At 59.3% G+C, this 206,072-nt stretch carries 192 protein-coding genes, 7 tRNA genes, 1 other RNA gene and 4 pseudogenes; 86 read left to right on the forward strand and 118 right to left on the reverse strand.

Annotated elements, in window-relative coordinates; genetic code table 11:
* Positions 1-334: 334 nt before the first annotated feature.
* The 9 genes from H7847_RS10730 to H7847_RS10770 form a co-directional block, all read right to left on the reverse strand.
* A complete protein-coding gene (locus tag H7847_RS10730; protein ID WP_227269485.1) occupies positions 335-850 on the reverse strand; it encodes a chemotaxis protein CheD in 516 nt (171 codons plus the stop codon).
* Entirely contained in the window at positions 847-1,878 is a 1,032-nt protein-coding gene (gene cheB / locus H7847_RS10735) for a chemotaxis-specific protein-glutamate methyltransferase CheB (protein WP_406675987.1), read from the reverse strand. The genes H7847_RS10730 and cheB overlap by 4 nt, the downstream gene beginning before the upstream one ends.
* A gap of 296 nt (positions 1,879-2,174) precedes the next feature.
* Positions 2,175-3,323 carry an acyl-CoA dehydrogenase family protein gene (locus H7847_RS10740; RefSeq protein ID WP_227269487.1) on the reverse strand — a complete coding sequence of 383 codons (1,149 nt, stop codon included), beginning with the start codon at positions 3,321-3,323 and terminating at the stop codon, positions 2,175-2,177.
* A gap of 65 nt (positions 3,324-3,388) precedes the next feature.
* Positions 3,389-4,438, reverse strand: coding sequence for a lipocalin-like domain-containing protein (locus H7847_RS10745; RefSeq protein WP_227269488.1), 1,050 nt, complete (start codon positions 4,436-4,438; stop codon positions 3,389-3,391).
* Positions 4,428-6,803 (reverse strand): ABC transporter permease, encoded by a 2,376-nt coding sequence (locus H7847_RS10750; RefSeq protein ID WP_227269489.1) that lies wholly within the window; start codon positions 6,801-6,803, stop codon positions 4,428-4,430. The genes H7847_RS10745 and H7847_RS10750 overlap by 11 nt, the downstream gene beginning before the upstream one ends.
* A complete protein-coding gene (locus H7847_RS10755; RefSeq protein WP_227269490.1) occupies positions 6,800-7,495 on the reverse strand; it encodes an ABC transporter ATP-binding protein in 696 nt (231 codons plus the stop codon). Before H7847_RS10755 ends, H7847_RS10750 begins: the two co-directional genes overlap by 4 nt.
* Before the next feature lie 196 nt (positions 7,496-7,691).
* A complete protein-coding gene (locus H7847_RS10760) occupies positions 7,692-8,675 on the reverse strand; it encodes an NAD(P)/FAD-dependent oxidoreductase (protein WP_227269491.1) in 984 nt (327 codons plus the stop codon).
* Between the two features lie 426 nt (positions 8,676-9,101).
* Positions 9,102-9,533 (reverse strand): hypothetical protein, encoded by a 432-nt coding sequence (locus H7847_RS10765; protein WP_227269492.1) that lies wholly within the window; start codon positions 9,531-9,533, stop codon positions 9,102-9,104.
* 327 nt (positions 9,534-9,860) lie between these two features.
* Positions 9,861-10,535 (reverse strand): Crp/Fnr family transcriptional regulator, encoded by a 675-nt coding sequence (locus H7847_RS10770; RefSeq protein ID WP_227269493.1) that lies wholly within the window; start codon positions 10,533-10,535, stop codon positions 9,861-9,863.
* A gap of 120 nt (positions 10,536-10,655) precedes the next feature.
* Between H7847_RS10770 and H7847_RS10775 the strand changes: the two genes are divergently transcribed.
* The gene (locus H7847_RS10775; protein WP_227269494.1) at positions 10,656-11,162 is read left to right on the forward strand and encodes a flavodoxin family protein; all 507 of its coding nucleotides are present in this window, start codon (positions 10,656-10,658) and stop codon (positions 11,160-11,162) included.
* Positions 11,163-11,361: 199 nt separating this feature from the next.
* Positions 11,362-13,011, forward strand: a complete 1,650-nt coding sequence (locus H7847_RS10780) for a PHA/PHB synthase family protein (protein ID WP_227269495.1) — start codon at positions 11,362-11,364, stop codon at positions 13,009-13,011.
* 2 nt (positions 13,012-13,013) lie between these two features.
* On the opposite strand, the gene H7847_RS10785 is transcribed toward H7847_RS10780, so the two are convergent.
* The gene (locus tag H7847_RS10785; RefSeq protein ID WP_227269496.1) at positions 13,014-13,361 is read right to left on the reverse strand and encodes a phasin family protein; all 348 of its coding nucleotides are present in this window, start codon (positions 13,359-13,361) and stop codon (positions 13,014-13,016) included.
* A 132-nt stretch (positions 13,362-13,493) separates the two neighbouring features.
* On the opposite strand from H7847_RS10785, the gene H7847_RS10790 reads away from it, so the two are divergent.
* On the forward strand, positions 13,494-16,073 hold the full coding sequence (locus H7847_RS10790) for a cation-translocating P-type ATPase (RefSeq protein WP_227269497.1): 2,580 nt from the start codon (positions 13,494-13,496) through the stop codon (positions 16,071-16,073).
* Here the strand turns inward: H7847_RS10790 and H7847_RS10795 are convergent.
* Positions 16,058-17,128 carry a sodium:calcium antiporter gene (locus H7847_RS10795; RefSeq protein WP_227269498.1) on the reverse strand — a complete coding sequence of 357 codons (1,071 nt, stop codon included), beginning with the start codon at positions 17,126-17,128 and terminating at the stop codon, positions 16,058-16,060. The two genes, H7847_RS10790 and H7847_RS10795, sit on opposite strands and share 16 nt — an antisense overlap.
* A gap of 48 nt (positions 17,129-17,176) precedes the next feature.
* Between H7847_RS10795 and H7847_RS10800 the strand changes: the two genes are divergently transcribed.
* Both H7847_RS10800 and H7847_RS10805 read left to right on the forward strand, forming a co-directional pair.
* On the forward strand, positions 17,177-17,899 hold the full coding sequence (locus H7847_RS10800) for a VIT1/CCC1 transporter family protein (RefSeq protein ID WP_227269499.1): 723 nt from the start codon (positions 17,177-17,179) through the stop codon (positions 17,897-17,899).
* Positions 17,900-17,959: 60 nt separating this feature from the next.
* Positions 17,960-19,090, forward strand: a complete 1,131-nt coding sequence (locus H7847_RS10805; protein ID WP_227269500.1) for a site-2 protease family protein — start codon at positions 17,960-17,962, stop codon at positions 19,088-19,090.
* 119 nt (positions 19,091-19,209) lie between these two features.
* Here H7847_RS10805 and H7847_RS10810 read toward each other — a convergent pair whose 3' ends face one another.
* Positions 19,210-19,656, reverse strand: coding sequence for a universal stress protein (locus tag H7847_RS10810; protein ID WP_227269501.1), 447 nt, complete (start codon positions 19,654-19,656; stop codon positions 19,210-19,212).
* Positions 19,657-19,687: 31 nt separating this feature from the next.
* Complete coding sequence (locus H7847_RS10815) at positions 19,688-20,125, reverse strand: host attachment protein (RefSeq protein ID WP_227269502.1); 438 nt, start codon at positions 20,123-20,125, stop codon at positions 19,688-19,690.
* 128 nt (positions 20,126-20,253) lie between these two features.
* Between H7847_RS10815 and H7847_RS10820 the strand changes: the two genes are divergently transcribed.
* Positions 20,254-21,804: a PAS domain S-box protein gene (locus tag H7847_RS10820; RefSeq protein WP_227269503.1), complete on the forward strand. Its 1,551-nt coding sequence runs from the start codon at positions 20,254-20,256 to the stop codon at positions 21,802-21,804.
* On the opposite strand, the gene H7847_RS10825 is transcribed toward H7847_RS10820, so the two are convergent.
* Complete coding sequence (locus tag H7847_RS10825) at positions 21,771-22,550, reverse strand: response regulator (RefSeq protein ID WP_227269504.1); 780 nt, start codon at positions 22,548-22,550, stop codon at positions 21,771-21,773. The genes H7847_RS10820 and H7847_RS10825 overlap by 34 nt on opposite strands.
* Positions 22,551-22,717: 167 nt before the next feature.
* On the opposite strand from H7847_RS10825, the gene H7847_RS10830 reads away from it, so the two are divergent.
* Positions 22,718-23,392, forward strand: coding sequence for a helix-turn-helix domain-containing protein (locus H7847_RS10830; protein WP_227269505.1), 675 nt, complete (start codon positions 22,718-22,720; stop codon positions 23,390-23,392).
* A gap of 48 nt (positions 23,393-23,440) precedes the next feature.
* On the opposite strand, the gene H7847_RS10835 is transcribed toward H7847_RS10830, so the two are convergent.
* Positions 23,441-23,872 (reverse strand): DUF2267 domain-containing protein, encoded by a 432-nt coding sequence (locus tag H7847_RS10835; RefSeq protein ID WP_227269506.1) that lies wholly within the window; start codon positions 23,870-23,872, stop codon positions 23,441-23,443.
* A gap of 24 nt (positions 23,873-23,896) precedes the next feature.
* Complete coding sequence (locus tag H7847_RS10840; protein WP_227269507.1) at positions 23,897-25,078, reverse strand: hypothetical protein; 1,182 nt, start codon at positions 25,076-25,078, stop codon at positions 23,897-23,899.
* Between the two features lie 148 nt (positions 25,079-25,226).
* On the opposite strand from H7847_RS10840, the gene H7847_RS10845 reads away from it, so the two are divergent.
* Both H7847_RS10845 and H7847_RS10850 read left to right on the forward strand, forming a co-directional pair.
* A complete protein-coding gene (locus H7847_RS10845) occupies positions 25,227-25,718 on the forward strand; it encodes an Hsp20/alpha crystallin family protein (protein ID WP_227269508.1) in 492 nt (163 codons plus the stop codon).
* Between the two features lie 58 nt (positions 25,719-25,776).
* Positions 25,777-26,616 (forward strand): universal stress protein, encoded by an 840-nt coding sequence (locus H7847_RS10850; protein WP_227269509.1) that lies wholly within the window; start codon positions 25,777-25,779, stop codon positions 26,614-26,616.
* Here the strand turns inward: H7847_RS10850 and H7847_RS10855 are convergent.
* On the reverse strand, positions 26,606-27,316 hold the full coding sequence (locus H7847_RS10855; protein WP_227269510.1) for an endonuclease/exonuclease/phosphatase family protein: 711 nt from the start codon (positions 27,314-27,316) through the stop codon (positions 26,606-26,608). The two genes, H7847_RS10850 and H7847_RS10855, sit on opposite strands and share 11 nt — an antisense overlap.
* Before the next feature lie 55 nt (positions 27,317-27,371).
* Between H7847_RS10855 and H7847_RS10860 the strand changes: the two genes are divergently transcribed.
* The 5 genes from H7847_RS10860 to arcC all read left to right on the forward strand — a co-directional run bounded on the left by H7847_RS10860 (position 27,372) and on the right by arcC (position 32,707).
* On the forward strand, positions 27,372-28,025 hold the full coding sequence (locus tag H7847_RS10860; RefSeq protein WP_227269511.1) for a hypothetical protein: 654 nt from the start codon (positions 27,372-27,374) through the stop codon (positions 28,023-28,025).
* 96 nt (positions 28,026-28,121) lie between these two features.
* Positions 28,122-29,567 carry a YfcC family protein gene (locus tag H7847_RS10865; protein WP_227269512.1) on the forward strand — a complete coding sequence of 482 codons (1,446 nt, stop codon included), beginning with the start codon at positions 28,122-28,124 and terminating at the stop codon, positions 29,565-29,567.
* On the forward strand, positions 29,564-30,787 hold the full coding sequence (locus tag H7847_RS10870) for an arginine deiminase (RefSeq protein ID WP_227269513.1): 1,224 nt from the start codon (positions 29,564-29,566) through the stop codon (positions 30,785-30,787). The genes H7847_RS10865 and H7847_RS10870 overlap by 4 nt, the downstream gene beginning before the upstream one ends.
* Positions 30,788-30,790: 3 nt before the next feature.
* Positions 30,791-31,792, forward strand: coding sequence for an ornithine carbamoyltransferase (gene argF / locus H7847_RS10875; protein ID WP_227269514.1), 1,002 nt, complete (start codon positions 30,791-30,793; stop codon positions 31,790-31,792).
* Complete coding sequence (gene arcC, locus H7847_RS10880; RefSeq protein ID WP_227269515.1) at positions 31,793-32,707, forward strand: carbamate kinase; 915 nt, start codon at positions 31,793-31,795, stop codon at positions 32,705-32,707.
* Here arcC and H7847_RS10885 read toward each other — a convergent pair.
* The 6 genes from H7847_RS10885 to H7847_RS10910 all read right to left on the reverse strand — a co-directional run bounded on the left by H7847_RS10885 (position 32,678) and on the right by H7847_RS10910 (position 39,511).
* Positions 32,678-33,400: a DUF5765 domain-containing protein gene (locus H7847_RS10885; protein WP_227269516.1), complete on the reverse strand. Its 723-nt coding sequence runs from the start codon at positions 33,398-33,400 to the stop codon at positions 32,678-32,680. The two genes, arcC and H7847_RS10885, sit on opposite strands and share 30 nt — an antisense overlap.
* Before the next feature lie 3 nt (positions 33,401-33,403).
* Complete coding sequence (locus H7847_RS10890; RefSeq protein WP_227269517.1) at positions 33,404-33,703, reverse strand: chaperone modulator CbpM; 300 nt, start codon at positions 33,701-33,703, stop codon at positions 33,404-33,406.
* Positions 33,704-33,707: 4 nt separating this feature from the next.
* The gene (locus H7847_RS10895) at positions 33,708-34,640 is read right to left on the reverse strand and encodes a DnaJ C-terminal domain-containing protein (protein WP_227269518.1); all 933 of its coding nucleotides are present in this window, start codon (positions 34,638-34,640) and stop codon (positions 33,708-33,710) included.
* Positions 34,641-34,879: 239 nt separating this feature from the next.
* The gene (locus H7847_RS10900) at positions 34,880-35,884 is read right to left on the reverse strand and encodes a 1-phosphofructokinase family hexose kinase (RefSeq protein WP_319799764.1); all 1,005 of its coding nucleotides are present in this window, start codon (positions 35,882-35,884) and stop codon (positions 34,880-34,882) included.
* Between the two features lie 391 nt (positions 35,885-36,275).
* Positions 36,276-37,043: a replication initiator protein A gene (locus H7847_RS10905; protein WP_227269519.1), complete on the reverse strand. Its 768-nt coding sequence runs from the start codon at positions 37,041-37,043 to the stop codon at positions 36,276-36,278.
* A complete protein-coding gene (locus tag H7847_RS10910) occupies positions 37,040-39,511 on the reverse strand; it encodes a Lon protease family protein (RefSeq protein WP_227269520.1) in 2,472 nt (823 codons plus the stop codon). The genes H7847_RS10905 and H7847_RS10910 overlap by 4 nt, the downstream gene beginning before the upstream one ends.
* Positions 39,512-40,087: 576 nt before the next feature.
* Here H7847_RS10910 and acsA point away from each other — a divergent pair.
* Genes acsA through H7847_RS10930 form a run of 4 tightly spaced genes read left to right on the forward strand, consistent with a single transcriptional unit; the run spans position 40,088 to position 45,301 of the window.
* Positions 40,088-41,833, forward strand: coding sequence for an acetate--CoA ligase (acsA, locus tag H7847_RS10915; protein ID WP_227269521.1), 1,746 nt, complete (start codon positions 40,088-40,090; stop codon positions 41,831-41,833).
* Positions 41,830-43,833, forward strand: a complete 2,004-nt coding sequence (pdhA, locus tag H7847_RS10920; protein ID WP_227269522.1) for a pyruvate dehydrogenase (acetyl-transferring) E1 component subunit alpha — start codon at positions 41,830-41,832, stop codon at positions 43,831-43,833. The genes acsA and pdhA overlap by 4 nt, the downstream gene beginning before the upstream one ends.
* On the forward strand, positions 43,830-45,059 hold the full coding sequence (locus H7847_RS10925; RefSeq protein WP_227269523.1) for a dihydrolipoamide acetyltransferase family protein: 1,230 nt from the start codon (positions 43,830-43,832) through the stop codon (positions 45,057-45,059). Before pdhA ends, H7847_RS10925 begins: the two co-directional genes overlap by 4 nt.
* Positions 45,056-45,301 (forward strand): acyl carrier protein, encoded by a 246-nt coding sequence (locus tag H7847_RS10930; RefSeq protein ID WP_227269524.1) that lies wholly within the window; start codon positions 45,056-45,058, stop codon positions 45,299-45,301. Before H7847_RS10925 ends, H7847_RS10930 begins: the two co-directional genes overlap by 4 nt.
* A 3-nt stretch (positions 45,302-45,304) precedes the next feature.
* Here H7847_RS10930 and H7847_RS10935 read toward each other — a convergent pair whose 3' ends face one another.
* Positions 45,305-46,129, reverse strand: a complete 825-nt coding sequence (locus H7847_RS10935; protein ID WP_227269525.1) for a class II glutamine amidotransferase — start codon at positions 46,127-46,129, stop codon at positions 45,305-45,307.
* A 99-nt stretch (positions 46,130-46,228) separates the two neighbouring features.
* Here H7847_RS10935 and H7847_RS10940 point away from each other — a divergent pair, with 99 nt between their 5' ends.
* Both H7847_RS10940 and H7847_RS10945 read left to right on the forward strand, forming a co-directional pair.
* Positions 46,229-47,656, forward strand: a complete 1,428-nt coding sequence (locus H7847_RS10940; RefSeq protein WP_227269526.1) for a preATP grasp domain-containing protein — start codon at positions 46,229-46,231, stop codon at positions 47,654-47,656.
* 95 nt (positions 47,657-47,751) lie between these two features.
* Positions 47,752-48,996 carry a ferredoxin reductase family protein gene (locus H7847_RS10945; protein WP_227269527.1) on the forward strand — a complete coding sequence of 415 codons (1,245 nt, stop codon included), beginning with the start codon at positions 47,752-47,754 and terminating at the stop codon, positions 48,994-48,996.
* Positions 48,997-49,178: 182 nt separating this feature from the next.
* Here H7847_RS10945 and ptsP read toward each other — a convergent pair whose 3' ends face one another.
* The 4 genes from ptsP to H7847_RS10965 are packed head-to-tail and all read right to left on the reverse strand — an operon-like array spanning position 49,179 to position 54,160.
* Entirely contained in the window at positions 49,179-51,614 is a 2,436-nt protein-coding gene (gene ptsP, locus H7847_RS10950) for a phosphoenolpyruvate--protein phosphotransferase (RefSeq protein ID WP_227269528.1), read from the reverse strand.
* On the reverse strand, positions 51,611-52,249 hold the full coding sequence (dhaL, locus tag H7847_RS10955; protein WP_227269529.1) for a dihydroxyacetone kinase subunit DhaL: 639 nt from the start codon (positions 52,247-52,249) through the stop codon (positions 51,611-51,613). Before dhaL ends, ptsP begins: the two co-directional genes overlap by 4 nt.
* Before the next feature lies 1 nt (position 52,250).
* Positions 52,251-53,318, reverse strand: a complete 1,068-nt coding sequence (gene dhaK, locus H7847_RS10960; protein WP_227269530.1) for a dihydroxyacetone kinase subunit DhaK — start codon at positions 53,316-53,318, stop codon at positions 52,251-52,253.
* Positions 53,315-54,160, reverse strand: coding sequence for an MIP/aquaporin family protein (locus H7847_RS10965; RefSeq protein WP_227269531.1), 846 nt, complete (start codon positions 54,158-54,160; stop codon positions 53,315-53,317). The genes dhaK and H7847_RS10965 overlap by 4 nt, the downstream gene beginning before the upstream one ends.
* 253 nt (positions 54,161-54,413) lie before the next feature.
* On the opposite strand from H7847_RS10965, the gene H7847_RS10970 reads away from it, so the two are divergent.
* Entirely contained in the window at positions 54,414-55,259 is an 846-nt protein-coding gene (locus H7847_RS10970; protein ID WP_227269532.1) for a universal stress protein, read from the forward strand.
* Between the two features lie 128 nt (positions 55,260-55,387).
* Here the strand turns inward: H7847_RS10970 and H7847_RS10975 are convergent, their stop codons facing one another.
* Complete coding sequence (locus tag H7847_RS10975) at positions 55,388-56,269, reverse strand: MBL fold metallo-hydrolase (protein WP_227269533.1); 882 nt, start codon at positions 56,267-56,269, stop codon at positions 55,388-55,390.
* Positions 56,270-56,461: 192 nt separating this feature from the next.
* On the reverse strand, positions 56,462-57,703 hold the full coding sequence (locus H7847_RS10980) for a cation:proton antiporter (protein ID WP_227269534.1): 1,242 nt from the start codon (positions 57,701-57,703) through the stop codon (positions 56,462-56,464).
* Between the two features lie 355 nt (positions 57,704-58,058).
* On the opposite strand from H7847_RS10980, the gene H7847_RS10985 reads away from it, so the two are divergent.
* From H7847_RS10985 to H7847_RS27355, 5 genes are all read left to right on the forward strand, one after another.
* The gene (locus H7847_RS10985; protein WP_227269535.1) at positions 58,059-59,075 is read left to right on the forward strand and encodes an HlyD family secretion protein; all 1,017 of its coding nucleotides are present in this window, start codon (positions 58,059-58,061) and stop codon (positions 59,073-59,075) included.
* A complete protein-coding gene (gene rbbA, locus H7847_RS10990; RefSeq protein WP_227269536.1) occupies positions 59,065-61,836 on the forward strand; it encodes a ribosome-associated ATPase/putative transporter RbbA in 2,772 nt (923 codons plus the stop codon). Before H7847_RS10985 ends, rbbA begins: the two co-directional genes overlap by 11 nt.
* A 3-nt stretch (positions 61,837-61,839) precedes the next feature.
* Entirely contained in the window at positions 61,840-62,964 is a 1,125-nt protein-coding gene (locus tag H7847_RS10995; protein ID WP_227269537.1) for an ABC transporter permease, read from the forward strand.
* 245 nt (positions 62,965-63,209) lie between these two features.
* The gene (locus tag H7847_RS11000; RefSeq protein WP_227269538.1) at positions 63,210-63,533 is read left to right on the forward strand and encodes a hypothetical protein; all 324 of its coding nucleotides are present in this window, start codon (positions 63,210-63,212) and stop codon (positions 63,531-63,533) included.
* Positions 63,524-63,673 (forward strand): sunset domain-containing protein, encoded by a 150-nt coding sequence (locus tag H7847_RS27355; protein WP_455115530.1) that lies wholly within the window; start codon positions 63,524-63,526, stop codon positions 63,671-63,673. Before H7847_RS11000 ends, H7847_RS27355 begins: the two co-directional genes overlap by 10 nt.
* Before the next feature lie 88 nt (positions 63,674-63,761).
* Here the strand turns inward: H7847_RS27355 and H7847_RS11005 are convergent, their stop codons facing one another.
* Positions 63,762-64,247 (reverse strand): glycosyltransferase, encoded by a 486-nt coding sequence (locus H7847_RS11005; protein WP_227269539.1) that lies wholly within the window; start codon positions 64,245-64,247, stop codon positions 63,762-63,764.
* Positions 64,248-64,426: 179 nt separating this feature from the next.
* Between H7847_RS11005 and H7847_RS27135 the strand changes: the two genes are divergently transcribed.
* From H7847_RS27135 to H7847_RS11035, 6 genes and pseudogenes are all read left to right on the forward strand, one after another.
* Complete coding sequence (locus H7847_RS27135; protein ID WP_227269540.1) at positions 64,427-64,807, forward strand: helix-turn-helix domain-containing protein; 381 nt, start codon at positions 64,427-64,429, stop codon at positions 64,805-64,807.
* A gap of 175 nt (positions 64,808-64,982) precedes the next feature.
* The gene (locus H7847_RS11015) at positions 64,983-65,936 is read left to right on the forward strand and encodes a helix-turn-helix domain-containing protein (RefSeq protein WP_227269541.1); all 954 of its coding nucleotides are present in this window, start codon (positions 64,983-64,985) and stop codon (positions 65,934-65,936) included.
* Between the two features lie 156 nt (positions 65,937-66,092).
* Positions 66,093-66,410: a nuclear transport factor 2 family protein gene (locus H7847_RS11020; RefSeq protein ID WP_227269542.1), complete on the forward strand. Its 318-nt coding sequence runs from the start codon at positions 66,093-66,095 to the stop codon at positions 66,408-66,410.
* Complete coding sequence (locus H7847_RS11025) at positions 66,407-67,069, forward strand: hypothetical protein (protein ID WP_227269543.1); 663 nt, start codon at positions 66,407-66,409, stop codon at positions 67,067-67,069. Before H7847_RS11020 ends, H7847_RS11025 begins: the two co-directional genes overlap by 4 nt.
* 865 nt (positions 67,070-67,934) lie before the next feature.
* Positions 67,935-68,597, forward strand: a complete 663-nt coding sequence (locus tag H7847_RS11030; RefSeq protein ID WP_227269544.1) for a hypothetical protein — start codon at positions 67,935-67,937, stop codon at positions 68,595-68,597.
* A gap of 66 nt (positions 68,598-68,663) precedes the next feature.
* Positions 68,664-68,954: pseudogene (locus tag H7847_RS11035) on the forward strand (DUF3363 domain-containing protein); the annotation flags it as partial.
* Between the two features lie 110 nt (positions 68,955-69,064).
* Here H7847_RS11035 and H7847_RS11040 read toward each other — a convergent pair.
* Positions 69,065-70,204 carry an MFS transporter gene (locus tag H7847_RS11040; RefSeq protein ID WP_227269545.1) on the reverse strand — a complete coding sequence of 380 codons (1,140 nt, stop codon included), beginning with the start codon at positions 70,202-70,204 and terminating at the stop codon, positions 69,065-69,067.
* Positions 70,201-70,725, reverse strand: coding sequence for a TetR/AcrR family transcriptional regulator (locus H7847_RS11045; protein ID WP_227269546.1), 525 nt, complete (start codon positions 70,723-70,725; stop codon positions 70,201-70,203). The genes H7847_RS11040 and H7847_RS11045 overlap by 4 nt, the downstream gene beginning before the upstream one ends.
* Before the next feature lie 673 nt (positions 70,726-71,398).
* Between H7847_RS11045 and H7847_RS27360 the strand changes: the two are divergent.
* A pseudogene (locus H7847_RS27360) lies at positions 71,399-71,482 on the forward strand (DUF3883 domain-containing protein); the annotation flags it as partial.
* Between the two features lie 56 nt (positions 71,483-71,538).
* On the opposite strand, the gene H7847_RS11055 reads toward H7847_RS27360, so the two are convergent.
* From H7847_RS11055 to H7847_RS11070, 4 genes and pseudogenes are all read right to left on the reverse strand, one after another.
* Positions 71,539-72,165 carry a plasmid pRiA4b ORF-3 family protein gene (locus H7847_RS11055; protein ID WP_227269547.1) on the reverse strand — a complete coding sequence of 209 codons (627 nt, stop codon included), beginning with the start codon at positions 72,163-72,165 and terminating at the stop codon, positions 71,539-71,541.
* Positions 72,134-72,382, reverse strand: a pseudogene (locus H7847_RS27140) (recombinase family protein); the annotation flags it as partial. The gene H7847_RS11055 and the pseudogene H7847_RS27140, both read right to left, overlap by 32 nt.
* 255 nt (positions 72,383-72,637) lie before the next feature.
* Entirely contained in the window at positions 72,638-73,975 is a 1,338-nt protein-coding gene (locus H7847_RS11065) for an ATP-binding protein (protein WP_227269548.1), read from the reverse strand.
* A complete protein-coding gene (locus tag H7847_RS11070; protein ID WP_227269549.1) occupies positions 73,972-74,685 on the reverse strand; it encodes a response regulator in 714 nt (237 codons plus the stop codon). The genes H7847_RS11065 and H7847_RS11070 overlap by 4 nt, the downstream gene beginning before the upstream one ends.
* A 223-nt stretch (positions 74,686-74,908) precedes the next feature.
* Between H7847_RS11070 and H7847_RS11075 the strand changes: the two genes are divergently transcribed.
* From H7847_RS11075 to yghX, 7 genes are all read left to right on the forward strand, one after another.
* Entirely contained in the window at positions 74,909-75,439 is a 531-nt protein-coding gene (locus tag H7847_RS11075) for an EF-hand domain-containing protein (protein WP_227269550.1), read from the forward strand.
* A gap of 100 nt (positions 75,440-75,539) precedes the next feature.
* Positions 75,540-76,535 carry a YHYH protein gene (locus H7847_RS11080; protein ID WP_227269551.1) on the forward strand — a complete coding sequence of 332 codons (996 nt, stop codon included), beginning with the start codon at positions 75,540-75,542 and terminating at the stop codon, positions 76,533-76,535.
* A gap of 116 nt (positions 76,536-76,651) precedes the next feature.
* Positions 76,652-77,299, forward strand: coding sequence for a PEBP family protein (locus H7847_RS11085; protein ID WP_227269552.1), 648 nt, complete (start codon positions 76,652-76,654; stop codon positions 77,297-77,299).
* A 195-nt stretch (positions 77,300-77,494) separates the two neighbouring features.
* Positions 77,495-78,712 (forward strand): efflux RND transporter periplasmic adaptor subunit, encoded by a 1,218-nt coding sequence (locus tag H7847_RS11090; protein ID WP_227269553.1) that lies wholly within the window; start codon positions 77,495-77,497, stop codon positions 78,710-78,712.
* Positions 78,713-78,716: 4 nt separating this feature from the next.
* Positions 78,717-81,830, forward strand: a complete 3,114-nt coding sequence (locus H7847_RS11095) for an efflux RND transporter permease subunit (RefSeq protein ID WP_227269554.1) — start codon at positions 78,717-78,719, stop codon at positions 81,828-81,830.
* A 47-nt stretch (positions 81,831-81,877) separates the two neighbouring features.
* A complete protein-coding gene (locus H7847_RS11100; protein ID WP_227269555.1) occupies positions 81,878-82,447 on the forward strand; it encodes a cytochrome b in 570 nt (189 codons plus the stop codon).
* A 91-nt stretch (positions 82,448-82,538) separates the two neighbouring features.
* Entirely contained in the window at positions 82,539-83,426 is an 888-nt protein-coding gene (gene yghX / locus H7847_RS11105) for a YghX family hydrolase (RefSeq protein ID WP_227269556.1), read from the forward strand.
* A 629-nt stretch (positions 83,427-84,055) separates the two neighbouring features.
* Here the strand turns inward: yghX and H7847_RS27145 are convergent.
* The 18 genes and pseudogenes from H7847_RS27145 to H7847_RS11195 all read right to left on the reverse strand — a co-directional run bounded on the left by H7847_RS27145 (position 84,056) and on the right by H7847_RS11195 (position 101,840).
* Positions 84,056-84,223 (reverse strand): hypothetical protein, encoded by a 168-nt coding sequence (locus tag H7847_RS27145; protein WP_406675989.1) that lies wholly within the window; start codon positions 84,221-84,223, stop codon positions 84,056-84,058.
* The gene (locus H7847_RS27150; RefSeq protein WP_406675990.1) at positions 84,163-84,498 is read right to left on the reverse strand and encodes an NAD(P)-binding domain-containing protein; all 336 of its coding nucleotides are present in this window, start codon (positions 84,496-84,498) and stop codon (positions 84,163-84,165) included. The genes H7847_RS27145 and H7847_RS27150 overlap by 61 nt, the downstream gene beginning before the upstream one ends.
* A gap of 107 nt (positions 84,499-84,605) precedes the next feature.
* Complete coding sequence (locus H7847_RS11120; RefSeq protein WP_227269557.1) at positions 84,606-84,863, reverse strand: nuclear transport factor 2 family protein; 258 nt, start codon at positions 84,861-84,863, stop codon at positions 84,606-84,608.
* Between the two features lie 63 nt (positions 84,864-84,926).
* On the reverse strand, positions 84,927-85,208 hold the full coding sequence (locus tag H7847_RS27155; RefSeq protein WP_227269558.1) for an NAD(P)H-binding protein: 282 nt from the start codon (positions 85,206-85,208) through the stop codon (positions 84,927-84,929).
* A 27-nt stretch (positions 85,209-85,235) separates the two neighbouring features.
* A complete protein-coding gene (locus H7847_RS11130) occupies positions 85,236-85,439 on the reverse strand; it encodes a hypothetical protein (RefSeq protein ID WP_227269559.1) in 204 nt (67 codons plus the stop codon).
* A gap of 281 nt (positions 85,440-85,720) precedes the next feature.
* Positions 85,721-86,761: an antibiotic biosynthesis monooxygenase gene (locus tag H7847_RS11135; protein ID WP_227269560.1), complete on the reverse strand. Its 1,041-nt coding sequence runs from the start codon at positions 86,759-86,761 to the stop codon at positions 85,721-85,723.
* A 35-nt stretch (positions 86,762-86,796) separates the two neighbouring features.
* A complete protein-coding gene (locus H7847_RS11140) occupies positions 86,797-87,573 on the reverse strand; it encodes an SDR family NAD(P)-dependent oxidoreductase (protein WP_227269561.1) in 777 nt (258 codons plus the stop codon).
* 869 nt (positions 87,574-88,442) lie between these two features.
* Positions 88,443-88,532, reverse strand: a tRNA-Ser gene (locus H7847_RS11145).
* A 165-nt stretch (positions 88,533-88,697) separates the two neighbouring features.
* Positions 88,698-91,031 carry a DUF3772 domain-containing protein gene (locus H7847_RS11150; RefSeq protein ID WP_227269562.1) on the reverse strand — a complete coding sequence of 778 codons (2,334 nt, stop codon included), beginning with the start codon at positions 91,029-91,031 and terminating at the stop codon, positions 88,698-88,700.
* The gene (locus tag H7847_RS11155; protein WP_227269563.1) at positions 91,028-92,065 is read right to left on the reverse strand and encodes a cysteine synthase A; all 1,038 of its coding nucleotides are present in this window, start codon (positions 92,063-92,065) and stop codon (positions 91,028-91,030) included. Before H7847_RS11155 ends, H7847_RS11150 begins: the two co-directional genes overlap by 4 nt.
* A 100-nt stretch (positions 92,066-92,165) precedes the next feature.
* The gene (locus tag H7847_RS11160; RefSeq protein ID WP_227269564.1) at positions 92,166-93,284 is read right to left on the reverse strand and encodes an NUDIX domain-containing protein; all 1,119 of its coding nucleotides are present in this window, start codon (positions 93,282-93,284) and stop codon (positions 92,166-92,168) included.
* A gap of 16 nt (positions 93,285-93,300) precedes the next feature.
* Positions 93,301-93,741 (reverse strand): TrgA family protein, encoded by a 441-nt coding sequence (locus H7847_RS11165; RefSeq protein ID WP_227269565.1) that lies wholly within the window; start codon positions 93,739-93,741, stop codon positions 93,301-93,303.
* A gap of 123 nt (positions 93,742-93,864) precedes the next feature.
* Positions 93,865-95,073, reverse strand: coding sequence for an SAM-dependent methyltransferase (locus H7847_RS11170; protein WP_227269566.1), 1,209 nt, complete (start codon positions 95,071-95,073; stop codon positions 93,865-93,867).
* Positions 95,074-95,144: 71 nt separating this feature from the next.
* Complete coding sequence (locus tag H7847_RS11175) at positions 95,145-96,563, reverse strand: cryptochrome/photolyase family protein (protein WP_227269567.1); 1,419 nt, start codon at positions 96,561-96,563, stop codon at positions 95,145-95,147.
* A gap of 68 nt (positions 96,564-96,631) precedes the next feature.
* Complete coding sequence (locus H7847_RS11180) at positions 96,632-97,855, reverse strand: aminotransferase class V-fold PLP-dependent enzyme (protein ID WP_227269568.1); 1,224 nt, start codon at positions 97,853-97,855, stop codon at positions 96,632-96,634.
* A gap of 114 nt (positions 97,856-97,969) precedes the next feature.
* Positions 97,970-99,643 carry a BCCT family transporter gene (locus tag H7847_RS11185; RefSeq protein WP_227269569.1) on the reverse strand — a complete coding sequence of 558 codons (1,674 nt, stop codon included), beginning with the start codon at positions 99,641-99,643 and terminating at the stop codon, positions 97,970-97,972.
* A gap of 447 nt (positions 99,644-100,090) precedes the next feature.
* Positions 100,091-101,261: pseudogene (locus H7847_RS11190) on the reverse strand (transposase); the annotation flags it as partial.
* Between the two features lie 198 nt (positions 101,262-101,459).
* The gene (locus H7847_RS11195; protein WP_227269570.1) at positions 101,460-101,840 is read right to left on the reverse strand and encodes a VOC family protein; all 381 of its coding nucleotides are present in this window, start codon (positions 101,838-101,840) and stop codon (positions 101,460-101,462) included.
* 340 nt (positions 101,841-102,180) lie between these two features.
* Between H7847_RS11195 and H7847_RS11200 the strand changes: the two genes are divergently transcribed.
* The 3 genes from H7847_RS11200 to H7847_RS11210 all read left to right on the forward strand — a co-directional run bounded on the left by H7847_RS11200 (position 102,181) and on the right by H7847_RS11210 (position 104,065).
* The gene (locus H7847_RS11200) at positions 102,181-102,348 is read left to right on the forward strand and encodes a hypothetical protein (protein ID WP_227269571.1); all 168 of its coding nucleotides are present in this window, start codon (positions 102,181-102,183) and stop codon (positions 102,346-102,348) included.
* A 306-nt stretch (positions 102,349-102,654) separates the two neighbouring features.
* Entirely contained in the window at positions 102,655-102,876 is a 222-nt protein-coding gene (locus H7847_RS11205) for a hypothetical protein (RefSeq protein WP_227269572.1), read from the forward strand.
* Positions 102,877-103,108: 232 nt separating this feature from the next.
* Entirely contained in the window at positions 103,109-104,065 is a 957-nt protein-coding gene (locus H7847_RS11210) for a DMT family transporter (protein ID WP_227269671.1), read from the forward strand.
* A gap of 143 nt (positions 104,066-104,208) precedes the next feature.
* Here H7847_RS11210 and acuI read toward each other — a convergent pair whose 3' ends face one another.
* From acuI to H7847_RS11235, 5 genes are all read right to left on the reverse strand, one after another.
* A complete protein-coding gene (gene acuI, locus H7847_RS11215) occupies positions 104,209-105,201 on the reverse strand; it encodes an acryloyl-CoA reductase (protein ID WP_227269573.1) in 993 nt (330 codons plus the stop codon).
* Positions 105,202-105,288: 87 nt separating this feature from the next.
* The gene (locus H7847_RS11220) at positions 105,289-106,392 is read right to left on the reverse strand and encodes a dimethylsulfoniopropionate demethylase (RefSeq protein ID WP_227269574.1); all 1,104 of its coding nucleotides are present in this window, start codon (positions 106,390-106,392) and stop codon (positions 105,289-105,291) included.
* A gap of 1 nt (position 106,393) precedes the next feature.
* Entirely contained in the window at positions 106,394-106,903 is a 510-nt protein-coding gene (locus H7847_RS11225) for a DinB family protein (protein ID WP_227269575.1), read from the reverse strand.
* Positions 106,900-107,607 (reverse strand): DUF1326 domain-containing protein, encoded by a 708-nt coding sequence (locus tag H7847_RS11230; protein ID WP_227269576.1) that lies wholly within the window; start codon positions 107,605-107,607, stop codon positions 106,900-106,902. Before H7847_RS11230 ends, H7847_RS11225 begins: the two co-directional genes overlap by 4 nt.
* Before the next feature lie 4 nt (positions 107,608-107,611).
* Entirely contained in the window at positions 107,612-108,400 is a 789-nt protein-coding gene (locus H7847_RS11235) for a DUF2182 domain-containing protein (RefSeq protein WP_227269577.1), read from the reverse strand.
* A gap of 72 nt (positions 108,401-108,472) precedes the next feature.
* On the opposite strand from H7847_RS11235, the gene H7847_RS11240 reads away from it, so the two are divergent.
* From H7847_RS11240 to H7847_RS11280, 9 genes are all read left to right on the forward strand, one after another.
* The gene (locus H7847_RS11240; RefSeq protein WP_227269578.1) at positions 108,473-109,246 is read left to right on the forward strand and encodes a FadR/GntR family transcriptional regulator; all 774 of its coding nucleotides are present in this window, start codon (positions 108,473-108,475) and stop codon (positions 109,244-109,246) included.
* Between the two features lie 239 nt (positions 109,247-109,485).
* Positions 109,486-110,136, forward strand: coding sequence for a histidine phosphatase family protein (locus H7847_RS11245; RefSeq protein WP_227269579.1), 651 nt, complete (start codon positions 109,486-109,488; stop codon positions 110,134-110,136).
* Positions 110,137-110,180: 44 nt separating this feature from the next.
* Positions 110,181-110,480, forward strand: coding sequence for a putative quinol monooxygenase (locus H7847_RS11250; RefSeq protein WP_227269580.1), 300 nt, complete (start codon positions 110,181-110,183; stop codon positions 110,478-110,480).
* Positions 110,481-110,753: 273 nt separating this feature from the next.
* Entirely contained in the window at positions 110,754-111,497 is a 744-nt protein-coding gene (locus H7847_RS11255; protein ID WP_227269581.1) for a leishmanolysin-related zinc metalloendopeptidase, read from the forward strand.
* A 54-nt stretch (positions 111,498-111,551) separates the two neighbouring features.
* Positions 111,552-111,905 (forward strand): DUF4345 family protein, encoded by a 354-nt coding sequence (locus H7847_RS11260; protein WP_227269582.1) that lies wholly within the window; start codon positions 111,552-111,554, stop codon positions 111,903-111,905.
* A gap of 14 nt (positions 111,906-111,919) precedes the next feature.
* Positions 111,920-112,268, forward strand: a transfer-messenger RNA (tmRNA) gene (gene ssrA / locus H7847_RS11265).
* 90 nt (positions 112,269-112,358) lie between these two features.
* Positions 112,359-112,784: an ester cyclase gene (locus tag H7847_RS11270; RefSeq protein ID WP_227269583.1), complete on the forward strand. Its 426-nt coding sequence runs from the start codon at positions 112,359-112,361 to the stop codon at positions 112,782-112,784.
* A 187-nt stretch (positions 112,785-112,971) separates the two neighbouring features.
* Positions 112,972-114,219, forward strand: a complete 1,248-nt coding sequence (gene chrA, locus H7847_RS11275; RefSeq protein WP_227269584.1) for a chromate efflux transporter — start codon at positions 112,972-112,974, stop codon at positions 114,217-114,219.
* A 93-nt stretch (positions 114,220-114,312) separates the two neighbouring features.
* Positions 114,313-114,807, forward strand: coding sequence for an SspB family protein (locus tag H7847_RS11280; protein ID WP_227269585.1), 495 nt, complete (start codon positions 114,313-114,315; stop codon positions 114,805-114,807).
* A gap of 10 nt (positions 114,808-114,817) precedes the next feature.
* Here the strand turns inward: H7847_RS11280 and H7847_RS11285 are convergent, their stop codons facing one another.
* Complete coding sequence (locus H7847_RS11285) at positions 114,818-115,372, reverse strand: hypothetical protein (RefSeq protein ID WP_227269586.1); 555 nt, start codon at positions 115,370-115,372, stop codon at positions 114,818-114,820.
* 183 nt (positions 115,373-115,555) lie between these two features.
* Between H7847_RS11285 and fumC the strand changes: the two genes are divergently transcribed.
* The 3 genes from fumC to H7847_RS11300 are packed head-to-tail and all read left to right on the forward strand — an operon-like array spanning position 115,556 to position 117,360.
* Positions 115,556-116,947 (forward strand): class II fumarate hydratase, encoded by a 1,392-nt coding sequence (fumC, locus tag H7847_RS11290; protein ID WP_227269587.1) that lies wholly within the window; start codon positions 115,556-115,558, stop codon positions 116,945-116,947.
* Between the two features lie 9 nt (positions 116,948-116,956).
* The gene (locus H7847_RS11295; protein ID WP_227269588.1) at positions 116,957-117,133 is read left to right on the forward strand and encodes a DUF4169 family protein; all 177 of its coding nucleotides are present in this window, start codon (positions 116,957-116,959) and stop codon (positions 117,131-117,133) included.
* Positions 117,130-117,360, forward strand: a complete 231-nt coding sequence (locus H7847_RS11300) for a ribbon-helix-helix domain-containing protein (RefSeq protein WP_227269589.1) — start codon at positions 117,130-117,132, stop codon at positions 117,358-117,360. Before H7847_RS11295 ends, H7847_RS11300 begins: the two co-directional genes overlap by 4 nt.
* Here the strand turns inward: H7847_RS11300 and H7847_RS11305 are convergent.
* The 4 genes from H7847_RS11305 to H7847_RS11320 form a co-directional block, all read right to left on the reverse strand.
* Positions 117,357-118,247 (reverse strand): fructose bisphosphate aldolase, encoded by an 891-nt coding sequence (locus H7847_RS11305; RefSeq protein ID WP_227269590.1) that lies wholly within the window; start codon positions 118,245-118,247, stop codon positions 117,357-117,359. The genes H7847_RS11300 and H7847_RS11305 overlap by 4 nt on opposite strands.
* Positions 118,248-118,316: 69 nt before the next feature.
* On the reverse strand, positions 118,317-119,669 hold the full coding sequence (locus H7847_RS11310) for a cytochrome P450 (RefSeq protein WP_227269591.1): 1,353 nt from the start codon (positions 119,667-119,669) through the stop codon (positions 118,317-118,319).
* On the reverse strand, positions 119,666-120,910 hold the full coding sequence (locus tag H7847_RS11315; RefSeq protein WP_227269592.1) for a hypothetical protein: 1,245 nt from the start codon (positions 120,908-120,910) through the stop codon (positions 119,666-119,668). Before H7847_RS11315 ends, H7847_RS11310 begins: the two co-directional genes overlap by 4 nt.
* Positions 120,911-120,968: 58 nt before the next feature.
* Positions 120,969-121,721 carry a cytochrome c biogenesis CcdA family protein gene (locus H7847_RS11320; protein WP_227269593.1) on the reverse strand — a complete coding sequence of 251 codons (753 nt, stop codon included), beginning with the start codon at positions 121,719-121,721 and terminating at the stop codon, positions 120,969-120,971.
* A 93-nt stretch (positions 121,722-121,814) separates the two neighbouring features.
* Here H7847_RS11320 and H7847_RS11325 point away from each other — a divergent pair, with 93 nt between their 5' ends.
* A complete protein-coding gene (locus tag H7847_RS11325) occupies positions 121,815-122,048 on the forward strand; it encodes a sulfurtransferase TusA family protein (protein ID WP_227269594.1) in 234 nt (77 codons plus the stop codon).
* Between the two features lie 49 nt (positions 122,049-122,097).
* Here H7847_RS11325 and H7847_RS11330 read toward each other — a convergent pair whose 3' ends face one another.
* From H7847_RS11330 to purC, 6 genes are all read right to left on the reverse strand, one after another.
* Positions 122,098-124,764 carry an Rne/Rng family ribonuclease gene (locus H7847_RS11330; protein ID WP_227269595.1) on the reverse strand — a complete coding sequence of 889 codons (2,667 nt, stop codon included), beginning with the start codon at positions 124,762-124,764 and terminating at the stop codon, positions 122,098-122,100.
* A 469-nt stretch (positions 124,765-125,233) separates the two neighbouring features.
* The gene (locus H7847_RS11335; protein WP_227269596.1) at positions 125,234-126,568 is read right to left on the reverse strand and encodes a sigma-54-dependent transcriptional regulator; all 1,335 of its coding nucleotides are present in this window, start codon (positions 126,566-126,568) and stop codon (positions 125,234-125,236) included.
* A 3-nt stretch (positions 126,569-126,571) separates the two neighbouring features.
* Positions 126,572-128,332, reverse strand: coding sequence for a sensor histidine kinase (locus tag H7847_RS11340; protein WP_227269597.1), 1,761 nt, complete (start codon positions 128,330-128,332; stop codon positions 126,572-126,574).
* 33 nt (positions 128,333-128,365) lie between these two features.
* Positions 128,366-129,040 carry a phosphoribosylformylglycinamidine synthase subunit PurQ gene (gene purQ / locus H7847_RS11345; protein ID WP_227269598.1) on the reverse strand — a complete coding sequence of 225 codons (675 nt, stop codon included), beginning with the start codon at positions 129,038-129,040 and terminating at the stop codon, positions 128,366-128,368.
* Positions 129,040-129,270, reverse strand: coding sequence for a phosphoribosylformylglycinamidine synthase subunit PurS (gene purS / locus H7847_RS11350; protein WP_227269599.1), 231 nt, complete (start codon positions 129,268-129,270; stop codon positions 129,040-129,042). The genes purQ and purS overlap by 1 nt, the downstream gene beginning before the upstream one ends.
* Before the next feature lie 36 nt (positions 129,271-129,306).
* Entirely contained in the window at positions 129,307-130,068 is a 762-nt protein-coding gene (purC, locus tag H7847_RS11355) for a phosphoribosylaminoimidazolesuccinocarboxamide synthase (protein ID WP_227269600.1), read from the reverse strand.
* A gap of 156 nt (positions 130,069-130,224) precedes the next feature.
* On the opposite strand from purC, the gene H7847_RS11360 reads away from it, so the two are divergent.
* The 4 genes from H7847_RS11360 to H7847_RS11375 all read left to right on the forward strand — a co-directional run bounded on the left by H7847_RS11360 (position 130,225) and on the right by H7847_RS11375 (position 133,393).
* Positions 130,225-130,539: a DUF1476 domain-containing protein gene (locus H7847_RS11360; RefSeq protein ID WP_227269601.1), complete on the forward strand. Its 315-nt coding sequence runs from the start codon at positions 130,225-130,227 to the stop codon at positions 130,537-130,539.
* A gap of 189 nt (positions 130,540-130,728) precedes the next feature.
* Positions 130,729-131,754, forward strand: a complete 1,026-nt coding sequence (gene bmt / locus H7847_RS11365) for a betaine--homocysteine S-methyltransferase (RefSeq protein ID WP_227269602.1) — start codon at positions 130,729-130,731, stop codon at positions 131,752-131,754.
* A 229-nt stretch (positions 131,755-131,983) separates the two neighbouring features.
* On the forward strand, positions 131,984-132,682 hold the full coding sequence (locus tag H7847_RS11370; RefSeq protein WP_227269603.1) for a corrinoid protein: 699 nt from the start codon (positions 131,984-131,986) through the stop codon (positions 132,680-132,682).
* Between the two features lie 72 nt (positions 132,683-132,754).
* Entirely contained in the window at positions 132,755-133,393 is a 639-nt protein-coding gene (locus H7847_RS11375; protein WP_227269604.1) for a DUF1638 domain-containing protein, read from the forward strand.
* Here the strand turns inward: H7847_RS11375 and H7847_RS11380 are convergent, their stop codons facing one another.
* Positions 133,394-133,804 (reverse strand): SufE family protein, encoded by a 411-nt coding sequence (locus H7847_RS11380; protein ID WP_227269605.1) that lies wholly within the window; start codon positions 133,802-133,804, stop codon positions 133,394-133,396.
* Positions 133,805-133,933: 129 nt separating this feature from the next.
* Here H7847_RS11380 and H7847_RS11385 point away from each other — a divergent pair, with 129 nt between their 5' ends.
* Entirely contained in the window at positions 133,934-134,440 is a 507-nt protein-coding gene (locus H7847_RS11385) for a flagellar basal body L-ring protein FlgH (RefSeq protein WP_227269606.1), read from the forward strand.
* Positions 134,441-134,453: 13 nt separating this feature from the next.
* On the opposite strand, the gene rnd is transcribed toward H7847_RS11385, so the two are convergent.
* The 3 genes from rnd to purM all read right to left on the reverse strand — a co-directional run bounded on the left by rnd (position 134,454) and on the right by purM (position 137,340).
* Positions 134,454-135,614, reverse strand: a complete 1,161-nt coding sequence (gene rnd / locus H7847_RS11390) for a ribonuclease D (protein WP_227269607.1) — start codon at positions 135,612-135,614, stop codon at positions 134,454-134,456.
* Positions 135,615-135,700: 86 nt separating this feature from the next.
* On the reverse strand, positions 135,701-136,297 hold the full coding sequence (gene purN / locus H7847_RS11395; protein ID WP_227269608.1) for a phosphoribosylglycinamide formyltransferase: 597 nt from the start codon (positions 136,295-136,297) through the stop codon (positions 135,701-135,703).
* Positions 136,294-137,340: a phosphoribosylformylglycinamidine cyclo-ligase gene (purM, locus tag H7847_RS11400; protein ID WP_227269609.1), complete on the reverse strand. Its 1,047-nt coding sequence runs from the start codon at positions 137,338-137,340 to the stop codon at positions 136,294-136,296. Before purM ends, purN begins: the two co-directional genes overlap by 4 nt.
* A gap of 128 nt (positions 137,341-137,468) precedes the next feature.
* On the opposite strand from purM, the gene H7847_RS11405 reads away from it, so the two are divergent.
* Positions 137,469-137,545: transfer RNA gene (locus H7847_RS11405), tRNA-Ile, on the forward strand.
* Positions 137,546-137,582: 37 nt separating this feature from the next.
* Here H7847_RS11405 and H7847_RS11410 read toward each other — a convergent pair.
* Positions 137,583-138,908 (reverse strand): ATP-binding protein, encoded by a 1,326-nt coding sequence (locus tag H7847_RS11410; protein ID WP_227269610.1) that lies wholly within the window; start codon positions 138,906-138,908, stop codon positions 137,583-137,585.
* A 48-nt stretch (positions 138,909-138,956) separates the two neighbouring features.
* Between H7847_RS11410 and H7847_RS11415 the strand changes: the two genes are divergently transcribed.
* Positions 138,957-139,877 (forward strand): MBL fold metallo-hydrolase, encoded by a 921-nt coding sequence (locus H7847_RS11415; RefSeq protein WP_227269611.1) that lies wholly within the window; start codon positions 138,957-138,959, stop codon positions 139,875-139,877.
* A 70-nt stretch (positions 139,878-139,947) separates the two neighbouring features.
* Positions 139,948-140,022: transfer RNA gene (locus H7847_RS11420), tRNA-Asn, on the forward strand.
* Between the two features lie 270 nt (positions 140,023-140,292).
* Here H7847_RS11420 and H7847_RS11425 read toward each other — a convergent pair.
* Positions 140,293-140,586: a hypothetical protein gene (locus H7847_RS11425; protein ID WP_227269612.1), complete on the reverse strand. Its 294-nt coding sequence runs from the start codon at positions 140,584-140,586 to the stop codon at positions 140,293-140,295.
* 70 nt (positions 140,587-140,656) lie between these two features.
* On the opposite strand from H7847_RS11425, the gene H7847_RS11430 reads away from it, so the two are divergent.
* Complete coding sequence (locus H7847_RS11430) at positions 140,657-141,298, forward strand: sigma-70 family RNA polymerase sigma factor (RefSeq protein WP_227269613.1); 642 nt, start codon at positions 140,657-140,659, stop codon at positions 141,296-141,298.
* A gap of 188 nt (positions 141,299-141,486) precedes the next feature.
* The gene (locus tag H7847_RS11435; protein WP_227269614.1) at positions 141,487-142,341 is read left to right on the forward strand and encodes a hypothetical protein; all 855 of its coding nucleotides are present in this window, start codon (positions 141,487-141,489) and stop codon (positions 142,339-142,341) included.
* Positions 142,342-142,522: 181 nt separating this feature from the next.
* On the opposite strand, the gene H7847_RS11440 is transcribed toward H7847_RS11435, so the two are convergent.
* From H7847_RS11440 to H7847_RS11475, 8 genes are all read right to left on the reverse strand, one after another.
* A complete protein-coding gene (locus tag H7847_RS11440; RefSeq protein WP_227269615.1) occupies positions 142,523-143,236 on the reverse strand; it encodes a hypothetical protein in 714 nt (237 codons plus the stop codon).
* Positions 143,220-144,014, reverse strand: coding sequence for a terminase large subunit domain-containing protein (locus H7847_RS11445; protein ID WP_227269616.1), 795 nt, complete (start codon positions 144,012-144,014; stop codon positions 143,220-143,222). Before H7847_RS11445 ends, H7847_RS11440 begins: the two co-directional genes overlap by 17 nt.
* On the reverse strand, positions 144,004-144,615 hold the full coding sequence (locus H7847_RS11450) for a hypothetical protein (protein WP_227269617.1): 612 nt from the start codon (positions 144,613-144,615) through the stop codon (positions 144,004-144,006). The genes H7847_RS11445 and H7847_RS11450 overlap by 11 nt, the downstream gene beginning before the upstream one ends.
* A complete protein-coding gene (locus H7847_RS11455; protein ID WP_227269618.1) occupies positions 144,612-144,875 on the reverse strand; it encodes a hypothetical protein in 264 nt (87 codons plus the stop codon). The genes H7847_RS11450 and H7847_RS11455 overlap by 4 nt, the downstream gene beginning before the upstream one ends.
* Positions 144,868-145,248, reverse strand: coding sequence for a hypothetical protein (locus H7847_RS11460; RefSeq protein WP_227269619.1), 381 nt, complete (start codon positions 145,246-145,248; stop codon positions 144,868-144,870). The genes H7847_RS11455 and H7847_RS11460 overlap by 8 nt, the downstream gene beginning before the upstream one ends.
* A 167-nt stretch (positions 145,249-145,415) precedes the next feature.
* Complete coding sequence (locus tag H7847_RS11465; RefSeq protein WP_227269620.1) at positions 145,416-146,036, reverse strand: hypothetical protein; 621 nt, start codon at positions 146,034-146,036, stop codon at positions 145,416-145,418.
* The gene (locus tag H7847_RS11470; RefSeq protein ID WP_227269621.1) at positions 146,036-147,382 is read right to left on the reverse strand and encodes a DUF4055 domain-containing protein; all 1,347 of its coding nucleotides are present in this window, start codon (positions 147,380-147,382) and stop codon (positions 146,036-146,038) included. The genes H7847_RS11465 and H7847_RS11470 overlap by 1 nt, the downstream gene beginning before the upstream one ends.
* Positions 147,379-147,651, reverse strand: a complete 273-nt coding sequence (locus H7847_RS11475) for a hypothetical protein (RefSeq protein ID WP_227269622.1) — start codon at positions 147,649-147,651, stop codon at positions 147,379-147,381. The genes H7847_RS11470 and H7847_RS11475 overlap by 4 nt, the downstream gene beginning before the upstream one ends.
* Before the next feature lie 278 nt (positions 147,652-147,929).
* Between H7847_RS11475 and H7847_RS11480 the strand changes: the two genes are divergently transcribed.
* Positions 147,930-149,231 (forward strand): SIR2 family NAD-dependent protein deacylase, encoded by a 1,302-nt coding sequence (locus H7847_RS11480; RefSeq protein ID WP_227269623.1) that lies wholly within the window; start codon positions 147,930-147,932, stop codon positions 149,229-149,231.
* 371 nt (positions 149,232-149,602) lie between these two features.
* Here H7847_RS11480 and H7847_RS11485 read toward each other — a convergent pair whose 3' ends face one another.
* From H7847_RS11485 to H7847_RS11520, 8 genes are all read right to left on the reverse strand, one after another.
* Positions 149,603-152,689, reverse strand: coding sequence for a hypothetical protein (locus H7847_RS11485; protein ID WP_227269624.1), 3,087 nt, complete (start codon positions 152,687-152,689; stop codon positions 149,603-149,605).
* A gap of 145 nt (positions 152,690-152,834) precedes the next feature.
* Entirely contained in the window at positions 152,835-153,095 is a 261-nt protein-coding gene (locus H7847_RS11490; protein ID WP_227269625.1) for a helix-turn-helix transcriptional regulator, read from the reverse strand.
* Positions 153,096-153,241: 146 nt separating this feature from the next.
* The gene (locus H7847_RS11495; protein ID WP_227269626.1) at positions 153,242-154,450 is read right to left on the reverse strand and encodes a tyrosine-type recombinase/integrase; all 1,209 of its coding nucleotides are present in this window, start codon (positions 154,448-154,450) and stop codon (positions 153,242-153,244) included.
* A gap of 430 nt (positions 154,451-154,880) precedes the next feature.
* The gene (locus H7847_RS11500; RefSeq protein ID WP_227269627.1) at positions 154,881-156,971 is read right to left on the reverse strand and encodes a hypothetical protein; all 2,091 of its coding nucleotides are present in this window, start codon (positions 156,969-156,971) and stop codon (positions 154,881-154,883) included.
* A gap of 240 nt (positions 156,972-157,211) precedes the next feature.
* Positions 157,212-158,531: a hypothetical protein gene (locus H7847_RS11505; RefSeq protein ID WP_227269628.1), complete on the reverse strand. Its 1,320-nt coding sequence runs from the start codon at positions 158,529-158,531 to the stop codon at positions 157,212-157,214.
* A 72-nt stretch (positions 158,532-158,603) separates the two neighbouring features.
* Complete coding sequence (locus tag H7847_RS11510; RefSeq protein WP_227269629.1) at positions 158,604-159,098, reverse strand: hypothetical protein; 495 nt, start codon at positions 159,096-159,098, stop codon at positions 158,604-158,606.
* On the reverse strand, positions 159,076-159,393 hold the full coding sequence (locus H7847_RS11515) for a hypothetical protein (protein ID WP_227269630.1): 318 nt from the start codon (positions 159,391-159,393) through the stop codon (positions 159,076-159,078). Before H7847_RS11515 ends, H7847_RS11510 begins: the two co-directional genes overlap by 23 nt.
* A gap of 367 nt (positions 159,394-159,760) precedes the next feature.
* Positions 159,761-160,384: a hypothetical protein gene (locus H7847_RS11520; protein ID WP_227269631.1), complete on the reverse strand. Its 624-nt coding sequence runs from the start codon at positions 160,382-160,384 to the stop codon at positions 159,761-159,763.
* 975 nt (positions 160,385-161,359) lie between these two features.
* Here H7847_RS11520 and H7847_RS11525 point away from each other — a divergent pair.
* The 4 genes from H7847_RS11525 to H7847_RS11540 all read left to right on the forward strand — a co-directional run bounded on the left by H7847_RS11525 (position 161,360) and on the right by H7847_RS11540 (position 165,126).
* The gene (locus H7847_RS11525) at positions 161,360-161,776 is read left to right on the forward strand and encodes a hypothetical protein (protein WP_227269632.1); all 417 of its coding nucleotides are present in this window, start codon (positions 161,360-161,362) and stop codon (positions 161,774-161,776) included.
* A 9-nt stretch (positions 161,777-161,785) separates the two neighbouring features.
* Positions 161,786-163,807 (forward strand): putative bifunctional diguanylate cyclase/phosphodiesterase, encoded by a 2,022-nt coding sequence (locus H7847_RS11530; RefSeq protein WP_227269633.1) that lies wholly within the window; start codon positions 161,786-161,788, stop codon positions 163,805-163,807.
* Positions 163,808-164,182: 375 nt separating this feature from the next.
* Entirely contained in the window at positions 164,183-164,338 is a 156-nt protein-coding gene (locus tag H7847_RS11535; RefSeq protein WP_227269634.1) for a hypothetical protein, read from the forward strand.
* 164 nt (positions 164,339-164,502) lie between these two features.
* Positions 164,503-165,126, forward strand: coding sequence for a biliverdin-producing heme oxygenase (locus tag H7847_RS11540; protein WP_227269635.1), 624 nt, complete (start codon positions 164,503-164,505; stop codon positions 165,124-165,126).
* Here the strand turns inward: H7847_RS11540 and H7847_RS11545 are convergent.
* Complete coding sequence (locus H7847_RS11545; protein ID WP_227269636.1) at positions 165,123-165,554, reverse strand: response regulator; 432 nt, start codon at positions 165,552-165,554, stop codon at positions 165,123-165,125. The genes H7847_RS11540 and H7847_RS11545 overlap by 4 nt on opposite strands.
* 167 nt (positions 165,555-165,721) lie before the next feature.
* Here H7847_RS11545 and H7847_RS11550 point away from each other — a divergent pair, with 167 nt between their 5' ends.
* Positions 165,722-168,256 (forward strand): HWE histidine kinase domain-containing protein, encoded by a 2,535-nt coding sequence (locus H7847_RS11550; RefSeq protein ID WP_227269637.1) that lies wholly within the window; start codon positions 165,722-165,724, stop codon positions 168,254-168,256.
* Between the two features lie 554 nt (positions 168,257-168,810).
* Positions 168,811-169,944 (forward strand): carboxylate-amine ligase, encoded by a 1,134-nt coding sequence (locus H7847_RS11555; RefSeq protein ID WP_227269638.1) that lies wholly within the window; start codon positions 168,811-168,813, stop codon positions 169,942-169,944.
* Here H7847_RS11555 and H7847_RS11560 read toward each other — a convergent pair.
* From H7847_RS11560 to H7847_RS11585, 6 genes are all read right to left on the reverse strand, one after another.
* Entirely contained in the window at positions 169,941-170,108 is a 168-nt protein-coding gene (locus tag H7847_RS11560) for a hypothetical protein (RefSeq protein ID WP_227269639.1), read from the reverse strand. The two genes, H7847_RS11555 and H7847_RS11560, sit on opposite strands and share 4 nt — an antisense overlap.
* 64 nt (positions 170,109-170,172) lie before the next feature.
* Positions 170,173-170,976 (reverse strand): tyrosine-type recombinase/integrase, encoded by an 804-nt coding sequence (locus H7847_RS11565; protein ID WP_227269640.1) that lies wholly within the window; start codon positions 170,974-170,976, stop codon positions 170,173-170,175.
* A gap of 91 nt (positions 170,977-171,067) precedes the next feature.
* Positions 171,068-171,157, reverse strand: a tRNA-Ser gene (locus H7847_RS11570).
* 106 nt (positions 171,158-171,263) lie between these two features.
* Positions 171,264-172,181: a DNA adenine methylase gene (locus H7847_RS11575; RefSeq protein WP_227269641.1), complete on the reverse strand. Its 918-nt coding sequence runs from the start codon at positions 172,179-172,181 to the stop codon at positions 171,264-171,266.
* Between the two features lie 333 nt (positions 172,182-172,514).
* The gene (locus tag H7847_RS11580) at positions 172,515-172,871 is read right to left on the reverse strand and encodes a replication factor A protein 3-like protein (protein WP_227269642.1); all 357 of its coding nucleotides are present in this window, start codon (positions 172,869-172,871) and stop codon (positions 172,515-172,517) included.
* Complete coding sequence (locus H7847_RS11585; protein ID WP_227269643.1) at positions 172,868-174,175, reverse strand: hypothetical protein; 1,308 nt, start codon at positions 174,173-174,175, stop codon at positions 172,868-172,870. The genes H7847_RS11580 and H7847_RS11585 overlap by 4 nt, the downstream gene beginning before the upstream one ends.
* 554 nt (positions 174,176-174,729) lie before the next feature.
* On the opposite strand from H7847_RS11585, the gene H7847_RS11590 reads away from it, so the two are divergent.
* From H7847_RS11590 to ilvN, 3 genes are all read left to right on the forward strand, one after another.
* Positions 174,730-176,481 (forward strand): acetolactate synthase 3 large subunit, encoded by a 1,752-nt coding sequence (locus H7847_RS11590; protein WP_227269644.1) that lies wholly within the window; start codon positions 174,730-174,732, stop codon positions 176,479-176,481.
* Between the two features lie 92 nt (positions 176,482-176,573).
* Positions 176,574-176,876 (forward strand): hypothetical protein, encoded by a 303-nt coding sequence (locus H7847_RS11595; RefSeq protein WP_227269645.1) that lies wholly within the window; start codon positions 176,574-176,576, stop codon positions 176,874-176,876.
* The gene (gene ilvN, locus H7847_RS11600; RefSeq protein ID WP_227269646.1) at positions 176,876-177,436 is read left to right on the forward strand and encodes an acetolactate synthase small subunit; all 561 of its coding nucleotides are present in this window, start codon (positions 176,876-176,878) and stop codon (positions 177,434-177,436) included. Before H7847_RS11595 ends, ilvN begins: the two co-directional genes overlap by 1 nt.
* 2 nt (positions 177,437-177,438) lie before the next feature.
* On the opposite strand, the gene H7847_RS11605 is transcribed toward ilvN, so the two are convergent.
* Positions 177,439-177,819: a hypothetical protein gene (locus H7847_RS11605; RefSeq protein ID WP_227269647.1), complete on the reverse strand. Its 381-nt coding sequence runs from the start codon at positions 177,817-177,819 to the stop codon at positions 177,439-177,441.
* Positions 177,820-178,053: 234 nt separating this feature from the next.
* Between H7847_RS11605 and H7847_RS11610 the strand changes: the two genes are divergently transcribed.
* The 3 genes from H7847_RS11610 (at position 178,054) to H7847_RS11620 (ending at position 180,330) form a co-directional block, all read left to right on the forward strand.
* Positions 178,054-178,851 carry a helix-turn-helix domain-containing protein gene (locus H7847_RS11610; RefSeq protein WP_227269648.1) on the forward strand — a complete coding sequence of 266 codons (798 nt, stop codon included), beginning with the start codon at positions 178,054-178,056 and terminating at the stop codon, positions 178,849-178,851.
* Positions 178,852-178,954: 103 nt separating this feature from the next.
* Positions 178,955-180,115 (forward strand): aromatic ring-hydroxylating oxygenase subunit alpha, encoded by a 1,161-nt coding sequence (locus H7847_RS11615; RefSeq protein WP_227269649.1) that lies wholly within the window; start codon positions 178,955-178,957, stop codon positions 180,113-180,115.
* The gene (locus H7847_RS11620; RefSeq protein WP_227269650.1) at positions 180,112-180,330 is read left to right on the forward strand and encodes a hypothetical protein; all 219 of its coding nucleotides are present in this window, start codon (positions 180,112-180,114) and stop codon (positions 180,328-180,330) included. Before H7847_RS11615 ends, H7847_RS11620 begins: the two co-directional genes overlap by 4 nt.
* Here H7847_RS11620 and H7847_RS11625 read toward each other — a convergent pair.
* The 5 genes from H7847_RS11625 to H7847_RS11645 form a co-directional block, all read right to left on the reverse strand.
* On the reverse strand, positions 180,327-181,091 hold the full coding sequence (locus H7847_RS11625) for a DUF2189 domain-containing protein (protein ID WP_227269672.1): 765 nt from the start codon (positions 181,089-181,091) through the stop codon (positions 180,327-180,329). The genes H7847_RS11620 and H7847_RS11625 overlap by 4 nt on opposite strands.
* A 111-nt stretch (positions 181,092-181,202) precedes the next feature.
* Complete coding sequence (gene prfB / locus H7847_RS11630; protein WP_227269651.1) at positions 181,203-182,327, reverse strand: peptide chain release factor 2; 1,125 nt, start codon at positions 182,325-182,327, stop codon at positions 181,203-181,205.
* Between the two features lie 90 nt (positions 182,328-182,417).
* The gene (locus tag H7847_RS11635; RefSeq protein WP_227269652.1) at positions 182,418-184,973 is read right to left on the reverse strand and encodes a penicillin-binding protein 1A; all 2,556 of its coding nucleotides are present in this window, start codon (positions 184,971-184,973) and stop codon (positions 182,418-182,420) included.
* A gap of 95 nt (positions 184,974-185,068) precedes the next feature.
* Positions 185,069-186,301: an N-acetylmuramoyl-L-alanine amidase gene (locus tag H7847_RS11640; protein WP_227269653.1), complete on the reverse strand. Its 1,233-nt coding sequence runs from the start codon at positions 186,299-186,301 to the stop codon at positions 185,069-185,071.
* Positions 186,302-186,362: 61 nt separating this feature from the next.
* Complete coding sequence (locus H7847_RS11645; protein WP_227269654.1) at positions 186,363-187,505, reverse strand: pyridoxal phosphate-dependent aminotransferase; 1,143 nt, start codon at positions 187,503-187,505, stop codon at positions 186,363-186,365.
* Positions 187,506-187,528: 23 nt separating this feature from the next.
* On the opposite strand from H7847_RS11645, the gene H7847_RS11650 reads away from it, so the two are divergent.
* Both H7847_RS11650 and H7847_RS11655 read left to right on the forward strand, forming a co-directional pair.
* Positions 187,529-188,863 carry a M48 family metalloprotease gene (locus H7847_RS11650; protein ID WP_227269655.1) on the forward strand — a complete coding sequence of 445 codons (1,335 nt, stop codon included), beginning with the start codon at positions 187,529-187,531 and terminating at the stop codon, positions 188,861-188,863.
* Between the two features lie 3 nt (positions 188,864-188,866).
* Complete coding sequence (locus H7847_RS11655) at positions 188,867-189,616, forward strand: DsbA family protein (RefSeq protein WP_227269656.1); 750 nt, start codon at positions 188,867-188,869, stop codon at positions 189,614-189,616.
* 9 nt (positions 189,617-189,625) lie between these two features.
* Here H7847_RS11655 and ispG read toward each other — a convergent pair whose 3' ends face one another.
* The 3 genes from ispG to hemA all read right to left on the reverse strand — a co-directional run bounded on the left by ispG (position 189,626) and on the right by hemA (position 193,447).
* On the reverse strand, positions 189,626-190,756 hold the full coding sequence (gene ispG, locus H7847_RS11660) for a flavodoxin-dependent (E)-4-hydroxy-3-methylbut-2-enyl-diphosphate synthase (RefSeq protein ID WP_227269657.1): 1,131 nt from the start codon (positions 190,754-190,756) through the stop codon (positions 189,626-189,628).
* 86 nt (positions 190,757-190,842) lie between these two features.
* Entirely contained in the window at positions 190,843-192,087 is a 1,245-nt protein-coding gene (locus H7847_RS11665) for a helix-turn-helix domain-containing protein (protein ID WP_227269658.1), read from the reverse strand.
* A gap of 136 nt (positions 192,088-192,223) precedes the next feature.
* Positions 192,224-193,447 (reverse strand): 5-aminolevulinate synthase, encoded by a 1,224-nt coding sequence (gene hemA, locus H7847_RS11670; RefSeq protein WP_227269659.1) that lies wholly within the window; start codon positions 193,445-193,447, stop codon positions 192,224-192,226.
* 224 nt (positions 193,448-193,671) lie between these two features.
* Between hemA and H7847_RS11675 the strand changes: the two genes are divergently transcribed.
* Both H7847_RS11675 and H7847_RS11680 read left to right on the forward strand, forming a co-directional pair.
* The gene (locus H7847_RS11675) at positions 193,672-195,042 is read left to right on the forward strand and encodes a M20/M25/M40 family metallo-hydrolase (protein ID WP_227269660.1); all 1,371 of its coding nucleotides are present in this window, start codon (positions 193,672-193,674) and stop codon (positions 195,040-195,042) included.
* A 46-nt stretch (positions 195,043-195,088) separates the two neighbouring features.
* The gene (locus H7847_RS11680; RefSeq protein ID WP_227269661.1) at positions 195,089-195,958 is read left to right on the forward strand and encodes an alpha/beta hydrolase; all 870 of its coding nucleotides are present in this window, start codon (positions 195,089-195,091) and stop codon (positions 195,956-195,958) included.
* 50 nt (positions 195,959-196,008) lie between these two features.
* On the opposite strand, the gene H7847_RS11685 is transcribed toward H7847_RS11680, so the two are convergent.
* From H7847_RS11685 to tgt, 9 genes are all read right to left on the reverse strand, one after another.
* A tRNA-Asp gene (locus tag H7847_RS11685) sits at positions 196,009-196,085 on the reverse strand.
* Positions 196,086-196,222: 137 nt separating this feature from the next.
* A tRNA-Asp gene (locus H7847_RS11690) sits at positions 196,223-196,299 on the reverse strand.
* A 169-nt stretch (positions 196,300-196,468) separates the two neighbouring features.
* Positions 196,469-196,768: a hypothetical protein gene (locus tag H7847_RS11695; protein ID WP_227269662.1), complete on the reverse strand. Its 300-nt coding sequence runs from the start codon at positions 196,766-196,768 to the stop codon at positions 196,469-196,471.
* 220 nt (positions 196,769-196,988) lie between these two features.
* A tRNA-Val gene (locus H7847_RS11700) sits at positions 196,989-197,064 on the reverse strand.
* A gap of 35 nt (positions 197,065-197,099) precedes the next feature.
* Positions 197,100-197,681: a histidine phosphatase family protein gene (locus H7847_RS11705; protein WP_227269663.1), complete on the reverse strand. Its 582-nt coding sequence runs from the start codon at positions 197,679-197,681 to the stop codon at positions 197,100-197,102.
* 225 nt (positions 197,682-197,906) lie between these two features.
* Positions 197,907-198,323: an HU family DNA-binding protein gene (locus H7847_RS11710; protein ID WP_227269664.1), complete on the reverse strand. Its 417-nt coding sequence runs from the start codon at positions 198,321-198,323 to the stop codon at positions 197,907-197,909.
* Positions 198,324-198,568: 245 nt separating this feature from the next.
* Positions 198,569-200,983 carry an endopeptidase La gene (gene lon, locus H7847_RS11715; RefSeq protein ID WP_227269665.1) on the reverse strand — a complete coding sequence of 805 codons (2,415 nt, stop codon included), beginning with the start codon at positions 200,981-200,983 and terminating at the stop codon, positions 198,569-198,571.
* A 203-nt stretch (positions 200,984-201,186) separates the two neighbouring features.
* Positions 201,187-201,870: a methyl-accepting chemotaxis protein gene (locus H7847_RS27005; RefSeq protein WP_319799763.1), complete on the reverse strand. Its 684-nt coding sequence runs from the start codon at positions 201,868-201,870 to the stop codon at positions 201,187-201,189.
* Between the two features lie 122 nt (positions 201,871-201,992).
* Positions 201,993-203,120, reverse strand: a complete 1,128-nt coding sequence (gene tgt, locus H7847_RS11725; RefSeq protein ID WP_227269666.1) for a tRNA guanosine(34) transglycosylase Tgt — start codon at positions 203,118-203,120, stop codon at positions 201,993-201,995.
* Between the two features lie 114 nt (positions 203,121-203,234).
* Here tgt and H7847_RS11730 point away from each other — a divergent pair, with 114 nt between their 5' ends.
* The 3 genes from H7847_RS11730 (at position 203,235) to rimK (ending at position 205,901) form a co-directional block, all read left to right on the forward strand.
* The gene (locus H7847_RS11730) at positions 203,235-204,131 is read left to right on the forward strand and encodes an SPFH domain-containing protein (RefSeq protein WP_227269667.1); all 897 of its coding nucleotides are present in this window, start codon (positions 203,235-203,237) and stop codon (positions 204,129-204,131) included.
* Positions 204,128-204,406, forward strand: a complete 279-nt coding sequence (locus tag H7847_RS11735) for an NfeD family protein (protein WP_227269668.1) — start codon at positions 204,128-204,130, stop codon at positions 204,404-204,406. Before H7847_RS11730 ends, H7847_RS11735 begins: the two co-directional genes overlap by 4 nt.
* A 100-nt stretch (positions 204,407-204,506) precedes the next feature.
* Complete coding sequence (rimK, locus tag H7847_RS11740) at positions 204,507-205,901, forward strand: 30S ribosomal protein S6--L-glutamate ligase (protein WP_227269669.1); 1,395 nt, start codon at positions 204,507-204,509, stop codon at positions 205,899-205,901.
* Positions 205,902-206,072: the final 171 nt, after the last annotated feature.

A 206,072-nucleotide genomic window follows, 5' to 3' on the forward strand; every position in this document is an offset into this window, starting at 1 on the left:
TTCAGCACAAACGCTCTCTGCGCCTCCATGAATTTACTCTTCTTCATAGAACTCTCCTTCTCCCGCACGCGGGATCATAAATGGAAAATTCCAGCTCTGATCGATCCAGCTTTCGGGCAGCAGGTCACTATCGGCTCAGGAACAAGGTCCCGGCAGCACTGATGGAATTGCCAGGCGCATCCAGCCCGTCTGTGTGAGCAAAAGCGCGGAAAATCTCGCCCAGACCTGGGACACTTTCGGCTAGCACATCAAAAACCCGCAAACTCTTGTTACCAACGAGGCAGCATTGGGGGAAGGTCAGGACCAAATTTCTCTGAACGACAGCAATAGTTGATCAAAATAATTCCAATCCATTTCCCGCCTCTGTAGCTGGCATTGGAACTTCATTTTGTATGACCTCATCAGCCCGCGCTTTCTGCATCGCACGTCCGCTGGCTGGCCAGAACATGATGTGGCGCGCCGCATCTCCACCGAGAGAGTGTTTCTCACAGTGAATGCCTTCTTTCTGAAGAAAATCGAGCGTGAATTCACTGTTCATCCTGCCGATATCACTCAGGCCGGCCACCATCCTGGCCCCGCCGAATGCCTTGGCGCGCAAACGATCCCGGCTGCCGCCAAGCTTGAGAATATCGTTGATCAATAGCTCCATTGCGTTGATCCCTGCCAGGTTGCAAACGCCGGTACTGTTGGTGCTGACAGTCAAAAGCATGTGGTTCATGCCGCCAACCCGCGCGACAGGGTCCCAAAGGCAACACGAAACGCAGGATCCCAGAATGGTGGTTATCACCTGATCGGGATGTCCACCGACGGCACGTTCGCCTTGAGTAATATGCCTACGATCCTTGCTCATTGATTGTCCGCCCGAGAGAGGTTTTTCGCCGATTGTTTTGTGCCAGTGTGACCCAATCGAATGGCATCACCCAGCCGGTGTATCGGAAGTTGATGTTGAACGGCACCAATGCTGAAAGCCGCGCGTGGCATACCATAGACGACCGAGGTTTCTTCATCCTGACCAAATGTCACTGCGCCTGCCTCAGCAAGTTTCAGCATCCCTTCTGCACCATCTCGACCCAGACCGGTCAGAATCGCCGCCGTCACACGACGCGCTTGCGGGACCGCAGAGTGAAAAAGATGGTCGACCGAAGGACAGTGAAGCATTTCGGGATCGTTATCCACAAACCGGCATTGCCATCCATTGGCCCGCTGAATGACCTCTGTATGGCGTCCAATGCCTGGGGCCAGCACAACGTCGCCACGTTCAAAAACCACGCCCTCTTCCGCCAGCCTGACGTTTTGCGGCAGCTGACGCTGCAAGCGCTCTGTAAAGCTTTGCAGGAAGTTTCCTGGCATATGCTGAACAATCACAACAGGCGGCCCGATCGGATCCAGCCGCGGCAAAACCGCTTCGATTGCGGAGACACCCCCTGTCGAAGCGCCAATCACAATCAGCGAAGACCGACGGCAGGATATCCCACTCAGAGCAGGCGATGCGCCTGCACCGGGCGGCGTGTCATGCGGGTCCGGATTGCCCATTTGCAACCGGGCGACATTGGTACAGGCCGCTTGGTATACACGGTCACAGATGTCACGTGAAAGATCTTGATCAAAGCCTTTGGATGGCTTGAGAATACAGTCGATGGCCCCCCGCGAGAGGGCCTGTATGGCAGCATCACTGCCTTTGCTCGTCAGGCTGGAGAGCATAACAACCGGCATCGGGCGCGCGCGCATCAGACGGGTCAAGAACTCCAGACCGCTCATGCCGGGCATTTCGATATCAAGCGTCAGAACATCCGCTGCATTGCGGCGCAGGAAATCCCGCGCCTCAACGGCATCACATGCCTCACCGACAATCTCCAACCGCCGGTCAGAAGAAAGCACGGTCCGCAGCCAGGCCCGTATGACCCGCGAATCGTCTACGATAAGGACCTTCTTGGCCGGTTCGGAAGCAGAATGATTTGATGATGAAAAAAGCGCCAAGACATCTTCCCCAAAACTGCAGGCAACGCACCGCCCAATTGGCACGCCTTGTGAGCTATGCGGCAGATAAGTGAAGGCTGGCTTAATAGGGTCGAAGAAAATGGGGCGTGTTTCTAATCAATTTCGAACTGCGGTCCAGGAATTCATCAAGTATAATAAGTTAAATATAATAAAAACAAATAGTTAAGAGTATCTTTTTATGTGGACTCAGGTTCGATCAACTGACGCGAGATGATAACGCGCATGATTTCGTTGGTACCCTCAAGGATCTGGTGAACGCGCAGGTCGCGCACGATCTTTTCGATCCCGTAATCGGCAAGATAGCCGTAGCCCCCATGCAGTTGCAGGGCTTGATTTGCGACGTCAAAGGCCACATCGGTAACATAGAGTTTTGCCATGGCGCAAAACCTGCTGGCGTCCGGCGATTTGCTGTCGAGTTTCCAGGCCGCCTGCCGCAAAAACACACGGGCGGTTTGCAGCTTGACTTCCATATCGGCCAGTTTGAATTGCAACGCCTGAAAGCTGTTGATTGCGGTCCCAAAGGCCTGGCGCTCACTGGTGTAGGACAGGGCCGCGTTCAATGCTGCCTGCGCGCCGCCCAAGGCAGAGGCGGCGATGTTCAGACGTCCCCCGTCAAGCCCCGCCATGGCATAGGAAAACCCGCGCCCTTCCTCACCAACCAGGTTTTCGCCGGGCACCTTGCAGGCGTCGAATTGCACCTGTGCCGTGGGCTGCGCGCGCCAGCCCATCTTATCCTCCAACCCGCCAAAGGAAATCCCGGTGCGATCCGCTTCGACCAAGACAGCGGAGATGCCGCGCGGGCCCGGCTCTCCGGTACGCACCATGGTGAGGTAAACATCGGAATAGCCGCCGCCCGAGATAAACGCCTTGGTGCCGTTCAGGACGTAGCCCTCGTTGTCGCGGTCTGCGCGGGTGCGCAGGGCGGCGGCGTCCGACCCTGATCCCGGTTCGGTCAGACAGTATGAAAACACCGCCTCCATACGGCACAGAGGCGGGAGCCATCGGTCCTTGAGCGCCTCAGACCCATAGGCGTCGATCATGCCGCCGCACATGTTATGGATCGACAGAAACGACCCGACGGAGGGACAAGCCATTGCAAGGGCTTCGAAAACAAGCGTGGCATCAAGCCGGTTCAACCCCGACCCGCCGTGGTCTTCAGAGACGTAGATCCCGGCAAGACCCAGTTCGGCCACCTTTGGCCAGAGGTCTTTCGGGATCGTTCCGGCTGCCTCCCAGGCGCGGGCGTGCGGGGCGATATGCTCTTGTCCAAAACCATGGGCCATGTCGAAAATGGCCTGTTGTTCTTCCGTCAGTGCGAAATCCATATGCGCCTCGTCCCTCTTTGCCCCCGCACAGGGATAGCATCCTCCTCTCAGCCTGCAAGGGGCTCTCAGTAACCGGTCATCTCCAGATAGCCCTGACCGCTATGGGTTCCTTCGATCCGGACGGGCCCTTCCCAATAGGGGATCGAGGTGGTCATCCAGGCGGATCCGTTCAACGCCGATACCGTAACATCGACCCCTTTGTCGGGCAATTGCACGCGCCAGCGGGTCGGGACGTCGCGCCCTGCGACCCGTGTGGTGTCGAGCGGCGTGGCCAGGAAAGCGCCGTTGGGAAAGGCGGTTGTGGTCCCGTCAGGTTCGATCCAGGTGGCCTGGGTAAAATCGCTGCCATCGCTGTCATGCAGCGTAAAGCCCATCAGCCGGGGGCCCTCGTCAAAGACCATGGAGAACCAGTCCCAGCTGACCTGCGTCGCGGCCAGTGGCTGCGAGGCCCACTCCCGGTCCAACCAGGCGGTCCCGGTGACCTCGACAGGCCCGTCCGGCAGCATCAGCGTGCCCTCAACCGCATAAAAGGGCTGCGAGTAATAGTAACTTGCGCGCCCGCTGGCGGATTTCTGAGAAAAACCGTTCTCACCGTGAAACACCAGTGGTCCCTGCGCGGTGAGCGTGACCTGATAGCCGAAATCCGCCCCCATGGCCCGCATTTCGACCTGATCCAGCGTGTCGCCTGCCATATGCCACTCGTCAATCCAGGCCTCAAACGGCGCCGCCGTGACACCTGCCTGCCCGACCCCGCCGCGCGCGATCCGCTCCGCCACGAAATGGTCCTGCGGGGTGGTCACCGCCGCGTGCCCCATCCAGAGCTGAGGACTGTCCCAACCGGGGCGCTCCTCCGGGGCCATGGCGGAGCGAAAGAGCGTCCACTGCAGGCCGAAATCACGCCCCTGATCGTCCTTGAGGTTGGCGGTCACATACCACCATTCGATCTGATACGCGGGATGGGCCCCGTGATCGGCTGGAAAGGCAAAGCTGCCCCCGCGCTCCGGCTGCGCAAAAGCGTCCGCTGACTGGCCCAGGCCCGCAAACCCCTGCGCGACACCCTGACCCGCAAAAATCACAAGGAAAATAAATGCATACAGCATGCTTCTAACGTTCATTGCTAAACACCTTCAGCAGCCGTTGTGGATCGGTGCGGGCGAGTTTGACCGCCGGCCAGAGCGCCGCCAGGAAAGCGGCGACAAGCGTCAACCCCGCCAGACGCAGATAATCCAGCGGGAAAAAATACATTGGCAATCGCCACCCGAACGCCTCGACATTCACGACCGCCAGAAGCACCCAGGCAAGCAGCAGTCCGACCGGCACCGCCAACACGCCGGTCAGGGCCGCGAGGCACACCGCCCGCACCACCTCCAACCGGGAGAGAGCGGCCCGGGTCAGCCCCAGGGCCCAGACCGGAGCCAGCTGCGGCAGCCGCATCGTCGCCAGCGTCAGCAGGCTGATGAGAATGGCCAGCCCCGCCACCGACAGGGTCAGCACATTGAGGGCGGCGGTCACCGAGAAGGTCCGCTCAAACACCTGAAGCGAAAACGCCTTGAGATCGGTCTGGTTTATCAGCGCCTCCTCGTCCAGATCAAAGCGGGCGCGCAGCGCCGCCGCGAGCGCCTCCGGCTGATCGGTGCGCACCCCGAACCGCAGGCGCGGCACGTCCGGGTAGCGCGCGGAAAAGAGCGCCTCGCCCAGGATCATCTGGCCCGCGGAATTCCCATAATCGCTGTAGATGCCGATCAGGCGGTCGCCCGTGGGAAGTGTCTGGCCAATCCCCCAGCCCTCGCGCCGGGCCAGCTGTTCATTCACCAACACGCCCTCCCCGGCGGCGAGAGCGTCCCAGACATCCGGCGTTGCTTGCAGTAAGGGCCAGTGGGTGCGGTAGGTCTCATGATCGCGAATGCCGAACACCTCCGCCGGCAACCCGCCCAGACGGGTGTCCACGGAAACGATGGGCAGAACGGCATCGGCGGCGGTGCCCAGATAGCCCAGCAGCGCCTCGGCCTGCGCCGCGTCGCGGGCATTGAGGTAGAGCTCGGAAGCCAGCCGCTGGTCCAGGTAGGCGGTGAAGGTCATCCGAAAGCTGGACACCATCGTCGACACACCGATGTTGGCGGCCATCGCCAGCAACAGCGCCATCAGCGCCATGGAAAGACCGGGCAATTGCTGACGGCTGTCGGCCCAGAACCACTGCACAACGGCGCGGGTGCTGAGACGTTCGGCGACGCTCAGGCATTGTGCGAGAAACCAGGGGACGCAAAAGGCGGCCCCGATCAACAGGCACGCCAGCAGCGCAAAGCCCGCCAGAATCCCCTCGCCCCAAAGAGCAACAAGGATCCCCAGGAGGAACAACAGGACGGCCCCCCCGGCCAGCCGCTGCCCGGCCACGGAGGCCCCCACGCTCATCGCCCTTGGGTGATTGAAAGAGAGCAGCGGCATCTGCGCCAGCTTGAACAGGGCCGCCGCCGCGGCGATCGCGGTGCCCGCCAGCGCCATGCCAAGCCCCGAGGCCCACCAGGCCGCGCGCAGCTGCAACTGCCCCGCGACATCGGCTCCGTAAAGCCCCCGCAGCGTGGCGGCCACATCCGGCAAAAGCGCCGCGGCGATCAGATACCCAAGGGCAACCCCCGCCGCCCCGGCAAGCAGGGCGAACACCGTCAGCTCCGCCACCAGCAGCAGCATCAGCCGGTTGAGGGGCAGCCCCAGAGCGCGCAGGGTTCGGAAAACGCCGCGGCGCTGCTCAAAGGCGAGGCCGACCGCGCCATAGACGATGAAAATTCCCACCGCAAAGGACAAGAGCCCGAAAGCCGTCAGGTTGAGGTGAAAGCTCTGCGTCAGCCGGGTCACATCCGTTTGCACCCCGGCCTGCGCCACCCGGTATTCCGGCGGCAGCGGTGCGTGGTTCAGCGGCATCACGGAGCCCAACAGCAAGCGCTTGATCGATCCTTGTGGCCCCATGACCTGCTGCGCCTGTGCGATATCCATCAACACGCTGCCGCGCGGCCGTGTCGCGTCCGGGCGCAGGATGAGCGTTGATCCCGCGAGTTCGGGTATGTCGTCGGGATGCGCCATCGCCAGCGCCTCCGTTCCCAGCATGGCTGTCAGACCGCCTTCCTCTCCTGCGCTCTCGGGCAAGGCTGCGGGAAAGGTCAGAGGATCTATGCCGACAATGCGAAACGATTGCCCGTTAATGTCCACCTGCCCCTCCAGCACGGGGCTCACGGGCCAACCGAGCCGCCGCAGGCTTACGTACTCCGCAACGCTCAGCGCTGCCCCGTCGCGGCGCACCACACGGCTGACGTCCGCCGCCCCCAGCAGGTCCGAGGCCTGGGCGTAACTGGCCCGCGCCTCCGCGTTGATGGCCTGCACCCCCGACCAAAGGGCGGTAGACAGCGCGAGGCCCGCCAGCAGGGTTATCAGCTGCCACGGGTTGTAGCGCCAATGCGACCAAAGCGCCTGAACCCCCTGCCCGATCATTGCGCGGCTGCCGCTCCGGCACCGGCCGCTGACCTCTCACTCACCGCCCCGTGAGAGAGTATGAGCCGCCGCCCCATGCGGGCCGCCTGCCGGGCAGAATGGGTCACCATCAAGACCGCTGCCCCGGCTTCCTGAGCGCTTTCCAGCATCAGCGCCAGGACGGTGTCTGCGGTATCTTCATCCAGGTTGCCGGTGGGCTCATCCGCCAGGATCAGCCTGGGACGGGCCGCCAGCGTGCGCGCAATGGCGACCCGCTGTTGCTGGCCACCGGACAGTGCTTCGGGATACTTCTCAAGGTGATGCTCGAGCCCGATGCGGGCCGCCAGATGATCCGTCCACGCAGGATCAAATGCACCGCAAAGCCGCGCGTGAAAGGCAATATTGGCGCCCACCGTCAGACTGGGGATCAGGTTGAACTGTTGGAAGATGACACCCACGGTGCCGCGGCGCATTTTTGCCAGCTCTGTGTCGGAAAGGCGCGTGATCTCGGTGCCCTCAACCTCGATTGCCCCCTGCGTTGGTGCGTCGAGACCCGCGATCAGATGAAGGACGGTGCTTTTCCCGCTGCCGGATTCACCCTCCAACGCCAGTGTCTCGCCTGCGCCAAGGTCGAAAGAGACATCGCGCAGCACCTCAACAGCCGTCCCCCCCACGGAATAGCTTTTTGCAACATGTGAAAGTCTCAATACCATCTCTGTTCGCCCGGTTTCGTTCTACATGCCAAGAGATGGCGCAGTCCGGCAGGAACACAAGGGACGAGACGCGGTTAATCGACCACGGAACGCGGGCCAATTGCCACCTCTGTCTTCAGCATTTGAGACCACATCATCATTGCATGCTGATCAAAACATCAAGAACGCGCAGCAAATATCTGATTATGATATCCTTTCACAGGCAGTCAGCTACTGCCACAGCCAAAGCATCCGCACTGTTAAACCCGGCTTCGACCCGTCCGGCCCCGCACCAGTCTCCGGCAGCACCAAGCCCCTTTTGTGGGTCCACAAGACAGGGTTGCTCTGCCGGGCAGGCAACCTTTGCAAAGCGCCATTTGTGCAGCGACACATATTGCGCGCGCCCTACCTCAAGCCCGGTAGCCGCCGCCAAAGCATTGCTGAGGCGGGCGGTCACCGCCTGCGCATCGTCTTCCAAATGGGCCTCTGCCCAATCATTCGAGGATTGGCACAGGATGCTCGTGGCCTCGGACCGACCCGGTTTGGAGTTGTTCAGCGCGATCCAAGCGAGGGGGCTGTCGCGCACCACTGCCGCCTCCCATCCCGTATCAAGCGGATCGGCAAAGCCCAGCATCAGACTGTAGCAGCCCTGCATCCGGGCGGTATTCAGCGCGTCGCTTTCAGCAAATTCAACTGGCATGAGCTGTGCCGACTGCTCTGCGGGTGCCGTGCAGAGAACCCAGTCGTAGGGGCCATATCTCTCCCCATCGAGCGCGATGAGAGACCATGCCGCCCCGACCCGTTCAATGGCGGCAACGCGCGTGCTGCGCCACACCTTCTGGTCGACCGCCAGCGCCTTGCACAGCGCATTCATCCCAGGCAGCGCCACATAGCGCGGGGCTGTCCATGCCCGGCCCGATGCCTGCCCGGCGGTCAAATCGACCAGTTCCGGCGACCAGCGGGCGACGGTTCCATCCGCCAGAAAAGGGGTCAGAAATTCGCGAAATGCCGCGGTATGGGCCGTAAAGTACTGCGCCCCGTGATCGAACTGAAAATCTTCCGCACGCCGGGTCGACATCCGCCCGCCAAAGCCGCGTGATTTCTCAAAGATATCAACGTCCGCCTGTGCCACCAGACGCTGGGCCAGCCGCAACCCGGTGATACCGGCACCGATAATGGCAATGCGAGGGAGATGAGACATGATGGACCCTTCGTTTAATCTATCCAAGGACTTAGGCCGCTGACGCGTGGCGGCCAGCATGCCGCGCAAAAACGGCAGATGTCATCCCGCGGCGCCCACCCGGTCACCCGGCGGATTGAAGCTGCGCATCTGCCGCGGCTTGCGCGGCCTCTGCCTGGTCCCTGGTGTCGACCGACGATGACACGCGGCGCTGCCATTTCGATGTTTTTCTCCTGAAAGCCCTTCGGGATCGCATTCGGTGCTTCGCGCCGGATCAGGAATTGCTGGCCGGGTTCGGAGGTGAACTTGATCCCGATCTTGTAATCTGTCCCGATCAGGGCCACCGCGCCCTGACTTTTGAGCGGAGCCGGAAACTGCCCATCGAGTTCCGGGGATTCGAGCAACTCAACCCCTACTTTCTTGACCAGCTTGCGGAGTTTTTTCAGATCACTCGTCGAGCGAGACTTCAAACGACAGCTTGACCGCGACCCAGTCCCGGCTGTGGTTCTGGATCGTACCCATGGAACTGAACGGGATCGTAAAGACCGGCCCGCTGTGGTGACGCAGCCGCACGGAGAGCCGGCTGCCGCCCACACCTCCTTCGCCGTCGGGCAACTCCTCTGCACCCTCGCCCGCGCCATCCCTGGTGCCGTCGAAAAACGTGCCGGACGTCCGCCACGCGGAGACCCCGATCATGGTCAAGATTGCCGCACTCACCAGCCCCGGCAGGATGCGCTGCGCCCCGGTCAGATCTTTGGTGAAGGGGTCGATGTTCCGGGCATAGATGATGAAAAACGCCGTCCCGACAGTGATGGCCGCTTCCAGCAACGAAAATAGGCCCTGGATGCGTCCGGCCTGCTTGCCTTCTGACGAGGACAACAGACGATCCCGCCGGATGCCGGTACTTCGAAAAGGGACGGGCCGGCACAATCGCTGCAAAGGATCGGTTCCGCGCATTTACTCCCTCGCTGAGCGCACCGGTCAGATTGCCATTGGCCTGTGCAAGGATCTGCAGCACCAGCAAGAAGATGCAAATCGCAGGCCAGGCGCGCGCGGTGAAGCCGACCACCTTGCAGGGCCCTTCCCTGTCTCGGCGCATGACGTGCCTTGCTTCCTCGTCCAGCAGGCCGGACGGGTGACTGCGTGCATCGCGAGAGCCTGTCAAAAGCGCCAGGATGACGAACCGGACCACCATCCCCGATCCGATCAGGACAGGGGCGCCTCGGCCAAGTGGCGGATCGGATCCATTTCCGTGACCGCCAGAGCACCCCGGCTTAGTCTGAGCCACCCTCGACGCTCAAATTCCTTGAGCTGGCGTGAAACCACTTCCCGGGCGGTGCCCAATTCGACGGCAAGCTGTTGGTGAGTGAGCTGAAGGATGCCATGGGCGTCGAGCAATTCCAGGATCTTCTGGGCAAGCCGAATATCCAAACGCTTGAAGGCGACCTCCTCGATCACGACAAACAGATCGGCAATCCGCTTCGAGTAGGCGTCAAAAATAAACGCGCGAAACTCCTTTGACAGCGATATCAGCGTATCGAAGTCATGGCGCGGGATCAGCATGGCTTCGACATCAGTCTCCGCAATGCCCTCGGCCGAATAATCCTCGAAGGCCAACAGACAGTCTGTCGTCAGAACGCAGCTTTCGCCCGACTGCACGCGGTAAAGGACAATTTCGCGGCCCGTCTCGGAGAGCTGTTGCACCCGCACAGAGCCCGAGACCAACAGCAGAAGATGCCGCGCGGGGCTGCCTGGGCCAAAGACGACAGACCCCTCGGGAATCCTGACAGACCGTGCCTTTCGGTCCAGAAGTTCCGCCGCCTGATTTGAGATACCAGAAAGTCCGGGGAAGGTAGCACGCCAATTTGAAAAGGTCAGCATCTGTCTTGATCCGTTTTCCGCGCATCAATACCGCAACAGAGGGTTGAGTCCTTTGATATTTGTCAACGGCCTCGCAGCACGCAGTGCCAAAAAGAGCGAAACAGAATTGGAGATGTCCGGATGGATCGTACCAACAAGACTGCAGTGGTCTATTTCTCACTGACCGGTCATTCACAGCGATTGGCCACACGATTGGCACGGGCCTTGGGGGGTGAGCTGATCGCACTGAACGCCCCCTCTTACCGGTCCGGCCTTCTGGGCTACCTGCATGCCGGTTTCGACAGCGTTCGGAAAAAATGTGTTCTGGCGCCGCAACGCTTTACCACCCTTGCAGATTTTGACCGGCTTGTGCTTTGTGGTCCGGTCTGGACCTCCTACCCCGCCACACCCTTGCGGGCCCTCTTGCGCTCGGACATTGACCTGCCCGCATCGGTCAATGTGTTCCTGACCACCGGCAGCCAGTCCTCCGCGGAAAAGGCGTTGACCGTCGCGGAACAGGATCTGGGGCGCGCCCTGACGGCCACCGCATTTCTTGTCAACAGCGCAGAAGGGACCGAGCAGGAGAATACCGTGGTCGAGGCGTTTTTACGCACTGTCGGCGCCGTGGCCCAAGATGAAGCCAGTTGAAGATACCGCGTGAGATGACCGTATCCCAGAAGATTGCCGGGATGGACAAGCACCCGACCGCGCCTGGCAAGGCCCCTGCGGTCCGCAAGCTGCCAAACCATTGCGACGATGACTGTGCGCGCATATTGCCAAGTGCTGTGAGCGGAGACCGTCGCCCAGCCACGCCCCGAGGCGGGGTACATTCGGAAAGGTCGCGGCGGTGACGGCAAAGTCGAATAACATCAGGGGGCTGGATGCCGTTTGGCATTCGATCATCGGGCAGTTTACCGGCGGCCTGTCGCCAGCCGCCCTTGCCACCGCCTATACGGATTGGTCTTTGCACCTGCTGGCCTCGCCGGAAAAGCAGGCAGAGCTGCTCAGCGCCACTTTGACCGCCGGGGCTGCCGAAACCGCACAGGACCCACGCTTTCAACATCCCAGCTGGCAGACATTGCCCTACAACCTCTATGCACAGGGGTTTCTGGCCGTTCAGAACTGGTGGGACAAGGCAACCGGCGACATGCCGGGGGTAGACCCCAAACATGCACGCATGATGAATTTTGCCGCCCGCCAGTGGCTTGACATGATGGCACCCACAAACTTTGCCCTGACCAACCCGCAGGTGCTGGAACGTGCGGTGGAGGAACGCGGGCAGAACCTCATCCGCGGGACCCGCTACTGGATGGAAGACTTCAACCGGATGATTTCGGGCCACCCCCGGCGCGCCAGCGTGCACAGCGTTGGCACCGATCTGGCCACGACGCCCGGCGACATCGTCCTGAGAAATGAGCTGGTCGAGTTGATCCGGTACCGGCCGACAACCGAAAAACTCTATCCTGAACCGATCCTGATCGTGCCCGCCTGGATCATGAAGTACTACATTCTGGACCTGACCGATCAACGATCGCTTGTAGCCTATCTTCGGGACCAGGGGTTCGAGGTCTTTATCCTGTCCTGGAAGAACCCGGACGCCGCGGATGCGGAGCTGTCGATGCAGGATTACCTTGACCTCGGCCCCCGCGCCGCGCTGACGCATCTCAGGCAGCTGGGCGCAACGCGGGTGCATGCCGTCGGGTACTGTCTGGGCGGCACGCTGCTTTCCATCGCGGCTGCGGCCATGGCGCGGGATCAGGATCGCACACTGGCTTCGGTCAGCCTCCTGGCCTCGCAGGTGGATTTCTCCGAGCCCGGCGAACTGAGCCTTTTCATCAGCGAAAGCCAGGTGGCCTTTCTTGAGGATCTGATGACCACCCAAGGCTATCTGAAAGCCGACCAGATGGCGGGGGCCTTTCAACTGCTGCGCACAAATGATCTGATCTGGAGCCGCGTCGTGCGCCACTACCTGCTCGGGGAACGTACAAAGGACAACCCCCTGATGGCCTGGAATGCGGATGCGACGCGGATGCCGGCCAAAATGCACTCTGAATACCTCAGACGTCTGTTTTTGGAAAATGCGCTGGCGAAGGGCCGGTTCAAGGTTGATGGTGCCTCGGTCGCCCTCACTGATATCCGCTGTCCGATCTATTGCGTGGCAACAGAACAGGACCATGTGTCACCCTGGCAATCTGTCTACAGGCTGCTGATGCTTACCGACACGGATGTGACCTTCGTGCTGACAAACGGCGGCCATAACGGCGGCATCCTGTCCGAGCCCGGCCACAAGAACCGCCATTACCGCGCAGCGCACAAAACGGAAGGCGATGCGCATGTCACGGCGCCCGACTGGTTCGACCGTCATGCGCCTCATGACGGGTCCTGGTGGACGCATTGGTCGGAGTGGATGAAAACCCAGAGCGGCGATGCGGTGGACCCCCGCTCGCCGCCCGTAAAGTCCTATGGAAGCGCACCCGGCCACTATGTGCTTGGATAGGTTCAGGGTGTCTTGTTGCCCGGTGTCGGGGCGAATGCCTTGGCGCCCATCTCAACCAGTTTCCCGGTTTCGGCCTGATATTGATCCAACGCTTTCCGAATGAATTCCGCCTGGATCTGCTGAAGGTCCGCCACGTTCTTGCAGTGCAGTATTTCATGCTGGGTTTTCACATCTTCCTTGATCCGCTCCGCCACGAAACTGGCCATCTCGGCCCCCATATCGCTCAGCGCTTCCACCCAGGCCGTGCTGGCCCCCATGAAATTTCCAAGGCCCGCTTCTTGAAGCTGCGAAAGCGCGTTCAAGGGTGTTTCGCTGCTTGGCTTTGATTCCTTGTCTTGTTTATTCGCCATGTCTGATCCTCCAGTGAATGTTGGCTGATTTGAGAATAATCCAACTTGGTGCGGCGCTGATTGACATTGCTCAATGCGCCCGCGCACCGACAACAGGTATCGAAGGCAGGCCACCCCAGTTGGAGAGTTCTTTTGCCAACCTTCAATCACGACTCTGGCCTGACGCCAGAGCAAGTACAGGCTGCGCGGGAACGTTCCGGCTGGAACGAGTTGCCGGTCGCAAAGACCGCCAGCGCACTTGGGGTCTTCTTGCGGCAATTCTCAAGTTTCTTGATCATCATCCTCATCGTCGCTGCCGGCGTGGCGGTTGCGCTCGGAGAGGTCCTGGATGCCGCAACAATCGGCGTTGTGGTCTTGCTCAACGCCGTCTTGGGGTTTGTGCAGGAGTGGAAGGCGGAGACCGCCCTGGCGTCGCTGCGCAAGATGCTGGCCCCCAAGGCCATGGTCATAAGAGACGGTGAAGAGCAGGTCATTCCCGCCCGCGAGGTTGTGCCGGGGGATATTCTTGTTCTGTCTCCGGGCATCAAGGTCGCCGCCGATGCAGTATTGCTCCGCGCCTCCGAGCTGCGCGCGGATGAGAGCATCCTGACGGGGGAGTCGGTGCCGGTTCCCAAATCACCCGACGCCGCAGAACCCGTCGTTTTTACAGGCACCGCAATCGTTGCCGGGCGCGGCGAAGCCCGCGTCACCGCGATCGGGGCAAATACCGAATTCGGCAAGATCGCCGATCTGACAGGGGCCGTCGGACCCAAGGTCACGAACCTTCAGGTCAAGCTGGGCCAGCTTGCGCGCCAGCTGGGTATCGCCGCCATCCTGGTGGCTGCCGGGGTAAGCATCCTTGGCGTCGCTCTGGGGCGCGACATCGGTGAAATGGTTATGACCGGGTTGTCCCTCTCTGTCGCAATGGTTCCCGAGGGGCTGCCTGCGGTGGTCACGATCACGCTGGCTCTCGGGGCAACGGCGATGGTGCGCCAGAACGCTCTGGCCAGACGCTTGCAGGCCGTCGAAACGCTTGGTGCGGCGTCGGTCATCTGCACCGACAAAACCGGCACCCTCACCGAAAACAAGATGACCGCCACCCATATCTGGACGGTGGATCGGACCTACGACGTCACGGGGACGGGCTATGACCCGGCAGGACATATCGAAGCCAACGGCCAAAGACTTCGAGCGGGTGACGACCCTCTCTTGGCGGCCGTTCTGCAAACCGGGCTGTTTTGCAGCCACGCCCGCCTCACCCGGCAAGGTGACACATGGACCATGACCGGTGCGCCGACCGAAGGGGCCCTTGTCACCCTGGCTTACAAGGGATGGTGCGCTCCTTCGCAGGAGCAGGCCCTTCTGGCCGAGATCCCTTTCAGCAGCGCCCGAAAGCGCATGAGTGTTCTTTATCAATCGCCTGACGGCATGGTGGTGCTGTCCAAGGGCGCGCCCGAGCAGATACTGGAAATCTGCTCACGCATCATGGGCCAAGATGGCCTGCAAGACCTCACGCCCGAGCACATTGCGACCATAAACGCAGCCTACGCTGACTTGGCAGCCCGGGGTTTGCGGGTCATTGCGCTGGCACAGCGCAGCACCGCCGATCCCAAGATCGTCGAGGAAGACCTGACATTTCTGGGGCTTGTCGGCCTTATCGATCCGCCCAGACAAGAGGTGAAAGCCGCCATCGCCTCGGCAGTGTCGGCCGGGATACGTGTCATCATGATCACCGGGGACAGTCCGATCACCGCAACGGCCATCGCAAACCAGCTGGCACTGGATGTGGAAACCCCGCTCACGGGAGCAGAGCTCGACCAGTTGACCGATGAGGCATTGGCCGAGCTGCTGGCCCAAAACGTGCTGTTTGCCCGCACGAAGCCAGAGCAGAAGATGCGGATCGTCGGAACGCTGCAAAGCCAGGGTCAGATCGTGGCAATGACCGGTGACGGCGTCAATGACGCCCCTGCCCTCAAGAAAGCAGACATCGGCGTGGCCATGGGTATTCGGGGAACGGATGTTGCCCAGGACGCCTCGGATCTGGTGCTGCTGGATGACAACTTTGCCACGATTGTAAGGGCGATCGGCGAAGGCAGACGCCAATTCGCCAACGTCCGCAAGTTCGTTCGGTACCTTTTGTCCTCAAATGCGGGAGAGGTCATCGCTCTCGTCGTCAACATCGCCATCGGTGGCCCGCTGATCTTTCTGGCAACGCAAATCCTCTGGATGAACCTCGTCACCGATGGGGTGACCGCCGTTGCGCTCGGCATGGAAAAATCCGAACCGGACCAGATGCAACACCCGCCGCGCCGCAAGAACACACAGATCCTCGGTGCGGGGGGCATTCTGTCCATCCTCCTGCTGGGCCTTTACACCGGCGGGGCCAGCCTCTGGATCTTCTTTCAGCTTTTGGATCAGGGGGTGGAACTCGCCCGCACAACCGCGTTTACTGCCATGGTCTTTTTCGAAAAAGCCAGTGTTTTTGCGTTCAGATCGCTCCGCCTGCCGGGCTGGAAAATCGGCTGGTTCAGCAACCCTTTCCTGCTGGCCGCGCTCGCCGTGACCCTGAGCGCGCAGGTTCTGGCGGTCTATTGGCCTCCCCTGCAGGCGATGCTGCGCACCGTGCCGATCGGCCCTGCGGAATGGCTGTGGATCGCGATTTTTACAATCCCGATCCTGATCGTTCCCGAAGTTTTGAAGGCGCTGGCGCTATGGCATCAGCGCACCACGTAATAGGCGACGAGGCTGGCCAGAAAGGTGATAAGCACGAGGATGGAATCCAGCCCGAATGTGCCGATTTTGGGTTTGCGCCGGACGATCAGCCCGACGAGATAGATTGCGGTGACCGCGATGCCAAACGAGAGCGCAAGGCTGACGGTCTGGGAGGTCTGTTGCAGGATGGGCCCCTCCCGAAACAGAATATCTGCCGGGAAAACCAAGACCAGCATGATGAGGTTGCTGCCAAAAATATTGGAAATCGCCATCGTGTAGGCCCCGATGCGAACCGCCGTGATGCTTGTTGTCAATTCCGGCAAAGAGGTCGCCACCGCCAGCAGCGTCACCCCGATAAACCCTGTGCCAAGGCCCGATTGCGCCGCGATGCGCTCGGCAAAAAAGACAAGCAATATGCCAAACAGGAGAATGGCCAGGCAGGCGACGATGGCTTGCCAGACAAGGGAGGCATTCACCGTTTCCGCCAGACCGGAAGGCGCCGGAAAGGGCAGCGGTTCAGGATCGGGCAGATCAACCGGCACCCAATCGCTCTCATTGTCATAGCGGCGCAAGAGCCAGACCGCCCCGGCATATGTCCCCACGATCAAAATGCTGCCAAATCCGACATTGTAGATCACAAAGGTTTCGCCCAGGCTGGTGATGATCAAGGCGACAGAGAGCAAAAGAACCAGTAATGTCGCCTCCAGAGCGTGATTGGCCTTGCGCGGGTAGTTGGTAATCGCACCACGCGCCCAAAAATCCGACATGGCAAGAATGGCCGTTTGCAGCGCAATACCGCCAAAGAGGTTGTTCAACACGAGATCACGCGCTTGCTGGGCCGCGGCGGTCAATGTCGTCGCGACCTCGGGCAGTGAGGTTGCCAAAGACAACAGCAGCAGCCCCACCAGCGATTTTGCCAGTTTGAACCGATCCGCCAGCGTATCGGCCAGATAGGCAAGGCGCGCCCCGGAGATCCACACCACAGCCGCGCAGCACAGGAACGCCAGCAGGCTCTGTATCAAGGAGGTTTCGGGAATACCCATGGCCTTGCGGTAGCGAATTTCCGCAAGAGCCATTTGATATCGCTCAATCCATGCCCCTGGCGCGGGTGAGAACATGCACCTATGCAACAAGAGCACGGTCACAGCCGCACAGAAATTGCCCAACGCCTGTCCTCCGGAAACCAAGCTGCGTATCTAAAAGACATGATCTACGGCGGCATCGACGGGGCCGTGACGACCTTCGCCATCGTGGCCGGCGTCGAAGGTGCGGGGCTCTCCCACGGTGTCATCGTCACACTTGGCATCGCGAATATCCTTGCGGATGGGTTCTCGATGGCGGCCAGCAACTACTCCGGCACAAAGGCCGAACTCGATGATCGCAAGCGGATTATTCGCATTGAGGAGCAACACCTTGAAGACCACAAGGACGGCGAATTGGAAGAGTTGCGCCAGATCCTGGCCCTGCGTGGATTATCCGGCGAGGTTCTGACACAGGCGACTGACCTGATCTCTCAGGACAAGGCAAAATGGATCGATCTGATGCTTACGGACGAATACGGCCTATCCAAGGATCAACCGCACCCCATCCGCGCGGCATTGGCGACATTCGGAGCCTTTCTCATGGCCGGGTCAGTGCCGCTGATTCCGTATGTGATCGAGATGAAAAACGCACTCCAAATATCTGTTTTTGCAACTCTTTTAACATTCTTCCTCATTGGCGCCTGCAAAAGCCGGTGGTCCCTGTCGCGGTGGTGGTGGTCGGGATTGGAGACTTTTGCAATCGGGGCCTTGGCCGCCTTGATTGCCTTTGGCGTTGGCGGGCTCTTTCATCTCGCAGGCGATTGAGCAAAATCAAAAAAACCGAGCCAACGTCATGATACTCTTACGCCAACGATGGGGCTTTTTATGTTCTCTAACTCGGTAAAACTATTCTCTATCAATGGCTTTCAGATCAAAATTGATCCTAGCTGGCTCCTCATCGCGGGTCTGATCACCTGGAGTTTATCGCGGCGTTATTTTCCCTCTGTCTTCCCCGGTGAGGCCTATCAGACATATCTCTTGATGGGCGTGATCGCGATGCTGCTGTTCTTTGCGTCCTTGCTGCTGCACGAATTGGCGCATTCGGTTGTCGCGCGCAGGCTGGGCGTACCCGTCGAAAACATCACCCTCTTTTTGTTCGGGGGCGTGGCGGAGCTCGAAGCCGAGCCGCAGTCGGCGCGTGTCGAATTCTGGGTGGCTTTGGCAGGGCCCGCGATGAGCCTTTGCCTGGCGCTGGGTTTCTGGTGTCTGGCACAGCTCGCACAGGTTTTCCCGGATTTTTCAAACGGCACAGCCGTTCTGTCATATCTTGCGCTGGTCAACCTCGTGCTTGCGCTCTTCAATCTGGTGCCGGCATTTCCACTGGATGGCGGGCGCGTCCTGCGCGCCTATCTTTGGCACCGCACGGGCGACGCGCTCAGGGCAACGGAAATCGCATCGAGATCCGGTACGATCTTTGCCTATTTCCTGATGGCGATGGGTCTCTTTGCGCTCTTCCAAGGGGCGCTCATCGCGGGAATGTGGCAGATGCTGCTGGGTGGGTTCGTTCTGTTCGCGGCCCGCTCAAGCTATCGCACGCAACTCGCCCGCAAAGTCTTTGAGGGGAAAACAGTAGAGACCCTGATGAACAGCGCGCCGATCATCGTCGCGCCCCAAATGACATTGGCCGAGTTCGTCAACAGGATCATGTTGCAACACCGGATCAGCTTTACCCCCGTGGTCGAAGACGGTGTTCTGCTGGGGCATATGGATCAGACGTTGCTGTCGGGGATTGATCGGGAAAACTGGGCAAATACGCACGTCGGTGATGTTTTTGCAGGGCTCGATCCCAAAACGACAGTCGCGCCGGATATGCCCATTCAGGACCTGCTGACGACAATCGCGGCCACGAGGAACCGCAAGTTTCTGGTTACGGAAGACCATAAGCTGGTGGGCGTCATAACGTTGGCCGATGTCACGGAGTGCCTTCAAATCGCGGATGCGCTTTATCATCAGTGAGGGGTTTTCTCAAAGATGCACCGAAGACTGAAGATGGCCCTCTTTCCAAGGCAGGTCCGCCCGGTCACCCGCACCGCACGTCGTTTAAGACGCAGGCCAAAGGCTGACACCAGTCATCATCACACAACCGACAAACACGCACATTTGGCCAGGTGATTGACCCGTTGCGTGGTACTGCCCAGCACCAGCCCGGCAACACGGCTCAGTCCCCGGCGCCCCGTTACGATCAGGTCCGCGCCGATCTCATCGGCACAGGCAAGCAATTCTGTCGCAGGATCCCCGTGCGGCATGCGGGTTTCAACACGTTTGCATCCGATGTCCCCCGCGATCTTCAACCCTTCGTCCAGGATCTTTTGACCGGCCTTTTCGGCCTCTTCAAAGGTCGGCACCAGGGGGGGCACGTGGTCTCCGTCACCTGCGCTGACAGCTTCTGCTGCCGTCTCTGCGCGCGAAACATGCACAAGTGTCACCGTCCCGGCATAGTATTTCGCCAGATCACAAGCGATCCGGGCCGCCGATTTGGCCTTTTCGGACCCGTCGAGGCCCACGATGATTTGTCGGAACATAACGGCTCTCTTTTCTGATGGGCGGTGCGGATCAGACCGCTATAACCGCACCCAGATGGGATTTTACGACGTCAATTGGCTGCGCGGTCAGGTCTTTTGCAACTTCCTCCACGATCACGTCTTTCAGACGGTCTTCCGCAACACCTCGCAACAACCCGAGCATCAGAGGCCCAGAGACAAGCACCAGACGGTGGAACCGCTTCTTATCCAAACTGTTGGACAGCCGACCCGCCACCTTCCGCGCAAACCGGATGTCGCTCTGCCGTTGAGGATCACCGGGGTCGACCGCGGATACCGCCGGACCGGCAATGCTGTGTCCGACCCCCGCCTTGTCGCGGGGTTTGTCCACGCCCTCCGCCCGCCAATGCTTATTCGCCAAGGGCTCCAGACCCTTGCCGGGACCTCGATTGACAAGGATCCTGACCTCACGCGTGTTTGCCAATACAATCCATGTCACAACAGGTTTCACGGTCCACTCCTGATCGGTTCGCACCTGCAGATTTGCAGATCGGATCAATTGAGCGTTGACCAATATCAATCTAAGCTTGCGTCTGCCGCGATGTAATCAGCAGGCGTCATAGGAAAGTGAGGGAGGCGATGACCAGGAGTGAGCGAGACAGTGCTTTGTTGCAGGCGATCCTCGAGGCTGCGGTCGACGCGATCATTGTGTCCGACCCGTCCGGCAGGATCATTCGCGCCAACCCGGCCGCCTGTCAGCTCTTTCAATATGAAATCGACGAGCTGGTCGGACAGAGCGTCAACACACTGATGCCGCATGCTCTGGCCAACCTGCATGACAGCTTTATGCAGCATTACCTTCAGACCGGCGAAAAGCGGATCATCGACATTGGCCGTGATGTTGAAGGCCAGCGCAAGGACAAGAGCGTCTTTCCCCTGCACCTCTCCGTGGGAGAGACCATCGCGGGTGGCCAGCGCATGTTCATCGCAATCCTGCATGACTTAACCCAACGCACCGCGACGCAGGAGGCCCTGGCGCGCTCCCAGCGGCTTGATGCGATCGGGCAGATGACCGGCGGCATTGCCCATGACTTCAACAACCTGCTCACGGTGGTGATCGGCAATCTGGAGCTTCTGGAGAACAGCGGTGCGAGTGCCCGTCAGTTGCCGCTTATCCAGGACGCCTTGAAATCGGCGGAACTCGGCGCCGATCTGACCTCAAGGCTGATGATCTTTGCCCGTCGAAGCAACCTGCATCCCGTTGGGGCAGATCTGCGGGTCCTGTGCGAAGACACGCTGGCGATCCTCAGGCGCACACTCGGGTCAAACTATGTGATCAGAACCGAGTTCGCACCCGAACTCGACAAGGTCATGATCGACCCGGTGCAGCTGCAGACAGCGTTGCTGAACCTCTCCTTGAACGCGCGCGATGCGATGGGGGAAAAGGGCGAGCTGCTGATAACAGTGTCAAATGTCTCGATAGACGACACCTATATCGCGCAGGAAACGGATATCGAACCGGGCAACTACGTGCGCCTGTCGGTCAACGACGATGGTGCCGGGATGGACATAGAGGCGCAGCGCAGAGCCTTTGAGCCCTTTTTTACGACCAAAGCCGACAGCGGCGGCACGGGCCTTGGCCTGGCGATGGTCTATGGGTTCGTCCGGCAATCCGGCGGGCATATCACGCTCTATAGCGAGCTCGGGCTGGGCACCAGTTTCGGGCTCTACTTTCCAGCGGTCTCTGCCACAGGTGAGCCCGCCAAAAGACCGCAAGAGGCGCAACCCAAATCTGAAAATCCGCTCGGACATGGCGAGGTTGTGATGGTCGTGGAAGACAACCCCAGAGTCCGCAAGCTGTCCGTCGAACGCGTTCGCGATCTGGGCTTTAAGACCGAAGAAGCCACCAACGCCGATGAAGCCTATCAGATGCTCAGATCAGGCGTTCACGCAGATGTCGTGTTCACGGATCTTGTCATGCCGGGTGATCTGAACGGCTATGATCTTGCCGGTAAGGTCGCAGAGGAATTTACCGGCATCAAAGTGCTTTTGACGTCTGGCTATGCCAGCGATGTGGTGACCGAGGCCATGGCGAACGGGCAGACATACCCGATTTTGCACAAGCCCTACCGGCAATCAGAACTGGCCGGCAGGCTTCAGGCACTTTTGGCCGAAGATGCCGTCGATTGAAGAGTTTTCACATCACAAGCCAGGGTGTAGCCGACGCCCCGCACGGTCTTTATGAGTTTCGGATCGGATGGGTCGCGTTCGATTTTTTTGCGCAGCCGGGCAATCTGGTTGTCGATTGTCCTGTCAAGGGGACTCCAGTTCTGCCCTCCTGTCAGATCCATCAGCTGATCCCGCGATAACACCCGTTTCGGACGTTCCAGAAACACGGTCAGCAATTTGAAATCGCCGCTGGTCAGCGCACAATCGAGCCCGGCGCGATCAATAAGCTCGAACCGATCCGGCGCAGCACTCAGGCCATCGAACGTGTAGCCTGAAATCTCGGGCGCATTCCGGGGCTCGGGTGAACCGTCTTCTTTCGGGGCCTTCGCCGCAGCGGCACCCCCTGTCCTGCGCAGCACGCTCCTGATGCGTGCGACCAATTCCCGGACATGAAATGGCTTGGTGATGTAGTCATCCGCCCCGACCTCGAGCCCGACCACGCGGTCGATCACATCATCTCTGCCGGTCACCATCACAATCGGAATCTGGGATTGCCGCCGGATGTCGCGCGCGACTTCCAATCCATTGTCTGCCCCCAGATGCAGATCCAGGGTAATCAGATCGATCTTGCTGGTCTCAATCGCCTCCAGCACTGCCGCAGCACTGGCAGCTTCGAGAACACGAAATCCCTCGTGTTCCAGAACGTTGCGCAGCAGCGCCCTGACCCTTTTGTCGTCTTCGACGACAAGAATTGTTTGGTGTCCCATAGACCGTTATTCGACCAACCCCGTGCCGACCCCCAGGAAGTAGATGCAGCCCTTATTTGCGGGTTTACGACTTGATACAAAACGATACAAAACCGTGCAGTTTAGTTATAACTCAGAATACAACACACGTTCAAGTTCGGCCGAATGCAAAATGGGGGCCGACAAAAATGTATGTCACAATACTGAGCGATGAGACGACCCGAAAACCATTCAGAACCCTCTCCAGCACAACAGCGAGATCACCCGAAGCCTACCTCAGAGCCGGATCATATCTCTATTTTGAGGGCGATTCCGTCGACTGGCTCTATCAGGTCAAGACCGGGGTCCTGCGGTTGACGCGCATGTTGGAAGACGGCCGCCGTCAGGTCATTGCCTTTGGGTATCCCGGTGACATCGTTGGCTTTCCGTCAGATGGCTTGCATCATACCGATTGTGAGGTTCTGGTCGATTCGCATCTTCAGCCCTACCGCAGATCCATGCTGGAAAGAGGCGATGGAGACCCCGACCTGCACCGCGAGTTGTTACAGGCCGCGCTGCGCGAGATCAGCGCCATGCAGGATCATTTCATGATGCTTGGGCGGAAATCCGCCGTGGAAAAGGTGGCATCCTTTCTGTGTGTCCTGACCGACCGCGTCGGTCAGGAGGTGGCGGGACACGTTCAGGTGGCGCTCCCGATGGGGCGCGGCGATATCGCGGATTTTCTGGGCCTGACCACGGAGACGGTCAGCCGGACACTCACGCAGCTTCGCAAGACCGGCGTTATTGCAATCGACAACATCCACACGGTCATTGTCCTGCAACCGACCGCCCTGATCAGCCTGTCTCTGGGAGATCGCGGGTAGCAGATCAAAAGCACGCGACCCCGCGGCCCCGGCAGAAGGCTTCACGCCCTAAGGGGCCGGCCAGAGGGCGCGTATCGCCGATGGCAAGCTGGCGCGGATATCGGCGATCTCACCCGCACTCACCTTGGTATTCAGCAGCTTGAAGACACAGGAGATGTCTTCGGCGCCACGATACTCTTCCGTATCCCCCAGACGGGTTTCGATAAAAGCAATGAAGTCGGCGCTTGCCCGCTCCTTGATCGGTGTTTTCTTGGGCACCCAGCCTTCAAAAAACATACCGCGGATCATCAGCGGAAGTTGGGCGGAAAACTGCGCCAATTCGTCCGGCATCAGATGATCCCGCAGGTGCTGAAGCGTGGCTCTGAGCAGGCTGAGCGCGCTGCGTTTTGACGACCAGTCCAGACGCCCTGCAAGTTCGTTGATCCACTCGTGGGTAATGTGAACAGAGCGGTCAATTACTTCTAAACCTTGTGCAGACATCGGCAATTCTCCTGGTATCCAGTTTCAGTCATCAATCGGCTGCATATCAATGTCGAAGGCCTCACCCGGGTTTCCGATGAGATATTGAAATACAGCATGTGTCATTGCACCAAGACCCAGCAGGACAAGCGTGTAATTCGCCACCCATCCCACGAAGGGGATAAAGTTCAACAGGGCAATGAGAAGGATCGCCGCGGCAAAGACGACAAGGCGGGCTGCGTTGCTTGGCTCTGCTTCACCGCCGAAACCGGTCCAGACGCGCATGGCCACACTATAGGCGCCCAATGCATATCCCAGTGTCCAGACGACCACGATGGCAAGCACGACAACGGGTACGAAGGGTAATCCGACAATCGTCAAGCCGGTGATGGGCACCATGCCAAACAAAATCGACAACCCGATAACGCCGAGCAAAATGGACCGTCCGGGCGCCGCCGCAATGCTCTGCCGCATTTTTTCGAGCCGTTTGGGCATGAAGCTGAGCATGCCAGCCCCCAAAATGACGAAGAACAACAAGGACACCACAAACCCAAAGAGAAGCGACGCAAAGGTTGGCAGAACCGGCATCTCGTTGCGGATGTCGTCCCATTCGCGCCAGGCATGCCCGGCCGATACCCGTTCAAAAACCACACGATCAGCCGGGGCGACGCGCTCGGGAACCGAAATCCTCTCGGCTATGCTGTAGGTCAGAACACCGGCGACCTTTGCCTCTGGCCCAAAGGAAATGGATTGCGCCAGAAGCCTGACGTCCCCTTCAATGGGGGCATTCAAAACCACATCCCGGGCCGTCACCAGAAGAGCGCCGTTCACAGGTCCGTCGACCGTGACCGTTTTCCCGAACAAACGCGCGTTTCGGCTTGTGACGGAGCTGCTCTCTGTTCGGACAGAGAAACCTGTTACCGTCAGATCCTTGGCGATCTGACCCCGGATGGCCACGACAGCGCCTGCGGCGTATAAATCCTCGGCAGCATCGGCGCTCACGGTGATATCAAAGCCCGCGACATGCAAATCGCCGGTGACCTGACCGCTCGCGCTTACCGTTCTTGCGGCGGCAAAGGTATCGCCGGATGTCTCCAGCGTCTCGTTGATGACCGGCCCTGCGATAAAGGTATCGCCGCCGTGCGCGATCTGGCTGGTTTCCGGCAGAGCCGCAGTAGCGCAGGAAAGGCTGGCGGCCGCGGCCATCATAATGCGCAAAAGCTTCATTTCCTGCTCCCGGTCCATCGGTCCCTCAAGCCTGATTTACCCTGCCACCCGCGCCGTTGATTGATTCTTATCAATCGAAGGTGATCCCGATTTGATAGGCAAAGATCGGCACTCGCCGCGTTTCAGACCGTCAGAAAGGAGATCGAACATGACCCGAAGACCTTTGCCCAGCCTGCAATCGGTAACAGGAGAATCCCCGCTGTTCCCCTCGTTTCAACGCGAGATGAACCGTTTGTTTGACCAGTTTCGCGCCGGTTTCCCGGTCCCCGAAACGTCGGGTGACACAGGCTTTGCGGCGTCGGTCTTTCCCGCAATAGACATCGTGGAAACGGACAGCGCCATTGAGATCAGTGCCGAAGTACCCGGTGTCAGCGAAGAGAACCTGGAGGCCACCATCGCCGGAGATACCCTGGTCCTGAAGGGGGAAAAGAGTTCAGATCACGACGAGACGGAGGACAGCTACCACCGCATCGAGCGCCACTACGGCCGCTTCAGGCGTCAGATCCCGCTGGGCTTCGCGCCCGAAGATAACGCGGTCGACGCCAAGTTCACGGCGGGCGTCCTGAAGATCAGGATTTCAAAACCGGAAGCCGCTGCCGCTGGCGCTGGCGTCCGAAAGATCGACATCAGCAATCGTTGATGCAGGCACCGGGCGTGTTCCTGCGCCCGGCCAATTCCTTTTTAGAAGGGCACGCTCCATGAGCCTGAAAACACTTCTGGTCTGTCTCACGACACCCGATCATGCGGAAGAGCTGATGAAGCTTGCCGTTCCCCTTGCCCGCAAACATGATGCCCATCTGATTGGATTGCACACAATTGAATCCCTGGTGGTCTACCCCGGCATTGCAGTGCATGTTCCCGAGCCCGCCTTTGCGGCCTTCAACGACAGCCAGAAAGCAGCCGCAGACGCCATTCAGGCCGTGTTCGACAAGCACACCGCACCCGAAGACTTTCAAAGCGAATTCCGCTGTATCCGCGCCGAAGCCGCGTCGGCAACCGACAGGATGGTGGAAAGCGCGCGGGCGGCGGACCTTGTCATCATGGCCCATGAAGACAAGGCGGCGGACAGATACGATCAGCGCAAGGCACAGGCGCAGCTCATTCGGGAAAGCGGGCGTCCGGTCATCGTTGTTCCGCTTGGCTATGACGGCCCGGAAATTGGCACGTCCATTCTGCTGGGATGGAGCGATACCCGCGAAGCCGCCCGCGCCGCCCACGATCTGGTCAATCTGGCGGATGAGGGTGCGGTCGTTACGGTCCTGCGTGTGGGCGACGCATCTGAAGATGCGCTGGAGGATTCCAAAGGGATTGATCTGGCCGGGATGCTTTCCCGACACGGGCTGAAAGCCAAGCTGGCGCATCGCACCCCGCTGGGGGCCGCGGTTGCAGAGGTGTTGAACCAGGTGGCCTTTGAAGAGGGTGCCGATCTTATCGCAACCGGCGCATTCGGGCATTCAAAGGCCTATGATTTTGTCATGGGGGCCACGACATATGCCTTGTTGAAGGACGCTAAACTGCCCGTGCTTTTCAGCAAATAGATGCCTTTGGGGGGACAACGATATCTGCCCATATCGGCAAGTGGTCGGAGGCGCGCCGCGCCAGCGTGCCATCTTCAACGCCGCCGTCATCAAACGACAGACCATGGCTGATCGCAAATCGATCCAAGGCCGCAATCGGCCGTCGGGCATGAAAGGACCGGCCGGGCGCATGAACCTGAAACCGCCCGTCCAACGCTTCAAGCCCCTTGCGCCGGGACCATTCGTTGAAGTCCCCGGCCATCACCGTATGCCCGCAGTCCTGCGTCGCATGGCGCAACACCTCCAGCTGCGCCCTGCGATCACGTCGCCTCAGCCCCAGATGGGTTGCAACCAAACAGAACCCGCCCGCGACATCAAAGGTCATGCGCACCGCTCCCCGCGGCTCAAGCCCCGGCAGGTCCAGGCGGTCGATGGCACCGACCTTGAGACCAGGCCGCACCAGAACCGCATTCCCGTGCCAGCCAAGGCTGACCCCTTTTTCCGTCAGATCGAGGAGGTCCAGATCCGTTTCCGTTTCGATCAGCCTGCGCGGAATGGCAGGCTTTCTCGCCCCGTGCCGCCTGTCGGCTTCCTGCAGAACGACGATGTCGGCATTCAGGCCGTTGATAACCTGCAGCGTGCGCTCAGGCTTGCGTTTATTGTCAAGGCCACGCGCCTTGCGAATATTATAACTTGCGAAACGGAGACCTGCATCTGACATATCATGAATGTAGGTTCACAGATGCGAAATGTAATACAATGACAGCCTTTGTCCGATGATTTCTTCGAAAAACACCAGTCCGGTCATGCTCGTGATCTGGGCGTTGCTGCTGCTGGCGGGGCTTGTCGCGCTTGTTCTGGCGCGCTGGCCCTTGGCTTTCGTCAGCTTCGGCACGCTTGCCTTGTCGCTTGTCCCGCCGATCCTTGCCTCGCGCTGGTCGCTGCACCTGCCGGTGCCGTTCCTGTTTGCAACGACCCTGTTCTTCTTTGCGTCCATCTTCCTTGGCGAGGCTTTGGGTTTCTATGAACGCCTCTGGTGGTGGGATCTGGCATTGCACGGCTCTTCGGCCATTGGATTTGGCCTCATCGGGTTCCTGTTCGTTTTCATGTTGTTCGAAGGGGACCGTTTTGCGGCACCGCCCTCTGCCCTTGCGTTCATCACCTTTTGCGTCGCCATGACAATCGGGGCCCTTTGGGAGGTGTTCGAATTTCTCATGGATCAGACATTTGGATTGAACATGCAGAAAACCGGGCTGAACGATACGATGGGGGATCTTATGATCAACGGGCTTGGCAGCGCGATCGCCAGCCTGACAGGGTATCTGTATCTGGTGCGCAAATCAGCCGGGTATCTCGGGCGCGGCCTGGCCCAATTCATCACGCTCAACAAGCGGCTGTACCAGAAATCCAAGGACAGCCTCAAAAAGTGAGCTGCAACCACTGGCCGGATTGACCAATCTCAATCCGGCATCCCGATTCCGGCCCACATTCCGTCTCAACATATGCGTTAACGAGAGGAGACCGGGATGAGCCAGGCACCCGACAGAGATATCCCGGCCGACCAGCCGGCCCTGGGGCGGTTCCCCACGGCTTACACGATCCTGTTTCTTCTGGTCATCCTGATGGCCGTCCTGACCTGGGTGATCCCAGCCGGGGAATACACGCGTACCCCCAATGACGCGCTCGGCAGAGACGTGCCCGTCCCCGGCACCTATCAACTGGTCGAGGCCTCCCCCCAAAACCTTTTCCACGTCCTCATGGCACCAGTTGCGGGGTTCTATGATCCGGCCTCATACGAAGCAAACGCCATCGATGTGTCTTTGTTCGTTCTGATCGTGGGGGGGTTTCTCGGGGTCGTCACAGCGACGGGGGCAATCACGACCGGCGTGGCCAGCGCCATGCGCAAGATGCAGGGGCGCGAAAAGTGGATGATCCCGATCATGATGGCGCTCTTTGCCGCCGGTGGCACCACCTACGGCATGGCCGAAGAAACGCTGGCCTTCTACGTCTTGCTGATCCCTATTCTGATCGCAGCCGGGTATGACGCGCTGACCGGTGTTGCCGTCATCATGCTTGGGGCCGGTGTGGGTGTCATCGGCTCAACGATCAACCCGTTCTCGACCGCCATCGCATCCGATGCGGCGGGCATTCCGTTCACCCAGGGAATGGGATTGCGGTTTGCCATCCTCGGACTTTGCTGGATCACGGCGGTGCTCTTTGTGATGCGATATGCCGAAAGGGTCCGGCGCGATCCGTCCCTGTCACTGGTCGCTGACATGAAAGCGGCGAACGAGGCGCATTTTCTGCAACGCGCCCCGCAGGCCGAGGCCACGGCGCTCACCCCGCTGCAAATCGTCATCCTGCTTCTCTTTGCCGGGACCTTTGTGGTCATGGTCTGGGGTGTCTCTTCTCAGGACTGGTGGATGGCTGAAATGTCCGCCCTGTTTCTGGGATCGTCGCTCGTGATCGGCACCTTGGCCTGGCTGGGGGAAAAGCAATTCACCACCGCCTTTGTGAATGGCGCGCGCGATCTTCTGGGCGTGGCGCTGGTCATCGGCCTGGCGCGCGGCATTGTCATCATCATGGACCAGGGACGCATCACCGATACCTTTCTGTATACCTTTGAAGGCTGGATTGCGGGCATGTCAGACATTGCCTTTGTGAACGCCCTCTTCGGGGTCGAGGCCTTGATGAGCTTCCTTGTGCCCTCGACATCCGGTCTCGCGGTCCTCTCCATGCCCATTCTGGCCCCCCTGTCTGATTTTGCAGGCGTCAGCCGCGACCTTGCCGTGACAGCCTTTCAGACGGCCATCGGGATCACCAACCTTGTCGCGCCGACCTATGCCGTCGTGGTGGGCGGCTTGGCCATCGGCCGCGTGCCCTATAACCGCTGGCTGCGCTTTGTCTGGCCGCTTTTGCTGATTTTTTCCCTCATCTCCATGGCACTTCTGAGTGCGGCGGTGATGCTATGACCGCCCCTCTCGGGGTGCACTCGGAGGTCGGCAAGCTGCGCACTGTGATGGTGTCGCGGCCCGGTTTGGCGCACGAACGTCTGACGCCCAGCAATTGCGATGCGCTGCTTTTTGACGACATCCTGTGGGTCGACGAAGCCCGCAAGGATCATTTTGCCTTTTGTGACAAGATGCGGGACCGGGGGGTCGAGGTTCTGGATCAGCACGACCTGCTGACCGACATCCTGGACATCAAGGCCGCACGCAAGTGGTTGCTGGATCGCAAGATCACCGAAGACCACATCGGTGTGGGCATGCTGGATGAGGTGCGCGGCTGGCTGGACGAGATGCCCTCCCCCCGCCTCACGCGTTTTTTGACCGGCGGGATCGCTGTGCATGACCTGCCCTTCGCGACCACCAGCATGTTCGGACAGTTCCTGGGGCCGGATGGATTTGTGTTGCCGCCCTTGCCCAATCTGTTGTTCACGCGGGACACGAGCTGTTGGATCTACGGCGGGGCGACACTGAACCCGATGCACTGGCCGGCGCGCCAGCAAGAGACGCTGATCACCGCAGCCATCTATGAATTTCATCCTCGTTTTGCGGCAAAAACCACGATCTGGTGGGGCAATCCCGATCAGGATTTCGGCCCGGCCACCCTTGAGGGAGGGGATGTGATGCCGATTGGCAAAGGCTGTGTTCTGATCGGCATGGGCGAGCGCACAACACCCCAGGCGGTGGGCCAGCTGGCGCTGTCGCTCTTCCGTCAGGAAGCGGCGGAGCAGGTGATTGCCTGCCAGATGCCGCCCTCGCGTGCCGCCATGCACCTCGATACGGTGTTTTCGTTCTGTGACACGGATCTGGTGACCAGCTATACGCATATTGCCGACAAGATCAGATGCTACACGCTGCGGCCGGATGGCCAGAACCGGCTGCATGTCACGGAAGATCCCGGCAACATCTTTGACATGGTGGAAGAGGCCCTTGGTCTGAAGTCCCTGCGCACCATCGCCACCGGGGGGGATCATTTTGAACAAGAACGTGAGCAATGGGATGACGGCAATAATGTCGTCGCGCTGGAGCCGGGCGTGGTGCTCGCCTATGACCGCAATGTTCACACCAACACGCTTCTGCGCAAAGCGGGCATTGAGGTCATCACGATCCGCGGTGCTGAACTGGGCCGGGGCCGCGGCGGCGGCCACTGCATGACCTGCCCCATTTCGCGGGATCCGGTGGAGTAAGACATGGCTTATAATCTCAAGAACCGTTCCTTTCTGAGCCTGCGGGATTTTACCGGCGCCGAAATCCGGCATCTGTTGAAGCTTGCGGCAGATCTGAAGGCCGCGAAATACGCTGGCACCGAACAGCAGACCCTCAAAGGACGCGAAATCGCGCTGATTTTTGAAAAGAATTCGACCCGCACCCGCATCGGGTTCGAGGTGGCGGCACACGATCAAGGCGCGCATGTCACCTACCTGGGGCCTTCCGGCAGTCATATCGGCAAGAAAGAAAGCATCAAGGACACCGCCCGCGTTCTGGGACGTGTCTATGACGCCATTGAATACCGGGGGTTTGGCCAATCTGTTGTTGAGACATTGGCCGAATGGTCAGGCGTCCCGGTCTACAACGGGCTCACGGATGAGTTTCATCCCACTCAGATCCTCGCGGATGTGTTGACGATGCAGGAGCATGTGAACAAGCCCCTGAGCCAGATGGCTTTCTGCTTTCTGGGCGATGTCGGCAACAACATGGGGGACAGCTTGTTGATCGGTGCGGCCAAGCTGGGCATGGATGTGCGCCTGTGCGGACCCAAGTCTCTCTGGCCCGAGAAATCCATCGTAAAGGCCGCGTTGGCCGAGGCAAAGCAGACCGGTGCGCGCATTCTGCTGACAGAGGACCTCCAGCAGGGGGTGAGCGAATGCGATGTGCTCTACACCGACGTCTGGGTGTCGATGGGGGCCGCGGATGACGACTGGGCCGAGAGGATCAAGCTGCTGATCCCCTATCAGGTCAACCGGGAGGTCCTGTCCATGACCGGCAACCCGCATACGAAATTCATGCATTGCCTGCCCGCATTTCATAACACCGAAACAGAAATCGGACTGCAGATACGCGAAAAATTCGCTCTGGAGGCGATGGAGGTCACCGAAGATGTTTTTGAAAGCCCGGCCTCCATCGTCTTTGATCAGGCCGAAAACCGGATGCACACGATCAAGGCGGTGCTTGTCGCCACATTGGGCTCCTGAATGAGAATTGTTGTTGCGTTGGGCGGCAACGCCCTGTCTGTCCGAGGGGAAGCGCTCACGGCCGAAGGCCAGCGCAAGAGCATTCGCGTCGCGGCAAAGTCAATTGCGCAACTGCTGGAGGCCGGTCATGAGGTGGTGATCACCCATGGAAACGGCCCGCAGGTCGGGTACCTGGCGCTTCAGGCCAGCCCTTTCCCGCTGGATGTGCTGGGCGCGAAAACCGATGGCATGATCGGGTACGTCCTGCAACAGGAGCTCGACAACGCCTACCTGCCCGAGGCCAGATACGCGACACTTCTGACCCAGATCGAGGTCGATCCCGCCGATCCCGCCTTTCAGGCGCCGACGAAATTCATCGGGCCGATCTACACCGAAGAGGCCGCCTCCAAGCTCAGCCTGGAGCGGGGGTGGACAATCGGCCAGGATGGGGAACATTTCCGCCGCACTGTCCCATCGCCGCGACCCAAACGTATTCTGGAGATCGATGTGATCCGCTTGCTCTTGGATCAGGGTGTGGTTGTCATCTGCGCCGGGGGTGGTGGCATTCCCGTGGTTCAGAAAGACGATGGCACGATGACGGGAATAGAGGCGGTCATCGACAAGGACCACGCCAGCGGGTTGCTTGCGCGCTCTCTGGATGCGGATGCCTTTGTGATGTTGACAGATGTGGAAGGCGTCTTTGCCGATTGGGGGACCCCAAAGCAGCGGCTGATCGATCACGCCACGCCGAGCGAGCTTGGCGCGATGGATTTCCCTGCAGGATCGATGGGTCCCAAGGTTGAGGCCGCCTGCGCCTTTGCGGATGCAGCGGGGAAGTTTGCCGCCATCGGACGGCTTGAAGACACCGCCAAGCTGGTCGCAGGCACCAGCGGGACGAGGGTGAGCCTAGACAGGCACCCCCCACCACGTGCGTGAGGACATACGCTGCCGAACGGCGGGGCTCAGGCTGATGCACAGGATCGCCACCGAGAAGAGACACCAAACCGCAGGCATCTCATTCGGATTGCTTGTCAAGGACCAGGCCAGGGTCGGCCCGAGTAAAACATGCACAAGCACGAAACGCCACGCCCCGTAGAAAAGCGGCAGCACAAAGGCCGAGACCATATATGTCGGAAATCCCGAATTCAGGCCCAGCAGTTGATCCAACGGGGTCAGTAGTCCGTTATAGGGAATGTTCCACGCAATATGCCACGCGCCGGACACCGTGCAGAGGTCGCGCGCGCAAAGCGGGGTTCCAAGCGCGCAGCGGCCCAGAGACGGCCACGGCAGGAGCTGCGCCAGCATCACAGCCGATGACAGGGCGCAGAGCCCGAACACCCAGACCCGGACCCGGCGTCTGACCGGCGCTGGCACCAGCTCCATCGCAAAGGCGTTTATAAACAACGGCTGGAACACGATATGAAGGTAGGAAAGCAAAGTGACAGCCCTGTTTTCAGGCGTGCCGCACTGGTCGAGCACACGGTACCCGGCGACTTGCAGCGCTTCCATGACCGTGAAATAGCCCAGCGTGAGCCATATCCCGGCAGGCTGCTCTTTGGACCATGCAAACCCTGTCGCCGCCGCCCCTGCTATGACAAATGCGGCTGAGGCCTCGATGCTCCAGCACATCGTTCAGATCGCCTCGTATCTTGAGAGCCTGCTCAGGACCGCGTCCCGTTCCTCCAATAGCTCCAGCACAAGCGCCACCCCGGCGACGTTGATGCCGAGATCGCGGTTCAGGCGACGCGCCTTTTTTGCGCGGGCAATGCTTGGGCCCTGAAAGTGCCAATTCTGAACAGTCCTGCCCAAAGGCTCCAATACGCCATATTCAACCAGCTCGATCACCCAAGCCTCATCCGCCTGACAAAAACGGCACAGGTCCGGCAAGGACAAGGTGTCAATCAGATCACTGCGGGACGTGGTCTTCTTCATGGGGTTATCCTCCTAGTTGAGCGCGCGGATCGAACGGCATGTCCTTTGCCATCTTTTCGAAAAACGCGCGCGCCTCCTGCGTGGTGACTTTCGGGTTGACGATCCTGAGGGTGGCATAGATGTCGCCGGCCGGTACGCCCGGAAGCCCCTTGCCTTTGAGGCGCAGCTTCTGGCCGGTCCGGGCGTTCTTGGGAATGCGCAAATCGACCTTGCCGTCGGGGGTCGGCATAACGACATGCCCGCCCAAGGCGGCCTCCCAGGGGGCTACCGGCAGGTCCAGATGCAGGTCCCTGCCGTCCGGACGATAGACCGGATGCGCCGCAAAGGCGACCTCGAGATAAAGATCCCCCGCCGCCCCCGACCCGAAGGCGGGGGCGGCCTGCCCGGCCAGTCGAATATGCTGGCCCTGGGCTGTCCCCTTCGGGATCTGCACCGAAATCGACCGGTCCTGCAGGGTGACGCGCCCGTCCGGACCGACCACTGGCATTCTGAGGCTGATGGTGCGATTTGCGCCGCGATAGGCGTCTTCGATTGTGATCTCGACCCGCCCATGGCTGTCCGGCCCTTGGGCCGACCGACTCTCACCCGCCGGGCCGGCACCTCGGCGGAACAGGGTTTCAAAGAAGTCGCTGAAGCCCTCTTGCCCGTACGGCCCGCCTTCCGAAAAGGCAAACCCGCTGTCCCAGTCAGGCGGTGGCTGATAGGGTCCCTGCCCGGGGGGCGGTTCCTGCCCCAGCTGATCGTAGGCGGCCCGCCGTTCCGGGTCCTTGAGCACTTCATAGGCTTCGTTGACATCCTTGAACTTCATCTCCGCGTCAGCGCCGGGATTGATGTCAGGATGATACTTTCGCGCGTTCTTGCGAAAAGCCTTCTTGATGTCATCCGCCCCAGCCGTGCGGGGGATGCCAAGTACCTTGTAGTAATCCTTGAAGTCCATCTGCCACTTTTCCGAAGGTCTGGTTTCGGATCAGAATGCCATGGGTACTCCGGGCGTCAGTTGATCTTTGTCAGTCCGGCCCCGACGCCTTTACGGCGTGCGCCATCACGGTAAGGTCCAAGGCTTCCCGGCCCTCGGACTGCGCCGGACAGGAACACCGTCAGAAGGGTGTTCGCCTTTCAGATCTCAAAGAAAATCAAGCCCTTTGCCCGCATCAATGGAGCAACAGAAAGCCCGCGCTAAACCTCTTCCAGATGACACTGCGAACGCAGGCCCGCGACAATGTCGCGGGTGCAAAAATCAGTGCCGTGCGTGCTCATGGTGGCCGTGGCCGAGGCAACACCCCACTGCAATGCAACGCCGGGCGCATCGCCCTGCGCCAGCGAAAAGGTCAGTGCGCCGACAAAAGCGTCACCGGCGCCGATCTTGCTGATCACAGGGACCTGCGGCGTACGGCAGATGTAGCGTCGCCCGGATGTGACAAGGATCGAACCTTCCGCCTGCCGACCGCTCACGATGGTCCTGGCAACGCCGCGGGCGATCAATGCTTCGGCAAAGGCAATGCTGTCGGCAGGCGTCGGCAACGGCTTGCCTGCCGATTGCTCCGCCTCTCGCTGATCGAGCCGCAGCAGATGCACCGGGGCCGAAGGCTGGCGGATCAGGTGATCAAGCGCGCCCTTGGAGGTATCCACAATCAGCCGGTCGGTCCGCGGGGCAATCGCCGCCAAAACACGATCAGGGAAGGCGTCACCCAGCCCAGGGGCAACCCCGCCGCTCAGCACCACATAGCTGTCCCCGGAGACCTCTGCGGCAATCTCGGCCAGCAGCCGGTCGCCGTCTTCGCGGGTCAGGCTCTGACCGGGAAGACTAAAGCGGTACTGCGCGCCGGAAACCTCATCCGTTACGGCAAAGCTTTCACGGGTCTCGCCGCTGACTGCGACCGGGTGAACCGGCACCGCTTCTGCCGAAAGCAGGTTCAGCAACCGATCACCGGACGCGCCGCCAACCGCCACCAGCGCTTTGGCAATGCCGCCCAGTCTGCAAATCGCACGGGCAACGTTCACGCCGCCGCCGCCCGGATCAACCCGCGGTGCTTTGCAATAGAGCTTGGGCCCCGCCACGACCTGTTCGACCGACGTCGCCAGATCGACCGCAGGATTGAGCGTGATGGTCAGAATATCCGTCAGAGTGCGCGCCTTCTCGATTTTTGCTGACGCCCCATGCTTTGGGACGACACCTTTCAGTCACCAGAGGTCGTGACCAGATCCTGTCAGTCTTTTGGGGATCATAGCCAACCGCATCGTGGCGGCAAGTACAGCTTTGAACAGGATGGGGCATGTGCGAACCCTAATTGCAGTGACTTTGTCATTTTGACCTGTTTGACGCAATCTGCAGAGGGTGAGCGTGCCATCCTTCGGAGTTGAAACGCGGGCAATGCCCTGACGCTTTTGAGCATATATCCATGTCAGGCCGCGCATTTATCTGTATTGGAGCCTCTCCCCCCGGCCGGGCCGAGGCCTGTCAGGCTTGCCCGCGTCGCGAAAGACCGGTTGATACCCCGTCAGTCGCAACCTCGGCCCGGTGCAAAGACACGCGCGCCCGGCATCTTCAGGTCCAGCCGTCCGAAAACGCAGCTCAAACCGGCGGGAAATGCGTTGTATGTTCCACCTTCGGAACCCAGGACGACGCCCCCAGAACAACGACCGGGCAGCGGGATGCATCCACAAGCGATTTCAACTGCGCCTTACTGTGGATCGGACCGCATGACAGGTCCACCACAACGGCCTGCGCATTGGTCCGGTCCAGGGCGGCAATCGCCTCCTCCGGACTGTCAAATACCAGGGAGGTATGATGCTGGGCATGCAGGTCAATGGCTGTTTCCGCTCCGACACGGAACAAAACCAGATTTGAATTGAGCTGACCGGCCAGTTGCCTGGAAAGATCCATCAGCTTGCCATCATCCGGCAGGGTCGGTTCAATGGCCACGATCTTGCCCGTAAAGGGATGAATGCTGCGGTATCCGAATATGACGACATCCCACCCGCCGGCTGTGCGCATTGCCGTGTCGATGAGTTCGCCCATCTGCCGGTCAAAGGACCAGTCCAGGGCCGCCGGATGGGCGATCTTTTCTATAAGATGTTCAAAAGCGCGGGCATCAGCGTTCATCAGGGTGTGCATCTGCGAGGGTGACGGGCTCAGCAGGAACGCACCTCTGGCCGAGATGACGCGCTGGTTCGGCAGCTCACACACCACCCGGGTGTTTTCATCGTCAACCAGTAACCCGCCTAGACATTGCGCAAAATCCTGCGCGACACGCTGGGCAATTCGCAACGCTGTGGTCGCATCCGCAAAGGAGCTGGCGCCCACCAGAATACGCAATTTGGACGCCACCCCCGCCGTCATGTCCTGTCCCCCGCAGGTCCGTTTTCCCGGCCCGCATCTGCAAACAGCTTCTGGGTCTGCGCAAACTCCCGGAGCCGGTTTTCCACCAGCGCATTGAGCGTTCCCTCGGGAAACAGACCATTGCGCCGCCTCTTGCCGGCGGGACAGCCGGTCAGGATTTCAATACCCTGATCAATTGTCCTGACCGGAAACACCCTGAACTTGCCGGCGCGTGCAGCCTCCACCACATCCGGGCGCAGCATCAGGTTGTCAACATTCGCAGCCGGGATCAGCACCCCCTGCCGGCCCGTGAGCCGTCTCGCTTTGCAGATATCGAAAAAACCTTCGATCTTTTCGTTGACGCCTCCGATTGCCTGTATCTCTCCGTGCTGATTGACCGACCCCGTCACCGCAAGGCCCTGGCGGACGCCAAGGCCCGAGAGTGCCGACAGCAGCGCATAAAGCTCGGCAGAGGACGCGCTATCGCCTTCGACACCGCCGTAGCTCTGCTCAAACACAAGACTGGCCTGCAGAGACATCGGCACATCCAGCGCATAGGTTGCGGAGAGATATCCGGACAGGATCAGCACCCCCTTGGAATGCAGCGGCCCGCCCAGTTCGACCTCGCGTTCGATATCGACAAGCTTTCCCGCTCCCATCCGGGTTCTGGCGGTGATCCGGGACGGACGCCCGAAGCGGTAGGTCCCGATCCCGATAACGGACAGCCCGTTGACCTGACCCGCGACCGATCCGCTTGTGTCAATCAGCACCGTCTTGCGGATCACGGCCTCCTGCATGCGGTCCTTGATCCGCGCGGCACGATGATCCGCCCGGTCAATCGCCCGCGCGATGTCCTTTTGCTCCATCACGCTGCGCCCGGCTGCCTTGGCGTAGTGGTTTGCCTCCCGCATGAGGTCCCCCAGAACGCCAAGCTGAAGCGTAAACTTTCGAGCATCATCCGCCAGACGGGTGGCCTGATCCAACACAGCCGCAACCGCGCCCGCCGTCATCGTGCACAGATCCTCGCGCGCCGCAAAATCGGCAATGACCGACGCCATGCTGCGGGTGTTCTTGACCGTGCGTGGCAGGTCATCCTCAAAATCTGCCAACAGCTTGAACAGAGTTCCAAATTCCGGATCGAGCTGCACGAGCAGCATATGTAGGCGCCGGTCCCCGATCAGCACCACCCGCACGTTGCAGGGAATGGGATCGGGCTCAAGCGATATGGTGGATCCCAGGCTCAGCCGGTCTGCCAAGGAAACGATGGCAATCGACTGGCTTTGCAAACATCGCTTCAGCGCATCCCACGCATAAGGCTCAGCCAGCAGGCGTCGGGCATCGAGCACCAGATAGCCGCCGTTCGCCCGGTGCAGCGCGCCAGGTTTGATCAGCGTGAAGTTGGTCACAAGCGTGCCCATCTGCGACAAGTGCTCGACCCGGCCTGTCAGTTGATTGAGAGAGGGTTTGTCTTCGGTGATCACAGGAGCCGCGTCGGTCTCAGGGTCACCGTGAGACACCATGACATTCACGTCGTAGCGGTAAAACCGCGGTTCGCGATGGTATTTGTGGATCGCCTTGCGAAAGGGGCCGGTCTCATTTTGCTCACCGTCCTCCAGAAAGAGTTCGGCGTTGGAGATCATGTCCTGCCGGACAGCCTCAAGATAGGCCACGACATCGGCGGTATCGCTGAAATCATCCATGAGTGCCTGCACCCTGACCGACACCACACGCTCTGCCATCTGTGCATGCAGGTCCTCGACCTTTTGTCGGTGCTCTTTTTCAAGCTGCGGCACCTCTTTCAGAATGTCCGACAACTGACCTTGAAGACGTTCAATTCTCTCGTCTATCTCCCGGCGCTCCTCCGGCTCCAGCTTTTCGTAGACGTCGGGCTTGATCGGTTTGCCGTCTATGACCGCAGCCAGCATGAACCCCATGGGCGTTTTCAACAAAGCTGCGTTTTCTTCCTTGACCTGCTTTGCAAAGGCGGCGAGTGGGGCTTCCTGTTTTTCCCCTGCCTCCTCTTCGATGGCGCGGCGCTGGGTTTGATATTCATCGGATTCAAACAGCGTCGGCACCTCATTGGCCAGATCATCAACGAGGTTTTGCATGGCTCTCTTTAGCGCAACCGCCTGGCCAGGTGGCAATCGGAGAGCGTTCGGTTTGTGCGGCGTCTCGAAGTTGTTGACGTAAACCCAGTCATTGGACTTTGGACGCCGGGCGGCTTGCTGAGACAGATAGTGCAGGACAGCGCTGTGCCGCCCCATACCTTCACGACCGGCGACAAACAGGTTGAAGTCCTTGTCACCGATGCTCGCGGACAGCCTGATTGCCTCGATTGCACGGTCCTGCCCGATCAGCCCATCCGACGTCTTGAGGTCAGCCGTGGTTGAAAAGCCAAGCTCCTGCGGCTGGATTTCAGACCTCAATTTGGACGCAGTCAAACCTTCGGGGAGCGCATCTGGATCTTGGCTTTTTTGAATCAACTGCATCTCCGTTTCGCCGGGGCGGGTTTGTTCTGAGAGACAAGAAGGGTGCGGGCCAAAGCACTGGGGATCGCGCAACATGGCCGCTTTGACCCGCAAGGGCAGACGTTTGCCCTAACTCAATTCTGATGGTCATGAGCCGCAGCAACCCGCCCGGATGCAGCACGACTGGACCTGCGAATGGGATACTGTCACCCTTTCCCCTTACATGGACCCCATAACGGCAGCGATCCGGGCCTCTTTCGGGACAATATCTCAATCCTGGAGATAACCCCGCCTCTCCAACTCCTTCTGAAACATCCTTAATGCCCGCCAGTCTAGGCCTCGTCCGGGTCCGGTTTTTGATTTTTGTCAAAACCCCCAAGCAGGCGAAAAACTGACAAGCGTCGGTGTCTGGCGGCCCAGTGCCAAGATCAGAGCCGCAGGCGAGACCATCCCGCGCCCGCTCCAAGACCGGCAGTGGCAAATATCCTACCGTCTTTCAGGTGCTGACTGGATGCGATCCTGAATTGATCTTGCTCAGTTGGCGGTCAAACCCCCCTGTTAGCCTCAGGAAAAGAGAGACCAAGGGAGGGTGCCTGAATGGAACGCGACCTGATCCGGAAAGACGACAAGACGGCCCGTGCGGCCAATATGGCGGATTATGCCCGCACACGGGCAGATTTCACCTGGGAACACGCCCGGCAGCAGATCGATGGGCTCAAGGACGGCAAGCTTAACATCGCGCATGAGGCCGTGGACCGACATGTTGAGGCGGGGCACGGCGCGCAGACAGCCCTGCGTTGGATTTCCAAGTCTGGTGACCGCACCGATTTCACCTATGAAGATTTGCAAAGGCTTTCCAGCCGCTTTGCAAATGTGCTTGTAAGCACCGGGATCGGGCGCGGCGACAAGGTCTATGCGCTCCTGGGGCGCGTGCCGGAGCTCTACATCGCGGCCCTTGGCACGCTTCGGGCGGGGGCTGTTTTTTGCCCGCTCTTTTCGGCTTTTGGGCCGGAACCCATTCGCTCACGTATGGAGATCGGAGACGCCAGTGCCATCGTCACCTCCGGGCGGCTTTACAGGCGAAAGCTGAAAACCCTGCGCGATCAATTGCCAAACCTCCGTCAAGTTTACCTGACCGATGAGGAGCACAGCGCCACCAAAGATCTCAGATCCCTGATGGCAACCGCATCAGATACATTTGCAACCGTGGCCCTGCAGCCCGAAGACCCCGCGCTCCTGCATTTCACGTCCGGGACAACCGGCACACCCAAGGGCGTCGTTCACGTACACGAAGCGGTTGTTGCGCATCACGTGACCGGCAGCCTGGCCCTCGATCTGAAACCGCAGGATGTTTATTGGTGCACCGCCGATCCGGGCTGGGTGACGGGGACGTCCTACGGCATCATCGCGCCGCTGACGAACCTGGTGACGATGATCGTCGACGAGGCGGAGTTTGATGTGGCACGCTGGTACGACACGCTGGCACGCGAGGCCGTAAACGTCTGGTACACCGCCCCGACAGCCATTCGAATGCTGATCAAGGCCGGGACCGAGGCCAAACAGAGGCACGAGTTTCCCGCCCTGCGGTTCATGGCCAGTGTCGGCGAACCGCTCAATCCCGAAGCGGTCCTGTGGGGCAACGAGACCTTTGGCATGCCGTTTCACGACAATTGGTGGCAAACCGAAACCGGCGGCATCATGATTGCCAATTTTGCGGCACTGGATGTGAAACCCGGCTCGATGGGCAAGCCGCTGCCGGGCATTGATGCCGGCATCGTCGAGATCACCCACGATGGTCTGCGCGAGCTGACCGAGCCCATGGCCATGGGAGAGCTGGCCCTGCGCCCGGGCTGGCCGTCGATGATGCGGGGCTACCTGCACGAGGACGCGCGGTATAAAAAATGCTTCCGCGATGGCTGGTATCTCAGCGGCGATCTGGCAATGCGCGATGCGGATGGGTACTTCTGGTTCGTCGGACGCAGCAAGGATCTGATCAAGAGCGCAGGGCATTTGATCGGCCCCTTCGAGGTCGAAAGTGCGTTGATGGAGCATGCCGCAGTTGCCGAGGTCGGCGTTATCGGTGTGCCGGACGAGATCGCGGGCGAAATCGTCAAAGCCTATATCGCGCTGAAACCCGGCCATGAGCCTACGGAGGATTTGCGGATTGACCTGATGGGTCACGCCCGCAAGCGTCTCGGGCCGGCAGTGGCTCCAAAGGAGATCATTTTTCGACAGAACCTGCCCAAGACCCGCAGCGGCAAAATCATGCGTCGTCTTTTGAAAGCACGCGCGCTTGGTCTGCCTGAAGGAGACATCTCGACACTAGAAAGTGATGAGGCATGACAGAACTCACGGAAAAACCCCATCTGGATCGATCACATGTGCGGGCCTTGCTCAAGGAGATGATCCGCATCCGGCATTTCGAAGACAAATGCGCCGAGCTCTACACCCAGCAGAAAATCCGCGGTTTCCTGCATCTCTATGACGGAGAGGAGGCGATTGCCGCCGGGATCATCCCGCTCCTTGAGCCGAAGGATCGCGTGGTCGCCACCTATCGTGAACACGGGCATGCGCTGGCGCGGGGTGTGCCGATGAGCAGCATTCTGGCGGAGATGTATGGCAAGGCGCAGGGCTGTGCCGGAGGCCGTGGCGGGTCGATGCATCTTTTTAGCCGCCAGCACAAATTCTATGGGGGCAACGCGATTGTCGGCGGCGGGCTGCCTCTCGCCGTTGGGCTCGGGCTGGCGGACCGGATGTCCAGCAGTACCGCAACGACCGCGTGTTTCTTTGGCGAAGGGGCCGTGGCCGAAGGCGAGTTTCACGAAAGCCTGAACCTTGCAGCCCTATGGCATCTGCCGGTTCTCTTTGTCTGCGAAAACAACGGCTACGCCATGGGCTCGGCGCTTGAGTTGACAGAGGCGCAGACCGATATCTCCACCAAGGCCGAGAGCTACGGCATTGATGCGCAATCGGTGGACGGCATGGATGTCGTCGCCGTAGAGGTTGCCGCCCGGCGGGCCCTGAATGAGATTGCCGAGAACGGAAGACCGCAGTTTCTGGAATGCAAGACCTATCGGTTTCGGCCGCATTCGATGTTTGACGCGCAGCTTTACAGATCCAAGGAAGAGATTGCCGAGTGGCGTCAGAAAGGGCCCATTTTGCGTTTTCAGACCTGGCTTGAGCAGTCCGGGCTGCTTTTGCCGCCCGAAGTGTCGGAAATCACGGCAGAGGTGGATGCAGAGATCGCCGAAGCCGTGGCCTTTGCCGAAAGAGGCACGGATGAGCCCATTGCAGACCTCAAACGCTTTGTGATGGCCCCGGAACGGCCCGCCCCGCCTGCTCCGGACAAGCCCGGCCCCCTCGTCACCACCACATACCGTGCCGCCGTCAGAGCCGCGATCGTGGATGCGATGATGCGCGATGATCGCACGTTTCTGATGGGCGAGGATGTCGGGCAATACGGCGGCTGCTATGCCGTCAGCAAAGGGCTGCTGGAAAAGTTCGGCGCGCAGCGTATTCGCGACACGCCGCTCTCTGAATCGGGCTTTACCGGGGCGGGCATAGGGGCCGCGATTGCAGGCATGCGCCCGATTGTGGAGCTGATGACAGTGAATTTTTCGCTGCTGGCGCTGGATCAGATCCTCAATACCGCCGCCACGCTCCGGCATATGTCCAACAACCAGTTTGGCGTCCCGGTGGTGATCCGCATGGCAACCGGGGCCGGCAAACAGCTTGCCGCCCAACATTCGCACAGTCTGGAAGGGTGGTATGCACATATCCCCGGCCTGCGGGTGCTGGCACCTGCGACCCTTGAAGATGCCCGCGGGATGCTCTGGACGGCCCTCCAGGACCCCGACCCGGTGCTGATCTTCGAGAATGTCATGCTTTATAACCGCGAGGGGCGCTTGGCTGAAAACGCCGGACCGGTTGATATCGACCGCGCCGCGGTGCGGGCGTCCGGTGACGATATCTCGCTGATCACCTATGGTGGCTTGCTTTACAAGACCCTTGAAGCCGCGCAGATGCTGGCCAAGGACGGCATTTCCGCCGAGGTGATCGACCTGCGCACGCTCCGCCCGCTCGACATGGAGACCATTGCCGCTTCCGTCGCCAAAACCCGCCGCGCCCTGATGGTTGATGAGGGGTGGAAAACCGGGAGCCTGGCCGCCGAAATCGGCATGCGGCTGGCGGAAGACTGCTTTTTCGACCTCGACGCGCCGCTGGCGCGGGTCTGCAGCGAAGAAGTGCCGATCCCCTATGCCTATCACCTTGAACAGGCAGCGATCCCGCAGACCAGCAAGATCGTCGCCGCGGTAAAGAAACTGATGGAGGTCACCGCATGAGCGAATTCCTGATGCCCTCCTTGGGCGCAGACATGGAGGCTGGAACCTTGGTAGAACAACTGATTGCCGCCGGAGAACGGGTCACACGCGGTGATGTCATCGGTGCGGTTGAAACCCAAAAAGGTGTGATCGAGATTGAGGTCTTCGAGACCGGAGTTCTCGATGGTTGGCTCGTCGATATCGGCGAGAAGGTCCCTGTTGGAACACCGCTCGCTGTGATCCGGGGCACAGGGGATCCGGACCCGCCTGAGGTGCCCGAGCCGTCCCCACCGGCGCCCGCTCCCCCCGAGGCCCCACAGCCGACTGACCCGCCTGTTGAGCCACCCGCACCGGAAGAGGTGCCGCTCACCGACCCGACGCCGGACCCCGGCATGCCGGAAATCCCCGATACGCCGGGCGTTGAAATCCCGCCCCCGGAAACCCGGCATCCGCGCATCACACCGGCGGCCCGTCGGTTCATCGCGGAGCGCGAGATCGATCTGACCAAGCTTGCCATCCCAGCCGGGCAGACGATCACGCGGGCACGCCTTGAAGCCATGGCCGCGGGTCCACCGGAGCAGGCGGCCACAGACATCCGGCGTGCGATTGCTGCCGCCATGTCTCGCGCCAAACGCGAAATCCCGCATTATTACCTGTCTCACACGATTGATCTGACGGTCGCGGATGCCTTTGTGAAGGCGGCGAACGCGGATCGCCCTCCGCAATCGCGGCTCCTGGCAGGCGCGGTTTACGCGCGTGCCGTTGCCCGGGCGCTTGAAAAATTTCCGGAATTCAATGGGCATTTCACTGCAGAGCGCTTTCAGCCCAGCGATGCGGTGCATTTGGGGTTTGCAATCAATTTGCGGGGCGGCGGCCTCGTGGCACCGGCGCTGTTTGATGTCGCGGCGGGCGATCTCGACACGCTCATGCAGGCGTTGCGCGATCTTGTGATGCGTGTGCGGGCGGGGCGTTTCAGGGCCCGTGAACTGTCCGACGCAACCATCACCCTCTCGAGCCTCGGGGAGCGTGGGGTGGATCAGCTGCACGGCATTATCTACCCCCCGCAAGTCGCAATTGTCGGGGTTGGTACGCCGAGACGGCGCCCATGGGTCCGTGAGGGAGAAATCACCCCGAGCCTGATCGCTGAACTCACCCTGGCAGCGGATCACCGGGTCAGCGACGGGCATCGTGGCGCATTGTTTCTGAACCAGATCGATACATATCTGCAAAAACCGGAGGCGCTATGACACCTGAGGATGTTGACCCTGTCCTGAGCGAACATCTGCACAGGATCGCCCCTGAAATCGATCTGGCAGAAATCGACCGCAGCGCTGATCTGCGTGAGGAATGCGACATCGATTCAATGGATTTTCTGACCCTCGTGACGGCGCTGTCCGAAAGGTTCGGCATCGACATGCCCGAAGCGGATTACGACGAAATGCGCAGCTACAATGCGCTGGCGGCCTATATCGCCGGCAAGGTCGACTGACAGTCAACGGGCCCCCAGCAGCGGCTCCATGTCGAGCCGGTAGTCTTCGCCGACCCGAAAAACCGTTGCGTTCGGCACCTCGTACCAGTCTTCTGCGTAGGTGACCGCCTCGGATGCGATCTCGATCGCCTGATAGGCGCTCTTTGGATCGTGGTGCACATGCGGCTCGCCGCAGATCGGACAGTCGAAGACATGGTCGCGCAGCAGATAGAAAAGGGATCGGTTTAAACGCGACCCCACCATACGGTCGCCATCGGTCAGCACGATGTTCAGCCCCACGGGCGCGTCAGGATCAACCTCGGCCGACCAGGCCACGATCTGCGCAAGCCCAACGCGCACAATGCCCATCAGGCCGCGTTCGGGGTGACGCAGGAACAGGCTGAGAAGATAACGGAAGATATGCTCGCTGTCGGTTGTGCCATGCACCTGTGTCCGGTGAAGGGGGTCCATGTTTTCAAGAAACCTGAACCGCAGTTGCTCGAAGTTGGGCACGGTTCCATTATGGGCAAAAATCCAGCGGCCATGATGAAAGGGATGCGTGTTTTCAATACCGGGTCCGCCAACAGTCGCATGCCTGACATGGGCCACAACCGTTTTGGCATAGACCCGCGCGGCCTTACGGGTGAAATGCTCGCCGTGGAACGCCGCCCAGACCTGTTTTTCAATCATCGGGACGCCGTCGGGGTAATCCGCCACACCCCACCCGTGCCCGTGCGCGTTGCCCTCCATATCGCCCTTGCTCTGCGCCATCAGGGCGTTCTGGGCTTTCACAAGGCCGCATTCCACCTTGGTTGGTTCATTGGCATGCATGGCGTAAAGACGACACATAAACGGGCTCCCTGGCGACCGGGCACAGATTAGCAGACCGCAAACGGGCGGGCTGATCTTGATCAATCAGGCGGTCGATATCGCGGTATACTCAGCGTCATGCCCGCAGTGTCCTCGCCTCAGCCCTGTTGCGATGAAACCGTCGCCAAGGAGCTTCTTCGCGATGACCCCACGCTTATCTCCTCGCTGGACTTCGGAGCTTTCGTTCGTCAGGGGGTGGGCACCGGTCCGTCGCTGCTGATCGGGGACCAGTCGGAAATTCCACTGTTGGCGGCGGCAACCAGGTCGCATCTGGAATACCGGATGGCCTTGCTGGCACATCCGGGGGATCATGTGATGCTGCGACATCGCGACCGCGATTTCGAAGAATACCTGGGCACACATCTCGGCCTTGCAGAGCTGACATTTCACAAGGCGGGCTGTTGCAGCCGCGCTTCGGTCACGCAATGGGCCTGGAGCCACCCGAAACGGGTTGCAGGATTTGCACAGCTTGCCGAGCAAGGCGGCGGTCTCACGATCAAATCCTATCTGACAACCGGTCATACATGGCGGTTGGCACAGGCGATTGGGCAGACATCAAAACAGATCATCCATGTCTACGGCCCCTCGCTGCGGATAACCGGGTGGTCAAACGACAAATTGTGGTTCGCACAGCTGGCCCGGCGGGTGCTCGGGACAGAAGCCACGCCGCCCACGCGGGCAGCCTACGGCCCTGCAGCGGCGGCGGGGCTGGTCCGGCAAATCAGCAAGATGTCGGATCAGGTCATCGTCAAAGTTCCCGACAGCGCAGGCTCGACCGGCAACATGCGCCTTGACAGCATGTCGGTGCGAGGCAGGCCCTTGCGGGATCTCAAACAGATGCTGCTCAGCCGCCTTTATGCCGTGGGGTGGCACGATAGCTACCCCGTGCTGGTCGGGGTGTGGGACCGGAACGTGGTCTGCAGCCCCTCGGTCCAGCTCTGGCTGCCGCATTTGTCAGCCGGCCAACCCGTGGTCGAAGGCATCTTTGAGCAGCGCGTTCAGACCAGCGCCGCACAGTTTGTCGGCGCGTCACGATCCGCATTGGGACGAGAAATCCAAGCCTCGTTGAGGCGGGAAGGCACCCGCATTGCCACAGTTCTGCAGCAGCTGGGGTACTACGGACGATGCAGCCTGGACGCGGTCATCTGCCGGACAAAGGATCAATCGCCGCTGATCCACTGGATCGAATGCAACGGCCGCTGGGGCGCTGTGTCCATTCCAGTGACGGCGGCAAGACAGCTCTTGCGCCATCGGCGCCCAAGCGCGATGTCCATCCTGCAGGAGGTCTTGCCGGACCGCGACATCAGCACGCAGCAGCTCATGCAGGGCGTGCGGGACATGTTGCTCAAGGTCGGTCGGGATACATCCGGTCTGATTGTCCTTTCGCCACCCTCCAACCCGAAGGGAGCGCTCCTCAATCTATGTGCTGTGGCAGAGACGCAATCCGCAGCAGATACCATGCTGGACGAGGTCATGAACCGTTTGACAAAGAGCGGGCAAATGTGATGCAAGCCCGCCTTGGATCCTTGTGGCCGCCGCTCCTCATCCTCCTTTACCTGGGTGTCATCTGTCTGCCGCTGCTGTTGTCGTGGGGGGCCGCAATGGCCCCGCGGTCCTTTCGCAATGACATCGCTTCGGGTTTGGGCCTTCTTGCCTTTGCGATGATCCTGGCGGAATTTGTCCTATCGGGCCGCTTCCGGTCTGGTTCGGGCGGGCTGGGGTTGGACATAACGATCCGGTTTCACCAGTTGATGGCGCGTACCGCGTTGGCCTTTGCGGTGCTGCATCCGTTCATGTACCGGTGGCTGCCCGGCCCTCACAGACCGTGGGATCCAACACGGCAACTGACCCTCACCACTGATTTTTCCGAGCTTGTGACCGGCATTCTCGCGTTTTTGCTTTTGCCCGGCTTTGTGATCCTCTCCATGAAGCACGACGATCTGGACTACAGATATGAGATCTGGCGGCTGGTACACGGGCTGGGAGCGCTGCTGATTGCGGGGCTGTTGCTGCATCATGCGCTGAATGCAGGGCGCTACAGCGCCGACCCGGTCATGGTCTGGATGTGGGGTGCAATGACAGCGGTTGCCGGCTTTTCGCTTTTTGCCGTCTACTGTCTTAAACCCGCCTATCAGGTCATGCATCGCTGGCGCGTGGCAGCGATTGACCGGCTCACACCGCACCAATGGGCTGTGACAATTACGCCAGATGGGCATTCAGGCGTGCCCTACAAGGCGGGTCAGTTTGTCTGGCTCAACATTGGACATGTCCCGTTTTCCCTTGCCGAGAACCCTTTTTCCATCAGTTCAGCCCCAAGCGGTGGGCCCGATCTGAGTTTCCTTATCAAGGAGGCAGGCGATTTCACATCGCAGCTTGACCAGATCGAGGCTGGCGAAAAAGCCTATATCGACGGCCCGCACGGCACGCTGACAGTCGCAGGGCGGCACGAGCCGGGCATTGCCCTGATCGCCGGGGGCGTGGGCGTTGCGCCCCTGCTCGGCATCTTGCGCGAGTGTCACCTGACGGATGATCCGCGACAGAGGGTGTTGGTCTATGGCAACCGCACCGAAGACCAGATTGTCTGTCGCGAAGAAACCGAGGCCTTTGCCCGGTCGGGAAAAACCCGTGTGATTCATGTCTTGCGCGAACCAGGGGCGGACTGGCGCGGGCAGCGCGGCGTTGTCGATGCGGATCTGATTGAACGTGTCTTTGATCAGAGCCAGTTCGAGACATGGCTTTTTGTGTTATGCGGCCCGCCGAAGATGATGACCAGCGTCGAAGAGCTGCTGACGAGCAAAGGCGTCGCTGCCCCCCGCATCCTTTCGGAAAGGTTCCAATATGACTAGCTGGTTCTGGCGACTGACCCGGGAACGACGGGTCGGGTGGGCGGTGGTGACTGTCAACGTTTTCCTGATCCTGGCACTTGTCGCCTTTGCTTTGCGGTAGACCCGTGCGGTTCCTCTTACAGGCTCCACCCCTGTTGGCGGAAAGCCCAGCCTGCAACGCCCGTGACACCGGTCAAACCGGCCTACCCTTCAAGAAAAGCGGATATCCGGTCGCGCACCTGCGTCGCTGATGTCAAGGTCAAAACATCTTCCGCCAGCTTGTCACATGCCGCTTTGTTCAGGTCCCTGACGGTCAGCTTGAATTCAGCAATATCAGCAGGCGCCATGCTGAATTCATCAAGCCCCATGCCGATCAGAACCGGTGCCGCCAGCGGGCTGCCGGCCATGGCCCCGCACATCCCGATCCAGATACCCGCGCGATGCGCCGCCGCGATGGACTTCTGCACCATCTTCAGCACGGCAGGATTGAACGGATCAAACAGCGTTTGCACTTTCGGATTGGCGCGGTCAGCGGCCATTGTGTATTGCGTCAGGTCATTGGTGCCGATGCTGAAGAAATCGACCCGCGGTGCCAGAACATGGGCCATTTCTGCCGCGGCGGGCACCTCAATCATGATCCCCAGCTCGATCTCTTCGGCGAACGGCTGCCCCTGCTGCCGCAATCGGGCCTTGGCCTTGTCGACATGCGCGCGGGCCGCGTCCAGCTCTGCCAGCGTACTCACAAGCGGAAACATGATCCGCACCGGACCATGTGCGCTCGCCCGCAGAATTGCACCAAGCTGGATATCAAAAAGCGCGGGCACGTCCAGACTGTACCTGATCCCCCGCCAGCCAAGGTTCGGGTTGGCTTCGGCCGGACGCGCCATGTAGAGGACGGGTTTGTCGCCACCGATGTCGATGGTCCGGACCGTCAAAGGCTTGCCGTCGAGGCCTTCCAGAATCGTGCGGTAGATCTCGTATTGCTCAGCTTCGCTGGGGGCTTCGGGGCGGCGCATGAACAAAAACTCGGTCCGCAGCAGGCCGACTTCCTCTGCACCGCTCTTGGCAATCAGGCCGGTTTCCTCCACCGATGCCATATTCGCAGCAACCCTGACCTCGTGGCCATCCGCGGTGATTGCAGGCTCGAACCGGACCTCCTCCGCCAGTGCTTGCCGCGCCTGCCACGTTGCCCGTTGCGTTTCGAGCGTGGCTTTCTCCTTGGGGTCCGGGTTCAACACAAGCTGCCCCTCGGCGCCATCGAGCATCACCTCCTGACCATCGGGCAAGGATGCCAATGCCGCGCCGAGGGCAAACACCACCGGCACCGGCAAGCTTGCCGCAAGAATGCCGGCGTGGGATGTCTTGCCGCCCGCACTGGTGCAGATGCCCAGGATCCGGCGCGACGAGAAACCGAGCACGTCCGAGGGCAGCAGTTCGTCAAGCGCCAGAATGACCGGGGTCTCGACATCCACGGCCTCCCCTGCCCCCGTAAGAAGGCGCAGCACCCGCTGCCCCACATCCAAAACATCCGCTGCCCGAGCAGCCATGGCGGGGTCTTGCAGGGCGCTGTAGCTGTGGATCAGATCGCTGATGATCTCACGCCAGATTGCGGCTGCGCAGAGTTTTCGGGCGGTGATTTCATCCTCGACGCGCTGGCGAATATCGGGATCGTGCAGATGAGCGATATGGGCCTCGAATATCTTCCGGTCATAGGCAGAGAACTGGCCCTCCGCCGCATCAAGCTGGGCTTTGATCTCTGCCTCTGCTGCCGCGAGGGCTTGTTCGAAGGCTGCGATTTCGGATGCCGGATCGGTGATCGCTGTCGGGGCGATGTCGGGCAGGTCTCTTGCCACATGGTGCAAAGGCCCGACCGCAAATCCCTTTGCAACGGGCACCCCTGAAAGGTGTTTCACCGCACCGTCTGTGGCCACGGGCGGCCCGGCTGCCGGTGTCACGCCATCCTCGTCAAAGTTCTCCGCCAGCAGATGTGCAATTTCGTCAAACACGGTGTCGGATGTCGCGTCCCGTGCCACCAGACGGATCTGGTCATTCCCCGAGACTTCGGACAGCATCACCCCGTTGATGCTTTTGGCGTTAGCGGCGGGTTTGCCCTTGGTGAGGTTTATCAGATGAACCTCTCCCGCAATCCTGCTCATCGCTTCGGCGAACTTTGCCGCCGGCCGGGCGTGCAGACCCAGACGGTTCGTGACAGCGAAATCGCGTGAGACGCCGCCCTCCTGCGACAGTTGCACCAGCGCGGCACCACCGCGCGCCTCGCGGACCACCTCCTCCATAGTGCCGCCGGCCGCGATTTGCACAGTGGCGGCAAGCACACCTTCCACCAGCGGAGCATCACAGAACGTGACCTTGGCACGCTCGGGTTCGTCCAACAGGTCAATGGCCATCTCGGCGCTCAACCGGGCTGAGCCGACATCGGCAAAAATCAGGACACCCTCGGCGGAAGCCACCGATCGCACGGCCTTCATGACCCGAAGCGCATCGGTGCCCAAGGCACCTTCGGGGTCGTCCAGCCCGCCCGCTGACGCGATCGGGACAGGCGCTTGTGTCATCGCCTCGGCCATCTCCTTGAGACCCTCCGCCAGTTTACGGCTGTGAGAGACGATGACGAGACCGATCATCTGCCCGCCACGACATCCGCCAGAGCGCGCAGGATCATCGCACTGGACGTGGCCCCCGGATCCTGGTGGCCTTTGCTGCGGTCGCCCAGATAGCTGGCGCGCCCACGTTGGGCCAGCATCGGCACCGTGGCACTGGCCCCCGCCTCTGCGGCTTTTGCAGCCGCCTGCACCGCTAACGAAACTGTCCCGCCCTGGGTGGCCTCCATGCGGCAGGCGACCGCTGCGGGATCAAGCGCGTCGATCATGGTCTTCATGCCGGTCTCGGCTTTCCCGCGTTTCTTGACCGCTGCCACGGCCTCCTCCAGGGCGGACGCCAGCGCGTCGATATCGAGTGGTGCCGCGCCCTCAAACCTCTTGGCGAGCGCCAGAAAATAGGTGCCATAAAGCGGGCCCGCAGCGCCCCCGACCTTGGAAATCAGCGCCATGGCGACGGCCTTGGCCACAGCGGCGGGATCCTCTCCCGGCGGCAGGGCGGCGCTGGCCGCATTGAAGCCGCGCTGCATGTTGTTGCCATGGTCGGCATCTCCGATCGGACTGTCGAGATCGGTCAGATAAGCGCGGTTTTCAGACAACACATCCGCCGCCTTCCTGATCCAATCGCGCAGGGTGTCCGCTGTCAGAACACTTTGTGTCAACTCAACACCCCCACCGCAAGGCGGGTGTGTTCACCGGCGCGTCGTAAAGCCTCAGAATCTCCTCATCCGTCTTGACCAGCGTGATCGACATGCCTGCCATCTCCAGCGAGGTAATGTAATTGCCCACCAGATTCCGGATGATCTTTACTCCATGCCGCCCCGCCACCTCGGCCAGTTTTGCATAAACGGTGTAAAGTTCAGAGAGCGGTGTGCCGCCCATACCGTTCACGATGGCGATCACCTGGTCCCCGGACTGAAAGGTGATGTCTTTCACTTCGACATCCACCCAGTCCTGCTGCGCCCTGTCCCATTCGGGCAATGCGCGCGTATAGGCCTCATCCTCCAGAATATGATTGGCGAGGATTTCAGTCACGGCATCTGCGCTCTTGATCTTTGTCCGCGCCACGCCGGGTTCTCCGTGGATACCGATGCCGATCTCCATCTCTCCCTCCGGCAGGTCGAAACTGGGCTTGCCATTCTGCGGCGTCGTGCAGGAGGTGAGCGCCATGCCCATGCTCTTGCCAAAGATATTCACCTTTCGGCAGAGCGCCGCCAAGCGGTCCAGATCGTACCCCTCCCGGGCGGCAGCACCACAGACCTTTTCGGCAATCAATGTCGTGCCCAGCCCGCGCCGCCCGGCGGTATAAAGAGAATCCTTCAAAGCCACATCGTCATCGATGACGATATTGCGCACCTCGATCCCGTCTTCGCGCAGCATGTCGGCAGCCATCTGGAAATTCAGCACATCGCCGGTATAGTTCTTGACGATCTGCAGCAGACCCCGGTCGCCTGCAACCCTCTTTCCCGCCGCAACCATCTGATCCGGTGTCGGCGAGGTAAAGACCTGACCAGGACAGGCCGCATCCAGCATGCCAAGCCCCACGAAACCGCCATGCAGAGGTTCATGCCCGGACCCGCCGCCCGAGATCACCGCCACCCGGTCCTGCGCCCCATCCACCGCGGAGACGAACGTGGGATCGCTGTGAACTTCGATATCCTCATGCGCCAGTCCAAACCCATGCAGCTGTTCAACCGTCACATCTTCGGCGTTATTGATGAGTTTTTTCATTTCGTCACCTCCCACTCCGGGCGCTCGGTGTCATAGGTCTCGAAGACGCCCCGGTAAAATCCGCGGTAGAACGCGCCGGCAATCAGGCCGCCGCAGATGCTGGCGATGCTGGGGATCCACCATCCGCCCCGCGGTCCGGGCAAGGCCATCTCGCCCCAGCCGAAGAAGAATGACACGACCCGCGGCCCCAGATCGCGCGCCGGATTCATTGCCGTCATCGAAATCGGTGCTTCATAGGCCACCAATGCGGCCACCAGCAGCCCGATGAAGAACGGGGCCAGATTGGCCGACGGCGCTGAGGTGTTGTGCTGGTCGGTCAGGAACAGCACGCCAAACACAAGAATGCCGGTGGTGAAGGCCTCCGACAAAAACCACTGGGTGAGCGAGACCTGTGCAAATGCCTCCGGCGTCGTTCCGATGAAGGCGGGATTGGGCGCGTAGGTACCGAACCCCATTGCACTCAACTGGCTGCCGGGCTGGCCGCGCACGATCTCGGCTCCAAGCTCGAATTGCGCCACGATCCCCGCGTAAAATCCATAAATCGCGGCTGACGCCAGTATGGCTCCGATGAACTGCGCCAGGATATAGGGGGCCACCTTGGCCCAAGGGAACCCCGTGAAAACCGCCATCGTGAGGGTCACGGCGGGGTTGATGTGACCGCCCGAGATCTTGCCGGACGCATACACCCCGAAGGTCACGCCAAGCGCGAACATCAAGGCAACGGGCCAAAGGCTCAATCCCCCGGTCCAGACCGACACGGCAACGGCCCCAACGCCAAAGAGCACCAGAATGAATGTGCCGATCGCCTCCGCGATCATTTCGTGAAAGATCGATCTCTGCATGGCGGACATCCTCCCAGGTTGTCTTGCAAACGCATGTCGCGACGCCACGCAGGTGCAGGGCGACAACAGGAGCGAAGCTACAATCTGCCGTCCCCGCTGGATTGATCGATATCAATCTAGCAGGCGCTGCCGGCACCCTGCGCCGACGAGGCATCCCGATTGATCCAGATCAGTCGACGGGGCGCCAAATCGTCCAAGCTCGCCCCTGCCGCCGCGACCTTCCTGGCGGTGAAAACAATGACGGAGAACGGATATGGAACGCGCGACAGTGCTTTTTGTGGTGACGCAGGACACACCAGATGAGGTGATATCGGAGTTGGCCGAGGCCTCGGCCCAAGAGCAGATGCATCTGAGCTGCATGCTCTTGGGCATCGCGCCGCCGCTGCCGATGTACGCCTACGGCGTTCCCCCCTATGGCACAATGAGTGTCCCGGATAACTGGGCAGAGGTCACCAATGCCGCCAACGACCGGCAAAATCAGCGCGCAGAGCAGATCGAAGGCCTCTTGGCGCGCAGCGGCACCTCGGGGGACGTTCTGTCCCATCTCTGTGCAACGATGGACATGAAACATCTGGTCGCGCGCCGGGCGCGGGTCTGCGACATCGCGCATTTTGCATCAGACCTGTCCGACACACCCGATATCCTGCGCGAAGCGGCCCATGGGATATTGTTTCAATCTCCCATTGGGCTGATCCTGAACGACACGCCCTGCCTGAAACCGCAGCGCATCTTCGTGGCCTGGAACAGAAGCGATGCGGTCTCGAAAGCGGTTCACTTGGCCTTGCCGTACCTGAAGAACGCGCAGGAGGTCATCATCGGATGTTTTGATCCCGTCATGACTCCGGAGAAAGAAGGGGCCGATCCAGGGACCGACGTCGCCGCATGGCTCAGCCACCACGGCTGCAACGTCACCGTGTCCCAATATCCCAGTGGCGGGGAGGAAATCGCCCAAGGCATTCAGGATCGCGCGAAGGAGGTGGGCGCAGACCTTGTTGTCATGGGGGCTTACGGGCATGCACGTCTGATGGAGGCTGTTTTTGGCGGCACCACCCGGACGATGATGGAGCAGACGGAACTGCCCGTCCTTATGGCGCATTGATCGCGGCCTTTCGGGCAAATGAAAGGTGTTGTCGCACAGAAGCGTTCAACGCATCCCGCCGCTACGCAAAGGTCGCCTGAGGGGCTTGCAGGCTGAAACCTCTGAAGCCTGCAAGCAGCTGCGCGAAATCAGATCGCGTTCAGCGGCACTTTCAGCATCGGCTTTCCACCATCGCCTTTTGGCAAAACCCCGGCGCGCATGTTGACCTGCAACGAAGGCAAGATCAGATTGGGCATCTGGAGTGTCGCGTCCCGTGCTTTTCGAAACCTGATGAACTTTGCACGGGATGTCCCTTTGCCAACATGGATGTTTTCGGCTTTTTCTTCGGCGACGGTGGTTTCCCACATGATGTCGCGCCCGCCCGGCGCATAGTCATGGCACATGAAGAGCCGCATTTCATCGGGCAAGGCGAGAACCTTTTGAATTGAGTCGTAAAGCTGGCCTGCGTCTCCTCCCGGGAAATCCGCGCGGGCCGACCCGCCATCCGGCATGAACAATGTATCGCCAACAAAAGCGGCATCCCCCACCACATGCACCATACAGGCGGGCGTGTGTCCGGGCGTGTGCATGGCAAAGGCGGTGATCTCCCCGATCTGGTAGGTGTCGCCATCCTTGAACAGCCTGTCGAACTGCGACCCGTCCCTTTGAAACTCTGTTCCTTCGTTGAACACTTTGCCAAAGGTGTCCTGAACAACGGTGATCTGCTCGCCAATGCCGATCAGCCCGCCCAGTTTCGACTGGAGGTAGGGGGCGGCGGATAGATGATCGGCATGCACATGGGTTTCGATCAACCATTCCAGTTTAAGGTCATGTTTGTGGATGTACGCGATGATTTCATCGGCGTGATCGTAGGTGATCCGACCGGCCGCGTAATCGATATCCATCACCGGATCGACCACGGCGCAGGCGTTTGTCTTCTGCTCCACCACAACATGGCTGATCGTGTTCGTCTGCGGGTCGAAAAACGACTCGACCGCCGGATGCACGCTGATATCTACAGGATATTTCATTGTTCAATTCTCCGCTTTCGGGCTATCGCGAGGATCATGGGCGCAAGACTAGGACCCTTCCGTGACAAGATCACGGTCGCGCAAGAACACCAAACAGGATTGAGAAATATCAACCCCCACGGATACGGCCCGCCCGCACTCTGATCCCATTGAAACCACCCCGCAGGCCCCGAATATCCCCAAACCATGCGCTCAACAGTCATCACCCGGCCCGACCTGCGCCTGCTCTGTTTTCCGTATCGCGATCAGGGTCGCGATCGGTCCCAATATCTCGAAAATCACCGTGCTGCCGATGGTCATGGCGATGATCTCCGACCGCCACTCGGGAAACCTCTGGGATGCGACAAGAGCCATGCCGATCGCAATGCCCGCTTGCGGCATGAGCGCGATGCCGTACCAGATCCGCTCCTGCGCGGGCGCCCGTGCAAGATGGGCCCCAAGCCATCCACCAAAGACCCGCGCCACCAGGCGCAAGGCAATAAAGCCAAAGCCAACAAGGCCCAGAGACAGGGCAACCTCGATCTCCAACGCGGCCCCGGCAAGAATGAAGAACAAAACCATGAACGGCCATTGGATGTGCTCGATTTCATGGAACGCCTTCTGGTGGTGTGACGCGGCATTCACGATGACGGCCCCAACCGTCATCCCGGCAATCAGAAAACTCACCTCGAGCCAGAGCGCCAACCCGGCGGTCAGAAACACAAGGCTGAGCGCTTCGACTTCAAGCGGCTCTCCGTCGTTCAGTCGCCCGGTCAGAAATGCGGCAGGTGCCCCGACAAGCGCGCCCAATAGAACGGCGCCAAAGACCTCCCAGCCCGCATCCGACAGCCCCGTCCCGGCGGACTGGCCGTTCAGGTGGGAAACCACCACCAGCGTGAAACTGAACACGATCAACCCCCACACATCATCGATCGCAACAATGCCCCGCAGGGTCTGTGTGAAACGATTGTCGCGGCCCGATTGGGTAATGACATCATTTGTCGCAGCCGGCGCCGTGGCCGTCGCAATCGCAGCAAGCAAAAGCGCAAGGCCAAGAGGCACCCCGACCGCGACAAGACCGCCCCCCACGACAACCAGTGTCACGAAGACAATACTCATTGAAATCAGAAGGATCGCGGCACCATTGCGTCGCAGGTTTTCCAGCTTCAGCGCGCTGCCCAGCAAAAAGGCCACCATGGTGAGTGCTGTCACCGACAGAAATTCGTACCAATCCCAAAGGCTATCCGGAATGAGGCCAAAGCCTGACCCGCCGGCCAGCAAACCAAGAAGCAGGAGCAACGTCACGCGGGGAAAACCTGTTTGGCGGGCTAACAGATCAGCCATCAGACCCGCCAGAAACAACGCCCCAAGTGCGACAAGGGATAAAGGATTGGTCACGATGCCGCTAGCGTAGCGGAATGCAATCCGACGCGTCCAGCCCTCTGACCGGATCATCCGGGCCACATTCCTCGTCGGTTATGGGGTATCTGTCCTCACGAATGCAGCCGGAGATCAGCAGGACCAGTGAAATCATAAAGAGTGATTGGACGAGTTTCATAGTTTACTCCGCGTTGATTGTTTCTGTCAGGCCATCCTTAGCGGGTGCCCGCCTTTGCCTTTTGATTTTCCTCAACCGCAAAAAGCCTTCCCGCGCCTCTGCGCATCACCTGCTTTCCGGAGCCTACAGCACGTCAAAGGTAATTTCTCCAGATGCCATTGATATTCGTCAAACCGCCGCGGTACCACCTGTCAGAGGATGGCCCAAATCGCAGAATTTGAGGTCTTTGACGGCGAAAAGAGGAGCAGGCGCGTGGCGGCAAAGCAGATTATCGCAATCCTTCTGGTGGTTGCTGCAAGTGGTGCGGGATATTTCTATTGGGACAGCCAGAACCGGGATGATCTGCCCGAAGGAATTGCATCCGGGAACGGTCGGATCGAAGCCGTTCAGGTCGATGTTTCGACCAAATTCGCAGGCAGGGTCGAAGCCGTTCTCGTGCATGAGGGTGATTTCGTCGTTCCGGATCAGGTGGTGGCGAGAGTTGAGATATCCCAGCTTCAGGCGCAGCTGCACCGGGCCAATGCCGAAATCGCCAGCGCGCAAAGCCTGGTTGCAGCTGCAGAAGCAGAGGTCAAGATGAGCAGAGCGGAGCTCATGCTGGCCGAGCAGGAGCTTGACCGTTCCGCCAGTCTGCTCGAACGCGGTCACACCAGCCAGGAGAATTACGACATCCGCAGAACCGCACGCGATGTCGCGATATCGACCCTGTCATCCGCGATTGCCAACCAGACCTCGCGGGAACGGGGTGTCGACGCCGCAAAGGCCACGGCAGAAGAAATCGGTACACAGATCGAGGACGGCGTGCTGACCTCCCCGGTGTCGGGGCGGGTGCTCTACCGGCTCGCCGAACCGGGCGAGGTTCTGGGCAACGGCGGCAAGGTGCTCACGATTGTGGATCATGACGACATCTACATGGAGATTTTTCTGCCCGCTGCACAGGCACATCTCGTGAATGTCGGCAGCGAGGCCCGCATCCAACTTGATATCTTTGATGTGGCGATCCCCGCGACAGTCAGTTTCGTCTCGCCGGATTCGCAATTCACACCCAAGCAGGTCGAAACGGCCACCGAACGTGACAAGCTGATGTTTCGCATCAAGGTCCGGGTCATGCCGGAACTGGTCAGGCAGAACATCGAACGGGTGAAAACCGGGCTGCGCGGCGTGGCCTATGTGCAACTGGACGGCACACCGGCACCGGACTGGTCCTCCTTCCTGCAGGAACTGCCACAAGACGAATTGGTCGGGACAGAGCAGCCTGATGCCAACTGAGCCTTCCGCGATCACGCATGGGATCGTCGCCCGCGTGCGAGAGGTCAGCCATACCTACAAGACCGCGACGCCGCTGGACGCGGTGTCCGTGGATATCGCCGAAGGGGAAATGATCGGCCTGGTGGGCCCCGACGGTGTCGGGAAATCGACACTGCTGAGCCTGATTGCGGGGGCGCGCAAGCTGCAAAAGGGTCAGCTGCAGGTTCTGGGCGGCGAGATGAGCAACAGTGCTCATCGCAGAAGCATCAGCCCCCGGATTGCCTATATGCCGCAAGGCTTGGGCAAGAACCTCTATGAGCCGCTCAGCATCCGGGAGAACCTCGATTTCTTCGGCAAGCTCTTTGGCCTTCCATCGGCAGAGCGCGCAGCGCGCATCGACCAGCTGACCAGTGCAACGGGCCTGAAACCCTATCTGACACGCCCCGCTGGCAAGCTCTCGGGAGGAATGAAACAGAAGTTGGGGCTGTGCTGTGCCTTGATCCACGATCCCGATCTGATGATCCTCGACGAGCCGACCACCGGTGTCGATCCGCTGTCACGGCGCCAACTGTGGGAATTGATCGACAAGATCAAGGCCAACCGTCCGAAGATGAGCGTTCTGGTCTCGACAGCCTATATGGACGAAGCGGAACGGTTCGATCAGCTGATTGCAATGAATGCAGGCCGCATCCTGGCCTGCGACACCCCCGCCGGTCTCAAAAGGCAGACCGGGACTGACACGATTGAAGCCGCCTTTGTGAGCCTCCTGCCCCGCACTGCGGTGGATGGCCACACGGCGCTGACCATCCCACCGCTTGATACCGTCGATATGCCCCCCGCCATCGTGGCAGAAGGGCTGACGCGCCGGTTTGGTGATTTCACCGCGGTGCAGAACGTCAGTTTTCGCATTGGTGTTGGAGAGATCTTTGGCTTCCTCGGCTCCAACGGTTGCGGCAAGACCACAACGATGAAAATGCTCACGGGTCTGTTGCCCGCCTCGGAGGGTCAGGCGTTCCTGTTCGGCAAACCCGTTGACACCACCGGGTCGGATACACGGCGGCGCGTCGGCTTCATGACCCAATCCTTTTCGCTCTATGGCGAATTGACGGTTGTTCAGAACCTGCGGCTGCATGGCCGTCTGTTTCACATGGCCCCCAAGAAGATCGACGCCCGCATTGAAGAGCTGGTGGCGCGGTTCGGCCTTGTCCCCTACCGCGATGCGCTGGCCTCTGCTTTACCGCTTGGCATTCGTCAGCGGCTTTCGCTGGCGGTGGCGGTGATCCATGAGCCGGAAATGCTGATCCTCGATGAACCGACATCCGGTGTCGATCCTGTCGCGCGCGATGACTTCTGGAAACTGCTGGTCGAGTTGTCGCGCCGGGACAGAGTCACGATTTTCATCTCTACCCATTTCATGTCGGAGGCGATGCGCTGTGATCGCATCTCGCTGATGCACGAGGGCCGGGTTCTTGTGCGCGGCACACCGCAGGATTTGGTGGAGAGCAAAGGAGCCCCCGATCTCGAAGCCGCGTTCATCAGCTATATCGAGGACGACATGAGCAAATCCACGGACATCCCGGCGGACACGCCCTCCCCGCTCGGCGGCGATCTTGGAGGGGCGGCCCATATACCGCCGCCACGACCCAAGGCGGCATCCCAGGCGATCAACCGCGCGCTGGCCTTCAGCACCCGCGAGATGCTGGAGGTTGTGCGCGATCCCATCAGGATGGCCTTTGCCTTTCTGGGCAGCATGTTTCTGCTGCTGATGATTGCCTTTGGCATCTCGCATGATGTGGAGGATGTGACCTTTGCGGCACTCGACTTTGACCAATCGCCGGAAAGCCGGGCGTATCTTTTGAATTTTTCGGGGTCCCGATACTTCATTGAAAAGCCCGAACTGCAAAGCCACGCCGAGTTTGAGGCGCGGTTGACCTCCAACGACATCACGCTGGCCCTTGAGATCCCAAGAGGGTTTGGCGAGGACGTCAGATCCGGCTCAAGACCGGAAGTCTCCGCATGGATCGACGGCGCCAATACGCAGCGCGCCGGAACCATCGAGGGGTATGTGTCGGGCGGACACTTTGAATATCTCGACCAGCACCTGCATGACAGCGGGCAGGACATCGCTGAGCTGGAACTGGTCACGGTTGAAACGCGGTATCTCTACAACCCCTCGTTCGAGAGCATCTATGCTGTCGGCCCGTCCGTGCCCGCCATGCTGCTGATGCTGTTTCCCGCCATTCTGATGGCCGTCAGCGTCGTGCGGGAAAAGGAAATCGGGACAATCACCAATTTCTACGTCACCCCGACCAGCCGAACGGAATTCCTTGTGGGAAAGCAACTACCCTATGTTGTCATAGGGTTGATAAACTTTTTCGCCATGTGCCTGCTGGTGATCTTTGTCTTGCAGGTGCCCCTGAAGGGCAGCATTTTGGCGTTGACCCTCGGCGCGCTCCTCTATGTGACTGCGGCGACCGGTTTTGGCCTCTTGATGTCGACTTTTACCCGCACCCAGGTGGCGGCGGTCTTTGCGACGGCCATTCTTTCGCTGCTGCCCACAATCCAGTTCTCCGGAATGCTGCAACCCATATCCACCCTTGAAGGCGGTGCATGGCTGGTGGGAAATATCTGGCCCACCAGCTATTTCGTCCACCTCAGCGTGGGCGCCTTTACAAAAGGTCTTGGCCCCGGCGATGTGCTTTCTGACCTCGCCTTCCTGCTGATCTATGCGCCGGTTTTCACGCTGGTCTCGGCATTTTTGCTGAAAAAGCAGGAGCTGTAGCGGATGCGACAGGTCGAAAACATATTCTGGCTGGGCATCAAGGAGTTCCGAAGCTTCTTCAGCGATATCGTGATGGTGATCTTCCTGGTGTGGTCGTTCACTTTTTCCATATACAGCGAGGCAACAGGCAGCTCCGAAGACGTCAACAACGCCTCGGTTGCGATCGTGGACGAAGACCGGTCGACCTTGTCGCGCAAGATCGCAACCGCGCTCTACCCGCCTTACTTCCGCGCACCCGAGGAGATTACCGCGGCAGAGATCGACCGCAGCATGGATCAGGACAAATACATGTTTGTGCTGAACATACCGCCCGATTTCGAGCGTGACGTCCGGCTGGGACGCCGCCCCGTTGTCCAATTGAACATCGACGCCACAGCGGTGGCACAGGCGGCCTTGGGGGCCCGCTATCTGGAATCCATCGTCGAGGGTGAAGTCATCCATTTTGCCCAGCAGTTCGGCGAAGAATACGACCCGCCTGTCACCCTGACTTTGCGGCGGGCGTTCAATCCCAATGGGGCGGAATCCTGGTTTCTGGCCATCAACGCGATCTTGAACAACCTGTCCATTCTGACGATCGTGCTGACGGGGGCCGCGCTCCTGCGCGAACGCGAACATGGCACAATCGAACATCTGCTGATCATGCCGTTGACCGCCTTCCAGATTGCCCTGGCCAAGATCTGGGCAAATGTTTTCATTGTTCTTGTCGCTTTTGCCCTTTCAATGTTCATTGTTGTCGAAGGCTTTCTCAATGTTCCCATCGCAGGCTCACGCCCGCTCTTGCTCTTTGGTGTGACGGTGTATCTTTTTGCCGCAGCAGCCATTGGTATTCTTCTGGGCACCCTGGCCCGTACAATGGCGCAGTTCGCGCTTTTGATCCTGTTAACGATCATGCCGATGATGATGCTGTCAGGGGGCGTGGGCCCAATCGAAAGTCAGCCCGACTATATCCAGCCGTTCACATGGCTTTTGCCGTCACGGCACTTCATGGAATTCGCGCAGGCCGTTGTCTTCCGCGGTGCCGACTTTGAAATCGTCTGGCGCACGCTGTTGACCATGGCAGGGCTTGGGTTCGTGTTCTTCGCCATCAGCCTGCTGCTCTTTCGGCGATCCGTTACAGCTCAGCGGTGAGCGCTGACACCGCAACCGCTTGGTTTTCAAAAGACCGTCAGATCCCGCATCCGGTGCGCCGCCTCCGGGTTGGGAGGATGTTTTCCCGCAGGGCAGAGAACAACGTGCCCGGCCACCCTTTAAAAAGGTGATACGCCTCGGCCCTTGCATAAAACATGACAAAACCCTCTTCACCCGGTGCCAACCGCCGTGCCCAACAAGGCCAGTGGCAAATGGCAAAATCGCGACAGACCGCAGGATCACACATGATCTTTCAGGCTAGTTGCATAGGTTTGAGGGGCGTCAAATTGGATTTCTTAGAAAATGTAGCCGGAATGATGCTTCTGGGTGGCCTCCTGAATGGCATTGCATCCGGTCTTCTGACCCTGCTGACAGGCCAGGTCATGAGCGCTTCTGGTATGATGGGACATCTTCTTGGCGGCGCCGAAGGGGTGGCCGCAACCAGTGTTGCTCTCATTGGCGGCATTTTTTCGGCGTCGCTGATCATGACAGGTCTTGGATTTTCGCCTCAGCAAGCGACCGAAGCGAGCTGGCCGTTTCTGATGGTCGGTGGGCTATCTTGGGTGTAAAGAACAAGCTGAGAATCTACCACACGCCTTGGTCGCCGAATTACACGAACACCAAGATTGACGTCAAAGACAGTCAACACTGGTTTTGTGATGAAGGCGAAGCGCTCGCTGCGGGCTGGCGTCCTGTTGCAGAGCGTTAGGACGGCAATCCTCTAAATGGAAACCAATGTCTCCAAACCAGACACTGATGAACAGGCATCACTTACACCAACTGGCCCATGACACCACTCACGGCGACGAAGCCTGTGCCAGTATTCCAGTGATTTGTGATGTCCAGTTCCTAGCATTGACCCAAGATCGCGCCCGTTTCGCGTTTCTTTGACGAGCCTTTGCAGCTGTTGGGTCGAAAAAATACTCCAGAGCGGCCTGCAACTGCGTTTCAACACCTTGCTGCGAATGGGACAGCACGGTGCCAAATCCATGTTCTTCAAGCCGCGCAGCCGTCATATGCGCTTCAACGTGCTTTGGAACCAGAAGCTGTGGCATCCCTGACAGCAAGCAGCCGGTTGATAGACCAAGCCCCGCTTGATGGAGTACCAGGCTGTAGCCCTCAAAAACTTCTGACAAGCCAAGCGGCTGGTTTAAGCACGAGATCCCGTCTGCCGGAGATATGTCAACGCCATCGCAATGCAGGTCAATATGATACCCGCTGTTCACCAAAGCTTCCATGATGTGGCGATCCTTGTCCTTTACCGAATGGAGATAGGCGTACACGCGTCTGTTGCTTGGCCTTTCCCGATGTCTGCAGGGACGTTTTCCATCGGACCTATGTACTCTTTCGAGGGTCTGCCGGATGCAGGGTCGAGAAATGGAAGGCATGCAACGGCGTTCCAATCCCCCCGCAGACAATCACGGGCGTCTGCTATCTCTGCCGTGTTTGACTGTCGCAGAGCGTGGTTCACCTGGGACAAAATCCGTTGAGACAGATTGGTCGGGTCGCGTTGCTTTTCCGGCACTGCAAAAGGCAAGAACCCCTCAGATGTTGGTGGCGTATAGCCACTCCCAACCATAACAAAAGGCAAGCTCACAACCACCAGCGGTCCATCGACCAGATCGCCTATGCCTGCAACGTTGCCAATCAAGGGCATCTGACCAGCGTCTTTAAGAAGACGTTTGGCGTGACGCCGGGCGCTTTGCGGAACGACTGGCGTTCCAAATCGTTTCCGGCCACGGCGTCAATTCCCGGCAATCCTGCATCCTGCCGGATCACCCGATGCTGTCAAACGAACGGTGTAATCTGTAAGCGCGTCGGCAGCGGAATCGGCATGATTTGATCATGCTCAATACCATTCGCATCGTTGCCCGAAGCAGGCCTCCACGCCCGGCCTCTTCGCCCGAGGAACGCCCCTCGTGCGTGGAACGGCACTTCGGTGCGGCGTCGACCCGCGGTTCACGCTTCCCCGAACCTGCCCCCGAGCCGCGGGTCGCACAACGCGCGCGGCGGTAATAATGCCTGAGCAAATCTATCAGTCCTTTTCCGAGTACCATGTGCGCAGCGAACTGTCGAAATTTCCTCGCATCCACCGCTCCTGCGGTTCAGATAAAATCCAGCTTGTCAAAACCGAACGATCCGCAAACGAAGTCTATTTTCCGGCGGTTCCGGAGCTCGTGGTTGGTATCGTCCTGGATGGAGATTTACCATTTCGTTTCGATCTTGGCGCGGGTTGGTCTTCCGCCTCCCGACTGCAGAAAGGTGATATTCGCCTTTGTCTGCCCAACACAGAAGCAAAATACGAATGCGGTGATGACTACAGTTTGCTGTTGGTATGCCTTCCACAGGCGATGGTCGACTGCGTCCTGCAAGGAGCGCCGCAGACGGATTCGAACGCCTTCGAGCCGCTTCACACACAGTCGGCTTTTCGAGATAATATTGTTCAAGAATTGGTCATGGGGCTTTGGTTTGAAAGCGAACAAAGCGCTGTCGCGTCTGATTTAATGGCCGATGGTCTTGCGTTATCGCTTGTCGCCCAATTGTTAAAACATGTGGGTCCCAAGATACGGAATATGCCTGCAACGAACGGCACCTGGCCCGGGCCGCCAGATCGCCCGGCGGCTATTGCCTCTCAAATCAACCGCACCGGCTCACCAGCAGACAGGCGCATTGCACGCGCAATCGACTATGTTGAAGCGCACATCGGCGAACGCCTGAATGTCGCGGAACTCGCAGCCATCGCATGTCTGTCGGCCGGTCATTTTTCGCGCGCGTTCAAGGCTGCGATGGGCGAGCCGGTCTGGTCTTTCGTCCAGCGTCGGCGGGGCGAGAGAGCGATGGAAATGCTTCGGCACACAGATTTTCCCGTCGCCGATATCGCCTATGCATGCGGCTTCGCCCATCAGGGACATCTGACAGCCTGTTTCAAACGCCAGTTCGGCATAACGCCCGGCGTCGTGCGGCAGGCCTGACACGTCTCTCTTTTCATCGAATGTTTCGATCTCGCTACCACTTGCGCGGATCGGGAAATATCCGCCGCTGAAAAAGTGCAATTCTTGTACCGGCTCGCGGGTCCTTCGCTTTAAAACGCGTCCGTCAGCCTAAATTTGTGTTGTCAGGAGATCCAGATGACCAATACGAAAACCGTCATCGAGCGTTTTCTCAAGTTTACCGAAACCCGAAATTCTGATGGTCATCGCGAGATTCTCGCTGAAGACTGCGTCTTTACCTCTCCCTACGCTGCTGAAGACGCGCCGACCCGCATTGAAGGCCGCGACGCGATCATTGAGCGCGCCCTGATCGGTGGATGGAAAACGCGTAAAAACATGAAAATCATCGACTTCAGATATGATGTGCTCGCCGACCCGCAATGGGCGCTCATTCAGTGGAGCAACACCTCTACTACCGATGACGGTAACGCAAGGCGTTTGAGCTGGAGGAGTTGAAGCGGGCGGAGTGGCATCTGCTTGAGCTGGGCGAAGAGGCGTTGGCGCATGAGAAGTTTGCCGCGGCGAAGCGGATGGCCGAAAGCCGCGGTTTTGACTACGTGCCGAGTGACATTCTGCTGCGGCGCTCCTTTGAGGAGAACCTACCCCGGCTGATGGCTGCGGCTGGCACAGAGACGCAGCCGACACCGCCCGAGGTGGCCAAGGCGATCCTGGGCGGCGTGGAGGTGGCCTTGCCGCCTCTACGGGAGGTGCTGCAAGAGTTCATCGCGCTGACCAAGACCAAGCACATGCGGAAGTCCGACCGCCAGCGGCATCTGTGGCGCCTGCCGAGAGAACGTGCGGTGTCTAACTTCGAAAAGGCCGTACCTCGGCGCGCGAAGGCTGGCATTGATCGGATCACGCGGGAGGATGCGCTGGCCTTTCGGGCCTGGTGGGCGGCTCGGATCGAAGCGGGAGAGATCCGGGCCGAGACGGCGCACAAGGATTTTGGGCACCTGTCGCAGATCATTCGGCACTGGTGCGAGCTGAAGGGCCATACGGACCTTGAGAACCCTTTGCCAAGCTGCGGTTTGACAAGGCTATCGATCCGTTGGTCAGCCGCCCGCCCTTTTCGCGGCACTGGGTGGAGACGCGCTGCTCACCGCCGGGATCGATGATCGGGTGCGGGCAGACATTCTCGGTCACAAGTACAAAAGGCCGGTCTACGGGTCAGGCGGCGGGATGTCTTTGCGGCATCAGGCTTTGGCCGAGATCGCCCTGTGATTTATCTTGCTGACGATTAACGAAATCACCCCTTTTTTGGCCTGGTGTCTCCCGCCACCTGAGAGCCACCTTCATATCTTTCAATAGGTTATGCCCGGGAGGTGTTGCGCTTTGGGCAGGAACAGCGCGCGGGGATAACCGCGCGCCATGTACGACCGTTTCGGCGCGCCGGGTTTCCTCGCCGCCTACAATGCGGGACCCGGACGCTACGCCGAACACCTCAGGACGGGCCGCCCATTGCCCGCGAAACACGCGCCTATCTCGCGATGTTGACGCCGTTAGTCGGCGCGCCCTGCAGCGTCTCTGCAAACCGATTACAACAACTCTGCACCCGATTGGCGCGTTGCGCCTCTTTTTGTCCTGCAAGTCGACGGCAACACGACGCCCCCGCACGTGGACAATCTGGAGCTGCCGACGACGACTTCAGATGGTCCGTCACACACAGATGGTCCGCACATGCCAGAGCCATTGAACGAACTGTTCGTCCGCTTCGGTGCGGATATTTTGGAATGACGGTCCCGTTCGCAGATTGGCGCGTTCCGTCGTGCTCCATCGCATTCTTTGTCGGCTTGTGGAGAGCGGAGAGTGAACCAACAGCAGGACGGTGAGAAAAAAGGCCGCGCACCAACTGATCCTACGGCGTTGCTATTGTTGAGCCTTTTATCCGCCTCGCAAGACGTCGCAGTGCCAAACACACTGCTCACTTACTGATTTCACAGCATTTCTGCTGTGCACCGCCTTTCGACAGGGGCGAACCGCATGAGCAAGCGCGACAATGACCTCCGCATCAGACCGGGGCGCATTCGTGATCGCGGCGCCCGCGGCCAGAAGGCCAGGAGCTTCGTCGGCCAGGTCATGTGCACGGCGAAGAAAGCGGGACACACCGGCTATCGCTTCGACGGAGCCAAGCATAATGGCCGCGGTAAATCACGCTTCGGTCGCGGCCGCTTTGTCGGCGTCGCGCGCGGGCTTTCCCGCACCCAGCGGCGCGTGAGCATCAAGGCGCGGATCGTCCGCCATCGCGGCGCCCGTTATCGCTCCGCGCCGCTCGCCAAACGCATTGATTATCTGAAGCGCGACGGTGTCACCCGCGATGGCCGGGATGCAGCGATGTCCAACCGGGACGGAAATGCTGCCGACGAACGCGCGTTCGCGTCAGCCTGTGAAGACGACCGGCACCATTTCCGCTTCATCATTTCGCCTGAGGACGCCGGGTCGATGGACGATGTCCGCGCCTTCACGCGCGACCTCATGGACCAGGCCGAGCGCGATCTTGGAACGCAGCTCGATTGGATCGCCGTTGACCATTGGAACACCGATAATCCGCACATTCATGTTCTGATCCGCGACCGCGCTGACGACGGCAAGGACCTCGTCATCTCGCGCGATTACATCAGCCGCGGCTTTCGCGCCCGCGCCTAAGAATTGGTCACGCTGGAACTCGGACCACGCACCGCGCGCGAGATCGCATCCGGTCTCGACGCAGAGGTGACGGCCGAACGCTGGACCGACCTCGACAAGGCGCTACGCAGCCGTGCTGACAACAACGCCGGCGTCGCAGACCTCCGGCCGGGATCGCCGCAACCGAGAGACCCCGATCTGCGCCAACGGCTGATCGGCCGCACGCAGACCCTGGAGCGGCTCGGCGTCGTCGAAAAACTTGCATCAGCGGTCTGGACCCTCAAGCCGGGCGCCAAAGACACGCTACGCGATCTCACCGTGCGGGGTGACATCATCAAGACCATACACCGCGCAATGGGCGGGCGGGCTGAACAGCCAATTTCCGACTTCGCCATCGAGGCGGAGCCGTCCGAACCTAGCGGCCAGCGCGATCTGCACAGTCACATAGGGCGTGGTAGGTCTCCCATTCTAGCTGGATGCTGGATGGATCAACAACTTGTCGTGCGACGGGTCTGCCTGCGCGCGAGGCCGGCTATCAATGCGATCAACGCGAAGATGATCGTAGCCCCGTCAGGGCTGCTCATATCGAGAACTATGCCGAAGATTGGCGCTCCGGCGGTCTGGCCTATCGCGATGGCGAGGAATGCGGCCGTGAGCCCGCTTGCGGGCCGGTCGGGCAGCGCCGACACGCCCCAGACAAGATAGACGCCGGTCAGCAGGATGTAGGCCGCTCCGAACAACGCGCCTCCACCGATCACAAGGGGGGGAAAGGACGTTGACGAGCCTACCAACCAAATGCCGACCGCCAGACCGCCGAGGGACGCGAGGTGAACGACATTTACCCCGAACCACGAACAGAGCGGTCCCGCTATGGCACCTGCAATACCGGCGGCACCGATGACGATCCAAAGGGTTCCGATCACACGTGCGTCCCAACCGTGATTCCGCGACACGAGTTCGCCGCCGAAGGACCAGATCGCCGTGCTAGCCGCGCCCATCAGAAACGCTGCGATAACAAGGATCAGGATATCGGCCGACATCCGGGGAAGACCGCGAGCGACGTCGGGGTCTCTGGTCCCAGCTCTCGGAACGGCCCAGAACGTCGCTATCGTGGCCGCCGCAGCCGTTACGGTGAAAGCTCCGTAGGCCAGCCGCCAATCGGCTCCGAGGTAGAGGGCGACGGGCCCCGAGAGCGCCACGCCAGCGCCGGTTCCGGAATTGATGACCGTGTTCACGGTGTCTTGGCGTTGGCTCTCCACAGCCAGAACGACCGCTGCTGCGAGCGGCGGCGAGGCAAGACCGGTGCTCATTCCCGCGAAGAGCACGGCTGCCGCTAGGACCGCAGGGGATTGGGCGATTGCGATCAGGGCCATACCGCTCCCGGCGACGATGCCGGCACCGATGGCGATCGGGCGCGGGCCATACCATTCGACGAGCCCGGCAGAGGCGACGATCGCGAGGCAATACCCCAGGAACGATGCGCCCGCGATCATCCCGGCAAAGGTCGGCGTCAAAGACAGGTCGGCGCGGATTTCCGGAAGGAACAATCCGAAGGCGAACCGTGCGAGGCCATAGCACACCGCGATCAGGGCAAAGCCCGTTGCACCCAGTCGAAGCGTCGCACTCATTTTCTCGCGTTCGAGACGAGAATGTCCGCAGCCTCACGAGCCGCAGAGGCGACCTCCGGTCCGCGGTAGGCTGCTCCAGCCGTCGCGCCTTCGAAGAGGACGAGAAGTTGATCGACCAGGTCCTCGCGCGGTTCATCGAGTTGAACGCGAACGATGTCACCGATCCGCTCTCGAAGGAACGCCTTCTGCGTCTGGACCGCCGCGACGATCTCGGGCGTATCCCCGCCGGTCTCGCCAAGTGCCCTCAGGAATAGACAGCCGCGCGCGCCCTCGATACGGATCCAGTCCTCAAGCGCGGCGAAGAACGCGTCGACCGTCTGGACATCGAGGCGAGAGCGAAACCGTCGGTCACGTTCGTCGAGTACCGCGGCCATTAGGCCGGTCTTGCTTCCGAAGTGTTTGTAGAGAGTCCGACTAGACACCCCCGCCGCATCGGTGAGCCGATCCATGCCGGAGGCCATGAAGCCGTTGCGATCGAAGAGCGGTTCGACGGCCTCGAGGATGGCTTTCTTGAAATCCATAAAGCCAATGTAAAACGATCGTTTTACATGTCAAGCTTAAAGGTGTGGTGGGCGGCGGCATATCTGAGAATGTGTGTGGCACCAAGCGGAACACTTCGCCCAGAAACAACGTATCCGCCAAAGCTGCCGTTAGTACACTGCACATCATCGGTCAAAGTTGGCTCGAAAGCCGTCGTAAGCAACAAGGCGCTCGGAAGGCTCACGGTTTCAGTGCGCCAGCGTAGTGCGCTTGCGTACCGCTTCGCAGAACTGTTCACTACAGCGCATCGGGCAGTCATCTCATCGTAGTGCGATGGCGAAGGAATAGTTCGCACATTCATCTCGCATGGCCCGCCACTTGCACAATGCAAACCGAAGATGAGGTCCTTAACGGGGCCTTTTTTCTTTTTGTCTCAAAGAACTTTAGCAAGACCAGCCAACCTTCGGAGACTGGCCGCAAGGCTGATTTCGGTCTCTAACGCCCCGTGTCTCTTTCCACCCGCCCTGCGGTTTCGGCGAGTCGGGTTCAAAAATCTTCATAATTTCAGGCAACTAGATTGTAGCGCCTGCGCATCTTTTGCGTTTGATCTTCTCGATAACTTTGCATTTTGAACTCCAACACTTGCGTCGTGGTGCTGCGCAAGGGTGCGAAGTCTTTGATGAAAAAGGAACTTTCCATCCATAGCCTGGCACCATGTCAAACGGGCCTTGGACAAATAAAGAGAACGACCTGATCGTCGCGGATTACTTCGCGATGCTGGCCGATGACATCGCCGGGAATGCGCGCGTGGTTCGGTATCTGATGCAGACGCGTCCGGAATTTCTATCCGAATTTCAGACCACCGCCGAGATGGAGTCGGTGGTGCCGGTGGAGGCTAAGTAGCCGATACGGTCGAGCAACGGGTACCCGAACCCGATAAGCCTGGGGACCGCAGGAGACGCCGCACTGTACCAGGCTTTGAGATCGGCGTGTTCAGGGTGCTTGGGGTCGCCTATGGCTTCCAGGAACTCTTCGTAACCAGGGAAGCCGCCCACGTCTTCGGGCGGGCAGCGGCCAGCAATGTCTGTGAGGCGGGGGTAGAGTTCGCCGGGGACAGGAGCGCTGATCTTGCCGATCTTGATCTTGTGGTCCCAGCTGTCGCCGAAGTCGTAGAGATAGTTGATCGTGCGTGCGCCGGTGTCTTTGATCAGCTCGGCCAGAGTGGTCTTGTTGGCGGGCAGGTCATCGCCGTCGAAGTCCGGGTCCGGCAGCCCCCAGGTCGCGCCACCAGCCTCGAACATGTAGAGATGTGAGTTGGTCCAGCCCATGGCCGCCTGGATGGTCAGGTGGAAGCGGTCGAGGCGGATATGGCCGACACCTGCAGGGTGATGTATGGCTTTCCAAGGTTCCACCCATCTCTTTGAGCCTGCGCCGCAGTGCCCAATGGCTTTCAATGTCTCGGGCCAAGCGGCTGATATCATCAATGACAACAACCACAGGCCCGCTTTGGGATTTGATCAAGCCAAGCATGGCATTGAAGGACGGCCTGTCCGCCACCCCGCCTGAGACAGCGCGCTCATAGAAAGACTCAATGACCGCGTAATTTTTCCGGGAGGCATATTCGCGGCAGCGTGGTTCCTGGTTTTCGAGCCCAGACGACAGCCTTCTGAAACGCTTTGTGCGTCGCAGTGGGGTCAGTGGGGCGGCTTCTGAGTATTTGAAAAGACCTCAGATGAGGGTTTAAGGGCTATTGGAGTGGCCTTGTGTAGCCGCTGTCGCCGAAGCAGGCATCCGTGTGGCGCTCAGCGTCGGTCAAAGTGGGCTCAACGGGAACTGCAGTATTGCGCAGCAACTGTCCGAGGGCGCGTCGCACCCCGACCATTCCTCGTCTTCGCATAGAAACCATGCATGACTGGTACTCTAGTGATGGCTCCTCACCCAGCTGCGGTACCTTCAATGTGCGAGTGGAAGCCTTACAGTTGCGCGTAATCCGGCTGCCGGCAGGTTGGCGAGCGTCACTGTTCCGCCATGGGCCGCGATGACGTCACGAACGATGGCCAGTCCAAGTCCAGCCCCGCCTGTATTGGTATTGCGGCTGTCTTCGCCCCGTACGAAGGGTTCGAACACCTCTGCAAGTTTTTCCTCGGGAATACCGGGGCCGCCATCGTCTATCGTTACAACCGCTGTCTCCGCCGCGCGGGTCATGACCGTGCGGGCCTCCTTTCCGTATTGCAAGGCATTGTCGAGCAGGTTCCCGACTGCTCGGCTGAGCGCCACAGGACGGCCACGCACAGTGGCAGGGTCAACACATTCGAATGATACGCCCCGCTCCGCACAGGCCCGTTCAACCAGCGCGCCGAGGTCTATGTCGCACATGCCCTCGCTCTCACCAGCTCCACGGGCATAGGCCACAAGGCCGTCAGCCATCACCGTCATTTCCTCTAGGGTGCGGATCATCGGATCGCTGTCCTCGGGCTCGAGCATCTCGGCCCGGATGCGCAAGCTGGTGATTGGTGTGCGCAGATCATGACCCACGGCAGCCAGCATGCGCATGCGTTCTGCATCGAAGCGAGCGATGCGCACCTGCATATCGTTGAAGGCCGTCGCTGCGTCGCGCATCTCGCGCGGTCCTTCCGTCTTGACAAGAACCGTTCGGTCCCCGCGGCCTGCTGCGCGGGCGGCTGTGGCAAGCGTGGCCAGCGGTTGCGTCAAGCGGCGGACAAAGATCAGCCCGACGCCCAATATAGCGGCCAGTGACAGCCCGAGGATCAAGAGGAATGCACCTTCTTCGATCCACGGGGGCGGTGGCCGCCTGCCACGGGACCGAATGTTCAGCCATTGTGTAGCCTCCCCCTCGGCGACGACAAGGCGCACGGATGCAACAACAGCCACCTTTTTGCCGCCCTTTCCGTCATCCCGTTGGACGCGGATCGCAGCCCTTACGTCACGCCCGCCAAGGGCCTCGGTCAGTGCGTCGGCAAGGGCGAGCGCGCGCGGTGTGTCGCGCTGGGTCCTGACCAGCGGTGTCGGATCGACCGTCACTTCGGAGGATCGGGTCGAGGCGGAGTTGGCCAGGCCGGGGCGGGCCTGTGGCAGAGCCGCTTCCAGGGCAGGCACCAGCGAGACAATGCGTTCCTGTTCGCGGGCGATCAAAGCCGCGCGATCCAGGCGGGTCCGCTCGTAGGACAGGACCGCAAGCGCCAGCAAGTTCGCACTGACAAGCGATGCGGTCAAAAGCAGCGCAAAGCGGCCTGCGATGCCATCCGGCAAAAGTCTTTTCAGCGTTTTCAAACCTGTTCCACATCTGCAGTGAGCCGGTAGCCCCCGCCCCATTCGGTGACGATCAGGCGCGGAGATGACGCATCCACTTCGATCTTTCTGCGCAATCGGCTCACGCTGTTGTCGATGGCCCGATCATATGCCTTGGCGTCACGACCGGCTGTCAGGTCCAGCAGCCTGTTGCGGGACATCACCGTTTGCGGATGGTCCAGCAGGACGCCCAGCAACCGGCTTTCCCCGGATGTCAGGGCGACGACGCGGCCGTCGGTATGCCGCACTTCCTGCGCGTCCGGGTCGTGCGTCCAGGGGCCAAACCTTCTGAGGCCCTTGGGCGTCTGCGGCACGGGTGGTGGTCTGCGCCGCAACACGGCGCGGATGCGCGCCACCAACTCGCGCGGGTTGAACGGTTTCACGACATAGTCGTCTGCGCCAAGTTCCAACCCCACGATGCGGTCGGTTTCGTCCGCCATGGCTGTCAGCAGGATCACGGGCGGGCCGCCCCGCGCCACCAACCATCGACACAGGCTCAGCCCGTCTTCACCCGGCATCATCACGTCCAGCACGATCAGAGCCGGCTCGCTTTCTTCAAGCAAACAACGCGCCTCCATGGCATTGGCGGCCATCTGCGTGCGCAGGCCCTGCTTGCGCAGATACTTGTCCAGCGGTTCGCGGATATCGCGGGCATCGTCCACGATCATCACCTGGGGGGCCGTCTGCTCCATTTCACCTCCTGTACCGGACCGGTTTGTGCCTCTTTTAGCGGCAAGGGACACTCACTCCGAGTCTAGGCGCTATTTTATTTGTCGCAATTTGTATCAGCACAGGCCATTGCGACAGATCGCGACAAACAAGATCCCCGCCTGACAAACCTTTCTGGCACGAGGTGTCCATATGGAAATCAGACGAGGCGAATGGGCGCCTCGATTTCCAAGGAAAGGATACCCAATGAACCGACCGAAAATACTGGCTGTGACTGCACTGGCCCTGAGCATCTTCGGCGTTGGTGCCGTCGTCGCCACTGCGCAAGACGGCGCGAACCCAACCCCACCCCCCGCAGCCGAAGGCAAGATGGCCCGGGCCGACGCCCGTGATCATCACGGTGCAAAGCACAGGCGGGGCCACGGCGGCAAGATGCGCGGCGGCGAGATGCTGCGCGATATCTTTGATGAAGCCGACGCCGACAGCGATGGCGCCGTCACACCAGAGGAGATCGAAACCTACCGCGCCGCGCTGGTGGCAGACGTGGACGCATCTGGCGATGGCGCGCTCTCCATAGAAGAGTTCGACACGCTCTACCGCAGCCTCACGCGCGCGCGCATGGTTGATGCTTTCCAGGCGCTTGACGCAGACGGCGACGGTCAGATCGCACCCGAAGAGATGGAGCGCAGAGTTGCGCGCTTTGTCGAGCGGATGGACCGCGACGGGGACGGAACGCTGACCCTGCAACGGCGCGGTCGGCCTGCACCGCAGGAGTGACCGGCTGCGGGGCGGCGCGGGTCGCCCCGGCCTTATCGCCAAAGGTGCCGCCGGAGTTTGCGTGAATAGGCGGCACCTCTCAAAACGAACAGGGAGACAGATGCAATCAGGATCCTCAATCACGTCGATCTTTCTGACACTTACCCTTCTCTCTACTTCCGTCGACGTCACGTCGGGCGCTGCACTTGCCCACGGTGCAGAAGATCACTGCGGGTTTGTCATCGCGTCGGTCGAAGAGGCGGGGTTCTCTGACGTTGTGACCGTCACCTGCGAGAACGGTACAGCCGTGATTTCTTCAAACATGTATCCCGATCACGAATTGATGACAGGCATCGTCGGGACCAATGAACAGGTGCCGGTGCCAGCCCTGGACTATAATGCGCCGATCCCTCTGGCCCCGGTGTTGGGCAATACACCGCAAACACGCGACGCAGCGCTCGGGGTGGCGGTGAACGGCGTGCCGATTTTTGACTACACGGGCGGTGGAGAGATGACGGAGGCGGACCTTTATCACCACCAGACCCAACACGATACGCTGCAAACGCAGCAACTCGATGTCTGCGGCGGCCATGCCGGGCGCGGAGATGACTACCACTATCACGTCAAACCCATTTGCATGATCGCGCAGATGGAGAATGCCGGGCACAGTGCGATCATCGGCTGGGCATTCGACGGCTTCCCGATCTATGGCGACACCAACCCCGATGGCACTGCCATTCCCGACGGGGTGCTTGATGTCTGCAACGGCCAGCCGGATGAGACATTCGGCTATCGGTACCACACCTCCGAGGGTGCGCCCTACATCGTGCAGTGCCTCATGGGCGAGGTCGCTGATATCCGCGAGTTGCCCCGTATCTCCCCTCTCGTTGATGCGGAAACGGGCCGTGGCGTGGCCCCGGGCCACCCGCCGCACGGCGGTGTCGAAAACCTTGTCTTCACCGAGGGCGCGGATGGCACCCGTAGCATGGATTACAGCTACGAGGACGAGAATTATTACATCCGCTACACCCCGTCCGACACGCCTGACTGCTACTTGTTCAAGATCCGGACCGTGACCAATGGTGGCGACATCGTCACCGGCGAGTATTGCCGATGAAGAGCGCCGCGCCCTCGTTTCTGGCGGATCTCCTGAGCCGTCTTGGGGACGGCGGGCAGTATGATCTCATCTGCGCGCCTTCCGTTTCTGAACTGGCACCCAATAAGGAGAAGACCATGATGCGCCTCATCCTCGCTACACCCCTTGTCCTGGCCGTCACGCCAGCTCTTGCTGAGACTCGCACAATCACTGCGGACATCTGGGCGGACAATTGGTTCGAGATGTCGGTGAACGGCAGCGAGGTGATCGAAGACAGCGTTCCCATCACAACCGAGCGATCCTTCAACGCGGAAACAATCACCTTCACCGTTGACCTACCGATGACCATTGCCATCAAGGCGATGGATTTCAAAGAGAATAACAGTGGCTTGGAGTACATCGGATCACGGCGTCAGCAGATGGGGGATGGCGGCCTGATCGCCCAGTTTGCAGACGCCGAAACAGGCGAAACCGTTGCCGTGACAGATAACAACATGCGCTGCCTTGTGGTGCACCGCGCCCCGGTTGATCGGTCTTGCGCGGCGTCCACCAATCCGGTGGCAGGCGAAGGTGCCTGCGCGTTTGAAAGGGCCGAAGCGCCAGCTGGCTGGACCGCCCCGGGCTTTGACGCGGCGGACTGGCCGCACGCCACGCTTCATTCCGCCCGCGCTGTTGATCCGAAGGATGGTTACGACACCGTGAGCTGGTCCGAAGCGGCCCGGTTCATCTGGGGCCCCGACCTTGAGCGGGACAACACCATCCTTTGCCGTGTCACCATCAATTAGCGGTCCGATCCCCGCACACCCAGCAAAGGAGGCTGACGTGAAAACAGGAACAGACATGAAAGGACGCGTGATCGCAGAACCGCTGGGCGCGTGCGCGAAGCGTGACGGAAATGCCTTAAGGTTTAGAGCCGGACGGTCTGAAGGAAGCCGTTCGATGCACCGGTTCAAATCGTCCCATACACGATGGGCACAGTCATGAACGTGGCAAAGCAAGTCCTCGCCACACTCGCGCTTGTTTCATGCTCAACGCTTGTCGCGGCGCACTACTCAGCTGATGTCCACACCGTCTTGGGCAGGTTAGGTGTTCCCCCGACTTTACTTCAACCGATAGCCAGATCAGACGATCAGACGGCGGAGGCAAATGGTGCCAGAGATCCGCGTGGGCAAGGTGGCAGGCCGGCTGCGATTGTGGATACTGCTGCGGTGTCCACGGAGACGATCAGCGACACAGCTCAGGCCATCGGCTCTGCCGAGGCGGTGCGATCTGTGTCGGTTGTTCCTTTCGAGAGCGGTGTACTGACGCGTGTGGCGGTCACCTCCGGAGATATGGTTGCCGCCGGTGACCTGTTGGCGCAACTGGATGCGGAGACAGAGGAAATCGCCCGAGATCGGGCGGCTGTGGCCCTGCGTTTGGCGGAAGCGGAATATGCGCGTTATGAAAGTCTGGTGCGGTCCAATGTGGCGTCACAGACGGAACTGGACACGCTGCGCGCGGAACGGGACGATGCCGAACTCGCGTTGCGCGAGGCGGACGTCGCGTTGCAGCGTCGGTCGATCTTTTCACCGATTGGCGGTGTTGTGGGCATCGTTCCAGTCGAGATGGGGGATTATGTGTCCACCTCCACTGAAATCGCCACGGTCGACGACAGATCGCAGGTGGTTGTCGATTTCTGGCTGCCCGAAAGATTCGTAAGCCTGCTGACCCTCGGACAGCGGGTTACGGCGACACCTTTGGCCGTGTCCGGCACGCAATTCGACGGGCAGATCAGCGCAATCGGCAGCCGGGTGCAGGTCGACAGCCGAACCATCCAGGTGCGGGCCTTGATCGACAACCCGGAGGATCTGATCCGCCCTGGCATGTCGTTCAGCGTCACAATGAATTTCGACGGCGAGACCTATCCCGCCGTTGACCCGCTGGCGGTGAACTGGGACGCCGACGGGTCCTATATCTGGGTTGTCGACGACGGTGTTGCCACGCGCACAAGTGTCGAGATCATTCAACGCAATGTCGATCACATCCTGATCGCCTCGGACATTGGTACTGGCGCACAGGTGGTCACCGAGGGTGGGTTGAACGTGCGCAACGGCGCGCCTGTCGTTGTGCAAGGCGATGCTGTGCAAGGCGACACTGCGCCTCCCCGCGAGGACAGCGCCGACCTGCCCGCACCATCCGTGCCCGAAACGGAAGGGTAGGCACATGGCTCAAAATACACCCGCAACGGCCCCGTCCAACCTGTCTGACATGACGGCGCTTTTTGTGCGACGCCCCGTTCTGGCCATTGTCGTCAACATGTTGATCCTTGTTGGCGGTCTTGCCGCGCTTGCCGGGGTCGCCGTTCGGGAACTGCCGGAAGTGGACAGCCCGACCATCACGATCAGAACGTCCTACTCCGGCGCCTCGGCAGAGACCATGGATCAGGAGGTCACGGGCATTGTGGAATCTGCAGCGGCGCAGGTGGCCGGTGTCAAATCGATGTCGTCGTCTTCGTCCTATGAGGAAAGCCGCGTGACGGTCGAGTTCACCACCAGCACCGACCTGAACGTCGCCGCCTCGGACCTGCGGGACGAGGTCAGCCGGATCAGCAGCAGCCTGCCCGACGAGATCGACGATGGCCCGACAATTGTGAAGGCGGATGCGGATGCTGAACCGATCATGCGGTTGGCCGTGACGTCCGAGACCATGGAGATCGACGCGCTGACCGATCTGGTCGATGACGAAGTGGTTGATCGCCTGTCCGCGGTCGAGGGCGTGGCGGAGGTCGAGGTCTTTGGTGAGCGTGAACAGACATTCCTGATTGACATAGATCAGGCGCAGCTGGCCACACGCGGTCTGACGGTGGCCGATCTGATTGATGCGTTGGACACCGTGGCGCTGGACGTGCCTGCCGGCTCACTGGAAAGCAGCGCGCAGGATTTCACGGTGCGGGCGACGGCCTCTTTGCGCACACCGGAGGATTTCGACCGTCTGATCATCGCCGATAACGTCCGGTTGGCGGATGTCGCTGTGGTGACGCTGGGGCCTGATGCGGAATCCTCGGTGCTTTTGGCCAATGGTCGTCCAGGGCTTGGGCTCAACATCATCCGGCAAGCCGGTTCGAATACGCTGAGTATCTCGAACGGTGTGCATGATGTCGTGGCCGTCATGCAGGAGACGTTACCCGAGGGCGTCACCATCGCTGTGACCAGCGACGATGCGACCTTCATCAACGGCTCGATTGTGGAGGTGCTGAAATCGCTCGGCCTGGCCATCGCGATTGTGGTTGGGGTGATCTTTGTATTCCTGCGCAACGTGCAGGCCACGCTGATCCCTGCGCTGACACTGCCGGTGGCCTTGATTGGGACGATTGGCGGCATCTGGCTGGCCGGCTTTTCGATCAACATCATAACGCTGCTGGCGCTGGTGCTGGCAACCGGCATGGTCGTGGATGACGCCATCGTCGTTCTGGAAAATATCGTGAAGAAACGCGATGCGGGTGAGCCTGTCCGCGCCGCCGCGGTGCGCGGCACGCGCGAGGTGTTCTTTGCGGTGATCACGACAACGGCGACGCTGGCGGCTGTCTTTATCCCGCTTTCGTTCCTGCCGGGCACTTCAGGGGGCCTGTTCCGGGAGTTCGGCTTTGTCCTTGCCATTGCGGTCACGATTTCCTCCTTCGTGGCGCTGTCGCTCTGTCCGATGTTGGCCTCGCGCCTGCTGTCCAATCGCCCGCCCGGGGAGGCTGAAGTCAAAATCGGCGTTATTGGCCGGATCGGCTCATGGGGCAGCCGCCGCTACGCAGCGGTTCTGCGCGCCTCTCTCTCCGCCCCGCTTGTGGTCATCACGGCTGCGGTTATCTGCTCCGGGGCTGCGTGGGTCATATACGGCACATTGGAAGAGGAGTTGACCCCGCCCGAGGACCGTGGCGTCGCACTGCTGCGGATCAACGCGCCCGAGGGCGTCAGCCTGGCCTACACCGAAAGACAGCAGCGCGAGATCGCGGCGCTCCTTCAACCGTTTCAGGACAGCGGCGAGATCGACTACATCTTCTCTCTCGTTGGGCGTGGCGGCAGCAACGAGGGGCGTATGGTCATGAGATTGGCGCCCTGGGGCGAACGTGCCCGCAGCCAGAACGAGATCGTGGCCGACATGAACCAGCTGATCGCCTCGGTGAACGGTGTGCGCGCTTTCGTCATCCAACCCAACTCGCTCGGGATCAGGGGCGGTGGCCAAGGGCTGCGCATGGCCCTGACGGGCAGCGACTATGACGTGCTTGCAACAGCGGCCAACGCGCTCCGGACCGAGCTGGAGGCGGACGCGGAGATGGGCCGCATTCAGCTGTCTTATGAAACCACGCAACCGCAGATCCTGATCGAGGTGGATCGCGAGCGCGCGGAGGATCTGGGTATAGATATCAGCGGACTGTCAGCCGCGATGCGTGCCCTGCTGGATGGCGACGAGGTTGGCGAGGTCTTTATCGATGGCGATGCGATCCCGGTGAAACTGATCTCGACAACCCACCCGGTTGACGACCCCACGGATCTGGAGAACATCTTTCTCAAGGCGTCCGACAACCGGATTGTGCCAATGTCCTCCATCGTGTCGATTGAGGAAATGGCGGTTGCCCCCTCGCTTGATCGCGAGGAACAGCTGCGGGCGATCACCTTATCAGCAGAGCTGTCCGATGACATGGCCTTGCGCGACGGGATCGAGCGGATCGAAGCGGCAGCAGAACGCATCCTGCCGCCTGATGTCGGGCTGATCCCGCTGTCCGAAGCGGCGACGCTGGAGGAGACATCCAGCGGTCTTGGCATGGTCTTCGGCTTTGCCATCGTGATCGTCATCCTTGTGCTGGCCGCCCAGTTCGAAAGCTTTCTCTCCAGCCTGATCATCGTGGGAACCGTGCCGCTTGGCCTTGCCTGTGCGGTGTTTGCGCTGGCCTTCACCAGCATCAGCCTGAATGTCTACAGCCAGATCGGTCTTGTGCTGCTGGTGGGCATCATGGCCAAGAACGGGATTCTGATCGTGGAGTTTGCGAACCAGTTGCGCGACACCGGCCTGACCGTGCAGGACGCGATTGAGCGTGCAGCCTTGCAACGCCTGCGACCGGTCATGATGACAATGGTGTCAACCGTGCTGGGCGGTGTGCCACTGGTCATATCGACAGGCGCGGGGGCCGAGGCGCGGGTATCCCTCGGTTGGGTGATTGTGGGGGGCCTGGGTCTGGCGACGGTGGCCACCCTGTTTGTCACGCCTGTTGTCTACAAGCTCCTTGCCGGTTTCTCGAAACCGCAGGCAGAAGAGATGCGGCGACTTGAAGCTGAGCTTGCATCATGACTGCCACACCCACCCGCTTGCCCGCATCACATCGGAGGATCTGACACATGCACTATGATTTCATCTCGCGCCTGAACCACTGGATCATCGCCATCGCCATGATCGGGATGCTGCTGTTTGGTCTTTACCTCGCATACGGCGGGTTGGAGCGTGAGGCGCGGGGCCCTCTGATCGGTATCCACCGCTCCATCGGGGTGCTTGTTCTGATCTACGGCACCTGGCGTGTGATTTGGCGGGTCGTTCAAGGCTTTCCCGACCCGGTCGCCCAGATGTCACCTTTGCAGCACCGGCTGTCGAAAGGGGCGCACTGGGGTCTGTTGGCAGGCATTCTGATCATGCCGCTTTCGGGCATCGGCTTCACCGTGTTTCGCGGGCGTGACGTTGATGTGTTTGGCATGTTCTCGATCCCCGGTGTGGCAGAGGTGCCCTGGATCGTGTCGCTATGCTCCGCACTTCACCACTATGTCGGGCTTGGCTTCTGTGCGATTGTGGTGCTGCACATCGCGGCCGCCTTCAAACACCATCTGGTAGACGGGGACGCAACGCTGACGCGCATGATCTCGGGCCGACCTGGCCTAGCCTCTGACCGCGTGTCAATGTCGGCGGACAAACAATGACCCCTTGTCCAGACACCCGTCATCATGAAGGGCACGTTGCCCCAAGGCAAACCTCACTTCACACTACCACTCACCAAAAGGGAGACGTTCAATGAAACGCATGACAGCCAAGGACTTCGATCAGGACCTTCTCGATCTTTATGATTTCTACGCCCACGGAAAGATCACCAAACGGGAGTTCCTGGACCGCGCCGGCAAGTTCGCCGTCGGTGGGTTGACTGCCATGGCCCTGCTGGACATGCTCAGCCCCAACTACGCGATGGCCCAGCAAGTGTCGTTCAATGACGCTGACATCCACGCCGACTACATCATGTATCCCTCACCGAACGGCACAGGCGATGTGCGCGGCTATCTGGTGCGGCCCGCTGATGTGGAGGGCCCGCTACCAGCGGTGCTGGTCATCCACGAAAACCGCGGGCTAAATCCTTACATCGAAGACGTTGCGCGCCGTCTGGCCAAGGCGGGGTTCATGGCGCTGGCGCCGGATGGTCTCACTTCGGTCGGCGGGTATCCGGGCAATGATGCCGACGGTCGTGAGCTGCAACGGACTGTCGACGGCGTTGCACTGATGAATGACTTCTTCGCGGGCTTCGAACATCTGCTTTCGCGCGAGGACAGCACAGGCCGCGTTGGCGCTGTCGGCTTTTGCTATGGCGGCGGCGTGGTCGGCGCAATTGCCGTGGCATACCCGGAGCTGGCCGCCGGGGTGCCCTTTTACGGGCGGCAACCGGCGTCAGAGGATGTGCCCAAGATCGAAGCCCCGCTTCTGATCCAGATGGGAGAGCTTGACGAGCGCATCAACGCCGGATGGCCGGCCTTCGAGGCGGCCCTGAAAGCAAATGACAAAGTCTACGAGGCCTATATCTACGAAGGCGCGAACCACGGGTTCCACAACGACAGCACGCCGCGCTATGATGAGGCTATGGCTGAACTGGCATGGGAGCGTACAATCGGGTGGTTCAGCAGCTATCTGTCGTAATGTCTGATACCATCGGGCAATCAGATGAGCCACCCGCCTTCCAATCCTTTTCCGCGTTTGGGTGGCTCGTCCGACGAACGGTTCGCTCGCCAAACCCGCTTACATGCCGCGCACGCAACCTTGGCTTTTTGCGTTGGGATCTGGGGATCTGTTAAGCCCGCTTTTACGCGTGCCTGGCCCGCGAAACCGCTGGGTCTATTTGGGTATTGCGGGGTGGAGTGGAAAAGCAAGTGCGCCTTGCAAGAAATAGGGAGGAAATGCAAAGGCTCATGCTCGCTTTGCTGCAACAAAAACGCTACGAATGGCCCTTTGCCGGCATTCGCGAGGCCATATGGCCAACACCATGATCGCCGCGGATTGGGGTTGCGAGATCGCAGCATTACCTGACTTGGGTGGGCAAACGGTCCCGCAGCTCCGCATTCACATCGCCGGAGGACTGAAAGCCGGTCTACCCCAAACCGAGATAGCAGACGTAATCTGGCAAATGTCGCTGTGCTGAGGATGCCCAGCGGCAATCAACGCACTGAACATAGCTTTGGATGCTTTCAAGGAAGAGGGCGAAGATGGAGAATAATCCCTAGCCAATTCCTGGCAGCTGCAAAAGGGCCGATACTGGTGAAAAACTCGACCTACCAGATGTTGTGCTTAGTCGGGATGGGCCTTCCCAACCCGCTGCCATTGCGGCCAAGGCCAAAGCCCACGCACTTTTCAAAAACGCTCTCGAACAGTCGGTGCATCAAATCGCCATCAGCGAAGTGCCCGTGCCGGTTATCGGAAAAGGTCGAGCGGTCCGGCACATGGCCTTCCAAGCCCAGCTTGCAAAACCACCTGTACCCGCCAGATCGTCCGCCGGCAGATCGAAGGCCGCCTTAAACGGCACGGCCTCTAGAAGTACGTTGCCAAAGGCGATGGCCTCTTTCGGTGTTCCTACCAGCGCGCCGGGCGGGCGTTCCGTAAGAGATGCAATCGATACCGGGTTGCGGGAGGAAAAGAAAACCTCATGGCCTGCCTGCGCCCAAAGGCCTCCAAGCGGAATTTCTATATTGCCACTGCCGATAATGCCGACTTTCATTTCGCCCTGCTTTCTCTGCCAACTGAACATCAATGAAATCATTCTCGCACACGATTGTTACGTTCATGGCCAGATCGCCCGAACCAGAGATAGCGACAACGACACCATCAGTTTTCAAATGCCTTCCGCTGCAGGGAATCAAAGAATTCCAGGAACAGGGAAATTCTGGAATCCCGGATCTGAACAACAACGATGTACTCGTTGCCATAGTCTTCTCCGGTCTTGGTGTTTGTCAGATGGCCTTGAAACTCAATGATTACCCATTCCGAATCGGCGACAGGATAGACCGCCTTTACTGGAAATCCTTTCGGCTTCTTGTAGCCTTTTGGTCCCCACGAAATAGTCGCGCAGATCATCGATGCCAATGATCGGCACCCTTCCATCTGGCGCGACCGGAAACTCCAAGCGTGCCTCATTATGCCAAAGCGTCATGACCGCTTCCATGTCGCAACGTCCGCACGGGCGATCACCACGCTTTCACCGGGTGTATCGCGAAGTTTGATAAAGCCAGAACCCTGTCCATTGTCGACAGAACCGGGCCGCAGAATGGTCCAGGCAAGGGATCGTGCACGCACAGCGCGCTCACAAGAAGGAAGCGTCGAATAGCCGTGGCAACCGCCGCCTGGACCAGAGTTTGACAGCGCGGTGTTCAATGGCGTCCTCGTAACCGGATGGACCGGCAGCGGCAAAGATGACGGCGTCGACCCCATCGAGCCATTGATCAGAGGTGTCGGACGTCAGATCGCCAATGACAACAGTCGCTGATTTGGTATCGGGCGCGCCGTTTCGAGGACCACCTTCTGCCAACCAACCATATCGTCGCCAAGCGGCGTGATCAGGCACAAGCGATTGACGCCGTCGGAGAAAGCTTTAGCGAGATCGTTCGGATCAAGAGAAAACCGTACCGGAAGCACCAGCGCCGGATCGATCGTTGTCAGCAACCGCGCCGCCGGGCCGTCAGGATCACGTGTCGCGACCCGGATTTCGCCGATCCGTGGGTCAAGCGACAAGAGACAAGAGATGCGCAACTTCACGCCCGATGTTTCCAGTGGCGCCTGTGACGAGAACGGTTGGCATGAGAGATGATTCCCTTCAATTCAGATCGGCGTTGCCTGTCGTCTAGGGCCGTCGCATATTCAGCGTGAACATAAGGCAGCTCCGGGTCTTTGTTCGGTTGCGCTTTCGAACCGCATAACCGGTGTCCACTTATGCTGAAAGTGCTCTAAAGTTCGACGTGCGATTGCGCGGCGACCTCGCCGTCAACGAGCGCGGCGATCTTGCCATTGACCTCGGCCACCCACTCCGCCGCCATATGCGCATTGAAGGCGGCCTCGGTGTCCCAAGCCTCAAAGATCGTGAACAGCGCCGGGTCGGCTTGCGCGCGAAAAACCCGGTAGAACTGACAACCGGCGTCCTTGGCCGCGCGAGCACGCACTTGCCGCATCAAGGCCGCCAAGTCATCGGCGGCGTCCGCGCGGGCGCGGAGGTTGACCGTCACCGTGTGGGCGGACGCCGCATCGCCAGCGACCTCGTCGGCGGAAGGAAAGCCAGCCACCCGCTTTACAGAGTCGTAGTGTTCCTTGAAATGCGCAATCTTGCCATTGCGCACACGAACGATGGTTATGTAGCTGTTTTCCTGCACGGTCGGATCGTCGCCGACAGTCAACTGGCTGTCGAATTCAATGACGCACGCATTCGGATCTGCCAGCGGTGTGATGACACGATTGGGATATCCTATCGGGACGACCACCGCCAAGGCGTCGCGGAAGTATTTCTCAATGGCGGGTTGACCTTCGACGCATTCCGTAAACCCCTCAGGGGCAAATGGAAACTCCAGAACAGCGTCCTCGGTCCACATTCCAGCGATGGCGTCCGCGTCCGAAATCGCCAATGCGTCCAAGAAGGCGGTGGCCGCAATGGCAGCCTGATTATCTTCGATCACACTGATCATCTCCCATTGCTGGGAAACATCTTCGGGCGCCTCAGTGAGAAGGTCACCCGCTTCCTCCAAGAACGAAGAGAGCTCAGGCGGGCGATGAGCGCGGTGGTATTCGTCAAACCCTGATTTCGTCTTCCAGGTTTCATAGAGCAGAAACTGTGACGGGTTTGCCTTGTTCTGGTGAAGGTCGAAACGGGTCATAGTGAAACCGGGTCCGACACGGCGCTCGCCGTCCGTTACGGCAAGCAGCTTTCTGCGAACTTCCTCCTCCTTTCCGGGAACAGCTTCGAGAATGTCGGTGATTATAAGCTCTGGGTTTGTCACAGGTAAATCTCCTCGTTCTTGAGCTGTGGTGCCGATTAGTTGGCGACGTAGCCGCCGTCGACGGACAGCGCGATGCCGACGATGTTGGAGGCTTTGGGTGAACAGAGAAAAACGACGGCTTCCGCGACCTCGTCGGCCGTGCCGGTCCGGCCAATCGGATGGGATTTGTCAAAGCCCGCTCTCGCAGTTTTGCGCTCACCCTCGTCTGGTATGGACTCGAAGAATTTGCGCAGCATTGGCGTATCAATGCCGCCGGGATTGACCGCGTTCACCCGAATGCCCTGCTTGGCATAATCGATCGCGGCAACCTTGGTCAGCCCCATGATGGCGTGCTTGGATGCGCAATACACCGACGCCCCCGGGACCCCGACAAGACCGCCGCCGGAAGAGAGATTGACGATAGCGCCGCCGCCCTGTTTCAGAAGATGCGGGATGGCATGCTTCATGACCAGGAATGTCCCGCGAACATTGGTTGCGAAGACCTCCTCATAGCTTTCCAGACGCTGGTCTGCGAAGATGTTCACTTCGCCCTGTGTGCCAGCACTGTTGATCACATAGTCCAACTGGCCGAAAGCTGACGCGGCATCTGCAACAAGGCGCTCGATAGACGCCGGATCCATCAGATCCGCTTCGATCGACTGGATCTTACCGCCAGCAGCGTTGACCTCAGAGATGGTCTTTTTAAGGCCCGCGCTACTGCGTCCCGAGATAACGGTTTTCACACCTTCTTTCGCGAGCGCGACCGCCGTCGCCTGTCCGATGCCGGAGCTTCCTCCGGTGATCAACGCGACTTTTCCTTGCATTGACGTCATTTCCGTCTCCCGTTCACTTCAGTTGAAGGAGCTTGTTCGAAGCTACCTCTGTTCTGAGTGAAAATAGGAAACGGCTGGATCAGGGTATTGCACAAAGCGGATGAGTGATGACGAGATCCAAACAAAAGCAAATATCGCGCCACGCCGCGCCGCTGAAGCTTTTTGAAAGCCATCTTCAGAAAGAAATGAAATGCGCTGTGCCAAAACCTCGACTGGAATTCAATCAGGCAGCGGGATAGACAGTATTGTGCAAAGATTCTGGCGCGCCGGTCATAACTCTGCGAATGCGCGCTAGAGTGTTTCCAGGTGAAGTGGATACCGGTTCACCGTCCGTCCGGAAACGCGTTCAAACAAAAAGTTAGAGCCGTTTCGCGATTTCATGTAAAGCAAAACGACTCTAGTGACCGTCTATTGCTCGTGCTTCACTGACCGCGGCGAATGCAAAAAAATGAGCGTGGTAGGTGACGGTCGATATTATGGTCGGGCGCGTGGGTCGCCCGGGGGCCAGTTCGCGCAAGGGGTTATAATATTCGATAACTTCCTTCATCTTACCGTCCACCACTCGAATGACATCGACATAGTCTTGAGCATAGAGCTTTGGCCACGCTCAGATCAGCCGTCCGCAACGCCTGCCCGGTCTTGCCCAGAACCTTCCCAAAGAGATGCTTTGGCACGTTCATCGCAAAGTAGTACCGCCCCCGATCCAACGTCAGCCCCATGCGCAATCCTTCTGCAACACACCCGTCACTATGCGGGAATTCATGCGGGATTTTATGGGGGAAACGCCCGTTCCAGCGCGTAAACACTCCATACGGTCATTGAAATCATTGGGGTTTTTAGAAAAATCATAGCTCATAAGGCCAGCCTAGTGGCGGAGCGACAGGGATTCGAACCCTGGAGACGGTCTCCCGCCTACACACTTTCCAGGCGTGCGCCTTCGACCACTCGGCCACCGCTCCGTTCGGGCGGTGTACCGCGCCGGACAGGTTCTTTGCAAGAGGCAAAATACCCCCCCGAAGACACTGTTTTCAGGCCGCAGGCAAACAGCGAATTCGGATGAGGCTGTCAGTAAATGCGCAGGTCTGATGCATCCAGGCACGCGACCGTGCGGTGCAGCCTCTGCGTCACTCCTGCGTGCCGTCCTTTTCAGGGCGCAGCGCCTCTGGGTTGCGCAACCAGATGTCCCGCTGGGCAAAGGGTATCTCGATCCCCTCTTCGGCAAAGCGGGCCGCAATTGCATGATTGATATCGTTGCGAACGGTGAGGATCCAATTCACATCCCGCAGGATCGCCCTGATTTCGAAATCAAGCGAATCCGCTCCGAAACCCATGAACAACACACTTGGGGGCGGGTTGTTCAGGATCATCGGCTGTGCCTCTGCCACCTCGCGCAGGATTTTGTCCACGTGCTTGGTATCCGTGCCATAGGCCACCCCTACCGGAACAATCAGACGCCCGACCGTATTGCCGCGCGTGTAGTTGGTCACCGTCCCCGAGATCAGATCGGAATTCGGCACGATCACATCCGTGCGGTCGAAGGTCTCGATCCGGGTGGAGCGCACAGAGATGTGTTTGACGTAGCCCATCTGCCCGCCAACCTCGATCCAGTCGCCTTCGGAAATCGGACGTTCCACCAACAGGATGATACCGGAGACGAAATTCGACACGATGGTCTGAAGGCCAAAGCCGATCCCCACCGAAAGCGCCCCGGCAACAATTGCAAACGCCGAAAGATCAACCCCCGCCACCGTGACCGCGATCAGCGCAGACAGGAATATCCCGACATATCCCAGCCCCGAAACCATGGCGTTTTGCCCGCCAATATCGAGCCGCGTTTTTGGCAGGACATTCTGGCGCAGCGTGCCCTGCAAGACCCGTGTAATCGTGTACCCGACGACAAAGACAATTGCGAAGGTCAGAAAGTCCGAGGGCGAGATACGGGTGCCGCCGATTTCAAAACCGCGCAGAAACCGGCTCCAGAGCTCGGTCAGATCGGTGACCCGCACCCCCCATGTCAGCGCCAGCAAGGGCAAGGCGATCAACACAAGCACGAAGCCCGCCAGAATCGCCGCCAGACCGTCCCGGGCCTCGCTGCCCTGCCCGCTCACCAGACCGTAGACATCCGCCGTAAAGCGTTGCAGCACCAGCACAAGCCCCAGAAGCACAAGGCTCAGCACAGTGGGATACAGCAGCGCGTTGCCTGCCTCTGAATAGCCGATACCCGCCATGATCGGTGCGGCAACACCGACCACGATCATGCCGGTGCCAACGATACGCAGAAAGCGCGCAAGCCCCCCACCTTTGGTCTCGCTCGCCGCTTCCCCGGTTTCGACAGGCCAGCTTTTGCGCAACATCAGCCCCTTGATAAAAAGGATAGCACCCATGAGAACCACAATCGGAAACGCCACGACAGCAATCGTTTCAGGCTGTGCATCCTCAAGATCGAAGATCACGGCAATGATCCCCCGCGAGACAAAAAGCAGCGACAGGATCATCATGTAAAAGCGCGATGCCTTACGTTTCTCGGACGCAAGACCGATCAGCACATCGTCGTCGTTACGGGCGTAGAGGCGCTCTGCCAGCCAGCGAAAGCCCAGCAGGATCAGGCCCCAGACCGGCAAAAGCCCGACCAGATTGTCGATCTTTTCGCCCAGAACGCCGGTCAGGCGCAGGGCGTAGGCCAGCAGCATCAATCCGATCAGCGGCAGGAAAATGCGCAGCAGGGAAACCAGAAAACTCCAGACGCCAGACCCGCGCCCGCCCCAGCGCCGCATATATTCGACGGCGATGCTCGCCCAGCGGCCGCCCTTGACGATGAGCGTCACCGCCATCAGGAGCAGCAAAAGCACCAAAGGGGCCTGATCGCGGAATTGCTGCTGCACACCCGGTTCCGAGAGATCGTAGGCGTCGTTTCGAATGTCAAGGAAGATGCGGCGCGTATCCTCGACCGCCACGGGCCAGTTGCGCGGATCAAGCGGTGACGGACCAAGCGCCAGCAGCCGCCTGGTCTGACGCTCGCGGACAATTGCATCGATTTCGCCGATCAACCCGTCAGCACGTCGAAAGGCTGAATCCGCGACCCGTACCGGGGCCTGCAGTTCTTCGAGCTGCTGTTCCAGATTCGTGCGCCGCGCCGTGATCTCTTCCGCTTCGGTGCCGGTCTCGGGCACCGGCCCCAATGCTGCGATCTGGGACTGCAATGTCGCGATACGGTCAGCATTGGCCTGACGCCCATTGGCAAATTCCGTGCGAAAGATGACGATCCGCGACCGCAGGTCTTCGAGCTCTTCAACGCTGCTGTCATCGGCCCCGTCGATCCGCTGTTCGGCTGTTTCCGCAAATTCGTCCCAAAACGGATAAAGCGGGTCATTTTCATCGCGCGCACTGTCCTGCGCCTGGACCATGGCCGACCAAACAACCAGCAGACCAACCAGAAAGACCCGCAGAACCTGTCTCATACGTCCTCAAAAACGCCCGGAATGCTGGCAGGGGCGCGGTCGAGCCAGGCTGGCACGGGCAAGCCTTTGCTGGCGAGGAACTCAGGATTGAAGAGCTTGGATTGATACCGTGTGCCATAGTCACACAGGATCGTCACGAGGGTGTGCCCCGGCCCCATGTCGCGCGCCATACGCATCGCGCCTGCGATATTGATCCCCGAGGACCCGCCCAGACACAGCCCCTCGTGCTGCAAAAGATCAAACACGATGGGCAGGGCTTCGGCATCATGCACGTTGTAGCAGTAGTCGGGCGTAAACCCTTCAAGGTTCTTGGTGATCCGGATCTGGCCAATGCCTTCATTGATTGATGAGCCCTCCGACATCTCAAGGGTGCCCTTGGTGTAATAGTTGTAAAGCGACGCCCCATCCGGATCGACGAGGCCGATCTTCACCCCCTTGGGCTTGAGCGCCTCGGACACCCCCGCAAGCGTGCCGCCGGAGCCCACCGCACAGATGAACCCGTCCACCTTGCCGGCAGTCTGGTCCCAGATTTCGGGCCCGGTGCCTTCCACATGGGCCTGGCGGTTGGCCACATTGTCAAATTGATTGGCCCAGATCACCCCTTCGTTGGTGCTGCGCGCCAGCTCGTGCGCCAGCCGCTCGGAGTACCGCACGAAATTGTTGGGGTTGCGGTAAGGGGCTGCGGGCACCTGCACCAGCTCTGCCCCGGCCAGCCTCAGCATGTCTTTCTTTTCCTGGCTTTGCGTCTCGGGGATGACGATCACGGTCTTGAAGCCCATCGAGGCCCCGACCAGCGCAAGGCCGATCCCGGTGTTGCCCGCCGTCCCTTCGACGATGGTACCGCCGGGCTTCAGCAGCCCCTTTGCGACCGCATCCTTGATGATGAAAAGGGCCGCGCGATCCTTGACGGATTGGCCGGGGTTCATGAACTCCGCTTTGCCGAGGATTTCGCATCCCGTGGCTTCGCTCGCCGCTTTGAGACGGATCAACGGTGTGTTTCCGATGGCCTGCTCAAGATCCTGTGCGACACGCATGTGCTCGTTCCCCATCTTTTATAATATGGTTTTACCTCTATCGGGGCGGTCGCGCGACCTCAAGCGGACCTTGCCTTTCGCGACGAAAAAAGGAGAGCGGTTAAGAGATCATACCGCTTTCGCGCCGCAGCCTGTCCCGGTGACGCGCCAGCCAATAGGCGGCCATGACCAGCGGCGCATTCGCGATCTTCTGCGTGTCGCACATCTCCATCAATTTCTCGAAAGAAATGACATGAGAGCGGATGTCCTCGTGCTCGGACGCCAGCCCGCCAAGACCCGCGGCCCCATCGGGGAGGGCCGCCAACCCCACGTAAACATAGTAGAATTCCGAGGAATTTCCGGGCGAGCAATAGGTCTCTGCTACGGGAGTGAGCGCCCCCATCTCAAGGCCGGCTTCCTCAAGCGCCTCGCGCCTTGCGGCGGTCTCCGGCGCCTCACCGGGATCAAGCCGCCCGGCGATGGGCTCCAACTGCCAAAGGGCGCAATCTCCGCGCGCCAAGGGCCCCATACGCATCTGTTCCACCAGCAGGACCCTGTCGCGCCGCGGATCATAGGGCAGGACAAGTGCCGCATCAGCGGCCAGAAACACCGCGCGCGTCACCTCTGGCGTCATACGGCCATCAAAGCGGGCATGGCGCAGATCATATTCGTCCAACGCAAAGTACCGCGCATAGGGGCGGCGTTGCGCCTTGATCTCGACGGAGCCTGAAAGGGTCATCTCCCCATGGCGACTCTGCCTGGCGTTCAACTGCGACCAGGCGCGGGCGCGGATCATCGGAAACATCTCCGCAACCTCCGAAGGCGGTTTGAGACCTTGGTAGCGCATCACCTCGCGGGCCGCCAGAACGCTGAGCCTGCCCCACTGCTCCGCCCAATTGTCCAACGACCACGGACCCTGCGGTGTCCAGCGATCAGCAGCGGGAAAATAGGCCTCGGCCGCACGGCCGTCCTCCAGGACCACAGGGGCCAAAGCGTAGTCGAACGCACCTTCGTAGTGGTCAAGACGTGCGTGATCCTTTGCGGTCAGGCCGGTGACCAGCACACCGTCAGCTTTGGCCTCCGGAGCCTTTTCGATCACCGGAAAGGGACCTTCGACGGCGGCACACACCAAAACCCCCGACGCCCGCGCCGGTGTCAGCGCAAGGTGATCCAAAGGGCCAAGAACGGCCTCCAGCAAAGGCAGATAGCGCAGCGTTCCAAAAAGAAAAAGCGGTTTCATGCCCGCCTGTTAGCGACTATCGCCAGGTGCGCCAAGCATATTCCGTGGCAAGACCGGCAAGAACGCCGCCAGCCGCAAGGCTAAAGATCACCAGCGGATCAAGCATGACAAGGGCATATTCGGCCATGAACTGGAAAATCGCCGCCATCGCGTCGAAGAAGCCGTTGTACCAATTGGACATCGCGCGGTCGAACATCTGATAGCAGGAATGCAGGAACAGCCCCCAGATCACCAGAACCAGCGCCCCGCCGAGACCATTGTTGATTGCCGCCGCAATCCCACGTCCGGCCCGTTTGCCCATCACCGTCCAGCCACAGGCGATCCCGAGGATGGCGTTCATGTAGGCGAAGGCCCCGAAATCGGTACTCTCCGGCATCAGCGGCTTGATCTGCAGCGAGACCACATAGGCCACCGCGCCGATGCATATCGCAGCGATCAACCTGGCGGCGTCTGGCATTGGGGACCTCGTCTACTCATCTGTTTTACCACATCGTGCCCGGAGACTATTGGGCAGCCATACTGATAGAGGGCCTAAGTGGCGAAATGCAGAAGGAAATGAGGCGATTTTCGGGCGTCGTCCTCAGGCAGGACGGGTGACGGTGATTTGCGTGACGTCGCAATTTGCCGTTTCGAAAGCCGCAGCACAGGAGGTCAGGTAATAGTTCCACATGCGCCGGAACCGCTCATCAAACCCCAGCGCGCTGACCTGATCCCACTTGTCATTGAAGGTCTCGTGCCAGCGTTTCAGGGTAACAGCATAGCTTTGGCCAAATTCGATGGACCGCTCAAATCCAAGACCTGCGCGCTGGACCTGATCGCGCAGCGCAGCGGGGCTAGGCAGCATGCCACCGGGAAAAATGTATTTCTGGATAAAGTCCACATCATTGCGGTAGGCCTCCCACCGTTCATCTGCGACAGTGATGATCTGCAGCGTCGCGGATTTCCCGGGCTTGAGCCGCTCTTTGACCCTGCCGAAATAGGTCGGCCAGTATTTTTCACCCACCGCTTCGAACATCTCGATGCTGACGATCCCGTCATAAAGCCCAACTTCGTCGCGGTAATCCTGCAGCTTGAACTCGACCCGATCAGAAAGCCCTGCCTTTTCAATGCGATCCGCCGCGTACTTAAACTGCTCCTTGCTGATCGTCAGGCAGGTGACCTTGAGGCCCCGCTCCTTTGCGGCGTATTCGGCAAATCCGCCCCACCCGCAGCCGATCTCCAGGATATGATCGCCGGGCAGCGCCCCCATCTCGTCAACCATCTGCTTGTATTTCGCGGTCTGCGCGGCCTCCAGGCTTTCCTGCCCGGTCGAAAACAGCGCGGAGGAATAGGTCATCGTGTCGTCCAGCCACAACCCATAGAAGTCATTGCCCAGATCATAGTGATAGCTGATGTTCTTGCGCGCCTGAGCCTTGTGATTGCGTTGCAGCCAAAACCGCATGCGCTCATACATCTGGATCAGCTTCTGACCCGGATACCCGTTATACATCTCGTCATTGTCGGCATTCACCAGATCCATGAAGGACTGCAGATCGGGCGTCGACCACCAGCCGTCCATATAGGCCTCTGAAAAGCCCACGTAGCCCTCGCGCACGAGACGGGCAAAGAGGTCACTGTTTTGCACCTCCAGCACGGCGATCGGCCCCGGCTTGGTCCCGCTGGCGGAAAACACACGCCCATCCGGTAAAACGATGTCGAGCCGTCCTGACTTGATCTTTTGGGCCACTTGTAAACTCTGGGCGAAGTACCGCGGGAGGTTCTTCTGGCCATCGGTAGAAGTCAGGATCATGAATTGTGCGCTCGTTTTCTTAGGGGCGTTAACCGAATGTTAGGATAGAGATAGGGGATAGAGCAAGCTTGTCAAAATCCTCTGTTTTCATAGGCTTCAAGCGCAATCTTGCGCCCCTCGTCCGCAGCTACAACCGGAGCGGGATATGGCTCGGATGGATCCAGATTCCAGCTCTGCGGCACGGCCTCGAAATAGGACAGCGCGGTGTCCGACGGCGTCTTGCGGCCCTCGGCAATCCAGCGTTTGACATAGGCGCGGTCCTTGTCGAACTTGTCAAGCTGCGTGACCGGATTGAAGACGCGGAAATAGGGCGTGGCGTCCGGCCCGGAGCCTGCGGACCATTGCCAGCCCATGGCATTACTGGCCGGGTCCCAATCGATCAGGCAGTCTTCGAACCAGTTCAGACCGATCTTCCAGTGGCTCAGCAGATGTTTGGTCAGGTAGCTGGCCACGATCATCCGACCGCGGTTGTGCATGCGGCCCGTCACATACATCTCCCGCAGCGCGGCATCGACGAACTGGATGCCGGTGCGCCCCTGTTTCCAGCGCCGTACCTCGGCACGGCGCTCATCGGTGTTCCAGGGAAATCCGTCCCAGTCCTCTTTCCAGTTGTCGCTCAGAATACGCGGTGTGTGGTGCATCAGGTGATAGGCAAACTCACGCCAGACCAGTTCCTTGAGGAATGTCTCCGCCCCGCGTTTGCCTTCTTCGCGGGCCCTCAGGCCAGCATGCCAGCACTGATGCGGGCTGATCTCGCCCAGGCTGAGGTTTTCAGATAGCCCGGAGGTGCCATCCACCGAGGGCTGATCGCGCGTGATGTCGTAGCCATCGACAATCCCCGCGATGAACCCCCCGAGACGCGCTTGCGCGGCCTGCTCGCCAAGACGCACGTGGGGGCGCACCACCTCTGCCCCCCGGTGCATGGCAGCCCCCATGGCCCAGGTCTCCAGATCGTCGCTTGCTGGCCAGATATCAGGGGCGGCAAGATCGCGCGGTGCAGACAGCGGCGCATCGACCTCGCAGTCCTTCACCATCTTCCAGAAAGGGGTATAGACCTTGTAGAAACCACCGGTCTTGGTCTCCACCGTCCAGGGTTCAAACATCAGATGGCCCCCAAAGGACCGTGCCTCGATGCCCCTCTCTTTCAGCGCGCTCTTGATCCGGGTGTCACGGTGAACCGCGCCCGGGTCATAGAGCCGGGACCAGTAGACCGCCCCTGCCCCGGTCTCTTCGATCAGGCGTTTGAGCACCTCGAATGCATCGCCCTTGCGCAGGATCAGACGGCTGCCCTTTTCTGTCAGGGCCTGCGCAAAATGCGCCAAACCGAGCCCGAGACGCCATTTTGGGGCGGCGCCCAGGGCAACAACCTGATCGTCGTGGACGAAGACCGGGATGACGGGTCTACCACTGGTGGCGGCGGCGTGCAGGGCGGGATGGTCGCTCAGACGCAGATCACGCCGAAACCAGACCAGAACGGGAGATGTGTTCAAACTTGTTCCCCTTGGGCGTCTTTAAGGATGAATACGGCAGGGGGTGTGCATTGGATCAGAGATCATCCCTAAAGAACGCGATCAAGCGCGGCAATCAGGTGGTCGATCTCATCGCGGGTCGTGTAATGGGTAAAGCTGAGCCGCAAGACCCCTTTTGCGTCATCCACCCCCATGGCCGACAGGGCGCGCCCGGCATAAAAATCACCGCCGCCTGCCATGATACCCTGCGCGGCCAGCTCCGCCGCGACAGCCTCCCCGGACCGGTCCAGCGCCAATGCCACGGTGGGCGCGCGCAATGCCGCCTCAGCAGGTCCGATCAGGCGCACCGAATTGCGCCCCGCGACCGCTTCGAGCAGCGGGGCGAGCAGCTCTTCTTCGTGGGCGCGCATCAGGTCATGCACCGCGCGGCCCCGGTCGGCCGGGCCATCACCCGCCCCGATGTGGTGCGCATAAAGCGCGTCGATATAATCCGCCATCCCGGCACAGGCCGCCACTTGCGCATGATCGGGCCCGGCGGGGGTGAAACGTTTATAGAGCGTCCCCGCGTTAAAGCTGTGCCCCTGATTGGGCAAAAGCTCTGCCAATGTGCGGCGCACCACCATCACCCCCTGATGCGGCCCGTAGGTCTTGTAGGCCGAAAAGAGATAGATGTCCGGGCCCAGATCGCCCACATCCACAAACCCATGCGGCGCATAAGAGACCCCGTCAACGCAGGTAAACGCCCCTGCCGCATGGGCCAGCGCCGTGATCTCGGTGACCGGGTTCACTTCCCCCACCACGTTGGAGCAATGGGGAAAACAGACCAGACGGACCCGCTCGTCGAGCAGCACCTCGAGATCATCGGGGGTCAGATGGCCGGTAACGGGATCAATCTTCCATTCGCGGATCTCGATGCCCCGCTGCGCCAACCGCCGCCAGGGGCCGCTGTTGGCCTCATGATCCTGGTTGGTCACCACAATCGCCTCACCCGGGGTCATCATCTCGGCAAAGGCCTGCGCCAGCACGTAAGCATTTTGCGTGGTGGAGGGGCCAAAGCTCAACTCATCCGACTGCACCCCGAGGATCGCCGCCATTCGGTTGCGCGCCTCGTCCATTTCCGCGCCCGCCAGCCTGCTTGCCTCGTAGGGGGCATAGGGCTGGACTTTGCGTTCCGTGTAAAATCGCGTCAGCCGGTCGATCACCTGCCTGCAGGTATAGGACCCACCTGCATTCTCGAAAAACGCCTTGCCCTCAAGCGCAGGCACCTGAAACGCCGGGAACTGCGCCCGGACGAAGTCGGTATCAAGTCTCATCTGCGCAAGGTTGTCCGGCATCTTCAGCGCGTCAAGACCCGAACGCCTTTCCGCCAGGTCATTTCAAACGAAAACGGGCCACAGGTCTCCCTGCGGCCCGCGTTCAGTATGCCGTTACTCGGCGGGCGTGGCCTCCGGGTCGATCACGGCGCGAATGCCCGCCGCTTCACGACGGCCATCGTTGTAGATGGCTTTGATCAGCGAGATACACATCAGCACCATCACAATGGAGAATGGCAAGGCGCCGATCACCATTGCCGTCTGGATGGCAGATGTTCCGCCCGACAGCAGCAGACCGCCGACCACCAAACCCAGGGCTGCCCCCCAGAACAGGATGTGCGGACGCGCCTTGGGGCCTTCGTCGCCGGCTGCGTTGATCGTGTTGACGATCAGCACGGCAGAGTCAGCCGAGGTGACGAGGAAGGTCATCAGCAGAACCACGATCAGCAAGGCCATTCCCCAGGCCAGGAACTGTGCGATGGGGGCCAGCATGAACTCGGTCATGGCAAAGATCTTGTCGCCGTTGGCCGCGTCAAAGATGATGCCGTTTGCGCCGCCGTTAAGCTCCAGATCGATGGCGGTGCCACCGGCCCAGGCAAACCAGACAAAGCACATCAGCGAAGGGACGATCATCGCACCCAGTACGAATTCACGGATGCTGCGGCCGCGCGAAATACGCGCAAGAAACAGCCCCACGAAAGGCGCAAAAGCGATCCACCAGGCCCAGTAGAACACCGGCCACCAGCCTTGCCATTGTGCCAGCAGGAAGGCTTCGGACCCTTCCACACCATCGGACTGGAAGACGTTGAAGCTCATTGCCGGCAGGGCGATCAGATAGTCCCAAAGGCCCACGAACATCGCTGTTGCGCCGAACCATGTCGCCCCAAACAGGATGAAGAAGCCCAGCAGGAAGATCGACAGGACCATGTTGATGTTGGACAGCCACTTGATGCCCTTGCCAACGCCCGACAAGGCCGAAAGCGTCGAGGCCCCCATGATCACGAGCAAGGCCACGACAATCCCAACAAAGGTCGCCCCGCCATCCTCATTCATCAATCCGCCGATACCGATCCGCGTGAGGCCGGCCACGAATTGCTCGACCCCGAAGCCCAAGGTCTGCGCCACACCAAGAATGGTGGCCACAACGGCAACGATGTCGATCAGGTGCCCAAGCTTGCCCGACAGGGATTTGCCGAACAAAGGCGTCAGCGCCGACCGGATCGTGAGCGGCAAACCGCGCCGGTAGCTAAAGAAGGCCAAGGACAAGCCGCAAACCGCATAACAGGCCCAGGCGCCCAATCCCCAATGCAGGAAAGACCATTTATAAGCCATGCGCACGTTGTCTGCGGCGCCCCCTGTGGTAATCCCCTGGATGGTTTCGGGGTTGCTGCCAAAATGCGCAACCGGTTCCGCCACGGCCCAGGTCAGCATACCGACCCCGATCCCGGCACCGAACATCATCGAGAACCAGGAAAAGTTGGAAAATTCGGGTTTCTCGCCATCGACACCCAGATTCATCCGACCCGCCGTCGGCCAAATCGCGAGCCCGAGACAAATGATGATGAAAAAGGCGACCGTCCAGATATACCAGGCCGCAGCATTTTCCAGAATGATGCTGTTGAGATCGCCAAGCACCCGGCCCGATTGTGTGGGCCAAAAGATGCACCAGACCACGAGCACGCTGATGATGAGTTTACTAATCACCGTCACATCGACGCTGAAGCCGCGATAAAAGCCTTTATCTGCCGTCTTGATCGGCAGATCAGAAAGCGGTGGTTTGAGAGCCATAAAGCTATATTCCCTGTTGTTTATTATTTCGTAAGGCTACTTTAAACAGCCTTGGGTCAACGAATAGAAACGACAAATCGGGGTTCTAAAACGCCGCAATCTGCGATGCGACGGATCAGGGACCGCTATGAGAATCGCATATTCTGTTTCGTTTGCCCCTTCGTTCATAGGTTTCCTAGTTTGCACGGAATACGAACATCTGTCACGCCCTTTGGCTTACAAGTCACCCAGCGGGGCACAGGTGAAACATCATCTTGCAGCCTGAAGAACGACAAGAGCCGCCGCGCAAGATGGCTCGCCGTTCAAAACGCAAATAGAAGCGCGTCGGTCAAAACTCCATTCGCGGATATTGATATCAAAACTCAGACCCCCGGTTTCTCAACCGGCGACAACCTGCCCATCGCGCGGATTTCAAAGACGAGCATGGCCCTTTTGCTGCTTCGGGCCCGCGCGGCGATGCTGTCGGCAAGGGTCACCAGAGCAGCATTGCGGTTTCAAAGGGCATGCATCCCAGTCGTGTTTCGAGGCGCGGTATCGGATGAAGCCGTCTTTGCCACCGTTGGGCTTTCGCGGTTTAGAGAAGTTCCGGCGATATGTCCGCAGTTTCTTGTTGCCTGGGCCTATATAGCTGTCAGCCACAGGGTCATAGACAAAGTCTTCACGTGAGAACGTGCCGTCCGTCCGTTTCGATTTGTTCCAGACTGGAAGGCGCGGGGCGATGCCGCGCTCCTCGACCAACCACCCCAACATCTCGGCTGATCCGTAGCCCGTATCCATTGCCCGTCAGGCGATGCTTGCATCGCTGAGAGGGGCCAACCAGCTTATCCGGTGTCATATCGAAGCGTTCTGTGATCCGATCAATCATGCGCCGCGCGGCAAAGGTCTCAGCGGTTCGGATTGGAACCGAGGGCTCAACGTCAACGATCACAGCGTTGTCCAAATCCACCATATAGTTGGTGGAATATGCGAAGAATGCAGCGCCACTGTCTGCCCCGGTCCAGCGTGCCGCGGGATCAACCGGCGAGATGTATTTGGAAACGACTTTTGTGGACGCACCGAAAGCGGCATCATCCAGTGTCTCAAGGTATTCGTCGATGACACCGGCGGTCAGGTCTGGTGGTAAGCCTTCCTTGTTGTCAATGCCACGTGTCTGGTTCGCGTTGGCAGGGATCAGGCTGGCGCCGACGCCAAAGCTCTCGCCACCGACCAAGCCCTCATCGATGCATCGCTGTAGCACCGTCTCAAACAGGTGGCGGAACAATCCGCTCTCCCGGACACGCCCGTGCCGGTTCTTGGAAAAGGTAGAAGGGTCTGGTACAGGATCAGTCAGATCCAGTTTGCAAAACCACCGATACGCCAGATTGACATGCACCTCTTTGCACAGCCGACGCTCAGAACGAATACCCTGGCAGTATCCCAACAACAGCATTCTGATCATCAGCTCAGGGTCAATCGAAGGCCGACCATAGGAGCTATACGATGGCGCGAGAAGCGGTCGAACGTCAGACAGATCAAGAAAACGATCAATGCCGCGCAAGGGATGATCAGCAGGCACAAACTCCTCAATCGAGAACTCATAGAACAGCGCGCTTTGCGCAACCTGCCTCGGTCCCATCATCGCCACACCTCCACTCTCAATTCAAGTGAATCAGCGACGCACCGACCAATCAATGAACTTTTCAACAGGATCCGGACTTTGCTGACCTCTGTCGCTCTTGTTCAAATGTCCGCTTTTTCTGCTTCTCAAAAGACTGCGATATCCCTCAGCACGCGGCATCTTCGTTGTACGCCTGCGCCGGGCAAGGGTCTTGCCTGCTCATGGTGTGTGACAAACTGCTTCGATATTATGTCCGTCGGTATCAAAGACGAAGGCTGCATAGTAATCTGCGTGGTAATGCGGTCGAAGACCTGGCGCTCCGTTGTCCTTTCCACCCGCACGAATAGCGGCCGCATGAAAGGCATCCACGTCAGCGCGGCTTTTCGCTTGCAGGGCGATGTGCATCAATCCAGTTGTGGCATTCTCCTCGGCCAGCCAAAACCAAGGCCGATCATCACCGTAACCAGTCACTTTAACTCCACCCGAATGGTCTTCGGGTACGTCAAACAAGCGCTTGACCCCCAAGGGGGCCAACGCTTGATCGTAGAAAGCTGTAGACCGAGCGAAATCGCTGACGCCAAAAGTAATGTGATCAATCATCTCTTCCCTCCACACACCGGATTGCAGTCTATTACATATCGCAATGAATGGGTCGACCGCTCGAGAAATGCTTCATCCTCTTTTTTAAATCCGGTTTCACAGACGCAGACATTGGTCGAACGCGCAGCAACGGTCGATCCTGGCTCAAGGCCGACATCAGGTCCGTTCTTTGCCGTGAAGGTCAAGGTTACCTGACGTTCCGAATTTGCCGCGGCTTGGCCGTTAGAAGTCGACCCCGGTTGTCGTTGTCGGCGGTGTTGCGGGCAGCACGCCCGAAGCGCCGCAGCCCACCTTTCGCCATATCTTTCTATTGGACGGCTTTCACGCCTGGGCCATCTACTTGGCGACCAGGCTGGGCCTGGCCTGGATGACCATCCACGGCAGCACCGCCACCGATCTGGAGATGGCCGGCGGGGCGAAAGGCATGATGATGGCAGTCGCGGGCTCCGCCAAGTTCTTTCTAATGCTGGAGAGGTACTCTCACGCGCTGCTGAAGAAACCGGTGTAGAGCGCCCCATCGTCCGGGGCGTAGTCCTGACGGTGGTGACCGGCAGTCTTTGCGGGCTGACGGCGGTCTTTCGGCATTGCAAAACGCGACGAACTTCGGCGCTTTGCCTGCTGGGATCCTGAAAGCGCCGACGGTGCTGACGCTTGTCAAAGCGCTCTTTAACCAGGGGCAGCACGAAAAAACGGGTCTGACCAAGGGCGAAGCTGCGGGGCAGCCCGGCGCAGACAAAGGCGTCATGCGATTGCCGTATTTCAGCGCTATTTCAGGCGCTCAGGTTGATCGGAGAGATATCGCATGATGCAGATAATGGACCATTATATTTGGATCGTCGCCGCGATGGCGCTGCTGGCCGTGGTGGATGTTAAGCGGATCCAAAGAGCGCATGACATCCGGGGGCTTGCAGTGATTTCGGGCCCGACCGAGAACCGCCGCGCGCGGCTGTCGCTGCAGGTTCGCATCGTGACTTATGTGCTGTGCATCGCGGCGCTGGTCTGGATCGGGTGGACGCTTGGGTATGTTGCACTGTAAGAAACGCCCCGCGCGCTGATTTGGACCTTTGGGCGTATTTGGCTTTCCGTCACACCACTTGATCCGGCAGACAATGTCGTGTGGCGCAGACGGGCTTCGTTTCCGCAAACGAAAACCTCCACTTTGGCGACAGCTAAAGTCAGCATAGAGCCCATTGCTACCTCGATGAAGTTGCTGCAAATCTCCATGACTGTGCTTGCCGATCCACGCAGTTATCCTTACCAATCTTGTCATGAATACTGCCGCAGGGGCACCGACTCCACCAAACACTAGAAATGGGCTTCTCGGGGGCGGGCTGGTCATCCTGTCCGCGCTGGCCTTCAGCATGTCCGGCGTTCTGACCAAGGTAATTGAGTCAGACGGATGGACGATTTTGTGTTGGCGCGGGCTGGTCGGCGGTCTCCTTGTGGCGCTCTATGTTGAGTTGCGGCGTGGCGCGCATTCCCGGGGTTCCGCCTTTGGCCTAGGTAAAGAGGGATGGCTACTTGCTACGGTCGGCAGCCTCGCCAGCATCACATTCATTTATGCATTTAAGCTGACCTATGTGGCGAATGTCGCCGTGATCTATGCAACGGCTCCCTTCTTCGCCGCTTTGCTCGCCTGGGCGCTGATGCGCGAGGAGGTGTCATCGAGAACCATGGTTGCAGCGATGGGTTCTGCAATCGGGGTAGGCATCATCGTTTGGGGAGGCTTCGGTGGCGTGAGCCTATCCGGGGATTTGATGGCCGTGTTGATGACCGTTCTCAATGTCCTCTACATTGTTCTGATCCGCAAGTTCACCGCCGCGCCGGTTGTTTGGGCCGCAGGAGCGACATCATTCCAACTCGTATTTATTGGATTGCTGTTTTCGAACCCTCTTGCTGCTCCAAGCGATGATTTTTTCTTGATGATGTGTTTTGGTGCAGTCTTCGCCCTAGCCGTTATTCTCTGGACCGAAGGAACCCGCTTGATTGCGGCGTCGCAGTCGGCGCTTTTCGGAACCACGGAAATTCCATTTGCGACACTGCTCGCATTTGTGTTTCTGTCGGACGTACCGATACTAGCTGGATTCATAGGCGGCGGAATTGTCATTGCCGTGGTGCTGACACACGCTTTGCTGGACTTGCGAGAACTCAAAAACCACTGCGCTCTAAATGATTGCGCCGAACGGCAGCAAAGTCCCGCTGAGCTACCCTTTTGGGCGGTTTAGGTATGTCCGTTACAGGCCTTGTTTTACTTGACTTTTGGCAAAATACTGACGGGCTGATCGCCGCAACGGACGTCAGTAAGCCCCAGCGTCAAGGCAAACGCCCGGTGCGGGGGCGCCGGGCAGTCTGACCTCTGTCTGCGGCCTCAGGCGTTCACATCAACGACCACGCGCCCCTTGACCTGACCTTTCAGGATATCCGCGCCCAGCTGCGGCAGGTCAGCCAAGGTCGCAGGCTGAACCATCGCGTCGAGCTTGTCCATCGGCAGATCGCGGGCAATCCGCTCCCAGGCCCTTACCCGGTTGTCATAAGGCTGCATGACGCTGTCGATGCCCAGAAGGTTCACACCGCGCAGCAGGAACGGAATGACCGTCGCCGGCAGCCCTGCCCCGCCGGCCAGACCCACCGCCGACACCGAGGCTCCGTATTTCATCTGGCCCAGTACACGGGCGAGCATCGCCCCGCCGACCGCATCAACGCAGCCGGCCCAGGTCTCGCCTTCGAGCGGGCGTTTGACGGTTTCGTTGATCTCATCCCGCGCCACGATCTGGGTGGCCCCGAGCGATGTCAGGTAATCCGCCGTTTCCGGACGGCCGGTGACACCCGCAACCTCATGGCCGAGATTGGCCAGAATGGCCACGGCGACAGAGCCGACGCCGCCCGCAGCTCCGGTGACCAGCACCGGGCCGTTGCCAACCGTCAGACCGTGATCTTCCAAAGCCATCACCGCCAGCATGGAGGTGAACCCGGCGGTCCCGACGGCCATGGCCTGGCGCGTGTCCAGCCCCTTGGGCAAGGGTACAAGCCAGTCCGCCTTGACGCGGGCTTTTTGCGCGTAGCCTCCCCAATGCGCCTCGCCAACCCGCCAGCCGGTCAGCACGACCTTGTCGCCGGGACTGTAGCGCGCGTCCTCTGAGGCCTCCACGGTGCCAGCAAAGTCGATGCCGGGCACATGCGGGTATTTGCGCACCAGCCCGCCACCGGGGCCAATGCAGAGCCCGTCCTTGTAGTTCACCGTCGAATACTCCACCGCGACGGTGACATCACCCGAGGGCAAGCGGTCCGCGCTGATCTCTTCAACGGCCGCCGAGGTCTTGCCGCTTTCTTCATCCTTGTTGACCACAAGTGCCTTGAACATCGTCGTCTCCTTTCGGGCATATCGCCCTGTCTACTCTGGCTGTCAGATATCGTGGCCGGAGCCGCTTGCACGGCCCCTGACCTGTGTTCAGATCCAGAACCCTGCCTGAACGGTCGTGTCGCGCAGCCCCTCCGGTGTGGCCACCTTGAGCTGCGTTCCGGTCTCCCAATGGGTCATGCGGACCATGCCGATCGCCACATTGGTCTGGTGATCCGGGCTCCACGCGGCAGAGGTCACCTGCCCGACCCGGGTATCGCCTGCAAACAAGGGCCATGCGCGGTCGCATCCGGGCACCGGATCGCCCTCGATCACCAGGGCACGGACCTGCTGCACGGGTCCTTCCTTGGCGACCCGCAACAGCGCATCGCGCCCGATACAGCCAATTGCCGTCTGCGTGTCGCAGAACCGGCCCAGCCCGCATTCATGCGGCGTGTTGTCATCGGTCATGTCGTTCCCGTAGGACAGCAGACCGCCCTCTATCCGTTCGATCGCGTTGGGACAGCCCGCGCGCACATTGAGGTCCGCGCCCGCCCGAAAGAGCGCGTCCCAAAGCGGCATGGCGATATCTGCCCCTTCCACGTAGACCTCGAACCCGCCCTGCTTGGAATAGCCCGAGCGGGCCACGACCATCTCGCGGCCCTCGAACTCGAAAAGCCCGAAGCGGAAGAATTTGATATCGCGGACGCCATCGCCAAAGACCCGCGCCGCCAGATCATCGGCTTTGGGCCCTTGGATGGCCAGCGGGCTCACGTCGGGCTCATCCACCAGAACATCCAGCCGGTAGCCGTTTGCAATCCCCTTGACCCAGAGCAGCAGGTCACTGTCGGCGATGGAAATCCACCAGCGGTCCTCGGCCAGCTTGACGGCCACCGGATCATTGAGCATGCCCCCCGTCTCATCCACGATGGGGATGTAAAAGCACCGCCCCGGCAACATGCCCCGCAGATCGCGCGGCGTCAGCATCTGCATCAGCCGGGCCGCATCGGGACCCCTCAGCTCGACCTGCCGCTCGACCGAGACATCCCAGACCTGTACATGGTCCTTGAGGTGCCGGTAATCGGCCTCGACACTCTCGAAAACGGTTGGCAGCAGCATCCGGTTGTAGACTGTGTAGGCCTTGACCCCTGCGGCCTCGACACCCTCGGAGAAAGGCGTGCGGCGCAGCCTGCGCGACGGGGATATGAGCGCCATCTCAGCCCCCCTCCGGCATGAAGATCAAATCAGACACCGGGGCCTTTTGACCCGCGGCGGTCAGCATCGCGTGGAGTTGCCCGCGATGATGTGTCTGGTGATTGAAAAACTGCATCACCGCCATGGCCATTGGTTTTGTCATCTGTCCGCCCAGGGTGCCGGAATACCAGCTCAGGTCGCCCTTGAGGTCCAGCGCGCGAACCCCGTCCGCCCAGAAACGGATCTTGCCATCCATGCGAAACCGGTCCGCCGCCCAGGAGGCTGCCGTCGGATGCAGGGTTGTATGACCCTCCGGGCCGACCTTGGGGGCCTCCACAGAAGGGTCAAAGCGGCTCATCCAGAGGGTGTCGCCCCACAGCAGGTGGTTGGCAGTGGCCAGAAGGCTGCCGAAAAACGCGCCCCTGTCCTGGGTCACCTCCTCTCGCGACATGGCTTCCAACACCGGCATCAACTGGTTGTTCTGCCAGCTGTTGTAGCGCGCCATGGTCTGCACATAGCGCGGGTCGATCATGGCTTTGGACCCTTCCAGTCAATCGGGCAGATCTCGGCCGATTTACCGCCAAAGTCCCAGACCCGCCCGTAGTCCCGCACGCGGCTTTTCAGCCCGGTCGCGGCGATGATATCCGGCCCCATCCAGTATTTCGAATTGCTGACCATCACCGGATGCTCGGGGTCCTTGCCTGCCAGCATCTCGATCTCGCCCTGGATCTTGCGCCCGATCATGATGCTTCGACGGTTGCCCTCGCGCACAATCTCAACCGGCGCGCGCTCGGCCCCGATGATTTCGCTGACCAGCATGGTGAAGAGCCCGGTGGTGCCACCCGCAGCACCCGAGAATATCTGCAAAATGCCGTTATAGGCCTTACCCGTCGCACGCTCGTCCACGTAAGCCGCAACCTTCCAGTTGCCCTCCCCCATGCGGCCCGGGATATCGACCAGCAGCCCGATGTTCAGACCGCCCAGGTCTTCCCCCTCGTAATGCCCCTCGTCGATGGCAATCGCCATCCAGGCGTGACAATGCCCCTCGGTCGGCGGGTGTGCGCCCAGCGAGACAACACAAGGGCAAAACACCGTGCAGGAACAGTTGAGAAACAGCTCCCCCTTGATCGCCCATTCCGTCGGGCTGGTCTGGCGCCGCTTGGGGTTCGGCATCCGCTGGTCGATGCGCTGGCTGATCGGCAAGCGATCCGCATCCGCTTTCTTGTTCCTCGCCATAGGTTTATCCTCCCGCAAAAAGGGGCCAGCCCAGCACCGCGATACCTGCGATGAGGAGGGCAAACCCCATTGGTTTTGTGACGTAATGCCCCAGTTGAGGCAGCTTTTCGATGACCATGAACAGCGTGGCCAGTCCCATCCAGGCCAGGTTCATCACCCCGCCGACAAAGCCCAGAGCCATAAAGCCCCAGCAGCAGCCGACGCAAAAGGCGCCCAACCCCAGCCCCATGCGCAAGCCCCCGGCAAAACCCGTCCGCCAGTGCCCCAGAAAATACATCGCAGGGGCATGGCAGACACCGTGGCAGACCTGCTTGGCGCGGGTGAACTGGAAGGCGCCGACCGCAATCAGCAGCCCGCCCGCCAGCCAGGAGCTCTTGGCAATGCCGAGCATATCGACCAGGCCGCCGAAAAGCAGCGCAAGCTGCGCGCCGGTGATCAGCGCGGCAAAGCCAACCCAGACCAAAAGGTAGCCCAGCAAGACCCCCAACCACCCGGCGCGGGTGCCCGTGGCGCTAACCATCAGGTCCTCATAAGCCCGCAGCGTCGGCACCAGCGTCGGCAACATCATCGCGGCCATCATGATGGCCCACATCCAAAAAAGCGGTCCGAAATGCGCCATCGGCATATACATCGGCATGCGCGGATCCATCGCGGCCATGCGTTCGCCCCTCTCTCCCGGACGGCCCAGAAGGTCAAGGTCCATGTCGATGCTCATCACATACATCACCCACCACGCCGCCAGAATGGCACCGAAAAAACCAAGCCAGAGGGTGGAGCGGAGAATTGCGTGCAAGGTGAATCCTCTTTTTCTTGCCAATCAAATGCCAGACAATTAGAACTCGGGCAAACATTAAATGTAAGACATATGAAAATTGACCCTGCCAGCCCTGCCGATCTGTCGGCCCAAATCGCTGCTGCGATCCGTGATGCCATCGTCGCGGGCACGCTGATTGTGGATGAGCGGCTGCCGTCCGAGGCGGAACTGGCCGAGCAGTTCGACGTCTCCCGCCCCACGGTGCGCGAAGCGCTGAAACGGCTGGCGGCGCAATCGCTGATCCGCACCCAGCGCGGGGCCACCGGCGGGGCCTTTGTGAACCGGCTGAGCTTTGAAGAAGCCTATCCGCAGCAGATCACCACCTCGACGCTGCTGTTGTCGATGAACGCGGTCAGCTTTGGCACCGCCTGCGAGGCCCGCTACGCGCTGGAGCGCGCCTGTGCGCCGCTGGCCGCCGCCCGGCGCAGTGCCGATCATCTGGCCACCATGCGCGCCGAGATCCACCGCCAGGCCCAGCCGGGTCTGACGGATGAGGCCTTTTGCGCCTCTGACGTGGCGTTTCACCGCGCGCTGGTGGACGGGGCGGGCAATCCGGTGCTGAGCTACCAGCTTGCCGGCGCTGTCGAGGCGATGCAGCCCTTGATGAACATGATCACCTTTACCGCCCGTGATCGCGCCAGGATCGTTGATCTGCACACGGACATCGCCGACGCGGTGGAACGCCAGGACAGCGCGGCGACCTCCGACGCGCTGACAGCGCTTGAGCACGAAACGCAAGCTCTAGCGCAGAGCGTATTCGCCGCAAAGGCAGTCGGCGGCACGGGTTTGCGGCGTGCCAAACCAGTACCGCACGCGCGCGGCTGATCCAATCAAGCGGCCTTCTTCAGCCAACCTCTGACCGCCTCTTTGACGTACCACAGCGTATGACTTTGGTGGTCGGACCTTCTCAGGCTCTGGCGGCCTCAGCCTGGGCTGGCCTTGCGAAAATGCGGTTTCTCCCCCTCGCCATCTTGGAATGGCCCAGATCATACATAAATGGGCCAGAGTAAATAGTTGACTGTTTTAGTATACTTTTGACCTTACAGCGAGAGGAGAACAGTTTGATGATGCCAAGTTCAGAACTGAGGCGCGATCCGGGATTACCGTCGAGCCTCAAAATCCTTGGAGCGGCCTGCCTGGCGGCCTTGACCCTTCCCGCCCAAGCGCAGGCCAACGCGGAGATGGACCCCCCGGCGCTTGTCGACGCGCTAAAGGGCGGTGGCCACGTTGTCTTTATCAGACATGCCACAACAGAAAAGGATTACGCGGATCAGATCGAAGCGGTCATGGGCGACTGCTCGACCCAGCGCGTCCTGAGTGAGGCGGGCTGGGCCGAGGCAAAAGCCATAGGCGCAGCTTTCGCGCGGTTGGACATACCGGTCGGCGATGTGATCAGCAGCGAATACTGCCGCGCATGGCAAACCGCGGATCTCGCCTTTGGCACGTTCGAAAAAAACGCCGACCTCAACTTCGAACCGGCAGAGACCTACAGCGAGGCGCAGCTTGCGGCGATGTCAGAGCGTATGTCACCCCATCTCTCCACCGTTCCTCAAGAGGCCAACACGATCCTTGTCGGCCACGACGACCCTTTCGAGGCCGCGACTGGTATCTACCCTGAACCGATGGGCATCACCTTCGTCCTCGAGCCACAGGAAGACGGCACCTTCGAGATCCTTGGCTCCATCGCGCCGGATGCCTGGGCCGACCTCCCCTGAAAGACCCTCAAGGTCAGTGAAATATTCAACAGAAAGGAAAAACGATGTCAGAGACTTTCATGCATATCGGGAAATTCGTCGTCAAGCCGGACAACAGAAGTAAATTTCTGGAGGTGATGCGGGAATACGAAAACGCGTCGAAACCCAAAGGGTTGACCCAGTCCAACGTGATCGAGGATGAAAACGCCGAAGGCACATTCATGCACGTCACACTTTGGGATAAGCGTGACGATTGGGTCGCCGTCGAAAAGGCCGACATCCATAAGAAGATGCACGAAAGGCGCAACGCCTTGTTGGCGACCCCAATGGAGCACGACTTTGTCTGTGGCAAGGTGGAAATCTGAGCCTGAGAAGGCTCTGACAAAGCCCATCAGAACGCAAAGACTGCCGACCCCGTGGCCGGCAGTTTCCCCGGAAAAGGAAATCTGTTGCAAACTGCGGTCTTCAAGGGCCACACTCATGACGGGAGGGGCCATACGCCAATTCCCGCCAGCGCCTGAGGGGCTTTTCCGCAGGTCTTTGCTGACTGAAGGCTGGCGGCTTTTCTGACCCGCGCCCCTTGCTTAGGTCATCGCCAGAGGCGCATCCCGCGTCCAGGAGCAGGAGGCAGCACAGCTATGATAACAGTTGAATTCACCGAACCGGTTTCTGCGGAGCGACAGAGCGTTTTCACGCAGGCCGCTGCGCGTTGGGACACAATTCTGGATACCAGCCTTGAACCGGTCACCGTGGATGGGCAGCAGATTGACGGCATTCTGATCGAAGCCGCCATTCTGCCCATCGACGGGGCCGCAGGCGTGCTGGGCCAGGCCGGCCCGACCGTCTTGCGTGCGGGCAGCGAGTTGCCCGCCAAGGGCATCATGCAATTTGACACAGCCGACACCGAACGGCTTGAACAGGATGCAAGCTTTGCCGATGTGGTCCTGCATGAAATGGCGCATGTGCTTGGCTTTGGCACCCTTTGGGCCCGCGCAGGGCTTGTGCAGGGCAGCGGCGGGGCAAATCCGCGCTTTACCGGCACCGGGGCAAGCCGCGAATACCAAGCGCTTACGGACAGCGCCGGGACCTCTGCGGTGCCCATTGCCAACACCGGCGGGCCGGGCACCCGTGAAGGCCATTGGCGCGAACTCATTTTCGGGGATGAACTGCTGACCGGGTTTTTATCCGGGGCGCAGCGCCCCATAAGCCGCCTGTCGGTCGCCTCTTTTGCCGATCTGGGGTACAGCGTTGATATCACGGCCGCGGACAACTATGCGCTGCCCTCCTTTCGGGAACTGGCCGAAATGGGGATCACCGAGGCGGTGCGCATCTGCGATCTTTGCCGCATGGGCCGGCCAGAGCCCGTGGTTCTGGCCCCCTAAAACAACGCAGGCCGCGTGCTTGCCGGTGGTGCCCACCGGTCTACCTGCTCTGGCATGACGGATATCGTGAACACAGTGGCCAGCCTGCTGACCATCGCTTTCGGGCTTTTCGGGTTTCTGGCACCTCGCTATACCGCGAGTGTGCTGGACCTCGCGCCGACCGGGACAACCATGGGACTGTCGGAGATGCGCGCGTCCGTCGGCGGGCTTTTTGTCGTGGCAGGTCTGGCGGCCCTTTGGCTTGGCGATCCCCTGGCCTATGCAATGATTGGCTTTGCTTTTGCGGGCGCGGCATTGGGGCGCGCGATCTCCTTTGTGCTCGACGACCCGCCCCGGCGCAAAGTGCTGATCTTTGGAGGCATCGAAGCCGCGCTGGCCGGATGGTTTATAGGGGCAAATCTGGGCTGAGCTTATGCACGCGGGGCCTTGAGATTTCTGCACAGCCCCCTTATGTTAGACCTGTTCGCAAGAACTATGGACATAAACGCGCTCGTAATAAGCGGATCGGACCCGGGGGCGGTACCCGGCGGCTCCACCAAACATCCTTCATTTGGGGATCATGGGGCCGAAACAGGATCGACGAACGTCTAAAGGGGTTTGCTTTGTTTCGGCTGTCTGCCACCGTTATCGGCGAAACATGTACAATTGCAAATGACAATCGTGCTCCAGTAGCAATGGCCGCGTAAGCGACCGGAGATACTGAAATCTAAGTCCTCTCGCTTTGCAGCGTTTGGCGGGGTTCGCAGGCACCTGGCAACAGAAGCCTGCACTTTCACTCCCTCCGCAAAACAACCGAGATCATTAAGGGTTCCTCAAGGAGCTGTCGGCTATGCATAACCTGAAGTTGATTGGGCCTGTGCGGTGACAAAAGCGGATATTCTGAAAAAATGGTATGAAACCGTCTGGGAAGACGGTCGGCTTGACGTGATCGAAGACTACTTCGTGTCAGAGCCGCATCACCAGTACATCGCCCAGAACTTTGGGATTGAGCCGTCTGAGGTCCGTGAATGGGTCTCCGTTCTGCGCAGCTTTGTGACCGACATCAAGGTTGAAATCCTCCATTCCATCGAAGAGGGCGATTGGCTCAGCGCCATGCTGGAAATCAACTGCCGTTCCGTTGCGACCAATGACCCTTTGAAAGTCTACCAGCAGATCATGTTGCGCTTTGACGGCGACCGCAAGGCAGAGAGCTATCCGGCCTTTGACTTCATTCGCTTCTTTGAACAGCTTGGCCAGCTTCCGGAAAATACCCATGCGCTGCTTTTGGGCGGCACCGTTCTGCGCTGAACATTGCTGATTGACCGCTGCTGCGCGGCTGTGGCATCCCCTCGGTGAAAGAGGTCGGCAACCTTTTTTGCCGCGCCAGACCAATCCCCAGGACCTTCCTCGTCAGAAAGGATGAGGCCATCGCCTTTTTGCAGCCTTTCCCGCGCCAATCCCCCGCGGCGGATTGGATACGGACCTCGGGCCCGGCATGAGCACACCTTCAACCCGCGCGCTTTTTTCGGTCTTTGGCCGCATCGGTCTGCTGTCCTTTGGCGGGCCGGCCGCCCAGATCGCCCTGATGCACCGGGAGCTGGTTGAAGAGCGCAACTGGCTGACCGAGGAGAGTTTCCTGCGGGCCTTGTCGCTCTGCATGCTCCTGCCCGGTCCCGAAGCGATGCAACTGGCAACCTACGCCGGATGGCGGTTGCGCGGGGTGCCGGGCGGGTTGATCGCAGGCCTGCTTTTTGTCGGGCCCGGCGCGCTGGTGATCCTGACGCTGGCGCTGATCTACGCGTCATTCGGGCAGGTCCCGCTGGTTCAGGCCGCCTTTACCGGGGTCAAGGCAGCGGTCATCGTCATCGTACTGCAGGCGCTGCTGAAGGTCGCAGGCAAGGCGCTCAAGACCTCAGGGGCGGTGACGCTCGCCGCCCTCGCCTTTCTGGGCCTGTTTTTCTTTGCGGTCCCCTACCCGCTCATCATCGCGGGGGCCGCTCTCCTTGGAGCCTGTTTCCAGAGCGGGGTACAGCCGCCCCCGCCAGCCCCGCCCCGCTCGCGCGGCAACCCGGTCCCGGTGATCCTGATCTGGGGCGCGCTCTGGGCCGCGCCTGTCGGGGTGCTCGCCCTGATCGATCATGTGTTCCTGATGCAGATCGCGCTCTTTTTCTCCAAGCTGGCCGTGGTCACCTTTGGCGGTGCCTATGCGGTGCTGGCCTACATGACGCAGACGGTGGTGGCGGATTATGGCTGGATCACCACCGCCCAGATGATGGACGCGCTCGGTCTGGCCGAAACCACACCAGGCCCGTTGATCCTTGTGACGCAGTTTGTCGCGATGCTCGCAGGTTTTGCCCAAGACGGTGTGGGGCTTGCCCTTGCCGCAGGTGCCGTGGCCCTTTGGGTGACCTTCGTGCCTTGTTTTTTGTGGATTTTTCTGGCCGGCCCCTATCTTGACCTGATCGCGACACGTCCCCGGCTGTCGGCAGCCCTCAACGCCATAACGGCCGCCGTGGTGGGCGTTATCCTCAATCTGGCCCTGTGGTTTGCCATCCACGTGCTTTTCACCAACGTCGGCGAGGTCACGTGGCTGGCCGCCCCCGTCCCGACACTTGCATCTTTGGATGTCAAAGCGCTGGCCTTGACCGGTCTCGCCGCCCTGCTGCTGCTCGGCCTCAAACGTGGCGTTGCTGAAACACTGGGCATTTTGGCCGTCGCCGGTCTCAGCCTTTCTGCAATCTGAGGTCAAAGTACGGATTGCGCAGAGACCTCTTTTATCCGGCAGGGAATCGGCTATGCTCACCTTGTAACTTCTTCTTTGCTCAGAGGGTCTCTGATGAGCCGCTCCATTGATTATGGCAACTTGATGCACGAGGCCATGCGTGGCCTCATCCGCAAGGTGCTCTTGGATGTGCGCGACAATGGCTTGCCAGGCGATCACCACTTTTTCATCACCTTCGACACAAGCCACCCCGATGCAGAGCTCGCGGACTGGCTGTTTGACCGCTACCCCGGAGAAATGACCGTGGTGATGCAGCATTGGTACGACAATCTGGATGTCTCGGAAGAAGGGTTTTCGGTGACCCTGAATTTCGGTGATGCCCCCGAGCCCTTGTACATCCCTTATGACGCGATCAAGACCTTCGTTGATCCGTCGGTGGAGTTCGGCCTGCGGTTTGAGACCCAGAGTGGGGACGAGGAAGAAGGCGAGGCAACACCGGCCCAGATGCCCGCGACAAACCCGGCCCCGGTCCCGCTGGCAGATATCGAAACGGTCGAAGAAACCCCCAAAGACGCCGAAATCGTCTCTCTCGACAGTTTCCGTAAATAGGCCGCCTCGCTTACTTGCGCCTCAAAAAAGTCGAGACGGTCCGCTGTATATCCCCGTTTCTGACCCGTTGGAAATCCAGGTTCAGCCCGCCCGGCGCCAGCGTTCTGTCGAACTCCTGTATCTCGTAGCCCCCGTCTTCGGTGACATAGAGCGAATAGACACTCAGTGTATCTCCGACAATTCGGCTCCAGACGTAGGGCTCGCCCTTCATGGGATTGAGCTGCACGCTATGACCAAAGACATTGCGGGTCATGGCGGAGGAGAAAACGCCTGTCCGGTCGCTCGGCACAAATTCGATCGTGTAGGATTTATCCTTGGAGGAGCCGTCCCCGCGGTAGGAGGTCGATGTCCAGCTGACTGTGAAAGCCTCGTCTGTTCCGCGAATCTGAACGCTCATATCGCGCGGCTGCGTTGTACCATCTGCCGAGATCAAATCTGCCGATCCGACATAATCCCCAACAAAGCGCGAGATATCTGCCTGTGCCGCTGCGGCGACCATCACAACGGCAGCAGCAAGAATGCCGCGCACCACGGCGCGCCCCGCCCCGATCATCCTCTGAGTCATTGTGCCCATCCTCCTGTCTTTCTTCGGGTCCGGTCAGGCACCACCCTGAACCGTCCTTCTCCGGATACAAGATAATGCTTGCTCATTTGCTTACAACGCATGATACGCCCTTCGTCCTGCCCTGTTGCGCCCGCGCCCGTGCAGGGCTACACCGCTTTTGACTTTATAGAGACGGAGCGCATGATGTCCCAGACCCGCATAGAGACCGACAGTTTTGGCCCCTTGGAAGTCCCTGCGGACAAATACTGGGGCGCGCAGACACAGCGGTCGATCCTGAACTTCCCCATTGGCTGGGAAAAGCAACCTGTGGCCATCGTCCGGGCGCTCGGTGTTATCAAACAGGCCTGCGCGCAGGCGAATATCGAACTGGGCAAGCTTGACGCCACCCGCGGGGACGCCATTGTCCAGGCCGCCAGTGAGGTGGTTGCGGGCAAATTTGACGACAACTTCCCCCTGGTGGTCTGGCAGACCGGCTCCGGCACCCAGTCGAACATGAACGCCAATGAGGTGATCGCCAACCGGGCCATCGAGATCCTGGGCGGCCAGATCGGTTCCAAGGACCCGGTGCACCCCAATGACCACTGCAACATGGGCCAATCGTCCAATGACACTTTCCCCACCGCCATGCATATCGCCACTGCGATGATGGCGCGCGATGTGCTGCTGCCGGGGCTGGAAAAGCTGCACGGCGCCTTGCAGGCCAAGGTCGAGGCCTTCGACGGCATCATCAAAATCGGCCGCACACACACGCAGGACGCCACCCCCCTGACACTCAGCCAGGAGTTCTCAGGCTACACGCACCAGGTCGCCATGGGTATCCAGCGGGTCAAGGACGCTCTGGGCCGCATCTACGAGCTGGCGCAGGGCGGCACGGCTGTCGGCACCGGGCTGAACACGCCGAAAGGCTGGGACGTGATGGTCGCGAAAAACATGGCCGAGATCACCGGCCTGCCCTTCGTCACCGCCCCCAACAAGTTCGAGGCGCTGGCCGCCCATGACGCGATGGTCGAAATCTCGGGCGCTCTGAAGGTCGTGGCCGCGAGCCTGTTCAAAATCGCCAATGACATCCGCCTGCTGGGCTCCGGCCCCCGCTGCGGGTTGGGCGAGCTGGTGCTGCCCGAGAACGAGCCCGGCTCGTCGATCATGCCCGGCAAGGTCAACCCCACCCAATGCGAAGCGCTCACCCAGGTCTGTGCACATGTCTTCGGCAATGACGCCGCGGTGGGCTTTGCAGGCTCTCAGGGTCATTTCGAGCTGAACGTTTACAAACCCATGATGTCCTATAACGTCTTGCAATCCATGCAGCTTTTAGGGGATGCAGCCTCGACCTTTACCGATAATCTGGTCGTGGATCTGCAAGCGGATTCCGACCGGATTGAGCGGTTGATGCGCGAAAGCCTGATGTTGGTCACCGCTCTGGCCCCGGAGATCGGCTACGACAACGCCACAAAGGTTGCCAAGACAGCGCATAAGAACGGCACCACCCTGAAGGAAGAAGCGATTGCGCTCGGCTTTGTCGACGCCGAAACCTTTGAGCGTGTGGTGCGCCCGGAAAACATGATCAGTCCAAAGTAAGGAGCAGCCATGAGCACGCCCATCAATCTCAACAAGATCCGAAAGGAACGCGACAGGTCATCCCGCAAAGCGCGCGCGGCCGAAAACACGGTCGCTTTTGGGCAAACCAAATCCCAAAAGGAACTGCTGAAGGCCAAAGCGGCCAAGATCGCCCGCAACCTTGAGGCGCATAAGCGCGAAACATGAGCGGGCGACCGGTGAAACACTCGGTGACCTTGAAAGGTCACCGCACATCGATCTCTCTTGAAGATGAATTCTGGCTCGCCCTGCGGGACATCGCCGCGGAAAGAAACAGGCCCATCAACGCGTTAGTCGCAGAAATTGATGTAGAGCGCGGCGCAGATCTGGGCCTCGCCTCTGCACTGCGCCTGTTTGTTTTACAAGACCTGCAGGCGAAACTGGCGCGCGGTTAAATCGACGCCTGGTAAATCTGGTCGATGTTGCGGCCCAACGCCGCGTCAAACTCCGCCTCCGTCATTTTGACGTTCAACCCTTCGGTCAATGCGCGGCTGAAGCTTGCGATCATATGTGTGTTCTCCGCCAGCTTGGCCGAGGCGACATCGGTCGAATAGCCCCCTGAGAGCGCCACCACGCGCAGCACACGCGGATGCTGGGCCAGCGCGTCATAAAGCCCCGGCTGATCTGGCAATGTCAGCTTAAGCATAACATCAACACCATCCTCCAGAGCATTCAAATGCTTTGCAATTTCAGCTTCCAGGATTTCTTCTGCAGCGGCTTTGCTCTCCGAGTGGATGTTCACTTCGGGCTCCAGGATCGGCACAAGACCCGCGGCAATCACCTTTTTGGCCACCTCGAATTGCTGCGCCACGATGGCCGCAATGCCAGCCGGATCCGCTTCGTGAATGACAGAACGTTCTTTGGTGCCAAAGATGCCTTTGCCCTTGGCCTCGGCCAGCAGCGCGTCGAGACCGGGCATGGGTTTGAGCATCTGCACCCCGTCGCCCTGCTCTTCAAGCCCCTTGTCGATCTTCAGAAACGGGACAATCCCGCGATCCTGCCACAACAGCTCGGCCACGGGCTTTCCGTTGATCGTGTCATTCATCGTGCGCTCAAAGAGGATGGCCCCGATCACCTTGGCGCTGGTAAAATCGCGCGACAGGATAATCCGGGCGCGCATGTCATGCATGGCGCGGAACATCTCCTCGTCGCCTGAATAATCAGACGGTTCGACCCCGTAAAGGCTCAGCGCTTTCGGTGTGGAACCGCCAGACTGGTCCAGCGCCGCGATAAACCCTGCACCCGATTTCATTTGCTCACGCATCTTCATATGGTCTGACATTTGAGATTTTCCTTCTGATTCCGCCCCTTGCCCCCGTGCATAAATCAAGCGACCGGGGGATGGTACATGTTAGCGCCGGACAATCCGCAGCCAGATGCCATTCTGCGCCCGGACGGTCAGATGTGCCACAGGCACCGGGGCGGGCCTCTGCGTGAGGACTACCCGATGCTCCTTGAGGATATGGGCCAGCATCAAGACCCCCTCCAGCATGGCAAACCCCGCGCCCGGACAGACGCGGCGGCCCGCGCTGAAGGGCAGATAGGCCTCGCGGGCGCAGTATCTGCCGTTCTCCGTGTACCAGCGCCCCGGATCAAAGCCATCCGGATCCTCCCACATACGGTTATGGCGATGGATGTGCCAGGGGCTTATCACCACCTGCGCCCGAAGCGGAATGTCGCGCTTTCGGAACACTTCGGGTTGCGTTGTCTCGCGCACCATCATCGGCACCGGGGGGTAGAGCCGCAGGGTTTCGCGAAACACATCCCGCGTCACCTTGAGCTTTGACATCACGGCAAAATCCGGGGTGTCGAGCTGCTGTGCTTCTTCGGCCACCTTGTCTTGCCACTCGGGGAACAGCGCCAAAAGATAGAGCGACCACGCCAGCGACGAAGCGCTGGTTTCATGCCCCGCAAGAAAGAAGATCGCCACCTGGTCGACCATCTCATCCACATCGAAGATATCCCCGGTTTCGGGGTCGGCGGTGGTCATGATTTTCGTGGCCAGATCATCCGGGGCGGTGCCGGTGTCGATCTCGGATTGTCGCGCGTCCGTGAGCCCGTGGATCAGGGTGCGGATTTCGGCCGCACTTTCACGGGTCCCGCGCCGAAACCCGCGGGGCATCCAGCGCGGCAGGGGGATGAAGGCCGCGATGTTCAGGATAGGCTGCGTGCGCTGATAGCGCCGAAAGGCATGATAGGTCTGATCGGCAATCCGGTGGTCTATGGGGATGGAAAACAGCGTGCGAAAAATCACATCTGCCGCGGCATGGCTGGCTTCGGCCTCGATCTCCACCTCGTGGCCCGCCTGTGCTGCGATGCGGGCCGCCGCTGCTTCTGAGGCCTGCCAGATGGCGTCGAAACTGTCGCGCAACCGCCCCCCTTCGAAGGCCGGATCAATGATCCGCCGCTGCCTTTCCCAGAGCGCGCCATTGGTCAGAAACACCGATTTGCCAAGAATGGGCCGCAACCCTTCGCCCACACGATCAGATTTCGGGAAATCTCTGGGCCGTTCCTTGAGCACCTTGCGTACCAGCGCCGGGTCGTTCGCAAGATAACTGCGAAAAAAGGGCGTCCGGAATTCGGCCATCCAGGCGCGGTAGAGCTTGGCCGGCTGGGCTGACAGAATGTCGTGCCGGAAGAGCCGCATGTACTGCCAGAGCGAGACCCGCTCCGCGCGGTCGGGCGGCTTTGGCGGCTGCGTCACGAGCGCACCGAGGTATATCCGCTGACAGCCGTCTCAAGGCGGGATTTCGAGGGTCTGCGCCCTGCATATCGCTCCGACAGACGCAGGGGGCCCGCGGTGATCTGGAAGTAATCATAGTCCTTCGGCCGGTCAAAGGCGCAGAGATACTGAAAATGCAGGCGAAAAAACCGCCAGCGCAGGGCCCGCCACCGCGCGGGGGACAGGCTTTGAGTAAAGGCCGCTGAAAAGACCAGCGGGCCGCGCTTGCCCGATGTGGCCTGACCCGACACGGATACCGGGTCACACAGGGCAAAACAGCAGCCGTCCCCCGGTGCCGTGACATCGACCCACGTGACATCCGCGCGTTGGGACAGGGCCCGCAGGTCCGCACGCAGCCTCTCGGCCCGCGGCAGAAACGACACCATCGGCACCACATGGCCCAGCGACAAGAGCCCAAGCGCCGGGGCCTCTTTGGGCCGGGGCCCCTCGGCCAGCAGATCAGACAGCACGCTGACCGCCAGATAGGCCCCAGAGGAGTGGCCCACCACCAGCACCTCTTGCACATCCTCGGCCAATGCCTCGGCAATCCGGCTGCGAAACAGGGTCAGTCGCGCCTCCAGCGCGGGAGGGTATGCGCCTTGTTCCGACGCGCTGAAGGCAAAATCATGCATCAGGTAATAGGCAAAGAACTTGCCGTCCTGATCGCGAAACCAGCGCAGGACCAAACCACCCAGAAGAAGGCCAAGCCCTGTGCCTGCCACAGCCACCATCGCCTCGTAAGCCGGGAGCACCTCGCGCCCCATCCGCGTGACGATCCGGTAGAACGCCGCCCCCAGCCCGAGCGCCAGCCCCGCCTGCGCCAAGAGCGCCACGACAGGATAAAGGGCTGCAATCACCGGCCCCTTGCGCAGCCGCATCAGGCGAAAGAGCGCGCCGGTCGAGATATAGATCCAGGCGGTCCGCAGCAGATCGGCATAGGTGGCCCGTACCGACCGCGGCCGGCTGTCCTGCACGATATCCGACCAGACCAGCACTTCGATCTCGGCCTCTGTCACCTGACCGTCGATATCCGAGCGAACGTGCCACCCGAACCGGTCGCGGTGCCTGCCGGGGCTCAAGGAGATATCATAGCCCGAGAGTGCGGCCTGTGCGGCAGCCTCTTTGCGGTAAAGCTCGCGGTACCGGCGGGGCGGAAAGGGGTCGTAGCCCGGAATGTAGAACACCTTGCGACGGCGAACGGGCGGGAGGGCGGTACTGCTCATCAGCGGGCCTTTTGCTGCCCGGCAGCACACGCCGGGATTGCAGACTACCTTAGAAGGTTTACCCCAAGGTTGCCAAGACCGGGAACTGTTCAAGCAGCCACCAGGAGAAGGTGGTGAACAGGCCCGTCAGCATCGCAAAACCAACCGCCAGCAGCAGCCCGCCCATGACCCGTTCAATGATTTTCATATGCCGCTTGAGCCGGTCCATCACCCCCATCGCGCGGGTGATGAACATCGCCGCCAGCAAGAAAGGCACGCCAAGTCCCATCGCGTAGACGCCCAGCAAAAAGGTGCCTCGCGCAACTGAGGCCTCGGACGCGGCCAGAGACAGGATCGCCCCCAGTTGCGGCCCGATGCAGGGGGTCCAGCCAAAGGCAAAGGCAAGCCCGAGAATATAGGCCCCAAAGCTTGAGCCGCCCTTGTCGCCTGCATCCATGCGCGCCTCCTGATCGAGGAACGGAATGCGGAAGACCCCCAGGAAATGCAGCCCAAAAATCATGATGACCACGCCGGAGGCCTGCGTGAACAAAACCTGGTTCTGCAGGAAAAACGCGCCAAAAGCCGAGGCCGTGAAGCCCAGGATCAGAAAGACCGTACTGAGCCCCATGACAAAGAACAGCGCGGCAATGGTGGCCCGCCGGCGCGCGGCGGCCTCGCCCGACATCTCGTTCAGGCTCACACCGCTCATATAGGCAAGATAGGGCGGGACAATCGGCAAGACGCAGGGGCTTAAAAAGCTGATGATTCCGGCCACTAGGGCCACGATCATCGCGGGCAGAAGGCCTGCATCTATGATTTCTATTCCGAACATGTGCCCTCCCTAGACTATCCGCGGCAAGGCGTCACCCCGCCCGTGCTTCACATCCTTGTGGACAGGACGAAATATCGCACGTATCTCAGAGCCATGACCGAGATGCCGAACCTGCTGGATGCCACCGGGCTTTTGTGCCCCCTGCCCGTGCTCAAAGCACGCAAACGCCTGAACGGACTTGCCGCAGGCGAGACGCTGACGGTGATGGCCGATGATCCTGCCGCGATTGTGGATGTGCCGCATTTTTGCACCGAAACCGGGCATGAGCTGGTCTCCAGCACCATCGACGGCGCGACGCAAACCTATGTGATCCGCAAGGCGGGATGAAAAAAGGCGGGCCTTGCACCCGCCTTTTCTAGGTCTGTCGCAAGCCCGGTCAGCCGCCCAAGGACCACCAGCCCTTGCGCTTGGGTTTTTCGGGAGCGTCCGGCACCTCGGTGGCCACCGGATCAGGTTCTGCTGCGGCCGCAACCGGCGCTGGCTCTGGCGCGGGGGCAGTCTCGCTCGGGGCCGGGTTCGGGTCCGCCGCTTCAGGGGCCGTGGTGGCTTCTGCCGCTGCAGGGGTGGTTTCTTCTGCGGCCTCAGGTGTCACTTTCTTGGCCCGGCTTGCCCGCTTGCGCTTGGGTTTTGCTGGGGTTTCCTCTGCCGCCGCTGGCGCCTCGACAGGCTCTGCCGCTGGCGCTGCCGTGTCCTCGGGGGCTTCAGCGGAGGGCGCCGACTCTACAGGTTCAGCCTTGGGCTTGCGGCTGCGCGACCGGGTTCTCTTGGGTTTTTCGGGCTCTTTTTCGGGCACCGCCGCACTGGCCTCGGACGCAGGATCGACCGCGGGCTGCTCTTGCGCAACCTCACTGGCAGCCTCTGCGCTCACCGGCGTCTGCCCCTCATTGGGACTGTCTGTCGCCTCATGCGCTTCGCCCGCGTTGTTCTTGTTGCGGCTCCGACGCCGACGACGGCGACGGCGTTTCGGCTTGCCCTCTCCCTCGGCCTCAGGCGTCGCCTCATCGGCCGGTGCCGCCGGGGCATTATCAGCGGCATCGACCTGGTCATCGTCCGCATCGACCTCATCCATCAGGGACGTATCGACAGAGACCACATGCGCTGGGATCGCCGCGACCACGCGGGTTGCGGTCTTGAACTTCTCCATGCTGAAATCAGGGCTGACCAGCATCGGGTCACCCTCAATCCGCACGGACAACCCGTAGCGCGCCTCGATATGGGCAATGTGTTCGCGTTTCTGGTTCATCAGGAAGTTCGCGATGCCCACGGGGGCCTTGATCAGCACCTCGCGCGAGCGTTTGCGGGTGCCTTCCTCTTCGATCTGGCGCAGGATCGAGAGCGCCAGATTGTCATCCGACCGAATCAGACCGGTGCCGTGGCAGGCCTGACAGGGCTGGGTCGTGGCCTCGATCATGCCCGGACGCAGACGCTGGCGCGACATCTCCATCAGGCCGAACCCGGAGATGCGGCCCACCTGGATGCGCGCGCGGTCGGTCTTGAGCTTGTCCTTCATGCGCTTTTCGACGGCGGCGTTGTTCTTGCGTTCGTCCATGTCGATGAAGTCGATCACGATCAGACCGGCAAGGTCCCGCAGGCGCAGCTGGCGGGCCACCTCGTCGGCGGCCTCCAGGTTGGTCTTGAGCGCCGTCTGCTCGATGGAGCCTTCCTTGGTGGCACGGCCTGAGTTCACATCCACAGCCACCAGCGCCTCGGTCACGCCGATCACGATATAGCCGCCCGAGGGGAGCTGAACGGTGGGGTTGAACATGCCCGCGAGATAGCTCTCGACCTGATGGCGCGCGAAAAGCGGCAGGCCTTCGCTGTAGAGCTTCACGTTCTTGGCGTGGGACGGCATGATCATCTTCATGAAGTCCTTGGCGATGCGGTAGCCGCGATCGCCCTCGACAAAAACCTCATCAATGTCACGGTTATAAAGATCCCGGATTGAGCGTTTGATGAGGTCGCCCTCTTCGTAGATCTTCGCAGGGGCGATGGATTTCAGGGTCAGCTCGCGGATCTGTTCCCAGAGCCGCTGCAGGTATTCATAATCGCGCTTGATCTCTGCCTTGGTGCGTTTGGCCCCGGCCGTGCGTACAATGAGACCGGCGCCCTGTGGCACCTCGATCTCATTCGCAATCTCCTTGAGTTTCTTGCGGTCGGCAGCGTTGGTGATCTTGCGAGAAATCCCCCCCCCGCGCGCGGTATTGGGCATCAGCACACAGTACCGCCCGGCAAGGCTGAGGTAGGTGGTCAGGGCCGCGCCCTTGTTGCCACGTTCTTCCTTGACGACCTGCACCAGCAAGATCTGCCGGACCTTGATGACTTCCTGAATCTTGTAGCGCCGCGGCCGCGGCTTGCGCGCGGGGCGGATATCCTCCTGATCATCGTCATCAGCCACGGATTCGATGCTGTCATCCTTGGCAGAGGCATCGGGCTTGCGCGGCGCGGCCTCATCGTCCTCATCGGTCTCTGCATCAGTGGCCTCAGCGGCCTCGCCATCGGATGCCTCCGCCTGAGTGGGCGGCTCATCGTCTTCGGGCTCTTCGACCGGCGTCTCGGCGACCCGCTCCATCGGAGAGGAGCCTTCCTCATCCTCCAGATCAATGGTCTGCATGCCTTCGATCTGATCGGATTCGACATCCCTGGTTGCCACTGCATCGTCCGATGCGGTCTCTTCGGCCTTGGCCTTGGGCCGGCTGCGCGAGCGACGGCGCTTGGGCTTTTCGTCCTCGTCTTCCTTGGCCTTCTGCGCTTCGGCATAGGCACGTTCTTCCTCCATCAGGGCCTGACGGTCGGCGACGGGGATCTGGTAGTAGTCGGGGTGTATCTCGGAAAACGCCAGAAACCCATGCCGGTTTCCGCCATAATCCACGAAGGCCGCCTGAAGCGACGGCTCGACCCGCGTTACTTTTGCAAGATAGATGTTGCCAGCAAGCTGGCGTTTGTTCTCGGATTCAAAGTCGAACTCCTCGACCTTGTTTCCGTCCACCACCACGACGCGGGTTTCCTCCGCGTGGGTGGCATCGATAAGCATTTTCTTAGCCATATTTCCAAATTGCACAGCCGCGATCCAAGGGCCCCCGGGGGAGCCACACGATGCGGGATATGTCTTGTCAGGGCGATTTGTGACACAGGCACTGGCCGGGCCGCGGGGGCCCTTGCCATTCTGCTCGATGCATTTGCGCGCGTCATCGCGGTTCTTCTCCGACACGGGCGCACCTCGGTGGCTCCGTATCCATTTTTACTGCGCATCCCGGACCATCAGCCCATTGATACGTCAGCGGTTCTATTGCCGTTTCCGGCTCAATCGGTCTGCCTGAAAGATGCGTTTACGTCTCACATCGCTTCCAAAGCAGCGAATCTCACAAGGGAGTGCAGGCAAAGTCGCAATGCCTCCCATCTGTCTAGATAATGCGACCTTGGGCCAAATGACAATGGGCAATCTGTTATCCACAGGTTAATCCATGCTCAATCCATGCCGGATCGGTCCAAAAACCGGCATGGATTGACTTCAACTACAGGTAGTCGGACCGCTGCAGCCCGTATTTGGCCATTTTCTCGTTCAGTGTCCGGCGTGGCAGGCAAAGCTCTTCCATCACACTGGCAATCGAACCGCGGTGGCGCCGCATCGTGTTATCGATCAGCATCCGTTCGAACGCCTCGACATATTCTTTCAGCGGCTTGCCTTCCGTGGTCATCACCGGCTGCATGTCTTCGTGATCGTTCATCAGCAGCGAGGCAATGGTGCCTGCCCCGCGACGCGACTGCAGCACCGCGCGCTCTGCCAGATTGATGAGCTGGCGCACGTTGCCGGGCCAGGGAGCCTGAAGCAACTGGGCGGCTTCCTGTGCGGTGACCTGCGGGCTGTCACAGCCGTATTCTTCGGCAAACTGCTCACTCAGGCGGGTAAAGAGCGTCAGGATATCCTCGCCGCGCATCCGCAAGGGTGGCACGGTGATCCGTAATGCTGCCAGCCGGTAGAAAAGATCCGACCGCAAGGCGTCTTCAGAGGTGCGTCCCGCCTCCTGCAGATTCGAGATGGCGACAATGCGGGTCTCTGCCGGGGTGCCCTGTTCGTTTATCACGCTGAGCAGACGCGCCTGCAGGGTCTCTGACAGCGCCTCGATATCTTCGAGCACCAGCGTGCCGCCGCGCGCCTCTTCCATCGCGGGCAGTTGCGCATCCTCGGGCATCATCGGCCCAAAGAGCCGCTTGACCAGCGCGTCCTCTTCATAGGCACTGCAGCTGACCAGCACGAACTTCTTGCCCGCGCGCGAGCCCACCGCGTGCAGCGCATGGGCCACCAGCGTCTTGCCGGTCCCCGTCTCGCCATCGATCAGAACATGGCCGTCGGCCTGCCCCAGATCGAGGATGTCCTCACGCAGACGCTCCATCACCGGGCTTTGGCCAATGAGTTTCTTCATAAGCTGCGTGCCGTCCGACAGCTCGCGCCGCAGCGCGCGGTTGTCCATCACCAGACGCCGCGCGCCGGTTGCTTTCTTGGCCAGATCCGACATGCGGTCCGGGTTGAAGGGTTTCTCAAGGAAGTCGAACGCGCCCACGCGCATCGCCTCCACCGCCATCGGCACGTCGCCGTGGCCGGTGATCATGATGACCGGCAGGGCGCTGTCATTGCCCATCAGTTTTTTGAGAAACTGCATCCCGTCCATGCCCGGCATGCGGATGTCAGAGATCACAATACCGGGGTATTCAGGCCCCAGCACCTTGAGCGCGTCCTCGGCACTGCCAAATGTTTCGGTGTCATATCCCGACAGGGCCAGCCATTGGCTGATCGACTGCCGCATATCCTGTTCATCGTCCACGATCGCAATTTTCATGGCTTGTGTCATGGTCTACTCCGCTGCTTGTGTCGTCGTTTCGCTGCCCAATATTGGCAACTGCATTTCAAATACTGCGCCACCAATCTGGCCGTTACGCGCTGTGAGGCGTCCTCCGAGATCGGAAACGATCTGAGAAGAGATCGCAAGCCCCAGCCCGACACCGTCTCCAGGCTGCTTGGTGGTGTAGAAGGGTTCAAAGAGTGCATCGAGGTCTTCGATCCCGGGCCCGTTGTCCCGCACGGTCAGGGTCGCGGTCTCGCCCGCCGAGAGGATGATCTCGACCTTCGGGTCACGCTCGGACTTGGTGGCATCAATGGCGTTGCGCAACAGGTTCACCATCACCTGTTCGATCCGCAGCCTGTCGCCCATCACCTCGACCGGGTTTTCGGGCACGATCCGGTTGATCTGGACCTGCCGCTGACGCAATTGCGGCTCCATCATGGCGAGGCTTGAAGCGAGCGCATCGCCCATGTCCACTGGCGAAAACGCCTCTTGCCCCTTGCGGGCGTAGGATTTGAGCTGCCGGGTAATCCCGCCCATCCGTTCGATCAGATCGTCGATCCGGCCAAAGGACGACAGCGCCTCATCATGGCGGTTGCGACGCAGCAAAAGCCGCGCGCCGGCCAGATAGGTTTTCATCGCGGCAAGCGGTTGATTGAGCTCGTGGCTGACCGCCGCAGACATCTCGCCCAGGGCCGCAAGCTTGCTGGACTGTTCCAGCGTCTGTTCGGCCACGGCAAGCGTTTCCTGAACCCGTTTGCGTTCGGCAATTTCTCGCTGCAAGGCAGCATTAAGAGAGCGTAATTCGGCAGATTCCCGCTGAAACAGGGCCATGCGCAGCGCTGTCCTGCGGTTCAAAGCATAGAAAGTCAGCGCCAGAAGAATCGCAAATCCCATGATCTCGAGCGCCAGCACGCCGTTTACCCGCTCACGCACCGACGCATAGGTTGTAAAGCTGGCCATGCGCCATCCCCTGAAGGGAATACGGTTTTCCAGACGCATCACCGCCTCGCCCTGCAGATAAGCATCGGGGGGCAAAGCGGTCCAATCCGCCGTCGCCTGAATGGCGCGCTGAATCGCGTTCTGAGGGGTTTGCCGTGCCAGCGCCTCTTCTTCTGTCCGCCCCCGCCAGCGCGGCTCCGTGGTCAGGATGATCGTGCCGGTGCTATCCGTCACGATCACCGCATCCGAAATGCCCGCCCAGGCGCGCCCGAATTTCTGCAGATCCACTTCGACGGCGATGACACCCAGCACCTCGGAGCCCGATTGCACGCGCCGCGAGTAAAAGAACCCGTAGCCGCCCGTTTCACGCTCCGCGATGGTGAAAATCGTGCCGTTTGAGCGTATCGCATCGACAAAAAAGGCGTCGGCCCGGTGGTTGGCCCCCAGCCGGCTGCGGTCGGTGGCCGCAACCGTGCGCCCGTCAATATCCATCAGCACCAGCGACGCGGCCCCGATCTCCTCAACAAAAGAGATCAGGCGCCGGGTGGAGGCGGTATAATCCGCAGAATTCAGCGCCCCGATAAGCTCGGGGTCGCGGGCGAGCAGCTGCGGTACGATGGCGTTTTGCCGCAATTCCGCTAGCAAGTTCCCGCTGTAGAGCGCCAGCCGCAATTCCGCGCGGTTGCGCGTGCTTTCCGTAAAGCGGTCGGTGAGCATTTTGTTGGTAACCGATACCGTAATGAACGCCAGAACAAGTATAACGCCCACGGCCATACGAATGCGCCATGTGCTGGCGGCTGTGTCGGGTTCTGACGAGGTATCGCGCTCCATGCAGTAGAGACTACGCTGATTGCGCGGCCCGGCTCAAGTCACAGGCGCGCTGAGCGCCCCGGTCAATGCGCGAAACAGCGCCTGCCCGTCGGTGCCACCGTGGTCGGCATCCGCTGCGCGTTCGGGATGCGGCATCAGGCCCAGCACCCGGCGATTGTCCGACAGAATGCCCGCGATATCCGCTTTGGCGCCATTCGGAGTTTCCGTATAGGTAAAGGCCACCCGGTCCTCGCCCTGGAGCCGCGCGATGGTCTCGTCATCGGCAAAGTAATTGCCGTCATGATGGGCAATCGGGATGTTGACCGTATCGCCGGCGTTGTAGCCTTCGGTATAGGCCGAGGCCGAGGTCTCGACCTTGAGGCCGACGGTCTTACAGATGTACTTCAGACCCGCATTGCGCAGCAAGACCCCCGGCAGCAGGCCGGTTTCCGTCAGCACTTGAAAGCCGTTGCAGATGCCAAGGACATATCCGCCCCGCTGCGCATGGGCCGCCACGGACCCGCAAATCGGGGATTTGGCCGCGATGGCCCCGCAGCGCAGATAATCGCCAAAGGAAAAGCCGCCCGGAATGCCGATGATGTCCACACCCTGCGGGATTTCCGTGTCCTTGTGCCAGACCTTGGAGACCTTGGCCCCTGCCGCCTCGAAGGCTACCGCGAGGTCCCTGTCGCAGTTCGACCCCGGAAAGACAACAACCGCAGCGTGCATCAGCCCATCTCCACCGTGTAGGATTCGATCACCGTGTTGGCCAGAAGCTTTTCACACATCGCGGTCACATCCGCTTCGGTCGCGCCCTCGGCCAGATCAAGTTCAATCACCTTGCCCTGCCGCACGCCGTTGACGCCCTCGAACCCCATCGCCCCCAGCGCGTGGCGCACCGCCTCGCCCTGCGGGTCAAGAACCCCGTTTTTCAACATTACATGCACACGTGCTTTCATGTTTATGTCCTTTGTCAGTCTCGACCGCGCCGGCGCTCAGTTGATAAGCGTCGGTTTGGTGATCGGTGTGGCATTTTTCGGCATCACGCCCAACCGCTCTGCCACTTCGGTATAGGCATCGGCGAGGCTGCCCAGATCACGCCGGAACACATCCTTGTCCAGTTTCTGGCCGGTCTCGATGTCCCAGAACCGGCAACTGTCGGGGCTGATTTCATCCGCAATCACCAGCCGCTGGAAATCGCCATCATAAACGCGCCCGATCTCGATCTTGAAATCCACCAGCCGGATGCCAACGCCCAGCATGAGGCCGGACATGAAATCATTGACCCGCAGCGCGAGGCTGAGGATATCGTCCATGTCCTGCTGACTGGCCCATCCGAAGGCCGCGATATGCTCTTCGGTGACCAGCGGGTCGCCAAGGCTGTCGTCCTTATAGCAGTATTCCACAATCGGGCGCGGCAATTGCATGCCTTCTTCCAGCCCCAGCCGTTTGGCCATGGTGCCTGCCGCGTAATTGCGTACGATGATCTCAAGCGGGATAATATCCACGCTGCGCACCAATTGTTCGCGCATGTTCAACCGCTTGATGAAATGCGTCGGCACACCGATCTGTCCAAGACCGGTCATGAAAAACTCTGACAGCCGGTTGTTGAGAACCCCCTTGCCTTCGATCACGGCCTTCTTTTCGGCGTTGAACGCGGTGGCGTCATCCTTGAAATACTGAACGATGGTGCCCGGTTCGGGGCCTTCATAAAGAATCTTTGCCTTGCCTTCGTAGATTTTCTTGCGCCGGGCCATGGGCGTCCTTTCGCGAGGGGGTCCTGAGGTTCAGGACCTGCTATGGGCCTCTCTTAGTGCAAGCCCTGCGCTGCTGCAAGCCAGCGGACCTTGCGCAATCGTGCGCAAACTCGCATATCTACATCAACAGCAGATTTATGTTCAGGAGAAAGCCCGATGTCCACCTTCGATGATCGCGAAAACGCCTTTGAAAACAAATACGCCCATGATGCGGAAATGCAATTCAAGGCGGAGGCACGGCGCAACAAGCTGCTGGGGCTTTGGGCAGCAGAGCTTTTGGGTAAGACCGGCACCGATGCTGAGGATTACGCAAAGGAAGTGGTGAAATCGGATTTTGAAGAAGCCGGCGAAGAAGACGTCTACCGCAAGGTTTCCGGCGATCTCGGCGCGAAGGCGGATGAGACAACGATCCGGGCACAGATGGCGGCCCTGATGATCGAGGCCAAACGCCAGTTGATGGCCAACGAATAAAACAAAAAAAGTCGGAGAATAGGACCGCGCATCCCGGAAGCTGCGCGGTTTTTTGTATTCCGCGTCCTGCCACTTTTGGGCTTAACGCGGCTTTAAGATGGCGCACCTCATAACAAAGATGAAAATAATGAATTTGCCTCATGCACAAAGGCGTGAGATGAGGGCAATTGATAATCCCGGAGCCTGCGCATGTCCAACCCGATGATTGACCTTCTCAACGCCAAAGGCACGCTGCTGGCGGATGGGGCAACTGGCACAAACCTCTTTAACATGGGGCTGATGTCCGGTGATGCGCCCGAACTTTGGAATACCGACGAGCCTGGGAAGATCAAGACGCTCTACACAGGCGCGGTTGAGGCGGGCAGCGATCTTTTTCTGACCAATTCCTTTGGCGCGAATGCCTCGCGGTTGAAGCTGCATGGCGCGGAGAAACGCGTCCGCGAGCTCAGCCGTGTCGCAGCCGAGATCGGCCGCGATGTTGCAGATACCGCGGGGCGCAGGGTAATTGTGGCGGGATCGGTCGGCCCCACCGGCGACATCATGGAACCCGTGGGCACGCTCAGTCACGCACTGGCGGTGGAGATGTTTCATGAAACGGCGGACGGGCTGAAGGAGGGCGGCGCGGACATCGGCTGGCTGGAGACGATCAGCGCCCCCGAGGAATACCGCGCCGCCGCCGAAGGGTTTACGCTCGCGGGTCTTGCCTGGTGCGGCACCATGAGCTTTGACACCGCCGGGCGCACCATGATGGGTCTGACCAGCGCCGATATGGTCAAGATGGTCGAGGATCTGGGGGATCACGCCCCGCTGGGCTTTGGGGCCAACTGCGGTACCGGCGCCTCCGATCTGCTGCGCACGATCCTTGGGTTCGCAGCCCAGGGCGCTGAGCGTCCGATCATCGCCAAGGGCAATGCGGGCATTCCGAAATACGTCGACGGGCATATTCACTACGATGGCACGCCGGAGCTGATGGCCGATTACGCCGTGATGGCGCGGGCCTGCGGGGCGCGGATCATCGGGGGATGCTGCGGTACCATGCCGGAGCATTTGCGCCATATGCGCGAAGCTCTCGATACCCGGACGATGGATCACCCCCCCAGCCTGGAGGAGATCGTCGACAGGCTGGGGGCTTTTTCCTCCGCCGCCGATGGCACCGAAGCAGACGCGGCCCCTGCCCGCCGCACGTCACGCCGCAAGCGCCGTGCAGCAGGATAACCGGGGATATGGTCCGCCTTTTTCAAAACCAAGACGTGACATTGCCCGCGGCGCGCGGCCGGGAGACAGATTTAACCGACGCTTGATTGGCTCAATTCCACCATAGTTTTGCGTCATCGCGTCGCACAGCGCTTTCGCCGTGTCGCAATTCAGACAGTCGGAAACCACCGATCAGGCGAATGATGCATAAAATAGGACGCCATCTTGAGCGTTAAGCGAAGGGAATTCCATGTCAGACGAAGACGATATCATTCTCGCGGAACTGGACGATGAAGAGCTTGTCCAGCAGATGTTTGACGACCTCTACGATGGCCTGAAGGAAGAGATCGAAGAGGCGGTTCAGATTCTTCTTGAACGGGGATGGCAGCCTTATGACATCCTGACCAAGGCGCTTGTGGGCGGGATGACCATCGTCGGAGCGGATTTCCGCGACGGTATCCTCTTTGTGCCCGAGGTTCTGCTGGCCGCGAATGCGATGAAAGGCGGCATGGCGATCCTCAAACCGCTGCTGGTCGAAACAGGCGCGCCGCGGGTCGGCAAGATGGTCATCGGCACCGTCAAAGGCGACATCCACGACATTGGCAAGAACCTCGTGGGCATGATGATGGAAGGCGCGGGCTTTGAGGTCGTCGATCTCGGCATCAACAACCCGGTCGAGAGCTATATGGAAGCGCTGGAAAAGGAGCAGCCGGAAATCCTCGGGATGTCCGCCCTGCTGACCACCACGATGCCCTATATGAAGGTTGTGATTGACACGATGGTCGAACAGGGCGTGCGCGACAACTACATCGTGCTGGTGGGCGGCGCGCCCCTGAACGAGGAATTCGGCAAGGCGATTGGCGCGGACGCCTACTGCCGCGATGCCGCCGTGGCCGTGGAAACCGCCAAGGAATGGGTTGGCCGCATGCACAACCGGAAATCAGCCTGAAACCGAGGCCGGACCGGTTTGGAGGCCTGTTTCGGGACACCGAAACGGGCTTTTTTATCCCGCAGAGAGACGATGAACCAGATCAATGACGCAGAGCTGACCGACAAAGGACTGCCGCTCGAGCCGGCCTCGGGCAGAGTGCTGGTGATTGCCTGCGGCGCGCTGGCGCGCGAGATCATCGACCTCAAAACAGTCAACGGCTGGCACCACATCGATCTGACCTGCCTGCCCGCCAACCTGCATCTCTACCCTGAAAAGATCACGCAGGCGGTCCGGGACGCGGTGGCCCGGTACCGCCCGGAATATGCGACCATTTTCGTGGCCTACGCCGATTGCGGGACCGGCGGGCTGTTGCAGGCCGCCTGTGCCGAGATGGGCGTCGAGATGATTGCCGGTCCCCATTGTTACAGCTTTTTTGAAGGCAACGACCGGTTTGCCGCAAAGGCGGATCAGGAGATCACGACCTTCTACCTGACCGATTTTCTGGTTCGCCAGTTCGACGCTTTCGTGATCCGCCCGATGGGGCTTGATCGCCACCCCGAACTGCGTGACATGTATTTCGCGCATTACGAAAAGCTGGTCTATCAGGCGCAAACGGATGATCCGGCACTGACGGAAAAAGCCCGCGCCTGCGCGGACCGTCTGGGCCTGAAATTCGAGCGGCGCTTTACCGGCTGCGGCGACCTCGGCGCGGCGCTCAAGACCCTCTAGTCAGACGCTGCGGGCAGCGACCTCGCGGATCCGGTCGATCATCGCCCGCAATCCGTTGGAGCGTTGCGCCGACAGATGATCGTTGAGCCCCAGACGGCCCATTTCAGCGCGCGCATCGATGGCCAGCACATCCTGCAGCGCCACCCCGTTATAGAGTTTGCGCAGCAAGGCGATCAGCCCGTTTACAATCATCGCATCGCTTTCGCCTTCGAACTGCATCACACCGCCCTCGGGCGTCATGTGCAGCCAGACCTGACTGGCACAACCGTCCACTTTCGTGGCAGGCACCTTCAAGGCCTCCGCCAAAGGGGTCATTGCCTTGCCTTCTTCGATCACCATCCGGTAGCGGTCTTCCCAATCCTCGAGAAACGCGAAATCCTCGACCAGCTCTTCAAATGCATCCTGCGCCATGCCATGTCCTCATTCTACGGGTCAGAGGTAAGTTGCCCTGCCCCAAAGGTCCAGCCTTTCTGATGGACACTTTTCAACGGCAGCCAGATAGGCTAGTCGTGAGCATAAAACAGTTGGATAACAGACCCGATGCGCAGCACAGTTCCCGCCCTTCTTCTTTCTTTTCTGGTGATGTCGGGCTGCGGCACCGCTGCCAACCCGATGAACTGGTTCGGTAATGACGACCCGGACGCGGCCGCGCCGGAACCGGTCGAGGCGGACAACCCGCTGATCCCCGAAACAACCGGTCTTTTTGCGGCCGCACGCGAAGAGCGGGCCCGCTACAGGGGCACGCCGATCGAGGCGGTTACGGATCTGACAATCGAGCAGGTGCCGGGCGGGATTCTTGTACGGGCAACGGGGCTGGCGGCCACACAAGGCATCTATGACGCGCGTTTGACCCCAGGCAATGAAGACGAATTGCCCGAAGATGGCGTGCTGACATTCCGTCTGGAAGCGCAGAATGCCCAGCTTGGCGCGGGTGCACCGCAGACCCGCGAAGTGATCGTCGCCCGGAAACTCACCGAACAGCAGCTTGGCGGTGCCCGCACAATCCGGGTTGAAGGGGTTCAGAACGCCCTGGAACGCCGCCGCTGACGCGAAAGGCGCGTCAGTCCAGTGATGCAACCTGAACGGTAGAGCCGTCCGCGTAAAGGGCTATCTTGCCCTCGCAAAGCAGCAGCGCATCCTCGCCAAAGACCTCTTTGCGCCAGCCTTTCAAAGCCGGAACATCGCGAATGCCTGCCGCAATCGCGTCCAGATCCGCGGCGGGTGCGATCAGCTTGGCCGCAACCCCCGCGCTTTCGGTCTTGGCCTTCAGCAACACGCGCAACAGATCGGCAAGGGCGGGGTTCACCTGAAGCTTGTCCCGCGACCGGTCAGGTGCCGGCATCTCTTCGGGCGGGCAGGCCACACCGGAGGCCACAGCCTCCAGAATACCGTCCGCGATATCCCCGCGCCGCGCCTCGCGCAGCAGCAACCGCGCGCGGCCCAGTTCTTCGGCGTTTTTCGGTTTGTTCGAGGCCAGTTCAACCAGTGCATCATCCTTGAAGACCCGGTTGCGCGGGATATTGCGGTCCTGCGCATAGCGCTCGCGAAAGGCGGCCAGTTCGCGCACCACAGCCAGAAACCGGGGCGATGTTGTCCGGGTCTTGACCCGGCGCCACGCCTCCGTCGGTGCGACGATATAGGTCTCGGGGCTGGTGAGCACCGCAAGCTCTTCTTTCAGCCAGCGGCTGCGCCCGGTTTCTTCCAGCTTGTCCGCCAGAAACTCATAGACCTCGCGCAGATGCGTGACATCGGCAATGGCGTAGGTTTTTTGGGCCTCGGTCAGAGGGCGGCGCGACCAATCGGTAAACCGAGACGTCTTGTCGAGCGGCTTCTTGGCGATCTTGCGCACCAGCGTCTCGTATCCCACCTGCTCACCAAACCCGCAGACCATGGCGGCCACCTGCGTGTCAAACAGCGGTTCGGGAAAGACCTGCGCGTCGACGTAAAAGATTTCCAGATCCTGACGGGCCGCGTGAAATACTTTTACGACAGAGGTATCTCGGAAGAGATCATAAAGCGGCTCCAGCGATATCCCACTGGCCAGCGGGTCCACCAGGCAGGCGGTGCTGTCATCCGCCCCCGGCATGGCCAGCTGGATCAGGCAGAGTTTGGAATAATACGTCCGCTCACGCAGGAACTCTGTATCAACGGTCACGTAGTCGTGCTGGGCTGCCTTTTCGCAGAATTCGCTCAGCTTTTTCGTCGTTGTGATGGTGTCCATTCGGGCATTTCTTTTAAATTATCTCACCCAGCGCTGAAACTGTTACACGAACCGGTGTGGATTGACCAGAACCACCGGGAAACACGTCAGGTTTTCAGGTAAAGCGGGGTGTGATCGCCCCCGGCAAAGCGGCGCAATACCTGCGGGTAGAGGAGATGCTCCTGCCTCAGCACGCGCGCCGCGAGGCTGGCGGCTGTATCCTGCGGCAACACCGGCACGCGCGCCTGTCCGAGGATCGGGCCATCGTCAAGGCGCGGCGTCACCTCATGCACGGTACATCCGTGCTCGGTATCGCCTGCCGCCAGTACCCTTTCATGGGTATGCAGCCCTTTGTATTTGGGCAGCAGCGACGGGTGAATATTCAGCATTCGACCGCGCCAGAGATCAACGAAGTCGGCCGTCAGCTTGCGCATGAAGCCTGCCAGACAGATCAGATCGGGCGCATGCGGGGCCAGCGCCCCGAGGATCGCATGTTCAAACGCCGTCCGGTCCCCGTCAAAGGGCTGGTGCCGCACGATTTCCGTGGGGACACCGCGGTCCTCGGCCAAAGCGAGCCCCCCTGCCCTTGGATTATTGGACAGCACAACGCAGGCCCGCGCCGGATGATCCCCCGTCATGCTGTCGAGCAGCTTGACCATATTCGACCCCCCCCCGGAGATGAAGACGGCCACGCGTTTGGTCACAGCAGACGGCCTGAATACTGCACGCCTTCTGTCTCGGAGATCTGGCCGATCCGGCTGACGTCCTCGCCCATGTCGGACAAAAGGGCCGTCAGCGTGTCCGCCGCCTCGGCCTCCACCACAAGGATCATGCCCAGCCCGCAGTTGAAGGTCTTGAGCAACTCGGCTTCGGCAATGCCGCCGGTCTCTGCCATCCAGCGAAAGACCGGTGGCAGGTCCCATGTGCTCAGATCGATATGCCCCCCCAGGTGCTCGGGCAGGACGCGCGGCAGGTTCTCCGTCAACCCGCCGCCGGTGATATGCGCCAGCGCATGCACGCCGCCGGCCCGGATCGCCGACAAGGCCTGTTTGACATAAAGCCGCGTGGGTGTGAGCAAAGCCGCACCCAGCGTCTCGTCGGCCCAGGGGCAGGCGTCGTCCCAACCCAGACCGGAGATGTCGACCAGCTTGCGCACAAGGCTGTAGCCGTTGGAATGCACCCCGTCGGAGGCAAGCCCCAGCAGCACATCGCCCGCCCCCACGCCCCGGGGCAGCTCCTGCCCGCGCTCCATCGCACCAACCGAAAAGCCCGCCAGATCGAAATCTCCCGCCGGATACATGCCCGGCATCTCGGCAGTCTCCCCGCCGATCAGCGCACAGCCCGCCCGCGCGCAGCCCAAAGCGATGCCTTCGATGATCCGCGCCGCCTTGTCGGTCTCCAGGGTACCGGTGGCAAAGTAGTCGAGGAAAAACAGCGGCTCCGCCCCCTGGCAGACCAGATCGTTGACACACATGGCCACCAGATCGACGCCCACGCCATCCACATGACCGGTATCGATGGCAATGCGCAGCTTGGTGCCCACACCGTCCGTGGCGGCCACCAGCACCGGATCGGTATAGCCCGCCGCCTTGAGATCAAAGAGCGCGCCAAAGCCGCCCAGACCAGCCATCACGCCGGGCCTGTTGGTTCTTTTGGCCGCGGGTTTGATCCTGTCGACCAAGGCGTTGCCCGCATCAATATCCACCCCGGCATCTGCATAGGTGATCCCGTTTCTGGGCAACGTCATGGTGCTGTCTCCTGCCTGCGCCTTCGGTTGCCTGCGGGTTAGAGCATTCGCCCGGCAACTGCAATCCAAAGCCACCCCAAGCGGGGCCTTGACGAGACGCGCAAGGCGGCTTACCCAGCCTGCATGGCGGGCCTGTAGCTCAATTGGTTAGAGCAGAGCGCTCATAACGCTTTGGTTGCGGGTTCAAGTCCTGCCGGGCCTACCATACCCGCTTTCTACAGCGTGAATGCCCCCTCGGCAGGTTACCGCGCGATCACGATGTCGGCCTGCAGCCCGCCCAACCGCGCCGAGGTCCCAAGCCGCAGAATGCCGCCGTGCGCCCGGGCGATGTCAGTGGCAATCGCAAGGCCCAGGCCGACGCCACCGCCCTTGTCCTGATTGCGCGCGGAGTCCAGCCGGGTAAAGGGGCGCTTCGCATCCGCGCGGCGATCCTCCGGGATACCGGGCCCGTCATCTTCCACCCGGATGCGCAGCGACTTGTCGCTCAGCGTGACTGAAACCTCGGCGCGCGCCCCATAGCGGACCGCGTTGGAAATCAGGTTGTCGAGGGCCCGGCGAATGGCAAGGACATTCAGTTGCACGGTGCCCTCCCCGTCCCCGTCATGCGCAAAAAGGGTGACGTTCTGACCGGCCCGTTTGGCTTCCGCCACCACGGTTTCAACCAGCGCACGCGGGTCGACAGGTTCCGGTTCGCCCTCGCCCGCGCCTTTGACAAAGTTCAAGAAGGCGTCAAGCATCCGCTGCATCTCCTCGACCTCTCTCTCAAGGGGGCCGCGCTCCTCATCCTCCAACATCGACAACCCCAGCCGCATCCGGGTCAGCGGGGTGCGCAAGTCATGACTGACGCCTGACAGCATGAGTGTCCGCTGTTCGATCTGCCGTTCGATCCGCGAGCGCATGTCCACAAAAGCATTGCCTGCCGCGCGCACCTCGATCGCCCCCGCCGGGGTGTAGGGTTCATGCCGGCCCCGCCCGAAGGCCTCCGCCGCATGGGCCAGCCGCTTGATCGGTCGCAGCTGATTGCGCAGATACAGGATCGCGATCACCGTGACCAGGCCGCCAAAAAAGACCATGTTCACAAAAAGCTGATGCGGATTGGAGGCCGAAATCCGATCCCGATCGAAGCTCAGTTTGACAGGTCCATGACGCGATGTGGCAAACACATGAACGCGCTGATCGTCCCACAAATCAATCAGAAAGAGGGCTGGCACCCGCTGGGACAACCGGTCGATGATAACTCTGCCGGAAAAGTCATACCACCGGCGCAGGTTTTCGGTGGGCATCTCCTGCTTCGAAACAGGAACGGCTGTCAGGGCCAGTTGACTGGCCTGCGCCACAACCTCCGTGGCGACAGAGCCGCGATCCGGGGCGGCATCAACGATATCCAGCACCAGCAGGATTTCACGCGAAACCGCAGCGGCCATCTGGTGTGTAACATCTTCGAAGTGGCGGGTCAGAAACAAAACCGTCACTACCAGTTGCAGAAAAACAACCGGCAGCAGCAGGATCAGCACGGCCCGGCCATAGAGGCTGCGCGGCATATAATGTTTGAGCAAGTTGAAGATCATAGGCTAGACTCTAGTCGCGCCCCTGCCCTTTAGAAAGACCCAAAGACCATGGTCCCGCCTGACGATTTCAACCCGCCGATTGGGGCAGCAGAACAAATTGCGCCGGGCCTGCGCCGGATCGTAGCCCCCAACCCCTCGCCGATGACCTATCGCGGCACGAATACCTACCTTTTGGGCACGACGGAGATCGCCGTGATCGATCCTGGCCCCTCGGATCAGACACACCTCGCAGCAATTCTGGCTGCCGTCACGCCAGCGCAGAAGATCACCCACATCCTTGTCAGCCACACCCATCTTGACCACTCCCCGCTTGCCGCACCACTTTCTGCTGCAACCGGTGCGCCTGTTCTGGCATTTGGGACAGCGACCGCCGGGCGCTCCGCGATCATGCGCGATCTTGTGCGCCAGGGACTCACCAGCGGTGGCGAAGGCATCGACACCGGGTTCGTGCCGCATATCACCCTCGCAGATGGGGAGCGTCTGAGGTCGGCTGATTGGACGCTAGAGGTTCTTCATACCCCTGGCCATCTGGGCAATCACATCTGTCTGGCGTGGGAAGACGCCTGTTTTACCGCCGATCATGTCATGGGCTGGGCCAGCTCGCTGGTGTCCCCGCCGGATGGCGACCTCACGGATTTCATGGCGGCCTGCAGGCGGCTGCAGGCGCGACGCTGGGGTGTCTTTTATCCCGGTCACGGGGCGCCAATCGACAGCCCTCATACGCGGTTGGACTGGTTGATCGCGCACCGTTTGAAGCGTGAGAGCGCCATTCTTGAAACACTTTCCAAAGGCCCTGGCACAGCCGCTGATCTGACCTCTTGTATCTACCTCGATATCCCCAAGGGCCTGTTGCCCGCTGCGACCCGGAATGTTCTGGCGCATCTCATTGATCTACACGGTAAATCCATGGTGCAGACCACGGCAGGGATTGAGATCGACGCGGTTTTTGGCTTGAGGGAGCACTGTTGAAATAAATTCGTGAAAGCGCTCAAAACCCACTGGACGAGTGAATCTCTCACTGCTATATCGCCCAAACCGTTCCGGCGTAGCTCAGCGGTAGAGCAGTTGACTGTTAATCAATTGGTCGTAGGTTCGATCCCTACCGCCGGAGCCAAATTTTCACATAGAGAACAATGACTTAAAGGCCGCTCTGATGAGCGGCCTTTGTCTTTTTCGCAGGCTCTGCAACAACTCTGCAACAATCGCCGCTTTGCAATGAAAACGGGCGGCACCAAAGCACCGCCCGAATTGGATCACAGATCAGGTGAAGCCCACCACCGCCCTTCCATGAAGATGTACGTCCGACCGTAGAGAGTAAGTCGAACATGACAGTTGCGGTCGAGACCACGGCTGATTGTGCGCAGCCGTTCGCGAACACTCGGGCTCATGCTGCCATCCTCGCTTCGGGCTGTTCGAAGCGAAGAAGGGCTGTCCTCCCTCCGTGACGCAGACGCTCGAATGCGCTCCAGAGTGGCGTTCCCAGCGCAGTGTTTTGATAGGCAAGACGGAGCAACTCGATGAATTGAGGATCATTGACGACAGAAGTTGCCTCCTCGACCGTCATCTCCTCCGGCGCTGGGAAATCCCCGAACAGCGTCACGATTACCTCGCCGTCGTCGTTCGCTTCGAACTCGACATACTCGCACTGGTAGGTCTTTGCATTGAAAGTCATTGGCATTTGGTATTCCTTTCAGGAACTTTGGGTTACGCCTTGTTGGCAAGAACACCATCAACCGGAAGGCACACCCATGGCTAAGCACCTACTTCCAACTACCTGCTTTGAGACTGCCTTCATCGAATACCTTCGCCTACGATTCGAGTTTGAACCGCTGATGCACTACGCCATGGCGGCACTTCATGTGTGCGATCAGACCAGCCGTGAATACCCGGACTTTGTGAAAGGGTTTCTCGCTTGGTTCGCTCCCAGCTTCTTGTTCGACCACAAAGGTGGCTTCCCGGCGCAAGGCCATGCAGCCAACCCTGCGAGCGCAAGGTGGAGCCGATACGAGGATTGTCATGATCTGCTTGAAGGGTGGCTCAACGACGACCTAGATGCCGCCTTGGTGCGTCAGGAGACGACCTTGATCATAGTAGAGGAAGTCGAGATCAAAATGACTGAGGATCGAGAAGACGAAAGCGCCGAAGGAAGGAAGCGTGCAATGAGAAAGAAGCCCAAAGGGGTGATATACGGTGAGATTGCCGACGACTTGGGAATATCGCCCGACACAGTGAAACGCCGGTACGAACGGGCGACGAAGATGCCGGAAGATTTTCTTTCGCACATCCAACCTGTGGCGCTTTTGAGAACTGACGGTCAGTACACCATAGAGACCCGGGAAGTTGGCAGACCCGGTGAGATAAGGTTTCGACCGGGCAAGAAACTCCGCTAGTGAACGAAGCCGCGTAAGCGATTGCCTAGCGCCCCCTTCATGATTGCAATGTGAGGTTGAGGTGTGCCTATCTGGCAAGACCTATAACGCGCAACGGATGATCAAAGATGATAAACGAGCAGCCTGTCACGATTTACTTTGATCTAAGAGCCGACGCTCGACCAACCATTGGGTCGATAGGACGCGCTATGGTCGAGTTCGAGAAAATGGCTGGCGAAGCGATATACTTGCTCGAACCGGGCATTGAGTTTTCACTGGTTTATGAGGCATCGGGTGAAGGTAGCCTAAGGATCATCACAATGCTCCGAGGTGTGGTCACGCGCGAACGACTGATCACGCTTGCTATTGTTCTGACAACAACCCTATTCAATAATGCCGTGGGTCATTTTCAAGGAAAGGCGATGGATGAGGTCATTCAAGCTTTGACCGATGAAAACACCACTTTGACGGACGAGGACATTGCCCGAATTGCAGAAGCCGTTGCAAATGTTGAGCGCTCTGAGACTGTAAAAGCGCCACGCCGGGAGTTTTACCATGCGGTAGAACAAGATGAGGCGATTACAGGTGTTGCGGCTGTTCCAAATGACAAAGCGGAAAGACCTTCTGTTATTGTTCCTCGTGAGGAATTTACAGAACGTGCAACCCGCTACACACCTATTGAACCAGATAACACTCCGGAGCCTCGTGTTGTGCCAGAACGGCTAGAGGTCGTGCTGGTGCAGCCTCCGCTAATTGATAGCAATCGGCAATGGCGACTGTTTGCCAATGGGCATGAATTTGGCGCAAAAATGCTCGATGAACATTTCAAGCGGCAGGTCTTAGAAGGCACAACTGACCTTCGATTGGCCGGCGGTGTGATACTGGATATCACGCTTGAAACTACGCAAGTCAATGAAGGCGGTCTATGGCAAAATAAGTCCTACAGCGTGTCTGAAGTTCATGGCTGGCGGCAAAACCCACAGCAGGCGGATTTGCTACTTTCGCATCGCAGCGATGGCGATGATCAGGGCGATCAGAATGACGACGAGAATGGGCCACGCTGAACCAAAACCAACCCAGTTGATAAGTAGTTGAAGCAACACCACGGCCAGGGCAATCGCGGAAATTTCCGCGACTAGCTTGATCAGCCGTTTGATGTACTTGTCGTCCAAGGTTGGTTGCCTCTCGCGGTTTTTCGCCAGCCTATGCCAAATTCACTGATAAATGGTAAGGCTTCTTGTGACGTCACCAAAAGCCCCTGAGCGGGGCCTCCCCGATATGTGCGCCGACGCCGCGGTGATCGGACAGCCATAGGGCAAGCGCGCCAGACACGGCCAAGTCAGCATGGCCGAACTTCGTGCCGCCCTCGATCCGCACACGCCCGGTCGATCCCACATCGGCCTCGAAGCTCTCAAGCTCTTGGCGCAGGAGGTCGCGGGCCTCGAAGTTGCCGATGGACAGGTCGCCCGTGTGGATCGCCGAGTTCAGCGCCGATAGAAGCCGGGTGCGGCCCACGTTGTTGAAGGTGCGCCCGCGCTCTTTCGATTCCGTTTCGTTTTCACCAGCCACCATCTGAACGCGGGTGTGCTGGACCGACTTCGAGTCGAGCAAATCACAAAACGCACGGCCCACCCCGGAGGAATCCACGACGAGGTAGGCGCGGCTTGCGATAGCCGGATCAATCATCAGGTTCCGGGTCACGATGGCGAGGTCTGCATAGGACATGGCGGGCAAATGATCCGCCCGCACAATCTCGCGGCGGCGCTTGGTCAGTTCCTGCCGCCCATTCGCATCGTAAAAAGGCACGCGCTCGTCGAGCAGGATCGAATAGGCGTTGCGGTCCTGAGCCTGTGCAATGTCGAGGCCCACGAGGAAGCGGCGATAGCCTTTGACGATCTCGACCGCCGGGTCCGCGTTCGGCAGGATCAAGTCCTCGCCCTTTTCAACCAAGGCCTGCATAGAGGTCTCCTAATCTGAGTTGGGGTGTGTCGGTGAACGCGGCGGCAATTGCTGCCGAGTCGAAAAACTGCTGGCCGCGGCCCATCCAGTTCAGGCCGTGTTCTACGTCGAACTCGAACTTGGACAGCACCTTTCGCTGACGCGCGACCAGCTTCGCCATGCGGGGCAGATCGAGGGAGCAGGCGCGGATGCGTTCGACTTCGGGATACATCTCCCAGTCGCTCCACATCTCATAGGCCTTGCCCGACTTTCCGCCCGGTGTGGTGATCAGGATTGTCTTCGCGTTGTCTTCGGCAATCGAAAGGGTCGAGCCGAAAACGTCATCGGGGATGAACGCGGCCTCGTCATAGATCAGCAGCCCGTTTTTGACGCCGTAGCCACGGGCCTGTTCACCGTTTTGGCCCGCCGGAACGCAGACCACGGACGAGCCGTTCTTGAGGTGCAACTCGGTCATGGTGCGCCGCTTGGTTTCGATGGGCAGCGCCATCCGTTCCCAAGTGAAGGCGATCTTGGCGAACAGCAATTGAGACTGCGGCAACGTCTTTGAAAGGATGATCACCTGATGGTCGGGCTTGGACAGTTCCTGGCCTGCCATCACGCCGACGGTGGTCGATTTGCCGATCCGCCGCGACGCCAACACCATGATGATGTCTGAGGCGGAATTCATCAGCTTGCGCTGCCATTCATCGGGCGGGCCACCGACAACCCGCTCAAGCAGCAGCTCCGGCTTTACCCGCTCGTTGAGCGTGCGGAGGAACAGGCCGAGATCATTCGACATCGAGCGGAATCCGCCGGTCTGTCACCACCTGATGGAAGGTCTCGAACGCCTCCGGGTGCGCGTTGAACACCACCCAAAGCACATCCATCAGCTTTTGGACGTCCGGGTGTTCGTTCAGTCCAAGCACGATGGTCGTCTTGTCGCGCAGATTGGAATAGACCTTGAGCAGGTTCTCATAGGATTTGTTCTGATCCCGGAGCAACTGCATCATCGGGGACAGCACATCGAGCAGGTTCTCGCCTTCCACCATATCGTTGAGGGTCCGATACAGCCGCTTCTGCTCCTTGAGGATTCCTTCAATGCCGCCTTCGATCTTGTCTTGGGCGCTGTTCACTTCCTGATCGAGCGAGGTGGCATCCAGCTTGTTCGCCTCCACCAGCACGATCTTCTCGACCTCTGGCGTGATGAACCGCTTGCGAAACCTAGTCAGGCTTTCGAGATCGACGCAGCACCTTTGGGCGATCTCCTTGAACTGGCGGCGGCGCAGCACGCAGTCGAGAACAACCTCAACCACGTCTGACCGGGCGCGGATGGTAGAGCGGCGACCGTTGCCCGATTCCACGGGCAAGGCCTCCTTGATGCGGTCATAGTTGATGGTCATGCGGCAGCCCGCCAGCCTGTCGCCGTGCGCCCGGCCAGTTCGACCATGTGCGGGGCCATCCGGCCAATGACACGCCGCGCGTCCGGCCCATAGATCGGGTGATCCGCAACGTCGCGGATGAAGTCGGGTTCTTCCGCCGAGAACAGGCAATCGAGAATGGCGTTGCGGGCGAGGGTCACGTCGAACTCACGCACGGTGCGATAGGTGCCCGCCAAAAACTCGCGGGCCGTTGCGTCTGCGGCCTTGGCGAGATCATTCATCGGACACGATCTCCAAGGTTGTGCCCGTCTTCTCGGCCTGTGCCTTGGCGCGGCGATAGAGGGCGGCGTCACGGGCCTGCACACGGGTCAGGCGTATCGGTTCCGGGTTGAGGGCATCCTTGATCGACGCTGGGTCGCCTTTGCGTTCGAGCAGGGTCTTGAGTTGGCCGGCCTCGGCCTGTTCCTTCGCGGCGACTTCCGCTGCCGCCCGCTTCTGATCCTTGATCTCGTCGAGCATTTTTTCGGCATTGGTTTTCAGCCCGCCGATCTGATCTTCGATCTGCTTCGAGACCTGTTCCGTCAGCGCCTCAAGCAGCTTGGGCGTCGCCTTCTCGATGAATTGCTCCATCAGGCGGTCGTTGTCCTCAGACATGTGCATCTCCTTCACGTTCGCACAAAAAGAAAGGCAGACCCGGAAGCCCGCCTTTCTCCTGAACGTGAAGATCTGCGCGACGCCCGGTCTGCACGATCACAATAAGTTCCTGCAATTGCTCAATAAAGAACAGTATCAGGTGCTATGGGAGAAAGACCTAAAGTAGGTCAGGCCGCCGCCAGAACGTAGGTATGGTTTTCTGCGTTTCTGACGATCTCGCCCTTGTTGATGGCATTCGCGAGAACCTTGCGGATAGCAGCATCACCAAATTCACCATCGGTGGCGTGGATCAAATCTCGGAACTGGCGCGGTTCAGCCAGCAGGGGCAAGACGGCTGAACGGATCGTGGAATAACTCGCTTTTACATTCCGGCGCGGCGCGGCCAGTTTCGCGGCCTTCTGCCTGAGCCTTTGCTTCTGCGCCCGTGCGGGTGCCGCTTCTTCCGCTGCCCACAACTCGCGCGCCGCGTCGATGCCGCCAAAGGTGCTGCGATGATCGGCACCGATGATCTCACGTCCAGCCAGCACGCGCAGGATGTTCGACCGGAGATCGTCTGGATCGAGGCCCGCCGCGTCACACAGGCTGCGCCGTGACTCCGCCCATGCGCCTCGTTCGCGGGTCAGGAAATAGAGCGCCTCGCGCCGTGCAAGCTGTGCCTCATCCTGTTCGGAGGCTGGGATCACCTTGCCGAACAGGTCAAGTACCGACCGCGCGACGACCGCGCGGTAGAGTGATTGTGCGCCGTTGGGCTGTGAGTCGTTCAGGCCGAAGTCGGGGTCTATGATCATCAGACATCCCGCGTGCCGACGATGGGAGAAATGTCGCCCCCGTCCTCGTCGATCATGTCCTTCTCATCTTCCCACGAGCGATCCGCGCGGACGATCTCGCCCTTTTGCAGGTTCTCATGTAGCGAGGCGCGGCTGATGATCCCAGACAGATACAGCTTCATTTGCTGCTCGATCATCTTCGGCTCCATCGCGCTTTCGATGAAGTCCCGCGACAGGGTCACGGAGGCCTCATCAGGATCATCACCTACCCATTCAGCAGCAAGGCGCAGAAGGCGGTTAAGACCGGCCTCGACGGACACAACGACACCATGCAGGAGCGCAAGCTCTGACCGCGTGCGCTGCGTCGCTGTGCCGAGCGTCTCGTTGCGGTTCACGGTCGAAGACAGCATCCGCGCGCCCAGCGAGATCATCGTTTCGGATTTCTCCTCCATGATCTCCTTCATTGCCGCGACACCGGCTCCCGTGAATTCCAGCATCCCGACTTCCGTGCCTTCGGGCAGCGTCCAGACAGCGCCTGATCCGATTTGCGTTGGCACCTTGTTCGCCGGGATCGACCCAGCCACCCACGGCGTCGGGCTGGCCGTCAGGAAGATGGCGTGTTCCCGATCCGCGCTGTTCTTGAAGTGCGAGATCGCGACCTTGCAGAGCGACAGGAACGGCGGGCTGACATGCTCCGGGCGCAAGCCTTCGTGGCTGACCATCAGAAACGGGATATAGTCGAGCGGCTTGCCGTTGATCGTCGGGATATGGTTCTCGCCCACATCGACACGGGTTTTGTGCTGGTCCCGGATGAAGCGCCGGAACTGATAGACACCGGCCTCAAGGATCAATTCGTAGGTGACGTCTGACCCCTCCCAATCCTCGTCCGAGGCCAGATGCACGCGGGTCAGCACCTTCCGCCCGTCAACGAAGCCCGTGGAGAAGTCTTCGATGGTTTCGGCTTGGAAGGTCGAGATATGAGGCACGGCATTCGCACGCGCGCCATCTGCCGGAAAGTCGAGCAGGATGCCGAAGCGCCCCATCGTTGCGACCTCGCGCACCATGTCCTCGACAAGCACCTGCATCGGAGCGTTCTCATAGGTCGCGTTCAGACGCATCGGTTCGAGGCGCGGCGGCAGCTTGATCACGGGGTCTTTGCGCAGGGCCAGACCGACAAGCGCGCGCAAGGTCATCTCGGGCGCACCGTAGAAGCAGGCCCGGTCGAGATAGTGAGTGTAGTTTTGCGCCGACATGCCTTCGGGTTTCGGGACATACAGTTGCCCCTGATTCTTCACTGCATCCTCGCCGTCGAGGCAGTCACGGATAAGATGATACTGGCCTTGCAGGCGGTCCCAGTGCTTGCTCATTCCGCTGCCTCCAATACCAGCCCAAGCAGGTGGCGATAAGGCAGTTCGAAACGACCGCCGCCTGCCTGAACGCGCAGCCCATCGCGGCTGCGGTCGATCATGACGGCATCGACCGTCACGTCGCGCTGTTCCGGGTTGAGCAGCAGTTCACGCAGGCCGGATTGCAGGGCCTGCTTCGAGATCGGGATGGAAAAGGCTGTCGATGAAGAAACGGTTTTCTGGGCGAGCGTGCAGGCCGCGTCACCATCCGCAGTGAAAGTGATTTGCATGGGTTGATGCTTTCTTTGTGGGTGAACGGCCATCCGAAAGGAACGTCGCGCGAAAGATGGCCGTTCAGGAGAGCCAAGCCGCGCATGTCGAATGTGGGCGGACGCCGCCGGGGCACTCAACTCATGTTTAAGGTGCAGGACGTTGTTCGCGCTGGGTAAATCAGGTGCCACCCATCAATGTGGAAACCGCTGTTGCAACTACCAGTAGTTTCGTCGTTCCATGTGTTCAGCCGACCTTCCACACTAGGACCACCAAATCAGAAAGTGAGTGCATTAAGTTGAGCGAGTATTTTGAGATTGCATACGCCGCCGCTGCCAAGCGTCTATGCATTTTTACCGGGACGGGCTTTTCGAAAGCTCTGAGCGAAAACAACGCCCCAGGCTGGCAGGAATTGCTCGAAGCAATCTGTGATGAACACGTAGAAAACGATGAGTTCAAGGAAGCGCTTTTTCCAGCGGATGGCCTGCCGTCACTACAACTAGACGAAGCAGCGCAAGTTATAGGTATCGAACTCTCCAAGAATGGAAAGTCAATACACGACGAAATCGCCAAGCTAATATCAGATATCGAACTTTCTGGCTCCTACCCTGAGACCGAGAAGTTTTTAAAAGAGCGGTCTTATCGAATTGTAACTACAAACTATGATAAATTGGCCGAGACCTTGGCAGAGGATGACTGCCAATCTCTCTCTCCGGGCCGCCCAATTCCACGCTCAAACAGCCGAGTAAAGACTTTCCATGTGCACGGTTCGATTGAGGTACCTCGTCGGATGGTCGTCACTGCTGATGACTATTTCAATTTTATGAATTCCGAAGCGTACTTTTCCCGAAAGCTAAGTACTGTCCTGCATGAGAATACCGTGGTCATTCTCGGTTACTCTCTAGGGGACACTAATCTCAAGGCAATCTTAAGCGATTATCGAGGTTTCGTTCGAAGTCACACCGTCAGTAATAGCATCTTTCTAATTTCAAGGGGATCGGTCGATCAGAGGATCGTTGATTACTATTCAAACTGTTATGGCATCAGAGTTATTCAGGAGACAGAAGTAGAGGAGTTTTTTGCCAACACAAACGCCAAGATCGAGGAAGCCGAAGACTGTTTGGAAAAATCAGTCAGAAACATCACCAAAGTCCTATACGACAAGCACCACTTCAAAGAGAAATACCTACAGGCCGAGAGCTCTTTTTACCAAATTGTATCGGCAATCGGCGCTATTGGGGCAAGTCTTGAAGAGGATGCTGTTGTCGATACCTTTGCAGATATCATTTCTAAGAAGAAGGAGATGACCAGTAAAACGGGGGCATGGCCACAGTATGTCCAACTCGCCTCATGGCTCACTTACTTGGGTAGCTTAATAGACGTTCGAGATACTTCCGTTGAGAAAATCTATTTGGACGCTGTCAAATTTTCGATGGAGAAAATGAGTAAAGGCATGGTTTTGGGCTACTCATGGCACGCGTATAAGGTTTGGGATGCGCGGTGGTCTAGCCTGACAGCGGACAATCGCTCCCTTGTAGCAAAGCACATTAAGGAGAAATCTAGTGATCCTGATGCAGCTGAGATCGTTGCGCGCGCCTAGCTGCAATCTAACTAAGAGATTTCCGAGTGTGGGGCCGGGTTTCCACGTTAGCAGCAGGGGGTTCCAAAAGGTGCCGGTGTGTGCCTGCGACTTGGTCGCAACTGGATGTTGCAGCGTTGTTGCAGAACCTGCCCAACCGCTTGATGCGCCTCGGCAATTCACCGGCGGAATTGATCGGTGATCAATTGGTCGGGCGCAACTATGTCAGCATTGTTGACATATCACGGATAGACCGCTCCGAGTGACAGTCGCAGTACGCCCGCAGCGCGGCAGGCATCACGGGCAGCAGTTTATACCGTCACTGCCGTTAATAGAGATACATACTATTAAGACGAGTGACGGTATAACTGCGACCAAGTCGCAACTGCGTATTACCGATACTGCGCGCCGTGCCACGGCCATACTGCTGGCTGTGTCTCTGCCGCCAGCGCATCAGCGTCGATCTCCCAGCCCTCAGCCGTTGTCACCGTTCCTGTAAACACCGTACCGTCCTCATCAAGCCAAGGCTCACGCTCGAATGCTTCACGCAACTCCCGCACTTCCTGCATGTGCCGCGACGCATCCTGCATGGCAGTGAACCGCTCAGCATTGTCGTCTTTACGCCGCACAGGTTCCCGCCAATCGACGATCTCCAACCGATCACACAGATACCGCCAACCGCCTTCTGCGATCCAAGCGCGCCGCCAATGATTGTCACCGCGCATCCTCACCTCAATGAACTCGGCCCGACGATCCATCGCCCAGCCGAACAGATCGCCCAGCCCCTGCTTGATCCCATTCGGTGACATGCCCGCAAACCTGCGGAACAACATCTGCGCCATCTTAGGCGTGCCGACGCGCACCGGCGCACGCGCATACTCCAACTCGTCTGGCAGCAGGTCATTGAACCGCTGCACCTCGTCCACCTTCACAGGCAACACCATGTTGGTGAATAACCTGATCTCGCAGCCCTGCCGCACATGCCGCGCGCGCGCCGCCGCTTGCATCATAGCACCTTCACAGACGACCCAGCGCACATCTTCAACGCGCGGATCGGTGTGGCGTTCGCACCATGCCATGCCAGCTCCCCCGACCATCGCAATCGGACGCTTCGGATACCATTGCACGACCGGCACAATCGGATCGCCGTCCTGATGGATAGCGCGGGCCATATCCTCAACGTCCTGAGGTGCAGGCAATGGCCGACCAACAATGTCGATCTTGCCACCGGCCCAGTCGTTCAGCCCCTCCACGGCATTGAACCAGCCCGCGAGCATCATGTTCTCGTCTATAAGCGCCTTATAGGAGAACAGGTGCCGCCCCTCTGAAATACGCGCCACGTCTGCCCGGAACTGTTCTGCCCGCGCCTTGTCTTTCTTGTCCGTCTCGTCCCATTCCTCGACGCGGTCGCCGGTGCCATAGAGCAGGGATTTCTTCGACGTGTTGATGGGAACCTGAGTCACCTTCGCGTCTGCGTGCTTTTCAACCTCGATGGAAACCCATTCATCCACCGGCAACACGGCTTCAACCATCGACCGCTTTATGGTCGCAGACAGGATCAGCACAGGCACGCGCGGGCGGTTGGTTTCCTTGTCCCACGGGATGCCCGCAATCTTCTGCCTCCAGTTCAGAAAGACGCCCTTCTTGTTCGGCGTGACGCGGAGGCGATTGAGTGAGCCAGCCTCAAGCGCGTCGCGCAGGCGCCGCCAGAACGAGGCATACTTATACCACTGCCCATCGTAGTCGGTCGCCGCGTTCAGCGCCTCGCTGGCTGACATGTCGGGCGTGATCTCGACCTCCGGCGCAAGTTCAGTCTCCGCCTTGATCAGTTCCTTGCAGACATCGACCGTGAACCCGGCCCCCTCAAGCCGTTCGATGGTCAGGCCGTCCTTGAACACTTTGGCCAGCCGGAGCAGCCATTCGCCCATGTCGTGGCGCATCACGTCGCACAGGTCTTTGATCTCGACATAGCCGTCCTTGATCAGCGCGCCGAGAAAGTTCTCGTCGATCACGACGAAGTTCGGCACGCGGCTTTGTCCGTGTTCCTTGGCGATCTGAATGGGCAGGTGGGCATGGGTGCGGATGCGCAGATCATGGGTCAGCGAATTGTCGTGCAGTTCCCACCACAAGCAGCCAGGTCGGTCAGAACACTGCGCCACCTCGTTGCCGCAGAACGCTTTGCGGGTTTCCTTCACAATCCCCTGAACCTTCGAGATCGCTTCATGCTTCGTGCAGACCGATCGCCCGTGCAACTCTTGGCTGCGACCAAGCTCCGTGTAGGCGGTCATGCCGTGCGAGCGGGCGTCCGCTTCGATCTGTGCGGAAAGGTTGTGATTAGGCACATAGAGGTCGGTGAAGAAGATGCCGTTGGTGTGTTCGGCATATCGGGTTTCGACGCCGAGCCAGTGAAGCGCCCAATAGGTTTTGCCAAGACCGGCCTCAGCCTCGATAACCTTCACGCCCGGCTCCTGCGCTGCAACAAAGGTCTTGATCTCGTCACTGAGCCGCTGCGTAGCTTGATCGAACGGCACTTCCTGCCGCGTCGTGGGGAACGCCTTACGCCTGCGCCGTGCGCCGCGTATCTTGTGGTAGCGGGCCTTGATGTATCGCTCATCGAAATCGTGCCTGTCTGCCGCGCGCACGCCTAGCCGCTCATACTCGCCGGACAATGCGGCCCAGCACTCGGTGAAGACGCTCTCGGGAAATGCGGTGCGATAGGCGATCATAAAATTCAGAATGCAATTGTGGCGCTGACTTGCATCCCAACGCAACGTGGGCATCTGCCCTAAATTGACAGAAGGTGCTACTTCAACTTCGATCATGTCGGGCAGCTTAGGCACATCGACAGGCCCAGCGATGCCTTCGACCAAGTGTGCGCGCACAGGATGCGGATCATCTAGGCCGCGAAGTTCGGGTCTCGCCGTGAAGACAAAGCCGCCCGGCTTGTAGATTCCATAGTCGATCAGTTTCCGGTCGGACCCGATGCGCTGCGAAAGGTCAGCGTTCCAATGCTCCGCATGGATTTGCTGCTCGGTCAGGTCCATCGGTTCGACTTCGAACGCGACCCGGAGGCGATGGCCTGACTTAAAGCCCGACGACGGCGAGAACGCATAGACAAACCGACGACCGCGCAGGAATGGGAAGGCAAAGCGCACCGCTTCTTCGGCAGTCCCGTCATATTCCATTGAGTCGAGATCAACGACGAATAAGCTGGTGGCAGTGTCAGTGAAGTCGAGACCCGTTCGCCCGCCGCGTTCGATCAATGGTTCGCCAAGAACCAGTGATGCTGTAGGCACATCTGAAAGTCGGTTCAGGAGGTCACAAACACCGATGAGCGTACCAACGTCGTGCCGCTCATAAATGAAGTCCTTGGCATACCGATAGCCTTCGGAACGCTCATCCTGCTCCGGGCCATTGTCGCCCGCCCGCCAGACCTTTCGAAGGTCTGGGCCGGTACTTGTTGCTGTAAATATATGCATCTGCTTCTTTCTTGCAGACGCTATTACCTTGTTTTTCAGTCGGATTCCATCAAAGCGTGATGTATAAGCGAGTTGTTGATGCGATGGGTTCGCTGCTTTGTTGAAAACGACAGAGGGACGAGGTTCTAGCGGCTTCGTCCCTTTTTCAGTTCACGCGATGAGAACGCGCCCAATCGAGAACGTCCTCCCGATCATACAGGATTGTCCGGCTGGAAATGTGCAGGAACGGCGGGCCGCTTTGTGCGCCTGCGTTGCGCTCTTTGCGCCAGAGGTAAAGCACCTCCTCCGAGCGGTTCAGGTATTCCGCACATTGCGCAGGCGTCATGAGTTCAGGCAGCTTTTGCTTGACCTGCAAGGTGCGCAACTCATCGCGCAGCGCACGGATTTCTTGTGTGATTTGGTCCATCGACAGGCTCCTTCACGTTCAGAATAGACGCAGGCCTGTTGATATGCTGGCGGATGCCTTCATACGATCCGGCACCAGCCCCTGATGGATCGAATATGGTCACGCCGGTTTGTTCTGCCGCACAGCGACACCGACGCGCGGCCACATTAGCGCCTGCCTCCGATCTGGACAACATTCGAAGAAGGTACTGACCCGCATTCCACCTCAATCTGTTTGGCGATGGCGTTCGCGTCCTTGTGGGACATGGACCCTTGGTCATAGAGATCCTGCACGCCCTTCTCCATGTCACCGCGCAACTGGTCGATGATGTAGGACGGCAGGCGCAGGCGACGGGCGGCAGTCGTGAACAGGCGGCGGGCATCGTGCGGCGTCATGCGGACGCCATCCCCTTTCAACTGCTGCGGATGGAAAATGTGCTTTTCCGTGTCGTGCTGTGGGAAGACCCACTCGCTATGCCGGGGCAGCGCCCGTAGCGCCGCGACAACGCGGTCAGCGATAGGGAATGCCCCTTCCGTCCCGTTCTTCAATTCAGCGACGCGCAGACGGGCGCTGTCGAGGTCAATGTCGGCCCAGCGTAGTTCGGTCACGTTCTTGGCGCGAAGGCCCGTGAACAGCATTACCTCCCAAGCCGTGCCGATAATCAGGTTGTGGGCCTTCTTTGCGTAGATCAGGTCAAGGGCGGGCCATGCTTCGTCCACGTCGAACTTCACCTTGTTGTTCCGCGCCCGGTATTTCACCTTTTTGAGCGCGTCGGCTACGTTCGGGATGCGGCGAACAACAGACGCCCGTTTAAACGCCGTGCCGATGATCTGGCGCAGGTGCTGCTGCGTCGAGGTCGGCTTGCCGTTGCCATCGACATAGGGCGCAAGGGCGCGTTCAAGGTCCGGCAGTGTCAATTCGTCAATGGGTCGGTCGAACAGCTTGGCAAGGTGACGCTCGATCTGCTCGCGGTAATAGGTCTTCGTCCGCTCTGATGCGTCTGACTGTTCGATATGGGAATCCATCGCGTTGCGCAGCGTGTGGATGCCCGTCGAGCGGTCGTCTGTTCGGGTCGTGATAGCCTCCATCTTTTCCTTCGCCACATCGCGGGCGGCGTAGACGGTGGGCAGGTCGGGCCATGCGCCCAGCGTGACCGAGCGCACCTTGCCGTCGATGCGCTTCGATAGCACCCACGTCTTCTTAGTGGCTCCGACAGCAAGGCGGATACCGCGAGCGTCGGGATCGGGTTTCACCGATGGGTCAGAATACATGATAGTGTTGCCCGGTGCGTGCTTGATCTTCGCAATGGCCGGGCGTGTGGTCAGGTTTTGGTTAGGCATCTCTGCAACATCCTCTGCAACATTCAGTGAGGACATGTTCGGTTCTATACCGGTGGTTGCACAACTTGTTTTTCGTTGCAGAACAGTGCTTTACCTTATTTTACTGATCAAATACGGCGACCCACCCTTGGCGAGTCGTTCCCTGTTAATCAATTGGTCGTAGGTTCGATCCCTACCGCCGGAGCCAAAGAATTCAAGGACTTAGCGATGTCTCGCTAAGTCCTTTTTCTTTTTGAGTACAGAATAAGTACAGAAAACACTGCCCGGATCGGTGTTTGCGGGCTGCCAACATCTCTGGTCTCTAGATCGAAGCAACACGGGCGCCTCAGAGCAACAGCATCAAGGGGCTTCAGCGATTTAGGTTCGGCGCCTCTTCCTAAGCTCGTCATAGTAGTCGATGCCTAGGTGGATGCGCTGCGTCTCCATCGCGAACAATTCCAAATCTGAAAATACGCTCATGTCAGCGTCAGCTGGGTACGGAACCCCTTGTCTTTTGCCATGACTTTTCAACCGTCCAGTCAGCGAACAGTTCAACGCCTGTCAGCATGATCACAGGTGCTCTCATACGCCCTTCGACCGATACCCAACCCCAACGAACAAGCTTCTCCAACAGCCGCTTTTCTTTTTCCGAGAAGGCCTCTTTCAGAACTGATACGACCAAGACGGTCCCAGAGATTTCTTTTGCCACCGCCTGAAGGGCTTCAAGATCACCCTTCTCGATCGCTTCCTCTGCAAAGCTCTTGGCTTCACCTACAACAAAGTGCGGTTCGCTCTTTTGATCGAACATTCGTTCTTTACGGTACCAGAAAGCAAAGTCAATTTCCCGCTCGAATGCGTCGCACTTGAGGTTCAAACCCGTGGTCATGGTCATGCCTATGTCACCAACTGGAGATAGGCTCTTCGCAAACGTCCTTAGCGTGAGCGTTACAGCGTAAGCACCTTCGGCGAAGTTTGGGACAGAAAATGGTCCGGTCACACGGTACTTCCAGCGTGGCTCCTTGCTGCCCTGCGGATAGGAAAACTCCTTAAGACAGCGTTCGCAGGTTACGCTGTAGTCGACTCCATCAAGTCCGTACCAGTTGCCGTGGCTACAGTGTGGGCAATTCAGCCCAAGACCTAGTTTTAAGATGCCTCGGTTGGTGAACGGCTCAAGCGAAACTCGAAAGCGAAGGGAGTTCTTCGCCCTCTTCTTTATTAGTTCGTGCCATCGTCCGGTATCTGCGGTCCGACCTTCAAATGTCTTGGTATTGGACACAGATTTCGAATTGCTTGTACGTTCCTGCATCGCCATCTTGTTCAAAAGCTGGATCGTATCCTTGTCCGCGATCAAGTCGGCGGCACGAAGGGATGCAAGCTTCTCAACCATTTGTGACGCGATACGACCGGCTGAAGAGGGCTTAGCCTCAATTCCTTTCTTTTTCAGCCAACGACAGATGGCATCTGTACCTGATTCTATTCGCAGATAGCCGCTGCTGTCCTGGTAGTGTTCAAGAAGAACCCAACCTTCACGTGAAACAATCGGACCCTGCTGCCCCATCGCGATGTGCGGAAAAGTGCGGTCCTCAATGTTTGAAGGGTAGCAGAGTGCCAAGTCACTCGGACCGTGTGTGCCGAGGTTAACGACATTTGCCCACCGATAACGTCCGCCGCCAAATCTCTCGGCAAATTTGGGATACGGCATAGGAAACGAGACTGATCCTTCTTCGACTTCCAGCGACAAGCGGGCCTCATCTGACTTGACGCTGTGACGCTCACATCTCGGTCCATGCCAGTCATCGGAGTGTTTAGGGTGCGTGGAGCGACCAATGAAAAAAGAACTGTCGGGACAATCGGAAGAGAACGCTTCAACGGCAGCCTTCGCAACTTCCTCATTGAAGCTTCGAGCGAAAACCACCTGGCTTGTAAACATTGTCCCAAACCTGTTGTTCGGGATCGGACGATGATTGGATTTGATCGCTTTCGAGACAAAGCCTTTCAGTTCGTCCAACCAGCACAGCGGAACCGGGAACACAGGCGTCTCAAAAAGCCGAGTATTCCAGTAGTCGATCAAGTCGCTCGTCTTGGTGTGATCAAATATAAAAAACGTCGCTTCTCTACGAGTCTTGGGGTCAATTTCCAAGTCCAAGAAAGTCGGATAAAATGGCGGCTTTGCCCTACCTTCAAAAACCGACAGCCAGGTATCTGGACCCGCGGTTGCCAAATTCGGAGAGTAGGCGTTTTCGTAGAATTTCTTGAAATAGTCTGCATCCTCTTCTCTCGGAAATGCGCCGAATATTGCCTCTACAAGTGGCGCAAGTCGATCTTCCTTGAACAGAAGCGCTGGCACATCTTCACGCAGAACAAATTGATGCCGCGCCTCATAGTCGGCTTGATATATGTCGACCACAGATTGACCAACGTACAGGTCCTTCCGATGGCCGCTCCATTTCTTCGAGTGAAGTTCATCAAGTGAGATAAGCTGCGATTCCAAACTTGAGTTGGAAACAGCATCGAAGCCAATTGACTCCGCTAAGCCTGACTCCGCCTCAACAATGATGTCTGGTTCAAGAAAGCGCATGTAGTCTCGTGCAGCTTCACGGTCTGGCTTGCGAAGAAACGGCTCGCTTGATCGCCAGTGCGCCGGGTAGCGACCTACCGGGATAATCGGGTTGCAACGCCCACCCCAAAGACATGTGGACCAGCGCATGATGCGGCTAACGGACTTCTTGTCACTTGGGCGGACCAAGAAGCCAAAGCGTATGGGGCGCAGACTTGTAGTACCTGAAAGACGGGTTGTCATCCTATTTTGGTGCCCCCGTTACCAATCGTAACGCCTTGGCGTTTTCGACATCAAATCAATTGAAAAACAAGAAGACATCTCAGATGGCCTGAGCGTTACCCAGTCGTGACTGTCTTCTTCTTGCTTTCCCTCAATCGGAACCTTCAGGCGATCAAAGCTCCCCGTCACCGTCTGAAAGTCTGCCTTGGAAAGATTCAACAGCTCGTAACCGCCCCCAACAATAATGATTTGATCAATATGTTCCGCGATCTCTGCAGTACATTCAAAAAGGATCATGCAGCCATCCAGCTCTATCATCTTGCAGGTCGGCTGAAACCTATCGAGAAAGGGCGTAGAAAGCGCCTGAAAATTCAAGTGAGACTTGTCGACTTCCAATACACCGCTCGAAAACGATGTTCGAATGTACTCCAGCCGTTCGTCTTCTTTTGCGTTCTTTGGGTGTTCCAACTTCTCAGCACGGTCGACGTAGCGATGGTACATAGGTGTTTCCGGTAGCAACCAACTAAAACCGAAACCATACTGGCTGTTTCTTGACAGACCTTTTCTTCTGGAATTCAACTCGTCAAACGATTCCGTAATCTCCTTCGTTCCGCCTCCATATGTAACTCCAATGAAACCTTGCGAGTGCACTCTGAGTGATAGCATCGTCTGGAAGAAAAACTCGCCACCGCAAGCATCCCAAAGGGAGGTGTCCAGCTTCACGATAGTCGCAAGACTGTTCAGTAGCATTTGAGATTCTAGTAAGAACTGAATCCTCTTGGTTGTTTGGTCGATTCCTTTCAACCCGGAGCCAATGGCTGAGTTGATCTCGTCAGCCCAAGCACCGAAGAAGTCCTTTTGCTCAGCATCACTCAAGGGAATATCTAGGTATCGAAACCTGATCGCGTATCCGCGATTCGAGTCTAGAACAATTCTCATTCTCTCGCGATCAAATATTTCGCAAAAGTCCATGCCACTTGTGTAGGCAAGCTTCTGAAGATCAGAAATAATTCCAGGCGTAAGGCCAACATTTGTGAAAAAGGCAAATGCCTCCGGTCGGGTGGTCCCATCCTTCTTTGGCCTAATAGCATTTTCCAAGTCCTCTTCGAACTTGGCTCTAATCTGCTTTCGGTGTTGATCCAAATCAGTTGCGTCGTTCACGAACCCGACAGCACCAAAGAGCATGTTTTCTTTGTAGTAACCCTGAAGGTCGCGCCCACCGTCTGGTCCCCCCTTGGGCAGACGGGGGCGGATGTCGGTGTAATCGTCTTGAACCGACAGAATTTCCAAGCACATTCGCTCACGCTTGGCTTGGTTTGTGTTCAAATGGTCTTTTAGACGTCGATCAGTTTCACTCATGCACAACCGTTACCCGAATTGGAAAACGACAACAACTTGTGCAACCATGCAATTCAACGGGATTCTAGTAGGTTAGCGCCGCCTGGGCACCTCCACGCCCTCCTTTCGAAGTACCGCGGCCACTGAGGCCACCGAGCGAGTAGAGGTCTTGGCCTCAGGGAACTCAGCCACGACCCGATCCACGATAGCGAGGTAGCCGAGGTCGGGGTCCATCAGCAGCTCTTGCACCAGCGAGCCGATGGTCCGCCTCAGCTCGGGCCCGTGCACCGTGGCCGCTGCGATCTTCTTGTCCACATTCTGCTCGTGCTCGGCCGCGTCATCAGCGTCCGGTGCGCTCGGTTCGGGGTTCTCGGTGACTTCCGCCTCGGGCGTGTCAGCCGCTCGGACACCGATGACTCCGCACTCGACCACGATCGATCCTGGGTGCTCTCCGCGCTTCTTCTCGGCCAGGTGGCGAAGTGCATGTGGAGACGGAACACCAGCCCTTTTTGGCTCTGCAACGTGGCCTGTGGCTGACCCCGGTGACGGCCAAAGCCAGGGCGACTTAAGAGGCTCGTCCTCCTTCATCCTGGCCTTCAAGTTTTCGGTCAACCAGCGGCCAGTTGGGAAGGTCAAGGTCGCCTAGCCCTTCCTCCGTCAGAACGTCCATGACGCTTCGTGCGGGGTCGTCCAGGGCGATTGTCAGCACGTCGGGCAGGTCTACCCCTAGCGTCGTGCGAATTGCTATGCGGAAGTCTTCAAGTAGCGCGTCTGCGTCGGGTGCAATCCTGACTTGGATAGTCGCGTCCTGTTGCATGAGTTGCAGCGCCCGCAGGCACAGGGCCGAAAGCTTGGCGGTCAGTTCGGCGGGCGGGCTGCACATGGCGTTCCGGTTTAAGTCAGGACAACACCCGACTCTTTCCAGCACAAGGAAGCGCGGGAACACGGTGCAGAGACAACATGGTCGTCACCCAATAGAACCTCAAGTCATTGATTTAATTACACAAGTGCAGTATTCCCGCAGGTGGAGTCAATGGGAGACTGAAGGTGGGCCTACGGGGGGAAATCGCGGTCCTCTCTATATATCTTGGGGTCTCAAATTTCTGCGAGAAATTTGGTTGGCTTCTATAAACACGGTTCGACGCGGAAGAATTTAAGAGAGAAAAGAGTATAAAGTTACCTTCTAGCTTGCTCCGGTCGGCTTGGGATGACACTCTAACCCAAAAGCAAACGGGCAATTTTGCATTTTCTCACTCGTTCACCCAGTCTAGTGGTAGGTTATCTAATAACCTTTGGTGGAAATCTCTTCGAACGACCAGCATTTCTGGACTATACGACCAAATTTCTCCAAATACATGCGTGCCCAAATCAGCGGTTCGACTACCGTCTTTGACGCGAGTAACAGTTGACCAGAGCGGACCATTCTCCAGATAACTAAGAAACTCATAGCGAAGATACGCGTGTTGGTTCAGCATTCCGCTTTCAACGAAGAGTAACGTAACGCGATCTACGGGAACATTGAAACCAGTCGATAACTCTTCAATGAACTTACGCGCAACTTCTATTTCGTCGTTGGATTTCTCGCCCCATGTCCTGCCTGCGAACACTCCTGCATCTGCGAAACCAACTCCTTTTAGTTCAACTTCTACTGGCGAAAGGCTCGCCTCTTCCGAAAACTCCGTTGCATGGTCTATGCAAGTATACTTCATAGGAAAGTCTGCGCACTTTACCTCCGAGTTTTTCACAAATCCCCAGCGACCATCGAAAAGCAGTGAGACCTCTTTACCGTCTTTTTCAAAAGACCCTACTACCGGTTGAGCGGAAGCTGTTGACGCGATCAAAGCGGTCAGCAACAGGATTAATGATCTAAGCATTCGTCACTCCTGATAGTCTCAGTTACAATTATCGCTAGTGTGTTTTCTGATTGCAACTCAGACCCTGCCAGCCCTCGTCAGTCAAGTTTCTATTGCTCTGTCAAACGAGTTCGGGAGAAGGAAAATTCCTCATTTTTGGCGATTTGGCTCACTTTGTGCGCAAGGCTTCGTTCGCTTTGCAACTCAATGAGACGCAAGATGAACTCGCCCGCGAGGGTAAACAACCGCAAACATTAAGAATGTATCAAGGTGACGAACGCCAAAGTTCGTTCAAAAATCAGTTGACGTTCGGGGCGGGTTTGGGGATATATTCGGGACACTTTCGGGGATACATGTACGACCACCCTTTCGATTTCTTTTTTTTCCAATAGGATAGAGAGCGACAGAATTTCTCCAGCACGCCTACCGCCGGAGCCAATTTCCAAGATAAACCCAATAAACTGGCAAAGGTCGCGTTTGCGACGTGTCTGCGAACGTTATTGTCAATTTTCTGGAAAATCGTCCCCTGTGTCGGGTGCCGACGCGAAATTATCAGAAACTGCTGTCGATACAGATTAATATTGATTCTCGCAGCGGCAGCCAAAAATCCATGTTTGATGATTAAGCTGTCATTTTCATCATCCTGAGAACCCTCGGCGGTCGAAGCGATCTAATCTGTACCCCAAAATATTCAACTCACTTGAGTAAGAACTGCCCGCAATAGCTTGGTGCGCCCGTACAACACCAAAAGCTCGCTTCGACGGCTCCTGTCTTCGGGAAAGTCCGGCAATTAGATAAGATTTTCACGATCAATAAGTGCCCAGACCATCTTCGTTAAACCGGTCGTTTACCTAGTCACCCCATAAGTTGAGAGCATACTCCAACCAATTCCGGGTGAATCCAGTGAAATCCATATTTTCCTTGGCATTAATTGCCTTTTTCAGCGCAGCACCTTTGATGGTGACTGCTGCGCCACAACCGGTGACCCTTGAGGCCATGCAGCACGTACCAGCAAAGGTTACTGTCGTGCGCCCGGACGGGTCCGAAATGCACTATAGTTCAGCTCAGCTCGAAGATCTGCCAACCTACAGCCTGAAAACCACAACGCCATGGCGTCAGGAGCCTGCGATGTTTGAAGGCATTCTGCTCAAAGACCTTCTTGAAGCCAATGGGTTGGGCGATGTTGAGGCAATCAAAGTCACGGCAGAGAACGATTATCAGGTGATGATTCCACGATCGATCTGGCAAGAGACGGATGTACTTGTCGCCACACGCGTGGATGGCAAACCACATTCCCGACGCGCGCGTGGTCCGATCCAGTTCGTGATCGACATGGAAGGCTACAAGGCATTGGAGGTTGCAAGCGAAGATCATCTTGTCTGGATGGTCTCCAAGATCGAAGCTGCGAACTAGCACTTTCCCATGGCACCCCAAGAGCGCTCGCGCCCTACGATCAATGGTATTCTCGACGCGCTGGCGACGCGCGTCGGTCTGACCCTGTCGCTGGTCGGGCTCGCGTTGATCTGTTTTCTGGCGGGGGTGAATGTTGAGCGGTCTGTCAAGAAACTGGACGATTATCAACACTCCTACAATGATCGGCTCATTCGAAATGGTTTCGTGTCGTTGAGCGACATCCAGAGGCTTCTCCTCAGCGCTCAAGAGGCTGTCGAAAAAGGAGAATTTACCGCTGAAGGCGAACAGGCGTTCATTCAGGCATCCGACTTTCTCTTTGTGCGGACCAAGCATTTTCGGCGCACGTTGCTGTTGGGCGAACCCTTTGCGCCATCCGAGGATGCTGTGAGCGCCATGGAAGCCATGCTTGATGTCTCCGAACGCGCTGTCGCAACGGGGTTGGTTAACGTGCCGGGTCTATGGGACGAGTTGCTGGCGACCTCTGACGATACGCGTCGGAAACTGGTGATTTTTCTTGAAGAGATGGCGCGCCTGCAGAATGCGTTGATGCTCGATCAGTCCCGTGCGGTCCGCGAACAACGCACGGTTGTCTTGGCGAGCCTTCTCGGATTGACCTTCGTCGGCATCGCTGCCCTCCTTCTGCTAAGAAGAGAGGTTCTTGGTCGACAGGCCCGTGATCGCGCCGAACGTGACGTGGAATTTCTGGCATATTTCGACAAACTGACCGAACTGCCCAATCGCGCCCAATTCCAATCTCGCCTTGACAAAAGTCTGACAAAGCACGAGCCCGTCGCATTGATCCTTGTCGATGTCGACGATTTCAAGACCATCAATGACACTTACGGCCACGCTGCCGGAGATACAGTGCTGCGCCATGTCGGCAAATTGTTGTCCGCACAAGTTGAAGCCTCGGATGGCTTTGCCGCACGTATCGGCGGTGACGAGTTTGCTATTGTTTTGCCGACAGATGATCTGGATGAGCTGACCCGGAAATGCAACAGACTTCTGCAGGAGGCGCGCAAGGGGCTTTCCTACGAAGGCGAGACGTTTCATGTCGGTCTCAGCATCGGCTTTGCGACCAGCACCCTGCTTGGCCAGGATCTCTCCCCCTCGGTGGACACGATCTGCCGCGTGGCCGATTTCGCGCTCTATTCCTCAAAATCGAATGGTCGCGGGCGCTTCACCCAATACGATGAAACGCTTGAGAAGCGCTTTCTCGAGCGTCAGTCGATGGTTGATGATCTTCCGCACGCCATTGCGGAGGGTGAACTCGCCATCTACCTTCAGCCCAAAGTCTACCTGCCAAACGGCACCCCCTATGGCTTTGAAGCATTGGTACGCTGGAAACGGAATGGTCGCGTCGTTCCCCCCGACGAATTCATCAAGGTCGCTGAGGAATGCGGTCTGATCTACGAGATCGACCGATATGTTCTCCGGTCCGCCACCCGTTTGTTGGCAGAGTACAATCACGCGCACCAGACTGCTTATTCGGTCAGCGTGAATCTATCGGCTTTGCATTTCAACTCACGTCGGATCATCGGATGGGTAGAGGAAGCACTGAACACATCTGACTTGGCTCCAGGTCTGATCACTCTCGAGATAACTGAAACAGCAGAGCTGAGGGATTGGCAGGAAGCCCAGAGTATCATGTCGGAATTGCGTGAGCTTGGCACGAAAATCTCCATCGACGATTTCGGCACGGGCTACTCATCGCTGGGATATCTGCGCTCAACGGTTGTCGATGAGGTCAAGATTGATCGGTCTATCATTGATCGGATAGAAACCTGCGATAAGGCCCGGTTTTTGCTTGATGGCGTATTGGACATGGCAAGCAACCTTGGGCTTGTTGTTGTTGTTGAGGGTGTGGAAAACTCCGCGCAGGCCAAGACGCTGGACCATATGGGAGCGGCCCGCGCCCAGGGCTTTTTATTCGGTCATCCGGTCCCGGCCGAACAGGCACTCGGCGGTTTGCCCCACGTTGCGGGTGACGCGGAAGTTGGTTACGATCGGCGCGCAAATGAGCGCGGATGACCCTCCCGGTTTTACCGGAAACTGTCTGGTTGACCTCAAGCGGATTTATCGACGGCATTCATGTTAACGTAAAATGCCTCCCCACCGTCAACTGGCCAGATCTATCCACTTGGTTCGAGCAGGCGACGGTTGTTGAACCAGCCCCCTCATTTGAGGGCTTTCCCTTCAACCGCCTCTGTGAATTTCCAAGGATCCGACCTGCGGGCCGCTTCTGCGTTGAAGAGGTTAATCCTCCTCTCAGCTCACGCGCCCGCAAGAGCCGCAGCAAGTTTTCCTCTGAGTGCCATGTCCGTGTTCTCTCTGCCGTCCCAAAACCCACAAGGCCTTGGCAACGTTTTGGAGGGCGAGACACCGGCTCCACTCTGGGGCCTTTGCTTGAACGACCCGAAGGAAGCAAAGCCCGGAAAGGGAAAGGAGCAGGAGGAGCTGGTCGAGAAATGGCTGGTGCGTTTGCATCAAATCGGCATTGCTATGCAGCTTTTCCCTGACCCGAAATACACGCCTCATGCATTTCAGTGCTGTGGCTTCTGAACGCCGGATCTGCCTGCAAGACACTTGCCAATCGCCTGTCCGCTTTATATCGCGTATTGAGCTAAATCCGTTTAAATGGTTTCCTTTGTCGGGTGCGACGGTTACCGTTTCACCGGACCGCCAGGTCTTGTCTTGGTCGTGGCGCGCAACATCAAAGATGGGTAATGTCTGAAAACGGCTTATTTCTTTCCAAGAAGCGGTCACAGATGAAAGCCGGTGCCCCCGGTTTCGCCCGTCGGGTGATCGCTGATGAGACATGTGCAGTACATCAGTCGCTGCACCAACATCCCTGGATATCTCGGTTAACGCTCAGCTCGCTAGAGATGCAAGATTATCGAACTTTGCTGGCGGCTTACTACCAGTTTTTTAGTTTGATCGAGCAGGCCCGGCAGCGAAACAATGCCTATGACACGCTGTCGGTCGAGGATTGCTTGGCGGCTTTGCATGCCGATCTGGTTGCATTGGACGCATTGCCGCCCGCCAGTGAAGGCAAACTGGCCTTTCTGGACACAAAAGAGAAAGTGCTGGGCTCACTTTACGTGATGCATGGGTCAGGCTTTGGCGGGCGGCAGATGAACAGAAATATCGAGCAAGTCCTGCCAGATACACCCCGGAGCTTCTTTGGAAAATCGACAAATCCCGCGGTTTGGCGACAGCTAAATCTAGAGCTCGACATTATCAGCACGGACAGGGAAGCTCTTGAGGACTTGATCGTGGCGTCAAAGCAGACGTTTGCGCGCTTTGGAGAGTTTATCACCTGCTACTGCGAGCGGTTCGGTCGGACCTAAACACGCGGTCTCCGGCCGGGGTGATCGCCCTCCATCTCTTGTTCCAGTCGTGCTATTTCGTCCAGTAGCTCCGGGATGACAACGGGTTTTTCCAGCCCGACATCCGCGCCAATCTGCTGAGCGGTTCTAAGGATACTGCCCATACCTGGGTATTTGGACGTACCGGACATCACAATGATCGGCATTTTCCTGTGTTTTGGGGATCGGCGGATCCAGTTGATCAGAAGGATGCCCCCATCTGGAACAGCGCGTTGGTCCTTCATGACAATGATATCCGAGATCAGCAGATCGTAACTCTCATGTGACAGTTCTTCGATGGCCTCCGAGGCAGAGGTTCGAACCACCACCGTGTATCCCGCTGTTTCGAGATCTTCTTTAAGTTTATAGCTCTGGACCAGATCATCTTCCATAAGCAGAATTTTGGACATATCAACTCTTTCTGCGGTTGGCATCACTACACCTCTGGCGTGCATTTCAATAGTGCTGTAGCCTGTCAATAATACTAGACATATTGATGTACTATTTTTCGAACACACTTTTGCCGTGTGTTGCACCTGTATAATACGTGCGACCCATCTACAAGGAAACCGCGCCCATGAACCAGTATCTTACCGAAGATCAACTGAAAGAAGCGCTTGATACCTGCGCGTCCGAACCGGTGCATATTCCCGGAACGGTTCAGCCTTTCGCTTGTCTCGTTGCCTGCACGGCGGATCTTGGCGCGATTACCCATGCCAGTGAGAATTGCGAACACCTGCTGGGCCTCAACCTGGGTCAATTGCTGGGAAAAGACGTAGAGGAGGTGTTTGGAAGCAAGGTTTGCCACCAGTTGCGAAATGCAGCGTCGCGGCCTGAGATCAAGACAAAGCGGGTTTCATTGGGGGTAGAGCAGATCGGTGAAGCCGCTTTTGAACTGAATTGTTTTCGCAGCGCCGAGTACTTGGTGCTCGAAATCGAACCCTCGCTGGACGACACGTTTGGCGGCGGCGACGCATTGGAAACAATGGGTTTTTTGCTCCCCAAGCTCCAGAACTGCAAGACCCAAGAAAGCCTTTTTGATGTAACGGTCGATTTGATCCGCCATGTGACCGGTTTTGATCGCGTGATGATTTATCGCTTCGATTTGGATTTCAATGGCGAGGTGATTACGGAGAAGCGGCGCAGCTCGATGCAGTCGTTTCTGGGGCTGCGCTTCCCGAACTGGGACATACCGCGTCAGGCGCGCGATATCATGAAAAAGATCCCGTTGCGCTTGATCAGCGATGTCAACCAGACCCCGCAACGGCTGATGTCGGCAATACCCAATCCTCCGGCCCTGGATATCACGCTGGCAGCATCGCGTGGCGTTTCCGAAGTGCATATCGAATATCTCAAGAACATGGGCATCCAGTCTACGATGACCTTGAACATCAGCGTCGATGACAGGCTCTGGGGCATTATATCATTGCATCACCGCAGGCCCAAAGTCCTGGCCCCCAAACTGCGCGAATTGCTGGAAAGCTTTGTTCCCCTGTTTGCGTCCAAGGTCCTGTCATTGCGGCAAAAGGAAACGCTTGAGCGCATCCGAAAACTGGATGCGATCGTCGTCAACAGCAACGACCGGAATAGCGATGCGGAGATCAGTCTCGCCGAGATTGCCCCACGCATCCTCAACGATATCAGCGCCCACGGCATTGCGTCGATCAGCGCCCACAAGACATCCACGTTCGGTGCGGTGCCGGATGCGGCCGTCTTGCAAGAAATACTGGATTGGGCCCAAAAGCAGGATGGCGATGTTGTCGCAACCGAGGCCCTGGGCCAGACCTTTTCAGAACCCCAAGGTTCTCTCAGAGGCTGTGCGGGGGCCTTGGTGGCCAAGGTGTCCAGCACCAAGGTCATCTGCGTCTTTCGCAACGAGACTGCGCGCGAGGTTGCTTGGGCAGGGAGCCCGGAAAAGCGCGCGGAAGTTGTGAGCGGCGCGCTCCGATTGTCCCCGCGCGGGTCATTTTCGACCTACCTGGAAAAGGTGCGAGGCACGAGCCAGGCCTGGTCCGAGGATGACATCCACTTTGCAAGACATGTGCGAACGCTCCTGCATGCGTCCGAAACCCAATTGCTGTTGAACAAAATGAACCGCCAGCAATCGCTGATGATTGACGAATTGAACCACCGCGTGCGGAACATTCTGGCGCTGGTGCGCTCCGTCTCCCGACAGGCGCGCCGGCGCTATGGATCGCTGAACAGCTATGCTGCTGCCATGGAAAGCCGGATCAGAGCACTTGCCGCCTCGCATGAGCTAAGTGCCGGGTCCTTGGTTGATCCCGTGTCCGTGCACAACCTGATTGAGCGGGAGTTTGAACCCTATGGCAGCACCGCAGGACGTCAGACTTTTATACGTGGTCCGGACAGAAACCTTCGGGCTGACATCGCGCCGATTTTCTCGTTGGTCATACACGAATTGTCGACCAATGCCGCCAAATACGGTGCCTTGTCTGTCGACGCCGGCAAAATCGATATCAGACTGGAAACCGACCCGGAGGGCATGCGCATCACGTGGAAGGAGACTGGGGGTCCAAGCGTAGCGGTTCCAAACGACACCGGCTTCGGCACCGCGATGATTGAACAGGCCTTTCCCCATGAGTTCGGAGGCACCGCCCAGTTAACCTTTGCACCAGATGGGGTGCTTGCTGAGTTTTTGATCCCCCAAAGCCATTTTGACGATGTTTCGCCGCCCAGCAGTCAACCCTTGAAGCCCCCCCTGGTCACGACAAAGGTCAAAGCATTTTCCGGAGCCAAACTCTCCGCGCCGGTTCTGCTCCTGGAGGATAACTTCATCATCGCACGCGAGATGAAGGACCAGCTCGTTGAATTTGGCGCGGCCGAGGTGGAAGTCTTTTCCAATGCAGCAGACGCCCTCGACTTTCTGACCCACGATGAGGTGTCACTGGGGGTGCTGGATATCAATCTTGGCCGGCAGCAAACAAGTGCCGAGGTCGCTCAACAGCTCGAAGACCTGAAAATCCCATTCATATTCGTTTCCGGATATAGTGAGCATTCTGAGATGCCGTTGAATTTTCCGAATGTGCCGTTGCTTACCAAGCCGGTTTCAAATGATGAGTTGCAGAATCTTCTGGCATCCCTTTTTGATTGAAGCGCGGGTCCAGCACCAGTTTGTGACGCTTTCAGTGCTGTTCTGAAGCATTTTTGACGGTCCTGGTTCTGGTCAGGACGATCCTGCGGTGCTCCTGCTCAACTCGATCACACTTGGCATTTGCATCTTACGGCTCAGAATTGAAACTGTTGAAGTATTTCTTTGAACGCCCTGACGGTCAAGCCATTGGCAATCGACTGCATTACCCTTCAAAAACAAATGCTTATCCCTCGGAAAACCATCTTATCTTCGGCCTTCAGAGAAGCCAAGACAACAGCACCACGTAGAAGCGGCCCGTTTTGAGAAACTGCCCCGCAGCGCCTGGTGGATCGGTCAAGGTCCGGTCTGCGCCGTCCTTACCGACGGCCGCGAGCCACCAGGTGAACTCCGATCCGGGGTAAAACCATGCCCGGATGCCGCGCGATTATTCCTATGCCCTGTCCAAACCGGTCCGCCAATACTGGTGTTGCACCGCCAATGATCCTGCTTATCGTGAAAGCGAGAGACTGCAGGGCCTCTTGCCGGGCGCGCATCAACCTTTCGGAGACAGATTTATGGAACATCGTGAGCCGTCATTTACCCTAGGGGTTGAGGAAGAATACCTTCTGGTAGATGCCGAAACGCTCGAACTTGTCGAGGTTCCTGAACCGCTGATGAAGGAATGTCTTGCGCATCTGGGCAAGAGTGTCAGCCCAGAGTTCTTGAGATGTCAGATCGAGGTCGGGACCGGTGTTTGCGATACTGTCGCGGACGCACGCGCAGATCTGTCGAACCTTCGGCGAACGGTCAAAGAGCTGTGCAACGGCTACGGCATGACGCCCATTGCGGCATCCACGCATCCGTTTTCAATGTGGCAAGAACAGGAATTTACCGACAAGGAACGGTACCGGGATTTGGAAAGGGATCTTGCTGGGGTCGCCCGTCGGATGTTGATCTGTGGAATGCATGTTCACGTCGGAATTGAGGATGATGAACTGCGCATCCAACTGATGAATCAATTCAGATATTTCCTGCCTCATCTGCTGGCACTATCTACATCCTCGCCGTTCTGGGAAGGGCGGGAAACCGGGCTGCATTCCTACCGGCTGACTGTCTTTGACAATCTGCCACGCACCGGGCTGCCGCCTTCCTTCACCAGCTTTGCCGAATACCAACGCGCCGTTCAGACCATCATAGATACCAAGGCAATCGAAGATTCGACGAAGATCTGGTGGGATCTGCGACCCTCCGCCCGGTTCCCGACGCTGGAATCACGCATATGCGACGTCATGCCAAAGCTGGACGAAGCGCTCGCAATCGTGGCCCTGACCCAAAGCCTGATGAAGATGCTCTATACGCTTCAGCAACAGAATAAGCAGTGGCGACATTTCGACAATTTCTTGATCGCCGAAAACAGATGGCGCGCGCAACGCTACGGCTTGCAAGGAGGCTTGATCGACTTTGGTACCGGCAAGGTTTCGCCCCCCGAAGAGATGCTGGTCGAGTTGATCACGCTGGCTGAACCGCATGCCAAAGACCTGAAGTGCGATGATGAGCTTGGTCGCCTGCGCAACATGTTGAGCAATGGTACAAGTTCCCAACGCCAAGTGGCTACCTACAACAATGCGATCAAGGTCGGCGAAAGCCAAGACATCGCTTTGAAAAAGGTCGTGGCGTCCCTGGTTTCGGAATTTGACGCAGATATTTAAGCAAAATTCGTGGCAATCGGGAGCAGCTGGTCGGAAGCGCGAATGTCGAGGTGAGAGTCTTCCAGCTCGTCGCCTGCTCGGATGATCTCGGCCGCACGTATGAAGTCCGCTTCTGACGGCTCATAGCCTGCCGCTCTGATGGTCTGCTCTAAATCGGCATTCAATCTCAAGCTGTTTCGCTTGTCGATCAAGCGCTGCACAGTCGTTTTTTTTGAGCCAGTTCGGTGGTCAACTCAGAAATCTGCGTCTGAAGGTCCCCGAGTTCCGCTTTCTGTAGTGCCAGCTCCTCCTGATCCGAGGCAACTCGGCATAGAATGCGGGAACATCCCTCCAGTGCATTGCCTTGTGGTGTTGTACCTTTTGTTTGACCTGCGGCAGCACACGAGCATCGCGGATTGTTGTGACTGGGTTCTCGCCGTCGCGAAAGCCTTTAGACTTTGCAACATCCAGTACCGCCTTGCTCCGCTGCGCCAATCGTTTGGCGGTCTCATGCTTCTCCGTCCACACAGGGAGCAGCACCTGCAGCACCTCGGGTTGACCGACTTCTGAGACCGGCAAGCGACCTATTTTCGGGAAAGCATAATTGGCGAGCGTGTTGATCCAATGCTGGCCGTGCTTAGGGTTCTTCCACGTCGGCAAGCGTTCAATGTGGACCTGACGCGCGATCTCTTCGAAGCATGGAATTTCTTGCCGCGTGTTGTAACGTGGATTTACACCCTGCTTTGCCATGCGTCTGTACTCAAGCGCCCGGTCTCGAGCTTGGTTTAGTGTGACGATGTCAGCGCCGCCCAGACCAAAGTCGGTGCGAAGCGGCTTGTCTTGCCCGTTGCGCTGCCCCTTGACGGTCACCCGCACAATCCAGCGTCTTGCGCCGGATGGATCGACAACAAGGTACAGACCATTGCCATCGCCGTGCCGTCCGAGACCGAGCGTTCGGACCAGATTTTTCGTTAGCTTTCCACTAGTGAAGAGCCATTGAAGTACCACATTTTCTACCACGCAATGAACACAACCAAGTGTAATCGAAGACAAACGGAAGGCAACATCGAAAGAAAATATCTCATAGTAAACAACCCCGTAAGGGGTTGAGTGTATACCAACAAAACTGAATGAAATTGGTGGGTGGCGGAGACGAAGGGATTCGAACCCTCGAGACCCTTCCGGGCCTACTCCCTTAGCAGGGGAGCGCCTTCGACCACTCGGCCACGTCTCCATCGGCGGGTCTACCGCCCGCCTTGTGCGATGACAAGCCCAAATCACGGACCGCTCAAAATTCACAGTAGATTCCCAATTCCCAGGCGTGGCTGCCAAGGGGCGTCTCAATAGGTGAGCAACAAACGGTCATGCACCTGCTCACCTTCAAGCGTCCGCCCCCCCATCTGGAACCGTCGCAGCATGGACTTGCCGGTATTCACCCTGATTTCGCGCGCAAAGAGGTTTTGCGGAATGTCCAAGGCGCAATGATACGCACCGGATTTCTTGGTGCCGTCGATGCTGAGCGCCACCTGCACACCGCGCGCCTTGCAGCGGGCGACCGTGTCGAAAAGCTCTGCCAGATCGAATGACTGGGCCCCGTAGAGAATGGTCTGCGAGTCGGCATAAGGCGGGTCGCAGTAAATCAGGTCCCCGGCCCGTGCAGCGGCCATGGTCTGCTTGTAGTCGGCACAGTGAAACGCGGCCCCCTGCAGACGCCGGTGCCAGATATCGACCCGCTTTGCAAAAGACGCAGGGCTGATCGGATGATGCGCGCCGCATGGGGTGGACATGAATCCGTCTTTCCTGCGAAATCGGACCACACCACCGTAGCAGGCGCGGCTTAGAAACAGGAAATCAGCCCCGTTCGGTGAAGCGTTGTACCGCGTTTTGATCTGTTCGTACTGGGAAACCCGATCCCCGTCAGAGTAGGCATGAAAACGTGTCTCGTACCAGCTTTTCAACAGATCGGGATCACTTCCAAGTGCTGTCCAGATATCAACGAGAGGGGCAAAGACATCTGCGCCAATAGCCTGTTTCGGTGCCAGCGTCGCCATGACGGCCCCCGAACCCAGAAACGGCTCGTAATAGGTCCCGAAATCTGCCGGAAAATACGCAATGATTTCATGGGCAAACTTTTGTTTGTTCCCGACCCATTTCAGAAGCTGCGTCTTGAACGGTGGAACGCTGATCCCAAAGCCTTCCGGCGCGCGACTTTCCGGGTCCGGAGGAACATCCGTTGGGAGCTCTGTATTTTGTTTCACACGATGCGCTGTACCCTCCTGGACACCCAAGAACGGATGAGACGCGATAAACAGGCAATTGGCAATCTTGTTCCACACATTGTGGCGCTCTTTTTCGGCGCTGGTTCGGCATATGATGGAAGCGCGACAAACAGGTCCCCTGCTCGCCGGGATCGGACCGGCGGAAAACACGCCCTGCCGCAGAGCACTTGCACAGGGTTGCTCCTCAAGGTGACATGATCGAAGAGGCCCGCAAGGCGATCATCTGCGCGGTATCTCTGTCACAGCTCCCGAGCTTACTGAAGCCCGCCCCCATGCCCAATGCGCCACACCGAACGGGCCCGGCTTTTGACATCATCCCTCAACGGGCGCGATGGCGCTGATGTCAACAAAACCATAAAGGGGCGTTCTCATGGCAACCGCGCTGTCTTCAGCCGCCAGCGGCGCGACTAGCTTACCTGTCACCATCACCCGCTGACCGTTCAGCCTGCGGCCTTCATCCACCGGGCGGTCGAAAAGGTCGACAACAGCCCCATCCTCCACCGCCAGCAGTACGACGCAGCCTGCGGGTACGGTATTGCCATGCTCATCAGTGACAAGCATCTTATGTGCGGGATTGAACTCTGCCTTATAGGTGCCTGACACACGCACGACGTCTCCTACGTACTTGGCAAGGTCCGACAGGGCAACGAGAGGTGGATCAACGCTCATGCCTTGGCGTGGAAAGTTGTGGCGCGGTTGCCATGGGTGCCACTCTCAAGATGCTCATCATGGAACGTCTGACCCTCGTCCTGACCATACATCTGGAACGTCCAATCCCGGTCGATGTACTCGCTCCCGTACTTCCTGAGCCTGGCGATTTCTTTTTTTCGTGCATTACCCTTGAGGTCTTTTCTCGCTTTTTGAATGGCCTTACTCATATCAACCGCGTATCCTTCAAGAGTGATGTTTTCATCGCCATCCTTGGCAACCACGCCGGCCCAGTGGAAATTCCACGTAAAACCGTTTGCCGTGTAACCGGGCATCTTGCTTTCGGTGACCATCGTATAGGCATCCCCGATATCGGGGTTTGCAAAGCGATTGATCCCCACATGCTTGTCGAATGCGGCGCGCCCCTCTTCACTCAAGGCCATGTACATCCTACGCGCATGATCCGCGCTCCTGGGAGTGATGAAAACAGTTTTTCCGAAAAGTTTGTGTGGAAGCCAGTAGTAATGCACACCCCTTTTCATAAACCCTTCTTTTGCATCGCTCCCAAAGAAGGCTTTAATGGCTTTAGGGTAGAGGTCGTCAGAATAGTCTTTCGGGTTGGAAGAGGCTTTGCTGTCGCCAATCGCTGTCTTGGCTTTTGGAGCTTCCCCGGTGCCCTCTACCCCCATAACGGTGCGGGCGGCACGACCGCAATCGGTCCAGAGCGCCAAGAGATCACTGTCCGTGACACCAGCATTATCAGCAAGCGTACCAGCGTTTATCCCTTTGATTTTTTTGGTTTGCTCGGGGTCAGCGTCCGTTACGGCTTGCTCGCGCAGGTATGGCACAGCATAAGCGACCGTGTGAGCGCCATACTCAAAACTGTCGCCGGACTGCCTCAGCCCAATCGCCGAGGATGCCGCGAGCAACTTGTCGTCCCCATCCTTGATGATGTCAGGTGTCGCAAACAAATCCTTTCCGCCTTTGCCACTGTCCTGAAGCACCGCCGATTTCCAGGACCCGCTGACCCGCGCGACTTTACCATCCGAATTCGGAGGCGAGATCCGGTAGGCCTGCAAGACCGGCCCGGATCTCATCGTGCTTTGAACGCTCTTGTCGGCGACGCGCTGCAACGCGCCCAGCCTGCCGACCTGCGCGCTCGCGTCCGCGGCACGCTGCAGCGCAGTTGCGGGACGACCAACTGCCTGAGAGCCCGGCTGTGTCCGGCGGCCAACAATGAGATTGCGCGCGCGGCGCCTTTCGGATCTGCAACTCATACGAGTATCATAGCCATACCACCCCGATGCCAACAAGTATTCTTTCATCCGGTCACTGGGGCCCGGATGACCAAGCCGCCTTGTGTTCGTCGTAGACTGATCTTTGAGGCGATTGGGAGAAACGGATGCCCATTGAAGGCGATGCTGCCCTGATGGCCCCGATGTAATCCGGGGCAATCGCGGTCAGGTTCTCAACCCTGCCGAGGGGCACCGATTGACGATCTGCTCACCATTCCACGACCTGTTTGACCGTTATTCAAATCCTCTCCCTGAAAGCCCTGCGCCAACAGCAAACCCACCCCTTCATTTGCGTTAATTTCTCCCAAAGCCCATTAAACGAAAGGAAGTGACCAAATTTTCTGCTTCAGAGACATAAATTTTGCTACTTTGGGTGTTGACGCCCTTCTCTCCCCCCCATAATCTCCGCCGGGCATGAAGGAGCCAACGGGCCATGACAGAACTAGTCGTCATTGTGGGAACCAAGCGCATGGGCCGGTAACGGTAGACCATAGTCTGACCCATGCGCCCCCGCCAAAGTCGGGGGCTTTTTTTATGCGCAACTGACAACAGGTCCCGATGCGGACCTACACGGAGAGAACACTATGACACGGCAAATGTCCGGCGCGAAAATGATTGTCCAGGCCCTGATCGATCAGGGTGTGGACACCGTCTTTGGCTATCCCGGCGGGGCCGTGCTACCGATTTACGACGAGGTATTTCAGCAAAACGCGATCCGCCACATCCTTGTGCGGCATGAACAAGGTGCGGTACATGCCGCCGAAGGCTATGCGCGGTCCACCGGCAAGCCGGGTGTCGTGCTGGTGACCTCCGGCCCCGGCGCCACGAATGCGGTCACCGGGCTGACGGACGCCTTGATGGATTCCATTCCGCTGATCGTTTTGACCGGCCAGGTGCCGACCTTCATGATCGGCTCCGACGCGTTTCAGGAGGCCGACACCGTCGGCATCACGCGGCCCTGCACGAAACACAACTGGCTGGTCAAGGAGACCGACAAGCTGGCGGGCGTGATCCACGAGGCCTTTCACGTCGCCACAAGCGGCCGCCCCGGCCCCGTGCTGGTGGATATCCCAAAGGACGTCCAGTTTGCCACCGGCACCTATATGCCGCCCAAACCCTCGACCTCGCATTATCAGCCCAAGCTGAAAGGCGACATGGACGCCATCACCGAACTGGTGGCGGCGATTGAAAAGGCCAAGCGCCCGATCTTCTACACCGGCGGCGGCGTCATCAACTCCGGCCCCGCGGCCAGCCAGCTTCTGCGCGAACTGGTGGCGGCCACCGGATTTCCCATCACCTCAACATTGATGGGGCTGGGCAGCTATCCGGCGTCGGGCGAGAAATGGATCGGCATGCTGGGCATGCACGGGCTCTACGAGGCCAATATGGCGATGCATGACTGCGACCTGATGATCAACATCGGCGCGCGGTTCGACGACCGGATTACCGGGCGGCTCGATGCCTTCAGCCCCAAGTCGATCAAGGCGCATATCGACATCGACCCCTCGTCGATCAACAAAGTGATCAAGACCGACATTCCGATTGTGGGCGATGTGGGCCATGTGCTCGAAGACATCCTGAAAGTGTGGAAATCACGCGGTCGCAAGACCAACGCGGAGGCCGTTGCCAAATGGTGGACGCAGATCGAGGAATGGAAAAAGGTCGATTGCCTGAAATTCACGCAAAAGGGCAAGACCATCAAGCCACAGCATGCCCTGGCCCGTCTTGAAGCGCTCACCAAGCAATACGACCGCTACATCTGCACCGAAGTGGGTCAGCACCAGATGTGGGCTGCGCAGTATCTTGGGTTCGAGGACCCCAACCGCTGGATGACCTCCGGCGGTCTGGGCACCATGGGCTACGGCTTCCCGGCCTCCATCGGGGTGCAGATCGGCCATCCGGACGCATTGGTCATCAACGTCGCGGGCGAAGCCTCCTGGCTGATGAACATGCAGGAAATGGGCACGGCGGTGCAGTACCGCCTGCCCGTCAAGCAGTTCATCCTCAACAACGAGCGTCTGGGCATGGTGCGCCAGTGGCAGGAGCTTTTGCACGGCGAGCGCTATTCGCACAGCTGGTCCGATGCCCTGCCCGATTTCGTGAAGCTGGCCGAGGCCTTTGGCGCCAAGGGCATCCTTTGCTCTGATCCTGCTGATCTGGACGATGCGATCATGGAGATGATCAATCACGACGGCCCGGTGATCTTTGATTGCCTGGTGACAAAGCACGAGAACTGCTTCCCGATGATCCCCTCGGGCAAGGCGCATAACGAGATGCTGCTGGGCGAGGCGGAAACGCAAGGTGTGATCGACAGTAAGGGCTCAGTGCTTGTCTAGCCCATGTAGCATAATTTTTCGGAGCAGCAGTCTGTTCAGCGACCAAATTTCATCTGGCACTGGCTCTTGGCCCGCTTTCGATGGGTAAGTTCTTGGCCGGTACACTGACAGCGTTAGGAGCAGTTGTGTTGTATCAAACTTTGTTTGTCGACGAGGTTCGTAATCTGATCCGCGTCGCAGCAAAACTTGAACTGGATTTTGCAAGTCCGGCGTCAGTCCTTATGCATCATTCTACATTCGGAGGCATCGCCGCTTCCGGTCCTACCATCATATTCTTTGGCTACCCCGATAATGAAGCGGCCTGCATAGAGGTCGCCGACCTCTACGAAATGACGTCCGAAAACAGTATGTTTGTTTGTGAACCCGCATCAGATCTAAGAAACTGGAAAAATTGATGTCCCCCCTAAAAATCAAAAAAGGCGCCACCAGCCACTCCGCTTACAACCTGCGGCCTACGTTTTCGGACGTGATCGAGCGACACACCCTGGCGGTGCTGGTGGAAAACGAACCGGGCGTGCTGGCGCGTGTCATCGGGCTCTTCTCGGGTCGGGGCTACAACATCGACAGCCTGACGGTCGCGGAAGTGGATCATACCGGGCACCTCAGCCGCATCACCATCGTCACTTCCGGCACGCCGCAGGTGATCGAACAGATCAAGGCGCAGCTTGGCCGGATCGTTTCCGTGCATGACGTGCATGACCTCACCGTCGAAGGGGCCAGCGTGGAACGTGAGCTTGCGATGTTCAAGGTTGTGGGGCAAGGTGACAAACGCGTCGAGGCGCTGCGGCTGGCCGATATCTTCCGGGCCAATGTGGTCGACAGCACGCTGGAAAGCTTTGTGTTCGAAATCACAGGGGTGCCAGATAAAATCGATGCTTTTGCGGAGCTTATGCGCCCCCTGGGCCTGACAGAGGTTGCGCGCACCGGTGTCGCGGCCCTCTCGCGCGGGGAATAACCCTACCCGGCAGGAGCGCTTTTTGACAGCGCCGGAGATCGGGCAGTCTTGGGTGGTTTTGTAATCGTGGCAGCTTTTTTCGGCGGTACGACAAAGGGGATGATTTCGGCGCTGATCTGAGGTTTTGACATCTCATTCAGCTCCTGCCGGAGCACATCCGGCAGCGCTGATCCCGCCTTTTCGATCACCAGGCGAGCATTGCTTGCCAACCGCATGGAATGGGACAGTTCCACGTCAAATTGAACGAGATCACCGGCGTCGAAAAAGTCATCTGTCCAGAGAACATCGTCTGACGCATTCACGTAAGCCAGATCGCCTTGATCCTCACACCAGATCACCGCTTTCCGATCCGAAGCGTCGCTCCAAAGCACTACGCCTAACATGATGTTATCCAATCTTAAATTGTTAATTCAACCCTACCAAGAAATTAGATGTCTAGAATACAACAAAAAAGGCACCGTACGCTTGGAATTTGTGTCGCTATCCACTACTATTGACACAGTTATAACCATACATGACGCCAAATAGCATCAGAAAATGATTGGTTCGCGGCCATCCAAGCGTGTATTTTCAAGTCTGGTACAATTTGAGTGCGAATTTAGAGCTAAAGGACCGCCATGCCGATGCCTCTTCGGACACCCGCACAACTGCGAAACATGTTCGGCGCAAATCTACGCACCCTGTCGGAAAACTACCGCTCTATTTCGGCGCTCTCCAGAGAGCTCGGGATCAATCGCACGCAGTTCAACCGCTATCTCAGCGGTGAAAGCTTTCCACGACCGGATGTCCTGGCCCGGATTTGTGACTTCTTTGGTGTGGACGCGCGCGTTTTGCTGGAACCCGTGGATCAGATCACGCGGGATGAGGGGCCGGTCGCCAGCAAATTCCTGAAGGACTTCATGGGCGAAACGGTCCAGGTTGTTCCTGAGGAAGACTTTCCAACAGGGTTTTATCACTTTTCCCGGCGCAGCTTTGTAAGGGAAACCGATTTCGTGCGCGGCCTCGTGCATGTGACCCGGCAGGGCAACAGCACGTTCCTGCGCGGCTATGAGCCCCAAGCCGCGATGGCAATGCAGGGCATTCCTCCCACCCCTGCCGCGCGCGAGTATCGCGGCTTTGTCCTGAAGGTCGAGGATGGTGTCACGGTGATGACGGCCCGGCGCGGCGGGATCACGGCATCGATCAATTACCTCAACCGCGTAACCTCCTTTGAAAACAATTACTGGGTCGGATTTGTCGCGCGAACGGTGCGCGAGAACTCCACCGCGACCCGGATGACGCGGCTGGTGTATGAGCATCTGGGTCACGACCCGACCCGTATCCTGAAGGAAGCCCGCGCCGCCGGATTTTGCCGCTTTGACGCGTTGATCCCGTTTCATCAACGCCTGCTGCAACCCAACGACCCCTTCCGCTGAGCGGGGGTAAATGTCGCCATGAGGCTACTCTGGTCGCTCTGGTGACGGCAAAACTGCGAAGATCTCCTACTGTCGGTCCCGTCCAGCCCGAAGGAGTATCGCCATGGATCACCCTGCTACCGATCTTTCGACTGTGCGCCGTCCGATCAACGACGCCACGGGCCTGCCCAACGCGCATTACATTGACAGCGCGGTCTTTGAAGCGGAAAAACAGGCGCTTCTGTTTGAGGGATGGTCCGGGCTTGCTGTTGCGGCGGACGTGCCGGAGGTCGGCGACGCGGTTCCCCTGACCTTTCTGGGAATACCGCTGCTGCTGATCCGCGACCGCAGGGGCGTTGTCCGTGTCTTTCAGAACATCTGCAGGCATCGCGGCATGATCCTTGTCGACGCACCGCGCAAGATCGACGGCGCGATCCGGTGCCCCTATCACAGCTGGTGTTACTCCACCGAGGGTCAACTGGTCAGCACCCCGCACGTGGGCGGCCCCGGCCGGAACACCCATGACGGCATTGACCGGACCCTGTTGGGGTTGATCGAAGTCCGCAGCCACATCTGGATGGATGTTATCTGGATCAACGTCTCGGGGACGGCCCCCGACTTTGAGGTTGCCAATGCCACTTTGCTGACCCGCTGGAAAGCATTCGACAAACCGCTTTATCACGGCGGGGCGCAGAGCAGCTTTACCCTCGATGTAAACTGCAACTGGAAACTGGCGGTGGAAAACTATTGCGAGAGCTATCATCTCCCCTGGGTTCATCCGGGCCTCAATAGCTATTCCCGCCTTGAAGACCACTACCACATTGAAGAAAAACGGCTATTTTCCGGCCAGGGGACACGCGTCTACCGGCAGATCACGGCGGAAGATGGCACGGTCTTTCCAGATTTTGACGGCTTGGCGGCGAAATGGGCTACGGCGGCGGAGTACATTGCGGCTTTTCCCAACGTATTGCTGGGCGTGCACCGCGACCACACCTACGCCATTATCCTGCACCCTCTGGGGCCGGAACGCACGCTGGAGCATGTGCATCTTTACTATGCCCAGCCCGATACCTGCCCCGCACTGCGAGAACGCAACGCGCTGCAATGGAAATCGGTCTTTGAAGAGGATGTCTTTGTCGTCGAAGGCATGCAACGCGGGCGCCATGCGGTCTCTTTTGACGGGGGGCGGTTTTCGCCTGCCATGGACAGCCCGACGCATTTGTTCCACGACTGGGTCGAGGGTCGGATTGAACACGCCCGCCGTGCCCGTCATGCCGCAGAATGAGCGATCTGGATGACAGGTTGCTTCTGGCACATAACAGGGGCGATGCGCAGGACCTCAGCAGCCTTTATACGCAGGCAGCCGATCAGACGGCAGACACGGACGCAAAGGGGTTTTTCCTGACCCACGCCTATGTTTTTGCGCTGGAGGCCGGGCTGCCTCAGGCCCCTGCCCTCCGGCGGCAGCTGATCGCCATGGGACGCGAGACGCCGCTTTAGCTCTCCTCAATCACCAGTTGCCGGTAAAGATGCCAGGAGCTGTGTCCGAGCCAGGGCAACACGAGAAAGAGCCCCAAAAACCAAGGCAGCATGGCCGCAAACGTCATGACAGCGATGATGGCCGCCCAACTCAGCAGCACGATGGGCGATGCCTTGACCGCCTGAATGCTGGTGATCATCGCCGTGATGAAATCAATCTCACGGTCAAGCAAAAGCGGCAGGCCAATGACAGCGATCGAAAAGATCAAGACCGCGAAAGCCGCCCCCACAGCGGTGCCAAAGGCCAGCATCATCAACCCGTTCGGTGTGAGGAACACCTCAAAAGAGCTTGAAACATTGGTCATGGTCGACAGGCCGAGAAAGAGCGCAAAGATCATGTGGCCGAGAAAGAACCAGAACATGAAAATCACCACCATCATGGTGCATAAGGACGGCAATTGCCGATGGCGCTGCTGCCAGATGACGCCAAAGATGGCGTCGGCAGGCACTTTCAGTCCCGCTTCAAGGCGGCGGGACACTTCGTAGAGGCCAACCGCCAGAAAGGGCCCCAAAAGCGGAAAGCCGATCGCGGCCAGCACCAGCCAGAAGGTGTGCCCTGTCGCCGCCGTCACGGCGGTCATGACCCAACCGGCCAGCACGTAAATTCCAGCAAAAAGCAGCCCGTAGAGCGGCCGCGCCCTGAAATCGGCCATACCGCGCCTGAGCGCCTCCCGCACCATGGCAAATGCGGCTGGCCGCAACTCTGGCGCGCCCATTTTCATCTCGTCTGTGGCAACTGTGTCCACGGTATCCTCCCTGAAACCCTGGTGAAGGAAAGGTGCCGCAGTTCGCAGAGCTTGTCAAAACGCAAAATCGATCCCGCGACCTGCAGCCTAGCTTCCCTGCGCTTCGGCCCGCGTCTTGCCCGAGACGTCCAGCGCCAGGGTCGCCGCCATGAACCCATCAAGGTCACCGTCCAGAACGCCCTTGGTGTCGGAGGTCTCGAAATTGGTACGCAGGTCCTTGACCATCTGGTAGGGCTGCAGCACGTAAGACCGGATCTGGTTGCCCCAGCCTGCATCGCCCTTGCTCTCATGCGCCTCGTTGATGGCCGCGTTCCGGCGATCCAGCTCGAGCTGGTAGAGGCGTGATTTCAACGCTTTCATCGCGATATCGCGGTTCTGGTGCTGGGACTTTTCCGAGCTGGTCACAACGATGCCCGTCGGGTGGTGGGTGATCCGCACGGCGGAATCGGTGGTGTTGACGTGCTGCCCGCCCGCCCCGGAGGAGCGATAGGTGTCAATGCGAATATCGGCTGGGTTCACCTCGATCTCGATGTTGTCATCCACGACCGGGTAGACCCAGACCGAACTGAAGGAAGTGTGCCGCTTGGCGGCACTGTCAAAGGGGGAAATCCGCACCAGCCGGTGCACACCGCTTTCCGACTTGAGCCATCCATAGGCATTCACACCGCTGATCTTGTAGACCGCCGATTTGATGCCCGCCTCCTCGCCCGCGCTTTCGGCCTGCAGCTCGACCTTGTAGCCCTTCTTTTCCGCCCATCGCACATACATACGGGCCAGCATCGACGCCCAGTCGCAGCTTTCGGTCCCCCCGGCCCCGGCGTTGACCTCCAGAAAGGTATCATTGCCGTCCGCCTCGCCGTCGAGCAGCGCCTCCAGCTCCTTCTGCGCGGCCTTCACTTCGAGCTGTTTCAAAGCGGCTTCCGCCTCGGCAATGACCTCTTCGTCCTCTTCCATCTCGCCCAGTTCGATAAGCTCGATGTTGTCCGACATCTCCTGCTTGATGCCATCATGGGTGGCCATCGCATCCACCAGCATCTGGCGGTCGCGCATCAGCTTTTGCGCCGCCTCCGGGTCATCCCACAGGGTCGGGTCCTCGACACGGGCGTTGAACTCCTCAAGCCGGAACGGCGCGGTTTCCACGTCCATCCGCTGGGCCAGGAGCTCCAGAGACTTTTGAATTTTATCAACGGTGTTCTGGACGTCTGCGCGCATGAAGGGCCTCGGAAAACTGCTTGGGCTTTCGTGATAGACCAGCGTCCGGGCCGCGGCAAGCCACCCCGGACCGCCGGTCGGGCGACCGGGTCAGTAAAGCCCGCCCGAGCTCAGCGTCCCGAAGTTTGCATTAGGCCCAACCTCAATGGTCTCGCCGGTCGAGGTCGTGACCTGCCTGCGTTGGCCGGACTGCGCCTCCTGGACCAGCGGCAGATTCTGACCCATCGCAAAGCCACCATCGAACATCACCCCAAAGAGCGGCTCCTCGCCGTTGCGGAAGTACTCGGCGACCACGGCCTCCCCTGTGGCATCATCGTTCAGACGCGCACCGGTAAACCGGTCGATCTTGATGAAGCGGCCACCGGGCGGGATCTCAAACGGACCCCCGCCGTATTTCTCGACGGCCTGTTCCATGAACCGCTGAAAGACAGGCCCGCACATCCCACCGCCCGAGGCACCGCGCCCCAGAGACCGTGGCTGATCGTATCCGATGTAGCAGCCGGCCACGATGTTGCTGGTAAAGCCGACGAACCACACATCTTTCGCGTCATTGGTGGTGCCGGTCTTGCCCGCGGTGGGTACCGGCAGGTTCACGGTGCGCGCCGCGGTGCCCCGATCCACCACGCCCCGCATCATGGAGGTCAGCTGATAGGCGGTGACCGGATCCATCACCCGTTCCCGGTTCGAGATCACCTTGGGCGCCACGCCTTCTTCCAGGCTGGCCAGTTCGCAGTCAAAGCAATAGCGCTCGTCATGGCGGTAGATCGTCTTGCCATAACGGTCTTGCACCCGGTCCACGAGGGTGGGCTGCACCCGCTCGCCGCCATTGGCAAACATCGCATAGGCCGCCACCATCCGGTAAAGCGTCGTCTCCTCCGATCCCAGCGCGTTGGCCAGGAAAGTCCCCATATTGTCATAGACCCCGAACCGCTCGGCATAATCGGCGACGACATTCATGCCGACCTCTTGGGCCAGACGGATCGTCATCAGGTTCCGTGAGCGTTCGATGCCGGTGCGCAGCGGGGTCGGCCCGTAGAATTCGCGGGAGGAATTGCGCGGGCGCCAGAGGCCCTGCGGCGTGTTGATCTCAATCGGGGCGTCCACCACGATGGTCGCCGGCGAATAGCCGCTGTTCAGGGCGGAGGCATAGACAAAGGGTTTGAAGCTCGACCCCGGCTGGCGGCGCGCCTGCGTGGCCCGGTTGAAGACGCTCGACTGGTAGGAAAAGCCACCCTGCATGGCAATCACGCGCCCATTGTTCACGTCCATGGCGACAAAACCACCCTGCACCTCAGGCACCTGCCGCAGGGTCCAGCGGATAAAACTACCGTCCTCATCAGACGTCATCGCGCGCACATGCACCACATCCCCGACCGAGAGCAGATCACCCGCGACCTGTGCCGTGCGCCCGAGCGTGCCATCCAGGCTGCGTTTGCGCGCCCATGTGACATCCTGCGCCGTGATGAAATGGCCATCCTCGTCTTCCTCGACCCCTTCGATCCCGATGCGGGCATCGGAACTGCCGACCGACAGCACAACCGCCGGATACCAGGGGCCATCCAGTTCGATGTCGCGGGCCATATCGGTCAGACCAAGGGCCGCACGCCAGATGCCTTCTTCCTCCAGCTGTGCCGGATCGATCTTGACCCTCGTCTCGCGCCAGATGCCCTGACGACGGTCATAGGCCTCCAACTCGCGGCGCAGCGATTCTGCGGCCAACGGTTGCAATTCAGGGTCGATTGTCGCGCGCACGCTCAGCCCGCCGGTAAAGAACTCCCCCTCACCGAAATCCTGGCTCAGCTGACGGCGGATCTCATCGGTAAAGTAATCGCGGCTCGGCAATTCCCGTCTGAAGTTTTCGAAATCCCCGTTCTGCACGGACCTGAGCGGGGCTGCAACCTCGGCATCATAGGTGGCTTTGGTGATATAGCCGTTTTCCATCATCTCCTTGAGCACGAAGTTGCGCCGGCCCACGGCCTGGCCCTTGTCCCGGACCGGGTGCAGGTCTGCGGGCTTTTTCGGCAGGGCGGCAAGATAGGCGGCCTCATGCGGCTCAAGCGCATCAAGCGGTTTGTTGAAATAGGTCTGGGCTGCCGCCGCCACCCCGTAGGAATTCGCCCCAAGATAAATCTCGTTGAGATAGAGCTCGAGGATTTTTTCCTTTGACAGCGCCTCTTCGACCCGGGCCGCCAGAATGATTTCCTTGATCTTGCGTTCCGCCCTGCGGGACCCATCCAGCAGGAAGTTCTTCATCACCTGCTGCGTGATGGTCGAGGCCCCGCGCACCTCCTGCCCCCGCGACAAGGCCGCGTCCCAGGCCGCCGCTGCGATACTGCGCAAGTCGTACCCGTCGTGCGTGTAGAAATTCTTGTCTTCGGCAGAGATAAACGCCTGCTTGACCAGATCGGGGATCGCGTCCGCGGGTGTGAAAAGCCTGCGTTCCTTGGCAAATTCGTCTATGATCCGCCCCTCGCCGGAATAAATCCGGCTGATTGTCGGCGGCGCGTATTGCGCCAGTGAGCCGTGGCTCGGCAGATCCTGCCCGTACACCCAGAAGATGGCCCCAATGGTCAGAACAACCATGCCAACGCCCAGGGTGATGGTGGTGAAAATGCCACCCAAGAATGACAGAAGGAATCGAAACACGGAGATCACTGACCTTTTTTTGCGCAAGTGCCCTCATGATATAGGCGGTTTGGCCGGGATCGTCAAAACGCAACACGACAGTAAGCGCGGCCTTGCTACTGCCGCACCAGCTCTCGCTGCGCCTGATCCGACAACCGCCACGCCGCGATGGAGCGCGCCATCCCCGCCACGATCTTGCGGCGCCACGCAGGGTTTCGGATGTTCTCCAGATCGCGTTTGCTCGAGAGGAAACCAACCTCGACCAGTACCGACGGGATATCGGCGGATTTCAGCACCGAGAACCCGGCCTGGCGCAGGGGCCGGTTGTTCATCGGCCCGCCCGCGTCAGCCATGCCCTGGACCAGCGCCTGCGCCAGCGCCATTGAGCGCGGCTCAGTCTCTTGCCGAGCGAGGTCCAGAAGCACGCCGGTCACCTCATCATCCGAACCTGTCAGATCCGCCCCGGCAATAATATCGGCGCGGTTGTGGCGCGCGGCCAGATGCGCGGTTGCGGTATCGCTGGCCTCATCCGACAGGGTGTAGATCGTGGCACCCTCGGCACCACCCTGGCTCAGGGCATCCGCATGCAGTGATACAAACAGGTCCGCCCCGGCCCGGTGCGCCTGCGCCACCCGGCTTTGCAGCGAGACAAAGACGTCGCTTTCGCGGGTCAGCACCACATCCATGTCGCCGGCGCGGATCAGAGCCTCGCGCAGCTCAAACGCGATCTCGAGCATCAGGAGTTTTTCCGATAGCCCCTCCCGCTCGGCCCCCGGATCAACGCCGCCGTGACCTGGATCGATCACCACCACGAAGCGATCATCGGCTACGGGAGCCTGGGGCATATCGGGCTGCGGCTGGGGCCAAAGCGTGTCTTCCGGCACGCCCGAAGCTGCGGCAAAGGCCTGCGGATCAGCCGCTTCAAGCGACAGCGTCAGGATGGCATCCCCCGTTGCATCATCCAGCGCCATGCCGATGTCGCCGGGCAGCATCGGTCGTGTCAGATCCGCCACCAGCCGCGACCAGCCGGGCTGAAAGGTGCCAAAGCGTATGCCGTCGATCCCTGTTTCCTCGGCCAGCAAATCCGCCGCGCGGACGCCCGACCAGTCCACTTCGCGAAAATCCAGCACCAGACGGGCCGGATCGTCCAGGGTAAAGACACGAAACGGCACCCCCTGCGACAGATGCAGCCGCAGGCTGGTGCGGCCCAGCCAGGTCTGCTCTATTCCGCTGCGCGCCGGATCGACGCGCGCCACACCGGAGAGCGCCACACCGGAGAGCGCTTGTGCGAAGACGGCGGGCGACAGCCCGGCCCAAAGGGCGATAAAGACGACAAAAATGCGGATCATGGCCTGCTCTGCCTGATGGGTTTTGCGCCATGCTACCCCAGTCCGCAGGCTGAGGGAATCCCTAACGCGCCTGCATGAACGCTTTCAGCCGGGCGAGCCCCTCGGCGATATCAGCGGTACTGCGCGCATAGGAAAACCGCAGGGTCTGGTGGCCCCGCACCGGGTCGAAATCGAGCCCCGGCGTAACGGCAACACCGGCTTTCTCCAGGATCTCCGCGGCAAAGGCGCGGCTGTCCTGCGTCACGTCAGACACATCCGCATAAACGTAGAAAGCCCCGTCCGGGGGGGCAATACGGGTGAAACCCGCCTCTGGCAGCCCTTTCAGCATCAGCGCGCGATTGGCGCGGTAGACGGCCATGTTGGCCTCCAGCTCCTCGGAGGCCTCCATCGCGGCAAGGGCGGCCAGCTGACTGGCATGGGGCGCACAGATAAACATGTTCTGCGCGATCCGTTCGATCACCCTGACATGATCTTCGGGCACCACAAGCCATCCGACCCGCCAGCCGGTCATCGAGAAATACTTGGAAAACGAATTGATGACATAGGCGTCATCCGTCACCTGCAGCGCCGTGACCGCTTTGGCGTCATATTCGATACCGTGATATATTTCATCCGAGATAAACGCGGCATCATGGGCCGCCGCCGCCGCGATCAGCGTCTGCATTGCAGGGCGGTCCAGCATGGTCCCCGTTGGATTGGCGGGCGAGGCCACCATCAGCCCCTTCAGCGCCAGGCCCTCAAGATCAGCCGCCACCGGCTGGAGACGGTTTTCGGCGGCGGTCTGAATATCCACCGGTTCCAGATCGAGCGCGCGTAAAATCTGCCGGTAGCTGGGATAGCCCGGCGCCCCGATCCCGACCCTGTCGCCGGTATCGAAAAGAGCCGTAAAAGCGAGGATGAACCCGCCCGAGGACCCCGGCGTGATGACAACCCGGTTGGGGTCAAGATCGACATCATACCAGTCACCATAAAGCCAGGCGATGCGCGCGCGCAGGGCAGGCAGCCCCAGAGCCACCGTGTAGCCGAGGGATTCTTGCGCCATAGCGCGGGCCAAAGCCTCTGTCGCGGCCTTGGGCGCGCCGGTGCCCGGCTGGCCCACTTCCATATGGATGATATGACGCCCTGACGCCTCGGCCCGGCGGGCAGCCTCCATCACATCCATCACAATGAAGGGATCGACCGAAGAACGCCTTGAAACCCGCATGGAAACCGCTCCTTAATGTGACCATGAGGTTTCAACGTTTATTCAGGCTGACGTCAATCCCGGCGGTGCTGTTTTCGCTCATGGTGCAGATGGCCTCTGCCCAGGGGCTGCTGCGGGATGCCGATATTGAGCATGGGCTCGAACAACTGGCCTCCCCCGTTCTGACGGCGGCCGGCCTGAGCCCGTCGCGCGTGAAAGTGCTGGTTGTCAACGACAGTTCGATGAACGCTTTCGTGGTCAGCAACGATGCGATCTTTCTGAACTATGGCCTCATCAACAGGATGGAAACGGCCGCGATGTTGCAGGGCGTGATCGCCCATGAAGCCGCCCATATCGCCAACGGACACATCACGCGCCGCATGACCAACCTGGCAAGCGCGCGCACCGCGGCAGGCTTTGGTATCGCCCTGGCGGCAGTCGCCGCGGCGGCGGGGGGTGGGGGTGAGGCTGCAAGCGGCATCCTGTTGGGCACGCAAGGCTCCGCTTTGAATAGGTTTTTCAAACACACCCGCGCCGAAGAAGCCTCCGCCGACCAATCCGCCGTCCGCTTCATGAAATCGGCAGGGGTCGATCCGCAAGGCATGTCGGACGTGCTGGAGCTTTTCCGCGGACAAGAGCTTTTGGCGGAAACCCGGCAGGACCCTTACACCCGCACCCACCCGCTGTCGCGCGACCGGGTGCGCGCGCTCGATGGGTTTGTTGCGGCCTACGGCGGCGGGTCCACCGCTGACCCGACCGCCGCCTATTGGTTTGAACGCGTCAAGGGCAAGCTCAGCGCTTATACCCGCGCGCCGAAATGGACGCTGCAACGGCTGGATGAAAGCCCCTATCAGGATGTCCGGCTGCTGCGGGAGGCTGTGGCGGAACACCGGCAATCGCGGACCGACGAGGCGATGCGCGCCATTGATACAGCCATCGCCCTGCGGCCAAATGACCCGTTCCTGCATGACCAACGCGGCCAGATCCTGCTGGAGACGCGGAATTTCGCCGCCGCCGTCTCGGCCTACGCAAGAGCGGTGCAACTGGCCCCCAACGATCCGCTGGTCCTGTCAGGATACGGGCGCGCACTGCTGGTCACAGACGACATTAAAAATGCCCTTCAGGTACTTGAAAAGGCAAGAATAATTGACTTTCGGGATGGTACCATGCTGCGCGATCTGTCTGTCGCCTACGCAAAGTTGGGTCAAAATGGCATGGCCTCGGTTGTGACCGCTGAACGATATGCCCTGTCGGGTCGGATGGAAGACGCCGGTATTCATGCCAAACGCGCGGTTGATCTGCTGCCCGAAGGCTCGGGCTCTTGGCAACGGGCGCAAGATGTGTTGATTGCGTCAGAACGCGCCGCCAAACGGAGATAGAAGATGTTCAAGAAACTGCTGGTCGCTTTCACTCTGAGCCTTGCCACCTTGGCCGGCCCGACAGCGGCGCTGGATTTATCGGCGATGTCCGACGAAGAGCGCGCACTCTTTCAAGCCGAGGTGCGCAGCTATCTGCTGGAAAACCCGCAAGTGATCATGGAAGCGGTGGCGGCGCTGGAAGAACGTCAGGCCGCGGCTCAGGCCGAGACCGATCTCGACCTCGTGGCCCAGAATTCGGACGCGATTTTCAATGACGGCTTTTCTTATGTGGGCGGCAATCCCGAGGGCGACATCACCCTCGTGGAGTTCATGGATTACCGCTGCGGCTTTTGTAAACGCGCCTTTGGCGAGGTGGAAAAACTGCTCGAGGCGGACGGCAACATCCGCTTCGTGGTCAAGGAATTCCCGATTCTGGGTGAACAATCCTTGCTGGCCTCACGCTTTGCAATTGCAACCAGGCTGGTGGAAGGCGATGACGCCTACAAGTCCCTGCATGATGCGCTGATGACCTACAATGGCGAGATCAGCCTGCCCGCGCTCCGTCGACTTGCAGATACCTTCGGGCTGAACGCATCCGACATCGAGGCGCGCATGGACGATGAGGCCATCACTGCAGAGCTGCAGGAAACGCGGGCGCTGGCGCAACGCCTGCAGATCAGCGGCACGCCGACCTTTGTGCTGCACGACGAGATGTTGCGCGGCTTTTTGCCTGCGGATCAGCTGCAGATGATCGTGGATGAAAAGCGCGGCTGACGCGCAGGTCTACTCTGCCGCATCCGCAAGGGCCGCCACAGCATCAAGCTCGGCGGCCTTTTTTTCGACCTGTTCGACGATGTGGTCTATCATCTGATCGTTGCCCATCTTGTGGCTCTGCTTGCCTGCCAGGTAGACCATCCCGGATCCGGCCCCACCGCCGGTAAAGCCCACATCTGTCATCAGGGCTTCACCTGGTCCGTTGACCACGCAACCGATGATGCTGAGGCTCATGGGCGTCTTGATATGTTCAAGCCGCTGCTCGAGCGCCTCCACCGTTTTGATGACGTCAAAGCCCTGACGGGCGCAACTGGGGCAGCTGATGATGTTTACCCCCCTATGCCGCAAGCCCAAAGATTTCAGAATTTCGTAGCCCACCTTGATCTCTTCGACCGGATCGGCGGAAAGACTCACCCGGATCGTATCGCCGATGCCCATCCACAAGAGATTTCCCAGCCCGATCGCCGACTTGATGGTGCCCGAAACCAATCCTCCCGCCTCTGTAATGCCGAGGTGAATGGGTGCGTCGGTGGCCTCTGCCAGTTGCTGATAAGCCGCTGCCGCCATAAAGACGTCCGACGCCTTGCAACTGATCTTGAACTCATGGAAGTCATTGTCCTGCAGGATCTTGATGTGATCGAGGCCGCTTTCCACCATCGCATCCGGACAAGGTTCGCCATATTTGTCTAGAAGATGCTTTTCAAGGCTGCCCGCGTTCACACCGATCCGGATTGAACAGTTGTGATCCCGTGCCGCCTTGATAACTTCCTTGACCCGCTTTTCATCACCGATATTCCCCGGATTGATCCGCAGGCATGCGGCACCCGCCTCCGCCGCTTCGATCCCGCGTTTGTAGTGGAAATGGATGTCGGCGACGATGGGTACCGACACCTCTGGGACGATCTCCTTCAGCGCTTTCGAGGATGCCTCATCCGGAACGGAAATCCGCACGATATCGGCCCCTGCCTCCGCCGCGGCCTGAACCTGGGCGATGGTCGCCTTGACGTCAGTAGTCAGCGTGTTGGTCATGGTCTGCACGGAAATCGGCGCATCCCCCCCGACCGGGACGGAGCCCACCATGATCTGCCGCGAGGAGCGTCGGTAGATATTACGCCAAGGACGAATATGGTTGAGCGACATGGCAGTGACCTTCGTTGCGGAGCCTGCCTGTTAAAATAGACACTCGGGTCACGCGCCGCAATCACCGTTTTCAGATTGCAGCCTGGCTATTCGGTTGCAGGCTCATCAGGTGTTTGCAAAAGCTGCGCCACGGTAGTCGCCAGCGCCTCGTCAGCAGACAGATCCGCGACTGTGTAGATGGCTTTGAGCCCGTCAACTTCCAGGGGAAGATTTGCAGTGATAGTCCCGGTCTCGCCAACAGGGCCGTAGTATTCGCCATTCAGCACAAAATAGATCGCCCCGCTTTCGCCGGTGCGCAACAGCGGTGCCTCGTCGCCAACAGGGGCATCCCAGACATCCCCAGGCTCCATGATCGTTTCATAGATCACCGTCCCGTCTGCCGCACTGATCCGAACCCAGGAGGGGCGCACAGCAACCATGCGCAGCGCCGGGCCGGGATCTTTTGAGACAATCGGAACTGTCGGCTCTGCGTCTTGGGCGATCTCGGCCAATTCAGATTCAACCATCAGGCTGTCCGGCATTGCCTCAGGCTCCGGTCGAGCCGCCTGTGCAAAGTTGCCAACTGTCCGCGGGTCCAGCGTGGAGATCGGAGCATCCCGCGCAACAAGGACCGGCACATCGAGAGCATCAGGGCGGTAAAGCCTATCAAACGCGTCTGCGCGGGGCTGATCCATGATGGCATCGGGCAGGGTTGCCCCGTCGCCAGTTTCAGGGGCGGCTGACAGAACACCATCAAGCGGATCAAGGTCAGACAGCACAACAGGCGTTTGATCTGCGGGGGCCACCTGAACGCGCTGTACCTCCTGCAAGACGGAATAGCCGCCAAATCCAATGGCAGAAATCAGCGCGACCAACACCAGTGACGACCCGACAGCGCCGGGCTCAATCCGAGACAGAAAGCTCTCGCCCGTCGGTACGAAGGGCGTGCCGGGCCGGCTGAACATATCGTCTGCCGCACCGGCCTTGCCGCGCGGCTGGTCGCTTGCCTTTTTAATGACAGAAGCTTTGGCAGACATACCGTGCGCAACAGAAAATCCGCTTTCGCGACAAAAGGAGTCGAAAGCCTCATCCGGGTTCATGCCGAGATAGCGGGCGTAGGACCGGACGTAGCCCGCAATAAAGCCAGGTGTATCGAATGCGTCGGGATCGCAATTCTCTATCGCGGCAATATAGGCGGCCTTGATCCGGAGTTCACGCTGAACATCAAGCAGGGATTTGCCCATCGTGGCGCGCTCCCCGCGCATGACATCACCGAGACGCAACTCGAAGTCGTCGAACGCTTTGCGTTCAACTTCGCCTTCGACACTCGCTGAGTGCTTGCGTCCGATCATATCATCTACCGCCCCGTTTTGCCTGTGCCTGCCAACCCGCCGACATCAGAGTACAGAATCGTCCCCACGATTCGTATCTGACTTTTTCTTTAGGTTAGGTTAACACAACACAACTTGAAATTTCCATGACCTAACCTTAACTTGCCTCCTCGGCACGATTTAGCGCACAATGTGACCAAAGTCCGTCCATTGCACGCACCAGTTTGTCAAGCTCTTTCGGACCGTGAACCGGCGATGGTGTAAAGCGCAAACGCTCCGTTCCCCGCGGCACGGTCGGGTAATTGATTGGCTGAACATAGATCCCATGATCCTGCAAAAGCATGTCGCTCAGCATCTTGGTATGCACCGGATTTCCAACCATGACAGGCACGATATGGCTGCCGTAATCGATAATCGGCAGGCCAAGTCCCTTGAGCCGCATTTTCAGAATACGCGCCTGCAACTGGTGCGCCTCGCGCAGTTCCGGGGCAGTCTTGAGGTAGGCAACCGAAGCCGCAGCACCCGCGGCAACGGCGGGCGGCAACGAGGTCGTAAAGATGAAGCCCGGCGCATAAGACCTTATCGCGTCACACATTTTCTCAGAGGCCGCAATGTAGCCACCCATCACACCGTAGGCCTTTGCCAAGGTGCCGTTGATGATGTCGAGGCGGTGCATCAGCCCATCGCGTTCTGCCACGCCGGCCCCGCGGGCACCATACATCCCGACCGCGTGCACCTCGTCAATGTAGGTCAGCGCGCCGAACTCCTCAGCCAGATCGCAGATCGCTTCGATCGGGCCGAAATCGCCATCCATGGAATAGATCGACTCAAAGGCGATCAGCTTGGGGGCCGCCGGATCATCCGCGGCCAGCAATTCACGCAAATGCGCCACGTCATTGTGGCGGAAAATACGCTTGGCGCCACCATTTCGCCTTACTCCTTCGATCATCGAGGCATGATTTAAGGCATCCGAATAGATGATGAGGCCGGGAAAAAGCTTGGGCAGTGTCGACAGAGTCGCATCATTGGCAATATAGGCGGAGGTAAAGAGCAGCGCCGCCTCCTTACCGTGCAAATCGGCAAGTTCAGCCTCAAGGCGCTTGTGATAAACCGTGGTGCCGGAGATATTCCGTGTCCCGCCAGAGCCCGCGCCGGTCGCCTCGATGGCTTCATGCATGGCGGCCAGGACAACCGGGTTCTGCCCCATGCCGAGATAGTCGTTCCCGCACCAGACCGTGATGTCTTTTTGCGCGCCGTCCGGGCAGGTCCAAACCGCATGCGGAAACTGACCGTTGCGGCGCTCGATATCGATAAAGGTCCTGTATCGGCCTTCTTCATGCAGACGGGCGATCGCCTGATCCAGTTTATCTGTATAGTCCACCAGGGGATCTCCTGAATTCGGCGTCCCCTAAAGTCACGCCGTCGCTTTTATCTTCCGAACACAACTATAGAAGAATACTCAATTATTCAATAACCGCACGGTGGACGGCATGTCGCATCAACGCCGCGTCATTACCCCCGCGGGCCGCGCAATCGAACGGGCCGGACTGGACAGTCGCGACTGCCCTGATACGCTGTGGCAAACGATCTCGAAGGATCCCGATTATGTCGCTGACCGCTGTTCTGTCCCGGATTGATGCCGACGTGCCGCAAGCGCTTGACCGGCTTTTCGAACTGCTGCGCATCCCCTCCATTTCCACCGACCCCGCGTTCAGAACGGCCTGTGACCGCGCCGCAGACTGGCTGGTCAAAGACCTCGAAAGCATTGGTATCGCAGCCGAAAAGCGCGTCACGCCGGGGCATCCGATGGTGGTCGGCCATGCCGACGGCAGCGGGCCGCATCTGCTCTTTTACGGCCATTACGACGTGCAGCCGGTTGACCCGCTTGAGCTGTGGGACAACGACCCCTTTGACCCGAAGCTCGAAGACACCGCCAAAGGCCGGGTTCTGCGTGGCCGGGGCACCGCTGACGACAAGGGGCAGCTCATGACCTTTATCGAGGCCTGTCGGGCGTGGAAGGCAGAACAGGGCACCCTGCCCTGCAAGATCACCATCTTTCTGGAGGGCGAGGAGGAAAGCGGCTCGCCCTCGCTGGTCCCTTTCATGGAGGCGCACAAAGACGAGCTGCGTGCAGATCTGGCGCTGATCTGCGACACCGCGATGTTCGAGAGCAAAACCCCTGCCATCGTGACAATGCTGCGCGGGATGCTGCAGGAAGAGATCACCATCACCGGTCCGGACAAAGACCTGCATTCGGGCTATTACGGCGGCATCGCGATCAACCCGATCCGGGTGCTGTCGCAGATCATTGCCACGCTGCATGACGAGACTGGACGGGTGACCATTCCGGGATTTTATGACGGTGTGCCGGAGCTTTCAGACCAGATGCAGGCACAATGGGACGCGCTTGGCTTTGACCACGCGGCGTTTCTCAGGGACGTGGACCTTTCCGTGCCCGCAGGAGAGCAAGACCGCACCCCGCTGGAGATGACCTGGTCCCGACCGACCTGCGAGGTCAATGGCATTTGGGGCGGCTACACCGGCGAAGGCTTCAAAACCGTACTGCCGGCACAGGCTCATGCGAAAATCAGCTTTCGGCTGGTCGGCGATCAGGATCCGCTCAAAATCCGGGAGGCGCTGCGCGGGATGATCACCAAGATGCTGCCCGCCGACTGCTCGGTCGCGTTCACCGCCCATGGGGCCAGCAAGGCCTGTGTGATCGATGCGGATGACCCACGGTTTGAGAAGGCATTGCAAGCCCTGTCAGAGGAATGGCAGGTGCCTGCGGCCTATATCGGTGGGGGTGGCTCGATCCCGGTTGCGGGGTATTTTCAGGATATTCTGGGCACCACGCCGCTGCTGATTGGCTTTGGCAAGGATGATGATGCCCTGCATTCGCCCAATGAAAAATACGATCTGGAAAGCTTTCACAAAGGCATGCGGAGCTGGGCGCGCATTCTGGCGGCGCTGACGTGATGGAGGGGGTTTGCCTGACCGGTAGAACACCTCGGGCAAGCCCCGCGTGATCGCCGGGTTCCAAACCGCATCGGCTCGGGTGAACGGGCAAGACATCTTTTACGCGATGGCCGGGAGCGGGCCTGCCGTGCTCTTGCTGCATGGCTTTCCCCAGACCCACGCGATGTGGCATGCGGTGGCGCCGGTGCTGGCCCGGCAATTCACCGTTGTAGCGGCCGATCTGCGCGGCTACGGGCAAAGCAGCAAACCTGAAGGGACCGAGCCTTACAGCTTTCGGCACATGGCCGCAGACCAATTGGCCCTGATGGCCTCGCTCGGGTTTCGCCAGTTTCACGTGGTCGGACATGATCGCGGCGGGCGCACGGCGCACCGGCTGGCGCTGGATGCGCCAGAGGCCTTGCAGAGCCTGACGGTGATGGACATCGTGCCGACCCACCTGCTGCTCGATGAGTTGTCAAAGGACGTGGCCGCGGCCTATTACCACTGGTTCTTTCTCGCACAGCCCGCGCCTTTTCCAGAGACGCTGATCGGACACGATCCGGATACCTATTTCGAAAGCTGTCTCTTGGGTTGGGGGGCAGCAAGGCTCGCAGATTTCGACCCCGCCGCCCTTGATGCCTACCGGCAAGCCTGGCGCGAGCCCGATACCATTCGCGGCATGTGCGCGGATTACCGTGCCACTTTGCAGCTTGATTTCGATCTTGATGCCGCCGATCTGAGCCAACAGGTAACAGCCCCTGCGCTGGTGCTTTACGGGGCGCAAGGTGCGATGGCACAGGCCTATGACATACCCCGGACCTGGCAGCCCCGGCTCACCCAGGTGCAGGCCAGACCGATACAAGGGGGTCATTTCTTTATCGATCAAAATCCGGGGGCCACGGCGGACGCGCTGTTGGCATTTCTCACCGGGGTCTGATGTCTTCAACAACAAACGAGGTGGGGCAGCGCGGCGGCATTAAAGGAAAATGGCGCGGTTGACGGGGCTCGAACCCGCGACCCCCGGCGTGACAGGCCGGTACTCTAACCAACTGAGCTACAACCGCGCGATAAATGCGGCTTAATCGAGGTCTCAACAGGCGTCAACAGCTTTCCTGCCTTGCACCCGGCATCGCGCGCCCCAGCAGCACCGCGTTTGGAAAAAGCAAAAAGCCCCGCCGGAGGCGGGGCTTTTTCGCAGCGGTGGCGCGGTTGACGGGGCTCGAACCCGCGACCCCCGGCGTGACAGGCCGGTACTCTAACCAACTGAGCTACAACCGCCCACTGCACACGCCAGTACCGGCGCGTTTGCCCGTACTATTGCGCCGCCCCGATGGCGTCAAGCTGCTCATTCAATAATTTTGCAGCTTTTCACCGGTCGGGCAAAACAAGGCGGGTGAGCCGCCAGAGGCAGCAGCGCGCCTGCGGACCGTTCGGTCAATCTCGGTACTTACTGAAAAACGCGTCGCGCGTGATCGATTTCGTGCAGTTTATCCGCCGCGAATTCGGACGACTGTTCGGACAGCTGTGCGGCACAGTCGATCAGCGCGCCGACCTGACGGCTCTCAACGGATCCCGCCAACTCAAAAGCGGCGATCTCAAGAAGATGGGCGGACAGGTTCAGCGCCTGCGCCCCGCGCGTTTCCGCGGGCAGCGCTTCGATCTTTTGAACAAGGTTGGAAAAAGCGTCGTCGCAGACCGTGTCATCCTGCAAAAGCATCTTTGACACAAAAGCATTACCATTACACATGAGGCTTATCCTTTTGTACCCAGCCCACTCATCGCCTTACATCGCTTGCATAGTGCATTGGGAGAGAAAAGTGAAAAATCAAAACAGAAGCAAATCAGCAAAAAAATGCCAGACAGGTAAACATCTTGAGGGGCAGGTACGCGCCACGCGGGATTTATGCTGGCAGTGCTCTCTCTCTGATGGCGCGCCTGCTCTCTTGAACTTACATTGCTCGGAGGGATGGTGGGTCGTGAGAGGCTCGAACTCCCGACATCTTCGGTGTAAACGAAGCGCTCTACCAACTGAGCTAACGACCCGATGCATCGCGGTTTAGCCAAACTCTGCGCGGGCTTCAAGCCCCTATCGACAGTTTCGTTTGCACGCCATTCTCCAGATAAAACACAACCCCCTGCCCCCCCGGCAGCAAGGCGATTTCGCTGGTATCGCGGTCCAGCAGAACAAGCCGCAGCATGCGCGACGTGATCCCGTGGGTAACGAGGACAGACGGCCCCGGCAGGTCTGCGAGAAATGACGCACACCGGCGGCGCAAGGCTGCAAAACCCTCCCCACCAGGCGCACGTTCATAAAGATCCAGCGCGCTTTCTCCGCTTTCATCCTCGGGCCGGTCGATCACCGGGTCGTCCCGCAGCATCCCTGTCCACTGCCCAACGCCGATCTCTGCCAGCCGGGCATCGGTCTGGATACGGGCGCAAAGCCCGTCAAGCGCGATTGACGCGGTATGGAACGCCCGCCCCTGAGGGCTGCAAAAGGCGGTGACACCCGAAAGATCGCGCCGCGCCAGAATGCTGTTTTGCGCTTTGGCTTGGGCACGGCCCTGCGCCGTCAATGCAGAATCAAGCGCCCCCTGAATACGGTTTTCAGCGTTCCAGACGGTCTGGCCATGACGTAAAATATAGACAGGCGGAAACGCCATCAGCAAAGCTTCCCTGGATCACGCATCATGCGCCGTTTGTCTGAACTGCCGCTCAACTACTGCCGGTGGCAGCCAGAAACTGCAAGCGGTGATTCTCGCCCGATCAAAAGCCCCCTGCTCCGGCAGAGTTTCGCAAAGATGATGGCAAATCGCGCGCTGAGGCAGGCGTTTGCAGAGCACATTCCACGAGCATCCTGCAGGCGCGCGTGACACCTGGGGCGCTTTCTAGTCCGAAACGGAAGACGGGGGTAAAGGCGGCCCTACCCTGTCTTTCTGGCGCACCTTCAGGATGATGACGCGCCCATCCGGCATGATTTTTTCACGGTTGATGATACAGCGTCCAAGTGGCGGCAGAATGAGATCACGCCCGTCGGCCAGTGCTTCACCCAATTCGGCCAGAACCGCCTCAACCACCGGCTTTGCGTCTCTTTTCTTGCTACCTGATCGCCGCACAACACTCTCGATCAGTTCACGTTTGCGCAGCGGGTCTTTTTTACCCGTCGCTATCTGGGCCACCGCCTTATCCGTCGCCACGGCGGACCCGGTATCCTGGTCGGCGCGGGGCGTTGCAGTGCTGCGCGGTTTCACGCCTGTTGCCGTCAAAACCGGGCGGATTGGCGATTTTTTCTTCGAACGATCCATCACAAGTGCCTTTCTTGTCTAACCGGGCTATGCCGCTTATGACGAACAACTGTATCCGTGCGCTTTCTCTCAGAGGCATTGTCTTAGGTATTGCTGCACGGCTGCGTCTCTCTGATTCCGACATGAACGGCGACGCCTAAGCCTCTATTTTAAATCCTTTATATCGTTTTCCCAAACACCTCAGAGAACACGAAAGGGCGCACTGAGGTCAGCACGCCCTTTTGGTATTTCAGGATGGTAGAAGCTTAATGCGCCGTCGCACCATCACCACTTTCAGACGATTTTGACAAGGAGGCCGCCGCGGCTGCTGCATCTTCCGCCTCCTGATCCCACTCTATCGCTTCGGGCACGCTGACAAGCGCATGCTCCAGAACTTCGGACACGTGCGACACCGGAATGATGGTCAGACCCTCTTTCACATTGTCCGGGATCTCCGGCAGATCTTTCGCATTTTCCTGCGGGATCAGAACCGTTGTGACACCACCCCGCAACGCCGCGAGCAGCTTTTCCTTCAACCCGCCGATGGGCATCGCATTGCCGCGCAGGCTCACCTCTCCAGTCATCGCAATGTCTTTGCGGACCGGGATTTGCGTCAGCACCGACACAATGGAGGTCACCATCGCAAGACCCGCCGAGGGGCCATCTTTTGGCGTTGCCCCGTCTGGCACGTGGACGTGGATATCGATCTTGTCAAAATGCGGTGGTTTGATACCAATCTTGGGGCTGATCGAACGCACGTAGCTTGAGGCCGCATCAATCGATTCCTTCATCACGTCACCCAGCTTGCCGGTGGTTTTCATCCGGCCCTTTCCGGGCAGCCGCAAGGCTTCGATGCTCAGCAATTCGCCTCCGACAGAGGTATAGGCCAAACCCGTGACCACGCCGATCTGATCCTCTTTCTCGGCCAGACCATAGCGGTACTTCTTGACACCCAGGAACTCATCAAGGTTCTCGTCCGTGACGACAACCGCCTCGGTCTCCTTCTTGATAATCTTGGTCAGCGATTTCCGCGCAACCTTTGCGATCTCCCGCTCCAGATTCCGGACGCCCGCCTCGCGCGTGTAGGTCCGGATCATCTCCGACAGAGCCGAATCCTGGAGCTCGAACTCCTTGGCTTTGAGGCCGTGATTCTTGATCTGCTTGGGCACCAAATGCTGCTTTGCGATCTCGCGCTTTTCATCCTCGGTATAGCCCGCTAGCGGAATGATCTCCATCCGGTCAAGCAACGGTCCGGGCATGTTATAGCTGTTCGATGTGGTCAGGAACATCACGTTGCTGAGGTCATATTCGACCTCCAGATAGTGATCCACGAAGGTAGAGTTCTGTTCCGGATCAAGCACTTCGAGCATGGCAGAGGCCGGGTCACCCCGGAAATCCTGACCCATCTTGTCGATCTCGTCGAGCAAGATGAGAGGATTCGTGGTCTTGGCCTTCTTCAGCGCCTGAATGATCTTTCCAGGCATCGACCCGATATAGGTGCGCCGATGGCCCCGGATCTCGGATTCGTCCCGCACACCGCCAAGAGAGATGCGGATAAATTCGCGCCCCGTGGCCTTCGCCACCGATTTCCCAAGCGAGGTTTTCCCAACGCCGGGAGGACCGACAAGACACATGATCGGGCCTTTCAGCTTGCTGGAGCGTTGCTGAACTGCCAGATATTCCACGATCCGTTCTTTTACCTTCTCAAGACCGTAATGATCGTCATCAAGCACCTTTTGTGCCCGACCAAGGTCTTTCTTGACCCGCGATTTGACCCCCCACGGGATCGACAGCATCCAGTCGAGGTAATTGCGCACAACGGTCGCTTCGGCCGACATCGGGCTCATATTCTTGAGCTTTTTAATCTCGGCATCGGCTTTTTCGCGGGCTTCCTTGCTCAGCTTGGTGTCAGCGATCTTGGCCTCAAGCTCGGCAACCTCGTTTTTGCCGTCCTCGCCATCGCCCAGCTCGTGCTGGATCGCCTTCATCTGCTCATTGAGATAATATTCGCGCTGCGTCCGCTCCATCTGGGATTTGACACGCGTCTTGATCTTTTTCTCAACCTGCAGCACGGACATTTCGCCCTGCATCAACCCGTAGACTTTTTCCAGCCGTTCCGACACGCTGAGCGTTTCCAGAAGGTCCTGTTTCTGGCCCACCTCAATTCCGAGATGGCCAGCCACAAGGTCGGCAAGCTTTGCAGGTTCAGTGGATTCGCCCACAGCCGCCAGCGCTTCTTCCGGGACGTTCTTTTTCACCTTGGCGTAGCGCTCAAATTCATCCGTGACGGTGCGCAAAAGCGCCTCGGTCGTGGCCAGATCGCCCGGCATTTCGGTCAGATATTCGGCGCGCGCTTCAAAAAAACTGTCATTTTCCAGGTATTCCGTGATGCGCACCCGCGCCTGCCCTTCGACCAACACCTTGACGGTGCCGTCAGGCAGTTTCAGCAGTTGCAGTACATTTGCCAGAACACCTGCTTTGAAAATGCCGCTGCTTTCAGGATCATCTTCGCTCGGATCGATCTGGCTCGATAACAGGATTTGCTTGTCATCCGCCATCACTTCTTCGAGGGCCCGCACGGATTTGTCGCGCCCGACGAAAAGGGGAACAATCATATGTGGAAATACCACGATGTCGCGGAGTGGCAGCACCGGGTATGACGCGTTCAGAGGCTCTTGCATGCTCTTTCCTTATTATTGGCAAGATGGAACCGGTCCCGCATTTGCAGCAACACTTGCCCATCTCCGTTTCAAGACGGTAGAAATGGGGCGCGCTGCGCCTGAATTCAACCTGTCCGCCGACTTAGACTGCACCAGCATGGCCACAGAAACGCTAAATCACAAGGCATCAAAGGCCATTTTTCGTGCGACATTTATGTCGAGAGCTAAGAAAGCCTGTCTGTGAGCGAGACCGACAGGGAGGATACCCGCGCCGAAAGCGATTTCACCTCATCTGCGATGACCGTGAATCCCTTGCCGGCATCCCCGACCCGGGCCGCCTCAATCGAGGCATTGGTTGCAACCATATTGATGACCCGGCCAATCTTGCCGATTTCCTGCGCGATGTTGCTGGTTTTTTCCAGTGCTTCAGCCTTTTCCTTCTCCGTCAGATGCAAAAAGAACTCAGCCAGGCCGGCGCTCAGGGCGCTCAGGCCCTTGGCCACGCGGGTGCAACACAGATCATACATATTCTGTGCTGGCTGAAATCCCCGGATGCCGTTTTCGGAGGTCTGTGTGCATCGATCGAGAATGCGCACCAGCTCATCCAGATCCCCGCTCACTTTCTTGACAAGCGCGTTCAGCTCATCCGTCAATTTGATTTGATGCGATTTGAGATATTTTTCGTTGATCACACGCAGGCTGTCATGCGCATGCTGAATATCGGCCCGCGCGTTGATGAATTCTTCGGGATCAACGCCCTGTGCCTCTTGCCCGTCAGACTGCATGTGAAAAACAAGAATCTGCATCGCTGCAACCCGCGCTGCCGCCAGATCATCACGGATATCGTAGAGTGTTTTTTCCAGTGAAACCCGGTCTTCCGCATCAAGATTTGAGGGTCTTACATTCATCTGGAATCTCCGTGCCGACTTTGACATCTGTCTAAGCCCGATTGGCTTAAGCAGTTGTTAATTTGGGAGGGTTTTGCGCAGAAAATTATGCACCCCGGAGAACGTAATGGCCGCTTGGGATGCTAGAGCGGCGCGATGTCGCCCTCGGCACGCTCCCGATGAAAGCCCTGTTGCCACTCATCAAATAATCCTGCACCAATGGCCCCACGCATGCCCGACATAAGCTCTTGATAATATTGCAGATTATGCCAAGTCAGCAGCATTGAACTGATGATCTCCTGCGACCGGAACACATGGTGCAGATAGGCCCGGCTGTAGCTGCGACAGGCGGGGCAGGTACAGGCCTCATCCAACGGTCTGGGATCATCTGCATGGCGGGCGTTCTTGATGTTCACCACGCCGCGCCGCGTGAACACCTGCCCGGTGCGCCCGGAGCGGCTGGGCAGGACACAATCCATCATATCAATGCCGCGCGCGACCGCGCCCACGATGTCATCGGGCTTGCCCACCCCCATCAGATAACGTGGCTTGTCGCGCGGCAGTTGGTCCGCCGCAAAATCCAGGCAGCCGAGCATGGCCTCCTGCCCTTCGCCGACGGCCAAGCCCCCCACCGCATAGCCATCAAAACCGATACCGGTCAGTGCCTGCGCGCTCTCGGCGCGCAAGTCTTCTTCGAGCCCGCCCTGCTGAATACCAAAGAGCGCGTGGCCGGGGCGGTCGCCAAAGGCCTCCTTTGACCGCGCCGCCCACCGCATCGACAGCCGCATGCTCTGGGCAATCGTGGCACGGTCCGCGGGCAGCGCGGGACATTCGTCGAAACACATCACGATATCAGAGCCCAATAGCCGCTGAATCTCCATCGACCGCTCCGGTGTGATCTCATGCCTGGAGCCGTCAATATGGCTTTTGAAGGTCACGCCACGTTCGGTGAGCTTGCGCAAATCGGCAAGGCTCATGACCTGAAATCCGCCGGAATCGGTCAGGATCGGGCGCTCCCAATTCATGAACCTGTGCAGCCCGCCCAACCGGTTGATCCGCTCTGCCGTGGGGCGCAGCATCAGATGATAGGTATTGCCCAGCAGGATGTCGGCGCCGGTCTCGCGCACCGAGCCGGGCAACATCGCCTTGACAGTCGCGGCGGTGCCGACGGGCATGAAGGCGGGGGTACGGATCTCGCCGCGGGGGGTTGAGATCACGCCCGTACGCGCCTTTCCGTCCCGTGCCGCCAAATCGAACCTGAAACCCGCCATATTGTGCCCTTGTTTTTGTCCCAGAAGCGCGATAGCGCCAAAGGCTGAAACTTGCAATCACATCCCCCAAAGGCCAAATCAGCCAGGGTGGGGCTATAAAAGGACACTGACCGCATGGACGCTGAAACCCTGATCCTTGAGCTTTTGTCGGGCAATATCGTCTTTCTTCTGCTGGCTGTCCTTCTGATCATACTCGTGGTCAAAGGCGTCAAAATCGTCCCGCAATCGGAGAAATACGTAATTGAACGCTTTGGCCGCCTGCGCGCGGTGCTGGGGCCGGGGATCAACCTGATCGTGCCCTTCATCGACCGCGTGGCCCATGAAATCTCAATCTTGGAGCGGCAGTTGCCCAATGCCAGTCAGGACGCAATCACCAAGGACAACGTGCTGGTGCAGGTGGAAACCTCGGTCTTCTACCGCATCACCGAGCCTGAGCGGACCGTCTACCGCATCCGCGATGTGGACCCCGCGATTGCCACCACTGTCGCAGGGATCGTGAGGGCGGAAATCGGCAAGATGGACCTGGATGATGTGCAGGCCAACCGCGCGCATCTTATAGCGACCATCAAGGTTTCGGTCGAGCAGGCGGTGGACGATTGGGGCATCGAAGTGACGCGGGCCGAGCTTCTGGACGTGAACCTCGATCAGGCGACCCGCGATGCCATGCTGCAACAGCTCAACGCCGAGCGCGCACGCCGCGCGCAGGTGACCGAGGCCGAAGGGTCCAAACGCTCCGTCGAACTTGCCGCCGATGCGGAGCTCTACGCCTCTGAACAGACCGCCAAGGCGCGGCGCATTCTGGCCGATGCGGAGGCCTACGCAACGCAGGTGGTCGCCAATGCGATCAACGAAAACGGGCTGGAAGCCGCGCAGTACCAGATCGCCCTGAAACAAGTGGAATCGCTGACTGCTCTGGGTGCCGGTGAGGGCAAGCAGACCATCGTGGTGCCGGCCCAGGCCATCGAAGCCTTTGGCGATGCCTTCAAACTGCTGAAAGGCCGTGGCCTATGATCACCGCCCTGCTGGATATCTGGTGGCTCTGGGTGGCGGCCGCCCTCATCTTTGCCGTGATCGAAGTGCTGGCCCCCGGTTTCATCTTTCTGGGCTTTGCGCTTGGGGCTCTGGCCACGGCGGGGGTTGTGGCCTTCTGGCCGCTGTCCTCGGCCCCGCTTTTGCTGGCGCTCTTCTCCGGCATCTCCCTGCTGGCCTGGGTGGCCTTGCGGGCTGTGTTCAAACGACAATCCAGCGATGCGAAAATCATCACGCGCGATATCAACGACAACTGACCTCGGGCGGGTGACGGCACCAACCCTTCAGCTGTTCGGTTGAGGTCTGACAGGCCACCTGTTACCTACATGCAAAGCCGGAACACCACAGGGGACAAAGATGGACAAGCTAACCTTTGGTTGGGAGGAATGGGTGTCGCTGCCGGATCTGGGACTGCCCGCGATCAAGGCAAAGGTGGATACCGGCGCGCGCACCTCCGCCCTGCATGCCCATGACATCGAGGTGTTCGGCCCCGCCAAAAACCCCAAGGTGCGTTTCAACGTGCACCCGATCAGTGGTCGGGATGACGTGTCGATCACCTGCTCCGCGCCGCTGATCGACCGGCGCGAGGTGACCTCCTCCAACGGGGAGGCCGAGCAGCGCTTTGTCATCTTGTCGGGCTTGGCCGTTGGGGGACAGTCCTGGCCTATAGAAATTACACTCACGAACCGGGCAGGCATGTCCTCGCGGATGCTTTTGGGGCGCCAGGCGCTCAGCGATCACATCTCGATCTCACCCACGGAAAGGCACTTGCAGCCGGAACTGAGCTATGACGACTACCATAACGCCACGCTCAAGCGCAGCGCGCCCAAACGGGCCTTGCGGATCGCCGTGCTCAGCCGCGAGGACAATTATTCCACCCGCCGTCTGGTCGAAGTCGGTGAGGCGCGAGGTCATACGGTCGAAGTGATCGACACCACGCGCTGCTACATGGCGATCAACACCATGGCCCCGGAAGTGCATTACGACGGCAAGCGCCTGCCCCGCTATGATGCGGTGATCCCACGGATCGGAGCCTCGATCACCCCTTACGGCACGGCCGTGATCCGCCAGTTCGAAGCCATCGGAACCTATTGCGTGAACGGCGCGGCAGGTATCACCGCAAGCCGCGACAAACTGCACGCGCATCAGGTGCTGGCCACCAAGCGGATCGGCATGCCGTCCACGGCTTTCGCCGCCTCGCCCAAGGACACCTCGAACCTGATGGGGCTGGTGGGCACGGCACCCCTGATCGTGAAACTGCTGGAATCGACGCAAGGCAAAGGCGTCGTGCTGGCCGAAACGAAAAAGGCGGCTGAATCGGTCATCGATGCCTTTCGGGGTCTCAAAGCCAACTTTCTCGTGCAGGATTTCGTCAAGGAAGCCGCGGGCGAAGACATCCGTTGTCTGGTGATCGCCGGCAAGGTCGTGGCTGCGATGAAACGCACCGGCGCGGAGGGCGATTTCCGCTCCAACCTGCACCGGGGCGGGTCCGCCAAGGTGGTGCGCATCACCAAGCTCGAACGCGACACCGCCGTGCGCGCCGCCCGGGCCTTTGGCCTCGGCAAGGCGGGCGTGGATCTGCTGCGCTCCGAGTCCGGCCCCAAGGTCCTGGAGGTCAACTCCTCCCCCGGCTTCGAAGGTATCGAAACCGCCACCGGCAAGGACATCGTCGGCAAACTCTACGACGAGATCGAAGCCCGCGTGAAACCGCAGCCCGCCCGCAAGCGCGCGCCTGACATGAGGGGTCGCTGAGCGAACACAGCATGTGTAATCGGGCTGGCCTGATGGCTGGGTTGGGTTCTCGATAGAGTTGCGGTGATTACTGCAACCTGAGGAGAACGAGATGGATTACTATGTGGGTTTGGACGTGTCGCTACGATCTGTGGCCGTTTGCGTGATTGATGCCGATGGCAAGCACGTCTT

Source organism: Roseobacter weihaiensis (assembly GCF_020622345.1).
In the GTDB taxonomy this organism is placed as follows: domain Bacteria; phylum Pseudomonadota; class Alphaproteobacteria; order Rhodobacterales; family Rhodobacteraceae; genus Roseobacter; species Roseobacter weihaiensis.

Coding starts and splice junctions, on each gene's coding strand:
- H7847_RS10730 (WP_227269485.1), bottom strand. CDS start 850: ATGAGCAAGGATCGTAGGCATATTACTCAAGGCGAACGTGCCGTCGGT.
- H7847_RS10740 (WP_227269487.1), bottom strand. CDS start 3,323: ATGGATTTCGCACTGACGGAAGAACAACAGGCCATTTTCGACATGGCC.
- H7847_RS10745 (WP_227269488.1), bottom strand. CDS start 4,438: ATGAACGTTAGAAGCATGCTGTATGCATTTATTTTCCTTGTGATTTTT.
- H7847_RS10750 (WP_227269489.1), bottom strand. CDS start 6,803: ATGATCGGGCAGGGGGTTCAGGCGCTTTGGTCGCATTGGCGCTACAAC.
- H7847_RS10755 (WP_227269490.1), bottom strand. CDS start 7,495: ATGGTATTGAGACTTTCACATGTTGCAAAAAGCTATTCCGTGGGGGGG.
- H7847_RS10760 (WP_227269491.1), bottom strand. CDS start 8,675: ATGTCTCATCTCCCTCGCATTGCCATTATCGGTGCCGGTATCACCGGG.
- H7847_RS10770 (WP_227269493.1), bottom strand. CDS start 10,535: ATGCTGACCTTTTCAAATTGGCGTGCTACCTTCCCCGGACTTTCTGGT.
- H7847_RS10775 (WP_227269494.1), top strand. CDS start 10,656: ATGGATCGTACCAACAAGACTGCAGTGGTCTATTTCTCACTGACCGGT.
- H7847_RS10785 (WP_227269496.1), bottom strand. CDS start 13,361: ATGGCGAATAAACAAGACAAGGAATCAAAGCCAAGCAGCGAAACACCC.
- H7847_RS10795 (WP_227269498.1), bottom strand. CDS start 17,128: ATGGCTCTTGCGGAAATTCGCTACCGCAAGGCCATGGGTATTCCCGAA.
- H7847_RS10800 (WP_227269499.1), top strand. CDS start 17,177: ATGCAACAAGAGCACGGTCACAGCCGCACAGAAATTGCCCAACGCCTG.
- H7847_RS10805 (WP_227269500.1), top strand. CDS start 17,960: ATGTTCTCTAACTCGGTAAAACTATTCTCTATCAATGGCTTTCAGATC.
- H7847_RS10810 (WP_227269501.1), bottom strand. CDS start 19,656: ATGTTCCGACAAATCATCGTGGGCCTCGACGGGTCCGAAAAGGCCAAA.
- H7847_RS10820 (WP_227269503.1), top strand. CDS start 20,254: ATGACCAGGAGTGAGCGAGACAGTGCTTTGTTGCAGGCGATCCTCGAG.
- H7847_RS10825 (WP_227269504.1), bottom strand. CDS start 22,550: ATGGGACACCAAACAATTCTTGTCGTCGAAGACGACAAAAGGGTCAGG.
- H7847_RS10830 (WP_227269505.1), top strand. CDS start 22,718: ATGTATGTCACAATACTGAGCGATGAGACGACCCGAAAACCATTCAGA.
- H7847_RS10835 (WP_227269506.1), bottom strand. CDS start 23,872: ATGTCTGCACAAGGTTTAGAAGTAATTGACCGCTCTGTTCACATTACC.
- H7847_RS10840 (WP_227269507.1), bottom strand. CDS start 25,078: ATGAAGCTTTTGCGCATTATGATGGCCGCGGCCGCCAGCCTTTCCTGC.
- H7847_RS10845 (WP_227269508.1), top strand. CDS start 25,227: ATGACCCGAAGACCTTTGCCCAGCCTGCAATCGGTAACAGGAGAATCC.
- H7847_RS10850 (WP_227269509.1), top strand. CDS start 25,777: ATGAGCCTGAAAACACTTCTGGTCTGTCTCACGACACCCGATCATGCG.
- H7847_RS10855 (WP_227269510.1), bottom strand. CDS start 27,316: ATGTCAGATGCAGGTCTCCGTTTCGCAAGTTATAATATTCGCAAGGCG.
- H7847_RS10860 (WP_227269511.1), top strand. CDS start 27,372: ATGATTTCTTCGAAAAACACCAGTCCGGTCATGCTCGTGATCTGGGCG.
- H7847_RS10865 (WP_227269512.1), top strand. CDS start 28,122: ATGAGCCAGGCACCCGACAGAGATATCCCGGCCGACCAGCCGGCCCTG.
- H7847_RS10870 (WP_227269513.1), top strand. CDS start 29,564: ATGACCGCCCCTCTCGGGGTGCACTCGGAGGTCGGCAAGCTGCGCACT.
- argF (WP_227269514.1), top strand. CDS start 30,791: ATGGCTTATAATCTCAAGAACCGTTCCTTTCTGAGCCTGCGGGATTTT.
- arcC (WP_227269515.1), top strand. CDS start 31,793: ATGAGAATTGTTGTTGCGTTGGGCGGCAACGCCCTGTCTGTCCGAGGG.
- H7847_RS10885 (WP_227269516.1), bottom strand. CDS start 33,400: ATGTGCTGGAGCATCGAGGCCTCAGCCGCATTTGTCATAGCAGGGGCG.
- H7847_RS10890 (WP_227269517.1), bottom strand. CDS start 33,703: ATGAAGAAGACCACGTCCCGCAGTGATCTGATTGACACCTTGTCCTTG.
- H7847_RS10895 (WP_227269518.1), bottom strand. CDS start 34,640: ATGGACTTCAAGGATTACTACAAGGTACTTGGCATCCCCCGCACGGCT.
- H7847_RS10905 (WP_227269519.1), bottom strand. CDS start 37,043: ATGACGGCGGGGGTGGCGTCCAAATTGCGTATTCTGGTGGGCGCCAGC.
- H7847_RS10910 (WP_227269520.1), bottom strand. CDS start 39,511: ATGCAGTTGATTCAAAAAAGCCAAGATCCAGATGCGCTCCCCGAAGGT.
- acsA (WP_227269521.1), top strand. CDS start 40,088: ATGGAACGCGACCTGATCCGGAAAGACGACAAGACGGCCCGTGCGGCC.
- pdhA (WP_227269522.1), top strand. CDS start 41,830: ATGACAGAACTCACGGAAAAACCCCATCTGGATCGATCACATGTGCGG.
- H7847_RS10925 (WP_227269523.1), top strand. CDS start 43,830: ATGAGCGAATTCCTGATGCCCTCCTTGGGCGCAGACATGGAGGCTGGA.
- H7847_RS10930 (WP_227269524.1), top strand. CDS start 45,056: ATGACACCTGAGGATGTTGACCCTGTCCTGAGCGAACATCTGCACAGG.
- H7847_RS10935 (WP_227269525.1), bottom strand. CDS start 46,129: ATGTGTCGTCTTTACGCCATGCATGCCAATGAACCAACCAAGGTGGAA.
- H7847_RS10940 (WP_227269526.1), top strand. CDS start 46,229: ATGCCCGCAGTGTCCTCGCCTCAGCCCTGTTGCGATGAAACCGTCGCC.
- H7847_RS10945 (WP_227269527.1), top strand. CDS start 47,752: ATGGCCCCGCGGTCCTTTCGCAATGACATCGCTTCGGGTTTGGGCCTT.
- ptsP (WP_227269528.1), bottom strand. CDS start 51,614: ATGATCGGTCTCGTCATCGTCTCTCACAGCCGTAAACTGGCGGAGGGT.
- dhaK (WP_227269530.1), bottom strand. CDS start 53,318: ATGAAAAAACTCATCAATAACGCCGAAGATGTGACGGTTGAACAGCTG.
- H7847_RS10965 (WP_227269531.1), bottom strand. CDS start 54,160: ATGCAGAGATCGATCTTTCACGAAATGATCGCGGAGGCGATCGGCACA.
- H7847_RS10970 (WP_227269532.1), top strand. CDS start 54,414: ATGGAACGCGCGACAGTGCTTTTTGTGGTGACGCAGGACACACCAGAT.
- H7847_RS10975 (WP_227269533.1), bottom strand. CDS start 56,269: ATGAAATATCCTGTAGATATCAGCGTGCATCCGGCGGTCGAGTCGTTT.
- H7847_RS10980 (WP_227269534.1), bottom strand. CDS start 57,703: ATGATCCGGTCAGAGGGCTGGACGCGTCGGATTGCATTCCGCTACGCT.
- rbbA (WP_227269536.1), top strand. CDS start 59,065: ATGCCAACTGAGCCTTCCGCGATCACGCATGGGATCGTCGCCCGCGTG.
- H7847_RS10995 (WP_227269537.1), top strand. CDS start 61,840: ATGCGACAGGTCGAAAACATATTCTGGCTGGGCATCAAGGAGTTCCGA.
- H7847_RS11000 (WP_227269538.1), top strand. CDS start 63,210: ATGATCTTTCAGGCTAGTTGCATAGGTTTGAGGGGCGTCAAATTGGAT.
- H7847_RS11015 (WP_227269541.1), top strand. CDS start 64,983: ATGCCTGAGCAAATCTATCAGTCCTTTTCCGAGTACCATGTGCGCAGC.
- H7847_RS11020 (WP_227269542.1), top strand. CDS start 66,093: ATGACCAATACGAAAACCGTCATCGAGCGTTTTCTCAAGTTTACCGAA.
- H7847_RS11030 (WP_227269544.1), top strand. CDS start 67,935: ATGAGCAAGCGCGACAATGACCTCCGCATCAGACCGGGGCGCATTCGT.
- H7847_RS11040 (WP_227269545.1), bottom strand. CDS start 70,204: ATGAGTGCGACGCTTCGACTGGGTGCAACGGGCTTTGCCCTGATCGCG.
- H7847_RS11045 (WP_227269546.1), bottom strand. CDS start 70,725: ATGGATTTCAAGAAAGCCATCCTCGAGGCCGTCGAACCGCTCTTCGAT.
- H7847_RS11055 (WP_227269547.1), bottom strand. CDS start 72,165: ATGATATCAGCCGCTTGGCCCGAGACATTGAAAGCCATTGGGCACTGC.
- H7847_RS11070 (WP_227269549.1), bottom strand. CDS start 74,685: ATGGAGCAGACGGCCCCCCAGGTGATGATCGTGGACGATGCCCGCGAT.
- H7847_RS11075 (WP_227269550.1), top strand. CDS start 74,909: ATGAACCGACCGAAAATACTGGCTGTGACTGCACTGGCCCTGAGCATC.
- H7847_RS11080 (WP_227269551.1), top strand. CDS start 75,540: ATGCAATCAGGATCCTCAATCACGTCGATCTTTCTGACACTTACCCTT.
- H7847_RS11085 (WP_227269552.1), top strand. CDS start 76,652: ATGATGCGCCTCATCCTCGCTACACCCCTTGTCCTGGCCGTCACGCCA.
- H7847_RS11090 (WP_227269553.1), top strand. CDS start 77,495: ATGAACGTGGCAAAGCAAGTCCTCGCCACACTCGCGCTTGTTTCATGC.
- H7847_RS11095 (WP_227269554.1), top strand. CDS start 78,717: ATGGCTCAAAATACACCCGCAACGGCCCCGTCCAACCTGTCTGACATG.
- H7847_RS11100 (WP_227269555.1), top strand. CDS start 81,878: ATGCACTATGATTTCATCTCGCGCCTGAACCACTGGATCATCGCCATC.
- yghX (WP_227269556.1), top strand. CDS start 82,539: ATGAAACGCATGACAGCCAAGGACTTCGATCAGGACCTTCTCGATCTT.
- H7847_RS27150 (WP_406675990.1), bottom strand. CDS start 84,498: ATGAAAGTCGGCATTATCGGCAGTGGCAATATAGAAATTCCGCTTGGA.
- H7847_RS27155 (WP_227269558.1), bottom strand. CDS start 85,208: ATGGGGTCGACGCCGTCATCTTTGCCGCTGCCGGTCCATCCGGTTACG.
- H7847_RS11140 (WP_227269561.1), bottom strand. CDS start 87,573: ATGACGTCAATGCAAGGAAAAGTCGCGTTGATCACCGGAGGAAGCTCC.
- H7847_RS11150 (WP_227269562.1), bottom strand. CDS start 91,031: ATGAGACAGGTTCTGCGGGTCTTTCTGGTTGGTCTGCTGGTTGTTTGG.
- H7847_RS11155 (WP_227269563.1), bottom strand. CDS start 92,065: ATGCGTGTCGCACAGGATCTTGAGCAGGCCATCGGAAACACACCGTTG.
- H7847_RS11160 (WP_227269564.1), bottom strand. CDS start 93,284: ATGAAACCGCTTTTTCTTTTTGGAACGCTGCGCTATCTGCCTTTGCTG.
- H7847_RS11165 (WP_227269565.1), bottom strand. CDS start 93,741: ATGCCAGACGCCGCCAGGTTGATCGCTGCGATATGCATCGGCGCGGTG.
- H7847_RS11170 (WP_227269566.1), bottom strand. CDS start 95,073: ATGATCCTGACTTCTACCGATGGCCAGAAGAACCTCCCGCGGTACTTC.
- H7847_RS11180 (WP_227269568.1), bottom strand. CDS start 97,855: ATGAGACTTGATACCGACTTCGTCCGGGCGCAGTTCCCGGCGTTTCAG.
- H7847_RS11185 (WP_227269569.1), bottom strand. CDS start 99,643: ATGGCTCTCAAACCACCGCTTTCTGATCTGCCGATCAAGACGGCAGAT.
- H7847_RS11195 (WP_227269570.1), bottom strand. CDS start 101,840: ATGATTGATCACATTACTTTTGGCGTCAGCGATTTCGCTCGGTCTACA.
- H7847_RS11205 (WP_227269572.1), top strand. CDS start 102,655: ATGGACCATTATATTTGGATCGTCGCCGCGATGGCGCTGCTGGCCGTG.
- H7847_RS11210 (WP_227269671.1), top strand. CDS start 103,109: ATGAATACTGCCGCAGGGGCACCGACTCCACCAAACACTAGAAATGGG.
- acuI (WP_227269573.1), bottom strand. CDS start 105,201: ATGTTCAAGGCACTTGTGGTCAACAAGGATGAAGAAAGCGGCAAGACC.
- H7847_RS11220 (WP_227269574.1), bottom strand. CDS start 106,392: ATGGCGCTCATATCCCCGTCGCGCAGGCTGCGCCGCACGCCTTTCTCC.
- H7847_RS11225 (WP_227269575.1), bottom strand. CDS start 106,903: ATGATCGACCCGCGCTATGTGCAGACCATGGCGCGCTACAACAGCTGG.
- H7847_RS11230 (WP_227269576.1), bottom strand. CDS start 107,607: ATGGCGAGGAACAAGAAAGCGGATGCGGATCGCTTGCCGATCAGCCAG.
- H7847_RS11240 (WP_227269578.1), top strand. CDS start 108,473: ATGAAAATTGACCCTGCCAGCCCTGCCGATCTGTCGGCCCAAATCGCT.
- H7847_RS11245 (WP_227269579.1), top strand. CDS start 109,486: ATGATGCCAAGTTCAGAACTGAGGCGCGATCCGGGATTACCGTCGAGC.
- H7847_RS11250 (WP_227269580.1), top strand. CDS start 110,181: ATGTCAGAGACTTTCATGCATATCGGGAAATTCGTCGTCAAGCCGGAC.
- H7847_RS11255 (WP_227269581.1), top strand. CDS start 110,754: ATGATAACAGTTGAATTCACCGAACCGGTTTCTGCGGAGCGACAGAGC.
- H7847_RS11260 (WP_227269582.1), top strand. CDS start 111,552: ATGACGGATATCGTGAACACAGTGGCCAGCCTGCTGACCATCGCTTTC.
- chrA (WP_227269584.1), top strand. CDS start 112,972: ATGAGCACACCTTCAACCCGCGCGCTTTTTTCGGTCTTTGGCCGCATC.
- H7847_RS11280 (WP_227269585.1), top strand. CDS start 114,313: ATGAGCCGCTCCATTGATTATGGCAACTTGATGCACGAGGCCATGCGT.
- H7847_RS11285 (WP_227269586.1), bottom strand. CDS start 115,372: ATGACTCAGAGGATGATCGGGGCGGGGCGCGCCGTGGTGCGCGGCATT.
- fumC (WP_227269587.1), top strand. CDS start 115,556: ATGTCCCAGACCCGCATAGAGACCGACAGTTTTGGCCCCTTGGAAGTC.
- H7847_RS11295 (WP_227269588.1), top strand. CDS start 116,957: ATGAGCACGCCCATCAATCTCAACAAGATCCGAAAGGAACGCGACAGG.
- H7847_RS11300 (WP_227269589.1), top strand. CDS start 117,130: ATGAGCGGGCGACCGGTGAAACACTCGGTGACCTTGAAAGGTCACCGC.
- H7847_RS11305 (WP_227269590.1), bottom strand. CDS start 118,247: ATGTCAGACCATATGAAGATGCGTGAGCAAATGAAATCGGGTGCAGGG.
- H7847_RS11315 (WP_227269592.1), bottom strand. CDS start 120,910: ATGAGCAGTACCGCCCTCCCGCCCGTTCGCCGTCGCAAGGTGTTCTAC.
- H7847_RS11320 (WP_227269593.1), bottom strand. CDS start 121,721: ATGTTCGGAATAGAAATCATAGATGCAGGCCTTCTGCCCGCGATGATC.
- H7847_RS11325 (WP_227269594.1), top strand. CDS start 121,815: ATGACCGAGATGCCGAACCTGCTGGATGCCACCGGGCTTTTGTGCCCC.
- H7847_RS11330 (WP_227269595.1), bottom strand. CDS start 124,764: ATGGCTAAGAAAATGCTTATCGATGCCACCCACGCGGAGGAAACCCGC.
- H7847_RS11335 (WP_227269596.1), bottom strand. CDS start 126,568: ATGACACAAGCCATGAAAATTGCGATCGTGGACGATGAACAGGATATG.
- H7847_RS11340 (WP_227269597.1), bottom strand. CDS start 128,332: ATGGAGCGCGATACCTCGTCAGAACCCGACACAGCCGCCAGCACATGG.
- purQ (WP_227269598.1), bottom strand. CDS start 129,040: ATGCACGCTGCGGTTGTTGTCTTTCCGGGGTCGAACTGCGACAGGGAC.
- purS (WP_227269599.1), bottom strand. CDS start 129,270: ATGAAAGCACGTGTGCATGTAATGTTGAAAAACGGGGTTCTTGACCCG.
- purC (WP_227269600.1), bottom strand. CDS start 130,068: ATGGCCCGGCGCAAGAAAATCTACGAAGGCAAGGCAAAGATTCTTTAT.
- H7847_RS11360 (WP_227269601.1), top strand. CDS start 130,225: ATGTCCACCTTCGATGATCGCGAAAACGCCTTTGAAAACAAATACGCC.
- bmt (WP_227269602.1), top strand. CDS start 130,729: ATGTCCAACCCGATGATTGACCTTCTCAACGCCAAAGGCACGCTGCTG.
- H7847_RS11370 (WP_227269603.1), top strand. CDS start 131,984: ATGTCAGACGAAGACGATATCATTCTCGCGGAACTGGACGATGAAGAG.
- H7847_RS11375 (WP_227269604.1), top strand. CDS start 132,755: ATGAACCAGATCAATGACGCAGAGCTGACCGACAAAGGACTGCCGCTC.
- H7847_RS11380 (WP_227269605.1), bottom strand. CDS start 133,804: ATGGCGCAGGATGCATTTGAAGAGCTGGTCGAGGATTTCGCGTTTCTC.
- H7847_RS11385 (WP_227269606.1), top strand. CDS start 133,934: ATGCGCAGCACAGTTCCCGCCCTTCTTCTTTCTTTTCTGGTGATGTCG.
- rnd (WP_227269607.1), bottom strand. CDS start 135,614: ATGGACACCATCACAACGACGAAAAAGCTGAGCGAATTCTGCGAAAAG.
- purM (WP_227269609.1), bottom strand. CDS start 137,340: ATGACGTTGCCCAGAAACGGGATCACCTATGCAGATGCCGGGGTGGAT.
- H7847_RS11410 (WP_227269610.1), bottom strand. CDS start 138,908: ATGATCTTCAACTTGCTCAAACATTATATGCCGCGCAGCCTCTATGGC.
- H7847_RS11415 (WP_227269611.1), top strand. CDS start 138,957: ATGGTCCCGCCTGACGATTTCAACCCGCCGATTGGGGCAGCAGAACAA.
- H7847_RS11425 (WP_227269612.1), bottom strand. CDS start 140,586: ATGCCAATGACTTTCAATGCAAAGACCTACCAGTGCGAGTATGTCGAG.
- H7847_RS11430 (WP_227269613.1), top strand. CDS start 140,657: ATGGCTAAGCACCTACTTCCAACTACCTGCTTTGAGACTGCCTTCATC.
- H7847_RS11435 (WP_227269614.1), top strand. CDS start 141,487: ATGGTCGAGTTCGAGAAAATGGCTGGCGAAGCGATATACTTGCTCGAA.
- H7847_RS11440 (WP_227269615.1), bottom strand. CDS start 143,236: ATGCAGGCCTTGGTTGAAAAGGGCGAGGACTTGATCCTGCCGAACGCG.
- H7847_RS11445 (WP_227269616.1), bottom strand. CDS start 144,014: ATGTCGAATGATCTCGGCCTGTTCCTCCGCACGCTCAACGAGCGGGTA.
- H7847_RS11450 (WP_227269617.1), bottom strand. CDS start 144,615: ATGACCATCAACTATGACCGCATCAAGGAGGCCTTGCCCGTGGAATCG.
- H7847_RS11455 (WP_227269618.1), bottom strand. CDS start 144,875: ATGAATGATCTCGCCAAGGCCGCAGACGCAACGGCCCGCGAGTTTTTG.
- H7847_RS11460 (WP_227269619.1), bottom strand. CDS start 145,248: ATGTCTGAGGACAACGACCGCCTGATGGAGCAATTCATCGAGAAGGCG.
- H7847_RS11465 (WP_227269620.1), bottom strand. CDS start 146,036: ATGATCATAGACCCCGACTTCGGCCTGAACGACTCACAGCCCAACGGC.
- H7847_RS11470 (WP_227269621.1), bottom strand. CDS start 147,382: ATGAGCAAGCACTGGGACCGCCTGCAAGGCCAGTATCATCTTATCCGT.
- H7847_RS11475 (WP_227269622.1), bottom strand. CDS start 147,651: ATGCAAATCACTTTCACTGCGGATGGTGACGCGGCCTGCACGCTCGCC.
- H7847_RS11485 (WP_227269624.1), bottom strand. CDS start 152,689: ATGCATATATTTACAGCAACAAGTACCGGCCCAGACCTTCGAAAGGTC.
- H7847_RS11490 (WP_227269625.1), bottom strand. CDS start 153,095: ATGGACCAAATCACACAAGAAATCCGTGCGCTGCGCGATGAGTTGCGC.
- H7847_RS11495 (WP_227269626.1), bottom strand. CDS start 154,450: ATGTCCTCACTGAATGTTGCAGAGGATGTTGCAGAGATGCCTAACCAA.
- H7847_RS11500 (WP_227269627.1), bottom strand. CDS start 156,971: ATGCGCTTTCTTGAACCAGACATCATTGTTGAGGCGGAGTCAGGCTTA.
- H7847_RS11505 (WP_227269628.1), bottom strand. CDS start 158,531: ATGAGTGAAACTGATCGACGTCTAAAAGACCATTTGAACACAAACCAA.
- H7847_RS11510 (WP_227269629.1), bottom strand. CDS start 159,098: ATGAAGGAGGACGAGCCTCTTAAGTCGCCCTGGCTTTGGCCGTCACCG.
- H7847_RS11515 (WP_227269630.1), bottom strand. CDS start 159,393: ATGTGCAGCCCGCCCGCCGAACTGACCGCCAAGCTTTCGGCCCTGTGC.
- H7847_RS11520 (WP_227269631.1), bottom strand. CDS start 160,384: ATGCTTAGATCATTAATCCTGTTGCTGACCGCTTTGATCGCGTCAACA.
- H7847_RS11525 (WP_227269632.1), top strand. CDS start 161,360: ATGCAGCACGTACCAGCAAAGGTTACTGTCGTGCGCCCGGACGGGTCC.
- H7847_RS11530 (WP_227269633.1), top strand. CDS start 161,786: ATGGCACCCCAAGAGCGCTCGCGCCCTACGATCAATGGTATTCTCGAC.
- H7847_RS11540 (WP_227269635.1), top strand. CDS start 164,503: ATGTCTGAAAACGGCTTATTTCTTTCCAAGAAGCGGTCACAGATGAAA.
- H7847_RS11545 (WP_227269636.1), bottom strand. CDS start 165,554: ATGTCCAAAATTCTGCTTATGGAAGATGATCTGGTCCAGAGCTATAAA.
- H7847_RS11550 (WP_227269637.1), top strand. CDS start 165,722: ATGAACCAGTATCTTACCGAAGATCAACTGAAAGAAGCGCTTGATACC.
- H7847_RS11555 (WP_227269638.1), top strand. CDS start 168,811: ATGGAACATCGTGAGCCGTCATTTACCCTAGGGGTTGAGGAAGAATAC.
- H7847_RS11580 (WP_227269642.1), bottom strand. CDS start 172,871: ATGAGCGTTGATCCACCTCTCGTTGCCCTGTCGGACCTTGCCAAGTAC.
- H7847_RS11585 (WP_227269643.1), bottom strand. CDS start 174,175: ATGAAAGAATACTTGTTGGCATCGGGGTGGTATGGCTATGATACTCGT.
- H7847_RS11590 (WP_227269644.1), top strand. CDS start 174,730: ATGACACGGCAAATGTCCGGCGCGAAAATGATTGTCCAGGCCCTGATC.
- ilvN (WP_227269646.1), top strand. CDS start 176,876: ATGTCCCCCCTAAAAATCAAAAAAGGCGCCACCAGCCACTCCGCTTAC.
- H7847_RS11605 (WP_227269647.1), bottom strand. CDS start 177,819: ATGTTAGGCGTAGTGCTTTGGAGCGACGCTTCGGATCGGAAAGCGGTG.
- H7847_RS11610 (WP_227269648.1), top strand. CDS start 178,054: ATGCCGATGCCTCTTCGGACACCCGCACAACTGCGAAACATGTTCGGC.
- H7847_RS11615 (WP_227269649.1), top strand. CDS start 178,955: ATGGATCACCCTGCTACCGATCTTTCGACTGTGCGCCGTCCGATCAAC.
- H7847_RS11620 (WP_227269650.1), top strand. CDS start 180,112: ATGAGCGATCTGGATGACAGGTTGCTTCTGGCACATAACAGGGGCGAT.
- H7847_RS11625 (WP_227269672.1), bottom strand. CDS start 181,091: ATGAAAATGGGCGCGCCAGAGTTGCGGCCAGCCGCATTTGCCATGGTG.
- prfB (WP_227269651.1), bottom strand. CDS start 182,327: ATGCGCGCAGACGTCCAGAACACCGTTGATAAAATTCAAAAGTCTCTG.
- H7847_RS11640 (WP_227269653.1), bottom strand. CDS start 186,301: ATGATCCGCATTTTTGTCGTCTTTATCGCCCTTTGGGCCGGGCTGTCG.
- H7847_RS11645 (WP_227269654.1), bottom strand. CDS start 187,505: ATGCGGGTTTCAAGGCGTTCTTCGGTCGATCCCTTCATTGTGATGGAT.
- H7847_RS11650 (WP_227269655.1), top strand. CDS start 187,529: ATGAGGTTTCAACGTTTATTCAGGCTGACGTCAATCCCGGCGGTGCTG.
- H7847_RS11655 (WP_227269656.1), top strand. CDS start 188,867: ATGTTCAAGAAACTGCTGGTCGCTTTCACTCTGAGCCTTGCCACCTTG.
- ispG (WP_227269657.1), bottom strand. CDS start 190,756: ATGTCGCTCAACCATATTCGTCCTTGGCGTAATATCTACCGACGCTCC.
- H7847_RS11665 (WP_227269658.1), bottom strand. CDS start 192,087: ATGATCGGACGCAAGCACTCAGCGAGTGTCGAAGGCGAAGTTGAACGC.
- H7847_RS11675 (WP_227269660.1), top strand. CDS start 193,672: ATGTCGCTGACCGCTGTTCTGTCCCGGATTGATGCCGACGTGCCGCAA.
- H7847_RS11695 (WP_227269662.1), bottom strand. CDS start 196,768: ATGTGTAATGGTAATGCTTTTGTGTCAAAGATGCTTTTGCAGGATGAC.
- H7847_RS11705 (WP_227269663.1), bottom strand. CDS start 197,681: ATGGCGTTTCCGCCTGTCTATATTTTACGTCATGGCCAGACCGTCTGG.
- H7847_RS11710 (WP_227269664.1), bottom strand. CDS start 198,323: ATGGATCGTTCGAAGAAAAAATCGCCAATCCGCCCGGTTTTGACGGCA.
- lon (WP_227269665.1), bottom strand. CDS start 200,983: ATGCAAGAGCCTCTGAACGCGTCATACCCGGTGCTGCCACTCCGCGAC.
- H7847_RS27005 (WP_319799763.1), bottom strand. CDS start 201,870: ATGAATGTAAGACCCTCAAATCTTGATGCGGAAGACCGGGTTTCACTG.
- tgt (WP_227269666.1), bottom strand. CDS start 203,120: ATGGCGGGTTTCAGGTTCGATTTGGCGGCACGGGACGGAAAGGCGCGT.
- H7847_RS11730 (WP_227269667.1), top strand. CDS start 203,235: ATGGACGCTGAAACCCTGATCCTTGAGCTTTTGTCGGGCAATATCGTC.
- H7847_RS11735 (WP_227269668.1), top strand. CDS start 204,128: ATGATCACCGCCCTGCTGGATATCTGGTGGCTCTGGGTGGCGGCCGCC.
- rimK (WP_227269669.1), top strand. CDS start 204,507: ATGGACAAGCTAACCTTTGGTTGGGAGGAATGGGTGTCGCTGCCGGAT.